Annotated in this window: 214 protein-coding genes, 2 tRNA genes and 1 riboswitch (2 of these 217 only partly in view); of the genes, 134 read left to right on the top strand and 82 right to left on the bottom strand. The window is 36.5% G+C overall.

Going from position 1 to position 230,686, the window contains the following annotated elements; translation table 11 throughout:
- From AC57AW_RS20115 to AC57AW_RS20080, 8 genes are all read left to right on the top strand, one after another.
- A protein-coding gene (locus AC57AW_RS20115; RefSeq protein WP_496353311.1) for a GNAT family N-acetyltransferase crosses the window boundary here: on the top strand, window positions 1–128 show its 3' portion. It extends 397 nt beyond the left edge of the window; the window shows 128 of its 525 coding nt (coding positions 398–525); its start codon lies beyond the left edge, outside the window; its stop codon occupies window positions 126–128.
- Between the two features lie 36 nt (window positions 129–164).
- Entirely contained in the window at window positions 165–689 is a 525-nt protein-coding gene (locus AC57AW_RS20110; RefSeq protein WP_496353310.1) for a GNAT family N-acetyltransferase, read from the top strand.
- A gap of 2 nt (window positions 690–691) precedes the next feature.
- Window positions 692–1,225 (top strand): GNAT family N-acetyltransferase, encoded by a 534-nt coding sequence (locus AC57AW_RS20105; protein ID WP_496353309.1) that lies wholly within the window; start codon window positions 692–694, stop codon window positions 1,223–1,225.
- A gap of 12 nt (window positions 1,226–1,237) precedes the next feature.
- Complete coding sequence (gene nadE, locus AC57AW_RS20100; RefSeq protein WP_318846916.1) at window positions 1,238–2,032, top strand: NAD(+) synthase; 795 nt, start codon at window positions 1,238–1,240, stop codon at window positions 2,030–2,032.
- 13 nt (window positions 2,033–2,045) lie between these two features.
- Window positions 2,046–2,558 (top strand): ribonuclease domain-containing protein, encoded by a 513-nt coding sequence (locus tag AC57AW_RS20095; protein ID WP_496353308.1) that lies wholly within the window; start codon window positions 2,046–2,048, stop codon window positions 2,556–2,558.
- A 64-nt stretch (window positions 2,559–2,622) separates the two neighbouring features.
- The gene (locus AC57AW_RS20090; protein WP_496353307.1) at window positions 2,623–2,931 is read left to right on the top strand and encodes a GIY-YIG nuclease family protein; all 309 of its coding nucleotides are present in this window, start codon (window positions 2,623–2,625) and stop codon (window positions 2,929–2,931) included.
- A gap of 72 nt (window positions 2,932–3,003) precedes the next feature.
- Window positions 3,004–3,627, top strand: a complete 624-nt coding sequence (locus tag AC57AW_RS20085; protein ID WP_496353306.1) for a Zn-dependent protease — start codon at window positions 3,004–3,006, stop codon at window positions 3,625–3,627.
- A complete protein-coding gene (locus AC57AW_RS20080) occupies window positions 3,624–3,935 on the top strand; it encodes a barstar family protein (RefSeq protein ID WP_496353305.1) in 312 nt (103 codons plus the stop codon). The genes AC57AW_RS20085 and AC57AW_RS20080 overlap by 4 nt, the downstream gene beginning before the upstream one ends.
- A gap of 115 nt (window positions 3,936–4,050) precedes the next feature.
- On the opposite strand, the gene AC57AW_RS20075 is transcribed toward AC57AW_RS20080, so the two are convergent.
- Window positions 4,051–4,533, bottom strand: coding sequence for a cytidine deaminase (locus AC57AW_RS20075; RefSeq protein WP_318846920.1), 483 nt, complete (start codon window positions 4,531–4,533; stop codon window positions 4,051–4,053).
- 99 nt (window positions 4,534–4,632) lie between these two features.
- On the opposite strand from AC57AW_RS20075, the gene namA reads away from it, so the two are divergent.
- The 18 genes from namA to AC57AW_RS19985 all read left to right on the top strand — a co-directional run bounded on the left by namA (window position 4,633) and on the right by AC57AW_RS19985 (window position 21,246).
- A complete protein-coding gene (namA, locus tag AC57AW_RS20070; protein WP_496353304.1) occupies window positions 4,633–5,685 on the top strand; it encodes an NADPH dehydrogenase NamA in 1,053 nt (350 codons plus the stop codon).
- Window positions 5,686–5,713: 28 nt separating this feature from the next.
- Window positions 5,714–5,992 (top strand): DUF2752 domain-containing protein, encoded by a 279-nt coding sequence (locus AC57AW_RS20065; RefSeq protein WP_318846922.1) that lies wholly within the window; start codon window positions 5,714–5,716, stop codon window positions 5,990–5,992.
- A 289-nt stretch (window positions 5,993–6,281) separates the two neighbouring features.
- The gene (tssD, locus tag AC57AW_RS20060; protein WP_142718533.1) at window positions 6,282–6,686 is read left to right on the top strand and encodes a type VI secretion system tube protein TssD; all 405 of its coding nucleotides are present in this window, start codon (window positions 6,282–6,284) and stop codon (window positions 6,684–6,686) included.
- 149 nt (window positions 6,687–6,835) lie between these two features.
- Window positions 6,836–8,767, top strand: a complete 1,932-nt coding sequence (locus tag AC57AW_RS20055; protein ID WP_318846923.1) for a type VI secretion system Vgr family protein — start codon at window positions 6,836–6,838, stop codon at window positions 8,765–8,767.
- Window position 8,768: 1 nt separating this feature from the next.
- Window positions 8,769–8,939, top strand: a complete 171-nt coding sequence (locus AC57AW_RS20050) for a hypothetical protein (RefSeq protein ID WP_156106421.1) — start codon at window positions 8,769–8,771, stop codon at window positions 8,937–8,939.
- A gap of 64 nt (window positions 8,940–9,003) precedes the next feature.
- Window positions 9,004–9,981, top strand: a complete 978-nt coding sequence (locus AC57AW_RS20045) for a DUF2931 family protein (protein WP_496353303.1) — start codon at window positions 9,004–9,006, stop codon at window positions 9,979–9,981.
- Window positions 9,982–10,012: 31 nt separating this feature from the next.
- A complete protein-coding gene (locus tag AC57AW_RS20040) occupies window positions 10,013–11,428 on the top strand; it encodes a T6SS phospholipase effector Tle1-like catalytic domain-containing protein (protein ID WP_496353302.1) in 1,416 nt (471 codons plus the stop codon).
- A 45-nt stretch (window positions 11,429–11,473) separates the two neighbouring features.
- Complete coding sequence (locus AC57AW_RS20035) at window positions 11,474–12,517, top strand: hypothetical protein (protein WP_496353301.1); 1,044 nt, start codon at window positions 11,474–11,476, stop codon at window positions 12,515–12,517.
- Window positions 12,518–12,546: 29 nt separating this feature from the next.
- Window positions 12,547–13,035, top strand: a complete 489-nt coding sequence (locus AC57AW_RS20030; RefSeq protein ID WP_047387258.1) for a DUF4280 domain-containing protein — start codon at window positions 12,547–12,549, stop codon at window positions 13,033–13,035.
- Window positions 13,036–13,046: 11 nt separating this feature from the next.
- On the top strand, window positions 13,047–15,707 hold the full coding sequence (locus tag AC57AW_RS20025; RefSeq protein ID WP_496353300.1) for an OmpA family protein: 2,661 nt from the start codon (window positions 13,047–13,049) through the stop codon (window positions 15,705–15,707).
- Between the two features lie 8 nt (window positions 15,708–15,715).
- On the top strand, window positions 15,716–16,531 hold the full coding sequence (locus AC57AW_RS20020) for a hypothetical protein (RefSeq protein ID WP_496353299.1): 816 nt from the start codon (window positions 15,716–15,718) through the stop codon (window positions 16,529–16,531).
- 9 nt (window positions 16,532–16,540) lie between these two features.
- On the top strand, window positions 16,541–17,194 hold the full coding sequence (locus AC57AW_RS20015; protein WP_496353298.1) for a hypothetical protein: 654 nt from the start codon (window positions 16,541–16,543) through the stop codon (window positions 17,192–17,194).
- A gap of 62 nt (window positions 17,195–17,256) precedes the next feature.
- Window positions 17,257–17,907 carry a hypothetical protein gene (locus AC57AW_RS20010; RefSeq protein ID WP_496353297.1) on the top strand — a complete coding sequence of 217 codons (651 nt, stop codon included), beginning with the start codon at window positions 17,257–17,259 and terminating at the stop codon, window positions 17,905–17,907.
- Between the two features lie 116 nt (window positions 17,908–18,023).
- Window positions 18,024–18,806: a hypothetical protein gene (locus tag AC57AW_RS20005; RefSeq protein ID WP_496353296.1), complete on the top strand. Its 783-nt coding sequence runs from the start codon at window positions 18,024–18,026 to the stop codon at window positions 18,804–18,806.
- On the top strand, window positions 18,806–19,366 hold the full coding sequence (locus AC57AW_RS20000; RefSeq protein ID WP_496353295.1) for a LemA family protein: 561 nt from the start codon (window positions 18,806–18,808) through the stop codon (window positions 19,364–19,366). The genes AC57AW_RS20005 and AC57AW_RS20000 overlap by 1 nt, the downstream gene beginning before the upstream one ends.
- Window positions 19,350–19,727, top strand: coding sequence for a hypothetical protein (locus tag AC57AW_RS19995; protein WP_496353294.1), 378 nt, complete (start codon window positions 19,350–19,352; stop codon window positions 19,725–19,727). Before AC57AW_RS20000 ends, AC57AW_RS19995 begins: the two co-directional genes overlap by 17 nt.
- Window positions 19,728–19,749: 22 nt before the next feature.
- A complete protein-coding gene (locus AC57AW_RS19990) occupies window positions 19,750–20,403 on the top strand; it encodes a hypothetical protein (protein ID WP_496353293.1) in 654 nt (217 codons plus the stop codon).
- A gap of 126 nt (window positions 20,404–20,529) precedes the next feature.
- Complete coding sequence (locus AC57AW_RS19985; protein WP_496353292.1) at window positions 20,530–21,246, top strand: hypothetical protein; 717 nt, start codon at window positions 20,530–20,532, stop codon at window positions 21,244–21,246.
- Window positions 21,247–21,419: 173 nt separating this feature from the next.
- Here the strand turns inward: AC57AW_RS19985 and AC57AW_RS19980 are convergent, their stop codons facing one another.
- The 3 genes from AC57AW_RS19980 to AC57AW_RS19970 all read right to left on the bottom strand — a co-directional run bounded on the left by AC57AW_RS19980 (window position 21,420) and on the right by AC57AW_RS19970 (window position 24,265).
- The gene (locus AC57AW_RS19980; RefSeq protein WP_496353291.1) at window positions 21,420–23,210 is read right to left on the bottom strand and encodes an endonuclease; all 1,791 of its coding nucleotides are present in this window, start codon (window positions 23,208–23,210) and stop codon (window positions 21,420–21,422) included.
- Window positions 23,211–23,553: 343 nt separating this feature from the next.
- On the bottom strand, window positions 23,554–24,081 hold the full coding sequence (locus AC57AW_RS19975; protein ID WP_318846933.1) for a DUF4136 domain-containing protein: 528 nt from the start codon (window positions 24,079–24,081) through the stop codon (window positions 23,554–23,556).
- Between the two features lies 1 nt (window position 24,082).
- Entirely contained in the window at window positions 24,083–24,265 is a 183-nt protein-coding gene (locus tag AC57AW_RS19970) for a C1orf53 family protein (protein WP_034745671.1), read from the bottom strand.
- Between the two features lie 40 nt (window positions 24,266–24,305).
- Here AC57AW_RS19970 and AC57AW_RS19965 point away from each other — a divergent pair, with 40 nt between their 5' ends.
- The 7 genes from AC57AW_RS19965 (at window position 24,306) to AC57AW_RS19935 (ending at window position 32,394) form a co-directional block, all read left to right on the top strand.
- Window positions 24,306–24,632 (top strand): hypothetical protein, encoded by a 327-nt coding sequence (locus AC57AW_RS19965; RefSeq protein WP_496353290.1) that lies wholly within the window; start codon window positions 24,306–24,308, stop codon window positions 24,630–24,632.
- A gap of 276 nt (window positions 24,633–24,908) precedes the next feature.
- Window positions 24,909–25,817, top strand: a complete 909-nt coding sequence (locus AC57AW_RS19960) for a 1-aminocyclopropane-1-carboxylate deaminase/D-cysteine desulfhydrase (protein WP_496353289.1) — start codon at window positions 24,909–24,911, stop codon at window positions 25,815–25,817.
- 66 nt (window positions 25,818–25,883) lie between these two features.
- A complete protein-coding gene (locus tag AC57AW_RS19955) occupies window positions 25,884–26,942 on the top strand; it encodes a glucosaminidase domain-containing protein (RefSeq protein ID WP_318846936.1) in 1,059 nt (352 codons plus the stop codon).
- 75 nt (window positions 26,943–27,017) lie between these two features.
- The gene (gene hemL / locus AC57AW_RS19950) at window positions 27,018–28,307 is read left to right on the top strand and encodes a glutamate-1-semialdehyde 2,1-aminomutase (protein ID WP_047387305.1); all 1,290 of its coding nucleotides are present in this window, start codon (window positions 27,018–27,020) and stop codon (window positions 28,305–28,307) included.
- 322 nt (window positions 28,308–28,629) lie between these two features.
- The gene (locus tag AC57AW_RS19945) at window positions 28,630–29,964 is read left to right on the top strand and encodes an amidohydrolase (protein WP_496353288.1); all 1,335 of its coding nucleotides are present in this window, start codon (window positions 28,630–28,632) and stop codon (window positions 29,962–29,964) included.
- A 265-nt stretch (window positions 29,965–30,229) separates the two neighbouring features.
- Window positions 30,230–31,075, top strand: coding sequence for an AraC family transcriptional regulator (locus AC57AW_RS19940; protein WP_496353287.1), 846 nt, complete (start codon window positions 30,230–30,232; stop codon window positions 31,073–31,075).
- Between the two features lie 80 nt (window positions 31,076–31,155).
- The gene (locus AC57AW_RS19935; protein ID WP_496353286.1) at window positions 31,156–32,394 is read left to right on the top strand and encodes an amidohydrolase; all 1,239 of its coding nucleotides are present in this window, start codon (window positions 31,156–31,158) and stop codon (window positions 32,392–32,394) included.
- 365 nt (window positions 32,395–32,759) lie between these two features.
- Here AC57AW_RS19935 and AC57AW_RS19930 read toward each other — a convergent pair whose 3' ends face one another.
- Together AC57AW_RS19930 and AC57AW_RS19925 are read right to left on the bottom strand one after the other, a co-directional pair.
- On the bottom strand, window positions 32,760–34,169 hold the full coding sequence (locus AC57AW_RS19930) for a beta-helix domain-containing protein (protein ID WP_496353285.1): 1,410 nt from the start codon (window positions 34,167–34,169) through the stop codon (window positions 32,760–32,762).
- Between the two features lie 44 nt (window positions 34,170–34,213).
- Window positions 34,214–37,003 (bottom strand): TonB-dependent receptor domain-containing protein, encoded by a 2,790-nt coding sequence (locus AC57AW_RS19925; protein WP_496353284.1) that lies wholly within the window; start codon window positions 37,001–37,003, stop codon window positions 34,214–34,216.
- Between the two features lie 324 nt (window positions 37,004–37,327).
- Here AC57AW_RS19925 and AC57AW_RS19920 point away from each other — a divergent pair, with 324 nt between their 5' ends.
- From AC57AW_RS19920 to AC57AW_RS19870, 11 genes are all read left to right on the top strand, one after another.
- Window positions 37,328–38,002, top strand: a complete 675-nt coding sequence (locus AC57AW_RS19920; RefSeq protein WP_002977493.1) for a response regulator — start codon at window positions 37,328–37,330, stop codon at window positions 38,000–38,002.
- A gap of 48 nt (window positions 38,003–38,050) precedes the next feature.
- On the top strand, window positions 38,051–39,082 hold the full coding sequence (locus AC57AW_RS19915; protein ID WP_496353283.1) for a sensor histidine kinase: 1,032 nt from the start codon (window positions 38,051–38,053) through the stop codon (window positions 39,080–39,082).
- 134 nt (window positions 39,083–39,216) lie between these two features.
- Complete coding sequence (locus tag AC57AW_RS19910; protein WP_496353282.1) at window positions 39,217–39,813, top strand: IS1096 element passenger TnpR family protein; 597 nt, start codon at window positions 39,217–39,219, stop codon at window positions 39,811–39,813.
- A 205-nt stretch (window positions 39,814–40,018) separates the two neighbouring features.
- Window positions 40,019–41,368, top strand: a complete 1,350-nt coding sequence (locus AC57AW_RS19905; RefSeq protein ID WP_496353281.1) for an alpha-amylase family glycosyl hydrolase — start codon at window positions 40,019–40,021, stop codon at window positions 41,366–41,368.
- Window positions 41,369–41,510: 142 nt separating this feature from the next.
- Window positions 41,511–41,951 (top strand): hypothetical protein, encoded by a 441-nt coding sequence (locus AC57AW_RS19900; RefSeq protein ID WP_496353280.1) that lies wholly within the window; start codon window positions 41,511–41,513, stop codon window positions 41,949–41,951.
- A gap of 135 nt (window positions 41,952–42,086) precedes the next feature.
- On the top strand, window positions 42,087–42,881 hold the full coding sequence (locus AC57AW_RS19895; RefSeq protein WP_496353279.1) for a thymidylate synthase: 795 nt from the start codon (window positions 42,087–42,089) through the stop codon (window positions 42,879–42,881).
- Window positions 42,882–43,379: 498 nt separating this feature from the next.
- Window positions 43,380–43,598 carry a hypothetical protein gene (locus AC57AW_RS19890; protein ID WP_318846948.1) on the top strand — a complete coding sequence of 73 codons (219 nt, stop codon included), beginning with the start codon at window positions 43,380–43,382 and terminating at the stop codon, window positions 43,596–43,598.
- A 25-nt stretch (window positions 43,599–43,623) separates the two neighbouring features.
- On the top strand, window positions 43,624–46,134 hold the full coding sequence (locus tag AC57AW_RS19885; protein ID WP_496353278.1) for a M1 family metallopeptidase: 2,511 nt from the start codon (window positions 43,624–43,626) through the stop codon (window positions 46,132–46,134).
- Window positions 46,135–46,300: 166 nt separating this feature from the next.
- Window positions 46,301–47,629: a hydroxymethylglutaryl-CoA synthase family protein gene (locus AC57AW_RS19880; protein WP_496353277.1), complete on the top strand. Its 1,329-nt coding sequence runs from the start codon at window positions 46,301–46,303 to the stop codon at window positions 47,627–47,629.
- 621 nt (window positions 47,630–48,250) lie between these two features.
- Window positions 48,251–51,046 (top strand): SusC/RagA family TonB-linked outer membrane protein, encoded by a 2,796-nt coding sequence (locus tag AC57AW_RS19875; protein WP_496353276.1) that lies wholly within the window; start codon window positions 48,251–48,253, stop codon window positions 51,044–51,046.
- A 14-nt stretch (window positions 51,047–51,060) separates the two neighbouring features.
- Complete coding sequence (locus tag AC57AW_RS19870; protein WP_496353275.1) at window positions 51,061–52,521, top strand: RagB/SusD family nutrient uptake outer membrane protein; 1,461 nt, start codon at window positions 51,061–51,063, stop codon at window positions 52,519–52,521.
- 74 nt (window positions 52,522–52,595) lie between these two features.
- On the opposite strand, the gene AC57AW_RS19865 is transcribed toward AC57AW_RS19870, so the two are convergent.
- A complete protein-coding gene (locus AC57AW_RS19865; protein WP_496353274.1) occupies window positions 52,596–53,519 on the bottom strand; it encodes an AraC family transcriptional regulator in 924 nt (307 codons plus the stop codon).
- A 183-nt stretch (window positions 53,520–53,702) separates the two neighbouring features.
- Between AC57AW_RS19865 and AC57AW_RS19860 the strand changes: the two genes are divergently transcribed.
- The 3 genes from AC57AW_RS19860 to AC57AW_RS19850 all read left to right on the top strand — a co-directional run bounded on the left by AC57AW_RS19860 (window position 53,703) and on the right by AC57AW_RS19850 (window position 56,990).
- On the top strand, window positions 53,703–55,232 hold the full coding sequence (locus tag AC57AW_RS19860) for an aldehyde dehydrogenase family protein (RefSeq protein ID WP_496353273.1): 1,530 nt from the start codon (window positions 53,703–53,705) through the stop codon (window positions 55,230–55,232).
- Window positions 55,233–55,483: 251 nt separating this feature from the next.
- Window positions 55,484–56,518 (top strand): alcohol dehydrogenase AdhP, encoded by a 1,035-nt coding sequence (gene adhP, locus AC57AW_RS19855; RefSeq protein WP_496353272.1) that lies wholly within the window; start codon window positions 55,484–55,486, stop codon window positions 56,516–56,518.
- 88 nt (window positions 56,519–56,606) lie between these two features.
- Window positions 56,607–56,990, top strand: a complete 384-nt coding sequence (locus tag AC57AW_RS19850) for a DUF779 domain-containing protein (protein WP_318846956.1) — start codon at window positions 56,607–56,609, stop codon at window positions 56,988–56,990.
- A gap of 20 nt (window positions 56,991–57,010) precedes the next feature.
- Here AC57AW_RS19850 and AC57AW_RS19845 read toward each other — a convergent pair whose 3' ends face one another.
- Both AC57AW_RS19845 and AC57AW_RS19840 read right to left on the bottom strand, forming a co-directional pair.
- Complete coding sequence (locus tag AC57AW_RS19845; RefSeq protein ID WP_496353271.1) at window positions 57,011–57,523, bottom strand: hypothetical protein; 513 nt, start codon at window positions 57,521–57,523, stop codon at window positions 57,011–57,013.
- A gap of 30 nt (window positions 57,524–57,553) precedes the next feature.
- Entirely contained in the window at window positions 57,554–58,753 is a 1,200-nt protein-coding gene (locus AC57AW_RS19840; RefSeq protein ID WP_318846958.1) for a dicarboxylate/amino acid:cation symporter, read from the bottom strand.
- Between the two features lie 93 nt (window positions 58,754–58,846).
- On the opposite strand from AC57AW_RS19840, the gene AC57AW_RS19835 reads away from it, so the two are divergent.
- From AC57AW_RS19835 to AC57AW_RS19825, 3 genes are read left to right on the top strand one after another with little or no spacing between them, the layout of a single operon-like run.
- Entirely contained in the window at window positions 58,847–59,758 is a 912-nt protein-coding gene (locus AC57AW_RS19835) for a DnaJ C-terminal domain-containing protein (protein ID WP_496353270.1), read from the top strand.
- A gap of 3 nt (window positions 59,759–59,761) precedes the next feature.
- A complete protein-coding gene (locus AC57AW_RS19830; RefSeq protein WP_496353269.1) occupies window positions 59,762–60,064 on the top strand; it encodes a chaperone modulator CbpM in 303 nt (100 codons plus the stop codon).
- Window positions 60,065–60,101: 37 nt separating this feature from the next.
- Window positions 60,102–60,629, top strand: a complete 528-nt coding sequence (locus AC57AW_RS19825) for a hypothetical protein (protein ID WP_496353268.1) — start codon at window positions 60,102–60,104, stop codon at window positions 60,627–60,629.
- Between the two features lie 55 nt (window positions 60,630–60,684).
- On the opposite strand, the gene AC57AW_RS19820 is transcribed toward AC57AW_RS19825, so the two are convergent.
- Entirely contained in the window at window positions 60,685–61,683 is a 999-nt protein-coding gene (locus AC57AW_RS19820; RefSeq protein ID WP_496353267.1) for a PLP-dependent cysteine synthase family protein, read from the bottom strand.
- Window positions 61,684–61,808: 125 nt separating this feature from the next.
- The gene (locus tag AC57AW_RS19815) at window positions 61,809–63,038 is read right to left on the bottom strand and encodes an ABC transporter permease (RefSeq protein ID WP_496353266.1); all 1,230 of its coding nucleotides are present in this window, start codon (window positions 63,036–63,038) and stop codon (window positions 61,809–61,811) included.
- 4 nt (window positions 63,039–63,042) lie between these two features.
- Here AC57AW_RS19815 and AC57AW_RS19810 point away from each other — a divergent pair, with 4 nt between their 5' ends.
- Entirely contained in the window at window positions 63,043–64,239 is a 1,197-nt protein-coding gene (locus AC57AW_RS19810) for an exo-beta-N-acetylmuramidase NamZ family protein (RefSeq protein ID WP_496353265.1), read from the top strand.
- On the opposite strand, the gene AC57AW_RS19805 is transcribed toward AC57AW_RS19810, so the two are convergent.
- From AC57AW_RS19805 to AC57AW_RS19790, 4 genes are all read right to left on the bottom strand, one after another.
- Window positions 64,240–64,446, bottom strand: coding sequence for a hypothetical protein (locus AC57AW_RS19805; protein WP_318846965.1), 207 nt, complete (start codon window positions 64,444–64,446; stop codon window positions 64,240–64,242).
- Window positions 64,447–64,450: 4 nt separating this feature from the next.
- Window positions 64,451–65,083, bottom strand: a complete 633-nt coding sequence (locus AC57AW_RS19800) for a DUF3575 domain-containing protein (RefSeq protein WP_496353264.1) — start codon at window positions 65,081–65,083, stop codon at window positions 64,451–64,453.
- A gap of 14 nt (window positions 65,084–65,097) precedes the next feature.
- On the bottom strand, window positions 65,098–66,273 hold the full coding sequence (locus AC57AW_RS19795) for a thioredoxin family protein (RefSeq protein ID WP_496353263.1): 1,176 nt from the start codon (window positions 66,271–66,273) through the stop codon (window positions 65,098–65,100).
- A 182-nt stretch (window positions 66,274–66,455) separates the two neighbouring features.
- Complete coding sequence (locus AC57AW_RS19790; protein WP_496353262.1) at window positions 66,456–66,815, bottom strand: winged helix-turn-helix transcriptional regulator; 360 nt, start codon at window positions 66,813–66,815, stop codon at window positions 66,456–66,458.
- 143 nt (window positions 66,816–66,958) lie between these two features.
- Here AC57AW_RS19790 and AC57AW_RS19785 point away from each other — a divergent pair, with 143 nt between their 5' ends.
- From AC57AW_RS19785 to AC57AW_RS19755, 7 genes are all read left to right on the top strand, one after another.
- The gene (locus AC57AW_RS19785; RefSeq protein WP_496353261.1) at window positions 66,959–67,903 is read left to right on the top strand and encodes an alpha/beta hydrolase; all 945 of its coding nucleotides are present in this window, start codon (window positions 66,959–66,961) and stop codon (window positions 67,901–67,903) included.
- Window positions 67,904–67,923: 20 nt separating this feature from the next.
- Entirely contained in the window at window positions 67,924–68,490 is a 567-nt protein-coding gene (locus AC57AW_RS19780; RefSeq protein WP_496353260.1) for a cysteine hydrolase family protein, read from the top strand.
- 207 nt (window positions 68,491–68,697) lie between these two features.
- Window positions 68,698–70,281 carry a sensor histidine kinase gene (locus AC57AW_RS19775; RefSeq protein ID WP_496353259.1) on the top strand — a complete coding sequence of 528 codons (1,584 nt, stop codon included), beginning with the start codon at window positions 68,698–68,700 and terminating at the stop codon, window positions 70,279–70,281.
- A gap of 113 nt (window positions 70,282–70,394) precedes the next feature.
- Window positions 70,395–72,980 (top strand): zinc-dependent metalloprotease, encoded by a 2,586-nt coding sequence (locus AC57AW_RS19770; RefSeq protein ID WP_496353258.1) that lies wholly within the window; start codon window positions 70,395–70,397, stop codon window positions 72,978–72,980.
- A 6-nt stretch (window positions 72,981–72,986) separates the two neighbouring features.
- Window positions 72,987–76,319: a SusC/RagA family TonB-linked outer membrane protein gene (locus AC57AW_RS19765; RefSeq protein ID WP_496353257.1), complete on the top strand. Its 3,333-nt coding sequence runs from the start codon at window positions 72,987–72,989 to the stop codon at window positions 76,317–76,319.
- Window positions 76,320–76,331: 12 nt separating this feature from the next.
- On the top strand, window positions 76,332–77,651 hold the full coding sequence (locus AC57AW_RS19760) for a RagB/SusD family nutrient uptake outer membrane protein (RefSeq protein ID WP_496353256.1): 1,320 nt from the start codon (window positions 76,332–76,334) through the stop codon (window positions 77,649–77,651).
- 79 nt (window positions 77,652–77,730) lie between these two features.
- On the top strand, window positions 77,731–78,492 hold the full coding sequence (locus AC57AW_RS19755) for a LytR/AlgR family response regulator transcription factor (RefSeq protein WP_496353255.1): 762 nt from the start codon (window positions 77,731–77,733) through the stop codon (window positions 78,490–78,492).
- 161 nt (window positions 78,493–78,653) lie between these two features.
- On the opposite strand, the gene AC57AW_RS19750 is transcribed toward AC57AW_RS19755, so the two are convergent.
- Window positions 78,654–78,726: transfer RNA gene (locus AC57AW_RS19750), tRNA-Phe, on the bottom strand.
- A gap of 540 nt (window positions 78,727–79,266) precedes the next feature.
- On the opposite strand from AC57AW_RS19750, the gene tssD (AC57AW_RS19745) reads away from it, so the two are divergent.
- The 7 genes from tssD (AC57AW_RS19745) (at window position 79,267) to AC57AW_RS19715 (ending at window position 89,885) form a co-directional block, all read left to right on the top strand.
- Window positions 79,267–79,671, top strand: a complete 405-nt coding sequence (gene tssD, locus AC57AW_RS19745; RefSeq protein ID WP_318846975.1) for a type VI secretion system tube protein TssD — start codon at window positions 79,267–79,269, stop codon at window positions 79,669–79,671.
- Window positions 79,672–79,800: 129 nt separating this feature from the next.
- Complete coding sequence (locus AC57AW_RS19740; protein WP_496353254.1) at window positions 79,801–81,681, top strand: type VI secretion system Vgr family protein; 1,881 nt, start codon at window positions 79,801–79,803, stop codon at window positions 81,679–81,681.
- A 1-nt stretch (window position 81,682) separates the two neighbouring features.
- Window positions 81,683–83,041 (top strand): DUF3289 family protein, encoded by a 1,359-nt coding sequence (locus tag AC57AW_RS19735; RefSeq protein ID WP_496353253.1) that lies wholly within the window; start codon window positions 81,683–81,685, stop codon window positions 83,039–83,041.
- A 47-nt stretch (window positions 83,042–83,088) separates the two neighbouring features.
- On the top strand, window positions 83,089–83,571 hold the full coding sequence (locus tag AC57AW_RS19730; RefSeq protein ID WP_496353252.1) for a hypothetical protein: 483 nt from the start codon (window positions 83,089–83,091) through the stop codon (window positions 83,569–83,571).
- Window positions 83,572–83,608: 37 nt separating this feature from the next.
- On the top strand, window positions 83,609–84,403 hold the full coding sequence (locus AC57AW_RS19725) for a hypothetical protein (protein ID WP_496353251.1): 795 nt from the start codon (window positions 83,609–83,611) through the stop codon (window positions 84,401–84,403).
- Between the two features lie 18 nt (window positions 84,404–84,421).
- Complete coding sequence (locus AC57AW_RS19720) at window positions 84,422–88,702, top strand: hypothetical protein (protein WP_496353250.1); 4,281 nt, start codon at window positions 84,422–84,424, stop codon at window positions 88,700–88,702.
- Window positions 88,683–89,885, top strand: a complete 1,203-nt coding sequence (locus tag AC57AW_RS19715; protein ID WP_496353249.1) for a hypothetical protein — start codon at window positions 88,683–88,685, stop codon at window positions 89,883–89,885. Before AC57AW_RS19720 ends, AC57AW_RS19715 begins: the two co-directional genes overlap by 20 nt.
- Before the next feature lie 50 nt (window positions 89,886–89,935).
- On the opposite strand, the gene AC57AW_RS19710 is transcribed toward AC57AW_RS19715, so the two are convergent.
- The 4 genes from AC57AW_RS19710 to AC57AW_RS19695 form a co-directional block, all read right to left on the bottom strand.
- Complete coding sequence (locus AC57AW_RS19710; RefSeq protein ID WP_496353248.1) at window positions 89,936–91,282, bottom strand: DUF3472 domain-containing protein; 1,347 nt, start codon at window positions 91,280–91,282, stop codon at window positions 89,936–89,938.
- A gap of 231 nt (window positions 91,283–91,513) precedes the next feature.
- A tRNA-Phe gene (locus AC57AW_RS19705) sits at window positions 91,514–91,586 on the bottom strand.
- Window positions 91,587–91,694: 108 nt separating this feature from the next.
- The gene (locus tag AC57AW_RS19700) at window positions 91,695–93,536 is read right to left on the bottom strand and encodes a bifunctional lysophospholipid acyltransferase family protein/GNAT family N-acetyltransferase (RefSeq protein ID WP_496353247.1); all 1,842 of its coding nucleotides are present in this window, start codon (window positions 93,534–93,536) and stop codon (window positions 91,695–91,697) included.
- Window positions 93,537–93,558: 22 nt separating this feature from the next.
- A complete protein-coding gene (locus AC57AW_RS19695) occupies window positions 93,559–94,797 on the bottom strand; it encodes an aspartate kinase (protein ID WP_496353246.1) in 1,239 nt (412 codons plus the stop codon).
- 324 nt (window positions 94,798–95,121) lie between these two features.
- On the opposite strand from AC57AW_RS19695, the gene fbp reads away from it, so the two are divergent.
- On the top strand, window positions 95,122–96,138 hold the full coding sequence (fbp, locus tag AC57AW_RS19690) for a class 1 fructose-bisphosphatase (RefSeq protein ID WP_047421077.1): 1,017 nt from the start codon (window positions 95,122–95,124) through the stop codon (window positions 96,136–96,138).
- On the top strand, window positions 96,139–97,158 hold the full coding sequence (locus AC57AW_RS19685; RefSeq protein ID WP_496353245.1) for an o-succinylbenzoate synthase: 1,020 nt from the start codon (window positions 96,139–96,141) through the stop codon (window positions 97,156–97,158).
- On the opposite strand, the gene AC57AW_RS19680 is transcribed toward AC57AW_RS19685, so the two are convergent.
- Together AC57AW_RS19680 and AC57AW_RS19675 are read right to left on the bottom strand one after the other, a co-directional pair.
- Window positions 97,159–97,326 (bottom strand): bacteriocin-like protein, encoded by a 168-nt coding sequence (locus tag AC57AW_RS19680; protein ID WP_413228585.1) that lies wholly within the window; start codon window positions 97,324–97,326, stop codon window positions 97,159–97,161.
- 425 nt (window positions 97,327–97,751) lie between these two features.
- Window positions 97,752–98,882, bottom strand: coding sequence for an alpha/beta hydrolase (locus tag AC57AW_RS19675; RefSeq protein ID WP_496353244.1), 1,131 nt, complete (start codon window positions 98,880–98,882; stop codon window positions 97,752–97,754).
- 152 nt (window positions 98,883–99,034) lie between these two features.
- Between AC57AW_RS19675 and AC57AW_RS19670 the strand changes: the two genes are divergently transcribed.
- Entirely contained in the window at window positions 99,035–100,705 is a 1,671-nt protein-coding gene (locus AC57AW_RS19670; RefSeq protein WP_496353243.1) for a glutamine--tRNA ligase/YqeY domain fusion protein, read from the top strand.
- A gap of 136 nt (window positions 100,706–100,841) precedes the next feature.
- Here the strand turns inward: AC57AW_RS19670 and AC57AW_RS19665 are convergent, their stop codons facing one another.
- Together AC57AW_RS19665 and AC57AW_RS19660 are read right to left on the bottom strand one after the other, a co-directional pair.
- A complete protein-coding gene (locus tag AC57AW_RS19665; protein ID WP_496353242.1) occupies window positions 100,842–102,782 on the bottom strand; it encodes an oleate hydratase in 1,941 nt (646 codons plus the stop codon).
- Between the two features lie 89 nt (window positions 102,783–102,871).
- A complete protein-coding gene (locus tag AC57AW_RS19660) occupies window positions 102,872–103,750 on the bottom strand; it encodes a helix-turn-helix domain-containing protein (protein ID WP_496353241.1) in 879 nt (292 codons plus the stop codon).
- 301 nt (window positions 103,751–104,051) lie between these two features.
- Here AC57AW_RS19660 and AC57AW_RS19655 point away from each other — a divergent pair, with 301 nt between their 5' ends.
- A complete protein-coding gene (locus tag AC57AW_RS19655) occupies window positions 104,052–105,233 on the top strand; it encodes an MFS transporter (protein WP_496353894.1) in 1,182 nt (393 codons plus the stop codon).
- 95 nt (window positions 105,234–105,328) lie between these two features.
- On the opposite strand, the gene AC57AW_RS19650 is transcribed toward AC57AW_RS19655, so the two are convergent.
- Window positions 105,329–106,294, bottom strand: coding sequence for a YpdA family putative bacillithiol disulfide reductase (locus AC57AW_RS19650; protein ID WP_496353240.1), 966 nt, complete (start codon window positions 106,292–106,294; stop codon window positions 105,329–105,331).
- 131 nt (window positions 106,295–106,425) lie between these two features.
- On the opposite strand from AC57AW_RS19650, the gene AC57AW_RS19645 reads away from it, so the two are divergent.
- A complete protein-coding gene (locus AC57AW_RS19645) occupies window positions 106,426–107,067 on the top strand; it encodes a hypothetical protein (RefSeq protein WP_496353239.1) in 642 nt (213 codons plus the stop codon).
- A gap of 63 nt (window positions 107,068–107,130) precedes the next feature.
- Here the strand turns inward: AC57AW_RS19645 and AC57AW_RS19640 are convergent, their stop codons facing one another.
- The 8 genes from AC57AW_RS19640 to AC57AW_RS19605 form a co-directional block, all read right to left on the bottom strand.
- On the bottom strand, window positions 107,131–108,417 hold the full coding sequence (locus AC57AW_RS19640; RefSeq protein WP_496353238.1) for a glycosyltransferase family protein: 1,287 nt from the start codon (window positions 108,415–108,417) through the stop codon (window positions 107,131–107,133).
- Between the two features lie 46 nt (window positions 108,418–108,463).
- Complete coding sequence (locus AC57AW_RS19635) at window positions 108,464–111,004, bottom strand: YfhO family protein (RefSeq protein ID WP_496353237.1); 2,541 nt, start codon at window positions 111,002–111,004, stop codon at window positions 108,464–108,466.
- Between the two features lie 31 nt (window positions 111,005–111,035).
- Window positions 111,036–111,266 (bottom strand): hypothetical protein, encoded by a 231-nt coding sequence (locus AC57AW_RS19630; protein ID WP_496353236.1) that lies wholly within the window; start codon window positions 111,264–111,266, stop codon window positions 111,036–111,038.
- A gap of 65 nt (window positions 111,267–111,331) precedes the next feature.
- Window positions 111,332–112,381, bottom strand: coding sequence for a DUF6263 family protein (locus AC57AW_RS19625; RefSeq protein WP_496353235.1), 1,050 nt, complete (start codon window positions 112,379–112,381; stop codon window positions 111,332–111,334).
- Between the two features lie 13 nt (window positions 112,382–112,394).
- Window positions 112,395–113,516, bottom strand: coding sequence for a serine hydrolase domain-containing protein (locus AC57AW_RS19620; RefSeq protein ID WP_496353234.1), 1,122 nt, complete (start codon window positions 113,514–113,516; stop codon window positions 112,395–112,397).
- Between the two features lie 3 nt (window positions 113,517–113,519).
- Window positions 113,520–114,269, bottom strand: coding sequence for a 23S rRNA (guanosine(2251)-2'-O)-methyltransferase RlmB (rlmB, locus tag AC57AW_RS19615; protein WP_496353233.1), 750 nt, complete (start codon window positions 114,267–114,269; stop codon window positions 113,520–113,522).
- Window positions 114,270–114,383: 114 nt separating this feature from the next.
- Window positions 114,384–114,857 carry a DinB family protein gene (locus tag AC57AW_RS19610; protein ID WP_047434092.1) on the bottom strand — a complete coding sequence of 158 codons (474 nt, stop codon included), beginning with the start codon at window positions 114,855–114,857 and terminating at the stop codon, window positions 114,384–114,386.
- 261 nt (window positions 114,858–115,118) lie between these two features.
- Complete coding sequence (locus AC57AW_RS19605; protein ID WP_496353231.1) at window positions 115,119–116,453, bottom strand: peptide-N-glycosidase F-related protein; 1,335 nt, start codon at window positions 116,451–116,453, stop codon at window positions 115,119–115,121.
- A 235-nt stretch (window positions 116,454–116,688) separates the two neighbouring features.
- Here AC57AW_RS19605 and AC57AW_RS19600 point away from each other — a divergent pair, with 235 nt between their 5' ends.
- From AC57AW_RS19600 to AC57AW_RS19550, 11 genes are all read left to right on the top strand, one after another.
- Window positions 116,689–117,996, top strand: a complete 1,308-nt coding sequence (locus AC57AW_RS19600; protein WP_496353230.1) for a hypothetical protein — start codon at window positions 116,689–116,691, stop codon at window positions 117,994–117,996.
- A 287-nt stretch (window positions 117,997–118,283) separates the two neighbouring features.
- Window positions 118,284–119,288: an AAA family ATPase gene (locus AC57AW_RS19595; protein ID WP_496353229.1), complete on the top strand. Its 1,005-nt coding sequence runs from the start codon at window positions 118,284–118,286 to the stop codon at window positions 119,286–119,288.
- Window positions 119,288–119,746, top strand: a complete 459-nt coding sequence (locus tag AC57AW_RS19590; protein ID WP_496353228.1) for a GNAT family N-acetyltransferase — start codon at window positions 119,288–119,290, stop codon at window positions 119,744–119,746. The genes AC57AW_RS19595 and AC57AW_RS19590 overlap by 1 nt, the downstream gene beginning before the upstream one ends.
- 53 nt (window positions 119,747–119,799) lie before the next feature.
- Entirely contained in the window at window positions 119,800–120,663 is an 864-nt protein-coding gene (locus tag AC57AW_RS19585) for a DUF58 domain-containing protein (protein WP_318847003.1), read from the top strand.
- A 55-nt stretch (window positions 120,664–120,718) separates the two neighbouring features.
- Window positions 120,719–121,615, top strand: coding sequence for a BatD family protein (locus AC57AW_RS19580; RefSeq protein WP_496353227.1), 897 nt, complete (start codon window positions 120,719–120,721; stop codon window positions 121,613–121,615).
- Window positions 121,608–122,600 (top strand): VWA domain-containing protein, encoded by a 993-nt coding sequence (locus tag AC57AW_RS19575; RefSeq protein WP_496353226.1) that lies wholly within the window; start codon window positions 121,608–121,610, stop codon window positions 122,598–122,600. The genes AC57AW_RS19580 and AC57AW_RS19575 overlap by 8 nt, the downstream gene beginning before the upstream one ends.
- Window positions 122,600–123,607, top strand: coding sequence for a vWA domain-containing protein (locus AC57AW_RS19570; protein WP_496353225.1), 1,008 nt, complete (start codon window positions 122,600–122,602; stop codon window positions 123,605–123,607). Before AC57AW_RS19575 ends, AC57AW_RS19570 begins: the two co-directional genes overlap by 1 nt.
- Window positions 123,608–123,706: 99 nt before the next feature.
- Window positions 123,707–124,444 carry a tetratricopeptide repeat protein gene (locus AC57AW_RS19565; RefSeq protein ID WP_496353224.1) on the top strand — a complete coding sequence of 246 codons (738 nt, stop codon included), beginning with the start codon at window positions 123,707–123,709 and terminating at the stop codon, window positions 124,442–124,444.
- A complete protein-coding gene (locus tag AC57AW_RS19560; protein WP_496353223.1) occupies window positions 124,444–126,183 on the top strand; it encodes a BatD family protein in 1,740 nt (579 codons plus the stop codon). Before AC57AW_RS19565 ends, AC57AW_RS19560 begins: the two co-directional genes overlap by 1 nt.
- 44 nt (window positions 126,184–126,227) lie before the next feature.
- On the top strand, window positions 126,228–126,830 hold the full coding sequence (locus AC57AW_RS19555) for a MarC family protein (protein ID WP_496353222.1): 603 nt from the start codon (window positions 126,228–126,230) through the stop codon (window positions 126,828–126,830).
- 5 nt (window positions 126,831–126,835) lie between these two features.
- A complete protein-coding gene (locus AC57AW_RS19550; RefSeq protein ID WP_318847010.1) occupies window positions 126,836–127,036 on the top strand; it encodes a hypothetical protein in 201 nt (66 codons plus the stop codon).
- A 379-nt stretch (window positions 127,037–127,415) separates the two neighbouring features.
- Here AC57AW_RS19550 and AC57AW_RS19545 read toward each other — a convergent pair whose 3' ends face one another.
- The 5 genes from AC57AW_RS19545 to AC57AW_RS19525 form a co-directional block, all read right to left on the bottom strand.
- On the bottom strand, window positions 127,416–128,384 hold the full coding sequence (locus AC57AW_RS19545; RefSeq protein WP_496353221.1) for a chorismate-binding protein: 969 nt from the start codon (window positions 128,382–128,384) through the stop codon (window positions 127,416–127,418).
- Window positions 128,385–128,541: 157 nt separating this feature from the next.
- Window positions 128,542–128,970: a PaaI family thioesterase gene (locus AC57AW_RS19540; RefSeq protein ID WP_318847012.1), complete on the bottom strand. Its 429-nt coding sequence runs from the start codon at window positions 128,968–128,970 to the stop codon at window positions 128,542–128,544.
- A gap of 40 nt (window positions 128,971–129,010) precedes the next feature.
- Window positions 129,011–129,589, bottom strand: coding sequence for a 1-acyl-sn-glycerol-3-phosphate acyltransferase (locus tag AC57AW_RS19535; protein WP_318847013.1), 579 nt, complete (start codon window positions 129,587–129,589; stop codon window positions 129,011–129,013).
- Window positions 129,590–129,904: 315 nt separating this feature from the next.
- Window positions 129,905–131,626, bottom strand: a complete 1,722-nt coding sequence (locus tag AC57AW_RS19530; RefSeq protein WP_318847014.1) for a PspC domain-containing protein — start codon at window positions 131,624–131,626, stop codon at window positions 129,905–129,907.
- An 11-nt stretch (window positions 131,627–131,637) separates the two neighbouring features.
- On the bottom strand, window positions 131,638–131,967 hold the full coding sequence (locus tag AC57AW_RS19525; protein WP_047378510.1) for a PadR family transcriptional regulator: 330 nt from the start codon (window positions 131,965–131,967) through the stop codon (window positions 131,638–131,640).
- A 557-nt stretch (window positions 131,968–132,524) separates the two neighbouring features.
- On the opposite strand from AC57AW_RS19525, the gene AC57AW_RS19520 reads away from it, so the two are divergent.
- Together AC57AW_RS19520 and AC57AW_RS19515 are read left to right on the top strand one after the other, a co-directional pair.
- Window positions 132,525–133,220 (top strand): XAC2610-related protein, encoded by a 696-nt coding sequence (locus AC57AW_RS19520; RefSeq protein ID WP_496353220.1) that lies wholly within the window; start codon window positions 132,525–132,527, stop codon window positions 133,218–133,220.
- Between the two features lie 8 nt (window positions 133,221–133,228).
- Entirely contained in the window at window positions 133,229–133,819 is a 591-nt protein-coding gene (locus AC57AW_RS19515; RefSeq protein WP_496353219.1) for an HD domain-containing protein, read from the top strand.
- Window positions 133,820–133,875: 56 nt separating this feature from the next.
- Here the strand turns inward: AC57AW_RS19515 and AC57AW_RS19510 are convergent, their stop codons facing one another.
- A complete protein-coding gene (locus AC57AW_RS19510; protein WP_002977578.1) occupies window positions 133,876–134,259 on the bottom strand; it encodes an acyl-CoA thioesterase in 384 nt (127 codons plus the stop codon).
- A 117-nt stretch (window positions 134,260–134,376) separates the two neighbouring features.
- Window positions 134,377–134,556, bottom strand: a riboswitch (cobalamin riboswitch).
- A gap of 34 nt (window positions 134,557–134,590) precedes the next feature.
- Window positions 134,591–135,391 carry a hypothetical protein gene (locus tag AC57AW_RS19505; RefSeq protein ID WP_496353218.1) on the bottom strand — a complete coding sequence of 267 codons (801 nt, stop codon included), beginning with the start codon at window positions 135,389–135,391 and terminating at the stop codon, window positions 134,591–134,593.
- 258 nt (window positions 135,392–135,649) lie between these two features.
- Here AC57AW_RS19505 and AC57AW_RS19500 point away from each other — a divergent pair, with 258 nt between their 5' ends.
- Window positions 135,650–136,753: a T9SS type A sorting domain-containing protein gene (locus tag AC57AW_RS19500; protein ID WP_496353217.1), complete on the top strand. Its 1,104-nt coding sequence runs from the start codon at window positions 135,650–135,652 to the stop codon at window positions 136,751–136,753.
- Window positions 136,754–136,843: 90 nt separating this feature from the next.
- Here the strand turns inward: AC57AW_RS19500 and AC57AW_RS19495 are convergent, their stop codons facing one another.
- Window positions 136,844–138,991, bottom strand: coding sequence for an endonuclease MutS2 (locus AC57AW_RS19495; RefSeq protein WP_496353216.1), 2,148 nt, complete (start codon window positions 138,989–138,991; stop codon window positions 136,844–136,846).
- Window positions 138,992–139,226: 235 nt separating this feature from the next.
- Between AC57AW_RS19495 and AC57AW_RS19490 the strand changes: the two genes are divergently transcribed.
- The 4 genes from AC57AW_RS19490 to AC57AW_RS19475 are packed head-to-tail and all read left to right on the top strand — an operon-like array spanning window position 139,227 to window position 141,862.
- Window positions 139,227–139,565, top strand: coding sequence for a hypothetical protein (locus AC57AW_RS19490; RefSeq protein ID WP_496353215.1), 339 nt, complete (start codon window positions 139,227–139,229; stop codon window positions 139,563–139,565).
- Between the two features lie 44 nt (window positions 139,566–139,609).
- Window positions 139,610–140,131: a GNAT family N-acetyltransferase gene (locus tag AC57AW_RS19485; RefSeq protein WP_496353214.1), complete on the top strand. Its 522-nt coding sequence runs from the start codon at window positions 139,610–139,612 to the stop codon at window positions 140,129–140,131.
- A gap of 48 nt (window positions 140,132–140,179) precedes the next feature.
- Window positions 140,180–141,184, top strand: coding sequence for an acyltransferase family protein (locus tag AC57AW_RS19480; protein WP_496353213.1), 1,005 nt, complete (start codon window positions 140,180–140,182; stop codon window positions 141,182–141,184).
- Between the two features lie 36 nt (window positions 141,185–141,220).
- Window positions 141,221–141,862: a uracil-DNA glycosylase gene (locus tag AC57AW_RS19475; RefSeq protein WP_318847023.1), complete on the top strand. Its 642-nt coding sequence runs from the start codon at window positions 141,221–141,223 to the stop codon at window positions 141,860–141,862.
- On the opposite strand, the gene AC57AW_RS19470 is transcribed toward AC57AW_RS19475, so the two are convergent.
- The 3 genes from AC57AW_RS19470 to AC57AW_RS19460 all read right to left on the bottom strand — a co-directional run bounded on the left by AC57AW_RS19470 (window position 141,849) and on the right by AC57AW_RS19460 (window position 144,129).
- Window positions 141,849–142,361 carry a hypothetical protein gene (locus tag AC57AW_RS19470; RefSeq protein ID WP_496353212.1) on the bottom strand — a complete coding sequence of 171 codons (513 nt, stop codon included), beginning with the start codon at window positions 142,359–142,361 and terminating at the stop codon, window positions 141,849–141,851. The two genes, AC57AW_RS19475 and AC57AW_RS19470, sit on opposite strands and share 14 nt — an antisense overlap.
- 16 nt (window positions 142,362–142,377) lie before the next feature.
- On the bottom strand, window positions 142,378–142,869 hold the full coding sequence (locus tag AC57AW_RS19465; protein ID WP_496353211.1) for a DUF456 domain-containing protein: 492 nt from the start codon (window positions 142,867–142,869) through the stop codon (window positions 142,378–142,380).
- A 78-nt stretch (window positions 142,870–142,947) separates the two neighbouring features.
- Window positions 142,948–144,129: a carboxypeptidase-like regulatory domain-containing protein gene (locus tag AC57AW_RS19460; protein ID WP_496353210.1), complete on the bottom strand. Its 1,182-nt coding sequence runs from the start codon at window positions 144,127–144,129 to the stop codon at window positions 142,948–142,950.
- Window positions 144,130–144,401: 272 nt separating this feature from the next.
- On the opposite strand from AC57AW_RS19460, the gene AC57AW_RS19455 reads away from it, so the two are divergent.
- The 11 genes from AC57AW_RS19455 to AC57AW_RS19405 all read left to right on the top strand — a co-directional run bounded on the left by AC57AW_RS19455 (window position 144,402) and on the right by AC57AW_RS19405 (window position 154,360).
- Entirely contained in the window at window positions 144,402–145,670 is a 1,269-nt protein-coding gene (locus AC57AW_RS19455) for a mechanosensitive ion channel family protein (RefSeq protein WP_496353209.1), read from the top strand.
- A 160-nt stretch (window positions 145,671–145,830) separates the two neighbouring features.
- Window positions 145,831–146,550 (top strand): pyridoxine 5'-phosphate synthase, encoded by a 720-nt coding sequence (locus tag AC57AW_RS19450; RefSeq protein ID WP_496353208.1) that lies wholly within the window; start codon window positions 145,831–145,833, stop codon window positions 146,548–146,550.
- Between the two features lie 5 nt (window positions 146,551–146,555).
- A complete protein-coding gene (locus AC57AW_RS19445; RefSeq protein ID WP_318847029.1) occupies window positions 146,556–147,335 on the top strand; it encodes an alpha/beta fold hydrolase in 780 nt (259 codons plus the stop codon).
- A gap of 114 nt (window positions 147,336–147,449) precedes the next feature.
- Window positions 147,450–147,686, top strand: a complete 237-nt coding sequence (locus AC57AW_RS19440; RefSeq protein ID WP_496353207.1) for a microviridin/marinostatin family tricyclic proteinase inhibitor — start codon at window positions 147,450–147,452, stop codon at window positions 147,684–147,686.
- Between the two features lie 52 nt (window positions 147,687–147,738).
- Window positions 147,739–147,963 carry a microviridin/marinostatin family tricyclic proteinase inhibitor gene (locus AC57AW_RS19435; protein ID WP_223599316.1) on the top strand — a complete coding sequence of 75 codons (225 nt, stop codon included), beginning with the start codon at window positions 147,739–147,741 and terminating at the stop codon, window positions 147,961–147,963.
- A gap of 72 nt (window positions 147,964–148,035) precedes the next feature.
- The gene (locus AC57AW_RS19430; RefSeq protein WP_496353206.1) at window positions 148,036–148,992 is read left to right on the top strand and encodes an MvdC family ATP-grasp ribosomal peptide maturase; all 957 of its coding nucleotides are present in this window, start codon (window positions 148,036–148,038) and stop codon (window positions 148,990–148,992) included.
- Window positions 148,985–149,989, top strand: a complete 1,005-nt coding sequence (locus AC57AW_RS19425; protein WP_496353205.1) for an MvdD family ATP-grasp ribosomal peptide maturase — start codon at window positions 148,985–148,987, stop codon at window positions 149,987–149,989. The genes AC57AW_RS19430 and AC57AW_RS19425 overlap by 8 nt, the downstream gene beginning before the upstream one ends.
- Before the next feature lie 259 nt (window positions 149,990–150,248).
- Window positions 150,249–151,262, top strand: a complete 1,014-nt coding sequence (locus tag AC57AW_RS19420; protein ID WP_496353204.1) for an NAD-dependent epimerase/dehydratase family protein — start codon at window positions 150,249–150,251, stop codon at window positions 151,260–151,262.
- Window positions 151,259–153,028: an AMP-dependent synthetase/ligase gene (locus AC57AW_RS19415; protein ID WP_496353203.1), complete on the top strand. Its 1,770-nt coding sequence runs from the start codon at window positions 151,259–151,261 to the stop codon at window positions 153,026–153,028. Before AC57AW_RS19420 ends, AC57AW_RS19415 begins: the two co-directional genes overlap by 4 nt.
- Window positions 153,029–153,156: 128 nt before the next feature.
- Window positions 153,157–154,215, top strand: a complete 1,059-nt coding sequence (locus AC57AW_RS19410; protein WP_496353202.1) for a diphosphomevalonate decarboxylase — start codon at window positions 153,157–153,159, stop codon at window positions 154,213–154,215.
- Window position 154,216: 1 nt separating this feature from the next.
- Window positions 154,217–154,360, top strand: a complete 144-nt coding sequence (locus AC57AW_RS19405; RefSeq protein WP_496353201.1) for a hypothetical protein — start codon at window positions 154,217–154,219, stop codon at window positions 154,358–154,360.
- Between the two features lie 46 nt (window positions 154,361–154,406).
- Here the strand turns inward: AC57AW_RS19405 and AC57AW_RS19400 are convergent, their stop codons facing one another.
- Window positions 154,407–155,489 carry an endonuclease/exonuclease/phosphatase family protein gene (locus AC57AW_RS19400; protein ID WP_496353200.1) on the bottom strand — a complete coding sequence of 361 codons (1,083 nt, stop codon included), beginning with the start codon at window positions 155,487–155,489 and terminating at the stop codon, window positions 154,407–154,409.
- Between the two features lie 110 nt (window positions 155,490–155,599).
- Here AC57AW_RS19400 and AC57AW_RS19395 point away from each other — a divergent pair, with 110 nt between their 5' ends.
- Both AC57AW_RS19395 and gloA2 read left to right on the top strand, forming a co-directional pair.
- Entirely contained in the window at window positions 155,600–156,040 is a 441-nt protein-coding gene (locus AC57AW_RS19395; protein WP_496353199.1) for a nuclear transport factor 2 family protein, read from the top strand.
- A 35-nt stretch (window positions 156,041–156,075) separates the two neighbouring features.
- Entirely contained in the window at window positions 156,076–156,453 is a 378-nt protein-coding gene (gene gloA2, locus AC57AW_RS19390) for an SMU1112c/YaeR family gloxylase I-like metalloprotein (protein WP_496353198.1), read from the top strand.
- Between the two features lie 3 nt (window positions 156,454–156,456).
- On the opposite strand, the gene AC57AW_RS19385 is transcribed toward gloA2, so the two are convergent.
- Both AC57AW_RS19385 and AC57AW_RS19380 read right to left on the bottom strand, forming a co-directional pair.
- Window positions 156,457–156,840 (bottom strand): DUF1634 domain-containing protein, encoded by a 384-nt coding sequence (locus AC57AW_RS19385; protein WP_149833103.1) that lies wholly within the window; start codon window positions 156,838–156,840, stop codon window positions 156,457–156,459.
- Window positions 156,840–157,670, bottom strand: coding sequence for a sulfite exporter TauE/SafE family protein (locus AC57AW_RS19380; RefSeq protein ID WP_496353197.1), 831 nt, complete (start codon window positions 157,668–157,670; stop codon window positions 156,840–156,842). Before AC57AW_RS19380 ends, AC57AW_RS19385 begins: the two co-directional genes overlap by 1 nt.
- Before the next feature lie 97 nt (window positions 157,671–157,767).
- Between AC57AW_RS19380 and AC57AW_RS19375 the strand changes: the two genes are divergently transcribed.
- Window positions 157,768–158,319, top strand: a complete 552-nt coding sequence (locus tag AC57AW_RS19375) for a DUF1543 domain-containing protein (RefSeq protein WP_496353196.1) — start codon at window positions 157,768–157,770, stop codon at window positions 158,317–158,319.
- Between the two features lie 25 nt (window positions 158,320–158,344).
- Window positions 158,345–159,457, top strand: a complete 1,113-nt coding sequence (locus AC57AW_RS19370; RefSeq protein WP_496353195.1) for a 5-(carboxyamino)imidazole ribonucleotide synthase — start codon at window positions 158,345–158,347, stop codon at window positions 159,455–159,457.
- Between the two features lie 204 nt (window positions 159,458–159,661).
- Here AC57AW_RS19370 and AC57AW_RS19365 read toward each other — a convergent pair whose 3' ends face one another.
- The 5 genes from AC57AW_RS19365 to AC57AW_RS19345 all read right to left on the bottom strand — a co-directional run bounded on the left by AC57AW_RS19365 (window position 159,662) and on the right by AC57AW_RS19345 (window position 165,292).
- Window positions 159,662–161,785 (bottom strand): cation:proton antiporter, encoded by a 2,124-nt coding sequence (locus AC57AW_RS19365; protein WP_496353194.1) that lies wholly within the window; start codon window positions 161,783–161,785, stop codon window positions 159,662–159,664.
- 6 nt (window positions 161,786–161,791) lie between these two features.
- Window positions 161,792–162,358 carry a hypothetical protein gene (locus tag AC57AW_RS19360; protein ID WP_496353193.1) on the bottom strand — a complete coding sequence of 189 codons (567 nt, stop codon included), beginning with the start codon at window positions 162,356–162,358 and terminating at the stop codon, window positions 161,792–161,794.
- Between the two features lie 70 nt (window positions 162,359–162,428).
- Window positions 162,429–163,127, bottom strand: coding sequence for a hypothetical protein (locus AC57AW_RS19355; protein ID WP_496353192.1), 699 nt, complete (start codon window positions 163,125–163,127; stop codon window positions 162,429–162,431).
- 123 nt (window positions 163,128–163,250) lie between these two features.
- Entirely contained in the window at window positions 163,251–164,156 is a 906-nt protein-coding gene (locus tag AC57AW_RS19350) for a DMT family transporter (RefSeq protein WP_496353893.1), read from the bottom strand.
- 125 nt (window positions 164,157–164,281) lie between these two features.
- Window positions 164,282–165,292, bottom strand: coding sequence for a zinc-dependent alcohol dehydrogenase family protein (locus AC57AW_RS19345; protein ID WP_496353191.1), 1,011 nt, complete (start codon window positions 165,290–165,292; stop codon window positions 164,282–164,284).
- Between the two features lie 86 nt (window positions 165,293–165,378).
- Between AC57AW_RS19345 and AC57AW_RS19340 the strand changes: the two genes are divergently transcribed.
- Both AC57AW_RS19340 and purE read left to right on the top strand, forming a co-directional pair.
- Entirely contained in the window at window positions 165,379–166,209 is an 831-nt protein-coding gene (locus AC57AW_RS19340; protein WP_496353190.1) for an AraC family transcriptional regulator, read from the top strand.
- 52 nt (window positions 166,210–166,261) lie between these two features.
- On the top strand, window positions 166,262–166,765 hold the full coding sequence (gene purE, locus AC57AW_RS19335; RefSeq protein WP_034699885.1) for a 5-(carboxyamino)imidazole ribonucleotide mutase: 504 nt from the start codon (window positions 166,262–166,264) through the stop codon (window positions 166,763–166,765).
- A gap of 53 nt (window positions 166,766–166,818) precedes the next feature.
- On the opposite strand, the gene AC57AW_RS19330 is transcribed toward purE, so the two are convergent.
- The 8 genes from AC57AW_RS19330 to ahcY form a co-directional block, all read right to left on the bottom strand.
- Entirely contained in the window at window positions 166,819–168,378 is a 1,560-nt protein-coding gene (locus AC57AW_RS19330; protein ID WP_496353189.1) for a BspA family leucine-rich repeat surface protein, read from the bottom strand.
- 15 nt (window positions 168,379–168,393) lie between these two features.
- Entirely contained in the window at window positions 168,394–170,067 is a 1,674-nt protein-coding gene (locus AC57AW_RS19325; RefSeq protein WP_496353188.1) for a BspA family leucine-rich repeat surface protein, read from the bottom strand.
- 9 nt (window positions 170,068–170,076) lie between these two features.
- Window positions 170,077–171,399, bottom strand: coding sequence for a BspA family leucine-rich repeat surface protein (locus tag AC57AW_RS19320; RefSeq protein WP_496353187.1), 1,323 nt, complete (start codon window positions 171,397–171,399; stop codon window positions 170,077–170,079).
- Between the two features lie 34 nt (window positions 171,400–171,433).
- Entirely contained in the window at window positions 171,434–173,248 is a 1,815-nt protein-coding gene (locus AC57AW_RS19315; RefSeq protein ID WP_496353186.1) for a BspA family leucine-rich repeat surface protein, read from the bottom strand.
- A 140-nt stretch (window positions 173,249–173,388) separates the two neighbouring features.
- Entirely contained in the window at window positions 173,389–173,781 is a 393-nt protein-coding gene (gene yiaA / locus AC57AW_RS19310) for an inner membrane protein YiaA (RefSeq protein WP_318847051.1), read from the bottom strand.
- A 177-nt stretch (window positions 173,782–173,958) separates the two neighbouring features.
- Window positions 173,959–174,756 carry a hypothetical protein gene (locus tag AC57AW_RS19305; RefSeq protein WP_318847052.1) on the bottom strand — a complete coding sequence of 266 codons (798 nt, stop codon included), beginning with the start codon at window positions 174,754–174,756 and terminating at the stop codon, window positions 173,959–173,961.
- 120 nt (window positions 174,757–174,876) lie between these two features.
- On the bottom strand, window positions 174,877–175,680 hold the full coding sequence (locus AC57AW_RS19300) for a hypothetical protein (RefSeq protein WP_496353185.1): 804 nt from the start codon (window positions 175,678–175,680) through the stop codon (window positions 174,877–174,879).
- 103 nt (window positions 175,681–175,783) lie between these two features.
- Entirely contained in the window at window positions 175,784–177,097 is a 1,314-nt protein-coding gene (gene ahcY, locus AC57AW_RS19295; RefSeq protein ID WP_124533807.1) for an adenosylhomocysteinase, read from the bottom strand.
- A 167-nt stretch (window positions 177,098–177,264) separates the two neighbouring features.
- On the opposite strand from ahcY, the gene AC57AW_RS19290 reads away from it, so the two are divergent.
- On the top strand, window positions 177,265–177,783 hold the full coding sequence (locus AC57AW_RS19290; protein WP_496353184.1) for a pyridoxamine 5'-phosphate oxidase family protein: 519 nt from the start codon (window positions 177,265–177,267) through the stop codon (window positions 177,781–177,783).
- A gap of 101 nt (window positions 177,784–177,884) precedes the next feature.
- Window positions 177,885–178,595 carry a 4'-phosphopantetheinyl transferase superfamily protein gene (locus AC57AW_RS19285; RefSeq protein ID WP_496353183.1) on the top strand — a complete coding sequence of 237 codons (711 nt, stop codon included), beginning with the start codon at window positions 177,885–177,887 and terminating at the stop codon, window positions 178,593–178,595.
- On the opposite strand, the gene AC57AW_RS19280 is transcribed toward AC57AW_RS19285, so the two are convergent.
- A complete protein-coding gene (locus tag AC57AW_RS19280) occupies window positions 178,576–180,840 on the bottom strand; it encodes an FUSC family protein (protein ID WP_496353182.1) in 2,265 nt (754 codons plus the stop codon). The genes AC57AW_RS19285 and AC57AW_RS19280 overlap by 20 nt on opposite strands.
- A gap of 334 nt (window positions 180,841–181,174) precedes the next feature.
- Here AC57AW_RS19280 and blaCHM point away from each other — a divergent pair, with 334 nt between their 5' ends.
- Window positions 181,175–181,933 (top strand): CHM family subclass B1 metallo-beta-lactamase, encoded by a 759-nt coding sequence (gene blaCHM, locus AC57AW_RS19275; RefSeq protein WP_496353181.1) that lies wholly within the window; start codon window positions 181,175–181,177, stop codon window positions 181,931–181,933.
- Window positions 181,934–182,189: 256 nt separating this feature from the next.
- Here blaCHM and porV read toward each other — a convergent pair whose 3' ends face one another.
- Together porV and porU are read right to left on the bottom strand one after the other, a co-directional pair.
- Window positions 182,190–183,353 (bottom strand): type IX secretion system outer membrane channel protein PorV, encoded by a 1,164-nt coding sequence (porV, locus tag AC57AW_RS19270; protein ID WP_047378455.1) that lies wholly within the window; start codon window positions 183,351–183,353, stop codon window positions 182,190–182,192.
- A gap of 59 nt (window positions 183,354–183,412) precedes the next feature.
- Complete coding sequence (gene porU / locus AC57AW_RS19265; RefSeq protein WP_496353180.1) at window positions 183,413–187,315, bottom strand: type IX secretion system sortase PorU; 3,903 nt, start codon at window positions 187,313–187,315, stop codon at window positions 183,413–183,415.
- Between the two features lie 164 nt (window positions 187,316–187,479).
- Between porU and gldJ the strand changes: the two genes are divergently transcribed.
- Window positions 187,480–189,081, top strand: a complete 1,602-nt coding sequence (gene gldJ, locus AC57AW_RS19260) for a gliding motility lipoprotein GldJ (RefSeq protein WP_318847059.1) — start codon at window positions 187,480–187,482, stop codon at window positions 189,079–189,081.
- 153 nt (window positions 189,082–189,234) lie between these two features.
- On the top strand, window positions 189,235–190,506 hold the full coding sequence (locus AC57AW_RS19255; RefSeq protein ID WP_496353179.1) for a UDP-N-acetylmuramoyl-tripeptide--D-alanyl-D-alanine ligase: 1,272 nt from the start codon (window positions 189,235–189,237) through the stop codon (window positions 190,504–190,506).
- 84 nt (window positions 190,507–190,590) lie between these two features.
- Here AC57AW_RS19255 and AC57AW_RS19250 read toward each other — a convergent pair whose 3' ends face one another.
- Entirely contained in the window at window positions 190,591–191,202 is a 612-nt protein-coding gene (locus AC57AW_RS19250; protein WP_318847061.1) for an NUDIX hydrolase, read from the bottom strand.
- A 36-nt stretch (window positions 191,203–191,238) separates the two neighbouring features.
- On the opposite strand from AC57AW_RS19250, the gene AC57AW_RS19245 reads away from it, so the two are divergent.
- The gene (locus AC57AW_RS19245) at window positions 191,239–191,628 is read left to right on the top strand and encodes an SRPBCC family protein (RefSeq protein WP_318847062.1); all 390 of its coding nucleotides are present in this window, start codon (window positions 191,239–191,241) and stop codon (window positions 191,626–191,628) included.
- A 51-nt stretch (window positions 191,629–191,679) separates the two neighbouring features.
- Here the strand turns inward: AC57AW_RS19245 and AC57AW_RS19240 are convergent, their stop codons facing one another.
- From AC57AW_RS19240 to mdlD, 4 genes are all read right to left on the bottom strand, one after another.
- On the bottom strand, window positions 191,680–192,723 hold the full coding sequence (locus AC57AW_RS19240) for an anhydro-N-acetylmuramic acid kinase (protein WP_496353178.1): 1,044 nt from the start codon (window positions 192,721–192,723) through the stop codon (window positions 191,680–191,682).
- Window positions 192,724–192,734: 11 nt separating this feature from the next.
- Window positions 192,735–193,325, bottom strand: coding sequence for an LPS export ABC transporter periplasmic protein LptC (gene lptC / locus AC57AW_RS19235; RefSeq protein ID WP_318847064.1), 591 nt, complete (start codon window positions 193,323–193,325; stop codon window positions 192,735–192,737).
- Between the two features lies 1 nt (window position 193,326).
- Window positions 193,327–194,634, bottom strand: coding sequence for a BamG family beta-barrel-assembly machinery protein (bamG, locus tag AC57AW_RS19230; RefSeq protein WP_318847065.1), 1,308 nt, complete (start codon window positions 194,632–194,634; stop codon window positions 193,327–193,329).
- A 197-nt stretch (window positions 194,635–194,831) separates the two neighbouring features.
- Entirely contained in the window at window positions 194,832–196,151 is a 1,320-nt protein-coding gene (gene mdlD, locus AC57AW_RS19225; RefSeq protein ID WP_496353177.1) for an NAD(P)-dependent benzaldehyde dehydrogenase MdlD, read from the bottom strand.
- Window positions 196,152–196,402: 251 nt separating this feature from the next.
- On the opposite strand from mdlD, the gene AC57AW_RS19220 reads away from it, so the two are divergent.
- The 6 genes from AC57AW_RS19220 (at window position 196,403) to AC57AW_RS19195 (ending at window position 203,574) form a co-directional block, all read left to right on the top strand.
- A complete protein-coding gene (locus tag AC57AW_RS19220) occupies window positions 196,403–197,521 on the top strand; it encodes a DNA polymerase III subunit (RefSeq protein ID WP_496353176.1) in 1,119 nt (372 codons plus the stop codon).
- 287 nt (window positions 197,522–197,808) lie between these two features.
- A complete protein-coding gene (locus AC57AW_RS19215) occupies window positions 197,809–198,435 on the top strand; it encodes a TetR/AcrR family transcriptional regulator (RefSeq protein WP_318847068.1) in 627 nt (208 codons plus the stop codon).
- Window positions 198,419–199,735: a TolC family protein gene (locus AC57AW_RS19210; protein ID WP_496353175.1), complete on the top strand. Its 1,317-nt coding sequence runs from the start codon at window positions 198,419–198,421 to the stop codon at window positions 199,733–199,735. The genes AC57AW_RS19215 and AC57AW_RS19210 overlap by 17 nt, the downstream gene beginning before the upstream one ends.
- 16 nt (window positions 199,736–199,751) lie before the next feature.
- Complete coding sequence (locus AC57AW_RS19205) at window positions 199,752–200,855, top strand: HlyD family secretion protein (RefSeq protein WP_318847070.1); 1,104 nt, start codon at window positions 199,752–199,754, stop codon at window positions 200,853–200,855.
- A gap of 141 nt (window positions 200,856–200,996) precedes the next feature.
- A complete protein-coding gene (locus tag AC57AW_RS19200) occupies window positions 200,997–202,574 on the top strand; it encodes a DHA2 family efflux MFS transporter permease subunit (protein WP_318847071.1) in 1,578 nt (525 codons plus the stop codon).
- A 403-nt stretch (window positions 202,575–202,977) separates the two neighbouring features.
- Window positions 202,978–203,574 (top strand): hypothetical protein, encoded by a 597-nt coding sequence (locus AC57AW_RS19195; protein WP_496353174.1) that lies wholly within the window; start codon window positions 202,978–202,980, stop codon window positions 203,572–203,574.
- A gap of 168 nt (window positions 203,575–203,742) precedes the next feature.
- Here AC57AW_RS19195 and AC57AW_RS19190 read toward each other — a convergent pair whose 3' ends face one another.
- The 3 genes from AC57AW_RS19190 to AC57AW_RS19180 are packed head-to-tail and all read right to left on the bottom strand — an operon-like array spanning window position 203,743 to window position 206,120.
- Window positions 203,743–204,756 carry a TQO small subunit DoxD gene (locus tag AC57AW_RS19190; protein WP_496353173.1) on the bottom strand — a complete coding sequence of 338 codons (1,014 nt, stop codon included), beginning with the start codon at window positions 204,754–204,756 and terminating at the stop codon, window positions 203,743–203,745.
- Between the two features lie 54 nt (window positions 204,757–204,810).
- Window positions 204,811–205,167, bottom strand: coding sequence for a hypothetical protein (locus tag AC57AW_RS19185; RefSeq protein ID WP_496353172.1), 357 nt, complete (start codon window positions 205,165–205,167; stop codon window positions 204,811–204,813).
- A 38-nt stretch (window positions 205,168–205,205) separates the two neighbouring features.
- Window positions 205,206–206,120 carry an alpha/beta hydrolase gene (locus AC57AW_RS19180; RefSeq protein ID WP_496353171.1) on the bottom strand — a complete coding sequence of 305 codons (915 nt, stop codon included), beginning with the start codon at window positions 206,118–206,120 and terminating at the stop codon, window positions 205,206–205,208.
- Window positions 206,121–206,283: 163 nt separating this feature from the next.
- Here AC57AW_RS19180 and AC57AW_RS19175 point away from each other — a divergent pair, with 163 nt between their 5' ends.
- The gene (locus AC57AW_RS19175; protein WP_496353170.1) at window positions 206,284–206,601 is read left to right on the top strand and encodes a MazG-like protein; all 318 of its coding nucleotides are present in this window, start codon (window positions 206,284–206,286) and stop codon (window positions 206,599–206,601) included.
- Window positions 206,601–207,161 carry a DNA-3-methyladenine glycosylase I gene (locus AC57AW_RS19170; protein ID WP_496353169.1) on the top strand — a complete coding sequence of 187 codons (561 nt, stop codon included), beginning with the start codon at window positions 206,601–206,603 and terminating at the stop codon, window positions 207,159–207,161. Before AC57AW_RS19175 ends, AC57AW_RS19170 begins: the two co-directional genes overlap by 1 nt.
- A gap of 35 nt (window positions 207,162–207,196) precedes the next feature.
- Here the strand turns inward: AC57AW_RS19170 and AC57AW_RS19165 are convergent, their stop codons facing one another.
- A complete protein-coding gene (locus tag AC57AW_RS19165; RefSeq protein WP_496353168.1) occupies window positions 207,197–207,706 on the bottom strand; it encodes a hypothetical protein in 510 nt (169 codons plus the stop codon).
- Between the two features lie 81 nt (window positions 207,707–207,787).
- On the bottom strand, window positions 207,788–208,153 hold the full coding sequence (locus AC57AW_RS19160) for a winged helix-turn-helix transcriptional regulator (protein ID WP_496353167.1): 366 nt from the start codon (window positions 208,151–208,153) through the stop codon (window positions 207,788–207,790).
- Between the two features lie 91 nt (window positions 208,154–208,244).
- Between AC57AW_RS19160 and AC57AW_RS19155 the strand changes: the two genes are divergently transcribed.
- On the top strand, window positions 208,245–208,775 hold the full coding sequence (locus AC57AW_RS19155; RefSeq protein WP_496353166.1) for an NAD(P)H-dependent oxidoreductase: 531 nt from the start codon (window positions 208,245–208,247) through the stop codon (window positions 208,773–208,775).
- 45 nt (window positions 208,776–208,820) lie between these two features.
- On the opposite strand, the gene AC57AW_RS19150 is transcribed toward AC57AW_RS19155, so the two are convergent.
- From AC57AW_RS19150 to AC57AW_RS19125, 6 genes are all read right to left on the bottom strand, one after another.
- On the bottom strand, window positions 208,821–209,273 hold the full coding sequence (locus tag AC57AW_RS19150) for a hypothetical protein (protein WP_496353165.1): 453 nt from the start codon (window positions 209,271–209,273) through the stop codon (window positions 208,821–208,823).
- A 17-nt stretch (window positions 209,274–209,290) separates the two neighbouring features.
- Window positions 209,291–209,515 (bottom strand): hypothetical protein, encoded by a 225-nt coding sequence (locus AC57AW_RS19145; protein WP_496353164.1) that lies wholly within the window; start codon window positions 209,513–209,515, stop codon window positions 209,291–209,293.
- A complete protein-coding gene (locus AC57AW_RS19140) occupies window positions 209,516–209,983 on the bottom strand; it encodes a DUF2199 domain-containing protein (protein WP_496353163.1) in 468 nt (155 codons plus the stop codon).
- A 31-nt stretch (window positions 209,984–210,014) separates the two neighbouring features.
- Entirely contained in the window at window positions 210,015–211,484 is a 1,470-nt protein-coding gene (locus AC57AW_RS19135) for an FAD-binding oxidoreductase (protein WP_496353162.1), read from the bottom strand.
- 33 nt (window positions 211,485–211,517) lie between these two features.
- On the bottom strand, window positions 211,518–213,104 hold the full coding sequence (locus tag AC57AW_RS19130) for a patatin-like phospholipase family protein (RefSeq protein WP_496353161.1): 1,587 nt from the start codon (window positions 213,102–213,104) through the stop codon (window positions 211,518–211,520).
- A gap of 140 nt (window positions 213,105–213,244) precedes the next feature.
- Complete coding sequence (locus AC57AW_RS19125) at window positions 213,245–214,144, bottom strand: magnesium transporter CorA family protein (RefSeq protein ID WP_318847085.1); 900 nt, start codon at window positions 214,142–214,144, stop codon at window positions 213,245–213,247.
- A 73-nt stretch (window positions 214,145–214,217) separates the two neighbouring features.
- On the opposite strand from AC57AW_RS19125, the gene AC57AW_RS19120 reads away from it, so the two are divergent.
- Window positions 214,218–215,240 (top strand): 3-oxoacyl-ACP synthase III family protein, encoded by a 1,023-nt coding sequence (locus AC57AW_RS19120; protein ID WP_496353160.1) that lies wholly within the window; start codon window positions 214,218–214,220, stop codon window positions 215,238–215,240.
- A 217-nt stretch (window positions 215,241–215,457) separates the two neighbouring features.
- Here AC57AW_RS19120 and AC57AW_RS19115 read toward each other — a convergent pair whose 3' ends face one another.
- On the bottom strand, window positions 215,458–216,618 hold the full coding sequence (locus tag AC57AW_RS19115) for a thioredoxin family protein (protein WP_496353159.1): 1,161 nt from the start codon (window positions 216,616–216,618) through the stop codon (window positions 215,458–215,460).
- Between the two features lie 302 nt (window positions 216,619–216,920).
- Here AC57AW_RS19115 and AC57AW_RS19110 point away from each other — a divergent pair, with 302 nt between their 5' ends.
- On the top strand, window positions 216,921–218,549 hold the full coding sequence (locus AC57AW_RS19110; protein ID WP_496353158.1) for a tetratricopeptide repeat protein: 1,629 nt from the start codon (window positions 216,921–216,923) through the stop codon (window positions 218,547–218,549).
- Between the two features lie 678 nt (window positions 218,550–219,227).
- Here AC57AW_RS19110 and AC57AW_RS19105 read toward each other — a convergent pair.
- On the bottom strand, window positions 219,228–219,449 hold the full coding sequence (locus tag AC57AW_RS19105; protein WP_496353157.1) for a cytochrome C551: 222 nt from the start codon (window positions 219,447–219,449) through the stop codon (window positions 219,228–219,230).
- A 380-nt stretch (window positions 219,450–219,829) separates the two neighbouring features.
- On the bottom strand, window positions 219,830–221,455 hold the full coding sequence (gene pruA / locus AC57AW_RS19100; protein WP_496353156.1) for an L-glutamate gamma-semialdehyde dehydrogenase: 1,626 nt from the start codon (window positions 221,453–221,455) through the stop codon (window positions 219,830–219,832).
- Between the two features lie 408 nt (window positions 221,456–221,863).
- On the opposite strand from pruA, the gene AC57AW_RS19095 reads away from it, so the two are divergent.
- The 12 genes from AC57AW_RS19095 to AC57AW_RS19040 all read left to right on the top strand — a co-directional run.
- Complete coding sequence (locus tag AC57AW_RS19095; protein ID WP_496353155.1) at window positions 221,864–222,229, top strand: hypothetical protein; 366 nt, start codon at window positions 221,864–221,866, stop codon at window positions 222,227–222,229.
- 156 nt (window positions 222,230–222,385) lie between these two features.
- A complete protein-coding gene (ureA, locus tag AC57AW_RS19090) occupies window positions 222,386–222,688 on the top strand; it encodes an urease subunit gamma (RefSeq protein WP_034697260.1) in 303 nt (100 codons plus the stop codon).
- A gap of 11 nt (window positions 222,689–222,699) precedes the next feature.
- Window positions 222,700–223,068: an urease subunit beta gene (gene ureB, locus AC57AW_RS19085; protein WP_496353154.1), complete on the top strand. Its 369-nt coding sequence runs from the start codon at window positions 222,700–222,702 to the stop codon at window positions 223,066–223,068.
- A 1-nt stretch (window position 223,069) separates the two neighbouring features.
- Entirely contained in the window at window positions 223,070–224,791 is a 1,722-nt protein-coding gene (gene ureC, locus AC57AW_RS19080; RefSeq protein ID WP_318847094.1) for an urease subunit alpha, read from the top strand.
- Between the two features lie 204 nt (window positions 224,792–224,995).
- Window positions 224,996–225,643, top strand: coding sequence for a hypothetical protein (locus AC57AW_RS19075; RefSeq protein WP_496353153.1), 648 nt, complete (start codon window positions 224,996–224,998; stop codon window positions 225,641–225,643).
- Window positions 225,633–226,142 (top strand): urease accessory protein UreE, encoded by a 510-nt coding sequence (gene ureE / locus AC57AW_RS19070; RefSeq protein ID WP_496353152.1) that lies wholly within the window; start codon window positions 225,633–225,635, stop codon window positions 226,140–226,142. Before AC57AW_RS19075 ends, ureE begins: the two co-directional genes overlap by 11 nt.
- Window positions 226,135–226,833, top strand: a complete 699-nt coding sequence (locus AC57AW_RS19065; RefSeq protein WP_496353151.1) for an urease accessory protein UreF — start codon at window positions 226,135–226,137, stop codon at window positions 226,831–226,833. The genes ureE and AC57AW_RS19065 overlap by 8 nt, the downstream gene beginning before the upstream one ends.
- Before the next feature lie 124 nt (window positions 226,834–226,957).
- Entirely contained in the window at window positions 226,958–227,596 is a 639-nt protein-coding gene (ureG, locus tag AC57AW_RS19060) for an urease accessory protein UreG (RefSeq protein WP_105680942.1), read from the top strand.
- Window positions 227,597–228,385, top strand: coding sequence for an urease accessory protein UreD (locus AC57AW_RS19055; protein WP_496353150.1), 789 nt, complete (start codon window positions 227,597–227,599; stop codon window positions 228,383–228,385). It abuts the gene before it with no gap.
- 178 nt (window positions 228,386–228,563) lie between these two features.
- Window positions 228,564–229,265, top strand: coding sequence for a hypothetical protein (locus AC57AW_RS19050; protein WP_105703727.1), 702 nt, complete (start codon window positions 228,564–228,566; stop codon window positions 229,263–229,265).
- A gap of 197 nt (window positions 229,266–229,462) precedes the next feature.
- Window positions 229,463–230,350: an urea transporter gene (locus tag AC57AW_RS19045; protein WP_496353149.1), complete on the top strand. Its 888-nt coding sequence runs from the start codon at window positions 229,463–229,465 to the stop codon at window positions 230,348–230,350.
- Between the two features lie 127 nt (window positions 230,351–230,477).
- Window positions 230,478–230,686, top strand: partial view of a TonB-dependent receptor gene (locus AC57AW_RS19040; protein WP_496353148.1) — the beginning only. 2,038 nt of this gene lie beyond the right edge of the window; only the first 209 of its 2,247 coding nucleotides appear in the window; its start codon is at window positions 230,478–230,480; its stop codon lies off the right edge, out of view.

The following is a 230,686-nucleotide window of genomic DNA, read 5'->3' as shown; positions in this document are numbered from 1 at the left end:
ATGCTCATTCTGAGCATGAGGTTTCCAATCATATTTTAAGAAAATTAGGATTTGAAAAAACCAGTGAGTTTGAAGAACCTGACGGTATTTGCTTTTGGTATGAGCTGAAACGTGAAAAATTTATTTAATAGCCGTAAATTAACTTAGAACAGAAAATAAAACCAATGATACTGGAAACTGAAAGACTTATTTTAAGAAAACTTGAAGATACGGATTTTGAAAGATTGTTCCTGATGGATTCTGATCCCGAAGTGATGGAATATTTGGAAACTCCTGCAGTAACGGTTGAAGATTCAAAAAAGATGATCAGGGTAATTCAGAAGCAATACGAGGAAAATGGAGTGGGAAGGCTGGCCGTTATTGAGAAAGAAAGCGGTTTGATGATAGGATGGAGTGGTTTAAAGCTTCTGAGACAACCTGTCAATGGATTTGTCAATACATTAGATTTGGGCTATCGTTTCATTCCTGAATTTTGGGGGAAAGGATATGCCTGGGAAGCGGCAAAAGCTTCTTTGAATTATGGTTTCAGAACATTAAATGCTGAGACTATTTATGCTTATGCTAATACCGGAAATACCGGTTCCAATCATATTTTAAAAAGACTGGGCTTTGATAATAAAGGCGAGTTTGAAGACTCTGATACAAAATGTTTCTGGTACGAACTGAAACGTGAACAATATATTGAATAGAAATGATAACAATAAGAAAAGAAGAAGAAAAAGATCATCAACAGGTCTTTCAACTTACGGAAGAGGCGTTCAGAGAGATTGAACATAGTGATCATCAGGAACAGTTTCTGGTTGAAAAACTAAGACAATCTGAAGCTTTTATTCCGGAATTATCCCTGGTTGCTGAAAATGAAGATGGAAGAATTGCAGGCCATATCCTGTTTACAAAATTAAAAATTGTCAATGGTACAGAATCCTTTGAATCCCTTGCGTTAGCTCCGGTTTCCGTAAAACCTGAATTTCAGAATCAGGGACTTGGAGGAAAACTGATTGCCGAAGGACACCGTATTGCCGAAGAACTTGGATACCAATCGGTGATTCTTATCGGACATGAAAATTATTATCCACGCTTTGGTTACAAAAAAACGAGTAATTTTGGAATCTCTTTTCCATTCGATATTCCGGAAGAAAACGGAATGGCTGTAGAATTGGTAAAAGACGGATTGAAAGATAAAAAAGGGATGGTGAAATATCCTAAAGAATTTGGAATAGACTAAAAAAAATAAACGATGCAGACACAAAAAGTGATAGATCATATTGTAAGTTGGTTAAAAGATTATGCTACAAAAGCAAAAGTGAACGGATATGTAATTGGAGTTTCAGGAGGAGTAGATTCCGGAGTTGTTTCTACATTAGCAGCAATGACAGGCCTGAAAACATTACTGATCGAAATGCCGATTCGTCAGAAAGCAGATCAGGTAGACCGTGCACAGGATCATATGAATGACCTTAAATCGAGATTCCCAAATGTAGAAACAATGTCTGTAGATCTTACTCCTGCGTTTGAGGAACTGTACAAAACTTTTGATGTAAAAGATGATCTGTATCCTAACGAAAAACTTGCTTTTGCCAATACAAGATCCCGTTTGAGAATGCTTACTCTATATTATTATGGGCAGCTGAATGGACTTCTGGTATGTGGAACAGGAAATAAAGTGGAAGATTTCGGAATCGGGTTTTATACAAAATATGGAGATGGCGGAGTAGATGTTTCTCCCATTGCGGATCTTTATAAAACCGAAGTATATAAACTTGCTAAAGGGTTAAACCTGATCAAAAGTATTCAGGAAGCTATTCCTACGGATGGTCTTTGGGATGTAGATAGAACAGATGAACAACAAATCGGTGCAACATATCCTGAACTGGAAAAAATTCAAAAAGAATACGGTACTAAAACGGCTGATGACTATGAAGGAAGAGATAAGGAAGTTTTCCAGATCTTCGACAGAATGCATAAAGCAGCCAAACATAAAATAGACCCTATTCCGGTTTGTGATATTCCTGAAGAATGGAGAAGTGAATAAATAAAAAGTTATTATGAACAGTAAAATAAGATCCGTATTTTTTATATGCCTGGGGCTTCTTTTCGGAATGTCTGTAATGTATATTTACAACAATTTTATTGCAGATAAAAAAAGTCAGCCAGATCCGGTAAAAAAGGAAACTGTAAATTATGGCAGTACTTCTTCGGAAAATCAGTACAATGCTTCATCTACTCAGGTTTCCATTGACCAGCTGACTGAAGAAAAGACGGTGATCAGCTATGTGAAACAGAATCATAAGCTGCCGGATTATTATATCACTAAAAATGAAGCAAGAAAGCAGGGATGGAATCCTTCCAAAGCAAACCTCTGTGATGTACTTCCCGGAAAAGCTATTGGCGGTGATAAATTCGGAAACAGAGAAGGACGTTTGCCGGATGGAGATAAATACTTTGAAGCAGATGTAAACTATCATTGTGGCGGAAGAAATGCTGACCGCATCATTTACACTCAGAATGGAGAAGTATACCTTACCAAAAACCATTATAAAAGTTTTGAAAAACAATAATGAGTAGATAAGACATAGTCATTGCGAGGAACGCAGTGACGAAGCAATCTTTAAAAAATCACAGGTGAAAGCAGGTTTTGTTTATATCATGACGAATAAGAATCATACAACTCTTTATACAGGAGTTACTTCAAATCTGCCTAAACGTGTTCAGCAGCATAAAGAATCATATTATTCTCAAAGTTTTACCTCAAGATATAATTTGTACTTACTTGTGTATTGGGAATCCTTTCAGGAAATAGGTGATGCTATATTTAGGGAAAAACAAATAAAAGCAGGCTCAAGACAAAAGAAACTGGATTTAATTAATAATATAAATCCTGATTGGAAAGACCTTACAGATGACATTGAAAATATTATGGATGTTTTCTGAGATTGCTTTGTCGCAGAGCTCCTCGCAATGACTAATGTATAATTTGCATTTAGATAGTTATAAATATTAATTTTGAAAAATATTAGATTTCTTTACCTTTTAATTGTGTTGCTTCTGGCATACTCATGCTCGGAAAAGAAAGATATAGTAAAAGAAAAAGTAGAAAAGCCAGCCGTCACCATACTCATACAGCCGTTTACAGATATTAAACCGGAAACTGTAGCAAAAGTAGCTGAAGGGATAAAAAATGTATATCCGAATGTAAAAGTTCTGGATCCTATAGACTTTCCGGAAAATACATATTATAAAGAGAGAAACCGGTATAGAGCAGATTCAATCATTAAATTCTTACATAAGGAAACAAAAGAGGGTTTTGTTACAATTGGTTTGACCTCAAAGGATATCAGTGCCACCAGAGGAAAGATAAAAGACTTCGGAATCATGGGATTGGGTTATAGACCAGGAAAGGCTTGTGTAGCGTCAAAGTTCAGGCTGAGTAAAGAAAATTCAGATGAACAGTTTTATAAAATAGCCATTCATGAGCTTGGGCATACACAAGGGCTGCCACATTGCCCTGAAAAAATGTGTTTTATGAGAGATGCAGAAGGCAAAAATCCTACTAATGAAGAAACAGATTTCTGCAATAAATGCAAAACTTTTTTAATCAATAAAAATTGGAAATTTAGTTCAATATGAAGACAGTATATATAGATTTTACAGACATAGGTGACTATGAAGATTTTTACGCTCAGTTAAAGGAAAAAATTCAGCTTCCTGAACATTTTGGCGATAATCTTGATGCACTTTTTGATACCATCACCGGAGACATGGAAATGCCACTCCACCTGGAATTCGTAAACCTGACCGTAGATCAGCTGGAGATTTTCGAAGATCTGCTGACCACTCTTGAAGATGCCGAAGAAGAAGAAGAGGACTTTAGCTTTAGCTACTATCTTGAGCAGTATGAAGACGATGAGGATGTAGAATCGGAAGACGAAGAATAAAAAAACAAGGCTGTTTCATATGTTGAAACAGCTTTTTTTATGCTGAAATATGCAGAATGTTGTTATCACACCATGTCAAGGTTTTAAACCTTGACATGGTGTAGAAAATTCTTTATTACAAGAATGAAGAATCAAAATAAAAAGGCAGCAGGTCTTTCACTGCACGCACTTTTACAACCTCTTCGTTCATGCTTGAGAAATAAAGGTCTATATCCTCATGCTGTTTGGTTTCATACTCTATCAGACTCTGACGGCATGCTCCACAAGGTGGAATTGGTGGATTCTTTTCATGAAATTCTTTAGGACCCCCTACAACGAAGATCTTTTTTATTTTCACATTCGGAAAGTTGGCGGCTACCCAAAAAAGAGTAGTTCTTTCTGCACAGAGTCCTGATGGGTAGGCAGCATTTTCCTGGTTATTCCCAGAGTAGATTTCTCCATTTTCCAATAATACGGAGCATCCTACCAGAAACTGGGAATAAGGTGCATAAGCATTCTCACGAGCCTCTTTGGCTCTTTCAAATAATTTATTTTCGATATCACTCAGTTCACTGCTATTTTTAAAATATTCGTAACTGATCTGTATGTCTTTTTTCATATATTGTAGACTAAAAAAGGGGGGTAAAATTAGTTCTTTTTAATGAGGTAGGCAATATTTTATTCTTCCGTAAGAAGTTCAATTTTTTAAAAGAATAAAATGTTATATACACCGATAAAATTCAGGAATGTAGAGTTAAAAAACAGATGGGTAATGTCTCCCATGTGTATGTATTCATGTGAAAACGGAGAAGCTAATGACTTTCATTTTGTACACTACGGAAGCAGATCACAAGGCGGTACAGGTCTGCTGATTGTGGAAGCTACCGGAGTAGTACCAGAAGGAAGAATCACCAATCACTGCATGGGAATCTGGAATGATGAACAGGCAGGGAAATTACAAAGAATTGTAGAATTTGTTCATAAAAATTCCGATAGTAAAATAGGAATCCAGCTGGCTCATGCCGGAAGAAAAGGATCAACATGGAATAACCTGCAGATTTCTATTGAAGAAGGCTGGGAAACCGTTGCCCCAAGTCCTATTCCATATCACCCAACAGAAAGAATTCCGCACGTATTGAGTACCGATGAGGTAAAAGAACTGGTTCAGGACTTTAGAAAAGCGGCCAGACGAGCAGTGAAAGCTGGTTTTGATAGTATTGAAATTCACGGAGCACACGGATATCTGATTCATCAGTTTCTGTCACCACTTTCCAATATCAGAACAGACGAATACGGAGGAAGTTTTGAAAACAGAATCAGATTTCTGATCGAGATAGTAGATGCTGTTAATGAAGAGTTAAATGAAAATATAGCTCTTTTCGTAAGAATTTCCGGGACCGAATATGCAGAGAACGGCTGGGATATTCAAAGCAGTGTAGAATTGGCGAAAATTTTAAAAGAACACGCTGTGGATCTTGTTGATGTATCCAGCGGAGGAAATATTCATGGCGCAAAAATTTCGGTTTTCGATGGCTATCAGGTTCCTTTTTCATCACAGGTGAGAAATGAAGCTGGTGTAAAGACAGGAGCTGTGGGCTTGATAACCAAAGTGGAGCAAGCTGAGGAAATTCTTCAGAAAGGCGATGCAGACCTTATCTTTGTAGCAAGAGAGATTCTTAGAAATCCATATATTGCCATTCAGGGATCTTTTGAAATGAATGAAGACTGCTTTTTCCCCCATCAGTATACCAGAGCTAAAATTTCCTCTTAGGTAATGGAAAACTCAGAAAAACTCAGAAATGGATATTGAAGATTTCATGCTTACCTGCCCCAGTAAAAAATTCCTTGGGGTAGAATGTCTGGGATGTGGTGCCCAGAGAGCAATTGTACTTGTATTTGAAGGGAAGTTTTCTGAAGCTTTTCAAATGTATCCTGCCGTATATACTTTATTATTGTTTTTTTTTACCCTTGGCCTGAGCTTTATTGATAAAAAAAGAAAATACAGCAATATTTTAATGGGAATGGTCATTATTAACCTTATTATTATGGTAATTGGTTATGGGTATAAGCATTATTAATTTCACAAAAAAGAATGCTGAGGACTTGATATTGAGTAAAATGTATATGTTGGTTTTCTGTCGTAAGTGGGTTTAGAAGGGTTTTGTAGGAAATTTTCAATGCAAAATAAAATATTTTAGTTTAAAATTCTAAAATTGATTTTTAATTCGAAATTTTGATAAATGTCGTAGAACTACTACAATTTATGAAACTGTTATCCAAAAACTTTTTAAATTAGAACATGAAGTCTATCTTTGTTATATAAATCCTATATCAGGGAAGAGTTGTTAATGATTAAAATTTAAGAATATGGCAGGAAATTCAAGAGGAATCTTAAAATTCAATGGAGGAGAAGGTCAGAAGTTATTAAAGCTTAACTACAGCGTATCAAGATCTACAGACATTTCAGGACGTGTAGCATCTGATCCGTCAAACGCATTAATTAAAGTAACCATTGAAGCAACAGAAAAATCTGATGTTTTAGAAAGTTTACTGAACAGCAAATATAAGCCTACAAGCGGAGAAATAAACTTTAATAAATCTCACGAAGAAGGAACATTGATCTCTTTGAAATGGGAAAACGGATATGTTATCCAGCATGAAGTAGACTTTGATGCAGTGGACAGCAACAATATGCTGATCAGCTTTGTAGTAAGTGCTGAAAGCATTACATATGGAAACTCATCTTATGACGGACTTTGGCCAATGAGCTAGGTCTTTCATGAGTAAAAAATAAAAGACTGTCCTTAATAAGACGGTCTTTTTTTACCTTAGACTATATTCAGTAGGAACTTCTGTTTTTGTTTTTAAATTCCCGTCCCATTGAATAATCGTTTAGAAAACTAATCAAATCACTAAAAAATATGTCAAATACACCTGGAAAATCACAAGCGACGTCTTTTCGTCCCACGCAGAATGCAGATGGTATTTCCGAAAACCATCATACAGGTATCAACCGTTTGGTAAAGCTATCTCTTGTTATAGAAGGGAAAATTATCAAGTATTATAAGCATTTTAAGCTTAAACAAAGTACCAGACGACATCACGAATTTACGCTTACACTGGCACATGATACCCTGGGAGACAGGCAGACCCATTCATTGGAAGAAGCCAATAAGTTTCTTGGAAAAAGACTTACAGCTGTTATTTCCTATAAAGATATAGACAACAGCCCGGAAAGAACTTTTGTAGGAGTGATTACCGGAGTAGGATTCAGCCAGGAACAAATGAGCTTAGGAAATATTGTCCTTACCGGATACAGCCCAACCATTCTTCTTGATGGAGCGCCCCATATCCAGAGTTTTGGAGGCGCGCAGTCTGTGAATGTAGGAATCATTGCAGAAGAAGTGATCAAACAGGGAATTGACAAAAGCCGTTTTGATATCAGGGTAGATGCCAATAATTTTTCTCAGATTATCTACAGCAGCCAGTATGATGAAACCCATTATAACTACCTGGCAAGAATGGCTGAAGCTTATGGTGAACAGTTCTACTATGACGGTGAAGTCTTACACTTCGGAAAACTTCCTGCTCAGAACAAGCCCATAACTCTTACGTACGGAAGCAGTGCTAATGATATAAAAGTGGAATTGAAAGCTGTACATACCAAGCCGCAATTCTATGGCTACAACAGTAATAAAAACGAAAGACTGACTTCCGGTTCAACACCCATCAAACATGTGGGCGATCTGGCAAAAACAGCATACAACCACAACGAGTCTATTTATAAAACTCCGGCTTTACAGATGGCTCCCATCAAAGCTACCACACACCTTGATGTTGAGTATTCTCAGAAAAGTGCTTCTGGAAGTGAGGCTGTCAATGTTTTTTCCATTTCAGGAAATACAACAGTTCCTTTCCTGCATCCGGGATGTGTAGCTGATGTGCAGATGCGTAAACAGGATTCCAATGAAACCTCCTATTTTACAAGGATAATGATTACAGAAGCAGAACATGAAATTGACACCATAGGTCATTACAATGGAAGCTTCATAGGAATAGCAGCAGACACAGGATTTCTTCCAAAACCTGAATATACCCTTCCAAAAGCTGAACCGCAGACTGCCACCGTAATTTCCAATACAGATCCCGAAGGACAGGGAAGAATACAGGTAAGATTTGACTGGCAGACCAATGATACCACTCATTTTATCCGTATGATGAGCCCTGATGCAGGAGGAACAGATCAGATTACCCAAAACCGTGGGTATGTAGCCATTCCGGAAGTAGGAGATCAGGTGATGGTTAATTTTGTTCACAGTCATCCGGACAGACCTTTCGTAATGGGAGGAATGTTCCATGGAGGAATTGCTTTAGGAGGAGGAGTAAACAATCACCTTAAGTCAATTCAAACCAGAAGCGGGATCAGGATTTTGATGAATGATGAAGAAGGAAGTGTAACCATCCTTGATCCAAGTGGAAATACGTATTTCATGGACGGACAGGGAAATATCAGCATGAAAGCACCTAAAAACTTTACTTTAAATGCAGGTGATAATATCAATATCACAGCTGGAAAAGAAATTTCGATAGGAGCGGGAGCAAGTATTACGAGCACAGCGAACGATAATATTATTTCTATCGCAGGAAAAGATATGAAACTTACGGCTTCGGGAGATATCACAGAAACTTCCGATACCAGAACAGAAATGATTGAAAAAGAATTCAAGAGACAATCTGAAACATCCAACGAAATAGCAGGCGAAATTTCTATGTTCAGCGAACTGGAAAATATGACCATGCAGAGTGGAAAGATCGTAGAATTCAATAGTGCTGAAAAATCTAAACTTTTCTGATATGGCCATCATAAAGACAGCAACCAATCTGCGCATTACAGTTAAAGATTCATATCATCTGAGCGTAGGAAAAAAGGTGGAGAAAATAGCGAAGAAAATCAATGTGGAAGCACACAGAGATAATCTGGTTTTAGCGAGTAACAAGAAGATTATGTCCCATGGTCATAAGTAAATATAACATACTGATTCTTTTTATAGTATGCTGTTTCTCATTAACGAATTGTCAGAATAAAAAAATGGAAGAAAAATACAATTGGCTGGGAACCGTTTCTGCCCCACAGGAATATCCGATGGAAGTGTATGAAGGAGCTATTGTGGCTGATGATTTCACTTACGGTTTTGATGCAATCTGGGGAACACAGAATACCGGATGGGGAAAAGAAGGAGGAACGATGAACGTCACCACCGAAAGGATGGATGCGCCCCATCAGCTGGAATTCACATGGTATTCTTTGGTCGAGAAAAAATTCTATACCGGAAAATGGAATCTGGATAAAGAAAAGATAAAAAAACTTTTTGATGAAGGATTTGTAGATCAGGATACGAAAAAGAAATCTACTTACACCTCCTTTGTTGTAGGATTAGCTCCACAGGGAAAAGTTGTCCTTTGGATGAAAGGAGCGGGAAATCAGAAAGAAATAGGTGCTTTTCAGGCTCATGATACTGTTATTACCAAAGAAAAGGCATACGATAATGCTCAATATATGCTGAAAGAAGGCTTTGCAGACAGAATGCTGAAAGATCCGTCTTATAAGACATTCAAGCCGGAAGTTCGTGAAAAGATTGAAAAAGAAGGATATCCTGCAGCTGACATCTATACCATATACAGAGAGAAATACAACTGGAAACCTTCAGTAGTTCTTCCGGAAGGAGCAACATGGATAGATTTTGGTTTTACCAATTATAACGGAGAACAGGAAAATCTTTTTGATCAGAGTTTAAAAGAGAATACTTATAAAAGCAGAGCTATTCCTGGATTCTGCGGTTTTTACTGGAAAGATAAAAACAACAACAGATATGCAGTATGGATAGACTCTTTTGATGATAAAGAAATATTTGATTTATTTCAAAAATTAGGCAAAGACAAAAACATTGACCTTACCATTAAAGTAAATGAAGACAATACTAAAGTTTTAGTCTCCTTAGAATCTGAAAAAGAAAAACTGGCTGTTACCAAAGCAAAAATCAGAGTATCCCGAAAGATAGAATCATAGCATTCAATCAGTCAATTTAAAAACAAGAACTATGCACAACAATCAATTTGGAAGTTATACACCATCTGTATCCAAAGAGGAAGTACTGGATATTACCATTGGGATTTTTTTTGACGGAACCCTGAATAATAAGACCAATACAGACGAAAGAAAAAAAGGTACAGAAGCCCATAAAAAACATGGTGGAAAATCTTCAGACAATACCAGCTACAACAATGACTGGAGTAATGTAGCCCGTATGTGGGATAATTATGATAAAAACTTCGGCATTTATATAGAAGGTATTGGTACAGAAGACAAAGAAGGAGATGCTACGCTGGGATATGCATTCGGAACCGGAGAAACCGGTATCAGATCGAAAGTAAGAAAAGGCTGTGAAGAAATTGTAAAAAAGGTAAAAACCATCAAAGGAGAAAAGAAAGCCGATAGAATAGCGGTTCTTACTTTTGATGTATTCGGATTTAGCCGTGGAGCCGCCGCCGCCCGTAATTTTGTATACGAAATTGGAAGAGCAAAATATAAAGCCACCTCACGTACAATTTCAAACGAAGCAGTCTCAGTGACAACCTATTCAGATGATGATGGTAAAAGTGTTGCTGGAGAAGAGCTTCCAAAATGGGGACATTTAGGCCTTAAACTCGAAGAAGCCGGAATAAAGATCGACGTTTTGAAAGTGAGATTTCTGGGAATTTACGATACCGTTTCTTCCTATTCAAAATACCTGTCGCCAGTACCCAATTTCAGCAATGACGTAGAAGAACTGAGCCTGAATGAAATAGGGGCTGCCCAAACTATAATTCACTTTACCGCAGAAGATGAACACAGGGAAAACTTTGACCTGACAAGTATACATATCGGAACTGAAAAAACATTCCCCGGAGTACACTGCGACGTAGGAGGAGCTTATGAAAACGGACAGGAAACATGGGAAGAAGTGGAAACTTCATGGACAACCAGTACCAAATTAAAAGCATTAAAAACAGAACTTGAAACCGAAGGATGGTATCACAAAGGTCAGCTTACTATTACGCCCGGATTCTATCTATCACTAAGAGGAACACGCTATCTGCTAAAGACATACAGTTACATTCCTTTACATTTTATGGCGGAATATGCTATAGATAAAAACCTTCCTATAACGGCAAAAAAGCTGACAGACGATAAATATTCTATTTTGGATGATCAGTTTTTAATAGGAATAAAAGACCGTCTCAGGTCTTATGTAATGGGGGATGGTAAACCTTACTCCTTCAAACATTTTAAAGCGCTGCGTGATGCTTATGGAGGAAACGAAATCCCTGAAGGCCGTCAGGCAGCTTACCAGAAAGAAGTAAAGGAACAGGACGATTTAAGAAAACTTCGTCATGAATACCTTCACTGGTCAGCAAGAAGAGAAGGAATTGGTATGGATCCGAGACCGAACAGAGAAAGGGTTATTCATTCATAATAAAATATCATATAAAGAAAGAAAAATTGAAGCAGGGACATTTTTATGCAGAAATACAACATACATACCGTTCAGAAAGATGAAACTTTAAAAAGTATAGCCTCGCTGTACGGGTTGGATAAAGATGCATTGAAACTCTTTCACAATAATCATTGCGCTGTTAAGGATATGATCCTGATCAACCTTAACGGGCAGAAAGAAATTTTTGTTCCCAGAACGGCAGTTGCAGATAAAAACAGTCTGGTAAAATTCGGAAGAGGAAACAGTCTTGTTTTCCAGCCGGAAACTTCGGTGCGGAAATACAGTGTTGTCATTACCATTGAAAAAGGAGAAAATAAAAGCGAATTAAAATATGAAACATCAATTCGCTGGCTGAAAACAGAGAAAGGACGCCATTTTTTTGAGATAGACAGAACATCAAACCTTTACCTCAATGAAGAAGAAGTCAATGAAATTGCAGATCTTCTGGCATACAGAACCTCTAAGATTTTATACCCTCTACAGATCAGTACAGATGAACAGGGGAAGTTTGAAGCAGTGGAAAATGCTGAGGTGTTTATCAAAAGATGGCCGGCCGTTAAAGAAGAATTGTATAAAGAATTTGATGGCGAAACCGTAGATGAATACTGTGGAAAGATTGAAAAAGTGATCAGCCAGCCTGAAGCAATAGATCTTTACCTTAAAAATGATTATTTCATCCGGGCTCTGTTCTTTGGGATATACCAACGTTTCGGACCGGATTATACAACCGAAATAATGACCAATTTTCCGGTAGTAGATAATGCGATTGAACCCAAATACAAGATAGCATTACAAACAGATCCGCTAAAAGCAGAAACAGGTCTGATCACTGTAGAAGGATCAGGAAAATTATATGAAGAAAGAGATATTGATGACTTTATAAGAAGATCACCTTTTTCATTGATTATAGAAGACGAACCTGTGATGAATGAAGAAGGAACTTTCAGAATAATAAGCTATATGAAAGGAGAAACGTCATTGCCGGAATCTCTTTATCTGGAATGCAGTATTATGCTGCAGGAAGAGAAAAAGATTTCAGTGTCAGTTTCAGGAATTGATGAAAATTAAATTACCATTTCACTAAAGATAAAATTAATATGGCAGAAAAACATATTGTAGTACAGGGCGCCATGTGCAAATGCCAGTTCGGACAGGTTCCGGATAAGCTTAAAGTACTTACACACCAAAAAGAATATGCCAATGATAAAAGCGCTTCCAAAAAACTGATCGTTACTACGAAAGAAATAGGAGCAGCCACATTTGAAAAAAATACATTCGGAAACTGTACCAAAATGGGAGTTCCGCCGCCACCCTGCAAGATCATGGTTACAGAATGGCAGAAGTTCTATGATAAAGTACAGCTCAGCAATGGCGGATATATCATTGTAGAAGACAGCAAAGCCGTATGTGCTATTGCCGGAACTCCTTGTATTGAGATTATAGACCACGGACAGAGAGCAGAAGCCAGCCAGCAGAACTTTAAAAATGCAGATAAAGACGTCCAACAGCAGATCAATCCGTTGGTGGATTCCGAAGAAATGTATAACGAGCAGCCTTCAGGAGGAGGTCAGGATGGTGCAATCTAAATGATAAAAAAATGGCAAAAGGCGTAAAGAAAATAAAAGTTGTAAGTGGGCTTTATTACCCTAAAATGTCGGTATTAGGGCAAAGGGTTACCATAAAGCCGGATCAGTGGGTGCAATTTGGGGTTGATGATTGGCTGCCGGGCACTACAGATGCAGACAAAAAGAAACCTCTTATCTGGATGAGGCAGAACAACAGCAGAAAAATTATTATCAATCAGGTATCCTCCGCAGGCGGGTACAAATTTTTAATGGATAAACAATACTGCGGAAGCTATCATTTTTATATTGAAGCAAGTCTTTCAGGAGTAAGAGATACTAAAAATAATACAGGATTGTATGTGAAAGGCTGGTGTGACCCCTTAATTGTAAGCAGCAAGTGGTCTACGCAAAAAAACAGCAAAAGCATCAAAAACAATAAAAAGACCGAGTTTATCTCCTACGGACATATTGTACACCTGAACCTCATGACAGAAGGTCTGAATGGAAATACAGTCAGTATTGAACTATGGAACCAGCAATCAGCAAAAAAAGATAAACTGGTACATACCTACAACAGTGTAGAGGTAATTGACGGTGAAGTCAATCTGAAAATAGAAAATACATTTGCCTGGATGGCCTATGTAGACAACATTCAGAATGTAGAAGAATTTTATGTTAAAGTAAAAGATACAGCATCAAAACAATACATCAAAGATAAAATTGGTGACAATCTTCATGCTATCTATCTGAATGTAAAAAATAAAATAGTTACCACCAATACCAACGGAGCTCAAAACCAGACGCCCACCAAAGTATATAAACCGGATGTAAGCTCTGTAAGGCTTGAGCCATGTAAGTTTGAGGTCATCAAAATCACTGAAAATGAAACAAAGGACGGCCAGGCCAGCAATACAACCGTTAAAGTATTTGACAACGGAAACGGTGTCAAACTGATAAAATCTGCTGCTTTACAGGAACAGATTCAGCGAACAATTTTTTATAAATTTGATTCTACGGTCATTGATAAAGACGGGGTTGCTATACTGAATAATGTTCTCAAATTCCTTCTCGAGCATAAAGATGCCACCATGAATCTCAGTGGCTATGCCTGCGTTATAGGAAAACAGAATTACAATAAAGGACTTTCCCAAAGAAGAGCCGATGTCGTAAAAAAGTTCTTTGCAGATGGAGGGCTGGATCCAAGAAGGATTATCTCGGTAGGAAAAGGAGAAGTAGATCCTACAGATGATAAAAAAGGTAGAGATAATGTGAAATACAAAAATGAGAAAGACTATGAAAACAACCGTAGAGTAGATATCTCATTTGTATTCAACGCTCATGATGCCCAAACGATAAGCTATGAAGTGGTGGCACCAAGCGTATCTACAAAGAAAAATCTGGTCATTGATATTACAGGTTTTCAAACCAATGAATGCTTCAGAGACAGTAAAGGAAAACATAAAAAGCAAACCTTGCTTGTAGACGTAGGTCAGGCAATAGATAAAGGAGATACCGTAAAAACATTTACCACACCTTCATTTAGTTATGGTGTATATTCAAACCTGTCCAGAGTCAGTGCTTTTCCAATAGAATATATCTGGCCTTCAGCCACCAACCCGAATCAGTTTCATTTACATGTTCACAGCTGCAGATATTTCAGCAATGAAAAAAGAACAACAGTACTGATTAAAGCTTATCCCGATATTAAATGGGAACTTGCTCTAGAGTTTTTGGTGAATGTTTCTAATTACAAAGCGGCCAATATGCCGCCCGGATCTGTTTATGCAAAACACCAGGAAAAATCCAGACAGGCAGGATACAACAGAATGAGAATGAACGAAACCGGAAAAGTTCCGATTTCAATAGGAGTAGGATTATCCGCTGAATGGGATGCCGGGAGAGAAAAGAGAAGCTTTACCAATGAATTTGCAGATAAAATTAAACTGGTAGCAAGAATGATTGCCACCGCTGTAAATATTGTACAAAATGCAATCAATTATGCGCAAAGTGCAGCAAAAGAAACAGCAATACCGGTAGGTTTCAATGTCAGATATCCAAAATTTACAGTCGTAGGAAAATGGTATCTGGAAAGAGTGAATGAAAGAAATACACTCAGCGTAATCGGTGAAGTAGGCTTTGGATTTAAACCCCTGATCGGAGCTGAGGTGGTCATAGATATCCTGGGAGCTGCTATTGCGGCAGCCTCTTATGGAGCTACAGGAAACCCGGCCGCTGCCAGAATTATAAATAAATTCCGTGGAGGATTAGAAAAATTAGGTGCTTCGGTAACCTTTACAGCAACTTTCTATGGCGAACTGGAAATAATGGTAGATGCCCTGAAAATTGACAGTATCAACGGGATCAATATGCAGGGGAAAACCACCATTGGAGGAAAAATGGGGGCCACCATTGAACTCAGTGTAAGTGTCGAGATTGGGACCGTAAAAGGAACCAAATCAAAACCGATTATGACGTTTAAAGCCGCTGCAAAAGCCGATTCTTACTTTGGAGGAGATATTGTACTGGATTCAGATTCCAAAGGATTATTCATACAGCCGATCCTGAAATTTTCAGGAGTAGTTCTTTCAGTAGAAATAGAAGGAGAAATTGGCTGGTGGAAAAGTAATTTTAAAGTAGAAGAAAAAGCAATAAAAGAAGAAACTTTCTACCTGGAAAAAAAATATTTAACTTAAATTGACGTATGCATAATTTAAAAAAACCATTATATTCTGTATATCCGAGACTGTACTGCTCAGGAACCATTTACGTAAATGATGTTCCTGTTATAGACTGGTACGGAGACGAAACAAAAGAAGGAGGATTCGGAGGTGATACAATGATTAATCAGGCATTGCTTCAGAGCGGGAAATATAAAGTGACCGGGAAAATGTATCCTCGTTTAGGAAAAAATATTCTGGATGAAGATGATATGATGTCCATCGATTTCTTCTGCGCAGAGCTTGAGAACTGGAAGGCTTCAAGATCTGCTTTTCATCCCAAAATAGAATCTCCGTGGGATGGACTGAGTGACAATATCAAATATCCTCATTTTGAAATCGCAGGCGAAATAGAAGTCGAGCTCCCCTTTGTGCTGGAAGGATGGCAGAACTCAGTAGACTTGAAAGACATCAAAAAAGAAGACCTTTTCAGCGATGTTTTTAAATATTATAAGCAGATCAGAACAGTACTGCAAAGTCATAATGCCGGAAAATACCTGGAAATGTCACAGGACAAAATGAAACTGCAGGAACAGGCTTTATACTATACAGAAGAAAGAAAAAAAAGATTTTTAGAAAGTGCAGACCAATTATTTTCTCAAAACCTGGAAGTGGAAGAACTTCATGAATCAGATCTGCAGCTTGAGGTAATGGGATATGGAAAATTGGTAAGGCTCATGAGAAAAGACGGCTCACAGCCATTGCAGTTCAAAAGCTCAGATATTGAAAAACAAAGCAATATAGAAATGGAAGTGAAACTTCATATGAAAACAAAAGAAAAAGGCTTTAGTATTATTTAATCATTGAAAATGACTTTTTTAGGATATTTTACAGCAGTTATTATTATATTTTCTCTGTATATAGGGTATAAAATCTTCACGAAATTTGCTGCAAACAGAGATCAGTCAGGAAAAAAAGGAGGCCTTCTGGAGAAAGCCTTCCTTCTTTTTATCATTTCAATCATAATGATTTCTGTAAATGCAATGGCATTTGTACTGTCATACAATTTTTTCTGGGAAAAAGCTTACAGAACCTTTGATGAGCCTCAATTTGAAGCAACTGTAGTGGGATACAAAAAAGAAATTACAAAGTTTAAAAACTTTTCAACCTCTACCTACAGAGATAAAGTAATTTTCTTTCCGAAAGTAGAATATACAGATAACAATGGGGGAAAGGTGACAAAAACACTGGACATTACAAGTGATTCTCCACCCGCTTTGGGACAGAAACTAAAGATAACAGATAAAGCAGGGAAGGATACTACAAATGCTCTTCAGCTGGATTGGGTAATGTTTGCTGCTGGCTGTATTTTTACAGGATTTGCCGCATTTTTTGCTTCCTTAATTTCTACCTACACCACATCATATCCTATGAAAAAAAGAATAGCTTTTTCATCCAAACTTGCATTATTGCTTATTTTCATCAATATTTCCTGTATAGTATTCATATATTTGAAATCATAAAGAATAGTTTAAAAAGAAAGGTGTAATAAAGAATTATAGTAATCATCAAAATATAAAGTAGTATGAAAAAAGCAAGAATTCTGATATTGATTTTTGTAGTATTGATCAATATCTGTTGTGGAAATAAATCATTTGACCTTTCATCAGTTGCATTAGGTGATGATGCAAAGAAGTATGACTTTGAAAACAAAGATTTATTTATGAAAGATGCCGCAAAAGCAGATATCATTCAATACTATGCTGATGAAAACAAAGGAGTAACCTACGGAAATATACCCTTAGACAATACCATGGGTACAAGAATTACAGTATACAAAGGGAAAGTGGGAGCTGTAGATACCAATGCTGCAGAAAAATACTCTCTGGAATTTGTAGAAAAAATAGTAAAAAAACATGGTAATCCTACAGCTTCTATCACCGATAAAGCAACCGTAGATGCCAAACTTGTAAAGCCAATTTTTGAAAAGCTTAAAAAACTTTCTCCCGAAAAAGTGTCATGGGATCAAAATCAAAAAAATGCCTTTACTTATCCAACTTCTTTCTTCTGGGATGATGGTAAAAATTATTCCATACTCAGTATCTCCATTGAAGATGACGGAAAAATAAGAAACAAATACATTTCCGTTACGAAAGATGCGTATCGTAATAATGCCGTATTTGGATTAAAATATCCGACACCTCCTGCTTCTCCGTGGTATAAATACATGAACTAAATAATTCTGAAGTCAGTTAGAAAAATAAAAATAGTACCGAAGTAAGACATTAAATACAATAACTTTACAAAAGTATTCATCGGATTTTTGAAAAGTAAAGTGTTCAGACAAAGTAGATGGGAAATAAGAAAGGAAGATCATATACAGGATATATTATTCTGGGAATAATAGCATCATTTTTTATTTATTTTATATTATGGGTTATCTTCAAAGAAAAAATGCCATTCCATGAATATGCTTTTGAAATTGCCAATAACTATGACAGCTATGCGGAAAAGGCAATCATTCTGATTCCCTTGGTGGTTTTCATCCTCATTTTTATTGCTTTAATGAAACCTAATGCTGCAAAACGTTTTTTACGCCTGCAGTCATCACTTCCCACCTCAAAAATCCATTCAGTAGCAAAAGGTCTGGCAGAGATTGAAGGAACATTGGTGATGAAGAATCCTTTATTCTCACCCGTGAAGAACGAAGTTTGTATTGGATATTACTATACTATTGAAAATATTGACAGAGATTCGGATGGTAAAGAGACATACAGAACCGTTCATAGAGAAACGCAGTGCAATATCTTCCAGGTTACAGATAATACAGGAACAATTGATGTAGAGCCGGAAGGAATAGAGCTGGTTTTATTAGAAGAAACCAATATAAGCAGCCACAGCGGTAAAAGATACAAAGAAACCCTTTTAAAAGATGGTCAGAAGATGCTGTTGGTAGGATATGCCGATGCTGAAAACGGAGTACCTTTCATAAGAAAAGATGATCATTATAAAATTCTGGGGATTACTTCATCATCAGGAATCAGTGTCTGGAACAAATATCAGCCGCTGTTGAGATCATTTATGTTTACCTGCTCCGTTATCTTGTTAATAATTATTTATATACTCATACAATAATGAATCAGATTGTCGCAATCATATTACTTATCCTGCTGGGGGTAGTTATTATCAGTTTTTTGATCAATCTGTACAACAAATTGGTCATGCTCAAATTTAACGTTGACAAAGCCTACGGCAATATTGATGTGGTGCTGAAACAGCGTGCAGATGAAATTCCCAATCTGGTAACGGTAGCCAAGCACTTTATGAACTATGAAGAAAAGCTGTTGACGCGTCTTACAGAACTCAGAACTTTTTATAACAACACTACAGATGCAGACCAAAGAACAGCCTTAGCCAATGAAACTTCAAAGGCTTTGTCTTCATTCTTTGCCGTTTCTGAGAACTATCCCGAACTGAAATCCAATAATAATTTTCTGGAGCTTCAGAAGAGAGTTTCCGAGTTGGAGAACAAAATAGCAGACAGAAGAGAGTTTTTTAATGACAGCGTTAATCTTTACAACATAGGAATTCATGAATTTCCAAATGTTATATTAGCAAAAATGCTTGCGTATAAAGACAAAACATTACTGGAAATAACAGATTCTGAAAAACAATATAATGGAGTTCAGTTTTAATACTTTTTTCGGATTAGAAAGCAAAATAGCAGACTTCCCGGAAGTCACCATATTCGGAGCCATGTTTCTGCCTCTGCTATTATTTATTCCGGTTACATTGATAGGCTGGATATTCAGAAAGCTTAAGTTCAATATGTATATCATTCATGTATTGATGTATACATTGCTTTTTACATTTATATTGGGAGCTCTTACCATATTTGTACTTTTCTTTATTACAGACAAAAATGGAGTGAAATTAGCGTATTGCTGGCTTACGGTCTTTACCGGAATGTTCATTTTCAGTTTAATCAACGCCAATACCATTACTAAGATGTTTACCGATTGGTCTAAAATAATTAAAGACAGACAGAATCAGTAATTGTTAAAACAAAACACTTAATATGATGAAAATAGCAAAAGTTCTGATATTGATTTTTGTAGTATTGATCAATATCTGTTGTGGAAATAAATCCTTTGACCTTTCATCAGTTTCATTAGGTGATGATGCAAAGAAGTATGACTTTGAAAACAAAGATTTATTTATGAAAGATGCTGCAAAAGCAGATATCATTCAATACTATGCTGATGAAAATAAAGGAGTAATCTACGGAAATATACCCTTAGACAATACGATGGGTACAAGAATTACAGTATACAAAGGGAAAGTAGGAGCTATCGATACCAATGCCGCTGAAAAATATTCTCTGGAGTTTGTAGAAAAAATAGTGAAAAAACATGGAAACCCTACCGCTGCCATTACAGATAAAGCAGCTGTAGATACAAAATTTGTAAAACCGATTTTTGAAAAACTTAAAAAAGTTTCCCCGGAGAAAGTTTCCTGGAGTCAAAATGAGAAAAACACCTTTACTTATCCAACCTCTTTCTTCTGGGATGATGGGAAGAATTATTCCATATTAAGTATCTCTGTTGAAAATGACGGAAGAATAAGAAATAAGTACATTTCCGTGACCAAAGAAGCCTATCACAATAATGCCGTTTTTGGATTAAAATACCCAACGCCACAGGAATCTCCATGGTATAAGTATATGAAGTAGAAGTTGCACTCAGAGAAGAAAAAGAAAATAAAAAAACAAGAATACGATAAATAAAAACCAGGTTTCAAATACTTGAATCGCTTTTTTTCTGTTGTATTCTTATAACCAGGTACTAACACTAACATTATGAAAAATTTGAAATATGTATTAATACCAGTAATCTGCCTGGGGCTTATATCATGTAACCAGCAGAAAAATAAAGATACTGAATTGGTGCTTGAAACGAAGGGAAGTACTCAGACGGAGCCTTTTAATCTCGCTCAAATTAAAACCGGACAAAACATTAATGAGATTTTAAAATCTGCAGGAGCAACAGCCAAAGAAGCAGTACGTACCAGTGAAGTAACCCTTATCGGAAATGAAAAACTTGCTTTTTCATCAAAAGAACTATTGCATTTCAATGGAATAGATCTGGAAGGAAAAAATAATAAAAATACCAATAAAGTAATTTTACACTTCGGAAAAGTAGATCAGGAAATTGGACCTCTTGCCAATGAAAAAGAAGACGAATTGGGAATGTATCAGCTTGATATCTATACTGAACAGGAAAAAACAGCCCTTCTGGATAACTTAAACAAAACACTTCAGAAACCCAGTTTTGATACCATACATGAAGGTTTTGAATCAGAAGTTAAAGATAATGAGATCATCCAGACTCAGAATAAACTCAGACAGGAAGTGGCTATCTGGAGAAACAAAGATATGCTCTATTACTATTGCGAAACCAAAATAGACAACAGACCGGACGAATACCGCTGTAACCTTTTTGTGTTCAAAAATAAAGAATGGAAAGACCTTTTGAAAGGATCAGGATATCCGGATCTGGATAAAATCTCTCTATAAGATTCGCTTCGTCAAATCAACTTGCTGATTCTTTTTTACTCTCTGAAAATGTAAATCAGTCAGATAAAGTCTTTGAGTTGAAAAATCTACTCAATTCAAAATTTGTGGAGTATTAAAAATAAGAAATGCCGATCTGTTTGAGACCGGCATTTTATATAAAGTTGATAGTTGAATTATTTTACCAAAAACTGCATCGTAGTCTGATCCAGTTTCAAAATATAAATTCCCTGACCAAGATTTCTTGTTTTAATAGAATTTCCATTTCTGAAAGGCTGATCAATCGTCTGAAGAACTTTCCCCTGAAGATTATAAATTTCAGCTTTTTTTACATTTTGAAGATCTCCTTTTACAAAAATTTCCTGATTAGTGATTGGATTTGGAGAGATTTTAAAACTCTTAGCTGAGGTTTCCAAGGCTGTACTTTGAGCCATCCTTGCAGCAGCTCCAGAATAGCATGTCCAGGAAAGGTCATCAATGGCAACTCTGTTGCTCGTTGAGTTATTCACAAGGCTTACCACTACATTTCCGGAAACGTTGATATTATTGATGGTAGTGGTTGCTGTTGTTGCTCCGTAAGGAATAGTTCCTACACTGGTTCCGTTTACTTTTACATCAAACGTACCATTAGATCCTGTAAATTTCAGCTGTGTTGTCACCGTTAAAGAACCAATACCATTCGCAGAACTTCCTGATGTTAAAGAACCGTTTCTTACCGTTATCGCTTTATTGTTAATAGTCTGGTCTGTTCTTGCATCCGTTGCCGTCCATGAAATACCGCCGTTGCTCCATGTTTTACTTGAATAAGTAGAGCTGGCTGCAGGAATTGTTTCAAAAGTTTCATTGGCACAATTGGTTCCTGGAGTAGTACCTCCTGAATTGGTAGTACCGGAAACCGTTGAACTGTTGGAGGACGAATTTCCAGCCGCATCTTTTGCTACAACATAAAAGCTGTACGTAGTAGAAGGAGTAAGTCCTGAAATAGTGGTTGAAGTTGAGCTTACCGTAGTTTTCAGACTTCCGTCCATATAAACATTGTAAGCCGTTACCCCTACATTATCCGTAGAAGCATTCCAGGCAAGGGAAATACTGCTGGAAGTTTTTCCTGAAACATTCAGACCTGTTGCTGTAGTAGGTGCCTGAGTATCACCTGAAGGCTGCTGAGAACCCCAGATAAGACTTACGTAATTCGGGTTATCAATAAATGGATTTCTGTTACCCTGGAAAGTATAAGATGCATTATTTCTTTTGATCTCAGCCTGGGAAACAGGATCCTGATTATGCCATGCCAGAAGAACATTCAGCTCCCATGTCTGTAATCCCGGGAATGTAGAACTTCCTAGCATGTTTCCTGAGGAGAAAGTAGACAATTTACTCTGATAACGGGTTACAAAATAGAAAATCATACGCGCCACATCTCCTTTAAACTCATCAATCGGCTCGAAAACCGTCCCCGCATACCCTGAAGAAGCTGACGTTCCAAGCTTTGATCCGTTCTGTGAAGTAAATGAAGCACTTCCTACCTTTCCGAAAGGGTAATTACTTCTCATTCCGTTTACTTTCCCGTCTGTAGCTCTGATAAAGTGAATATCAGCAACCATTGGAGAAGCCTGGCTAAAAAGACTTTGAGGAACAATATGTTCTCTGTTATAGCAATTTCCTTCTGTAGAATAAGTTCCACACTGGTTGGTTCCAGGAGTATACTTATAAGGATCTGCACCTACAGGTTTTTCAGAATAAATATCAAGGATAGAACCGTCATTTTCATAATCCTTATCAATATCAGTGGTTTTATAAGCAGTCCACAGACCTCCGTAACCTTTGTCCATATGTCCGCTGGTAATAATGCTGCTTAATTCTGTTTTCAGTGCTGCGCCACTCAATCCGTTAGCAGAATTGTAATATCCTGCAGGAGCCTGAGCGTGGGCAAGTCCCGCAAATAGAGAAAATAAAATAACTTTTTTCATATAATATTAAGTTTAAACAAGAATAACACATTTTCGTGAATAAAAAATTAAGTAAGCGTTAATTTTAAATGTACTGCATGTTATAATGATGAATTATGGATTATGAGTCTCGGGTTTGGGGATTTCGGGAATCGTGTTAGGAACTTCGATATTCAATAGGGTCGGGTTTTAGCCCGGATTAAAATAAAAAAGATTCCATTGGCTTTAGCCAAAACTTAAAGAATGGAAGGCCATATTCAAGAATCATCTGTGAAAATTTGTGTTAACTATGGGAAAAACGGAATGATTACCCATAAAAAAAGCCAGTACAAGAGTACCGGCTATATAATGGATGACTTAAATTTTATTTTCTTTGTGGCGGATAATTTTTCATAATCTCAGCCATAATTTCTGGAATCTGTCTCTGTTTCGCTTTTGGAGAATCTACAGAAATTCCGCTTCCGATACCCTGCCAAACCAATTTATTGGTTTTTGCATCAATAAGGTCTACGATCAGTGCTCCTTCATTATAATTAGAAGTCCATGTTCTGCTCATTCCAACGCCCCATCCGAATGGTCCGCCCCATCCCCACATTCCGTAAGGTGAAGAAGAATTGATATCGGTAACCTTTTTATGATTAGCTTTTACATTGATAATCAAATCAGGATTTTCTCCGGATTGAAGCCCTTTGCTCTGAAGCTGTCTCGACAGTTCATTCAGGACTCTGTCTTTATCAATATCATTCAGTTTTAGATCATCAATTCTTATTTTATACGTTTTAAAAGAATTGAAATTGGCGCTTTCAGCATAATCTGAACGTACCTGAAAAGGGCTACAAGAAGTTAAACCTAAAGTAGCAGATGCCAACAAAATAAAAATATATTTTTTCATTTTATTTATTTTTTTTATCATTTTTAATGAATGTATCAGTCTTTTTATCGTACCCGTAAGGACAGTGTCTGCAGCCGCTTTTACAGCAATGACCTCTTTTCAGATGAAATTTTTCTGTAAAAACCTTGTACCCCTGTTCATTATAGTAGAAGTCTTCACCTTCTTTGATGTCATAATGGGCCATAAGTTAAATGCTAGTCAAAAAACTTTTTATATTTGTTACTATGATAATTGTATGCCAAAAGCCTTTAAAAAAATTAAAAATTAATGGCATTGCTCTCTTTCCCTTTATCTTCATTAGGAAACCCGAAGATAAGGAAAATAATGTATTGATCAATCACGAAAAAATCCATTTACGCCAACAGATGGAAATGCTTATCATTTTTTTTTATATTTTCTATGTTATTGAATATTATTACTGGTTTTTCAAACTGAAAGACGGTTATCTGGCTTATAGAAGAATCTCCTTTGAAAGAGAAGCCTATATCAATGAGAATAACCTGAATTATCTGCAAAAGAGAAAATTCTGGAATTTCAGGAAATATCTGTAGAATTATGAATTATGAATTATGAATTATGAATTATTTTGAGATTAAATATTCACATTTCTACTTATTCAATAGGATTGGGCTTTAGCCCAGTTATCAAATAAATCAACATTCATCCGGCTTTAGCCAAAACCTAAAAAAACAAAACATCATCTGTGAAAATCTGTGGGATCTGTGGGAAAAATCTAAACATAATTACCCATAAAACCGGAAATCCACGGAAGACTAAATCTTTTCCTATTTTTGTAAAGAATAAACCTTGAGCCGCCAAAAACTGAAATGCTACTACAACTTCCCATAGAACCTGTTTCCATTCAGGAAATTCCCATTCATAAAAATGTAAAACTTTTCATTAAAAGGGAAGATCAGATTCATCCGCTGATTTCAGGCAATAAGTACTGGAAACTGTTTTATAATGTGAATCATTATCTGGCAAAAAATCCCGATAAACCTTATATTATTACTTTTGGCGGAGCCTTTTCCAACCATATCGCTGCGGTCTCAGCAGTAGGAAATCTGGCAGGTATTCCAACATTGGGAATCATCAGAGGAGAAGAACTGCAGCATAAGTGGCGGGATAACCCTACTTTACTTTTTGCCAAAAGAAATGGTATGAACCTGAAATTTGTCACCCGTGAAGAATACCGTCATAAAGAAAAGCTTACAGAATTCCTTCATCAGGAGTTTCCTGAGGCATTGATTGTTCCTGAAGGAGGTACCAATGAAGAGGCTGTGGAAGGGGTGAAAATGATGCTCAACGAACAAACAAAAGATTTTGACTATCTTTGCACCGCAGTTGGAACCGGAGGAACCATTGCAGGAATTTCAAAATTTTGTGAAGACAATCAGAACGTTATAGGATTTAAGGTTGTAGATGATGCTTCACTGGAAAATAAAATTTTTGAATTAACTTTGAGACAGAATTTTAATCTAATAGATTCATGTTTTGGAGGTTATGGTAAAATAAATGATGGAAACATCCGTTTTATCAATGATTTCAAAGAGAAGTATGGTGTTCCTTTAGAACCGATATATACAGGAAAAATGATGGAGAAAGTTTTTGAACTGATTGAAGATGATTATTTTCCTGAAAATAGCAGGATTTTGTGCTTTCACACTGGTGGATTACAGGGGATTGAAGGTGCTAATCTGCTTTTGGAAAAACAGAATAGAAATTTAATTATATAAGTAAAATTGAAAAACATGAAACACTTAGTGTTCCATCTTTCATTTTAAAACAATAAAAATTATAAGATGAAAAGACTTTTCCTATCCATAAGCCTTTTAGTTTTATCAAAATTTTCTGCCCAGTCTTGGGCAACCGAAGATCAGTATATTCAGAAGTTTGCTAAATATGCCGTAGAAGAAATGGAAAAATATAAAATTCCTGCTTCTATTACGCTTGCACAAGGGTTGTTAGAAACCGGAGGAGGGCAGAGCAGATTGGCACAGGAGGGTAAAAACCACTTCGGCATAAAATGTAAAGAAGACTGGACCGGTAGAACGATGAAACATACCGATGATGCACCTAACGAATGCTTCCGTGTATACGACGATCCGAGACAGTCTTACGAAGATCATTCTATATTCTTATCTACAAGAAAGTATTACGCAAAACTTTTCAACCTGGATATGAGAGATTACAGAGCGTGGGCAACCGGTCTGAAAAAAGCTGGTTATGCTACCAATCCGCGTTATGCTTCAATTCTTATCACCAAAATTGAAAAGTACAAGCTATATGAATTCGACAATACCAGTTCGAATGAGGTATTGTACGCCGTACTTAAAATGTATCCGGATCTGAAAGACGACAGAACTTTCATGGCACAGCTGGAACCTTCAAAAGCAATAAAAAAAGCTAAAGACCCGGTTACAGTAGAAGTTCCTTACAAGCAGACGTCTTATGCGCAACAGCAAAAAAGAGTAGAAAGAATCAAAACGAAAGCTGAAATTCTTAATTCCATTCTTATCAAAAGCCATCCGAATGACGGCCTGAAATATATCGTAATTCCTGAAGATACTGATGTGAAATTCATTGCCAATAAATTCAAAGTCAGCGAGAGCAGACTAATAAAGTGGAATGAACTGGAAGGTGAAACCTTAAAGAAAAATGATATTGTTTTCCTTGAATCAAAAAATTCTACAGGAAATACAGCAACCTATAAAGTAGAATCCGGAGAAGATATGCACGATATCGCCCAGAAATTCGGAATCAAGTTAAATAAATTATATGCTAAAAACAGAATGGATGAAGGACAACAGCCATCTGCAGGACAGCTGATTTATTTGATAGACAAAAAACCACGAAACTAATTTAATTTTTTTGTTGAGAGTTTACCGTTGACAGCTACATGCCAACCAGCAACTGCCAGCAACAACTAAGCATATATGAAGTATCAGAGAAGTTCGGCTTTATTTGATGAAGCCTACAAATACATTCCGGGAGGAGTAAACTCTCCGGTAAGAGCATTCAAATCCGTAGGAGGAGTGCCTGTTTTTATGAAATCGGCAAAAGGAGCTTATCTTACCGATGCAGATGACAATACTTATATCGATTATATCAACTCATGGGGGCCTGCCATTTTAGGACATACGCATCCTGAAGTATTGGAAGAACTGAAAATACAGGCAGAGAAAGGTTTCTCTTTCGGAGCACCGACTGAACTTGAAACAGAAATCGCAAAATTCATTATTGAAAATGTCCCGAATATTGACCAGATCAGAATGGTTTCTTCAGGAACAGAAGCATGTATGAGTGCGGTAAGACTGGCAAGAGGATACACTGGAAGAGATAAGATCGTGAAATTTGAAGGCTGTTATCACGGGCACTCAGACTCATTCCTGATTAAAGCAGGAAGTGGTGCAGCGACTTTCGGAAACCCAAATTCTCCGGGAGTAACAGCAGGTACTGCTAAAGATACATTATTAGCCCGTTATAACGATTTTGAACAGGTTGAGGATTTATTCCGTCACAATCAGGGAGAGATTGCAGCTGTAATTATAGAACCTGTTGCAGGAAATATGGGTTGTGTACTGCCTGAAAACAACTTCTTACAAAATCTGAGAAAGATCTGTGACGAAAACGGAGCTTTATTAATCTTTGATGAGGTAATGACTGGTTTCAGATTGGCTTTCGGAGGCGCTCAGGAGCTTTTCAATGTAAAAGCAGACTTAGTAACTTACGGAAAAGTAATCGGTGGAGGACTTCCGGTAGGAGCTTTCGCAGGAAGAAACGAAATTATGGATCACCTGGCTCCAAAAGGAGGAGTATATCAGGCAGGAACATTAAGTGGAAATCCTTTAGCGATGAGAGCTGGATTAAAAACACTTCAACTGATTAAAAATGATCCGGAATTTTTCAACAGATTGCATAAAACAACAGAAACGTTGGATTTTGAAATCGGAAAAATTTTAAACGAAAAAGGAATCGCCCATAAAATCAACAGAAAAGGTTCTATGATGTCTGTTTTCTTCCATATCAACAGAGTTTCAAACTTTGATGAGGCTCAGGAAGCTAACCATTCATTGTTCAATAACTTCTTCCACCAGATGCTTCAGAATGGAGTATATCTGCCGCCAAGTGGATATGAAACATACTTCATTAGTGATGCTATCAAGGATAAAGAAATTGATATGACACTGGAAGCTGTAAGAAAATTTGAATATTCCAATAAATAATAATGAAACCGGACTTTAGATCCGGTTTTTTTATGCAGAATGATTTGAGTTAGGAAGTTTGCAGATCAATAAAAAACTTTACGCAATTAAAGTTATGCACAATCTTTGTCACTCCATAAGAGTCCCAGTAATCAAAGTGAATCAGCCGTTTAGATTCCTGAATGACAATTGTTGTGGGTATCTTCTTTATTTTAGTGTAGAAAAGATAAACCGGAGATTTTAATAAGGAATCAAAACAAAGCATAAATCATACAAGTTTTGTAATAAACCATACACTTTGGTCAGCAGACTTCTTTTTAATTTTGTCATAAATAGATTGGAAATGAAGACTTCTGGCAATACCATCTCCCGCAAAGATTTTATTCGAAATTCAGCATTGGCTGTAGCGGGATTAACTTTAATACCTAATATCATGACTGCATCACCTTTCCTGGATGGAAATAAGAGTTTAGTAAAAGGAAAGATGAGTCTTAAAAATGTTCGTCTGGAAACAGGGTTTGAATATCAGGATGGGGAAGTGGCTTCTACCAAAACCGATCTGTTTTATGTAGAAGTTGAAAACGGAAAAATCACAAAGATTGGCCCAAACCAACCTAATGCTAAAGCGGTAGATGCAAAAGGGCTATTGATGCTTCCTGCATTCAAGGATATGCATATTCACCTGGATAAAACCTTTTATGGAGATCAATGGCAGGCTGTTAGGAAAAGAACCGGTGGAATAAAAGGAATGATAGAACTGGAGCAGAAAATGCTTCCGGATATGCTGAAGAATTCAACTTTCAAGGCAGAAAAACTGATTGAACTGTTACAGTCAAAAGGGACTTCTTATGCGAGAAGCCATGTGAATATTGAGCCTACTTCAAAACTTCAGTCGTTAAAAAATCTGCAGAAAGCTTTAGAAAATAAAAAGAAAGGGTTTGGAGCAGAATTGGTTGCTTTTCCGCAGCATGGAGTGTTTTATACTGATTCGGTGCCCTATTTGAAAGAAGCGGCGAAGATGGATATTGATTTTATCGGAGGAGTAGATCCGTTCAACATAGATGGTGATATTGAAAAAGTAGTGGATTTCACTGTTCAGCTTGCTTTGGACAATAAAAAAGGAATAGATATTCATCTGCATGAAACCGGAGATTCCGGACTGAAGACAGTAGAATACCTTATCAAAAAAGTAAATGAAAATCCTTCTCTTAAAGGAAAAACTTATTTAAGCCACTGTTTTATCTTGGCTAAATTAGAAGCCGCAAAACAGGAAGAGATCGCTGAAAAATTAGCAGAATTCCAAATCGGAATTGTTTCTACAATCCCTTTTGGAAGGATGATCATGCCTATACCAACGCTTTACAAACATAATGTAACCGTCTTGACAGGTAATGATAGTATTGTAGATCACTGGAATACTTTCGGAACAGGAAGTGTACTTCAGAAAGCTAATTTAATGGCTCAACTGTATGGGTATTCAACAGAATTTTTATTGTCAAGAAGTTTAAAACTGGCCACAGGAAATATTCTTCCGCTGGATGATAAAGGAATTCAACAATGGCCGAAAGCAGGAGATAAAGCCGATTTTGTATTGATGAACGTAAGCTGTTCTGCAGAAGCGGTATCAAGAATTTCAGAGGTTGAATCATTGGTACATGATGGAAATGTTGTCTTTTAAACTTTGGTAAAAAGCTTTATTGGATAAGATTTCACCAATAATTGCTTACGAATTTATATATATAATTTAGTTGTGTTTTTTTAACCACAAAGGGTATAAACGTTTTACATAAAAGCCTGAAAATTTATTAAAAATTCTCAGTTACAATCATTTAATGAAGATAGAAACTGAAGTAGGAATGGTGTAGGTAAAGCTTTTGTCCCTTTTGTGGTTATTTTAGTTTTTTCTCACAAATTTTAGTAATTTTAGGAGAAAATCAGGTAGAGTGGGTTACCATACAGATCATTTTCCTATTTTAGGAATTCAGGAATTTAGTGAAAATCAGCTGAAAGGCTGTAATTTGCTGTTTAATGAACTTTATGGGGCACGTTCCATTGATGATCCCCATAAACATGATTTTTTTATCATCAATCTTTTTGAGAATGGCGTTGGCTCACATACCATAGACTTTACAGAATATCAGGTGAAAAACCATCAGATTCATCTTGTTTTTCCAGATCAGGTGCATCAATGGATAATAGAGAAAGAAACCATCGGATATCAGCTGATGATCAGCAGGGATTGGTTTGAAAGTTTTCTGCCGTCATTAAGATTTTCAGCCTCTTATTATCAGAATCACCCGGTTATCAATCTTTCCCTGGAAGTTTTTGAAACTTTTCTCTATGAATTTCAGGCAATCCAGAAAGAACTGAGCGGAGAAAAAGTATTTTGGGAGCTTATTCAGAAAAGAAGTGAGCTTATCGGTTTGTTGGTAAGTAAATCTGTAGAAGGGGCTTTTAAAGATTTTGAAGTCTATAACTCGAATCCAATTATCTCAAAATTTCTCCCTCTTATTGACGAACATTTTAAAACAGAAAGATCCGTTTCTTTTTATGCGGATAAACTGAATATTTCTGCCAACTATCTGAATATTGTCTGCAAGAAAAATCTCAATGCTTCGGCTTCATCTCTTATTCAGGACCGTATTTTACTGGAGGCCAAAAGGCTTTTGAAAGTTTCCGAAATGTCAGTGAAAGATATTGTTTACGATCTCGGTTTTTATGATCATGCCAGCTTTTCTAAATTCTTTAAAGCACAGACGGGAATGACTCCCTCGCAATTCAAAGAATAATTTATACAAAACAAGACATAATTGATACACTGGTTTTATCCTGAAGCCGGGCTAATTTTGTATTGTTAAAATTTTAAATCATGCAATTTCCCTATCAATTAACTGCAAAAGGAAAATATTCCCTTAAAAATGTCCGCTTGGAAACAGGTTTTGAATACGAAAATGAAGAGATAACCGGAACAAAAACTGACCTTTTCAGTATTGAAATTGAGGACGGGAAGATAAAAGCAATAAAAGCAAATGATCCTGCTTCAAAAGCAATAGATGCTAAAGGATTTCTGATGCTTCCGGCTTTCAGAGATATGCACATTCATCTGGATAAAACATTATACGGTCTTCCATGGCAGGCTCTTTCTCCGAAAAGAAGAACGGTGAAGGATATGATAGCCTATGAACAGGAAATCATTCCTGAACTGTTGAAAACGTCTGTAAGCAGAGCAGAACAGCTGATCAGTCTGCAGCAGCATTACGGAACTCATTTTGCGAGAACTCATTTCAATATTGATCCTACATCTGGATTGAAATCCCTGGAACATCTTGAGCAGGCCCTTGAAAATAAAAAAGAGTCTTTTAAAGCAGAATTGGTTGCCTTCCCGCAGCATGGAGTTTATTATACAGAGACAGCTTCTTTAATGAAAGAAGCAGCACAGCTTAAAAGTGTAGGATTTATTGGCGGATTGGATCCTTTAAGTATTGACGGAAGCATTGAAAAAGTAATGGATTTTACCGTTCAGCTGGCTTTAGATCACAATAAGGGAATAGATATTCACCTGCATGAAACAGGAGAGTCCGGAATGAAAACAATCAATTATCTGATTGATAAAGCAATCGAAAATCCAGCACTTCAAGGAAAAACATTTGTAAGCCATGCATTTGCCTTAGCGTATCTCTCTCCAAAAGAAACAGAGCAGATTGCAGAAAGACTGGCTGCAGGAAAAGTAGGAATCGCTTCTTCTGTACCTTTTAAAGGAACAGTAATGCCCATTCCAACCCTGAAAAAATATGGAGTCAATGTATTGATCGGAAATGATAATGTACAGGATTACTGGAGTACTTTCGGATCTGGAAGTATGCTTCAGAAAGCCAATCTGATTGCTGAGTTGTATGGTTACGCTACAGAATATGCATTGTCAAGAGCCTTGCAGTTTGCCACGCAAAGTATTCTCCCATTGGATGAAAAAGGAAAACAGCAATGGCCTAAAGCTGGTGATGAAGCTGCCATTGTTCTTACAGACGCTTCCTGTTCTGCAGAAGCAGTTTCCAGAATGTCTGAAATAAAAGCTCTGATGAATGACGGGAATTTATTCTGGAGAAATTAATTGAAGTATATATATTTTTTATACACTTGTTTTTTGTGAATGCCATCGGGAGTTTTCCTGGTGGCTTTTTTAGTGCGGGATGAGAGATTCGAGGTTACGTGTTTTCGGGTTCTTCTTTATCAATAGGAACGGGCTTTAGCTCGTTTACTTAATATGAATATTAGCCAAAACCTATCAATAAACCCAGTTGTTCAATTTAAAAAATAACTGTTCATATTCCCTTTTTCTGTTTTTACAATATGAACACCTCTTAATATTGATTTCGGCAGGCAGTCATACTATCTGCTCATAACAATAAAAAAAGCCCTCGGAAAATTGTTCCGAAGGCTTTCTATTTGAAATTAAATCTAAGTACCTATATGGTGTTATAAGTTGAAGTTTGTCCATCCTGCATACCAAGTATCTGTAGCATCTTTTACAGCACCTTTGTAAGTTACCTGTGTAAACCAAGTAGCTAATTTAGGGTTAGTAAATGCACCTCCAGTTAATAATGGAGAACCTGCAGTAGGAGTAAAGTTTGGTGTAGTTCCTGCAGGAGCCCATGCACCAGCAAGTTTTACATCAGCAGTAGAAGCAAGGATGGTATTTCCTTTAGCATTAAACCAAGTTGTAAGATCGTTTAATGTATACGTTGTAGGAGTAGAAGTAGATGGTCCGAACTTCAAAGGAGTTGGGCTTCCTGCTAAAACGTTGTTTTCAAAGAACAGCTTATTACCTACAATATTGTTATCCGTTGGAGCACCTTTTGTTGCATCAATGAATAAACCAACTGGGAATCCTGTAAATACAGAGTTGAATACTGAGATAGAAGAGTTTCTTCTGATCTGTAATGCATTCTGGAATAACGCGTTGATTGATCCTGGAGCTAAAGAGTTGATTGGCCCGATAATCGTCATGTTAGAGAATGTAGCGGATGTCTGAGGTGTCAAAGTAGAACCGTTAGCATCATTATCAGATTCAAATGCGTTAGAACCGGAAACGTCTGCTATCTGAGAATCTCTTACTCCAATACCAAATTGGATATTTCCTGAGAAACCGTTATCCGTATCGAAATCATCATCAAGACCTTTGTAAGAAATAAGGTGAGAACAGTTTACTGTTCCTCCGAACCATTCAAAACTGTCATCATTAGCATAAGCAACTTCTACGTAATCTACTGTAGTTCCGTTACCTACACCTCCGAATGTCAATCCGTTGATCTCTTTATCCGGTAAGAATGCATATCCTGCATATTCTATTCTTACATATTTTAATACACCACTGTTATCAGCAGCATTGTTTCCACCGTAAAGTCCAAGACCATCAGAGTTGTTGATTCCTCCTTCAATTTCTCCAACTCCGTTTACTCCACCGAAAGAAGCATTAGTAGGAGCATTTCCTAAAATTACTACCCCTGCCCAGTCTCCTCTTTTAGGACTTGGTTTTTCAGAAGTGAAGATAATAGGGTTGGCAGCAGTACCTTCTGCCATGATTTTACTTCCTTTTGTAATGATCAAAGCTCCGTTTTTATCAGCTTCACCTACAATCTTTGTACCTGGCTCGATAGTTAAAGTAGCTCCGTTAGTTACATATACTAGTCCTCTTAGCTTATAAATTTTGTTAGCTTTAAGCGTCATGCTGGAAGTGATCTTTCCTGAAAGAATAAGGTTTTCAGTTTCTCCGTTTCCGTTACCTCCATTTTGAATAATGGTAGGTCCATCTTCTTCTATATTTCTACAAGCGGTAGTTGATACTATAGCGCCAAGCATTAAAGAATATAAAACGAACTTTTTCATGTTATAAAGAATTAAATTATTTATTAGATTATTTGTTGAGTGAATTAAAAATTGTATCCCAGTGTTAAACTGATATTGGTTCCTGAAAGTCTTTCGATAGCAAGAGCATCTTTGCTGTCATACTTACCGTTGTCGTTCAGGTCATGGTAGAATTTAGCACGACGGTTCAGAATATCTGAAACATTCAGCTTGATCTCTCCTTTGTTGCTCCATATTTTTTTAGCAAGCTGGAAATCCAGAAGAGGTCTTGGTGCTTCCCAGATTGGTGGTACCTGATCGTTTCCTACATAAAGGATTCTTCTTCCGATCATGTTGAATAGTACGGTAGAAGACCATCCTGATTTTTCAGTATCATACTGAAGACTTACGTTAACTGTATATGGAGACTGGCCTTGCATTGGTCTGTCTATCTTAGTTGCTTCGTCTGTAACTTTGTTTTTAATTAAAGCTACGTTACCACCCAGCGTAAAGTTTTTAAGAGCACTTACAAAATCCAGCTTTTTTCTTACTTCCACTTCCACCCCATAGGCATCAGCTTTATCTACGTTAAGGTAGTTGAAGGTATTACTCGTTCCTACCCCTGATTGGTTGAAGTATAATTCGATCGGCTTTTTGAAGTTTTTATAGAAACCTGCCACAGAGATGATCTCTCCGTTTCTTGGGTAATATTCCCAACGAACGTCCGCACTTGTGATTTTAGTTCTTTCAATAGATTTGTTACCAATTACAGTAGCTCCTAAGTCAAAATCATAATATGCTAAAGGTGAAACCTCTCTAAATTCCGGTCTTACAACAGTTTGTGAACCCGCAAGACGGATATTCATTTTAGGATTTACCTTGAATGTTAAGTTTACAGCAGGTAAGAAATCTGTAACACGTGTGTTGACAAAACGGTCATCACTTTTTTTCGTGCTTCCTACCAATTGATCAAAGTTCTCAACTCTTAATCCCCAAACCGCTCTTAACCATGGTGTAAAGTTGTTGTCAAACTGTAAATACCCCGCGTTAAGGATTGTATTGGCAATATATCTGTACTGGTTTCCAGCAATTTCATCAAATGTAAATCCACCGTTACCTCCGAAATTTTCAGGATTGAAGATCGTTTCAAAAGGCTGAGAAAGTAATCCCTGGTTGAATTTCTCAAGTCTTACAGAGAACGGTCTTGAATTGTAGATTCTGTCTTTCACCTGGAACAAATATCCTCCTTTGATGGTTTGCTTTTGTCCGAATAGTGTAAATGTCTTGGAAATATCACCTCCTGCATTATATAGATAATCACTTAAAGTAGAGTAGAATACACTTCCTGATTTTTGAGAAAGACCATTGGAAATCAATGCTAAATATGGGCTTCCTTCTATATTGGTGTATTGGTTATACTGCAAACGCTGTAGCAAAGGAATATACTGATCCAGGATCCCGAAACTTCCGTACCAGTTTATGGTAAATCCACCCAGAGCATCTATTTTATGAGTACCGGTAAGAGTAGAGTTGTAGAAAGTAGTTTCTTTAAATCCTATTTCCCTTGCCATAATGTTTGTCCCATTGATTGGATCAAACTCAAAATCCTTTCCTGTTCTGAAGGACATGTGGTTCACCGTATTGTTGGTGATGATATTCTTTAGGGAGATTTTATTGTTGCTGTTGAGCTTTAAAGAAAGGTTCAACATTCCTCCTAAGATAATATCATTGCTGTATTTTTCTGTAAAATAATCGAAGTTGGTATCAGCAAGTTGGTCGTTGATGGTAAAGAAACGGTTGGTAGACTCAGTTCTTCTTTTGTTGTTGCTATAGTTTAAAACAGCAATTACCCCTAAATCTTTTCCGAATAATTTGGTATTAAAACCACCGTCAAGCTGTAAACTTAGGTTTTCAGGATATCCAATACTGTTATATCCTAAATTCTTTGTAAACCCTTTACCAATATTGGTTTTCTGACCTTCATCCAAAATACTGAATGCATTTTTTGCAGGCATATTGGTTGGCAGCTTTCTGTATCCGTCATCAATTCCTAAAAAGTCCCATTTTCCACCTTTCTGCATATGGAATTCCTGTCCCATAGTAGCTGTATTTCCTCCTACACCTACCTGTACGTTGAAGAAATTTTTATTAGGAATATCTTTAGTGTTTACCTGAATCAATGCACCTCCCCATTCACCTGTATATTCTGGAATGAAAGTTTTGTTGATAACTAGGGTTTCGATAACGTTAGCCGGGAAAAGGTCAAAAGAGAAAGTCTTTCTGTCAGGCTCCGTACTGGATAACTGAATACCATTCAGCATCGCCTGGTTATAACGGTCTGATAAACCTCTTACTACAATATATTTTCCTTCAGATAAACTCACCCCGGAAACTCTCTTCAGAACTTCACCTGTGTTTCTGTCTGGACTTCTTTTAATAGCTTCAACCCCAATAACCTGAGAAACTACACCGGCATTTTTCTGTAATCCGATAGTAGAGGCTATGGTTTCTTTTCTTGCGTTTGATTTTATGACAACTCCTTCAATTTCTTTTTCCTTGGTAGAGGGCTTGTCCATTACGATATCAAGATGAGTATTACCTTCATTTTTAATAATAACCTCACTGATCTCTTTTCTGTTATACCCATTGGAGCTTACCGTTACAATGTAATTGGTGCCGGGGGACAGGTTGATAGAATAGTATCCGGAAATGTCAGTCATTACTTCCTGTCCATTTACTTTTACCTTTACCCCTTCTATAGGAGTGTTATCTTTCTCGTCCAATACCCTACCTTCCAAAATCTGACTTTGTGCAAAAGCATAGCCAGCAGAAAACAAGGCAAGTAGCATGATGCTCTTGTGGAGTTGTTTTTTCATTTTACTTCTTTTACTTCTTTTTCAAGGGCAAAATAAGGGCTAAGTTTTTAAGAAAACTTTAGGAGAATCTTAATTAATTGTGAAATTTGTATTAACAGATGAACGAAATTTATAGTTATTGATGTTTAATTTATATAATTGTATTTTTTGTTTTAATTTTAATTTTTGTTTCGTATATTTGATTTATGTGTATTTATTATTTAATTTTTTTATTGATTTTGTAATTGAATGTTAAAATGTTGTTTTTTAATAATTAGTTAACATTCGGCAGATAGATGAAATCAATGGAAATAATTAATTTTGTGGGAATTCTTAAACTAGAAGATGAGCAAAAAAATTCTTTTAATAGACGATGAACTGGACATTTTAGAGATTCTGTCTTACAATTTGGAAAAGGAAGGGTATGATATCTATACGGCTACTAATGGTAACGAAGGTATAGAAAAAGCAAAGGAAATTGTTCCGGACCTTATCTTATTAGATGTCATGATGCCTGAAAAAGATGGTATAGAAACCTGTCAGGAACTTCGTAAAGTGAAAGAACTTCAAAAAACACTTATCGTGTTTCTTTCTGCGAGAAGCGAAGAATTTTCTCAGTTAGCAGGTTTTCAGGCTGGTGCCAATGACTACATCGTAAAACTGATCAAACCGAAAATCCTTATCTCTAAAGTGAACGCATTACTACAGCTGACCTCTCAGGTTTCTGATAATGCTAAACTAATAGAAATCGGAGACCTTGTTATCGACAAAGATAATTTCAGAGTTTCCAAAAGCGGACAGCAATTTCTTCTTCCTAAAAAAGAATTTGACTTGCTTTACCTTTTGGCTTCCAATACTGAAAAGGTTTTCAAAAGAGAAGAAATTCTTGAGAAAGTTTGGGGTAATGATGTGATTGTTGGTGAAAGAACGATCGATGTACATATCAGAAGGTTGAGAGAAAAATTAGGAATCAATACGATTCAGACATTAAAAGGGATCGGGTATAAACTGATCGTTTAATTACTTTAGAATCTTAACTTTACGTTCAATCATTAAAACGTTGTAAAATTGAAATTTTACAGACTTACACTCGTTGCCTCTTGTCTGCTGACATTGGTAATGCTGCTTTTAGTAGTCGTCTTCGATTCACTGAAAGATATCTATTATAAGACCCCTTTGTTCAAAACGGGTCTTTTCATCTGTATTATCCTGATCTTTATGATCAACTGTGTGGTATTGGAACTTCTTTTCAATTATTACAGCAGAAAACAGGTAAAAGGTCTTTCTGGATTTCTGCCGCAGGAAATCGTTCAGAATCAGGATGAAAATATTACCATCAAAGAATTAGGAGAAAGGTTTTCAGATCTCAATCAACAGCAGGTATCAGAAATTGATATGATGAAAGAGATGGAAAGCTACCGTAAAGAATATATCGGTAACGTATCTCATGAACTGAAAACACCCCTGTTTTCTATCCAGGGATATGTAGAAACCTTAAGAGACGGTGGGGTAGACAATCTTACCATAAGAGATAAATATCTGGAAAGGATAGACATATCCGTAGAAAGATTGATTGCCATTGTAAAAGATCTGGATATGATCAACAGGCTGGAAGCTGGCGAAATTAATCTTACCGTTTCGAAATTTGATGTCAATCTTCTGGTCAAAGAGATTTTCGATCTGCTTGACCTTGAAGCTGAAAAACGAAATACAACATTACAGATCCAGACCCTTCATCCACAAATTTTTGTGGAAGCCGATAAACAGAAAATTTCCCAGGTTTTTATCAATCTTATCTCCAACGCGATCCATTATGCCAACAGACAGGAAGCAAAAGTGATCGTAAAAACCAGTGTCCTGAAAAATAAGGTGCTAATAGAAGTGATAGATAACGGAATGGGAATCAAGTCTGAACTTCTTCCAAGGATCTTCGAAAGATTTTACCGTGTAGAAACCAGCAGAAGCAGAAGAGAAGGAGGTTCCGGGCTGGGATTAGCCATCGTAAAACACATCCTTGAAGCACATAACGAAAATATAACCGTAGAAAGCGTATACCTTGAAGGTACGAAATTCAGTTTTATGCTTGAAAAAAGTAAATAATTCCTGCAAAATGTAAGGAAAAAAAATAATTTAAAAAATCCTGAAATATTTTTTTGTCACATCTCATTTATTATATATTTGCACCAGAGATTTATCATAATTATAAAGGCAAAAAAGTAATTTAAGAAACTGATATGGTTTACAAAATCCGCGTAATATTAGATGCGAAAGAAGATATTTTCCGTGATGTCGAAGTTAAGGGAAAACAAACGTTATGGAACTTACACTTAGGAATTAAAAGTGCATTCAGTCTGCAGGGAGATGAGCTTTCTACTTTTAATCTGTTAGAAGATGACGGAACAATCGTAAAAAGTGTCCCATTGGAAGATATGAGTGATAATGGTGATGGTGAGATTATGTCAGATGTTTACATTGATGAAGCTTTTGAAGGGGTAGGTGATAAGGCACAGTTCCAATATGGGCTTCTTGACCTTTGGGAATTCTTCTGTGAACTTGTAGAAGTCATTGAAGAAACAAAAGGAGTGAATTACCCTATCACAGTTTACAGATTCGGAAACGTTCCGTTGAAGGCACCTAGCAAAAACGGAAGTGCTGGAGGATCTAAAAAGAAATCAGCAATGCCTTTGGCGGATGATGAGTTTGGTTTCGATGAAGACTTTGGATCAGGAGGAAACTTTTCAGATGAAGATGACAGCTTTGATGATGAGGAAGAAGAAGACTACAATGATGATGTCTTTGATGATGAAGAAGACAATGACGACGAAAGATAGTCAACACAATATATTAGCCCTGGATTCTGATCCGGGGCTTTTTTTTGCAAAAGCACTAAGGTATTTATATAAAAAGATGTTCATCTGCTTTTAATTTTCAATAAAAAAATAGATATGCCTGTTAGTTGCCGGAAAGTCTATCTATTCACGCGTAAAATTTGTCTTTTCCCCAAAAACAATCCTTACTTTTGTTAAAAATAGTTTAATGAAAAAATTAATTTTGTTAGCTGTAATTGGTCTGGGAATTGTTTCCTGTACCACTCAAAAAAATACCAGGAAGATGACAGAACTGCCAAAAGATTGGAAACATAATACGAATATCTACGAAGTAAACATAAGACAATATACTCAGGAAGGAACTTTCAAAGCATTTGCAAAAGAAATGCCCCGTCTGAAATCTATGGGAATAAAAACCCTTTGGTTTATGCCCATCACCCCCATTGCACAGCAGAATAAAAAAGGAAGTATGGGAAGCCCTTATGCTGCGGCAGATTATACTTCCATCAATCCCGAATTCGGAACGCTGCAGGATTTTAAAGATATAGTGAATGAAGCACACAGATTAGGATTCAAAGTAATTATAGACTGGGTAGCCAATCATACAGGATGGGATCATGTATGGACAAAAACACATCCCGAATTTTATCAGAAAGATCCCGACGGAAAATTCCATATTGCTTCCGGAATGGATGATATTATTGAGCTGGATTATAAAAACCAGGAAATGCGTCATGCCATGATAGATGCCATGAAATTCTGGGTACAGGAAACCGATATCGATGGTTTCAGATGTGATCTCGCTTCATGGGTAGAAGTAGATTTCTGGGAACAGGCCCGTCCTGAAGTGGAAAAAGTAAAACCCCTTTTCTGGCTGGGAGAATTCGATGAACTGGAAAGTCCTGAGTATGGGAAGGTCTTTGATGCCAGCTATTCCTGGAAATGGATGCACAAATCTGCCGACTATTACAAAAAGAATGAGCCTCTTCAGGAATTAAAAGATCTTCTGAGACAATATTCAAATATCGGAGACGCTTCAATGAGAGCGTGGTTTACAACAAATCACGACGAAAATTCATGGAACGGAACAGAATATGAAAAATATGGAGTCATCACAAAGCCTATGGCAGTATTCTCTGCAACATGGAATGGTGTCCCGTTACTTTACTCAGGACAGGAGCTTCCGAATATGAAAAGACTAGAGTTTTTCGAAAAGGATGTTATCAAATGGACGAATACCTACCAGGCCGCTGATTTCTATAAAACATTATTGGATTTAAAAGCTTTCAATCCTGCTTTAAGAGGAGGAGATTCTAACGTTACGACTTATCTTCTTAACACTACAGCCAATGATAAAATTCTGGCGTATGTAAGGAAAAATGGCAATAATGAAGTATTGGTCGTTTTGAATATGTCAAAAGAGCCTGTTAACTTTTCAATTGAAGACGAACATGTATCCGGAACGTTCAAAAATGTTTTTGACAAGACAAAAAGAGATTTCAACAATGGAAAAGACTTCAGTTTCAAGGTTTCTGATTATGCCGTATTTGAAAAATAATATTTAAATCTTCGGCTTATATTTTAATACCTTAATGAATAGTCACTAAGCTGTACCCAATTCCCTCCGCTGGAGGGGTGTCAAAATCTATGATTTTGACGGGGTGGTTTTATCTGCCCTAGAATAAAAATCCATCATTACAATGAACAAACAGGAAATAATCAATATAGTTAAAGCAAAAGCGGCCGATAAAATCCAGTATTTTGAAAATCTTATCGCTGAAACACGCGCTTCCAATAACGATACAAAAAGCTCGATGGGAGATAAATATGAAACAGGAAGAGAGATGATTCAGCAGGAAATTAATAATCTGCAGAGACAGCTTAACGAAGTTTTGAGTCAGCAGGCCGTGTTGCAGAAGATAACTTCTGAGCCTTCGGAAAAAGTTCAGAACGGTGCATTGGTGAAAACCAATAAAGGATTGTTCTATATTTCTGCTTCAATGGGCGAAATTGTCTTTGAAAATCAGAAAATAATGACCGTTTCTGCAGAATCTCCCTTAGTGAAAGTGATATATGGTAAAAAAAAAGGAGAGTCGTTCACTGTCAATACCATTCATCAGACCATTGAAAATATATGGTAAAATTAATATAGGTTAGATAACAGATATACAACTGTTTAATAGAAAATAGTCATCAGGCCAATAAAAAGCATTCATCAAAAGGAGTGCTTTTTTTAATGGTTTTTACTAAATTTGGAACTTAAAATCTCATTCAAAATGCAAAACTACCTGGACCTTTTACAGCATATTTTAGACAACGGAACTGATAAAACCGACAGAACCGGAACTGGAACAAGAAGTGTATTCGGATATCAGCTGAGATATGATCTGTCTAAAGGATTTCCTATGGTAACTACAAAAAAAGTGCATTTGAAATCTATTATTTATGAGCTGCTTTGGTTCCTGAAAGGAGATACCAACATCAAGTACCTTAAAGATAACGGAGTAAGCATCTGGGATGAATGGGCAGATGAAAATGGTGATTTGGGACCTGTTTACGGAGCACAGTGGAGAAGTTGGAGCGGTGCAGATGGAAAAGTTGTGGATCAGATCACAGAAGTAATTGACCAGATTAAAAAGAACCCGGATTCCCGAAGATTGATTGTCTCCGCCTGGAATGTCGCAGAAATACCAAATATGGCTTTGGCTCCCTGTCATGCCTTGTTCCAGTTTTATGTAGCAGATGGTAAACTTTCCCTGCAGCTGTACCAGAGAAGTGCTGACGTTTTCCTTGGAGTACCGTTCAATATTGCAAGCTATGCATTACTGTTGATGATGGTAGCACAGGTTTGTGATCTGGAAGTGGGAGATTATGTTCACAGTTTCGGAGATGTTCATATCTACAATAATCATTTCGAGCAGGTAAACAGACAGCTTGGAAGAGAGCCAAGAGCGCTTCCAACAATGAAACTTAATCCGGAAGTTAAAAATATCTTTGATTTCAATTTTGAAGACTTCATTCTGGAGAATTATGATCCGCATCCGGGGATTAAAGCTCCTGTAGCGATTTAATATCCTGCTATAACTATCTGAATCTTTTTTTTATTAACATAATTCTATTATTTTCAATTTAATAGAAGGCATTCCTTTTTTCATAAGTTCTGAAATATAAGGACAGTTTGACCTGTAGGATCAAGCATACACTTAATAGCTGTGCTATCTTTCATAACAAAATGTCAAAAACATTTATATTGAATTATTCCCCCAGTATTTGAGACTGGTCCGGTTTGTACCTTATTCTCTGTCCGGAACGTGATTGTATTATCAAAAACCCATGTTTACATTTCAGATAGAAAGTAAATGGTGAGGCCGTATTCTATTCTAAAAACAGAAAAATAATCCGCAAAGTAGTCGATACCACAAATTATCTTGAGATAAACACGTAAGCACACTTTCTTTTAGCAATTGTTTCTTACATTTGAAAGAACAACTCAGGCTCATTCAATCCTTTGAAAAGAGGGTAGTTTAATGAGTTGAAGTTTATAAATTTCAAATGCTTAAAAGTAAATCATGAAGTATTTAAAAATTAATATTGAAGAAAACGCAGACATTGAAGCGCTGAAAAATGCTATACTTCAATTGAAAGGAGTCGCTTCAGCAGAAACAGTGGATGACGAAAATCCCGAAAGTGAGCTCAAAAAAGCTTTTGCAAAAACCAAAGAACAACTTCAAAAAGGAGACTATGAAACCTTAGTCAATGATATTTTTGATATAATCATTAAAAAATAATTCTAAAAAATAATAAAGTAGACAGATGAGAAAGGCCATTTTATCAATTGCTATACTGGGGATTTTATTTTCCGCAAATGTATCAGCACAAACCGAGACTTCAGGAAGGGAAAAAGTATACAGAGCGACTCCCACCAAAGTAACGGAACTTAAACATACAAAGCTGAAAGTAAATTTCGATTATCAGAAAGAACAGATGAATGGGGAAGAATGGCTTACTGCCTCGCCTTATTTTTATGCTGCAAACGAACTTATACTTGATGCAAAAGGAATGCTGATTCATGAAGTTGCTCTTGATAATAACGGTAAGAAATCTCCTTTGAAATATGAATACAAAGATGATGTCCTGAAAATAAGTCTTGATAAAACATACCAGAAAAATCAGGATTATACAGTCTACATCAAATATACATCCCGTCCGAATGAGGTAAAACAGGAGGGAAGTATGGCTATCAATGATGCAAAAGGACTTTATTTTATCAATCCTCAGGGAACAGATCCTGATATGCCTACACAAATCTGGACACAGGGAGAGACAGAATCCTCCTCCGCATGGTTTCCAACTATTGATAAACCCAATCAAAAGACAACACAGGAAATCTATATGACGGTTCCTGATAAATATGTAACCCTTTCCAATGGTCTTCTGAAGGAATCTAAAAAAGAATCCAACGGACTTAGAACAGATCACTGGGTGATGGATAAAAGACATTCTACCTATCTTTTCTTTATGGGAGTGGGGGAATATGCCATTGTAAAAGACAAATGGAAAAATATTCCGGTTGATTATTATATCGAAAAAGAATACGAACCTTATGCTAAGCAGATCTACGGAAATACTCCGGAAATGATTGAATTTTTCTCCAAAAAACTGAACTATGATTATCCATGGGCGAAATATGCTCAGATTTCTGGCAGAGATTATGTAAGTGGAGCGATGGAAAATACCACAGCAACACTTCACGGAAGTGACATTCTTCAGAAACCGGGTAAACTTATTGATGAAAATACATGGGAGGATACCATTGCCCATGAATTGTTCCATCACTGGTTTGGAGATCTCGTTACAGCAGAAAGCTGGAGCAACCTTACAGTCAACGAATCTTTTGCCAACTATTCCGAATACCTTTGGAATGAATATAAATACGGAAAAGATCAGGCAGACTATCACCTGATGACTGATGTGAATAACTATCTTCACAATCCATCCGACTTTAATAAAAATCTCGTTAGATTCAATTATGAATCCCGTGAAGATGTTTTTGACCTGGTAACCTATCAGAAAGGAGGAGGAATTTTGAATATGCTGAGAAACTATCTTGGAGATGATGCTTTCTTTGCAGGAATGAATGATTATCTGAAAACGAACGAATATCAGAATGCAGAAGCACACCAGTTGAGACTGTCTTTTGAAAAAGTATCAGGGAAAGATTTGAACTGGTTCTTCAATCAATGGTATTTTGGAAGCGGAAACCCGAAACTTAACTACTCATTTACATTTGAGCCTGTGAAAAAACAGGTAGCAGTAACTATTGATCAAACTCAGGAAAAACCATTTGAATTTCCTTTGGCTATAGATGTATACGACAACGGAAAACCTAAAAGATATAATGTATGGGTAAATGCGGAGGCAAAAAACACATTCACTTTTGATGTCTCCAAGACTCCGGATCTGATCAATATTAATGCTGATGGAGTGTTGCTGGCAGATATTACGGAGACCAAAACTCCGGAACAGAACCTGATGCAGTTTACAAACTCTAAGGAATTCAAAAGCAGATATAAAGCTTTAACGGGAATCAAAGATCAGGTTGGAAAAAGCCCAGCGGCAATAAAATTATTAGCTGCAGCATTGAAAGATCCTTTCTTTAGAGTAAGAATAAAAGCTTTAGGCTTAATGGATCTTACCAATCCTGAACAGATGAAAGCACTTGGTGCTGAAGTTGAAAAACTGGCATCCAATGATCCTAAAACATTAACTCAGGCTGCGGCTATTGCTGCCTTAGGAAAAACAAAAGACAAAAAATACCTTCCTTTATTTGAAAAAGGGATCAACGCCGTTTCAAATGCTGTGAAAGGAAATTCAATGAGTGCACTTCTTTCTATTGATCCGTCAAGAGCAAACGGGCTGGCGGATAAAATTGATATGAAAGGAGCATCTGATGAATTGCAGGCGCAATTGCTTCCGATAATTGTAAAGAATAGGATTACTTCTCAAATTGAGAATATTGCCCCTCTTGCCACATTTTATCCATTTATTAAATTTCAAAACCCGGAAGTGGGAAAAGCTGCAGAAGATGGCTTCAACTGGATAATGACTTCCGATAATCTGAAAGCAACGGAAAGCATAACGAAAATAGCAGGATATGCCAAGAATCAGATGGCAAACAATCCACAGGCTAAAATGATGATGGTTCAGATGCTGAAAGATGGCTTAAGCAAAAAAATGGAACTGCTGAAGCAGAATCCACAAAATGCAGCGAGCATCAATAAGCAGATTGATGTCATCAACAAAGCAATTGAAAACTATAAATAATAGATAAGCCGGCAGCATTTGCCGGCTTTCTTTTTATCAGAAGTGAATGTCAATTGTCAAACATAAGGTCAGGCAGATTGTTTTTTAATAATATTACAAAAATCAGCATTTTTTACCGCTGTTTTTTGCATTATCTTTCATAAATTCGTTTAAAATTTAGACAATTATGAGTTTTGGAATTGAAGCAGCGGGCTATTATGTGCCTGGTTTATATTTGGAGATTAAGGATTTAGCAGAAAAAAGGGGAATAGAACCGGCGAAATTGGAGAAGGGATTAGGACTACATAAAATGGGACTTTCTGATGTCCATGAAGATGCAGCAACCTTTGCGGCAGAAGCATTATTAAAATTAATTAAAGATTACAGCATCAATCCTAAAGAAATAGCAAGAGTGTATCTGGGGACGGAAAGTGCAGTGGATGCTGCAAAACCTACTGCTTCTTATGCTGTACAGATGGTAGAAAAAGTACTGGAAGAAGAATTTGGAACCAGATGTTTCAAAAACTGTGATGTTTTGGATATGACCTTTGCTTGTGTAGGAGGTATAGATGCACTGCATAATGCACTGGATTTTGTAAGAGTGAATCCGGATAAAAAAGCAGTAGTGATTGCCAGTGATTATGCTAAATATGAATTGGCTTCTTCAGGTGAATATACACAGGGAGGAGGAGCGGTTGCTCTTTTGATTTCTTCAAAACCAGATCTCCTTGAAATTGAAAATAACTGGGGAGTCGCTTCAGAAAGTGTCTTTGATTTTTTTAAACCAAGAAGAATCTATAATAAAAAAGACCTGAACAATGCTCCGGAAACATATCCTGAAAAAATTGAAATTTTTACGGATGAACCTGTTTTTGACGGACAATATTCTAACCAATGCTATCAGGATAGAATAAAAGAAGCTTACCATCACTATAAAGAAATAACAGGACAGGAAAAACCTTATGAAAACTGGAAATACATTATTTTCCACCTTCCATATGCTTTTCATGGGAAAAGAGTTTTTACTGAAATTTACAGTCTTGAGAATGGTTTGTCCTATGAAACAGCTGAGGAGCAGAAAGCTGTTGCAAAGTCTGAAGACTATTTAAAATTAATAAGTGATAAAATAGAAAAGACACAGAGGGCTTCTTCCGAAATAGGAAATATGTACACCGCTTCTGTCTTTATGGCATTTCTTTCTGCATTACAAACCTCTTTTAACGAAAATGAAGAACTTTCAGGGGAAGAAATTGGCTTTGTAGGCTATGGAAGCGGTTCAAAATCAAAAGTATTTGCCGGGAAGGTTTCCAAAAACTGGAGAACAGTAGTAGAAAAATGGAATGTATTCGAAAACCTGAACCAGAGAATGGCTGTGGATTTTGAAACCTATGAAAAACTTCACAGAAAACAATTGATAGAATCTGTAAACAGAGAGTACAAAGGGTTCGGGCTTGTTTCTATTGAGACTGAAAACCCATTGTTAGTTGGAGCTAGATATTATAGCTATCAGAAGTAGGATTATTATAAATTTAATATATAAAAGCATCTCATATTCTGGGGTGCTTTAGTTTTTTATCGCTTTAAAAATACGTTGAGTTTTCCTCGTTTTTATAGTTGAGTTATTTTTAAATGTAACGCTAAAACAGTTAGGAAAAGACAGTGAATATCTATGAAAATTTTACAGGCTTCAACTGAAGTCTGAATATAGTATATTAACAGTTTTTTAATCTTAATCTTAATGAGACTATCTTAAAACAGGGGTTATCTGATTGTAAAGGTGTATTTTTTTATAAAATTTAAGAAAATAAGGCGTTTTTTTCTCCATTTTCCTTAAAATAAAGAATTGGTTTGTTATATTTTTTTCGTTAATAAAATCATTTAAGGTTTATTTTTTTAATCATTTGTTTTAAATGAGTGTAAATTGATTTTAATTTTAAAATTTATTAAAATTCCGTTAATGTTTGAATTGACTTATTTTTTGTTAATTTTTTAAATACAATTAAAATGATTTTACATCATTTTTTGAGTATAGATGTGAATATACCCTTTCTGGAAGCCTGTTTTCAGAGTTTAATGAATTGATGTTACAAATATTTATTGACATATTTGTCGCTTGAATATATTAAAATCTGTTAATATGAATGTGAAGTTACATGTATTAAGTGCAGGAGCTTTGTTTTTTTTAGGACAAGCTGCTTTTGCGCAAAAATCTAAGAATGATTCTGTTCTGAAGGAGAATAAGATCGATGAGGTAATCGTTACTGGATACCAGAAGAAAAAAGCAGATGAAATTACCCAGGCTCAGGCTGTTGTTGGTGGTGATGAAATCAGAAGAAACTCTCCTACCACATCTATTGGTAACTCTTTACAGGGTAGAGCTTCAGGGGTATTTGTACAAAGTACTACCGGGCAGCCAGGTGCTGCTGCTACAATTCAGGTAAGAGGGATTGCTGGTGTTGGTGGTTCTTCAGAGCCTACCTATGTAGTAAACGGAATGTATATGACTGCAAGACAGTTTAGTGCAATCAACCCTGCAGATGTAGAATCAATTTCAATTCTTAAAGATGCGGCTGCTACAGCGCAATATGGTGCGAGAGGAGCAAACGGGGTAGTGGTAGTAACTACTAAAGCCGGAAAAGCCGGAAAAACTCATTACTCATTTGAAACTAAATTCGGTTTTAGTGAGAGATTGAAGGACAATAACTATACCATGATGAATTCTAGGGAGTTAATGAACTTCCAGAATCAGTTGGGATACCTTGGATTTAAGCCAAGATCTCAGCAGGAAATGGACAGACTTGCTGCCTATGATCACAATTGGCAAAAAGATCTGTTAAAGCCTTCAAGCATCCAGTCTTACTTATTCAGTGCTCAGGGTGGATCTAGAGAAAGTACTTTCTATTATTCATTAGGATATGATTCTGACAATGGGATTATCAGAGATATAGACGGACTTAAGAGATATACAGGTAACTTCGGATTTACCAATAAATTGAGTGAAAAACTGAACGTAGGAATTAATCTTGGATTCCAATATCAGGTTACACAGAATTTTAGAGACCGAAATAATACGCAGAACCCATTTGGAGCAATGTATAAATATGCTCCATATGAGCCGATTTATAATGCTGACGGAAGTTATAACCAAACAATGAGAGCTGGTTCTAACGTTGTTGAGCAGATCAATACTTATAGATTAGATGATCAGAGACTGAGAATTCCGGTAACTTTATTCGCTGAATATAAAATTATTGATGGACTGAAATTTAAAACTAATTTCAATGGTCTTTATGATTGGTACATGGGAACTCAATGGTTGAAAAAAGGTTCAAACCTTGATATTACAGTTAACAAAGTTCCAACAGGTTCATTGAATAAAAATTCATTTTATACATTTAACTATACTTGGAATAACTCCATTAATTATAAAAAGTCATTCGGAAGCCACAACTTCGATTTCTTAGGATTTATCGAATATAACGATAACTACAACGAAACAATGAACGGTGGAGCTTACGGATTGAAGTCTCCGGTAATAAATGTTCCATCTATTACGACACCATCTGACAGAAATACGTTTACTGGGGTTAAAGTAAGAAATACTTTGTTCAGTTTAGCAGGTTTACTAAACTATGACTATGAAGGTAGATATTTGGTTACAGGATCATTGAGAAGAGATGCTTCGTCAAGATTTGGTGTGAATAACCAAAGTGGTGTTTTCTGGTCTGCAAGTGCAGCTTGGAATATCGCGAAGGAAGACTTTATGAAAGGTGGCTTTATTAATGATTTAAAGCTTAGAGGATCTTACGGTACAACAGGTAATGATGGTACTTTACCAGATTATTATAATGTTAATAATATCAGCTATGGATTATATGGTCCTAATGGTACTTCGTACCCTGGAACATCTTCACTAGGTAATTATATTATTGGTAACAGTAATCTGAAATGGGAATCTAACGCAATTACCAACTTAGGGGTAGATTTCACAATGTGGAACAGAAGAGTTCGTGGATCCGTAGAAGTATATAAGAATAAGAGAAAAGATTTCGTACAGCTTGTGCCTTTGGATAAACAAGAAGGAGGATACTATCAGTATATCAATGCAGGAGATATGTCTCAGAAAGGTCTTGAGGTTGAACTTAGTGTAGATGTAATCAAACAGAAAGATTTCCAGTGGAATTTACATGCTAATATCTCTTTCCAGAAGTCAGTTCTTGATAAGTTAGCAGATGGTCAGACTGAAAGAAACTTAGGCGATACTTATTTAAAAGTAGGAGAATCTCCTTATGTATTCTATAATGTTAGATTTGCTGGAGTAGATCCAAGTAACGGAAAAGCATTATATTATGATAAAGCTGGAAATGTTACTGATGTTTACAGTGCTTCAAATGCTGTTCCTTTAACAGATAAATCTCCTTTCCCGAAGAGCTTTGGTGGATTCGGAACTACAGTTCAATACAAAGGGCTTGATTTCAGTGCTGATTTCGCATTCAAATTAGGTGGATATACTTATAATAATATGTATGCTGCTGCTGTTGATCCAACATTGGCTGTTGCAGGTAGAAATATGGCTCAGTCTGCTGCGCAGGTTTGGCAAAATCCAGGAGACACAGGAGTATTCCAAAAAGTTGATTCCAATGGGATGCGTGATTCAGATCAGTGGATTGAAAAATCAGATTATTTAAGATTAAGATCACTTACATTAGGATATACATTTGATAAAGCATTCCTTGGAGAAGGTTCGCCAATCAATAAACTTAGAGCATACGTACAGGGGCAGAATTTATTTACAGTAACTAAATTCCACGGAGAACCTGAAGTTTCTGTAGGATCTGCTGATTCAACATCACTATTTGTTCCTGGATCATACAATCTTTATACTTACCCTGCTGTAAGAACAATCCTGGTAGGATTGCAATTAGAATTTTAATATTGAATAGCTTTATGAAAAAGAATATAATAAAAATAAGTTTAGCTGCGTTAACTGCCTTTGTATCGTTAACTTCTTGCGACAGAAATTTAGATCAAATCTCATCAATCAATGAAGATCAGGAGCAGGCGATGACGAGACCTGAGACCTTCAGACAGGCTATGGATGGTGCCTATACAGCTCTTAAAGGAGGAGGTTACTATACAAGTGATACAGGAAACCAACTTATCATGGGAGATCTTACGACTGATAACTTAGTTCGTACAACTACAGGAAGAAATACCAATTTTGCAGCATCAAACTTCGAATTTTCTTCAGATAATTCACAGACAACAGGACTTTACAGTGCTGCTTATCTTGTAATCAGCAGAACTAACTTTGTTTTGAAATATATCAATAACGGTGTATTATCTGGAACAGAGAAAGCGAATTTGGAAGCTGAGGCAAGAGCGCTTAGAGCAATCGCTCATTTTGATATTGTAAGAGCATATTCACAAATCCCAACTCAATCTGCAGAAGCTAAAAACTCTATCGGGATTTATTATTCAGAAACATATGCTCCTTTAAATAATACATCATCCCGAAACCTGACAGTTGATCAGGTATATGATAAAATTATAGCAGATCTATCATTTGCTGTTGATAATATCACTCAGAACGATGTTGATAAAGGAAGATTAAGCAAAGCTGCTATATATGGATTATTATCAAGAGTAAACCTTTATAAAGGTGACTATGCTAATACTATCAAATATGGTGAATTGGCATTGGGAATTTCGCCAAGTATTACTCAAAAATCTAATTTCTATAAAATCTGGAAAGAAAAAGAAGGAGATATTAATGATGGAGTTTTATTCCAGGTATCGAATTCTGCAGCTGAGCAAAATACTGTAGGAGTTGCTTACAATCAATCTGTTCCAGCGTTAAGATCAGAATTTGTTGTAGATTACGATTTATATACAGCCTATACATCAGATGACGTTAGAAAAGGGGCTTACTTCACTACGGGTACGTATAGCGGACAAAAATATAACCACGTTACAAAATATGCAGGTATTACTGGTTTGCCATCTAATATAGTTCCTGTAAGATATTTAAGAGGAGCTGAAGTATTGCTAAACGTTGCAGAAGCATATTACAGATCAGGTAATGGTGCACAAGCTCTTGTTTTATTAAATAAATTAAGAACAGAAAGATATTCTTCATTTACTCCTGGTACAGAAACAGGACAGGCTCTTTTAGATGCTATTTTAAAAGAAAGAAGACTGGAGCTTGCATTTGAAAATGACAGATGGTATACTTTGAAGAGATTAAACCTTCCTGTTCAGAGATCAGGTAAAGGAGACCTTTTCGACGGTACAGGTACGCCTTCAGTTGCACAGACTCTTGCAGCTGGAAGCTTCAAATGGCAATGGCCAATTCCTATTACTGCTATTCAGGCCAACCCGAATATTAAGCAGAATGACAAGTATTAAGATTTAATTTTAATATATTTTTTAAGAAGGGTCCCATTTATGGGGCTCTTTTTTTGTAGGCACTTATCAATAGATTATCTCAGAATCATTCTGTCTTGATAATTTTTCGGAGTTACTCCCTCCAATTGCTTAAATACTCTGGAGAAATAGTTTGTATCTGAAAATCCTGTTTGATAGGCCGTCTCTTTGATGCTGGTCTGGCTGGCTAATAATTCTTTTGCCCTGTTGATTCTCTCTTGAAGAATAAAATCATTCGGGGAAGTTCCCAGTTCATCTTTAAACATTTTAAAGAAATTAGATTTACTTACATAAGCCAGCTTGGCAATACTGTCAATAGATAATTTCTGGTGAAGATTCCTTTTAATATAATCTACTACAAAGCCTATCCTGGATTTATTCTTAACAATATTTTTTTCTACCATGCCTCTTGCCTGGGTCTGCATCAGCCTGATCAGAAGTTCCTTCAATGCGAAATCGGCCATGATATCCTTTTGAGAATTATCATCCATGGCAATTCTCATAATATTGTTTGTAGCAGAAGCTAGTGATTTATTGTTAAACAGAAAATACTCATCCAGCTGAATATTCCACTGCGAAGTTTCGTCCACTTTGGGAAGGTGATAATTGAGATAATTAAGAGAATCCTCTATAAAATCAGGATTAAGGCTCAAAGAAATACATTGGGTAGGGGTTTCATCAGCCTCAGGAAAATCAATAACCATGGTTTCTCCCGGAGCGACCAGAATACTTTCCCCCGGATAATAATCAAAATAATTGGTCTTATTATCCAGCTTCATATGTTTCTTACCTCTCAGCATGGCGGTGAATGCAATGTTTTCAAAATGAAGTTTTACATCAAAAGCAGTCTTATGGGTCTCATAAATACTGAATTCACAATTGTTTAGATTGAATTTCGTCTGGTGTTCAACAAGACTCAATAGTTGGCTTTCCTTACGTAATTCAGGAGTATTTAATAAAATCTTACTATTGTTATTCATTTCTAAAATTTTTTGAAAAGGAGGTAACTCAAATATAGAAAATTTGAGAGTACGTTGCTGTTAATAAAATACTAAAATTGAAGTGCTTGCACTATTTTACACTTTTTTTATAGGATTGTGCTATACTCTTTTGGGCATCTCACTGTAATTTGGCTTTATCGAAAAAATAAAAACAATACTAATATGAGCACTATTACAGAACCAAGATCAACGACACTTTTACAGCGCCCGGAGTTCAAAAGCAGATATGATAATTATATTGATGGAAAATTCACTCCACCCGTTAAAGGGCAGTATTTTGATGTAGTCTCTCCCGTGGATGGGAAGAACTTTACTCAGGTTGCCCATTCTTCCAAAGAAGATTTGGAACTGGCTGTAGATGCTGCAGAAAAAGCATTTCGTACCTGGAAAAATACATCCTCTACAGAAAGAAGTATTATTCTGAACAAAATTGCAGACAGAATAGAACAGAATCTGGAATATCTTGCTATCGTAGAAACGATAGATAACGGAAAAGCTGTGAGAGAAACACTGGCTGCAGATTTACCTTTGGCAATTGATCATTTCAGGTATTTTGCCTCCGTTATCCGTGCTGATGAAGGATCTCATAACGAACTGGATAAAGATACCGTATCTCTGATCGTTCACGAACCTCTGGGAGTAATCGCTCAGATCATCCCATGGAATTTCCCGATACTTATGGCTGTCTGGAAACTGGCTCCGGCATTGGCAGCAGGAAACTGTGTGGTTTTGAAACCAGCAGAAAGTACTCCAGTTTCTATTATGGTGTTAATGGAACTTATCGGTGACCTTTTACCCGCGGGTGTTATCAATATCGTGAATGGATTTGGTGCAGAGCTTGGAAGAGCTTTAGTGACCAATCCGAAAGTAGCAAAAGCAGCATTTACAGGATCTACGGCTACAGGACGTATGGTGATGCAGTACGCAACAGAAAACATCATTCCGGTAACCTTGGAATTGGGAGGGAAATCACCAAACGTTTTCTTCAACTCTGTAATGGATGCCGATGATGCATTTTTAGATAAAGCGATAGAAGGAGCCGTTCTTTTTGCCCTTAATCAGGGAGAAATTTGTACATGCCCTTCAAGATTACTCGTTCAGGAAGATATTGCAGATGCCTTTATTGAAAAGGTGATCGAAAGAGTAAAAGCCATCAAAGTAGGAAATCCACTGGACAAAACCGTGATGATGGGAGCGCAGGCTTCAAAAATTCAGAAAGATAAAATCCTTTCCTATATTCAATTAGGAGTAGAAGAAGGAGCTGAGGTTCTGGTAGGAGGAGAAGTCAACCATCTTGGAGAAGATCTGGAAGACGGATACTATATTCAGCCAACGATTTTCAAAGGAAATAACAGAATGAGAATCTTCCAGGAAGAAATTTTCGGTCCGGTGCTGGCATTTACGACCTTTAAAGATGAAGAAGATGCAGTAAAAATTGCCAATGATACTATCTACGGGCTTGGTGCAGGAGTTTGGACAAGAGATGCGCACCAGTTGTACAATATTCCTCGTGAGATAGAAGCCGGAAGAGTATGGGTTAACCAATACCACTCTTACCCTGCGGGAGCGCCTTTCGGAGGGTACAAACAATCAGGAATAGGAAGAGAAAATCATAAAATGATGCTCGATCATTACCGTCAAACCAAAAACATGCTGATTTCTTATAACAAGAATAAGTTAGGTTTCTTTTAATATTATTTAGGACGTGCCCGATTGCCTTGGCTTTATCCAGGGCTGCACTTCGTTTCGGTGCTCCATTTCATTTCGCACCGGTTCGTTCCTCGCCGCCCTTACTATCCCTCACGCAGGGAAATATCAGTCATTTGATATAATACTCTATTAATGATTGACTTTATAAAGACAGCGTCAAGATTTACAGCTGTCAGTTTACCTCAGGTGATAAAAACTAATAATCCAAAATAACTCAATCCAAAAAATAAGATATGATCCCAAAAACAATGAAAGCGGCAGTAGTTCAGGGCTACGGTCAGCCCCTGAAAATTGAAGAAGTACCCGTAAGAGCACCTGGAAGATATGAAGTCCTTGTCAAAGTAATAGCCTGCGGGGTTTGTCACACAGATTTACATGCTGTAGATGGTGATTGGCCCGCAAAACCCAAGATGCCGCTTATTCCAGGACATGAAGGGGTAGGTATTGTTGTAGCCTGCGGACCTGAGGCTTTTGTAAAAGAAGGAGATGCTGTGGGAGTTCCGTGGTTGTACAGTGCGTGTGGATGTTGTGATTATTGTATCACAGGATGGGAAACCCTTTGTGAGGCTCAAAAAAATGGAGGTTATAGTGTGGATGGAGGTTTTGCAGAATATGTTATTGCAGACTCTAGATATGTAGGACATTTGAAGTCTGATGTTAACTTTTTGGAGATTGCACCTATTTTATGCGCCGGAGTAACGGTTTATAAAGGATTGAAGGAAACAGAAACAAAACCTGGAGAATGGGTAGCCATTTCAGGAATTGGTGGGTTGGGACACGTAGCAGTTCAGTATGCCAAAGCAATGGGAATGCATGTTGCTGCCATAGATGTTGCAGATGATAAATTAGAACTGGCAAAAAAACTCGGAGCTGACCTGGTAGTCAATGCAAAAAATACAGATCCTGGAGAATATTTGCATAAAGAAGTTGGCGGGATGCATGGTGCATTGATTACAGCGGTTTCACCTATCGCGTTCAAGCAGGGGATAGATGTTTTGAGAAGAAAAGGAACGATTGCTCTGAACGGGCTTCCTCCCGGCTCTTTTGAACTTCCGATTTTTGAAACGGTTTTAAAAAGAATCACCGTGAGAGGTTCTATCGTAGGAACAAGAAAAGACATGCAGGAAGCACTTGATTTTGCCAATGAAGGTTTGGTAAAAGCTACTGTTACTGCCGCAAAACTGGAAGACATCAATGATGTATTCGATAAAATGAAAAAAGGACAGATTGACGGCAGAATCGTTTTGGATATTGCCAGCTCAAATTAATTGATGATGTGTTGCTGATCCCGGCTGGATTTATTTTGCCGGGATCTTTTTATAATACTAAGGTTTATAGTAAGCTAAAATAAAAATAATGGAAGCAAAAATATCCAGACTTTCTGCAACAGAGCATGCACTTGAAGTGATCCGGAAACTTGAAGACCAATATGGCCCGCTCATGTTTTATCAGGCAGGAGGATGCTGTGAAGGTACGCAGCCACAATGTTTTGAAAAAGGAGGATTTTTCCCCCGGATGAATGATGCAATGATAGGAACCATTAATGGATATGAGTTCTGGATAGACCGGGATCTTTTTGAATACTGGAAATATTCACATTTTACATTAGATGTTACAGACGGCTTTGGGCCTGGTGGTTTCTCTCTGGAAACTCCTTTGGGAAAAACCTTTAAAGTTCATTACCGACTTTTCACTCCTGATGAATATGAAAACCTGGAACCTGTAAAACGCAGTGAATAGAATCTTGGGCTTAAAAGAAATTAAGGCTTTTGAGCAATGTAAATAAGCTCTCTTTCAAATTCATATTTACCTCTTGAAATAGCTCTTTTTAGAATGAAATATTGAGAAACAGCTATTATTGAAGCCACAGCGAGGAACAAGAAGTTTTGCTGATCTCCTCCTATATTGACAAAAATCGCGAGTAGGCAAAAACAAAAAACAAGAATCAGATTAATAATCTGAAAACCTGAAGGGGAAAATTCTAAAAAGACTGATGATTTTCCATTTTCATCCGAAATAGTTCCATGAAATACTGGACTGTTGTTATTGATATCAAATAAACGTCTTCTCCTTTTGATCGTAAAACTGTTTTCCTCAATCATTCCTCTGTATTCAAATCTTGTAGGAATTGTGGAATCTTTTTCCAATGATATAAAGGAGGTATTGGTTTTATAAGTGATTTTCCACAACCTTTGAATCAATTCCGGTTTACTGATATTGACCTCTACTCTGGAGCTGTCATATAATCCGATATTTTTAAAAAATAAGTTCATTTTATAGAAAAAAATAGCTAAAAATTAGTGTCAGACCTTTACAAACCGATTGACAAACATGGCTGCCACTATATCTCCCACAGCATTCAATACCGTGGCTAAAGGATCTACCAGAGTCCCGATAATCATCACAGCAGGAATTGCTTCCTGAGGCAGTTTATACACGGAGATCATCAGCATCTCACCAATATATCCGCCATTAGGAATACCACCAGCCACAATGCTTACAAATACCGTAATTCCCAAAGCCAGAAGCAGGTTGGCCGGATCAAAGAAATCTTTTCCAATAATCAGGAATGCCACATAGATCTTGATGATTGAAGACATTGAAGATCCGTTTTTATGCAGGGTAGTCCCGATAGGAATCACCAGATTGGCAATAGAGTTCGGAATTCCGATCTTTGATGCTGCCTGTAAATTGGCAGGCATTGTTGCAAAACTGCTGCAGGTACTTATGGCTGTAAGAGTAGGGTAGATTGCATTGGTCCAGAAACTTTTGACTCCTTTCTGCCCATTCGCCATAAAAGCATAAATAGAAAAGAAGACCAGAAAGTAAATGATTCCTGCAACATAATACAACCCTAAAGGTTTAGCATAAAACCCAAAAAGCTGTGGTCCTAAAGTTGATACCTGATAGGCAAAATAAGCACCCAAACCTATGGGAGCCAATTTCATGACCAATAAAAGAAGTTCTTTCATCACTTCATATCCTGAAGCAATAAAAACCCTGAATGGCTGCCCTTTTTCGCCTGTCTTTCTGGCAGCAAATCCTGTCAGAAATGCAAATACCAGAAGAGCCAGCATATTTCTTCTCGAGAAAAGCTCTGTGAATTCTCCTACCGTAAAGAAACTTACGATTCTATTGCCCCATGTATCATCATTCGCCGCTTCAGAAATGATATCAGAACTCCCTGAAACTCCTGAAACCGGGAAAAGATATACAGCACAGATGGTAAAAACAGCTGCCGTAAGAATAAAGAATAAAAAGGTAAGAGACATCACAAGGATGATTTTTCCAAATTTAGACTGCTGTTCCAGAGAAGCTATAGAATTGGATACAGCAAAAAATACCAAAGGAACTACACTCACAAAAAGAAGATTAAGAAAAATATCTCCCAAAGGTTTTATGTATTCCACAAAACCGGGCGCAACAATTCCAATGATGCTTCCAATAGTGATTCCCAAAAGTAAAAATATGATTCCGGAGTAGTTTTTCAGTACCTCTTTCATGTGGTGCTTTTTATCAAAGATAGGTTTATTTTTAACATTTTGTTATACAATTTTCAGACCTAAATTTCATAAATTTGGGTAAACCTCATTTCTATGGCTTATATAGATTACTATAAAATTTTAGGCGTAGATAAAAGCGCAACACAGGATGATATCAAAAAGGCTTACCGGAAACAGGCCCGGAAACTTCATCCCGATCTTAATCCTGATGATAAGGAAGCAGAAAGACAGTTCAAAGAATTGAATGAAGCCAATGAAGTGCTCAGCAATCCGGAAAGCAGATCTAAATACGACAAGTACGGAGAACACTGGAAACACGGCGAAGAATACGAAAAAAGCCAACAGCAGCAAAGACAATATCAGCAACAAAATTATGGCGGTGGATTTTCCGGTGCTAATTTTGGTGAAGGAGAAGACTTTTCAGATTTTTTCCAAGATATGTTTGGTGGTTCAGGCGGTGGATTTGGTAAAAGCTCACGAGGAAGAGCTTCCGGAAAATTCAAAGGAAATGATATCAAAGCAGAATTGAATTTGAATCTGAGAGATGCAGCAAAAACCCATCCGCAAACTTTTGATATTAATGGAAAGAAAGTGAGAATCACAATTCCGGCAGGAGTATATGATGGTCAGCAGATCAAACTGAAAGGACACGGAAACCCGGGCGTCAATGGCGGTCCTCACGGAGATTTGTATATCACTTTCAATATCCAGGCTGATCCAAATTTTGAAAGAATAGGGGATGATCTGAAAACTAAGGTGACAATTGATTTGTACACCGCTGTTTTAGGAGGAGAAGTCAATGTAAATATCCTGGAAGGAACGGTAAACCTTAAGGTAAAAGCGGAAACCCAAACAGGAACCACCGTAAGACTGAAGGGAAAAGGTTTTCCTATCTATAAAAAAGAAGGAGAACATGGAGATCTTTTTGTAACCTATGAAGTGAAACTGCCAACCAACCTTACCGAGAAGCAGAAAGAACTTTTTGAACAACTAAAAAATTCCTAAGCTATGAGTGAAAGAATATCACGGGAAGAACTCGTAAGAGTCTACAATATAGAAATCACTTTTTTTGATGAGCTTGTAGATTATGGGCTTTTGAATATACAGATTGAAGACAATATTCATTATCTGATGTATGAAGATCTGCCCGATCTTGAAAAATTTGCCAACTGGTATTATGATCTTGAAGTCAATCTCCCTGGTCTGGAAGTGATTCATAATATGCTGAAAAAACTGGACGCGTTGAACCGCAGAAACAGAGAATTGATGAACAAACTTTCTGCAATAAGTGATCAATATGAAGATATTTAGTTTAGTTTTGTAGGTTTTTAAAGCAAACTCTATAATTATGAATGAAGAAAAGGTGATTACACTAAAACCGGACAGAAAGATTTTTGAAGAGATTTATTTTAGCGGTAATCAGGGAAGTCTGCTTTTTTCGCCTACAACAAAAAGTAAAACTATTGCTACCATTGCTGCTGCAGTGATTGTTTTTATTGTTTTTCTTTTGAAAGATAATCTGAGCAAAGAAAGTAAGGGAATTTTATACTTTTTAAGTTTTATATTTTTGCTTTGTGCTGTTTTTCTTTCAGTAAGTGTCAACAAAGTTTCAAGATGGAAGAAACAGGTGAATCATTATTTAAATGTATTGGAAAAGTGTAAAGTATACGAAATCAGATTTGACCAGAATTTTTTCACTGTGAATATTGATGGCGAAAAAGAAACCAGCGAGTGGAAAGATTTTGAATATTTTGACAGCAATAATGAATTTATTTCCCTTGAAGGAAAATACAGCTATATGTTTCCCAGGAAAGCAATGAGTGAGAAAGAATACAGCATCCTTAAAGGTAAATTAAAAGAAAAGATCAAGTCATAAAAATAAAAAACGGAACAAAATATTGCTCCGTTTTTTTATTTGTAAAATAATTTTATTAACCTTCTTTGTTTTCTTCCAGCCAACCCATTTCTTTCATCCATTCGTCATTGTAGATTTTTCCTACATATCTTGAACCATGGTCATGAAGTAAAACGACGATCACATCATCTTTGGTGAACTGATCTTTCATCTGAATTAAAGAAGCAATCGCACTTCCAGCAGAGTATCCACAGAAAATTCCTTCTTCTTTAGCCAGTTTTCTTGCGTAGATGGCACCATCTTTATCCGTAACTTTTTCAAAATGATCAATCACAGACATGTCATAATTCTCAGGAATAATATCTTCTCCAATACCTTCCGTAATGTAAGTATAAGCATGGTCATAGTGCAATTCTCCGGTTTCGTGGAATTCTTTCAAAATAGAACCATATGTATCCACCCCAATTACTTTAATGTCTGGATTTTTTTCTTTAAAGAAAGTTCCGCATCCTGTGACTGTACCTCCCGTTCCGGCTCCTGCCACAAAGTGAGTCAGTTTTCCTTCAGTCTGTTCCCAGATCTCAGGAGCAGTAGATTCATAGTGAGCAGTTCTGTTAGATAAGTTGTCATATTGGTTCACATACCATCCGTTTTCCGTTTCTTTTGCCAGTCTTTTGGATACTGAATAATAAGAACGTGGGTCAGTAGGCTTTACGTCTGTAGGGCAAACAATTACTTCAGCACCTACAGCACGAAGAATATCACACTTTTCTTTTGATTGCTTAGAATTCGTTACAAAGATACACTTGTAACCTTTGATGATGGCTGCCAATGCCAATCCCATTCCTGTATTTCCGGAAGTACCTTCAATAATGGTTCCTCCTGGTTTTAGTCTGCCGTCTTTTTCGGCATCTTCTATCATTTTAAGAGCCATTCTGTCCTTTACTGAGTTTCCAGGATTGAAGGTCTCTACTTTTGCTAATACTAATGCCGGGAAATCTTCACCTAATACTTTGTTAAGCTTTACCAGCGGTGTGTTACCTATAGTTTCAAGGATATTTTTTGCGTATTTCATAAATGTTTTATATGCGGCGCAAAGATAAGGTTTTTAAAATTATCTGCGCTGTGGATAACGTGTGGATAAGTTGTGGGTAAAACTGAAATCATCTGAAAGACAGTGAATAACTATCAATTATCAATTTAGTTGTACTTAATAACTTTCACAGGAGAAATCTTACTGATCAGGTAGCTCGGAATAATTAAAGCCAATCCTGAAATAAGAAGAATTCCCAATGAGATCGAAATAATTGCGATAGGATTAAGATCTACCGGAACCGTACTTACATAATAGTTTTCCGGGTTAAGCTTTATTACTCCAAAGAATTTCTGGATCAGAATAAGTCCCAATCCGATAGCATTTCCATACAAAAGTCCCGGAATCATAATAATCAGGGTGTAATTGATGAAGGTTGCTCTTATCTGTGAATTACTTGCACCTAATGTTTTAAGAAGCCCGATAGAATTGGTTCTTTCAATAATAAGAATCAGAAGAACCATAATGATATTAATCACTACTACAATCAGCATGATGATAATGATCAATGCGATATTGGTATCAAAAATACTAATCCAGTCCGTGATTTGTGGAAATTTTTCAGTTGCTTTTTCAGCATAGTTTTTATAACCGATCAATTTTTCAATTTCAGGAAAATCCTTGTCGATATCGTTTACATTTTTCAGAAAGATATCTATTCCGCCAATTTCATCAGGTTTCATATCCTGAATTTTTCTTGCATGGTTGATTCCTCCGATAACAAACTGTTCGTCAATTAGTTTAATATCAGTTCTGTAGATTCCTATAATCTTGAATTTACGATAAAGAGGCTTTTGATCAGCCTTTAAAAATACCGTAACAATGCTGTCATTTATCTTAAGGTGCAGATCATTGGCTACTTTTTGTGAAATGGCAACGTCATTGTTGAAGCCTTTCTCAGTAACTTTCGGAGTAGTACCGGCGATAAGGAATTTTTTAAATCTTAAACTGTCAAAATCTTTTCCTATACCTTTAAATATGATTCCCGCAAAATTGTGTTCATTACGCATGATTCCTGTAACTGTCACATATTTTTGAATGCTTTCCACATCGGGAAGTTCTTTTATTTTTGCAATATTGAGTCCCTGATTATCAAGTACGGAAGTATTATAAGAGGAATTTGAACGCGTGGATCTTACAGTAATATGTCCGCTGAAATCTGCCAGCCTCTCTTTGATAGCTTTTTTGGAACCAAAACCGGTGGCTACAGTAATTAAGGAAACAATAATCCCCAATGCTACGGAAAGCCTGCCAATGAAGATGATAACCCTTGAAAGGTTATTTTTGTTATCTTTGGAAAATGCTATTTTTCTAGAGAAATATAAAGGAAACTTCAAGCTTATGAATTTAGATTTCAAAATTAAAAATTTACTTCTGATTTGCCTAATTTTTTTAGGAGTATTCAATCAATATTATTCTCAGACTCAAGTTCAATCGGATTTTAAAACTGGGGCAGACCAGCCTGAAATGTATTTGCCACTCTTAAAAGATAAAACAATAGGGGTAGTAACCAATCAGACGGGCTTGATGAGTGATAAAACTCATTTGGTAGATTTTCTGGTAAAAAACGGAATCAAGATCAAGTCGATTTTTGCTCCTGAACATGGTTTCAGAGGAGATGCTGACGCAGGTGCAAAAGTGAAAAATGGAGTAGATATAAAGACAGGAATCCCGATTGTTTCTCTATATGGAAGTAATAAAAAACCAAAACCGGAACAGCTGGCAGGAATTGATATTGTTATTTTTGATATCCAGGATGTTGGGGTGAGATTCTATACCTATATTTCCACGCTGTCTTATCTGATGGAAGCAGGTGCTGAAAATAATGTTGAGATCATGGTATTGGATCGTCCCAATCCGCATGATGGGTATACTGACGGACCTGTATTGAGAAAAAAATGGGCCAGTTTTGTAGGAATGCATGAAGTTCCTGTAGTTTACGGGCTTACGATAGGAGAGTATGGAAAGATGGTGAATGGAGAAAAATGGCTGAAAAATGGTGTTCAGGCTAAATACACACTTGTTCAGATGAAGAATTATCATAAAAAGCAACGCTATCCGATGCTTGATAAACCTTCTCCGAATTTACCTAATGATAAAGCAATCAATCTATATCCAAGTCTGTGTTTTTTTGAAGGAACTCAGGTTTCTGTAGGAAGAGGAACAGATCTTCCTTTCCAGATTTATGGTTCACCATGGACGGAAAATCTTCCTTACCAGTTTACGCCAAAGCCAAGCTATGGTGCTAAAGATCCATTCCTGAATGGGAAACTGTGTTATGGTGAAAACCTTTCAGAATATCCTACAGACTTAAGAGAGCTCAACCTTGAATGGGTAATCAAAGCTTACCAGAATTATAAAAATCCCCAGCAGGATTTCTTCCTGAAAAATCTTTGGTTTGATACCCTGTCCGGAACTGATGATTTCAGAAAACAGATCATTGATGGAAAATCAATTCAGGAAATTAAAAATTCCTGGAAAAAAGATCTGGAAAGTTTCGAAAAGATCAGAACCCGGTATGTGGTATATGAAGATTAATTAATCAAAATTTTGAGGCGGATTTTTATCATTTTTGCCCTTATTTAATATAAAGAGACCGATCGTTAATCCAACAACTCCTGCAAAAGCCGTTAATAAAGCTCTTTGCAATTTATCAGGCAGATCGTTTCCGATATAATTCATTAAAAAAAGGATCACAAAAGTGATCACTAAAATGATAATATGGTTTTTTCCGAATAGCTTCATTGTATTATTTTAATTTATAAGAAATCATTACCCCTCCTCTGTATGGGATGATCTCACCGCTCTTATTGAATTTTTCAGCAGAATCATAACGCAGCCCTGTTGAACGGTCATATCCTTTGTAAAATCCTTGTGATGTTCCGACTGTTCCATATATGTCAAGATTCCATCGTTCGGATAGCTGAAATTGATATCCTGCCGTAACACCCAGCATAATAGTAAGTCCCTTTTGATAAAGATTAGTGTTTAAAAGAACATCTCCATTATCTTTATAAAAATATCCGTCATGCCAATAACTCCATTTTTGGAGATTATAAGCTGCAACACCAATATTTGCTCCTAAATACCAATTTTTAAATGCTTCTTTAAAATAATATCTTCCTTCCACAGAAAGAGAGTAGATTTGTAATTCGTGTCCTGCGAAAGACTTCCAAGGTGAAATGAAAACATCACCCTGAAGGGTATATTTTGGACTGATTTGTTTTTCTATTCCAAGGTTTAAAATACCTATTGGAGCAAATAAAGCATTTCCTTTTATGTATAAACTTTTCTCCTGTCCTCCTTGTTCCTGCTCCTGAGCACTCAACGTAGTTGCTGACAGGAAAGCTAAAATGCCTGCTGCTAATAATTTATATTTCATCCGGTATGTAATGTTTATTTTATTTGCTTTAATAATTCATCTGCTAACTGAGAATCCTTATTGCCCTGAACTGTTATGTTTTTAGACATTTCAGCGTAGCTTTTTGCCATCTCTTTATTTCCTGTAAGATTGTAGAGTTTGGCAAGAATATAAGTGTTTTCTGAAGTTTCGCTTCTCATGACAGATTTTTCTGCCCATTCAGTAGCTTTCTTTAATGAGGATGGGTTTTTCACATGATCTGCAAATATCCATGCAGCTCTCAGAAGTTCATTAGGGTCAAATGAATCAGAATTTTTATAATAGTCTAAAGCTGCTTTTTCGTATTCAGGAAAATTACTGTTCTGCTCATAATAGCTGAGTTTAGTCTGATTCAGTTTTTTAAGAGCAGCTTCTTTTCCTACCAACGGTTCAGCTGTTTTTAAAAAATAGTCATCGTTGATCTTTTTATTTTTATCATCAATAGACTGTTCTACTATTTTTCCTAATTTAAGCTGAGCATCAAATTCTGTGTAGGTTTCTTCAGGAAGAAATTTAATGATCTCCGCTTTTCTGGATGCGAAAATAGTATAATTGGTGTCTTCTGATGACTTTACGAAGTAGAGAAGAAAGCCGATTTCATCTCTTGTAAGTTCTTCGGTTTTCTTTTTATTCTGAAAATATCTTTCGGAAGCCTTTTTGGCAAAGTCATAATCTGTGTTGGCATTCAGCTTCATAATATTGATCAGGAATTCCGGATCCTTATCACCACTGGCAAAACGATCTTTAAGAGATCCTTTTTTGTTTCCCGGTGAATTGATATCCTGAGCCATAGCTACAAACATACTTTCTTCCATATAACCGGTATTTCTGGATACCAGTTCGCCTTCACCGTTCAGGAAAAGATAAGTAGGATAGGAACGTACTCCAAATTGAGAAGCGATGTCTCTGCCTTCTCCTTTTTCCATATCAAATCTTGCATTGATGAAGTTGGTATTGTAATAATCACTCACGGATTTCTGGGTGAAAACATTTCTTTCCATCATTTTACATGGACCACACCAGGAAGCATATGCATCAATAAAAACTAATTTTTTTTCCTTTTTAGCTTTGGCAATAATATCCTTGAATGGAAGCTCCTGAAACTGGATAGCTTCCTGAGCAGAAATAGCGATGACACAAAAAATAGATATCCCGGAGATGATCTTCTTCATTTTCAAATAAGATTTGTAGGCGAAGATAATTAATTTTAAAAATATAAAACGCTGAATCTGCTGATCAAGCGTTGATATTAACTAATTTTAAGACTTATAGCTGTTTTCTGATCTTTCAGTTTACGTATAAAATAAGAGTTATCTTTTGGGTCTTTTCTTTAAAAAAGGAATGGGAATTCAGATTATTTTTTCTTAATCTTTTTATGCTCGTTACCCCATACTTCCAGTTGATCTAAAACCGGAATCAGTTTTTTGCCAATTTCTGTAAGTTCATATTCTACTTTTATGGGAACTTCTGCATATACTTTTTTGACAATGAGCTCTTCCTGCTCCATTTTTTTCAGCTGAAGGGTAAGCATCCTTTCAGAAATATTGTGGATTTTATCCTTCAGTTCAAAAAATCTCAGTTTCCCATGTTTAAGGTGATAACAGATGGAAAGAATCCAGCGGCCGCTGATCAGATTCACAGCATATATTTCAGAACAGCTGTACTCTAGTGTTTTCTTATTTTCATTATTGGAGGATGATTCTTTAATACTCATACTTACATTTTTGTTCGTTCCAGACAATCATTTGTACACTTGGAAAAGAGAATGTTGATAGGTTAAATTTACAAATAAAAACAGGAAATAGCCTTTCGGGAAGTGGTTTTATCACTTATGTAGAATAAAATATTTAGGATAATATGAATTTTAATAGAATTAACAGTGATTTAAAAAATAGTATTGAAAATGTTCCTTATTCGTTAGAAATTGATGAAAATTTGTTTTTGAATGCTCCGGAAATTATTCAACAGGAAAGAAACGAATTTACGAAAGCTCATCCTTTCAAAAAACCGGATCATATTGCTGTACAGGATGTTTTTATACCAAGTTCAGAAGATGGATACAAGATAAGACTTCATGTTTATCAGCCTGAAGGTTTCAACCGGGAAAGAGTTCTCCTTTACTTTCATGGAGGAGGGTATGTTTTCGGATTACCGGAGCAGGTGGATGACCAGATGTTTGAAATTGCAATTAGACTGAAGGCAACCATTATTTCCGTTGATTACAGGCTTGCTCCTCAATATCAGTTTCCTATTCCTGTTTTAGATGGTTTTGATGCTTTACAATGGATTATAAGACACGGTGAGTCAGAGCTGGAGATCAATTCTGATCGTATTACCATTTTCGGGGCAAGTGCAGGTGGACATCTGGCAGCAGCTGTAACCCAAATGGCCGCAGATCATGATATTAAAAATATAGAACATCAGTTTTTACTATATCCTGTGATTCACAACAGACTGGATACTCCTTCAATGGAAGAGTTTACCGATATTCCACTATGGAATAAAAACTATGCAGAGACAGCGTGGCTGCATTTTCTGGGCGAAGAAAATAAGGATAAAAGTATTCAATATTCGGATCTTACTTTTTACAATAATTTTTCCAGGTTACCAAAAACAACGATTGTTGCCTGTGAGTTGGATCCTTTAAGAGATGAGGGTTTAGAATATGCCCAGCTTTTGTATAAAGCAGGAGTGAAAACGGAATTATGGGTGATTCCCGGCGCTTTGCATGTATTTGACCTTTTTGAATCTTCAATAAAGGATGAATATAATGAGTTTCTTATGAACAGACTTTTCAAATAATAATATAAAATAGTAAACAGGTGAAACTAAGAGAAAAAAAACCGGCATTGATTCTTATTGATATTCAAAAAGGATTTCTTGATGAGGACTATTGGGGAGGAAACAGAAACAATAAAGAAGCAGAAAAATTAAGCGGAAAAATACTGCAAGCATGGAGAAGCTTGAATTTGCCGATATTTCACATCCGACACAGCTCAACAAATCTTCAATCTAAACTGCATGAATTTGATCCTGGATTTGAATTCAATGACCACGTCTTGCCTCAAAATAATGAACCTATTATTACAAAAAATGTCAACAGTGCTTTTATTGGAACTGATTTGAAAGAAAAATTAGATCTTCAGAAATTAAATACTCTGGTGATTCTGGGAATTACAACCAATCACTGTGTTTCCACAACGGTAAGAATGGCAGGTAACTTTGGGTATGAAACGTATGTGATTTCTGATGCTACAGCGGCTTTTGACAGAGTAGGAATACACGGAGAAAAATATGACGCAGAATTGGTTCATCTCATGGCATTAGCTAATTTGAGTGAAGAATTTGCCGCGATTATGAATACTGAAGAATTATTAAAGAAGCTGTAGAAAAATTAATCAGAGTGCAATTCTAAGATAGCCATTTGTCTGCTTTCAAAAAAAATAAATAGTTGAAAATACATGTTTTTGTTTCAAAATAGGCTGGCCCATTGCCAGTTTTAAAGATATAAATAATTCACTTTACGGTACTGAAATCTTTGTTATACCTTTGCAAACGAATAATTTATATGTAGGAGAACAACAATTTATATTAACTTGGCTATTAATTTTAAACACGCTTTATCCCAAAAATCCATTTACATCGCCGTTCTGTCTGCCTGCCTGATTGCAGTGGCAGCATTTGCTGTTTTGAGTCTTCTGATCACTGAAGACAGTCGTAGAAATACCGATGATTTTGCAAAGAAAACCTTCTTCCGTAAATATGAATCTATAGAACATGAATTCAGGAATATTGAAGACTATCAATATCTGCTTAGTGCATTGATTCAGAAAGACGGTCTTAAGAATTATAAAGAGTATTCTTTAGTCTTAAATGATTTAAACAAAAAAAGAAATCTGCTGCCTTACAGCTGGTATTATTACGAAAATACAGCTTCTGGAAAATCTGAGAGTAATAATCCATTATCCGATATTTTCAAAAAGACAGATTATAAAGAGAAAGCTATTGTTTTAAAAAACAACGGGTCCGGGCATTTCAGAGATCTTCTGATAACTAAAAAAGACAGTATGTATTGGGTGAGTTATGATTCATTGATGCTGCCTGATAAAAACAAACTGTACTATGGTTCTACCGTAAGCCTGGATGATCTTCATCAGTACTTTATCAATGTAGACAAAAGTTCTAATACGTACGCGTATGTCTTTACCAAAGAAGGAATTTGCATTACCCATCCGGAGAAAAAATACATAGGCAAGAATATTTTTGATTTTACAGATATTAAGGCTAAAGATACATTGTCTGGCATAACTGAAGCGGGATATACCAAAGGAACGGCGGTTTCAGAATACCTTGGAGTTGAAGTAACTCGGTTCATAAAACCACTAAAAACAGATAATTTTGACGGATATACGGTTGTTAACCATGTTAATTTCATTATTGATGAAAATATAAGCAAGATAAAAACCTACACAGTCTATATTTTTCTCGCAGCGTTATTCCTTATTGTAACTGTTTTTATTTTATTCCAGCGATCCGCAAATCTGGCCTATCAGGAAAAAGAAAAAATACAGTCTGAGAAAAATTTCCTTTTGATAGAGAATGAAAAGATGCATAAAGCAGAGGTGATTAACCAGCTTCAGCAGCTTAAAAATAACATCAATCCGCACTTTCTTTTTAATTCACTGAATTCTCTTTACATGCTGATTGGCATTAATAAAGATAATGCACAGAAATTTACCATGAATCTCTCCAAGATTTACAGGTATCTTATAGTGCCTCCAAAGGAAAATATCGTTCCGGTTTCGAAGGAAATCAAATTTATACAGCAGTATATGGAGCTCCAGAAAAGCAGGTTTGATGAAGAGATGAGCTTTGAACTGATCATTAATGATCCTGAAAGTTTGGAAAAACGAATTCCATATTTATCACTGCAAATCGTTACTGAGAACGCGATCAAGCACAATATTGCTACTATAGATCGGCCTTTGGAAATTATCATTATTGTTGACGAAGATGGGATCACGGTGAAGAACACCTGGCAGCCAAAAACGGAATCGGTGCAGGGAGAAAAATTCGGAATTGATTATTTGAATCAAGTTTATGAGTATTTTAAGAATAATCTTCTTCATATTTCTGTAGATGGTGAATATTTCATATGTTTTTTACCCTTAATGAAGTGAAAATAAAAAATCCATTCACTCCCGAAAAAGCACCTTTCACTCCCTAATATTATTTATATAATTCACTATACCTATAGCTTTGCTAGCTGAAACTAAGATATTTACTATTTGGAATGAATCGGACTATTTTAATGAAGAATTACAGGCTGGCACTGTATTTAGGTCTTGCTATGGCCTCACCAATGGCAATAGCACAGAAAAAAGATACAGTGAAGGTCAACAAAGACAAAACTGATAAGACAGAAGCTTCCACATCAAAGAAAACAAAGAAAATTGAAGACCTGATCAAAAAAGGAACTTATAAAAAAGGACTTTTTAATACGATACAGGTAAAAACGGATATTTATTTTGAAATTCCTGACAGTTTGATGGGACGTCAGTTTTTGGTGGTGAACAAACTTTCTCAGGTACCAATGCAGGTGAATGAGGCAGGTTTGAACAAGGGAATGAATTATGAAAATAAGGTCATCTCTTTTCACCGTGATCCCGTAGCTAAAAAAATATGGGTAAAAACGGTGGTTCCTAAAGTGTCATCCCCAAAAAATGATGCCATTACAAAATCTGTTAAAGACAATTTTTCAGAATCTGTAATCGAAGTCTTTGATATTGAAGCGCAAAACAGTGATTCTACAGCAGTAGCAATCAAAGTCAATAAAGTTTTTGATGGAAATCAAAAGAGCTTCAATGATGTCTTGGCTAATGTAGGATTAGGAGGATCTGTGAAATCAAGCCTTTCTTATATAGAAGGAGTGAAGACATTTCCTAAGAATCTTGTAGTGAAGTCTCAATTATCAACGTCTGTAAATGAAGGTGGAGTAGATTTGCCGGTAACCCTGGGTGTTACCACGAATCTTGTACTGCTTTCTAAAATACCGATGAAACCAAGAGTTGCAGATTCAAGAGTAGGATTTTTCTCCGAAAAACACTGGTCGTTTAATGACAATCAGCAGAAAATGGATGAAAAATTCTTTATTACCAAATGGAACCTTGAACCAAAGGACGAGGATAAAGAAAAATATTTAAGAGGTGAGCTGGTAGAACCTAAGAAACCGATCGTTTATTATATCGATCCGGCTACCCCAAAACAATGGCGTGAAAAAATCATTGCCGGAGTACATGACTGGCAGGCGGCGTTTGAGCAGGCAGGATTCAAAAATGCAGTGATTGCGAAAATGCCGGATGAAAAAGATGAAGATTTTGATATTGATGATGTAAGATATTCTGTAATTACTTACGCCGCTTCGCCAAAGTCAAATGCAATGGGACCATCAGTAGTAGACCCAAGAAGTGGTGAAATTATTGAAGCAGATATCATCTGGTGGCATAATGTAATGACTTCTCTTCACGACTGGATGAGAATTCAGACAGGGCCTATCGACCCGAAAGCCAGAGGGAATAAATTCAGTGATGAACATATGGGTGAGGCGATCCGTTTTGTTTCATCTCATGAAGTAGGACACACTTTTGGATTGAAGCACAATATGGGAGCTTCATTTGCCTTCCCGGTAGAGTCGCTTCGTTCTAAAGAATTTACAGACAAAATGGGTGGTACGGCACCTTCCATTATGGATTATGCACGTTACAATTATGTAGCTCAGCCGGAAGATGGCGTTACAGCTATCACTCCAAAAATTGGTCTTTACGACAAATATGCTATAGACTGGGGTTACCGTTGGTATCCTGATGAATTTGTTGAGAAAAAAGCGCTTAAAAACTTAATTGAAAAACATGAGGACGACCCGATGTATTTCTATGGGGAGCAGCAGAGCTACCTGGAAACTATCGATCCTCGTTCGCAGTCTGAAGATTTAGGAGATGATGCCATGAAAGCCAGTGAGTACGGAATGAAAAACCTGAAAGTGGTTGTCAATAATCTTTTAAAATGGACGTATGAGGACGGTAAAGAGTATACAGATGCAGGGAAACTGTATCTGGGAGCTATCGGACAATGGGATCTGTATACAGGTCATGTGATGGCGAATGTTGGAGGAATTTATCTGAATAATACGGTTTTTGGCAACAAGAAGAAAGCTTACGAAGCAGTTCCTGTTGAAATACAGACAAGAGCTGTTGATTATCTTGTTAAAAATGCAATCAACCTTCCGGAATGGTTATTCTTTAATCCTATTACAGAAAAAACGTACCCGGTTAAAGATTCACCAATGGGACCATTCGAGCAGACGCCATATACTATGGCAAGAGGAATGCAGTATGCGAATATCTATTCCCTGTTGATGGATGACAGATTGTTGAGATTGCTTGAAAATGAGTTGAAGCATCAGGTTTCCGGTTCGAAAGAAGAGATCTATACCGTTGAGAAATTATTTGATCAGGTAAGAACTGCTATTTTCAGTAAAAAAGGAAGTCTGACGATGCTTGAGAAAATGACTCAGAAAAACTATGTGGATGCTTTGATTGTTTCAGTGAATAAATTATTTGAAAAAACAGCAGTGAAAGGATTGAAATCAGACGATACTCTGAATATCCCGACTATCTGTAGTTTCCATGAAGATGATCACGGTCTTAGGAATATCAATTATTCATCCATGAAAAGAGTATCTGAAGTTACTACCTACAAGAGAGCGGAACTTCAGAAGGTTCTGGACTTACTGAACGGAACAAGATACAGAGGTGATGATGCTTCCAGAGCACATTACACAGATTTAATCATTCGTATACAAGAGGCTTTAAACAAATAAACGGCAATGAAAAAAACTCTAATACTTTTACCTCTTTTGGCTGCTAATATAGCAATGGCCCAGCAAAAGAAAACCATCACCGGGAAAATAGAAGACGGAAATACTTCTCATGTGATTACCGGTGCATCTATAAAAATAGAAACTCAGTCTGTCTCTACAAAAACAGAATTGGAAGGAATTATTGAAAGTGTATCAGTAGGTACAGTGACTGATAAGGACGGAAAATTTATATTAGAAATTCCTGAAGATACCAAATCCGTATCAGTAAGCTATCCTGGATATGAGTCCAGAGTAATTCAACTGAATGAAGGGCAGACTAACTATACCATAAGACTTACTTCTGAGGTTACAGATAAAAATAAAATCCAGGAAGTAATCATCACTGGATATCAGAAAATTGAAAAACGCAAGCAGACCTCAGCGGTTTCTACAGTGAAAATGGACAACATCAGCCAGGCTGGTGTTGCCAGTGTAGACCAAATGCTGGCAGGACAGATTGCCGGTGTGGCGGTAACTCCTGAAACCGGAGCTCCAGGAAGTCCGGCGAAGATCAGAATCAGAGGTACAGCTTCTCTTTCCGGTCCTCAGGATCCGCTATGGGTAATTGACGGTCTTCCATTAGAAGGAAACGATGTCCCGAACTTTACAGATAAAGACAATATTGACCAGCTTCAGAACTTCTCCATCGCAGGACTGAATCCTAATGATATTGAAGATATTACGATCCTTAAAGATGCCGCAGCAACAGCAATTTATGGAGCAAGAGCAGCAAATGGAGTAATTTCCATTACTACGAAAAAAGGAAAGAAAGGAAGTATGAAACTGAACTTCTCAGCCGATACTTTCGTTACCTCTCGTCCTGATTTTGGGAAACTGAATCTTTTGAATGCTTCTGAAAAAGTAGACCTGGAACTGATGCTTGCCAAGCGTGCAGACCTTACTTACCGTGCTGATAAAGGGGAAGTGATGAGAATCCTGACTCAGAACAGCCAGCTTGATGCTTTCAGAAACGGAGGTTTTGATGCATTGAACTCATTCACACGCCAGCAAATTGACGGTTTAAGAAACAGCAATACAGACTGGGGTAAACTGTTGTACAGAAATGCCATCAACAAACAATATGGATTAAGTGTTTCAGGAGGAAGTGACCGTGCCGATTACTATTTCTCCCTGGGATACTATGATGAAGAAGGAACAACTATCGGTACAGGTTTTAAGCGTTATAACCTGACTTTAAAAAACAATTATAAATTAAGCGATAAGTTAAATGCAGGAATCTCTATTTTCGGAACGCAAAGTGAACGTACATCTTTTGTAACGGACGCTGATGCTTCAATAAACCCTGTTAATTATTCAAGAAATGCCAATCCATATATGAAGCCTTTCAATGCAGACGGAAGCTACAATTATGATAAAGATATGGATGGTTTTGAGGACCGTTATATTCCTTTCAATTTCCTTGAAGAAAGAGAAAATACAAACTATTCACTGAAAAATAACTCTTTGAAAGCAATTCTAGATTTAGAATATAAAGCTTCAAAAAGTTTAAGATTTACCTCTCAGTTAGGTCTTCAGTATGATACCAACAAAACAGAGAAATTTGCAGCAGAGAATACGTACTTCACCAGAAAAATGAAAGAAAATACCCGTTATTACAAAGACGGTAAATACAATTACTTTCTACCAGCTGGTGCTGTAAAACAAAACTGGGATAACGATTTCTTCCAGTACAACTGGAAGTTACAGGCGGCATACAGCACGAAAATCAATTCAAAGCACGAAATTGATTTAATGGCAGGAACAGAAATCCGTAAAACAGAAGATAATACTACTATTACCAGAGCTTTCGGATATGATCCAACAACAAGAAGAGCTACGGCAATTGTTTTCCCGAATTCAGGTTTTGCGGCAGATAAAAGATATGAAACATACCGTGAAGCAGCTCCTATAGAGAATGCTTATGCTTCCATGTTTGCTACAGCGTCTTATACCTACGATCAGAAATATACATTCTTCGGAAGTGTGAGATATGACGGCACCAACCTTTTCGGGGTCAATAAAAAATATAAATACCTTCCGATATGGGCTGTTTCAGGATCATGGCTGGTGACGAAGGAAGACTTCATGAAAAATATTGCTGCAGTATCTAACCTTAGACTGAGAGCATCTTACGGTCTTCAGGGAAATATTGACAGAAACACATCGCCATTCTTTATTGGTGAATACAATGATACAACGATTCTTCCAGGTGTAAAAGAAGGAGTTATCAATGTTATCAGCCCTCCGAACGATAAACTGAGATGGGAAAAAACAACCAATACAAACGTTGGTCTTGATTTAGGATTGTTCAATAACCGTGTGAGTCTTACCGCTGATGTCTACAGCAGAAAAGGAACAGATATGATCAGTATGAAAGAAACTCCTCTTGAAACAGGATTCGAATATACAATGATGAACTGGGGAAGTTTGAGCAACAAAGGTTTTGAATTGGCAATATCTACCAGAAACATCAATCATGATAATTTCAAATGGACTACTACGATCAACTTTGCACACAACAAAAGTAGAGTATTGAGCGAGCAGCCCCGTGACAATGCTTTCCTTCCTTCCAGAGAAGGTCTTCCGGTGAATGCCGTTTTTGCTTTGAAAACTGCAGGAATGGATGAGCATGGAAATCCATTATTCTGGAAAGGAGACCAAAAGATTTCAGCAGTAGAGTTCTTTAAATTATATGATGTGTATGCAGATTTCCTTCCGGGGCAGCTTGTAGATACGAAACTCTCCAACGCTGAGCTAAGAAGTCTGTTTACCTATGTAGGAGACAGAGATCCGAAATTTACCGGAGGTATTATCAACACATTTAAGGTAAGTAACTTTGATCTTACCATCTCTGCAACATTCAACCTGAAGCAGACGGTAATGAGAACGCCTTCTTACCGAGGTATGGATCTGGATAGAGGAAGAAATTACACAAGAGACATCTATGAAGCGGGAGGTTCACTTCCTGGAATTACAAGTCCTGATATGGACGCTAATCCGGACGGATGGATGGCTAACAAGTGGTTTGCAGGAAACCGTTCAAGTGCATACAATTTACTTGATATATGGGCAAAAGAGATCAGCTATATAAGAATAAGCAGTATTCGTTTAGGGTATACACTTCCTAAAGAATTTACCAATCCTATGGGGATTTCCAGTCTGAGGCTAAGTGTTGAAGGGCGTAACCTGTTTGTATTCAGTAACGGATATAAAGGGTATTTTGATCCGGAAACGTATGGTAATATTTATGCACAGCCTATCACCAAGTCGGTGACCGTAGGATTTAATGTTTCTTTTTAAAACTTGAGAAAAATGAGAAAAATTACAACAATCATAGCGCTTACAGCAATCAGCTTTATCAATATCGGATGCGACAGGTTTTTAGATATTCAGCCGGAAGGGAAAATTATTCCTGTTACCGCTGAAGATTACAGAAAAGTACTTACATCAGCCTATTCAAAATATCCCGTTCACAAATCGCTGGTAGCCCTTCGTACTGATGAGACAAATCTTGATGACAATGGAGTAGATTTTATTTCTTATCGTGAAATTGCGATGTGGAAAGATTCGAACTATGATGCTACATCTGCGGAGCTTCCTTGGTTAAGCTTTTATACCGTAAACTTTTACCTGAACCAGATCATCAATGAAGGAAGCAAAACGATGAAGGATTCTCCTGAGAAGAATCAGATTTTGGCAGAAGCATATGCTCTTCGTGCTTATTTGTATTTTGATTTGGTGAATTTATATGGGAAACCATACAACAGTGCTACAGCTTCTACAGACAGAGGAGTTCCTATTAATCTTGAAATTGATCTTGAGCAGGTATTGAAGCCATCTTCCGTGCAGGAAGTATACAGCCAGGTTCATGCAGACCTTAAAAAAGCAGAAGATCTGATGGTAGAGCAGAAGCAGGCATTAGGAGTCAACTACAGATTCTCAAAAATAGCATTGCTGGCTTTTGAAGCAAGAACAGCGCTGTATGAAGGAGACTGGAACAAAGCTTTAAATTATGCAGATCAGGTGCTGGATATAAAAGGAGATTTGAGCAATTTGAATACCGTAAATACCCCGCCTAATCATTATGCTTCCCCGGAATCTATCATGGCGCTGGACAATACCTGGGATAACTCTATAAAGGTCTTATCTTTTGCATCTCCCGAATTGATTTCTTCATACAATACTCCTGCCGATAAAAGGTTTGGCATGTATTTTGAAAAAAATGGTAGTAAGTATAAAGTTATTAAAGGAGGAAGCTTAGAATTCAAAGTGTCTTTCAGAACAGCAGAACAGTACTTTATAAAATCTGAAGCGTTATTAAAGTTGAATAAGCTGACTGAAGCTAAAGAAACACTTCTGAAAGTTTTAAAAAACAGATATACTCCGGACGGATATAATTCAGTTCAAAATGCAGTAAACTCAATGGATTCTACAGTATTTATGAACTTTATCCTGGATGAAAGATTCAGAGAATTTGCTTTGGAAGGACAAAGATGGTTCGACCTAAGAAGAGCAAATCAGAAAAAAATAAGCCACACTATCAGTGGCAAGGAATATATTCTTCAGCAGAATGATCCGCGATATACCATTGAATATCCAATGAGCGCGAAGAAGAATAATCCTAATCTATAGAACTTCATATCAAATTCAATACAGAGGAAGCCGCTTGAACTTAATTGTTTCAGCGGTTTTTTTGTACTTTTGCATCGTTATGAAAATTGCCATTATAGAAGATGAACTGCTGGCTGTGAATTATCTGAAAAATCTTTTAGATACACAGAGTATAGTCCCTGTTACAGAGACTATTGTTCTTCGTTCTAAAAAACAGGCAATTGATTTTTTTGAGAAAGATTCTGCAGACCTTATCTTTATGGATATCCATCTTGGTGACGGGATGAGCCTGGAAATTTTTGAACATGTAGAGCTTTTCACCCCAATTATTTTCATTACTGCATTTGATGAATATGCCATGAGAGTATTCAGGCATTTTACTATTGATTATCTTCTGAAACCTTTTGAAGAAGAAGATTTGCATAAAGCTCTACAGAAGTTTATCTCCATACGTAACAATTTTGACCCGGAACCGGTGCTTAAATCAATTTCCTCACTGCGCCAGGCAGAAGATGAGGTCATGAAACGTTTTATGGTAAGAGAAGGGAATAAGCTTAAATCAATTGATGAGCATAACACCGCGTATTTTTTTGCTTCCGGGAAATACCTTTTCCTTACTACAAAAGATCATCAGACCTATATCTATGATGATACCATTAAAGATATTATTCAAAAGCTTAACCCGGATATTTTCTTTAAAATAAACCGAAAGTTTATCATTAATAAAGAAGCTGTTTCTGAAATCATTAAACATTCCAGTCAGAAAGTAGAACTTAGACTGTCTCCGGAACCGGAAGTAAATGCTGAGGTTTTTATCAGTAAAATGCAGATTGCAGAATGTCTCAGCTGGCTGAACAGGTAAAACTGTATGGAAACATATACTTAGGATAATCAATGAAATTGATTCCCTTCTTTGCTCCCTTTAAAATTTAGCTTTAAAAAATAAGTCCTTCGTTAATTTTACTTTTAACTGGTAAAGTATAACAACAAAAAAACCTCTAAAATAAATTAGAGGTTTTGAAGTGGTTTCTCCAGGAATCGAACCAGGGACACATGGATTTTCAATCCATTGCTCTACCAACTGAGCTAAGAAACCATTTATGTTTTTGTTTATTACTTCGTTGTTTTAAAGTGATGCAAAAGTATAACATTTTATAATACCGCGCAAGTTTTTTGATTTATTTTTTTGAGGAAATCTTTTAGTATGGCTCGTTTTAAATTCCAATGCTTTGTTCATCAGTGGTTTTCTTCACCTGATTTTTTTTCATTTTTTTATAATTTTTATTTTTTTATGTCCTTCTGTCCCTATATTTTCAATTCTGAAATTGATTTTCTGCTCTAAAACTGCTGTTCTTCTTTACTATTTATCTGAAGATACTCTTTTGTGAATGAATTTTGAAATTTTTATCTCTGTTTTAAATATCTTAAACAATCAAAAAAATATTACGATTTTAAAGAGCTGTAAATGTCAAACACCTGATTTGTAGGAGGTAATTTACCTAACAAGTGTTAGTCGTATTATTACGACACTTTTTTAAATTTAATAATAAAACTTATTTACGTTTTGTAATTACATCTATATTTGGTGATATAGAAAAACAAATCATAAAATATTAACCATTAAAATTTACAAATCATGGCAGAAAGAAATTCAAGAGGAATTTTAAAATTCAACAACGGTGAAGGACAAAAGTTATTAAAACTTAACTACAGCGTATCAAGATCTACAGACGTATCAGGACGTGTAGCATCAGATCCTTCCAATGCTCTTATCAAACTTACAGTAGAAGCTACTGAAAAATCAGACATCCTTGAAAGTTTATTGAACGGAAAGTATAAGCCTACAGTAGGAGAGGTTACCTTCAATAAATCTCATGAGGAAGGAACTTTAACAACCTTGAAATGGACAAACGGTTATGTTATCCAGCATGAAGTAGATTTCGATGCTGTAGATGAGAACAGTATGTACATCAGTTTTGTGATCAGTGCAGAACAGATAGATCTGGGGACTTCTTCTTATTTTGGAGCATGGCCTTCTTAATAGTATTCGGAATTTAAACGATCAGGCAGAATGGCACACCGGTTTAAGGGATGCTGTTCTGCCTTTTTTAACCTTATAGAGCAGCTGTTTATAAAAAAATAAAAGTTCTGAAAAAAACACCTAATCACTATGAATAAAAATGCCTCGAATTCTGATAAGATTTCTGAGAATCATATTCCCGGAATCAACCGTGTGGTAAAGCTGGATATTGTGATTGAAGGCAAAATTATCAAACACTTCAAGCATTTCCGTTTACAGCAAAGTGCCAGAAGACATCATGATTTTGAACTTATTTTAGCCCACGATTCTCTTGGAGAAGCCCAAAACCACACTCTGGAACAAGCACGCCAGTTTTTGGGAAAGAGAATTACTATCGTTTTCAAATACAAAGATTACGAAAGTGAAAGCCCTGAAAGAACTTTTGTAGGAGTCATCACCAAAGCCGCATTCAGCCAGGAAAAAATGAGCCTGGGAAACATTGTACTGAGAGGTTACAGCCCTACCATTCTTATGGACGCAGCTCCCCATACCCAGAGTTTTGGAGGAGATCAGGCCGTTAATACCGGAATCATTGCCAACAAAATATGTAAAGAAGCACTGGGATCAGAAAAATTTGATTTCAGAGTAGATACCCAGAATAAAAGCTATATCAATTATAGCGCACAATATAACGAAACCCATTACAACTATCTTGCAAGAACAGCAGAAGCCTACGGAGAACAGTTTTATTATGATGGTGAAGTTCTTCACTTCGGAAAACTTCCACCCTCAGAAAAACCGATCCGCCTCGTATACGGAAGCAATGCTAGCGATGTACAGGTAGAGCTGAACGCTGTGCATACCAATCCTCAGTTTTTTGGATATAACAGTAGCAGTCATACAAAAATGGAAGGTTCTGAGAATAATATCAGACATTTGGGAGAAATCCCTTCCAAAGCTTACGAACTGAATAACAGTATCTTCAAAACCCAATCACTTTCACCCGCTCCCATCAATGCGAATATGTTCATGGATGTGAGCGATTCACAGAAAAGTGCTGCCGGAAGTGCTGCTGTAGAAGTATTTACTGTTTCAGGAAATACAACTGTTCCTTTTTTATATCCAGGTTGTCTTGCAGATATTGAAATGCGGAAGCCGGATACCAGCCAGACTTCTTATTTTACAAAACTTACGATTACCGAAGTTTCACATGAAGTGAATGCCCGGGGGTATTATACAGGAAGCTTTGAAGCAATCGCTGAAGGAACAGGCTTTATGCCAAAACCTGAATTTATAGAACCTAAGGCTGAACCGCAGGTTGCCACCGTTATTTCCAACACAGATCCTCTTAATCAGGGAAGAATACAGGTGAGATTTGACTGGCAGAAAAATCCTGATACTACCCATTTTATCAGAATGATGAGCCCAGATGCAGGAGGTACAGATGTTATTACCCAAAACAGAGGTTTTGTAGCAGTGCCAGAAGTGGGAGATCAGGTAATGGTAGGCTTTGAATACCACCATCCGGATTTTCCGTTTGCGATGGGAGGAATGTTCCATGGGCAGGTTGCATTGGGAGGAAGCATCAACAATCATCTTAAATCTATTCAGACCAGAAGTGGTAATAAAATAATTTTTAACGATCAGGAAGGAAGTATTTTCATAGAAGATCCAAGTGGAAACACGTATTTAATGGACGGAAAAGGGAATATTGTAGTGAATGCTCCTAAAAATATAACCTTCACAGCAGGAGAAAATGTACAGATCAATGCTGGTAAAAATATCATTGCTTCTGCGCAGAGAAATGTCAATATTATGGCCGGAGAAGATATCACGGAAACCGCCAATGATGATTATAACCTGACAGCAAGTAATATTATTGAAACCGCAGAAGTTGGAAGAAGCTCCAGAGCAAAAAATATTACGGAAAATATGGAAGCAGGCTCTTACATCAGTACAAAAGATGCCATCAATGTAGAAAGTGCCAAAGAAGTGCTTATCAACAGTGGTAAACAGGTAAAAATGCAATAATATGGCGGGCGAAGGCGGAAATATCGTAAGAAATGTCTTTGGAAAGTCCTATAAGGAAGCAGAACAAATCATGAAAGATGCTTCCAAAGGAACCCTTGATTTTAAATCTCCTCAGGAAAATACCTTTTATGGGAAAAAAGGAGGGAAGAAATTTGACGAATATCAGGCAAAAAAAGACAATACATTACTAGTAGTAAAGGTAGAAGGTCCTTTAGATGATAATGGAGGGAAAATTGCCAAACCTAAAGAAGGAGTAAAATATTGGTTCAAAGCGACCTTTAACAGATCTGCAACGAAAAGTGAGTATAAAAAGCTTCAATGGCAGGAAAAAATAAATGGAATTTCTATTCCTTTCTTTTTTGATTATTCTTCAATCACCGGAAATACGGAGACGATACAGGTGAAACTTCCCTGTTATGATATGCGTGTATATGCCTATTTTAAAACTCCAATTGACAAGGTCAGTGTAGAAGTCAAAATAACAAATCCATTACCCCTTTATATTGACAGATTTAAAATTAAAGGAAAAGACAGGAAAGGAGTGAATATGGCGGATGATATGTGTTATGGTCTCGGTGTTTCCAATCAATATCCTTCAAGATATACTCTGCAGGATGTAGAAAGTAAAGGGATTTGGATCAAGTCGGAGATAAGAGATAAGACAGATGAAGAATTATGGACTGGATTCAAACGCATGGTAGGAACGCTTTTTTCAGTTGGAGAACTGGAAACTGTTGCCTTTGATATGATTGAAAAATTTAAGCGAAGCGAAGGAGGGGAATACATGAATCCTATATTAACAAAACATGTATTACAGCATCCTTCAAACCAAAGATTCTGTTTAAGCATAGAAGATGAAATTGCTGACAGGATTAAGAAAAACCATGGAAGTGTAGCATCTATTGAAGATGATGAAATCCATTTTACAGATGATGAGATCGGAAAGTTTGGAAAAAGAGGTTGGGGACATCCACAGTTTTCAACAATGAAGGACACCTTCATGGGAGGTCTTACTATTTGTATGAATGATACATGGGCCTATGAGGTGAAGCTGACGAAATTCAATAAATCTGGTAATGGTACTTACGATGCAACGTATAAAGTTGCTCTGTATGATCACTTTGGACTGGATATGCCGGATATAGAAAAGAAATATTACTATCTGCTTGGTTTCAGATATTGGTTTATTTTGCAGCATATCAGAGGATACAAGCCTTTTGTCACTAAAGTTGAATTTGAGAAAACTTTTAAAGAAAGTATTACGATTGGTAAAACAGAACGCCAAAGTAAAAGGAGAGCTGAAAAAGAAAGAGAAGACCATCTTCGCAATATGGGAAGAAGAAGGCCGGGAGAATATTAAAAATGAATAACCATTACAACTTAGCAGGTATTATTACACACATAAAAATGAAGTATTTACAATCTATAAGAATTATTGCCACTGTATATTTTCTTTTGACGGCTATGAGCTGTGATCAGAAAAAGAATGATTTTATTCCACTTGAGCATATGACCTTTACCAATGCTTATTATAAGAATGCGGTCAAAATTTCATATTATATTCTCATAGATAATCCGGAACCTAACGAAAGTATGCTGAAAAAAGATATTATAAGGTACATAGAAAACAGGTTGAAAAGCAATAAGTCTCTTACACAATCCGAAATATCTTCACTCAACTTTGTTTTTTATAGAAAAACGGATAATACCTCATATTTTATAACGAACAAAGAAAGCGCAGGTGAACTGCTGGGTGAAGAAATATCTCATTACCAGCAAGATTATATAGCCAATTATCTGGTAAGTAAATGTGGACGTGGTACAGTAGAAAAAATATACCTCTACAACCAGCCGGAAGAGATTGTTAATGATAAAAACTGTACTCAATAATGCTGCTTTGTTCCATTAAATAACACTTAAACCCCATATGGTAGAAACAAGAGTAAAACCTTTTCAGAAATACGCTTTAGGAACCCACGATTATCACGTGGAGAATGCTCTTGAAATACAATTTGGAGAAGCAAAAGGGTTTTATTCATCTTTTAGAATTACACTGCAGGAGAAAGAAAATGAAGACCATACAAAAAACTGGCTGATAGAAAAGGTAGATGATTCCTCTTTTCCATCTGAAAATAAATTTATGGAAATCCTGTATATCCTGGAACAGAGCTCTTATCCGCTGGAAATAAAAGTAGATGAAAAAGGAAGCTTTCTGGGAGCTGCAGATCATCAGAGAAATATAGAAAACTGGAAACTTAAAACGGCAGTGCTTCAGGAAAAATATCAGAATGTGGATGTCTTCAGAAACCAATATCTGGCTGCACTTGAAGATGAAACCGTTTTTTATAAAAACAAACTGAAAGAACCCTTCTGGAATCTGCTGTTATTCGCCCCTTATTATGTAGATAACGGAGGAGAAAACCGAGAATCCATCCTATGGAATATCAAAGGAATTGGCGATGTAGAATGTTCCGGAGTCATTAATGCAGAGCAAAGAGACTATGGTTTTAATGCATTTTTTATTTCCGAAATCAAGGTTCCAAACACCATACAAGAAGAATTAGATAAGAAATACCTGTATCAGGAGGGACAATATCAGGTAAAATTAACTATAGAAATGGAATACAACTCCCGTAAAAAACAGTATTCCAAAAAGAAAGCTGACTTTATATTGTCAGATGGAGTTAAAACAGTATACCGGGAAACGATCACAATGACTTAATCTTTATGAACAAATGACATGGCGGATAAAGGATATATCATTATAGAAGGAGCCACTGCGTACTGCAGCAGCTCTGTAACCAACAATTCCAACGGAACCGCCGTTCCGATGGAAGTGAAAAGCCAGAAAAAAAAACTAGGCAAAAACAAATATTTTGCACAGAATAAACCTGTAGCAACTTACCTTGATGATAAAGCTGAAAGTTTCGGTGGCGGCAACGGATTTGGAAACTGCAAAGGCTCAGACGGGAAAACTTACCCTTGTAAAGGCAAATGCAGTATTAAATATAAAGACTATTATGAAAACGTAGAATTCAACAAGAGTATGAAAATACTGTTGGATGCATCTACCGGAAATTGTCCTGGATATGGCGTTCCGGGAACTATTGCTTTTGCAACTACAGGTCAGGCCAATAATGTTTCCCAGATCGAAGTAAAAGAAGCGGATGAATTTTCCGTAGCCAATACTTCACCACAATGGCCTTCATCGTCTGCTTCTGAAGCAAGTATAGCCGTTTCATCAATCTCAATGACAAGACCAATTCTGGCAGATAAACCTACCGGAAATTATTACTATATAAAAGGAATGAATGGCCCGTTGTTTCCCATTGCAAACCCTTTTGGTGGTGACAATCTGGAGTTGAAAGCCCAGTTCAAAGGAGATGAAAAAAAAATCATCTGGGCCCTTTTCAAAGGAGAAGGAACTAAAGATAAAATAAAAACATTTATCGGATTGGGAAGCAATTTCAGCCAATCTATGAGTAAAATATTTGACAGCCTTGCAGAAGGGAAGTACAGACTCGAAGCATATGGTAAAAAAGCTGGTGATGCTAAATGCTCGATCAATGTAGAAGTAGTTCAGGATTTTGTTAAAAAAATTGTCAGCCCGGGAACTTCGACCTTAATTAAAATCCCTCTACCTGTATCTATTGAACGTAAACTCAGCAGTGGAGCCGACCAGGCGAAAATACTGAACAAAGGTTTCTTTATGCCTGTGAATAGTGTTCAATGGACCGTGAAACAAGGAACAACAGTACTCTATAGCAGTTATTCAGAAGTCTCTTCTTCGCATCTTGTGGATGTAACGGGGATTGGTGATCGTATATTTCTAACTTTTAAAAATGAAGGAAAATATACCGTAGAAGCATTTACAGATCCCACAGATCCCAAACCGCAGTCTATTGAAGTTAAAATAGAAAACAGCCTGGGGGTAATGGGAGTGAAAGGAGAGCCAGGTTTAGTAAGATTCAGTGATATCATCAAAGTGCAGGCTTCCAAATTCAATGTCAATTATATGCCTTCCGGGACTTCTGTATATTGGTATCTTAAAAAAGAAGGAATTGGAAGAGTGGCTTTATTTGAAAATTCACCTTCCTTCAAAACAGGTACTATCAGCAAAAAAGTAGCAGAATTGCTTTATAACGATGCAAAACTGGGCAGTGATCAATATTTCGGGAAATATATACTGGAAGCTTATGCCAGTCCGGTTGGAGCAGGAAAGCAGCCCGGGTTTTCAGGATCAGACTGTTTTAATTTTGAGGTGATTCAAAATGTAATAGATAAATTCACGCTTCCCGCCACCAATATTCCAAAAGGAACCAAAATAAAATATACAGCAACGGCAAGAATTGCAACACTAGCAGGCAATGAAGCCATAAAAATAGAAGTTCCCAATAAAGTGACCAATAACGGGGACGGAACCATCACATTTAATGATCTCGGAGAATATACTATTTCTGCGTATTTAACCGGAGATTATACTGATGGAAAGAAAATTGAAGTGAAAGTAAAAGTTTCAGAACCTACCATAAAAAGAGCGCTTTGGGCCTATGGAACAGGAGTGAAACGTACGGAAACCGGTTTTGGGGAAGAAACGTATGGCTTTCTTGAAATTGATGGTCTTCAGAACCAGTCTTTAAAAGTAAAAGTATGGGTAAAAGGTGAGGGAGATGATTTCTACAAAGAGAAAGATAAATATATGCTGGAGGAAAAAACCGTTACACTTAACAATGAAGGTAAGGCTTCCTTTCTTATTACCACGAATGATGATTATAAGAAAAAACTGGCGGCAGCTATTCCAAAAACAACGGAAAATCCTAATCCGTCTTACCACCTGGTATTTACCATAGAGCTTCAGGCAAGTTCATCAGCCGATATTGTTCTTCCCGGAAATATTACGATTCAGGGAACACGTCCTGTAGTTATAGACAGTACTACTACCTATTTGGAAGTGCTGGATTCTAATGAAGAATTGGTGATGACTTCCGAACAGAAAATTGTCTCCATCATGTTCTCTACGGAAAACGGTAAAGATATTCAGCGGGAGCAGACTTTCTATGGTAAAACCCATAAACTTTGGGTGCATACCGTCAATATGACTGAAGAAGTTCTGAAAATTGACGTTTTGAAAGAAATTCCTAAAGAAGGATTAAACGAAAAAGACCACATAACCTATACCCACGAAAGCAAACAAAGCTACAACGAAGAAAAAACAGGAAAAGACGGTTTGCTCGAAGTTTCTTTCACAGCAAAAGAAGAATGGAAAAATCCTCCAAAGAACTTTGATTACTACATAGCACAGGTTTCCCGCCAGGTTCAAGACCCTGCCGACCCTAAAAAAAAGGTCTGGAAAATAGAAAAAAGCCAGTTTACTGTCAACAATACACTTCCTGCAGATCTGGTAAGAACGGAGGATATGGAAAAACTGGGAATCAAAGCTTATAAAAAAGACGGAACTCCTTTTACAAAAGAAGAAATGCTTGAGTTGAGGAAACAGTATATTTTTTATGAAAGTGGCTGTCTGAAAGTTTCTCAAAAAGAAACACCAGAGGCTATTGATAATGATGTGATGCCTGTGGTAGTAGAAATGGCGGAGGTGAAGAGAGAAGGTGGAGGATGTCCCAGATGTAATGCTCCTGTAACGGCAGACCAATTAAAGGAAATTTTTCCGGATGCTGATCCTGGTATTCTGACCCAGGTCGCAGCTGCATATACAAAATATATGAAGGAAATAGGGATGAATACTTGCTGGAATAAAGCACATTTATTTGCACAAGCCAGAGTGGAAACCGGAAAGACACTTCATTTAAAAGAAGGAGAAAATTTTAATTGGTTTTGGGAAAAAATACCGGGAACATTTGCGGCATTCAGAACTCAGGAAGGAAGGGATAATGCAAAACTTTGGGGGCGGGCAGTAGATAAGCCCAATCAACCAGGTGTAACTCTAGAGAATCAGAAAAATATTGCCAATTGGGCCTATTCTCCTACAAGTGATAAAGGAAAAGAATTAGGAAATACCCAAGCAGAAGACGGTTGGAACTTTAGGGGGAAAGGACTTATACAGCTTACAGGAAGAAAAGCTTATGAGTATGCAAATACCTATACTAAAAAGGAAGGAGCTGATATCATAGCAGACCCAGATTTAGTCTTAACAAATATTTCTGCTGCAGTAATATCTTCTATGGCCTTTTTCAAATGGAAAGGAATTAATACAATCGTCAACGGCTCTAAAGACACTTTGCCTGCAAGTAAAAAAGTGGGTAAAATGGTAGCTACAAAAGACGAAAATGGAAAAGATTCTGACAATTATGCAGAAAAACAAAAAGCATTTGATGATCATACCTCAAAAACTTTCAAAACATCTGAATGTGAATGGGGGAAAGCAACAGATTTGAATCTAGCTGGTAGAAGTCCATGGATGGAAATTGCTGTAGCAGAAGCGAAAGTATATGGTGGTAAAGATGAGGGTACTATTGATAGCAGAATAAAAACCTATCATAAAGACGGAGGGGGAACAGATGCAGGAAGTGGTACTGCATGGTGTGCCTCATTTGTTTGTTGGTGTATAGAACAAAAAGATCTGCCGAGTCCGCATTCTGCAGGGTCAAGAATGTTCCTGAGTAGTGCAAAAGCAGAAAAATGTGATGTTTTTTTTGGTGCTGTAGCTATATTTTCTGACTGTGATTCTACTGGAACAAACATAGAAACTTCGGGTCACGCTACATTTGTTTTTGGAAAACTGCCAGGAACTGAAATTTATGCTTGTCTTGGAGGAAATCAATCCGATAAGCTTAAAATGTCAAGTTATAATTGCAGTGGTAATGTTTTCGTATCTTGGAAAGAGAAAAACGGTACAGAACACTATAAAATATTCAGAGGATTTTATAAACCCAAAGGTTATGTCGTTAAAGATATAGACAAGTTAGGTAATAGTGATAATTATTCATCAGCAGACGAAGCAAGTAAGAAAGCATTAAATTTAGATATTAAATCCGATGAAAATGGAGAAAGCTCAAGGTAAACTAATAATTACGAAGTCTTTAATTGCTTCTTGTTTTTTCTGTCTCATACAGTGCCAGGAAAAAAAACAAGAAGTTACATATCAAAATGTAAAAAATAATACTATGCAAAAAACGGAAATAAGTAGTATTCTTGAAAAACAGCTAAATAAAGGTGCAGCTGAAGAATATGGAAGTTTTAGCGATTATTCAGAGAAAGATCTTAATGCATTAATTGAATTAGAAGATTCTATTCTTCAATCTAATGGTTATAAGAATATTACAAATGAGCAATTTGCAGCTAAAATAGAAGAGATTTTTGGAAGAAAAATTGATTTTACTAGCTCCAGCAATTTTCTGAAAATAGATACTTATAATAAATGTGATAAGGAATTGTCTTTTGTTCCTTTATCTGCAGAGTATCAAAATATTTATGTTTCAAAAAATGATAAATTAATATCATATTTTTATCCTCTTCCGTTACTTATTGATTATCAGAAAACCTATCCATACTTAAAAAAAATAGAAGATAATCCTATTGAAATAGAAACAAATGAAGGTCAGCAGCAAGTATCCCGATGGAAAGATATACCTAATTTAAAAGAACAACAAAAGAAGAATAATCAGATTGTGGTAGCGCGAAATATGTATTTATTTAACGATAATAAAGCATATGTAACTTGGCTTGTTACACAGGATCCGGCTTTTGTTAAAACTCTTGTAAAGCAATTTGGATACACTAAAGAACCAAAATTCAATGATCTTGCAATGAATGGTTATCTGAACAATGACCAAAGCTCGTCCGACATCGGCGATATTATTTTTATAAAAAACTGTAAGGGAGAATTAGAAATAAGGACGGAATTATTAAAATATATAAAGGAACATACAAAATCAGATGAAAACAGGCTTTTGAGTGCTTTGGAGAATTTTGGATATGCATTGAAAGATAATACTAATTTTACATCAGATGAAAAATATAAAATACTTGCTTATATAGGGAATACGGTTGATCCTTTTTACTTGAATTTTGCAGGTGTCAATTCCGGGAATGCTGTATGGAATGCTGAAAGTTTACTTTATAATAGTGTAGTGAAAGATAGAAATATCATTTCAGTATTTCAGAAAAATAATTATTATGGACTACCTGATTTAAAAGATAGTTTGATTAGAGTTCAGGGAATTCTAGATCATGAATCAGAATAATAAAAAAGCCAGCTACTTTAAATAATAGCTGGCTTTTTTAGGTTATAATTTTAAGGAAGTGTTGAAAAATTGATGTTTGGAGTCTGTGTAGGTGCAGTAACAGACAACTGTGTGCCGGGCGAAACAGTTGTATTAAAAAATCCTCCATTTTGCAAAAAGAAAGCATTGCCGCTTGTTCCTCCCATGGCATCTATTCTTTGTTTTGCATTATAGGTATTATCTACACTAAATTTTGCTCCGGAAACAGCGTTCCAGCTGCCGTTTGAAGTTCTTACCCATTGATTTTTGAATTCTGCTTTTCTGCCCTGATATCCATTTTCAGGATTGAAATTTTCAACGAAACTATAAAAGCTTTTAAGATAAGTGCTGGTTTGAGGTCGCTTCCAGCTGGCGATCAGTTTCCATGTTGTGGTATCCGGTGATAAGAACCAGGCGGTAAAATCTGTTTTTCCGGTTCCATCCGGTTCACCTTTTAATAAGAATTTATAAGTTTGTCCTGCACTCCAGTTATACTTATAATAACTTTGCCCGCCGGAACCCTCATTCCCGAATTCTCCGATTGTTACTCCGGTACCTGCTCTGTTCAGAACAATTTTATGATCAGGAGGGATATTATTTGGATCATCTGTTTCAAATGGGCTCCATACAGAAAATAGAATTCTTCTTTCCGTAGCGGAATTAACCTGCATTCCAAAATACCCCGCATTAAAGCCATTAGCCATAAAATAAGAGCCTATCTTATCTTCTCCTGCGGGAACTGTCACCTCGTTGTAATAATAGCTGACATTATCAGTAGTTGGAATGACGTAGTTCAGATGACAGGAAGGCCCTCTGCGTGCCCAATAATAGTAAGAAGGATCATTGCTGTAAATATTGGTTCCTGTAGCAGCTGTTCCACCAAAACTAACGTCTGTGACATCTGCAAAGTACCCGCCGGTTTTAGAAACACCCTGAAGATCAACTTTTACATAACCCGGAGTAGAAACTGTAAAATCTCCAACGGTATAATTGGTATAAGTCGATCCTGTTAAAGTAACATTTTTAGATGTATTGCCTACCGTTACTTTTACAACACTTGTACCCGAAGGAACAGAAGCTTTTAGTCCTATGTTTAACGTTCCCGTACTGCTCACTCTGAAATAAGTACTGATAACAGTTGAGGAGTTGGTCCAGTTACCTAAATTGGAGGAAGTAATAACTTCGCTAGCGCCCGAAGGTTTTACTGTTAAAAAAGAATTTCCTGCAACGGGTACATTGAAGGATGATACTTTGTTTAAAGCTGAGGCATTTTTTTGTGCAGCGATGGTGTCTTCTTTTGCCATAGGGGTTTCTGCACAGGATTGAAAAATAAGCAGAGCAACACCTAGAAAAGTGCCTGCAAATAATTTTACTCTCATAATAATATTTGTGATTTGGTTTACAGTACTAAATTAAGTTTTACCGATCAAATAAAAAATTAATTCCCATATTTTTGATTAATTTTTATTTATTGTTTAAACAAATCCGTTATGTAAAGGTGTATTAAACTTTAGTATTCGTTTTTTAATATTTCCGGAAGGAACTGAATGAGGGAATGGGGTAGCATACAACAACAAAAAAACCTCTAAACTGAATTAGAGGTTTTCAAGTGGTTTCTCCAGGAATCGAACCAGGGACACATGGATTTTCAATCCATTGCTCTACCAACTGAGCTAAGAAACCATTTATGTTTTTGTTTATTACTTCGTTGTTTTAAAGTGATGCAAAAGTAGTAAGTTTTAGTATACAAAGCAAGTATTCATCGTACTTTTTTTGAATAAAGTTAAAAACTTACTGATTATCAGCCGGATTATTTTCCTGCTCCTTTCTGATCTGTTCACTCATCTCTTCCAATACAGGTTTAATCGTGTTTTCCGGAAGATCACTGATTCGGATATACATCAATCCGTCTATCGCATCATTGAAGTTAGGATCCACGTTGAAAGCGATTACTTTAGCATTTTGCTTGATATATTTTTTGATCAGAACAGGAAGTCTCAATTCAGGTTCAAGATCGTCAATGATTTTGTCCAGCTTATTAAGGTCAGATTCCATTTCCTCAAAGAAAATATTTTTATCCCTGTCACGAAGCTTTACCTTATACTCATTCCTTGGAGTGATATATTGAGCTACTGCAGAATCAAAATAATTGGAACGCATAAACTCAATCATCAGAGATTTTGAAAATTCCGAGAACTTATTTGAAATACTCACACCACCCATAAGGAATTTATGGTCAGGATTTCTCAGGCATACATGTACAATTCCTCTCCATAATAGAAAAAGAGGCAGTGGTTTCTGCTGATATTCCTGGCAGATGTAGGCACGGCCCATTTCGATCACCTTTTTAAAGAAAGGGTGAATGTCCTGTTCAAACTCAAATAAAGAGCTTGTATAGAAGCCTTTGATGCCATATTTCTTCATGACCTCTCTACCTAGTGCCATTCTGTAAGCTCCAGCCAGTTTTTTCTCACCATTGTCCCAAAGGAAAAGGTGATGATAATGCTTATCATACTCATCAAGGTCAAATGGAAGATTACTTCCTTCACCTACCGCACGGAAAGTAAGCTCTCTCTGACGTCCGATTTCCCTCATAATAGAAGGGATTTCCTCGTAAGTGGTAAAGTAGATTTCGTAATTTCCGTTACTGAAAAGCATTTTATCCGTTCCTCTCAATTTATCAACATCTTTAACGATGTCTTCAAGAGGCGTTTCATCAATGATATTCTGAACAATATTTTCTTCCTTCAACAAAGGAAACTTTACAGATAAATTCTGAAGATTGATGCTTTGAGCAAGAGATTTTCTCTTTTCATAGTAAGATTTCATCATATAAACCTTACGTTTCAGAAACTCCCCCAATTCCTCAATCGTTTCCATGTCATCCATTGCCTTTACCGTAATTGGACGCCCGATTCTGATTCTGATAGGTTTTTCTCTGTCATTCATCATTTCTGCAGGAAGCATCAGGGTCTGCAAATTCGGGTGAAGCTTAGCCACCTGATAAAAAAGACGGCTGTTCTTAGCATGGAAATACATAGGAACTACAGGCACTTTAGCCATTCTGATAAGCTTAAGTGCCGTTTTTTCCCATTCTTTATCTAAAATCTCTCCGTAAGGATTGTTTTTGTTGGAAACTTCTCCTGCTGGGAAAATACCTACACAGCCTCCGTTTTGCAAATGCTTGAGTGTATCACGCATTCCTGAAGAGCTGCTGTAAGCTTCTTTTCTGTTTTCAAAAGGATTTACAGCGATTACAAACGGTTCCATAGGTTTGATCTTTTCCAAAAGGAAATTCCCCATTACCTTGAAATCCGGACGAACCTCTGATAAGACCTTGCACATCAGAATTCCGTCAATTGCACCCAGCGGATGATTGGAAACCAGAATAAACGGTCCCGTTTTCGGAATCTTTGCCAGATCTTCTTCAAAAGCTACATAGCTTAGGTTTCTTTCTCTTACAAATGAGTCGAAAAAGTCTTTGCCTTCCTTGTCTTTTAGTTTATCGTATAATTTATTTACTTCGTTTATTTTAGCAATGCTCATCACAGCAGATGCTACCGGGTTCTTGAGGAACCCAAGTTTACTTAAGCCGGAAGCTTTGATCAGATCGTTTTTCGAAATTAAACTCATGTGTGTTTAGTCGCAATTAATATTATTGTGTTACCATTTGAAGAGTATTCTTGGAAATTTGCTCCAATAATACATTTTTTTCATGGTAAAATTTATCAATGTGATCCATCTTCGCATTTCTTACTGTGAATAAAGATACATTTTTAATTGCTTCGGTTTTAAAAATTTTTTGAAGCTCTTGGTTGAGCTCATCTATATGATTAAATTTGTCTTCAAGGCACAATGCCAGGGAGATAGCAGAATTCTGCATTAGGGAAACCTTGATCTTATATTTAGATAAATATCCAAAAATTAAGCTCATATGGTCTTCTGCAATAAAAGAGAAATCTCTTGTAGATATCTTCAGAAGATCCTGGTTTTCTTTTAAAATATAAGATTCTTCCTGTTGGTTTTTGTCAGAAGCACCTACTTTTGTTCCTTCTTTGGTAGGATCTACGAAAGATTTTACATAAAAAGGAATGTTTTTTTGCTGTAGCGGCTGCAATGTTTTCGGGTGGATAACACTTGCTCCATAATAAGCCATTTCAATCGCTTCTTCATAAGAGATATTGGAAAGAAGAGAAACATCACTGAACTTTCTCGGATCTCCGGTCATTACTCCCGGTACATCTTTCCAGATCGTCATCGCTTCAGCATCCAGACAATAAGCAAAAATAGCAGCAGAATAGTCCGAACCTTCTCTTCCTAGTGTTACTGTAAAATTGTTTTCGTCAGAACCAATGAATCCTTGGGTTACATAGCAGATCTCAGGATTCAGATTAGAAATAAACTCTTCAGTTCTCGTCCAGTCTACTGCACCCTCTCTGTATGAATTATCCGTTTTGATATAATCTCTGGCATCTAACCATTGATTGGTAAACTGGATCTCATTCAGATATTCACTCAGGATTTTAGTAGAAATCATTTCTCCACAGCTTACTACCTGATCATAAACAAAGTTATAATTTGGAGACTTATTTCTTCTTAAAAAAGAATCAATATCATCAAAAAAGAGATTGATTTCTGCAAAAACCGCATGATTTTCAGGAAAAAGTCCTTCCGCAATTTCAATGTGTTTTCGTTTTATCTTTTCAATCTCAGTTTGATAGTTATCCTTTTTGAAATAAAGTTCTACAACTTTTTCCAACTCGTTTGTCGTTTTGCCCATTGCTGAAATTACCAGCAAACATTTGGCAAATCCTTGGCTTTGTAGAACCATGGACACGTTTTTTACACTTTCAGCATCTTTTACTGATGCTCCACCAAACTTGAAAATTTTCATTAAATTGTTAAAAATAAAATTGTTAGATAAAAAATTACATGAGTTTTTTACGGACGTCAAAATTATAAATTTACAACGAGATATGAAATAGGCGAGTGGAATGATAGAATTAAGATTTCCTTAAAATCAACAATTATTGAAATAATTTAAATTTTTCGTGTACCTGATATAACAAATTCGGAGGTGTAATTTTTAATAACCGCTTAGTGTTATCTTAGGTTTTGTTTGTATCGTATTGAAAAACAATAGTTAAGCTCTTTTGTAATTAAATTTTCTTAATGCGATAAATTTTCCGAAATTTGGGGAAAACGTAAAAAGAAAAATATGTCAAATCAACCATTACAGACTTTAGGAGAATTTCTTATAGATAAGCAGGACGATTTTCAATATTCTACAGGTGAATTTTCTCGTCTTCTGAGCGCAATAAGATTGGCTTCGAAAGTGGTAAACAGAGAAGTAAATAAAGCCGGAATTGTAGATATAACGGGAGCTGCCGGCAACCAGAATATTCAGGGTGAGGAACAGCAGAAATTGGATGTAATCGCTAATGAAATTTTTATTACGGCTTTGTCTCAAAGAGAGGTTGTTTGTGGTATTGCGTCTGAGGAAAATGATGATTTTATTGATATTAAATGTGGTGAAAACGGGCACTTAAGTAAATATGTAGTATTGATTGACCCTCTAGACGGATCTTCCAATATTGATGTAAATGTTTCTGTAGGAACTATTTTCTCTATCTACAGAAGAGTTACTGAACCTGGAACTCCCGTACAGCTGGAAGACTTTTTACAGAAAGGGATCAATCAGATTGCAGCAGGATATGTTATTTACGGTTCTTCTACAATGATCGTTTATACTACCGGAAACGGAGTAAACGGATTTACTTTAGATCCTTCTTTGGGAACTTATTATCTTTCCCATCCCAATATGACTTTCCCGAAAACAGGTAAAATTTATTCTATCAACGAAGGAAACTATATCAAATTTCCTCAGGGAGTAAAAAATTATCTTAAATACTGTCAGATGGAAGAAGGAGACCGTCCTTATACATCAAGATATATCGGCTCTTTGGTAGCAGATTTCCACAGAAACATGCTGAAAGGAGGAATTTATATCTATCCTTCTTACTCACAGGCTCCAAATGGTAAATTAAGACTTTTATATGAGTGTAATCCAATGGCATTCCTTGCAGAACAGGCAGGCGGAAAAGCAACAGACGGATTCAGAAGAATTCTTGAAATAGAACCTACAGAACTTCACCAGAGAATTCCGTTCTTCTGTGGAAGCATACAAATGGTAGAAAAAGCAGAAGAATTTATGCGTATTGACAGCGTAAAATAAATGAAAGCAACTTATTTAAAATATTTATTACAATTTAAACGCCCGAGTGGAACATCTCGCGGCGTTTTGCTTGATAAGGAAACCTTTATCCTTACTATTTCAGAAGACGGAAGAAAAGGGGTAGGTGAATGTGCAATTTTCAGAGGCTTGAGCTTTGATGATCGCCCTGATTATGAAGAAAAACTACAGTGGCTCTGTGAGCATATTAACGAGGATATTGCTTTTTTGAGAGAAGAGCTGAAAGAATTTCCATCAATCTGGTTTGGATATGAACAGGCTGTCCTGAATCTGAAATATGGTGACAGTATTTATTTTCCGAGTGAGTTTACCGAAGAGAAGTCAGCTATTACCATCAACGGTCTGATATGGATGGGAGAGGTAGGATATATGGAAGAACAGATCCAGGATAAGCTGGAAAAAGGATTTCACTGTATTAAATTAAAAATCGGGGTCGATTGGAAATCTGAACATATTATTCTCCAGAAACTAAGAGAAAAATTTTCCAAAGACCAGCTTGAGCTTCGTGTTGACGCAAACGGAGGATTCAGTAAAGATGAAGCGGTTACTGTTTTGCAGCAGCTTGCAGATCTTCATATTCATTCTATTGAACAGCCAATCAAAGCTGGAAATTGGGAAGATATGGCAGAATTATGCGCTAAAACACCTATACCGATTGCATTGGATGAAGAGTTAATCGGAATTATTGATCCTGAAGAAAAGAAAAAACTTCTGGAAAAAATAAATCCCCAATATATCATTCTGAAACCTGCGTTGGTAGGAGGTTTTTCTGGTTCGGATGAATGGATTTCCCTTGCTGAAAACCAGAATGTCGGTTGGTGGATTACTTCAGCCCTGGAAAGCAATATAGGATTGAACGCTATTGCTCAGTATACTTTTACAAAAAAAAATCCAATGCCTCAAGGTTTGGGCACTGGAGCTTTATTTGTCAATAATTTTGAATCCGATCTGGAACTCAGAAATGAATTGTTATGGTTCAAAAATATAACTATTAAAAGTTAATTAGCATAATGGTGGAGGTGAATCTGGACATGTTGTTTGGCCACAGTAGTCTGGACCCCATGATCTACAGCACATAGCAACCGGATTCCAGCTATTACATCCAAGAGGTGGTCTTCCTCCTTTGATCGCTTTTAATTCTCCTCTTTTGATTTTCTTTAGATTTTTCATGATATTAATTTTATTTGATTGATAAGTAAATGTCGAAAACTTTTTTCAATTATACAACAAGTGGGGAATTATTTAGCAATATTTAACAATTTTGAGGAAATGTTTAAATATGTTTAAACGCGAAAATATGTTCCTGCATTAGATTTGTAGGAACTTTTATTGTTTTTCCGGGCTGTTTATAAGGATGAGTAATTGTTGGATCGAATACTTTGTTGATTTAGAGGTTGTTATTCAGTTAAATGACATCTTTTACGAAGATGGCCTTCTTTATATAATTTAATATATAAGAAAACTGTTTTCTAATATGTTCCATAATAAAAAATTATAATTCCCTATTGTTTGAATTAGCAATATTTATGCCATACTATAAGCTTGAACTAATTTTAACGTAATGTTCATTTTTTATGAATTATTTTAATTACTTGTTAAGAAATAATTGTGAAAATATTTTCGTTATTCTTGGATCGGTTAATGATAAGATTCCGGTCTATTCCGTTTAAAGTCTGAAAAATATCTGCCTGTACCTGCGAACTGGAAAGGTATCCCCAATGATTTCCCACTTCATATTTAAAGCTGTTCAGAAGATCATCTTTTACAAATGTACAATCGATAATAGAAACAATATCTTTGAAATGTTCAATATCACTTGGTCCGTTTTTACCAAGTCGTGGTGTCAAAATGTTTTTGGTAAACTGAGAAATTCCCAAAACGGCGTCCTGTCTGTTCAGATAAATGGAAATCCGGTTAGCCAATAATGGCAGTTTATTATAGGAATCTTCAGAATCTTCAAATACTTTGTAGCTGACATCGGCATTCAACAGTAAAACCTGGTCGATAACACGGAGTATATTCTCTCTTTTAAGGCTGTACAGCATGCTTTGAAGCACTCTGTTTCCCAGAGAATGGGCCATAAGGTGAATTCTTTGATTGCAGGGTGCAAGATCCCGGTTTGAGAAAATATCTTTTAAAAATTGGGTGTAGAAATAAAACAATCTCATCAGAGATGTCCCGGAATTGATACTGGAGGCTTTATCATCAAAATAGCTCAACGGAATAATACTTCCTGAGGCCGGCCAGCTTACAAATAAAATATGTTCTACAGGGGATGCGGGATTATCGATGAATATTTTCTTAAGATCAAGAATAGCCTTTAATTCATCATCAAAATCATACAGGTAACCATGGATGAATATCAGTACATCACTTCGGTCTTTAGTGGAAGACATGTTTTTGTACAGTTCATAGAACATTCTTTGAGTTCCGCCAAGATTATTAGCGGTAAGAGGAGATTTTTTAATTCCTTTTTCGCTCAGAAGAACCTCTAAAACATCCTCATAACCCTGTTTTTCGGGTTCAGAGAAAAACTTATAGTTTAAGATATTCCTGTTGGTGTAGTCTTTTTTCTTTTTGGCTTGAGCACTAGGTTCTTTATAATTGTCAAAATCACATTTGGCAATCCTGAAATTGGGAATTGAGTATTCATCATTGGAAAAAGAATCTACTCTTTCACCTTTGTTACGGATTATCTTCCGGTTACTTAAGATATAAACGGCCATGATGATAATTGGTTAAAATGGTTTTAGCTTTACCGAAATTAATGAAAATTATTGAAATACAAACGATAAGGCTTTTAAATTATCACTTTTACAAACGCTTATTTTTCCGTAACTTTGTGGAACTTTTTTTGCTAAAAATTAAAAGCTACTTAATGGAAGAAGAAAAAAAATCACTCAATTTTATTGAGCAAATTATAGAAGATGATATGGCAAACGGTCTGAAAAAAGATCAGATTCGTTTCCGTTTTCCACCTGAACCGAATGGTTACCTGCATGTAGGGCACACAAAAGCTATCTGCATCAACTTCGGCTTGGGTGAAAAATACAACGCTCCCGTAAACCTTCGTTTCGACGATACGAATCCTGAGAAAGAAGAGCAGGAATTCGTAGATTCTATCATGAAAGATGTAGAATGGCTAGGTTTCAAATGGGATAAAGTTTTGTACGCATCTGATTACTTCCAGCAGCTTTACGATTGGGCCGTTCAGTTAATTAAAGAAGGAAAAGCTTACGTAGATGAGCAAGCATCTGAAATAATTACAGAACAAAGAAAAAATCCTGCAGAACCGGGAATTGAATCTCCATATAGAAACCGTCCTGTTGAAGAGTCGTTAGATTTATTCGAAAGGATGAAAAACGGAGAATTTGAAAGTGGTTCAATGTCTCTTCGTGCAAAAATTGACATGGTTTCGCCAAACATGAATATGCGTGACCCTGTTATGTACAGAATTTTGAACAAACCTCACCATAGAACAGGTACTGCATGGAAAATCTATCCAATGTACGACTGGGCTCATGGTGAATCCGACTATATCGAACAAATTTCACACTCGCTTTGTTCTTTGGAGTTTGAAAACCACAGACCTTTATACAATTGGTATTTGGATCAGGTTTATGAAGAAGGAAGGGTTAAAAACAAGCAGAGAGAATTTGCAAGGATGAATGTTTCCTATATGATTACTTCCAAAAGAAAGCTGCAGAGATTGGTAGCAGAAGGGGCAGTAACCGGATGGGATGATCCTAGAATGCCTACTATTTCAGGAATGAGAAGAAAAGGATTTACTCCAACTTCCATCAAAAACTTTATTGATAAAGTAGGAGTTGCGAAAAGAGAAAACCTTATCGAAATTCAATTGCTGGACTTCTGTGTACGTGAAGACCTTAATAAGGTTGCGAAGCGTGTGATGGCCGTTGTAGATCCTGTAAAATTAGTGATCGAAAACTATCCTGAAGACAAAGAAGAATGGTTGGAGACTGAAAATAATCCTGAGCAGGAAAATGCAGGAACAAGAGAAGTTCCTTTTTCTAGAGAATTATATATTGAGCGTGAAGACTTCAAAGAAGAAGCTAACAATAAATTCTTCAGATTGAAATTAGGCGGAGAAGTTCGTTTGAAATCTGCTTACATCATTAAGGCTGAAAGAGTAGAGAAGGATGAAAATGGTGAGATCACTACAATTTACGCTACTTATGATGAGAAGAGTAAATCTGGAAGCGGAACAGAAGAAAGTTTAAGAAAAGTAAAAGGAACGCTACACTGGGTATCTGCAAAACATGCGATTCCTGTAGAAGTAAGAGTTTACAACCAATTGTTTACCGTAGAGCAGCCAGATGCTGAAAAAGATGTTGATTTCCTAAACTTCATCAATCCTGAATCTATGGCTATCGTAAAAGGTTTTGCTGAGCCAAGCCTGAAAGATGTCGCTGTTGGTGAGCCTCTTCAGTTCCAGAGAATAGGATACTTTACAAAAGATCAGGATTCTACAGATGAGAATATGGTATTTAACCGTACAGTAACTCTGAAAGATTCTTTTAAACCTTAATAATTGTAAGGAATAGATAAAAAAAGAGCAGGACTTAATCAGTCCTGCTTTTTTATTGGTACATAATCTCATCGCAACCAAAGGTGCAGCAGTCTTATGTTGGATTTTGGCTAGTTTATATTTTCTAACAAATTCATTATCCCTTCACCCCTTTGACCCATTCCTGGAATCTGCCTACCTGTTCCATGATGAAAGATTCGTGTTCTTCTTTCTCTTCAGGGCGGTTGACCAGAATATGTTCAAAATAAGTTCCTTTCAATACTTTTCTTATAATACCTTCTCCTAAGAATGGTTTGTAATCATTCAAAGCCTGGGTAGCTTTCAGTAAATGTCGGATATCATACTGTAACGGATTGATGTCCGGAACCTGTTTGTTGAGATTCAGAAGTTTGTACACGGCTATTCTTGCTGTTCTCACAGAACTTTCCATAGTGAATACAACATCATTATTGGTCTCTACAAACTGCCCTACAAGACCTAAGTTGGTACATCCTTCAGGAACCACTCTCGGACGGTCTCCCTGCGCTCTTGGCATAAACATAGAAGTGATATAAGGCATAAATGCAGTACGTACAATTGTGTTTTCAATCACGTTATCCAGTTGGTCTGTCATTCCTAAGTGATAACATAATTCGGCAAGAATCTCATTTCCGGTACATTGAGGCATTGTTTTTTTGATATAATTACCTTCTTTATCCATCAGTAAGGCATATACCCATACTACCAATATATCATCCGGCTGGGTAGGGAAGTGGGGTTGTCTGTTGCAGGTAAAACTCATTACCCAGTTAGAGTCTGTAATCGTAATGATTCCTCCTGTAGCGGTTCTTCCGGAATAAGGATCATTCACACACATTTCTTTCAGCTTCTCTGTAAAGGCAGAAGGGCGGCATGTTAAAGTTGCAGATTCCCATGAAGATTTTTCAATATGGCTGCAGAATTTTTCAGGTTTTCCGAAAACTTCAGATTTCGCAGCAAGATTTTTCCACAGTTTCCATCCTGCGCTTTGTCCTGCGCTGCTGTTGTCTATAGTAACCTCAGGAACGGTATTGTTGTCTCCGTAAAAAGTGCTTTCTGTCATAGATCCGGTTGTTACAATAACGTAATCCTCTTTTCCAATTGGTATTCTTACTTCCTCTCCGTTTTGTTCAGTAATAATTCCTTCTACTGTTTTTCCTTCCGTATTGATGTGGATATCAAGATCTTTTACCAGAGTATTAAACTGGATTTGTACTTCTTTTTCAACCAGGAAGTTTTTCAATGGAGTTACATAGGTATCATACTGGTTGTATTTAGGGAATACCAAACATGAAAAGTCTTTCATTCCGTCAATTGCATGAAGGAATCTGTGCATATACAGTTTCAGCTCCAATAAGCTGTGCCAGTTTTCAAAGGCAAACATAGAACGCCACAAGAACCAGAAGTTGCTGTTCAGGAAGGATTCTGCAAAATAATCTTCAATCGTAAGATCATCAAGTTCTTCTTTTTTCTTCAACAGTAGTTTTACAATGGCCAGCTGATCTTTTTTCTCAAGTCCGAATTTGCTGAAATCCTTGATCTCTCCCTGATTATGAATTAATCTCGCTTTAGAATAATTCGGGTCATTGTCATTGATAAGACGATATTCATCCAGTACACTGTAAGGTGCAGGCAATTCCAGAGCTGGAATATCCTGGAACATATCCCAAAGATTCTCATAGGTCATATCCATTTCCCTTCCTCCACGGATAATATAGCCGTCTTTTGCATTACCGGCGCCATCCAGAGATCCGCCTTCAACATTTAGCTGGTCGAGGAAAATAATGTTTTTGCCGGGAACACGTCCGTCACGGATGAAATAGTAAGCTGCCGACATTCCGGCAATTCCGCTTCCTACAATATAGATTTTACTGTTTTCGTAAGACTGTAAAGGAATTCCTTTATTACGTTGATAATTTCCGATCTGGTCGGAGAAAGGCATAGTTTTTTCAGGAGTGTTAATCTGAACTTCTTTACTTGAATCTGGTTCGTGGTTTACTTTTCCAAACTGGTCTGAGGTATTTAAAACGTTGTCGAATTTTGAATTGATCGTACTCATCTTGTATTGTTTTTAATTAACAGTATAAAGGTACCTCTATTCAAAAAGCGATATATATCCCCAATTTCAGAATTATTATCCCCAAATTCTCATGACTGAATATTTTCTTTATTTCTGTACTCTGAAGGGGAAAAGGTAGTATGTTTTTTGAAAAAACGTCCGAATGCAGAAGCCGAATTAAACTGAAGTTCAAACGCGATCTCTGAAATTGTAATCTCAGAATTCCCAAGCATGACGTAAGCTTCTTTCAGCAAAGTTTCATCAATAACCTCATGGGGTGTTTTTCCACTTGATTTTTTAATAATTTCTATAAGATATTTATTAGAAACGTGAAGTTGATCCGCATAAAACTGAACCGTTCGCTGCTGCCTGATATTTTCCCTGATCAGTTTGCTGAATTTTAGATAAAGGTCTTTTTTTCCATCCTCTTTTCCCGGAGTTGAAGAATTCTCCTGTTCCATAATCTCAGCAGTTTCCAACAGCAGATTGAAAATAATAGTTCTGATAATCTCATCTGTAAATTTACTCTGCTTCTTCGATTTTTTTTCAAGATAATCAAGAAGGTTCTGGAGTAACAAAGAATTTTTTGAAGAGGTTTTTACAATATTGTAAAAACCTTTGGAGAAAAGATTCATTTTCTCAATGATAAAGGGATTGGAAATATTTTTAATCAGAAAATTCTTGTCAAAGAACAACAGTTTCATAGTGAAGTCGTCACTGGTCTTTCCAAACTTTACAATCGTGGAAGGGGCAGCCATAAGAAAACTGTGTGCATCTACTTTATACTTCTGACGGTCTATCTCAATATTGATTTCTCCGGCAGTACAGATGCAAAACGCATAATAATCCATTCTGAAAGGAGCTTTAGGAAACTCAAAAATGGGTTTTCCGGAAGAAATATAGTAAGATTGCCGGCAGTCAATACTGTAAAAGGATAGCGTATCATGTAAATTCTCGTAGGTTACCATTCTTACGTATTGGTTAAATTTTTATTGTGTTTTTAAGCAGTCTTAGTAAAAAACACCCGTTGTTACTGCAATTTACGATTTTTATAAAAGTTTCTGGTTTTTTATAGATTAAATAAAACCGTTTTTTCAGGATACAGTTTTTTGTTTGTTTTATGGAGGTTATTTACAAAAATAAGGTTTAAACAAGGACTTTTGGGTTATTTTTATCTAATTTTGCACTTTCAAATTTCCCCAAAATATTATTGTGAGACTAATTAACGTATATACGAGTTCTTTTAAAGGACTCTCGCAGGAGAGTTGGATGCTGGCGTTGGTAATGCTCATCAACAGGGCTGGTTCTATGGTACTTCCGTTTCTGGGAGTTTACATGACCAATCATTTACATTTCAGTATTGAAAATTCAGGAATTGTACTGAGCTTTTTTGGAATAGGTTCGGTGATCGGATCATGGCTGGGAGGGATGATTACGGATAAAATAGGTGAATATAGGGTACAAAGCTTGAGCTTACTTCTTAGTGTTCCTTTATTTTGTTTAATTCCGCTTTTTACAACAGAAGCAGGATTGGCTGGAATTATTCTGGCTCAAAGTATTGTAAGTGAAACATTTCGTCCTGCCAATTCAGTGGCCATTACCAAATATGCAAGACCTGAAAATATAACCCGGGCTTTTTCACTGAACAGAATGGCCGTCAATCTTGGATTTTCTATCGGGCCTGCATTGGGAGGTATTTTATCTGCTATTTCCTATGAATTTCTGTTTTTCAGTAATGCACTGGCTGCTTTGCTTGCTGGGTTGATGTATATCTGGTTTTTTAAAGGCCGTGCAAAATTAGCCAAACAACAGGCAAAAAAAGTAAAAGAAGCCATTGTCATTAAAAAAGAAAGCTCTCCATACCGTGACGGTAAATTTTTGATTTACTGTGTATTCTGTATGTTGTTTTCAATATGTTTCTTCCAGTTGTTCAGTACGCTGACCATCTTTTATAAAGATACTGCACATATGAGCCAGCAAAATATCGGATATATCCTCGGATACAGCGGTTTTCTGATTGTATTGCTTGAAATGGGGCTGGTACAGATTGCTGAGAAATATTTCACTTTAGCTTTTACGATGCTTATCGGGACTTTCCTGTGCGGAGTTTCCTATGCAATGCTGGCTTTCGATTACAGTATGGTTGCTCTTGTACTGTCTATGACATTGCTTTGTGTGGGAGAAATATGGACACTTCCTTTTATGTCAACCATTACCGCATTACGCTCTGGAGATAACAATAAAGGAGCTTATATGGGATTGAACGGGATGTCATTTTCCATAGCATTTATCATTACACCTTATATAGGAACTTTGATTGCTGAGAAATTAGGATTCAATATATTATGGATTGGAACCGGAGTATTGGCTGTGGCTATTGCCATCGGTTTTTACTTTATCATTCCATGGCTGCTTATGGATAAGAATAAAGCAGAAGAGGATTTGGCTTAAATATAAATTTTCCTATAGATCAACCTAAAATTGAAAAAGCGGGTAATTCTCAACGTTAGAATTATCCGCTTTTTTATATCAATGTATTGATTCAATTAAGATTTGGAAAGAATGGTATTGATAATCATATTGGCATGAATTCTTGAGTTTTCAATGAACCAGAGATGAGTGTCTTTTCCACCACATACGACTCCAGCAAGATAAAGGTTCGCAATATTGGTTTCCATAGTGTCAAGATTATAAAACGGGTTCAGGCAGTCTCCGTTAAGATCAATACCTGAATTTCTCAGAAAATCAAAATCAGGAAGATAACCCGTCATGGCCAATACAAAATCATTGTCAATTTCATGAATTTCTCCTTTCTCATCTTTAAAGACAACCGTATTTTCTTTAATTTCAATCATTTCAGCATTAAAATGAGCTTTAATACTGTCTTCAGCAATTCTATTTTCTATGTCTGGTTTTACCCAATATTTTACACTTTTGGAAATCTCAGAATGACGAACAATCATGGTTACTTCAGCACCTTTTCTATAGGTTTCCAAAGCTGCATCTACTGCGGAATTACTTGATCCTACAACTACGATTTTCTGTTTCGCATAAGGGTAAGGTTCGGTATAATAATGCTTGACCTTCGGAAGGTTTTCGCCGGGAATATTCATAAGATTGGGAATGTCATAGAATCCGGTAGCAATCACTACATTTTTGGCAAAATAGGTTGCTTTGGTCGTTTTGATCTCAAAAAGTTCATCATTTTTCGAAACATTCAGCACTTTTTCATACAGATTAATGTTAAGCTTTTTTTGTCTGGCAATTCCCTGATAATATTCTAATGCTTCCTGTCTTCCAGGTTTTGGAGCTGTAGAAATAAATGGAATTTCATCAATTTCCAGTTTTTCCGCAGTAGAGAAAAAACGCATATATAAAGGATAATTGTACAAAGAGTTGACAATGGTTCCTTTTTCTATGATTAAATGACTGAGGTTGTTTTTTTGAGCTTCAAGGGCACAGTTCAAACCGATGGGTCCGGCCCCGATAATGAGAATATCCAACATTTCCATCTAACAAATGTACGATGTAATTTTTAAAATGAGAAGCTATGACCCATCAACTCTCATAGTCTTTATCTCTTTAAATCATTTACCACTTGGCATCAGTTTTGGTGTTTTTTATCAATTGCAAAATTAAAAATATGAGAAAATTACTTATTCCATTGGTTGTTTTAGGTCTGGTTGTAGCCTGTAAGAAAGAGGCTGGAAAACCTGTTCCGAATGTGATTGATTCTATCGCACAAAATAAAACAGACAGTGCAGGTACCGTTCAGAATATTGCTAATAAGGAAGCTGTTTTGAAGCAGACCAATGATGAGGTTTTGAAGGCTCTGAAAAATAAAGATTATACAAGCTTTGCCGCATTGATTCATCCTGAAAAAGGAATTCGTTTTTCAATGTATGCTTTTGTGGATATAAAAGAAGATAAACATTTTTCTAAAGCAGATTTTGAAAAATATCAGCCCACCAAAACATTGTTTACCTGGGGCGCCCATGATGGCTCAGGAGATCCTTATAAAGCAACGGTTAATGATTATCTTGGCAAATGGGTCTTTTCTAAAGATTTTACAACATCACAATATTCACTGAATAAATTCATCGGAGGAGGTAACTCTTTGAATAATTTAAAGGAAATTTATCCTAAAGATAATTTCACCGAAAACTATATCAAAGGAACTGAAAAGTATGGTGATATGGATTGGAAAACACTTCGTTTCGTGTTTGAAGAATTTCAGGGTAAATATTATGTGGTTGCAGTGGTGAATGACCAGTGGACGATCTAAAAGAAGTTAGATGGTAAAAATAATCGGGGCTGGAAACAAAGTTTCCAGCCCCGATTATTTATCTTATAAAATTTCAGTCAGTTGACGGGTTAAGTTTTTTCTTGAGAACTGCTCAATATGCTGAGTGTTTTCAAGAAGACTGCCGTTTTTCCAAAGCTCAAATTTTTCAAGAATGAATTTCTTGACTGTTTCTGCATCCTGATAACTGAAATGTTTTCCTGCCCGGGTTTCTTCCAGAATTTTTGCAACATCAGCCTTATCCGGACCGAATGACAGAATCTGTTTTCCTGAAGCCAGGTATTCGAATATTTTTCCAGGGATGATTCCTTTTGAAGATTCATTCGGGAAATTGGTGATAAGAAGCAAATCTGAATTCTGCATTTCTTCTACCGCTTTTCCATGAGAAAGATAACCAAGGTTCAGTATATGATTTTTCAGACTTGAATCTTCGATGAAATTTAAGATTTTATCATCTATTCTTCCTACAAATTTCAACTTGAAATCAGCTGCAAACTCCGCATTTTCCTTCACCAGTTCATCAAGTGCTTTCCAAAGATTTTCAGGATTTCTGAGTTGTTCCAAAACACCAATATAACTAAGAGTAAATGCTTGACCTGTTTGTCCTTTTACGTTTTCATGAGAATCACTTTCATCAAAGCCATTCGTAATGCAAACGGCATTGGCTCCTGCTTTTCTGAAGTTTTCCGCATCGGTATAGCTTGTCGCCAAAGTGACGTCTGCGTTTTTAAATACGGCACTTTCAAGCTGACGGTGCTTTTTATCTGAACTTTTGGTTAGTTTCAGATGTTTGTAATAGGAAATTTCTGTCCATGGGTCGCGGAAATCAGCAATCCATTTCAGATCCGGCATTTTACTTTTAAGTCCTAGACCAATCAGATGAAGAGAGTGGGGAGGACCTGAAGTCACAATCGTATCTATTTTATTTTCTTTCAGGTAGTTTTCCAAAAATGTAATGGAAGGTTTTACCCAAAAAATTCTGGCATCAGGAATAAAAAAATTACCCCTTACCCAGATCGAAAGTTTAGATTTCCAGCTTTGATTTTTTCCTACATCAAATTGTCCGGCTTTAAACTTTTTATTGCTTTTATTCAGTTTTTCAGCCAGCTGATAGGGTTCCCAGATTTTGGTTCTTACCATTTCAATATTTTCAGGAACATCTTTCATCAGAGTTTCATCCAGCAAAGGATAGCTCGGGTTTTCCGGAGTATAGATGATAGGTTTCCAGCCGAAATCCGGCAGATATTTTGCAAACTTCAGCCATCTTTGAACACCAGGACCTCCCGCAGGAGGCCAGTAATAGGTGATAATCAATATTTTCTTCTGTTCCATTTTTTAATTTCTGTGTCATTCAGAATGATACGTTGATTATGTAGGATTAAGCTTTTTGTTCAGCTAAAATTTCTTTTTTCTTGTTTTTGTTCATCCAGAAAATTCCAAATGCAGACAACAGGATAAATAATCCGAATGACAACAGAGAAAGCCATTTTCCTTTTTCAATTACTTCAGGTTCAAAAACCATTCTGATGTGGTGGTTTCCTGCCGGGACATGCACTGCACGAAGTAAGTAATCTGCTTTCACATAAGGAACTTCTTTCTCATCCAGCATCACTTTCCATCCGTGAGGATAATAAACTTCAGAGAATACCGCTAATTGAGGGGTCTTCGACTGAGATTTAAATTCAAGTTCGTTAGGCTGGTATTTTGTAAGATTAATAAATGCTGTAGAATCTGCCTGAACTGGTTTGTCTGCAAAGTATGATTTATCAGATGATGCAATAACGGCTGTTTTTTTGTTGTTAATAGTCCCGATGGATTTAATTTCCTGATTAGGAGTATCTACAAATTTTAAATCACTTACAAACCATGCATTACCGTTGGCTTTTGGATTAGGAACAACCTGTGGCTGCTCGGGTCCTCCGAAAACCATGTATTTGGCATTTAATAAGTTTAATATATTAGGTGTTTTTACACTGTCTACATTATTGATGTATTCATTCAGAACATCATCGTATCTTCTTAGCTTTACGGCGTGATATCCACCAATTGAAGCTTTAAAATAAGAGGTATTGGTTTCACTTGTTACCCCCAGCGTCTGGTTGTAAATTCTATAGTGAGTTTTGTCTTTTTCAGCAATTGTTTCCAATGTTTTGTTGATATTGACATTGGATAAAATGGATTCCAGATTAGGATTTCCCTGAACTTTTTCAGCCAGTAGATCTGAACTTTCTGTTTGGAAAGGATTTTCAGCAAATATTTTATCTACATAGTTTTCATCGTTCAAATAACGCTTGTTTACCGTCCAAAGATCAAATAAACTTACAACTCCAATTACTACCAGAGCAATATTCTGATTAAGCTTTTTCTTTAAAGTTAAGAATAGGGCAGCAGCTGTGATCGCTACATAAATAAATGCTTTTATTGCATCTATTCTGAATAGCTTATATCTTTCGTCTACAAGATAATCAAGCAGGAAAGGAGGGAAATAAGTCTTTTCGCTTTCTGTTGAAAACCCTAATAATGATTTTCCGAAGATCAAAAGAATTAACAAAAATCCTAATGTTCCACCTCCAACATACATAAGAATTTTCTGTTTGTATTCTTCAGTAAGTTCTTCGTCTGTGAAGAATCTGTATAATCCCAGAATAGCAATTAATGGGAATAATAATTCCACTACTACAAGGATTGAAGAAGGTGCTCTGAATTTATTATAAAACGGAACATAATCAATAAAGAAGTCGGATAACGGCATGAAATTGCTTCCCCAAGCCAATAAAATAGTCAGGATAGAAGCGCCCAAAATCCAATAACGGTATTTTTTTCTGGCAAAGAAAAATCCTAATAAAGCAAGGAAGCATACAATAGCTCCCTGATAAGCAGGTCCTGAAGTTCCGGGCTGATCTCCCCAGTAGGTCATTCCGCTGAAACCTTTTGAAATTCTGTCCATTTCAGCCTGTGAACCCACATTTTCCTGAACCAGTTCCTGAACTTTGTTCATCATTTCTTTTCCTTCCGGTTCCTGACTTCCGCCACCCATTAATCTAGGAATGAAAAGGTTTAAGGTTTCAAGCTGTCCATAGCTCCACATCAGCATACTTTCTTTATCCATTCCGGATTTTCCTGAAGTATGGCTGTCGTTATTTAAAATCTGTTTTCCACGAACCGTTTCTTTTACATATTCAGAATTGGCCATGATTCTTTGTGAATTCATTCCAACCCCGATCATGCATGATGCCGCAATAATTCCTGATGAAATAAGGAAATGCTTCATCGGTGTTTTTTTCAGTATTGCTCTGATCAGTTCAGACAAGAATAAGAATCCTAGTGCAATGAACAGATAATACGTCATCTGCGGGTGATTGGCAGCAATCTGAAGCCCCATAAAAAGAGTGGTAACAATGAATCCCCAGATGTATTGTTTTCTGATATAGACGAGTAAAATTCCGGCTAACAGCGGTGCAAAATATTCAATAGTATTTACTTTACCATTATGTCCGGCCGCAATAATAATATAAAAATAGGTTGAAAGTCCAAAGAATGTGGCCCCTAAGAGGGCATACTTCCAGTTTCTGACTACTACCATTCCCAAAAGGAAAAAACCTGCAAACAGCAGGAAGAGATAATTGACCGGCCTTGGCAGGAAGTTTAAATTACTGTCGATTTTCTTGATGATGTCCCCTTTGAACTGGCTTCCCATCTGATAAGTCGGCATTCCCCCAAACATGGAATCACTCCAATAGGTTTCATTTCCGGTATTCGCTCTATAGTCGAGAAGTTCTTTTGCTCCTCCTCTGTATTGCACAATATCGTGCTGGAAAAGTTGTTTTCCTGTAAATACAGGAGTAGAATATAAAAATGCTAAAACTATAAATACTACTAATGAAGCTGCAATATAAATGAAGTTTTTATTTTTTGCCATGCTGGTTATTATCTTTTATTTCTTGGAATGTTTACCTTTTGTCCTTACTCTCTTTCACCTCTTCAAAGTCTACAGTTTCTGCATCCCAGGTAAGGTTTTGTTTATTATCCTTATGCGAGTTGTGTAGATCCTGCTGTCCGTTGTTTTGATTATTGTTATTAAAACGGTAACTATAGAATGTCTTAAAGAAAATCCTTTTCAGAATATTCCAGACAAAGAAAATAATGATAGCAGTAAGTACTAACTCAAGAATGTACTTCATAATGTTAAAATTTAAAGTTCAGGGTTTACTCTTTAAAGGATAAACCCTAAATGCGTTTAATTCAGTTATTTAGCAGATGGGTTTACCATTACCGAAGAATTGGAAACGCTTTTCATAGACTGAGATTGTTTTCCATCAGAAATGCTTTCTATCTGTGTCGTTTTTACGTTGATATTCTGGTTGGTAATCCATCCTGTGCTTTCGTCAAACTTAATGGTTCCGTTCTGAACCAGTTCACTGCTCAGGCTGTGTGTAATAGGCCCTTGAGCTTTCTTTTCTGTCTTCTTAGGAATACCTCCGGTAACTGCAATTTCTGCTGCCCCGTTTCCTAAGCTTTTCAATACATAATTGGAGGTTACTTTTACAGCTCCGCTTGCATCCGCATTTTCAGAAGTAGACCATTTTTCACCAATTTTTACTCCTTTTTTAGGAATAATCATCAGGTTTTTATGGAATTGGTCTTTTAATACCTTTTCATTGAATGATTCTTTAAGACTTGCTACAACGCTCGCTTTTTGATTGGCATCTTTAATAAGAGTACCTACTGCATTGGAAACTTTTGTATAAACAGCATCAAATCCTGTAATAGAGATTACATTACCTTTAGTATCCATTTTCATGGCAAGTTTGTTCCCGGTAAGTGCTTTGTTTACATTCCAGATCATTTTAAGATCATCTTCTTTAGGAAGAGCAAGTTTGGTATCTACCACTACTGTTTTTCCCTGTGCAGACTGAGAATTTCTTTTCGCTACAAGATTAAGGGTCATTTCATATACATTCCCTTTAATATCATTAACAACAAAGTTCATTTCATCTGTAGATTCGCTGGTTGCAGTGATGGATTTTCCCTGAGGATCCGTCATTGTTTTTACATCTCTCTGATAAGTGGTAAGAGGATAAGTTTTTCCTTTTTCAAGCTTAAAAGTCTGTGTAATAACTCCTGCAGAATCTTTGATAGCCGGGTTTTCTACAACTTTTGCTACAGAATCGGCAGGAACTTCTACAGTTACTGTTTTTCCGGTTTTAGGATCTACTTTCGTTATTTTTGCTGTTTCTTTTTTACAAGATACAAGAGCTATTGATGATATAAGCGCAAGCGCTGCAATGTTCTTCATTTGATTTTTAACTTTATTTTTTACTACTATTTCTTATTATATTGTCTGCAATATCATACAGTTTTCCCTGAGATTCTGCATCGGACTCGTTGGATAGTATAACTATGCCCATATTTTTTGACGGATAGACCTGAAGTACACTTGAAAAACCAAATGTACCCCCTGTATGAAAAACCATTTGAGTTCCGTCTTCGTTGGTATGCAATCTCCAATACAGCCCGATTGCATCTCCTTCATTTTTTACAAGAGGAGTATGGGATCTTTTTACATAGGTATTATTTTCATCCAAATGGTACTGTATGTATTTCACCAGATCTCCTGTTGTGGAAAGAATCCCACCTGCAGGAGCCATAATTGTTGTAAAGTTTCTGGGCATTACCCTTCCTTTTTCATTATAACAAGTCAATAGCTGTGCAGAATTCGTACCAATAATGGTATGGCTCATTTTCAGAGGCTTTGTGATATACTCTGAAAGTAAGTCACCATAGCTTTTATGATACACTTTTTCCAGGATATCTCCTGCAATCTGTGTTCCTACATTGGAATATTTATATTCTGTTCCCGGTACAAAATCTACTTTAGCCTGGTGAAGATCCTCATAAAACTTCTTTTTTGAGTAGTTTTTATAAAAATCAGCTAATGCCAGTGCAACAGAGTCCATCGGTTTTTTGAATGTTTCAGATTGATCCGGTAAAAACTGAGGCAATCCTGATGAATGATTGGTAAGATTACCGATCGTTATCGGATGCTTTTCAAATTCAAGGTTAGGATAATTTCCGTCTATATAGTTTCGGATATCATCATCCATTTTAATTTTACCATCCGCTAAGGCATGAGCCAGAAGTGTTCCGGTAAATGTCTTACTGATAGATGCAATCTCGTAAACACTTTTGGAAGTTGGAAGTTCTGATTTTCCAATTTCCGTTGTTCCATAATTGTAAAAATAACTTTTACCATCTTTAAAGACACCTATTGAAAGTCCTACACGTGCAGGGTTCTGCATATAAGTGAGGGCTTCCTTTTGAACCATTTTATCAAGTTCAGTTGTAAGATGATTATCTGTTGCTGTATTTTTTGTCTGTGCCTTCAGAGCAAATGGTACAAAAAATAATGGTAAAAGTGATTTTATATTCATGGTTTAAGGATTGGGTATTACGGTCATTTTCTGTCTTACCGCTTCATACAAAATCGCTCCACATGCTACAGAAACATTCAGAGATTGAGTTTTTCCTTCAATAGGAAGTTTTATTTTTTCGTCAGCATGATGCAAAACTTCTTTAGAAATTCCGGTTTCTTCATTCCCCATAACAATAGCACATGGTTCTGTGAAGCTTACATCATAAATTAATTTCTGAGCTTTTTCACTGGCAGCATATACAGAAATTCCACTTTGCTGAAGGAAATCCACAACATGAGCCAGATTGTTTTCTTTACATATTTTAATATTGTAAATAGCACCTGCAGAGGTTTTTATAGCATCAGAATTAATAGGCGATGCACCCTTTTCAGGAATGATAATGGCATCAACCCCTACACATTCTGCTGTTCTGCAGATCGCTCCAAAGTTTCTTACATCAGTAAGTCTGTCCAGAATCAAAAGAAAAGGAGTTTTTCCCTGTTCGAATAATTGAGGAACAATATCCTCCATTTTATGAAACGGTACATCCGAAATAAAAGCAACCACACCCTGGTGGTTTTTTCTTGTAAAACGGTTCAGTTTTTCAACCGGAACATAATTGGGACGGATTTTATTTTTCGCTAAAATTGCTTTTAGTTCAGCATAAATAGGACCCTGAAGTGCATTCTGCACAAAGACCTTGTCAATCGTTTTTCCCGCTTCAATTGCTTCAATCACGGGACGCAGCCCGAAAATAAAATCGTCTTTCATTGAAAATTTATTATATAGTTATAGAGTGAATTGTCAATCGTGAATTTTACGTTGTAAGTCAATTTTTATGTGTACATATTCACATTTGACCATTGACTTGCGCAGCAAGATTCACTATCTCCCTTTCTCTCCTAAAATTGCTCTTTTCTGCGCCATCACATATCCATAGTGAAGGCTTTCATGCATATTGTTGAAGATAATGGCATCCTGAATGCTTTTCAGATCCATCCCGAAACTTGTTGTGTAAGGAGTGTAGTCTGAGAAGAAATCACTGTCATAATCCTTCATTAAAATCTTCGAAGTTTCCGTGAGTAAAAATTCTAAATCTTCTACTTCCGACTTCTGAACATTTAAATTTGGTAAAGTTCCTTTTTTGTAAGTTTCAATCCAATATTTGTCAATACGGAAAGGATTTCCGCTTAGGTAATAATGCAAAAGCTGCTGTGTAGCAACAGTATGGGCAATATTCCAGTATATATTATTGTTGAAACCATCCGGAATCAAAATCAGATCTTCATGAGATGTGTTCTGAAGGATGTCTAAAAGGTTCTTTCTTACCTGTCTGTGCGCTTGAAAATGATAATTCATTTTGCAAAATTTTTAATCACCAAAAATAGTTTAATAAACTGGAAATGACAATTTTTTTAGGTAAAGGATTGAAGTTAAAATTTTTTAACTATTCAGAAAAAGGATAGATTAAGGTTGTTTTCCAACAGATTTTATTGTTATTATGATGTTTTTACGTTTAATTTTATAAAACGTATAAGGGTATATTTATACAAAGCCTTCCTGTGAAAAGATTCAGGAAGGCTTTATTGTTCTGTTTGCTATATGGTTTTACAGTCAGTTTTATTTTTTGATGATTTTATGTTTAAATGTGGTTCCATCTTTTAGAACGATATTTAAAAAATAAATTCCTGTGCTGTATGATGAAAGATCTATCCTGTTTTCTTTATAAGTTTCTGTAAGTTTCCTTCCTTCTGCGTTGAAGACACTTATTGAGGTTACGTCTGTTTTTGATTTTATGTGCACAAAGTCAGAAGTAGGATTAGGGTATATGTTTACGTCTACTGTTTTGATATCTTTTACATTTAAAACCGTATTGCTTTTACCCTGCATATAAACTGATAACATAACATCTCCCTGCTGCTGGTTGAAAACAGCTGTCGGTACCGTATGTTTCAAAGTATGATTGCCTGCAGTTAAGTTTGGGAGTGTAAATTCTCTGATAGGAACAGAATTTCCGGGACACCAGTTATTCCATGAGGTCCAGTCTGCGAAAGTTTTAGGAGTGGCTCCATAGATTCCATTTCCCTGAGTGTTGTATATTCGGTAAGGTTCACATGAAGTTCCTCCCGGAGTGTAAGTGAGTACCTGTACGTCGTCTATATAGGTATAGTTTTGTCTTCTGATATATTCTTCACCACCACTGTTGGCACCATGAGGGGTAGATATTACAAAAAAACGGGCGTTAGTCACAGGGTTTGGGAGATTAAAAGTAACAATTCTCACGGTTTCTCCTGTAACATCTGTGCTGTTGTAATTATTGAGCTTATTATAGCTTAGTATCGGTATAAGGTTGTTAGAATCTCCGGGAGTTGCTCCGGTATCTGTTGAGAAAAAAGTAAGGGTTCCTGAAAAAACATCAATTCTGCCTGAGCAGCCGGAAACCTGAGTTTGAGCCGCATAAGGAACACCAAAAACATCAAGTTCCATATAAAGATCGTAGTTACCACGTAATGCTGTATCATGAAAAACACTGTATAGATTACTGATATCATAAGTGTAAGGAACTTCTGACGGAGTTTTGTTTTTATTCATGAAGGGAGTAATATACCTTCCTATTTCAATTCTTTTGACGTTCGGATCATCAATTGTATAAGTAGATTGGTTTTTAGGAACCATCGCCAGAAAGACTTCTCCGAGGCGGTCATAATTATCACACAATGCTGCTATTGTTACCCGCATAGCGATCTTGGCTTTAAAAGAGTCTAGTTCGGCATCAGTAAGCTTTCTCGTATATCTTGCATTGTTTAGTCTTGTCAAGCCGTTAGGAACTGGGTTGGATACCGTAGCGGCATAACCGTCATAATAGATGGCATCTGAAATTACATTGGTCATCGTAGTTTGTGATAAAACGAGATTTGCTATAAAAATACTTAAAAAAGATAGCCTTTTATACATAGATTGATGTTTGGTGTAAATATATTAATTAAGTATCAAAATTACTTTTATTTTCTTTTATTTTTATTATTCGTGCTTTTTTATTGGTAAATGCTTATTTTTTTAATTTTAAAACCTAATTTTATTTAATTAATTTCATTATGTTCAATCATATAATGAAAAATATTTTTTTATTGTTGTGTTCAAGGTATTTATTGTTAAATTAGCAAGGTATTTCGGATTAATATTATTAATAATGAAAAGAATTTTACTTTTAATTTTGTTTTTTGTAGTAACAGGAGTGAACGCTCAGATCAATATCAATATTGGAGCTGCGAATGTGGGCACAGCACCTGTAAGTAGTTTTTTCTCTTACTCCTATGTGCAGCAGATCTATCCTAAACAGGAAATAAATGCTAATGCGGCAGGCAATATTACAGGCCTTACATTTTATCTGGAACCTTCGTCAACCATTGCAGAATCCTCAAACTGGACTGTTTACCTTGGTCATACCTCAAAAACAGCATTTTCTTCCGGTACAGACTGGATTCCTGCAGCACAGCTGACACAGGTGTTTACAGGAACTGTAACCAAGAATAATAATAAAGTTCAGGTTGTTTTTACAACTCCTTTTGCTTATAATAATGTTGATAATCTGATTGTTGCTGCAAAAGAAAATTCTCCGAATATTGACATTAATAATTTTGATGAAGCCTTTCATGTCTATCCTCATATTCCCAACTCGACCCTTTATTATAAAGGAGATCGTAATGTGGTAGATATTTCTACTCCGCCAGGTGGGATAAGAACGGATTATAAATCAGCAGTTACAATCTCAGGACTTACATCCAGTGCGGGCCCAGCCTGTCCTTTCATTATGTATCCTGCCAATAATACCCAAAATGTTTCCTTGTCTCCTAGTATTACCTGGTTTCCTGTTTCCGGAGCAGATTCTTATAAGGTTTCAATAGGGACAAGTCCGGGAAGTGCTAATATTGTTAATCAGCAGGTAGTATCTGGAACAGCCTTTTCACCTTCGACTGCTCTTGCTACAGGAACAACTTATTATTTGAAGATAACGGCTGTTTCTGCTAATGTTGAATCCTCAGGATGTTCAGAATTTATGTTTAAAACAGTTCCTGCGATACCTGCTAATGATGCATGTTCGGGAGCTTTCCTTGCCTCTGTGTTTCCTTACAGCTATACCCAGGATGATGCTGTGTCTACTACTAATAATTCAGGAAATATAAGTGTCTGCACCAGTAACGGAGATACGGGAATGAATGATGGAACTTGGTTCAAACTGGCTGGAGATGGAAGTCAATATACTGTTAAAGTGACAATGCCTTCGGGAAGTAGTTTTGACCCTCAAATAGGCATATATAGTGGAAGTTGCAGTAACCTGTCATGTACAGATACAGTAGATAACGGTGGAGGCGGTGCCGCAGAGACCCTTACAATTACGACTGTATCAGGGAATGATTATTTCATCAATGTAGGAGCTTATGATGATACAACAGATGCGCCTGAGAATACATTTACAATTACAGTAACCAAGCTTTAAAGTATTCGGAAATTAGATTTTGATCAAAAATTAAAATGATAAATGAAAAGTGTTGTGAAAGTAATTTTGCGACACTTTTTATATGAATAATGATTAAAGCAGGTGGATAAATCGATTGGAATAACCCGGATATATGGATTTATTTATAGGCAGGAAATTCAGGATTATAGCTTTAAATATCACGTTAATGCCGGAATTTTTAACAAACTTTAACTCAAAAATGGCATTTATTGTGTTGATTAATGCAAGTATTTATCAGAAATTTACCACTTATTTTAAATCAAGCTATGTCAGAGATATATCAAGCTGAAGATATCCGCCAATTGACGGAAAAAGTAAAAGAAAAAAACTACTTATTTTCTCTTCTGAGACAGGAAATCAACAAAGTTATTATTGGGCAGGATTACATGGTAGACCGTCTTTTGGTAGGGCTTTTGGGGAATGGTCACGTTCTTTTGGAAGGGGTGCCTGGATTGGCCAAAACCCTTGCTATAAAAACGTTGGCAGATGCTGTTCATGGTGAGTTTTCAAGAATTCAGTTTACGCCGGATTTGCTTCCTGCAGATGTAGTGGGAACGATGATTTACAATATCAAAGACAATGATTTTTCTATAAAAAAAGGACCTGTATTCGCGAATTTTGTATTGGCGGATGAGATCAACCGTGCGCCGGCAAAAGTACAGTCGGCTCTTTTGGAGGTAATGCAGGAAAAACAGGTGACAATTGGCGATGAAACCATGAAGCTTCCGAAGCCGTTCCTGGTATTGGCAACCCAAAACCCAATTGATCAGGAAGGTACTTATTTGCTGCCTGAAGCACAGAGTGACCGTTTTATGCTGAAATGTACCATAGATTATCCTTCTTTCGAAGATGAAAGACAGGTGATGAGAATGGTCTCAACTTCACATCAACCGACTGTGAAACCTGTAATTTCCCTTCAGGATATTGTAGATGCAAAAGAATTGATCAACCAGATTTATCTGGATGAGAAAATTGAAAAATATATTCTGGATATGGTGTTCGCTACACGTTATCCGGAAAATTATGGTCTTTCTGAACTTAAAAATTATATCAGCTTTGGAGCCTCTCCAAGGGCATCCATTAACCTTGCTATTGCTTCAAGAGCATATGCATTCTTAAAAGGAAGAGCATTCGTTATTCCTGAAGATGTAAAAGCATTGGCAAAAGATGTATTGAGACACAGAATAGGCTTGACTTTCGAGGCTGAAGCAGAGGAAGTTTCATCAGAAGAAATCGTTAATAGGATTTTAGCAAAAATCCAGGCACCATAATGAGCAATGTAATAATCAGAAAAGCAGTTCTGGAGGACTGTGCTTCCATGCTGGATTTAATCAAAGAACTGGCGGAATACGAAAAAGCACTGCATGAAGTAACCGTGACACTGGATGAATTTATTCAGGATGGTTTTGGAACATCTCCGGTCTGGGGAGCTTTTGTAGCAGAATTTGAAGGTGAAATCGTTGGGATATCGCTATATTATGACAGATATTCAACATGGAAAGGAAGAAGATTGTATCTTGAAGATCTTGTTGTGACAGAAAGATTGAGAGGAAAGCAGATCGGAAAACTGTTATTTGATGCAACATTGGAATATGGCAAATCAAACAACTATAGTGGAATGGTGTTCCAGGTATTGAACTGGAATGAGCCTGCTATCAATTTTTATAAAAAATACAGTCCGAAGTTTGATAATGAATGGTTGAATGTTTCTATTGAGCTAAAAGATTAGCCCGAAACCCGAATCATACAACTTACATTAAACATTAAATTTTAAACTTGTCAATGCAGATAAAAGATATTGTAAAAAAAGTAAAGCAGATTGAAATCCGTACCAGAAAAAAGACGGAGGCTGCTTTGATGGGGCAATATCACAGCGCTTTTAAAGGACAGGGAATGACTTTTTCTGAAGTTCGTCCTTACCAGTTTGGAGATGAGATCAGAAGAATCGACTGGAATAAAACCGCAAGGTTCCGTGAGCCATTCGTAAAAGTAATGGAAGAAGAAAGAGAATTGACGATGATGATTCTTGTTGATATTTCCGCTTCTATGGATTATGGTACGAAAGTCCAGCTGAAAAGAGAATATGTAGCAGAAATAGCAGCAAGCTTAGGATTTTCAGCAGCCGGAAACAACGATAAAGTAGGATTGATTCTGTTTGCTGATAAAGTATACAAAGTAATTCCTCCCCAAAAAGGAAGAAAACATATTCTTTCCATTATCAGCAATATTCTGACCGCAGATTATGTTCCGGCAGAATCTAAAATAGATAAAGCAATGGAATATATGATGGGGATTTTCAAAAGGAAATCGCTGGTTTTTCTGTTTTCAGACTTTGAAGATGACTATGATTCCAAAATGCTGAGAGTGGCTTCAAAGAAACATCAGCTGTTGGGAATGAGGATTTTTGATGAAAAAGATAACGAAATTCCTGACGTAGGATATGCCCGTTTGTATGATGTAGAGACAGGAAAGGAGATCTGGGCCAATACTTCCAGTGCAAGATGGCGGTATACCTTTGCAGAAGCTCAGAAACAAAAACTGAGAACTCTGGAAGAAGATTTTGCCAATAGTTCGGCAAGTTTTATGAACATCAATACCGGTTCAGATTATTCAAAATTATTGTATAATTATTTTCAGAAAAAATAACACAGGGCTCGGCCCGTAATAAAAACATCAGGCACTTGCCTTTATTATTTTAACATTGAGAAAAATACTTTTAATATTATCTTTTCTGATCTGTGCGAATGCTTTTTCACAGATATTATCCTCTAACGTAGAAAAGAAAACCCTTGCGCTTGGAGAAACCAATCATATTACCATAAAGATTGATAACCTTAATGAGCAGCAGGTAACTTCCGCGCCGAAAAATGAACTGCTCCCTTTTCATTTTGAAGAAACCAAAGACAGTATCGGACAGACTGCCAATTCCTATGAAAGGAAGATCGAGTTTGCTGTTTTTGATGAAGGGAAATTCACGATTCCGGAACTGGAATTCAAAGTAGGTGACAAAGTACTTAAGACCATTCCTTATGAAATAGATGTCATTAATACTGCTCAAAAAGCAGATCAGATCAATGATATCATGAATAATAAGCAGGTGAAGCTTGAAGCCAAAGATTATTGGGAACTGTATAAGTTTTATGTTCTGGCAGCGCTTGCGGGTATTGCTTTGATCATTGCAATTATTATGATTGTAAAATGGGGCAGGAAATCCAAAAGCTCTCCGGTAGTAGCTACCAATCAGACTTTGAAAGAACTTGATTCCCTTAAAAAGAAAAAATATATTGAAGGAGGAAACTTCCGTTCGTTCTATGTTGAACTGATCGATATTTCCAGAACGTTCATTACGAAACAATATCACCTTCCTGCAGATGTTCTTCTTACAGATGACCTTATTGATGTCATGAAAAAGAACAATACAATTTCGCAGGACAATGAAAAAATAATAGAAGATGTATTCCTGAGAGGAGACCTGGTGAAATTTGCCAAAACATTTCCAGATCAAAATACAATGGAGACCGATTTTACCAATATCAGAGACTTTGTGAAAAGATCATCCAAAGATTTAGAATTCGAAAACTTAAGGAAGGATGTTTAATTTTGAGTTTTACAGCCCGTGGTTCTTATTGCTTTTTCTTCTGTTTATCCCACTTTTAATTAAAGATGCCAGAAGACGGAAAAGAAAAGGTATAAAAGTCCCTACCATAAAAAATATGGCCCACAGTGATGGGATCCAGGGTGTCCTTTTTTTACTGAAAATTTCAAAGTATATCATTCTTTCTGCTTTGATCATCGCCATGGCCAGACCGAGAACGTTTACGATTTCTCAGGACAGGGATGATACAAAAGGAGTAGATATTATGCTGTCAATTGACGTTTCTTTAAGTATGCTCGCGAAAGATCTGAATCCCGACAGAATTACAGCGTTGAAAGATATTGCTGTGAAATTTGTTCAGAAACGTCCGAATGACAGGGTAGGAGTAGTAGCATATGCTGCGGATGCCTTTACCAGAGTACCGGTTACTTCAGATCATCAGGTGGTTGTGGATGAAATTAAAAACCTGACTTCTGCAGGTCTTGAACCGGGTACGGCTATCGGAGAAGGGCTTTCCGTTGCAGTGAATCATTTGGTTAAAAGCAAAGCAAAAAGTAAAGTGGTCATCCTGATGACGGATGGGGTAAGCAATATTCAGAATGCTATTCCTCCACAGGTTGCTGCTGAACTGGCAAAAAATAATAATATAAAGGTATATGCAATCGGAATCGGGACCAATGGGTATGCGCTGATGCCGACATCACAGGATATCTTTGGAGATCTTATCTTTACAGAAACCGAGGTGACCATTGATGAAAGTACTTTGAAAGAAATTGCTCAGACTACAGGAGGGAAATACTTCAGAGCAACCTCAAACAGTAGTCTTGAAGAAGTGTATGATGAGATCAACCAATTGGAAAAATCTGATGTGAAAGTTTCTAAACTGTACAATTATGAAGAATATTTCAAAATATTCCTTTGGATTGCTTTAGGAATGCTGGTGTTTGATGCGCTGTTGAGGTGGGTGTTTTATAAAATTTTAAGCTGATGAGTTGGTCTTTAGGAAATTATTGGTATTTATTTTTACTGTTGCTTCTGCCGCTGTTAGCTATCTTTTTGATCCGTTTTTTAAAATGGAGAAACAAAAAAAGAAAAATTTTTGCAGTCAGTCAGTTTCACGATAGTTTATTTGAAAAAAGCTCAGGATTTACAAAGTTTTTTCCTGCGTTATATTTATTGGGAACATTATTTCTGATATTTTCTATCATTGACCTTTTGAATGGTTCAGAAGAGGTGAAAAGTACTCAGAAACTGAACAATGTGATCTTTATGCTGGATGTATCCAATTCTATGAATGCTGAGGATATAGACCCAAGCCGTCTTACAGAAGCTAAAAATCTGATGACAGCTACCATGAAGAAAATGAATAATGACAAGATAGGTATTGTCATCTTCGCCGGGCATGCAATGTCTATTATGCCTCTGACAACCGATTATAATTCTGCAGAGACTTATATCAGCGGGATTGAAACCAATTCTATGCAGATTCAGGGGACGGACTTTCTGAAAGGAATGCAGGCTGCTGTTGATAAATTTAAAAATGTAAGCAAAGGATCCAGAAAAGTGATCCTGCTGAGTGATGGTGAAGATAACGAAGGAAATGATAATGCAGCGATAAGACTGGCTAATAAAGAAGGAATAAGCATTACTTCTGTAGGAATTGGTACAGATGAAGGAGCTCCGGTTCCGGAATATGTATTTGGACAGCTGATGGGGTACAAAACAGATGTGAACGGAGGAACGGTTATTTCAAAAAGACAGACTGAAGCCTTAAAAAAAATGGCAGAATCTACAGATGGAGCTTATATTGACGGAAATAATATCAATGAAGCCCCAGACAGAATTGTTGATGCAGTCAATAAAAAGTCGGCAGGTGCTGAAACTATGGTGAAATCACAGAATGCCAACCATTATTATCAATATTTCCTTGGAGTATCTATTCTGTTTTTCTTTTTAATTTATATTTTTAATCCTAAAAAGGACTTTAATGTGTAAATTTCCTCATTATATAGAAGAAATTCTACAAGTACTTTAACCGAATTTTAACAAATAAAACTCTGTTTCTTAACATATAAAGGAATAATTTTGCAAGTGATGAATACTAAAATCATATTTTTATCGTTTATTGTTGCTATCTCGTTCTCAGGCTTATTGTTTGGGCAGGAAAACTACAGAAATTTAGTTCACGAAGGCAACCAGAGATTTGACGGTAAAGATTATGACGGAGCCTCCTCAAAATATATGGAAGCTATAAAATCTAATGATAAGGATTTTACAGCGCATTATAATATGGGGAATGCATTATATAAAAGTAAAAAATACGAAGAGGCAAAGGCAGAGTTTGAAAAAGCAGAAAAACTTTCACAAACACTTCCTGATAAGACTGCCGCTCTTCATAATTTAGGGAATGCTTATATGCAGATGAATCAGCCGGAAAAAGCTGCTGATTTTTATAAGAAAGCTTTGAAGCAGGATCCCTACAGTGAGGTAACCAGAAAAAATTATGAGATTGCCAAACTGAAAGAGAAAGAAAAAGAACAGCAAAAGAACCAGGAGAATAACTCAGGAAAAGGCGGCGGCGGAAATGATCAGAATAAAGATGATGATCAGAAAGGTGACAAAAAACAGGATCAAGGGAATGGCCCGCAAAACGAAGGCAAAAGCGATCAGGGTGATAATTCTAAGCAGAATCAGAATAACGAAGGCAGAATGCCTAAGAATCTTGAAAATGCGATCTTAGATAAAATAAACGAAAAAGAAAAAGAAACCGCCAGAAGAATTTTAAACAAAAATTCTTATTCGATGCCTGAAAGCAACGAGAAAGATTGGTGATGCAGCACAAATTGATTTACATATTGCTTACCCTTGCATCCGTAATTACTTACGGACAGGTAAATCTTACTCTGGATGCTGATAAATCCGAGTATGCAGGGAAAGATATTGTAAACCTTACCATTGTTCTTGAACTTAACGGAACTGACCTTGTACAGCAGACAGGTTTCCAGCTTCCGGATCTTTCAAAATTTAATATTATAGGAAGTGGATCTGTTACCAATACGGTGATTGATCCGGCTACCAATACTTTAATTACTCAAAAAGTATCCAGAATTGCCCTTGAGCCTAAGAAAAAAGGAAAAATAAAAATCGGTTCAGTTCTGGTTACAGTCAACAATAAAATCTACAAAACAGAACCTTTCGATGTCAATATCCGTGATATTGTTGATAGAAGAGCTTTAGCTGCCAATACATCCAATGATGTCTATCTGAATATGGAAATTGATGACCGGGAAGTATATCAGGATCAACCTACCATTGCTGTTCTTAGAGTATATTCAAGAAATATGGATAACCTGAGAAAGGTGAAAAATATCCATCTTCCACAGCAGGATAATATCAATGTACATCCTATCAATTTTGATAAATCTGAGATAGATCCGTCCGGATATGGAAATATGCCTTCACAGGTGCTGGCCATGTTTATGGTATTTCCTAATGAAGCCGGATATGTGGAGGTTCCTGGGGTATCAGCTTCTGTAAGTACCTATTCTAATAAAGCCAAAATTGTTTCCAATAAAGTAAAAATTAATGTAAGAAAACTTCCGGAAGGAGCGCCTGAGTGTTTTAAAAATGCAGTTGGAAACTTTAATGTCAACGTATATAGTGCTTCCAAAGAAAAGCCGGAAGCCAAAAAACCATTGAATGTTGTAGTGAAGGTTTCAGGAGAAGGAAACTTGCCGGATATGGAGCTTCCTAAAATTGCAGCATCTCCGGATTATGAAGTTTTTCCTCCGAAAATAACCTCTAAAGTTTCTCCTGGAACTACAGGAATGAAAGGAGAGATTCTGGCTAATTATGTCATTATTCCAAAAAAATCCGGTGCAATTTCTATTAAAACTGAACAGTTTGCTTTCTTTGATCCTGAAAACAAAGAATATGTAGATCTTGGGCAAAAAACACTGGATCTAAATGCTTTTTCTCATGATCAGATCTTAGAAGCCCGCTCTACAGTGGAGAAGGTAAATGAGTATACCAATAACCTTTTGGAAACAGTAAATACTCCGGTTTTAAAAACCACTTCGTTTAAAGTAAAAGAAAAAAGTAAGTTCCACTGGAATATCCTTTTAACGAATATTGCCATTCTGATCAGCTTATTTGTTGCGTATCTGTTATTTAAAAATTGGCAAAAAAAACGTACATTAGTTAGGGAAACTGTACCATCAAAACCTTTAGGTTCAGTGGCTGAAACAGAAAAAGAGATCAGAGAATTGCTGAAAACAGATATCAATGATTATTTCGGATATCTGGAAAATCTTAAAGATAATGGTGAGTATGAAAAGTTCTTTACGACCCTGGAGGAATTGGATCAGGAAGTAAGAAGCCAGTATTTCCAAGGCTCTGCAGCGGAGTTTAAGACTTTCCTTGAAAAACATAAAGGATCTTCAGTTGCAGAAGAGTACAGTAAATTGCAGCAGAGAGTTCAGATGGAGAAGTATAATCCTGTGAAATCTGCTGATGCGCTTGAAGAACTTTTGAAAACAATTGTTAATTTATATTCGCAAATTAGCAAATAATCAGTTTATTTTCATATTTTTGCGAAATTTTTAATTACAAAGAGATGGAAATTTTTGAGGCTTTCTCTATTAAAGAGGTCGTTACCAGCTTTATGGTTCTTTTTGCCGTGATCGATATTATCGGCTCAGTTCCTATTATAGTAAGTCTTCAGCAGAAGTTTGGACAGATTGAAGCCGGAAAGGCGGCAATCACTGCTGGTGCTATTATGATTGTTTTCCTTTTCGTAGGAAATAAAATCCTTAAGCTTATTGGAGTGGATGTAAATTCATTTGCTATTGCCGGAGCTTTTGTGATTTTTGTCATAGCCCTGGAAATGATTCTAGGAATTGAAATTAATAAAACAACCGAAGCAAAGGCCGCATCTATTGTACCCATCGCATTTCCGCTGGTTGCAGGAGCCGGAACTTTAACAACAGCACTGTCTCTTAGAGCTGAATTTCATGATATTAATATTATCTTCGGAATTATTCTTAATACAATTTTCGTATATTTGGTGCTGAAATCAGCGAAATGGTTGGAACGAAAAATTGGGGATGCTACTTTGATGATCCTTCAGAAAGTTTTCGGAATTATCCTTTTGGCTATTTCAATTAAATTATTCACCGCAAATTTTGCCCAGTTGGTGCAGAATTATATTAATTTTTAAGAGTCATGAAGAAGTTTTATAAAGTATTTTTAGTACTGTTTATTGTATTCATCGCGATCAATCTTTATGCTATCAACTGGCAGATAACAGATATCTTAGGAGATGAAGATAACATTAGGTTTGTATTTTCAGCATCAGCTGCTGCTATAGGCCTTATCCTGCTTTTTGTAATGGATACCTGGAGCAGAATCGGTGTAAAGAAATAAATTGAATATTTCATTATAGATATAAAGCCTCTTTCGTTGGAAGGAGGTTTTTTTTGTTTTATTAGGTAGCAGGGATTAGGTAATAGGTAATAGGTAGCGGGTAGCAGGGCTGGTTGCCATTAGATTTCAGTACTGTTTTTTTGTATCAATAGAGGCGGGCTTTAGCCCGTTTAAGTAAAGTATAAAATTCAAATTGGCTTTAGCCAAAACTTATATTAAATTAAAACGCAAGGTTCGCAAGGTTTTATAAATGGCGTTGAAATCGTTCGCAAAGGCGTTATACTCAGCGAAGAAAAATATATGTAAATACCTTTTTTTGTGAAAAGGTGTGAGATCTGTGGTTAAATACAAACTGACGGATGAGAAACTGTCCAAACTACTAAGAAATAACCAGATTTTTCAGTATCGCTTCAGACTTCAGTTCAGTTTCCGTCCATTCTTTTTCCGGATTGCTTTGAGCTGTTATTCCACCTCCTACAAAAACATGTACAGCATCTTTATAAAGCCTTGCGCAACGCAGATTCACAAAGTACAGAATACTTTCATCGGTTTCGATCTTAATATAACCGGCATAGAATTCACGTGGGAATTTCTCGTATTTACGAATGTTTTCGTTGCAAAAATCTTTAGGAATTCCACAAACAGCGGGAGTAGGGTGCAGATCCTGAATAAGCTTATCAAGATCCTCCGGTTTGATATTGGTTTTAAAATCCGTTCGTAAATGTTTTATATTTCCGGAAATATGGTCATAGGTTTCAGACTGTTGTATATGGTCAGAATAATTCTTAAGAATGTTCTGAATATAAGTAGTTACAGGTTTTTGTTCTTCAATTTCTTTTTCAGACCAGCCTTCTGAGACAGGAAGAGTACCTGCTAAAGCCATGGTTTCAAACTCATGGGTCGATTTATTGAACTTTCCCAATACTTCAGAAAAAGCACCCATCCAGGCATTCTCTCCGTCATTAAACAGATATCTGAACGCATTAGGATAAGACTGACAAAGATTTTTAAAACTTTCTTTATAATCAATGGTATTAAAGTCTGTAAAGATCTTTCTCCTGGAGTAAACCAATTTTGGCAGATGATTCTCTTCAATAACGCCGATCACTTGCTGCAAGGTATTACAGTATTCCTCTTTAGTTTCAGAGATAAGATTGGGTGTACTGTTGATCAGTTGTTCATTTGTAATGGACATTTTATTAAATTCAACAGGGTCGATTTCAAAAATATCTCCATTAAATCTGATTTGGGTAAGACCGTTGTAAGAATGAAAATGAATTGCATTTTTATTGTTTTTTTCATCTACAGACTGCAATCTATCGTCGAAAGGAAGTTTGAAATAAATCATGGGTTGTGAATACATTTTGAAAATTAACTGCCGGAAATAATAGAGAAAATTCCGAAGTTTATTTTCCTTTCTGCAAAGGTATTACTAGTCTTAAAAATGTCAAAATAAAAAGAGCTTAAATTTATTTTAAGCTCTTTATTTTTTATGTTGCGGCAAATTATCTGTGAATGATGTTATTTGTCATTGTAGTGTGGTTGATGAGAACTCCTTTTTCGTCACGGATTTCAATTTCTGAAACGTGCATGGTTTTCCCTTTTCTGATAAAGCGCGCTGTAGCAGTTACAATTCCGTCTTTTTTGCTTTTTAAGTGATTAGAATTGATATTGGTTCCCACTCCGTAATACTTTTCACCATCGATAAAGATATTAGACAGGCTTGAACCTAATGTTTCAGCTAAAACACAGCTTGCTCCTCCGTGCATGATCCCAAATGGCTGATGCGTTCTTGGAAGAACGGGCATAGTCGCGGTAAGGATTTCATTTTCGAGATCAATATCGATGAATTTTATTTCAAGAGTTTTTGCAAGAGTTACATCGCCCCAGTTATTGATGAATGCTAATATTTCTTCTTTTGTCTGACCTTTCATTTCTTATAATTGATAAATGATGATTGATTTTGTTTTCTATTTATTCCCCCATAATATTGGGATTCCAGTTGGCTGGAACCTTAGGAACAATATCATTTTTGATATAATAGTCCTGAATTTCCTGCATGATTTCTGAAAAAGGAACTGATGCTATTCTTTCGTAGGGAATGGTATAGCCCAGATAAACAACATTTCTTTTGAAATCACCAGCGGCCAGTACGATAGGTACTTTTGCTGCCAACGCCATATGATAGAAGCCTTTTCTCCATTTCGGAACCCAGCTTCTTGTTCCTTCCGGAGTAATCACAAGACTGAAATCTTCTTTAGAAAATTTGCTGGCTACAAAATTCACCAGGTCATTTTTCTGGGTTCTGTCGATCCCGATACCTCCGAGCCCTTTTACAATACTTCCGTACCAGGCTTTGGTATGAGCATCTTTAATGATGATTTTTAGAGGCTTCTCCAGAGACCAATAGGCGAAATTTCCTAAAATATATTCCATATTATGGGTGTGCGGTGCTACCACAAGGATACACCTGTTCAGGTTGTTCACATCGCCCTGTAGAACGACTTTCCAGCCTAATATTTTTAACATTGCTTTACCTATCAGCTTTTTCATAGATTTCTTGAATTAAAAACAAAAAAGTATAACCAAATTTTGGTTATACTTTACAAATATATTGAAATATTATCGCTCTTAAAACAAACCGCTAATTAAATCTACGATTTTCATTACGAATTCCATTGCAAATTGTATCATGATAAGGCTGTGTTTTTGGTTGATTGGTTATTAAATTTTAGCTCTACGAAATTAAAACTTTTTTTTTACATAAGAAACTAAATAGAGTTTTATTTTCACTTATCTGAGAGAAGAAGGGTGTGAATTTCAAACGGTTGCCATCCACCCACACCTTCTACCACTCTCTGAAGTTAATTATTTAGTTTGTATGGAAATTTCGTTTTTTCCGTCTTTGATCTTGATGTCCATATCTTTATTTGATTTTTTGATATTGGACACTGCAGAATCAATTACTTTCTTTGCCTGGTTGTTCGGAACTTTTTTACCGTTTACGATGATACTGTCCTGATCATCAGAGTTGTACTCAATACTAGAACCGTTTACTGTGATTTTGTTTTTTTCAATTCTAACACCGTTGTGATCCTCATCCCCATCCTGATCTTCATCATTGATGCCGTCTCCGTCTAAATCTCCATCTATATGGATACCTTCTTTTTTCATAGAGATAACAACTGTTTTTTGCGGAACTACAAGTTCATAATTCAGGCTATAATCTCTGAACCTGTGTTCATATGGATATTTGATATAGTTTGGAAGCAGTACTTTGTTGTTTACAACTTCTACAGGAACTGTCATCTGGATTGGGAAGTTATATCCTTTTCCTTCTTTTTTAATGATCAGATAAGGTGTTTTAATATCTGGCTTTCTTGTTACATCTACTGAGATATAATCTTCTTCGAAAACTGTTCTTTTGTCAGAATAAATATCATTATTGTAAGCTTTGAAGTTCTGAGGAATGTTGATCTGCTTTACATCTACATATACTGTATCTGAAGGAGTGTTGATAGCAACATTCTCTACATCTTCTTTACTTCCTCTGTAGATCATGTCTTTTTTAGCCATGCTTATTCCGAAGTAAGTTCCTAATCCGATCAGAAGAAGAAATAAACCTCCTACTACCCATCCGATATTTCTCAGTTTCGTTTTTGGAGAGAATATTTTAATACTTAATAAGCTGAAAAGAATTGCTGGAATTAAGCTTCCGATTACCATCATGGCTGCCAGTACTTTGTCAAGTCCCTGATCATCCATATAGAATCTGATTTCATTGGCACCAGGAAAGTCTGTATCCATTCCGAAAAGGCCGAATAATACGAATACTCCAATAATGCTTCCTACAGCCATCAATACGAAGAATCCTCCTACAATATACTTGAATATATTCCAAACTCCGCTGCTTGCGTTGTTGATGTAAGGCTTGTTTTCGTTGTAGATTTCTCCGACCCTCTGAGTAGATTCATTGGCAAATTGTACCAATTTATTAGACTCATTCTTAAGATTGTCGAAGTTCATAGGCTTTCCCTGCATTTTCAGGAAATCTGCCGCTGTTTCAGCTTTTGGAAGTACGATCCAAAGGATTACATATAAAAGACCGATCAATGAAGATGAAATAGCTGCTGTAAAAATTCCTAATACGAATATTCCCAGCCAGATTGCTCTCATGGTAGTAATGTCCATTCCTACATATTGAGCTAAACCTGCGCAAACACCTGCGATTTTTTGTTTTTCCGGATCACGGAACAGTTGTTTTTTATCGGTATAATTGTTTCCTGAATAGTTATTTCTTGTTGATGTTTTTTCAGAAAAATAAGCTTCCTCCTGTTCTTCAATTTTTTCTGGGCTTCCGATCTGCGCGATTACCTTTTCTACGTCGGTATCGTTGATTACTTCACGTTTTCCCAGAGAATCTTTGAATATCTCCACCATTCTTATTTCTATGTCATGCATTACCTCATCGGCCTCAGAAGCATCCAGTGAGCTTCTCAGTGCGTTCAGGTAATCGCTGAGCTTTATATATGCGTGTTCTTCTATTGTAAAAGAAAAACCTGCGAGTCCTATTGAGAGTGTCTTGTTCATAGCGTTGTTTTTTAATTTTGTTGGGTGATGTTGTTTACTGAGGCTGTCAGCTCATTCCATGTGTTTTGAAGTTCATCCAGGAAAAGTTTTCCTTTTTCTGTGATCTGATAATATTTTCTGGGTGGCCCTCCTGTAGATTCTTCCCATCTGTAAGAGAGAAACTCTCCGTTTTTAAGTCTTGTAAGAAGAGGGTAGAGGGTTCCTTCTACTACATCCAGTTTTCCTTTTTTCAGTTCGTCAATAAGATCAGAAACATACATTTCGCGATTATTGATGAGACTTAGAATACAGAATTCCAGAATTCCTTTTCGCATTTGCGCTTTGGTATTTTCGGTATTCATCTTTGATAAGTTTTGTTAATTAGTTATATAATTTTCGAAGTTCGGAACCTAGCTAGTTGTACCTATTTCGATTTTACATTACAAAGATATGTAAAATAAATGGTATTATGCAATACAAAGTAGTGAAATTTTTAAAACAAATAATTTAAAATACTGATAATCAATATAATAAATTGCACACTGAATTTTAAGGAAAATGAATTTGGATGGAAATAATTGTAAAATTGTTGAAATTTTTGATGTGATTGAGAAAAATAATCAGAAATAATTGAGATGGTCCATTACTATTTACTCATTATTTATTAATTATTTCGTTGCCCACTGCCATCATCTAGCCCCGATAGCAGCGGTTACCCCACAGCAGATAGGTTTCAGGTGCTGTGCGAGGAGTATGAGCGTATAGCGGGAAACAGCTTCTTATTAATGAATACTCTTTTATCTAAAGGCTGTTAAATTGTTTCAGATTTTTACATATAATAAGGCTGTAATTTTGAGATCGGTATTATGATTCGTATTTTTGTTAGGTACAAAAACACCTAAATCTATTTACTATTACCATGAATTTATTAAATACATACAAGCATTTATCGGCTTTTGTTTTACTTGGTCCTGCCTGTTTTGGACAATATCAGTTTGAGGTTAAAAATGCGTCAAAGAATTACGATGCAATCATCCAGGTAGAGAATTGCCATGATGGGCGGTGCAGCGGCAAAGGAAGTGTAGAATTGTTTGATCATAAAAACACAAAGGTGCAGACTTTTGTATCGGACGACCTGGTATTGGAAGTAGATCAGGCTGAAAAACCTAAGCAGGGAAAAATGATTCAGCTGACAAATAAGCAGAATTCTGTTATCATTAATGATTTTAATTTTGACGGAACCGAAGATGTTGCGATAAGGAACGGAAATATGGGAAACTACAGTGCCGCTTCCTATGATGTATATGTATTCAACAGTACTAGAATGGGGTTTGTAAAGAGTAAAGAACTTACGGATCTTGCTTCCAATGCCCTTGATATTTTTGATGTTGATGTGAAACGTAAACGCCTGATCTCCTATGGTAAATCCGGGTGCTGCGATATTTTCACTACTGAATACGCCGTTATTCCGAATAAAGGTCTGGATAAAGTCTTTGAAAAGGAAGAGGATATGAACACTGAAGGTCAGGTGAAAGTAATAACTAAAGAAAAGATCAATAATAAATGGATTACCAAAACAAAGGTATACCCGGCAGATCAATATAATAGAAAATAAAAAGTTAGATGAAAATTCAGAAAGAGATTGACTTTATTCTGGCAGTGGATGCCTTGAAAAATGTACAGCGAAGAAATTATAATGCTGATGATTCCCGAAGAGAGAATACCGCGGAACATTCCTGGCAGATTATCATTCTGGCACAGATCCTTTATCCGTATGCTAAAAACCGTGCAGATATTGATCTTTTAAGAGTGATAAGAATGCTTTCCATCCATGATTTGGTAGAGATAGAAGCTGGAGACACTTTTATTTTTGATGAAAAGGCAATGGTAGGTAAGTTTGACAGAGAAAAGGCATCTGCCCAAAAGATTTTCGGAATTCTTGATGAACCTTTGCGCACGGAGTTCTTTAATCTATGGCTTGAGTTCGAAGATGAGAAAACCTCTGATGCTATTTTTGCCTGCGGGATTGATAGAATTATGCCGTTTATTTTAAATTCTCATACTTCAGGAAAAAGCTGGACGGAAGCGGGAGTAACAGAAAAACAAATCCGAAATATGCTTGAAAATGCAATCAACAGAGCTTCTGATGAAATGGGTGAAGCTTTTGAACTGCTGCTGAACAGAAGTCTGGAAATGGAAAAAGTTGTGAAATAAATTAAAAAACATAGAAAAAGCTTCGGGCGGCCAAAGGCCGCCCGAAGCTTTTTTATTTATAGTATCTGGATTGGTTTCTTGAATTCGTCAATCGCTACAAACGTAAAGTCACCTACGATGGCTTTTTCTCTTTCATAAGAATACATCTGCTCGGTATAGATCTCAACATTTACTTTCATACTGGTTTTTCCTACGTAGGAAACTTTCCCAATCAGTTCCACAATAGTTCCGGCAGGAATAGGTTTTTTGAAATCGATCTTGTCACTGCTCACTGTTACCACTCTTTTTCTGGCAAATCGGGTGGCTGTAATAAAAGCTACTTCGTCCATCAGCTGCATGGCCGTACCACCAAAAAGGGTATCGTAATGATTGGTTGTGTTAGGGAAAACCGCTTTAAAGATTCTGGTTTCGGATGCTTCAATTCTTTCTTCTGTAGTCATATATCATTATTATTAAAGCGAAATGAAAATGATATTAAAATAACAGAACAATGACAGGAACTTATAGAATTCCTGAAACAATCCATCAGATCAATACAACTTCAAATCGCGAAAGTTATTTGTTTAAAGAAATAGGCAGGTCTCCTGACTTGTAACATCTTTTATCTCCTTCCCATGCCTCGCACAGTGGATCTTTGATAAAGATTTCAGTTACTTACAGTTGCGCGACAGTCCGTGATTTTCACACGGTTCCCTTTTAATCTGCAATAATGCAGAACCAATTTCTGTGATGAATAAGCGTTAAAACTTTTCGGGTGCAAAAATAATGAATTTATTCCGGATTATGGTAAATAATCTGGCTGATTACTCTTCCTTTCTTGATCGTCCACAGCGTGGTGTATCTGTTTTCTCCAGAACCGTTTATCATGTATAGGAAAATATTGTCGGTGTCTAGGGAGGTTACGCCAATGTTCTCAAAATCCATGGTAGGCTGGAACATATTTTTGATGGCTTCTCTTACAAAGACAGAACCTCTTCCGGGCTGTTGTACCCTGATCGATTTGATTTCGGTCATTCCTTCTGGAAGGTCATTTCCAATTCCCCAGGGTTTTACTTTATCGATGGTCAGAAGTTTTCCTTCTGCATCTTTTTCTTTTTTACGGTAGCCTGCATTGGATGGATAAATATCAATCACAACTTTGCTTCTTTGGGCAGTAGGGACTTTCGGATCAGAATTATCTGTGAAAATAAGTGATTTTCCGTTTTTAGATTTGGACGGTGTATAAGCCGGAAGCTGATCAATATAAGCAATACGCTCTTTATTTACCATTCCTTCTTTATCAAGCGTTTCATAGCGTACAAACGGCTTGTCGTCATCCTGTTTTTCAGGATATTTGATCCAGATCCATTCTGTTTCTCCGGGAGCAGGTTTTACATAAACAAATACATCTCCTTTACGCATACGGATTTTGTCTACAATTTTTCTGTAATTGTCTTTATGAACCCGTACATTGGCATATCCTTCTTCAGCTTTTACCACTCCGAAAGGAACTTTATTCTGCCCTTTTACAAAGGCTAAAGAAAAAATACTGAAAGCGGATAGATAGAATGCTTTGTTTATGAAAGTCATCATGAAAATTTTTTGATCCCCCAAATATATAAATTAAATGCTTTTCGGAGGGTAATTATACTCTTACAGTTCTCTTAAATCTTGTATTTGTTCAAATAATGATAAGAAAGCAGGTATTTTACCAGTAATATTCTACAGGATAGCTGTGTTTTTTACGTATATAATTTAAATCTATTGAAAAAATACAATAATATATGGACGACCTATAAAGTATATTCAATAAAATTCCTATTTTTCAAGAGAATTTAAAAACTAATAAACATGACAAAAAGACTACTTTGTGTATTCTCTTTTATTTTGGGGATTTCCAGCTTTCAGGCAGAAAACAAAATAGAAGCAGGATCGGAATCTTTATTTTACTGTGATACGAACGTTCCCACCGGCGTTCAGATGTCCACTATAACCCTTACCTCCGGAACTGTTACATGGACTGCTGATCCAGATACCCCGAATAATACCATCAGATATAGATTACCCGGAACTACTTCCTGGATGGTAGCTACTCCTACACCAGGGCAAAATTCATTTACTATTACGAATCTGCAGCCTTGTACAGTTTATGAAGTGCAGGTAGCAAAAATATGTACTACTCAGGGAATGTGGTCGAATCCAATATTTTTTGCGACGTCACTCAATTATTGCACTACTGCCTCTACAGATGCAACAATGGTGTATATTTCAAATGTAACAGTAAATTCAACGGGAATGACAGCTCCAATGGTGAGCAACTCCGGAGCTTCTAACTATATCGATTACAGAACTGATATAGACCGGAGAATTAAATTTTTAGCAGGAAGTGTTGGAAATACGCTTTCAGTAAGTAGTACATGGACAGGTACTCCAAGTCCTATCACTATAACAGCATGGATAGATATCAATGGTAATGGTATTTTTGATTCTAATGAAAGAGTACTGGTTGCGAATAATGTGTCGTCAACAGCTCCGGTTGTAACCACATTTTCTATCCCCAGTTATCCTACATTGCCTAGTGCTGTAATTAATGGTTGCGGGCTTGTAATGAGGGTAATGTGCAGACAAGAGGTGCCTACAGATGCTTGTGGTTCATTTACCTATGGAGAAGTTGAGGATTACGGGATAAACTTCCTGAACCCTTTATTGGGAGTAAACGAAGCTGTTAAATCGGCAAAACCGGAAATTTATCCTAATCCAGCATCTGATATTTTAAATATCTCCGGAATTTCAGAAGCAACAGATTATGAGATTTATAATGTATTGGGGCAAAAAGCAGGTGAAGGAAAAGTTTCTGATCATAAAGTAAACCTTAGCAATTTATCCGAAGGAATTTATTTTATTCAGCTGAAAGATAAAAATCATACAATTCGGTTAAAATTCATTAAGAAATAAAATATTGAATAAAAAAGAGAGAGTGTCGGAAGGCACTCTCTCTTAGTATTTGCGTAAAATAAGTTTAAAAATAAACTCATTTTAGATTAATTAAATTCTCTCAAGTTCATCCGCATTAATCGTTGTCTTGAAGGTTCCATAATTGACAATTACCTTGTTTCTGGAAATCTTTTCGATAGTTCCTACACTGGTACTTCCGGTAATACGAACACGCTGTCCAATTTTCATCCAAACAGCACGGTCACTTTTACGCTGTTCTTCCAGTTTTTCATTGGTTTCTGCAATTTTTTCAATCACTTCCTCCTTTTTCAGCTGTTGAGTAATTTTTCTCTTAACAACCTGCAGGCGTTTTGTTTCATCCTTATCATGGCCTAATTTCCTGAATTTCTCCTGCTCCAGAAGCTTTACAAAGTCTTTTACAACATCTTTTCTGGATTTGCCCTTTGTATAACTGTCGATGAACGTCTCAATCTTATTCCCGAACTGAAGCTTACGGTGTTCCTCTTCATATAATTTCTGGAAATTGAACAGTTTCTGCTGCAGCTGATCATTCAGTTTCTGAAGATTGTCACGCTTATCCTCTACAGATTCTTTTCTTTCTGCAAGATCGGATTTCAGTTTTTCAACTTCAAATTTTTCTTGCTGCAGTTTTACAATAGTCTTATCAAGGTTAACAATATCATGTTCTACCTTTTTCTTGGCAGAATGGATAATAAATCTTGGGATTTTATTCTTTTCTGCAACTTCAAAAGTAAATGAACTTCCTGCCTGGCCCACTTCCAGTTTATACATTGGCTCCAGTGTTTCTTCATTGAAGAGCATTGCTGCGTTCTGGGCATTGGGAAGCTGTTCTATCACCAGTTTAATATTGGTGTAGTGAGTCGTGATAATGGCAAAACTCTTTTTATCATAGAAAAACTCCATGAAACTTTCCGCCAGAGCACCTCCCAATTCCGGATCAGAACCGGTACCAAATTCATCAATTAGTAGAAGGGTATTGGCATCAGCCTCGCGGATGATTCCGGACATTTTCTTCAATCTTGATGAATAGGTCGATAAATGATTTTCAATGGATTGATTATCACCAATATCGGTCATTACTTTTTCAAAGAAAAACATTTCAGATTTGGGATGAACCGGAACCAGAATACCACTTTGAATCATCAGCTGCAATAATCCTACTGTTTTCAGCGTAATTGATTTCCCACCAGCGTTAGGCCCGGAAATACAGATAATCCTGTTATGCTCCGTTAAAGCCAAAGTCTGAGGGTGAATCGTTTTATTCTCTACTTTATTTCTCAACCATAACAAGGGATGGTAGGCATCTTTAAGTTTCAATGTCTTATGACGATTGATCTTGGGAAGAATTCCGTTTACTAAATCAGAAAACTTAGCTTTCGCTCTTGTAAGGTCCAGATCAAAAATATAAGCCTGATATCTCCATAGCTGAGGTTGAAATTCTGCCAGTTCAGCGGTAAGCTGTCGGAGAACTTTATCGATTTCTTTTTTCTCTTCTTCTTCACTTTCACGAAGCTTGAAGTAGTGCTTTACAACACTGTCCGGCTGAATGTAGGTAATGGAACCTGTTTTGGAAATTCCCAGCGTTCTTCCGGCCACTCTTTTTTTGAATCCTGATTTTACAGCTAGTACTCTTTGGTCATCAATAATGGTTTCCCGTATGTCATCCAAAAAGTCACTCTGTCCATACGTGGTAAGTGCGCGGTTGAAATTTTCCTGAATTGCTTTTTTAGCAAGCTGGATTTCAGTTCTCAAGCCTTTCAGAGCCGGAGAAGCTTCACTTTTTACCTCACCAAAACGGTTGAAAACCTTATCTACTTTATCAATGATCTCTTTTCTGAATTCCAGTACAGAAACCTCTTCTAGCAAGTTAGGAAACGTTTCCGGCATGGTAGGGAAGAACTTCTGCAGTTTTCCGATCTGTTCCGTGATGGTTTTTATTTTGATGAAAGCAGCGTTTTCCAGTCGGTAATTCTCAATCAGCATCAATTTCAGCTCACTTTCAATATCTTCATATTCATCAAACGGAATCGCATTTGAACTTTCAAAACTCGACAGATATTCTGACGTTTTTTTTAATGAAAGTTCCGCCTCATCTATTTCCATTGGGCGAAGTTGAAGAATTTTTTCTCTTGTTTTCGGAGAATACGCAAATGGGGAGATTTCCGCGAGCAATTGCGGAAACTCTAATTCGTCTAAATCTTCTTTATCTATATACACAATGCAAATTTAGTGAGAATTTTGATTATTACATATATCTGAGAGATTTACAGGATAAATTAACTTTGAATTGATGAGTATTTTGAGCCATTATAATAAAATAAAGAAGGGAAATGAAAAGAAGCTTTTATTTTCATATCCAGTTTCAAAAGCGTAATAGTTATTGTTAAAATGAAAAAAGTTTGAACGGATAGTGCTTATAGCGTATATTTATTGCACTAATTAAATTATAACCATGAAAAATGCACTGCTTGCTCTTCTTTTTCTTTCGGTAGGAGCTCAGGCCCAGGCCCAAATTCAAAATAAAGAGATTGAAAAAGTTGAGAATAAACCTAATAGCAGGAAAACCAAAAAAGCTGGTAATAAAAAGATTTCAGAAAAAAAAAATAAAAATAAAGTAGGCTATCATCATAAAAAAGCTGATCCTTATAAAATAGAACAGAAAAAAAGCAGTGATAAAAATGAGTCTATTGTCATTTATGAAAGAAGTTATTCTGTAAAATACGGGGTGTATTTATTTATGAATACAGACAAGAATGAGTTTTCAGAAACTTTGGCGTTAAGAGGCTTATGAAATAATTAAAGTAACAGTATACAAGTACTTATTCTATCTGATCAATGAAACTGGAAACCACAAGGTTGATTTTAAAAGGAATCAATGAAAACCATACCGAAGACATTTTAAAAATCCGAAGCAATCCGGAAGTCAATAAATTTGTGAAAAGAGTTTCACCCAAGACAAACTATGATGCCCTTCAGTTTATTTTAACGATTAAGGAAAGGGTTCAAAACAATCAAACCGTGTATTGGGGGATTGCTCTAAAAGATCAGCTGAATCTTATTGGAACAATCTGTCTTTGGAATTTTTCTGAAGACCGGAAAACAGCAGAAGTTGGTTATGAATTGCTGCCGGAATATCATAGACAGGGAATAATGTCTGAAGCATTGAAAGCGGTTTTAGATGTTGGATTCAACGAATTGCATTTACAGGAAATTGTAGCGATTACCAATACATTCAATGAAAATTCAAAGGGACTTCTCATAAAACATCATTTTGTTTTGTTAGAAGGGAAGAAGGATGAGGGGTTTCCGGATAACATTATTTTTAGCTTAAAAAGACCGTTCGGTAATGACCAATAAGAAATCTAGCAGGTTTTTTTCTATCTTTATCACCTATTGAAATTATATATGAAAAATGAAATAAAATCTTTAACGGGGCTTAGAGGAATTGTTGCGTTATGGGTCGCTTTTTTTCATTTTAGTTTTTTTAGAAATGAATTCATTCAGGATATAGTAGGGAAGGGATATGTGGCAGTAGATATTTTTTTTGTATTAAGTGCTTTTTTATTGACTGTTTCTTATTCTGAAAAATTTAAAGAACTGAATTATAAAACAATCGGGGTTTTTTATAAAAAAAGAATCAATAGAATCTATCCTGTATATATTATATCAGTCATCTTTATTGTATTATTTTTAAAGAAAAGCTCTATAAGCGGACTCTTGATAAATGCTACATTATTACAATGCTTTTTTAATCCTGATTATCTGCTGAATGTTGTCTATTGGTCACTCAGTACAGAATGGGTTTGCTATCTGATTTTCCCCTTTATGCTGTGGCTTGTCCTGCATTACAAAATTCGAAGCGAGATTTTAATTATTTCAAGTTTGGTTTTGAGATTTGTACTTCCTTACTTTCCTGACAACTTGTATCTGGGTTCCGAAGTTCGTGTTGAGATGGGAAAATCATTATGGTATCTTGACGATTATTATGGTCTTGTTTCTTTGTTAAGAACAATTTCTTCCTATTTTCTTGGAATCGGGGTAGCTCTTTTGCCGCAATTTAAAATAAAAAAAGAAAACCTAATCCTTTATATCATCATCACATTGTTTGTATCTATGTTGTTTGTTGAAAAAGGAGTGTTGTTTATTCCTTTATTATCGGCATTTATGATAAAGTATCTGTATGAAGGAAAGCAAAATTATCTAAAAGCATTTTTAGAAACCAAAGCCGTGTATTTCCTGGGAAATATCTCTTATTCATTATATATTATCCATTATATGGTGAAGAAGCAGAATTTCGTTATTATAAATAATTATCATCTTAATAATCTGTTGTTAATATCTCTTTCATTATTGCTGTCCTACTTTTCTTATATGCTGATCGAAAGAAAACTGAAGATATTTAAAGTATAATATAGACTCTTATTTTAATATTATTATTTTTGCAGTATGACGTGGACAGAAATTTTAGCCCCTATAAAGAGTACAGAATACTTTACAACCCTTTGGGAAAAAGTAAAGAATGAATATGCAACAACTAAAGTTTTTCCACCGAAAAATCAGATTTTCAGAGCGCTGGAGCTGACAGCTTTTGACGATGTTGAGGTTGTTATTATTGGTCAGGATCCTTACCATAATGATTTTCAGGCAAATGGTTTGTGTTTTTCTGTTTCAGAACAGGTTACTGCACCGCCATCACTTAAGAATATTTTTATTGAGTTAAAAGATGATTTAGGAGTGGTAAGAACTTCCAAAGAGTTGGATGACTGGGGGAAACAGGGCGTTTTGATGTTAAATGCAACATTAACGGTCCGTGCACATTCACCCAATTCCCATAAAGATCTGGGTTGGGAAAAATTCACCAATTTTATCATTAAAGAAATTTCAGACAAAAAAGAGAATGTAGTGTTTGTCTTGTGGGGAGCTTTTGCACAAAAAAAAGCCGAACTCATAGATCCGGCTAAACATTTTATTCTGAAATCGGCACACCCTTCACCATTTTCTGTGTACAGAGGTTTTTTTGGAAGCAAACCTTTCTCAAAAATTAATGAGTATCTTGTTTCCAAAGGAAAAAAGCCTATTTCCTGGTAGAAGAATCTGTTGATTGATCTGCCTTTTTTATCGTAATTCCGATTTTATATTTTCCAGCTAATGCTTTTGTTCCGTCCTGTTGTTTTGGATAGGGAGCAACATCTTGCAAGGTAATAATATACCCGTTGAATTCTGCTGACTGGTGGTAATTTCTTCCCGGATAATCTATGCTGGCAAGGTTCAGAATCATAGGTCGCGTAGCAGTTCCCATTACTTCCACCTGAGCTAGAGCGGCTCCGGCCCAGATACAATTGACGCCTTCAGGACAGCGGCTGTCTTCAGAAACCCCTTTGAATGTCACATTCATCTGGTATTCTCTTAAAAACTTATTCTCACCTTCACTAAGGTACAGAATACCGTCTTTCTGATCATTAGAATTCATAGCTTTTGGATTGGTTTGTATTTCAGAAGCTTTTGTATTCATCTTAGATTTCTTTTGGGCGTCGCATCCGGTTAATGCAAAAATTCCCAGACTGAGTATGATAACTTTATGGAACATAGTTTCTTATATTTTATTAAATAACGTCAAACATATTAAGAAGTACTACCAAAAACATTGCCACTCCTACTACAAAACTGAATCCGGTTCCGTAAATGAATCCAATCAGTGCTCCTTTGGTAGATTGTAAGGCTTTATTCATATCCTTGCTGTCATGAAGTAATTCACCAATAAATACCCCCGCAAACATTCCTATCAGGAAACCCAAAGGAATCGGAATGAATATACCAACAATAGTTCCTATCACAGAACCGATACTTCCCCAGCGCGTACCACCGTATTTTCTGTTGGTTTTTGCCGGAATCACGTAGCTTAATACTACAGAAGCTAGTGTAAGAATTCCAAATGCCCAGATATAAATCATTGGAAGATCTGCATCAGTCCCGAATTTATAGATCAGAAGTCCGCATATACTTAGTAAAAGTCCCGGCAAAACAGGAAGAAAAGTTCCCAATATCCCTACAAACAGGAGAACAAGGCAGAAAATATTGATAATCGTTGTATCCATTCTTTTAAAAATATAGATGCAATATAAAAAAAGTGGCCTTATAAAAGACCACTTTGAGAACTGAGTTATAAAATTTTATTACAAATTTAAGATTACGTATTCCAGGATTGGCCCTGCTTTACCGATATTCCCACTTGCATGGTTATGGAATGTGGTATAATAAATATTTCCGCTGCTGGTAGTTGCTGAGCATGATCCTACATAATCACCATGCGCCTGGTGAGCGTTCCATGCATTCTGATTAATGGTAATGGTAATATTGTTGCCATTTGCCGTATGATGGCAGATGGTCATTTGATTATTGTTTAACGATGTCCCCACAGGTGTTTTAGGAGCTGTTGTATTGACGTACTTATTGGTTCTTATCATCAATGGTTCATTATCTTTTTGTACCAGTACTTCCCAGAACGAAGGATCATAATGCTGGATTTTTTGCCACAAAGGCTGATCATACTGAATATCTAATGTGCTAAATCCTATTGCTGAAGCCATAGCAGCATTGGAAACGCTGCAGTTGTTATACATTGCACTATTACCATTGGTATTAAAGCATATCTTTGTAAGATCCAGAAAACCTCCATAAATACCACAGTACGGAGCATTTTTATCTCCACCTACCAGATAGGCAGCAGCCCAGTCTGAAGTATAAATACTTCCGCCATTCGTGATAAAAGTAGAGAGATTACTGAAAATAGAAAGGTCGTTACTCGGTGTGTTGGTTCCTGAGTAAGCAAAGTTACGTGAACCGCAGTTCAGAAAAATAATATCGTACTGAGAAATGGTATTGAAATTTTTTAAATCCTGATAGCTGATTTCTGTCGCCGTATAACCAAGACTTGTAATTATAGATTCTATTTCGTCATAGCTGCCTTCTACATACGCTATTTTTGCAATCTGATTCAATTTTGAATCTTTGCTGGCAACATTGGTTGTTTCGTCCTTTTTAACGGTAACGGGAATTTCAGTTCTAAAATTAAGACCATTGCCGGTCTGAATATGAAGTGTGGTATTGCCTTCAGGAGCAGTCAGACTGAATGTACCATCGGCATCAGAATAGGTATGGTAAACCTGATTCTTACTGTCAATGGTGAATACTATGGCGCCGCCAATTGGCTTTGTTCCGTTTTTAGCAAATACTTTGCCTTCTACTATTCCGGTTACAGGTTTGGGATTTTCTGGATTCACTGAGTCATCACCTCCTTTACAGTTTACTAAGAGCACAAGGCTGCATAGTACGATGAACAAGTAATTTTGTTTCATATTTAATTGATTTTGATGGGTTTAGTTTTAACCAAATTTAATAAATATTTAATATTTAAACATAAAAAATGCAATTATTTTTAATATTATTTATTTTATATTGATATTTATAGTTAATTTTTCATTTATAATCCGGGGTTGTAGAAGATTTGATATTTTATAATTTCATTCAAAAAAGATTTTTATTAAATATTTTCCGAGGAATACTCTTTGGGATGAAAATTGATTGGGAATAGTAAAATCATGATTCTTAATTTCATAAATTTGCTGTAATGAATGACCAGTTACAAGAAACTAAAAACTTTATCCAGGAGCTGAGCGAGCAGCTTTACATTTACATTACCCAGATATCACCTTCCGGGCTGGACTGGGTTTTCCATATTATTGTAAAGTTGAGTTTACTTCTCGTTCTGTTTTTTATTACTGATTTTGCTTTTAAGTTTATCATTAACTCTGTTTTCAGACTATTCCATAATGAACAGAAATTTCCCATCTTAAAATCTATTTATCAGGCCAAAATCACGAACTCTGTAGCTCATTTTGCCGCTTTGATTGCTGTTGCTGGCATCCAGGGATCCATATTTCCGGAAAATGCATTGCCAAAAACAACCATTTTTATAATACGATGTATCAATCTGGGACTAGTATTGATGTTGGCGGGAATGTTATACAGATCACTGACTGCTTTTAGAAATTATTTCAGTATCAAACAGGATTTCTACAAAATTATGGCGCTTAATGCCATTTCAGAAACTGTAAAGATTTTAGGACTTTTTATATTTACCGTAGTAGGACTTTGTGTGATTTTTGGGATCAAAGGAACCACTATCGTAGGAAGTCTTGGGGCAATTACGGCTGTTCTGGTACTGGTTTTCAGAGATACAATTTTAGGATTTGTAACAGGGCTTCACGTAGCGACTTCTAAAATCCTGAAAGTAGGCGATTGGGTAAGCATTCCCAAATACAGCATCGAGGGAAATATTACAGATATTAGCCTTTTGACCACCAAAATCACCAATTTTGATAAGACGGTTTCCACTATTCCTACCTATGACTTGATGACCACAGAAATCAAGAATATGCAGGTCATGTCTGAATCCAATACCAGAAGAATAAAAAAATCAATCTACTTTAATATCAATTCTTTTAAATTTCTGACAGACGAAGATGTAGAGCGTTTAAAGGAGATCAACCTTATTTCAGATTATCTTGAAGAAAGAGCCTCTGAGATTAAAAAAGAAAAAGAGAGCCTTGAACATAATGATAAGGTCGTCAATGGAAGGCAGCTTACCAATATCGGTGTTTTCAGATATTATGCTCAAAAATATATTGAAAACGATCCGGACGTAGATAAAAACGGAACCAGAATGGTTAGACAGCTGGATATCACACCTCAAGGACTTCCGCTTGAAATCTACTGTTTTGCCAGTGATTCCCAATGGGAGCGTTTTGAGCAGATTCAGGCAGATATTTTTGACCATTTACTGGTAGCATCCAAAGAATTTGAGCTTCAGGTGATGCAGGTAAGCGTGAAAGTATAAAGTAGGAAGATTGAAGCTTTACCCACTTTAAAAACAAATTTTAAATTAAACTTTTAAATGATAATGAATTTAGAAAGACCAATAGAAGTACAAAGTCTGGATTTACTTCCAGCTGCGAGCTTCTGACTTCTAACATTCATATCTAACATCTAAAATAAAAATGACAAAACTAAGCGTAAACATTAATAAAATTGCGACGTTAAGAAATGCAAGAGGAGGTGAAACCCCAAGTGTTACAGAAGCAGCTGTAAAAATTCAGGAATTCGGAGGACAGGGAATTACCATCCATCCAAGACCTGATGAAAGGCATATCACAAGAAAAGATGTCTATGATCTGAAGCCGTTGGTTACGACTGAGTTTAATATTGAAGGAAATCCACATCAGAGTTTTATCGATATGGTATTGGAGGTGAAGCCGGAGCAGGTAACTCTGGTTCCCGATGCTGATGATGCTATTACATCCAATGCAGGCTGGGATACCAAAAAACATCTTGATTTCCTTACAGAGATTATTGCAGAATTTAAAAAGGCAGGTATCCGTACTTCTGTTTTCCTTGATCCTTTACCGGAACTGGTAGAATATGCTGCTAAATCAGGTGCAGACAGAATAGAACTGTATACCGAAGCCTACGCAAAAAATTATCTGACTAATAAAGAACAGGCTATAAAACCATATTACGACACAGCGGTTGAAGCTACCAATTTCGGATTGGGAATCAATGCAGGTCATGATTTAAGCTTAGAAAACCTGAAATATTTTGCAGACACCATTCCCAACCTGTTGGAAGTATCTATCGGGCATGCTTTGGTTTCTGAAGCACTTTATATGGGATTGGAAAACACAGTTCAGGCTTATCTGAAGAGACTGGCAAAATGGTAATAAATATGGAAATCTTAAACTCAAAAATATTCGGCGAAAATTTAACCAATACGCCGCTTCTTGTATTTCACGGATTATTTGGAATGCTTGACAATTGGGGAAGTTTCGGAAAAGATCTGGGAGAATATCTTCCCGTACATCTGATCGACCTTAGAAACCACGGAAGAAGCTTTCATTCAGAAAGTATGTCTCATGATGATCTGGCAGATGACATTGCCCGCTATATGGATCATTATGGAATTCAGAAAGCTCATGTTTTGGGGCATTCTTTAGGAGGAAAAGCTGTCATGCAGTTTGCTTTAAAATATCCTGAACGTGTTGAAAAACTGATTGTTGTAGATATTTCACCTAAAGCATATCCGCCGCATCACCAGGGAATTATCAAAGCACTGGAAACTGTAGATTTCAATACGGTAGCCTCCAGAAATGATGTGGAAGCAGTTCTGAACCAGTATATTCCCGAAAAATCAACCATACAGTTTTTAACGAAAAATCTGTATTGGGATGAAAATAAAAAACTGGGTTGGAGATTTAATCTTAAAACATTATCTGAAAAATATAATGAATTTGTTTCCAATGCGGTCAAATTCGGTGTTTTTGAAGGCGATTCACTCTTTATTGCAGGAGAAAAGTCCAATTATATTCTGCCTCAGGATGAATTTGGAATCAAGCAGCAGTTTCCTAAAGCTAAAGTAGTTACGGTAAAAAATGCAGGACACTGGGTGCAGGCTGAAAATCCGGTCGATTTTGCAAACGTTGTCAAGGAATTCTTGGGATTAAATTAATTTTATACTTTGATTTTTAGTATTATGTTAAAATTTTATTAAAACGTCATATTATTTCTCCATGAGTTGAATTTTTTGTACTTTGGATTTCCAAAACAATAAAAATATTAACTTATGGAAAACAAAAATTCAAAAAAGAAGCCATTTTTCGCAACATTTTTAGAAAAACAGGTTAAAGACCCGGAAACAGTAAAAGGAGGAGGTATCACTTCCGTACTTACAGACCAGATTACATCGGTAATCAAGGATCAAATCACTACTGCTCTTCAGGATGGTGTTACCAAGCCTGATAATGATAATGTAACGATGAAATATCCTTCTGACGGAGATGAGGATGTTTTAGATGTGTAAGAATATACATACAGCTTAAGCTTAATTATATATCAAACCAAAACTAAACATTATGAAAAACCAAAACTCAAAGAAGAAGCCATTTTTCGCATCATTCTTGGAAAAACAGGTGAAAGATCCTGAAACAGTAAAAGGAGGAACTGATATGTCAATTCCTGAAAGAGATGTAATTACAAAACCGGCAATTGACGTTGTAACTTCTCCGAAAGATGATATGATGCACACGCTGAAATATCCATCTGACGGTGATGATGATACAATCACTATTCCACTATAATAAGTAGAATTCAATAAAATAGAGTAGGGGAAACTTAAACATTAAGTTTCCCTTTTTAATAAAAACCGGCAAATGATTCTCTGCATCACCCATTCACAGGATTTTTATAATATCGATCTCTTTTTCGAATACCTGGCCTCCAAAAATATTTCTTATTTCAGACTGAATTCTGACCGGCTGAATCACCTTCAGAAAATCAGTATCCATGAAAATTCATTTGAATTGACTGATGAGTCCGGAAATACCATCCACTCTGATGAAATTAAAGGAGTATGGCACAGAAAAGCATGGAGAATAAGTGCTCCCGAAGAATTGGATCAGGATTATGAAAAAATATTCCTGAACGAATATGGAAGCCTGCGCTACAATCTGATGACTGCCTTAGAGCATGTTCCCTGGATCAATCCTTATGAAAATGAAAAAAAGGTGGATGGCAACAAGATATTTCAGCTGAAAATTGCACAAAGAAATAACTTAACGATCCCTAAAACTATTTTTTCCAATGATGAAGAGAAAATAACAACATTTTTCTATCAATACTGCTACGGAAAAGCAATCGCTAAGCTTCATGGGGTAACTGCGAAAACAATGTCTGGTGAAAATATGATTTCCACTACAATCATTGAAGAAGAATCTCTTGAAAACCTTTCAGACATTGCATACTGTCCCATGATTTTTCAGCCTTATATTGAAAAAGAATATGAATTGAGAATCGTCTATGTAGACGGTGATTTCTTCACAGGAAAGATCAATAACAGCGAAAATGCAGATTGGAGAGTAGCCCGTGAAGGCTATTTCTGGTCAGCATACGAGCTGCCAGATTCCGTTAAAGTAAATCTCACTTCCATGATGCATGAAATGGGCCTTTATATAGGGGCTATCGATATGATCAGGGGAAGAGACGGGAATTATTATTTCCTTGAAGTCAATCCGCAGGGAGAGTGGGGAATGCTGCAAAAAGAGCTGGAATTTCCCATAGCAGAAAGAATTGCCGATAATCTTATCAAAAGAATTAATTTCCATGAATAAAATTTTAATTATAACCCATACCGCAGATAATTTTTCTATTGAAAAAGTAACAGAATACATTGAAAAAAATAACTGCGAGGTCATTCGCTTTGATGTTGACGTTTATCCTTTACAAAACAAACTTTCCACCATTTTTCAGGATGGAGAATGGGTAAGTTTTCTTGAAACTCAGGATGCAAAACACCGTTTAGATGATATTTCAGCTATCTGGTACAGAAGAGCTTACAATATCGGAAAGGGGCTGAAGGAAGAAATGGACTCTAAGTTCTACGGTGCAGCAATGGGAGAAATCAGAAATACACTTTTCGGTTTCTTTGAATCTGTAGATGCGTATTCTTTAGGAAAACCAAGTGTATACAGAAGACTGGACAGCAAAGAAGAACAATTGAAAATTGCAGATAAATTAGGTCTGACCATTCCGGCAACCTGCCTTACCAACAGCCCTGATGAAGCCAGAAAATTTATTCTGAAACATCAGAATGTAGTGGCGAAGATGCAAACTGGTTTTGCCATCTATGAAGACGGTGTGGAAAGTGTAGTGTTTACCAACGTGGTCAGTGAAAATAAACTGGAAGAACTTGACTCATTGTTATATTGCCCAATGCAGTTTCAACAGATGATTCAAAAGAAAAAAGAACTTCGTATTACCATTGTGGGAAGAGATGTTTATGCATTTGAAATAGACTCACAACAATCTGAAGATGCCAAAATAGACTGGAGAAAAGACGGAATCAATCTGATTGATAAATGGAGCAGAACAGAACTTCCGGCAGACGTAGAAGCAAAACTGCTTGAACTTCTCGATATTTATAATGTAGATTACGGCGCAATAGACATGATTGTTTCTCCTGAAGACGAATACTATTTCATTGAGATCAATGCCGCCGGAGAATTCTTCTGGCTGGATAATCTTACAGAAGGAAACCTTATATCAAAGAGTATTGCAGACGTTCTTTGCGATAAAGCCCCAAGAAGAAATAATGAGGTAATGGCTTAAGAACAAAGCATTTTTAATCATAAAAGTCCTGAAAGTTGTACATTCTTTCAGGACTTTTAAATATAATGATCTATTGTGATTAAAATTTTTCTGGTTTGTTGATTTCTGAGTGATAATATTGGTTAAATAAAGTTGAATTATGCTTTAAAAATCGCAAATTTGCATAAGCAGTTTTTCTAAGGAATTTTTGCCGGATCCGGAAGAATTGCCGGATAGAAAATATTGTTATATTTTAGTCAGCAATCAAGTAAAATAATTAATGATTTTTGTAACGGGTGCTACCGGAATTCTGGGAAGAATAATTGTACTGGAACTTCTTAAAAGAGGTAAAAATGTACGTGCTTCCAAAAGACCGGGCAGCAATATAAACGAAGTAAAGCATTCATACAGCTTTTATACGAAGAATCCCGATGATTTTTTCAATAAGATCGAATGGGTAAACGTAGATTTTGATGACCTCAATTCTTTGACAACAGCACTGCAAGGTGTGGATGAGGTCTATCACTGTGCTGCAAAAGTAAGCTTTCATCCCAAAGATGAAAAAGAAATGTACCGTACAAATATCAAGGGTACAGAAAACCTGTTGTTTGCCTGTGAAGGGTCAGACGTTAAAAAATTTCTCCATGTAAGTTCTGTTGCCGTTCTTGATAATTTCAATGAAAAAGGAGAGCTGGACGAAGATTCTGATTTTAATCCAAAACTGGAACACTCTGCGTATGCTATTTCAAAGCATTTATCCGAAATGGAAGCATGGAGAGCCTCAGCAGAAGGCCTTAATGTTATCATCATCAACCCGGGAATGATCGTAGGAAGCGGAAACTGGACCCAAAGCAGCGGAGAGCTTTTCTCTACTTTTGAAGACAATAGTTTTACCTTTTCAGGTGGTTCTGCTTATGTTGACGTGAGAGATGTTGCTAATACCGCCATAGGATTAATGGAAAATAATCTTTTCGGAGAACGTTTTATCATTGTTGCTGAAAATAACAGATATGCAGACCTTGCAAAACAGGTGAGAACCCGTCTGGGACTTAAAGATGCCAGAATTCTTTCACAATCTGTATTAAATATCGGAAGAATAGCCAACACCCTTTTCGGATGGCTGATTCCCAAACTGAAAATGGTTACCAAATCAAATATTGAAGCCATTTCTTCATTCAACACCATTTCCAATCACAAAGTCAAAGAAAAACTGAATTATCAGTTTATTCCCGTAAAAGAAAGTATAGACTTTCACCTGAATAATTATATTAACGACAAAAAGCTGAAGAAATGAATCTTGCAGAGGCAATTATCCTTAAAAATGTAGAAAAACATCCTATAAAAGCGGCCATCGGATTTAAAAAGAAAGAGGGAGGCTGGAAAGAGCTAAGCTGGAAAAAATTCAGTGAAGTTATTTTTAAAACAGCCAATGCCTTAAAGGAAGCTGGAGTTCAGGAGAATGACAGAGTCGCTATTTATTCAGATAACTCGTCCGAATGGATGATCTTTGACCTGGCTTCAATGGCCATTGGTGCTGTTACAGTGCCTATTTATTCAACCAATAATGCTGAGCAGGCAGAACATATCGTTAACGATTCCGGAGCAAAAGTTGTTTTAGTAGGAAATCAGATGCAGTATAATGCCTGTCTTGAGTTTTTACATAAAGAAGAAAACAATCTTGAAACCATTATTGTTTCTAAAAAAGCAGTGTGGATCAAGAAAGAATTCAACAGTTTTTATCTTGAAGATTTTATTTCAAAAGCTTCCCCAAAGCTGGAGATCTGCAAGAAAGAAAATGATGATACTGCCACATTGATCTATACTTCCGGAACTACCGGAGTCCCGAAAGGCGTAATGCTTACCCATGGAAATTTTATTAAAGCATTCGATTCTCACTTTGAATTTTTTATGTTTAAAAACTTTGAAGAAGAACTTTCACTGGCATTTTTACCCTTGAGCCACGTTTTTGAAAGAAGCTGGAGTTTACTTTGCCTGTATGGTGGTGCCCGTGTTTATTTTCTGGAAGACCCTAAAAATGTAGCTAAGGCACTGGAAGAAGTAAAACCTACTACAATGTGTGCGGTACCAAGATTTTTCCAGAAAGTATATGCCGGAGTTTTGGAAAAAGCAGAAGAAGGTTCTTCATTAAAGAAAAAAATCTTTGACTGGGCCCTTAAAACCGGATGGGAAACTGCTGAATTGAAGAGAAATGAAAAACCGATTCCTTTTGGATTAAAATTCAAAGAAGCTGTTGCAGATCGGTTGGTTTTCAGTAAAATCAAAGAGAAAATGGGTGGAAGACTTTGGTTTTTACCTTGTGGAGGTGCCTCATTGTCACCAGAAGTTACCCGTTTCTTTGATTCAGTGGGAATTCACGTAACTGTAGGGTACGGATTAACGGAAACCACCGCAACATTGACTCTTTTCCCATTGACTCATTTTGAACATGGTACCAGTGGAAAGCCTTTACCGGGAGTTGAAATGCGTATCGGTGAAAATGATGAAATTCAGGCAAGAGGAAACGGAATCATGAAAGGCTATTACAATAAGCCTGAAGAAACCCAGAAAGTGTTCACAGAGGACGGGTGGTTCAAAACCGGTGATGCAGGAAAGTTTGATGATAAAGGAAACCTGATCATTACAGACAGAATCAAAGATCTAATGAAAACATCCAACGGAAAATACATTGCTCCACAACAGATCGAAAACCTTTTGACCAATAATAATTTTATCCAGCAGATTATGCTGATTGCAGAAGGAAGACAGTTTGTTTCAGCGTTGATTGTTCCTAATTTTGAATTTTTACAGGACTATATCAAGAAAAATAATATTCCTTTTACCAATTGGGAAGATGTTGTAAAAAATGAAAAGATAATCAACCTTTACAAAGAGAAGATTAAAGAATTACAGAGCCATCTGGCAGACTATGAAAAAGTGAAGAAATTTACTTTAATGCCAGCAGAATTTGACATCAATACAGGCGAAATTACGCCTACATTGAAAGTCAAAAGAAATGTGGTGATCAAAAAATATGCAGATATTATAGAGAAGATGTATTAAAAATTTTAACCTCCTGTTTTTCACGTCAAGTACAAATAAAGGTGTGAAAATTCCCCTCTTTTGGAGGGGTGGCGAAAATTCAAAGAATTTTTGACGGGGTGGTTTAAAATAATGACTTAAATTAAACTATGACGACACAAGATTTTATAGGAAAAGAAAATTTCACCATTCATACCCAAACGGTTTCAGAAAGCTGCCCGTCTAATATTGCCCTGATCAAATATTGGGGGAAATATGCTGATCAGATTCCTGCCAACCCAAGTATCAGTTACACTTTAAACCATTGTAAAACCAATACCTCAATGGAATTTATCGCGGATGAATCTTTTTCAGTACAGACCTTTCTGGCTGGTAATGAAGAAGTGAAATTTGCAGAAAAAATTGAGAAATATTTCAAAAATATAGAACAGCATCTTCCCTGGATTTTAAAAGGGAGATATGTTATCAGGACAGAAAATACATTTCCGCACAGCTCGGGGATTGCAAGTTCAGCTTCAGGATTTGGAGCCATTGCAAAATGTCTGATGGCATTAGATGCTTCATTTACAGGAACAATTTCTGAAGAAGAATCTTTGAGAAAGGCTTCATTTTTAGCAAGATTAGGAAGTGGAAGTGCATGCCGAAGCTTATATAACGGACTTGTGGTGTGGGGAAAAACGGATGACGTAGAAGGAAGTTCAGATTTATTTGGAGTACAGTATCTGGATGCTGAAATTCATGAAGTATTCAGAAATTTTAACGACTGGGTTTTATTGATCCATGAAGGACAGAAAAGTGTTTCTTCAACGGTAGGGCATGGTTTGATGAATACCAATCCTTATGCAGAAAGAAGATTTCAGGAAGCCAGAGAGAACTTTGTTCCAATGAAAGAAATCCTGAAAAACGGTGATATGGAAAGCTTTATCAAGCTGGTAGAGCATGAAGCACTTACACTGCATGCAATGATGATGATGAGTGATCCGGCTTTTATCCTGATGAAAACAGGTACTTTGGAAGTCATCAACAAAATCTGGGATTTCAGAAGAGAAACCAGATTGCCTTTATTCTTTACACTGGATGCAGGAGCTAATGTTCACCTTTTATTCCCGAACAATGGTTCTGAAGAAGAGATTAAAACCTTCATCGAAGCTGAATTATTACAGCACACCCAGAAGAATGGAGTAGTGAAGGATGTAATGAAATTCTAGTATGAAAAAGAAGAAGATTTATATTCTCATTGCCATTGTTATTGTTTTATTACTTATGTTTTTTACCGAATATAAGGAAGGGACAGAAACAGGCAGCTGGGGTAGGAACAGAACCATTAATTGGTTCTGGGGGTTCAGTCTCTGATATAAAATATTCAAAAAAAGTGGGCCGAAAGCCCACTTTTTTATGCTTAATCCTCAGTAACCACAGTTTCCCGCTCGCCATCTTCTTTCTTTCCTTCCTCGATCATGATTTCAGCTTCTGCTTTCTCTTCAGAAGTCGCTGTTTCAATCAATTCTTCCTGTTCGTCGTTGTGATGATCTATGAAAAACTCGCAGTATACCGGAAGGTGGTCTGAACCAAAATTTTCCAATGTTTTCAGCTGTTTAATAAAAATATCTTCACTGTGAAACATCAGATCGATAGGAAATCTTAAAAGACGGTATTTCGCATGGAAGGTAGAAACAAAAGAATGCCCGATTCTAGGGTCTATGAGATGACTTGTTTTTCTAAAAAGTACAGATGACCTTGACCATGCAACATTATTGAAATCTCCCACTACAATAACAGGTTTTTTGATGTCTTTTACACATTTGGCTGTACTTAGAAGATCACCATCTCTTTCTTTTGATGTTTCCTCTTCCGTAGGACTTGGCGGCGGCGGATGAACCCCGAAGAAAACAAAAGAAAAGCCATCAGCTGTTTTCATGTGGATTTCAATACTCGGAATATCATCAGCTACAAAATAATGAGTCTTTGCCTCTTTGATTTCAATCCTGGAATAGAAATGCATGCCGTAGGTGTTTTCAAGAGTTACTTTATGCTGGAAGCCGTATTCATTTTCTAAAGGTCTCATTGCTTTTTCCCAGTCGCCATTGCTTTCCATAGTCATGAAAAAATCAGGATTATACTTTTTAACAAGCCCAATGAATTTCCCATAATCTTTATTGAACTGATACACATTAGCCGAAATAAAATGCAGTTTATCAGAAGACTTGTGGCGTTGTCTGTGTTTTTTTACAGGATAAAAACGGGTGTATTTGATAAGGGTATGGCTGTGATGAACAAACAAAACCAGCAGAAGTCCCTGGTAATACCATAAATATTCTTTAGGATCAGTAAAAAGGCCTAATAGAAAAGTGAAAAATATAAGGTAGGTGACCTGTATTTTAGCAAATTCCGGAACCCGGAATATCCAGTGAGAATGCTGTATTTTTGGCAGTATGGTCATGACCAGAAGAAGGATGGCCAAAGTCAGATAAATAATCCACATATAAAAAGCTCTGAAATAATTTTGACTACAATTTAAGGAAAATGAATTTTAAAATTTGTTAATCAATTTAAATTTTATTTTATCTATTTTTAATTATCTAAATCTATACTATGAATAAAATAGTCATGCTTCTTGTTCTGATCAGTATTTCTGGCTTCGGGCAGCAGAATAAAGATATTGAAAAACCTATCCGTAACCTGTTCCTTGGCATGAAAAATGCAGACTCAGAACTCGTAAAATCTGCCTTTTCGGAGAATGCAGTGTTGCAAACAATCACGAAAGACGGTACTGTAAAAAGTGACAGCATACCGAATTTCGTTGCTTCGGTTTCAAAATTTACAAAAGGGGATCTAGATGAAAGAATCATAGTAGAAGCTGTTCATACAGACGGAAACCTGGCCAGTGTATTTACTCCTTATTCTTTTTATTTAAAGGGAAAATTATCACACTGCGGTGCCAATAGTTTTCAGCTGGTAAAGCAGAATAATGAATGGAAAATCCAGTATATTATTGATACAAGAAGAAAGGATAACTGTAAAGAAATACAGTAATAAAATTCAATTGAAAATTAGTTTAAAATAAAAAAATGAAGATTCACCATATTGCAATTATATGTTCGGATTATGCCGTTTCAAAGAAATTTTATACAGAAATTTTAGATCTGAATATTATTCGGGAAGTATACCGTGAAGAAAGACAGTCTTATAAACTTGATCTGGCTATAGGAGAGCATTATGTCATAGAACTATTCTCTTTTCCTCATCCAGGCCAGCGCCCATCACGTCCGGAGGCATGTGGCTTAAGACATCTTGCCTTTTCTGTTGAAAATGTGGCAGAAAAAAGGAATGAGCTGATTGAAAAAGGCTTAAACTGTGAAGAAATCCGCATAGATGAATTCACCGGGAAAGAATTTTTCTTTACCCAGGATCCCGATCAGTTGCCGTTAGAGTTTTATGAAATGTAAAAATTAGTGAGCGTATCCAGCAAAGAAACTTACCGCCATAATTGCTAACACGATTGAAGAAATGACTACATATACGTAGTCTTTTTCTTTTAAATACCCTATTAAAGCAAAAACAATTCTCATCAAAGGTGTGAAAATCAGCAGAAGAATTCCCAACTGAATAATGGCCATTCCTTCTCCTTTGCACAGAGAATTCCAGAAATGTCCCCATACTTTATCTGAAGAAGTACCTACCACAAGGCTTGTATATTTTTCAGGCATTTTAAAACCCTCAAAAAATAACTTGATAAAACCAATCAGAGAGGTTGCCACAGATAGAATAACACCCAGCCTCAGAAGATTTCCTACGGAGCGGTTCAGATCTACATCTGTAAAATTCTTTCTCATTATCTGAAGCTTTTGTTGATACCGTTATACATCATGTAAATAGACAGAATGGTAATTACAATGGCAAAAAATACTTTTAATTTTTTGGTCTTGGATACCATCAGCGTTTTTGAGCCGATAAAACTTCCGATGACAACCCCTATCAATACAGGAGCTACAATTACCGGAATAATTTCTCCTCTCTGGAAATAGATCAGCGCACTGGCTACAGCTGTTACCCCAATCATGAAGTTACTGGTTGTTGTAGATACCTTGAAAGGCAGTTTCATCATATTGTCCATTGCCAATACCTTCAACGCTCCGGAACCTATTCCTAAAAGTCCGGACATAGCACCTGCAAACATCATCATCAAAAATCCAGGAACTGTATTTCTTGCAGAATAGCTTTTCAATACTCCTTTATCAGGGAATGTTCCGTACAATTTCAGCTTCTCTTCCAGACTTCCTTTGACCAAAGGCTCCTGGTGATCAGGCTTACCTTTAAGATTTAAAATAACCGTTAAAAGAAGGATACTAGCGAAAATAATTCCGATCGTATTAGGGTTAAGCATCCCTGAAACCAGGGCACCTGCAATAGCACCTGCGGTGGTGGCAATTTCGAGAAACATCCCGATTCTCATATTGGTAAACCCTTCTTTGACGAAAGCTACAGCCGCGCCGGAAGAGGTACCAATCACTGAGATAAGTGAAGCACCGATAGCATAATGCATTGGAACGCCAAAACCTAGCGTTAATAAAGGAATGATAATAACTCCTCCTCCTAAACCCGTAAGTGAACCTAAAAGACCAGCGGAAATTGCGCCAAGGAAGAGTATGATGATTTCTGACATACTACAAATAATGTTACAAATATAAAATTATTGTAGTAGTCTGCCAAACATTTGAAAAAGATAAATTTAACGTATTTTTGTATGCATGAAAAATGTAATGAAATTATTTTATGTTATCCTTGGGGCAACTCCTAAAGGAAGAAATATTGAGCAGCACGATGTTTTCTTCGGAATAGCAGAGAATCTTAAAGATTTAATTCCGGATATGAAAGAGTTTTGGAAGGAAGCAGAAGGTAAAATTCATCTGGATTGTTATCAGGAAGTGAGATTTGCTGACGGCTATGAAGTGGAAATTGTAGAGAAAGGAGAGAAGTCATCAGAAGACCAATTGTTTTTCCTTAATCTGGGAGGTTACAAACCTGGTTTCTTTGAAGAATTTCATGAGCAGCACTTAATGGTAGGGCAGTCTATGGGAGAGATTATAAAAAGGGCAAAAGCTACTGAGTTTTATCAGACAATGGGCTTTGAAGGTGCTGTAAGTCATATTGATGATAAGCATGGAGTAGATATTGATGATATTTTCAATGTGAGTGATATTCTTCCTGCCTATATGAAAGAAAAATATGCTATCGTTCTTAAAAAATCTGATACAGAAGATCAGAAGAACCCGATGGGACTTGGGTATTTAAAAATTGATAAAATTCAATAAGAAGTAAATCTAATAAAAATAAAAAATGAAAATAGGAATTCTGGGAGGCGGACAGCTGGGAAGAATGTTGATACAAAGCGCACTGAAGTATGATGATGAGTTTTATACTCTGGATCCGGCTTCTGATGCACCATGTCATAATATCTCATATTTTACACAGGGGAATTTTAATGACTATGATACGGTTCTGAACTTCGGAAAAGATAAAGATGTTGTTACGATTGAAATAGAACACGTAAACGCTGATGCATTGGCAGAACTTGAAAAGCAGGGAATAAGAGTGGTTCCTAATGCCAATATCATCAAAACGATCCAGCAAAAGATCCTTCAGAAAGAATTTTATAAAACTCATGATATTCCAAGCCCGGAATTTCAGGTGGTATGGAACAGTGATGAGAAAATTATCATGCCATTGCCATTTGTACAGAAAATGAATACAGGCGGATATGATGGAAAAGGAGTACAGGTGATCAAAACAGAAGAAGATTATCAGCACTTATGGACAGAAGCATCTGTTATTGAAAGCCTGGTGGATATTGAAAAAGAACTTTCCGTCATTGTAGCCAGAAATGAAAAAGGAGAAACCAATGTTTTTCCGATAACAGAAATGGTAGCTGATTCAAAACTAAATCTTTTGGATTTCAATGTTTGTCCAGTTCTTCTGACAGAAGATGTTCAGAATCAGATTGATTCTATTACAGAGAAATTCTTAGCTGCAGTGAACTCTCCGGGATTGTTTGCTATTGAATTATTCCTTGACAAAGAAGGTAAAATATGGGTAAATGAAACTGCTCCAAGACTTCACAATTCAGGACATCAGAGTCAGGAAGGAAATACCAATTCTCAGTTTGAACAGATGTACCGTGTAGTAAAAAACCTGCCTTTAGCCGATACTGATGCCATCACGTACAGCGGAATGCTGAATCTGGTAGGAGCAGAAGGATATGCCGGAAAAGTAGTATACGAGGGAATGGAAGATATTCTTAAGTTACCTGAAACCTACATCCATTTATACGGGAAAACCGAAACCAAACCAGGAAGAAAAATGGGACACATCAATGTCCTTGCTGATTCCAGGGAAGAGCTAATGGAAAAGCTTGTACAGGTGAAAGGAATGGTAAGAGTAATTGCTGAGTAAACCATTTAAAAAATATAAAAGGGAGCTGTTATTTTAAAAAACAGCTCCCTTTTTTGTTATGTAATTGTTCAATTGGCTTTAGCCAAAATCTAAATTAAGTTTCGCCTAAAGCCCGATCCTATTGATGGTTCAAATTGTTTGATGATTTAATAAAAAATGATTATTCATATATAGATAACTTCCAGCATCCTTCTTTCAGCTTCTTTATTTAAAAATCTTCTGAATCACATTTCCAATCTCCACAAAATCTCCGTGATTTCCTACAGAACGTATTTCCGGACTGTTTTTATCATATTCTGAGAAAGGGAAGATCAATAGATAATTGTTATCATTCAGATTCCTGTTCAGGAGTTCCGGGATCAGTCTCATTCGTGGAATATAGGATTTCATACCTCGTTTTGCCATTAGAATAATCAATGCTTCATCGTCTTTCAGCTGGGCAGCGGTTCTTTCACCATCCTGCCATGTGCTCATAATGATAAATTCTGCCTCTATACTGGCTTTCTTCATGATTTTCTGCAGAATATCAATGATGTTTTCAGGAGCATAAAAAACAACTGTAGCCCCGGAATTTCTGGCAATATTCCAGACTCTTAGCAAGGCATGGAAGAATCCGGCATCTTTATCTGCATTCTCAGGAATCATGACCGCATATTTTTTTATGGTGGAAAGCGGTTGTGCTGCATGATATACGAGTACATTCACATCATCATTCTGCAGATAGCCATTGTAAAGATTATAGATAAAAGAGGGTGAGAATCCTTTTTCATCCTCCAATCCAATGATGAGGTCTGTAATTTTCTGTTCTTTAATAACATTATTGACTCCATTTACGACGTCATTGTCATATCTTTTTAGGGCCTGTAGCTTCACATCCGCCGCCGCCGCCGCATCTGCTGCCTGGTGAAGAAGTTTCTCCGCATTCTTTACTGAAGATTCATTTTTATCTTCATTGATGACATTCAGGGCAAACAGATCTTCTGTATTGGAATGTGCTTTGATGAGAATTCCCAAGTTCACCATTCGCTCAACAGTTGCCTCATGGTTGATGGCCAAAAGAATACTTTCTTCTTCATGAGTATTCCCCGAAACAGTATCTTCGTTGTCACTTTCAGCGATTTTCTGAGCACTTGCCATGGAAATGAAAGAGGAAATGGTACACGAAATAAGGATCAGTAAAATACTTCCGTTCAGGACGTGTTCATTTAATAATCTTACAGGTTCCCCGGTTTCGGTTTCAGAAAGGATGATGTTGTATCCTACCATTACTGAAGCCAATGTAGCTGCTGCTGATGCAGAACTCAACCCGAAAATCAGTTTTCCTTCCTCTTTGGTCAGTCTGAATGTTTTTTGAGTGGCCACTGCAGAAAGATATTTCCCTCCGATAGAAGCTACCAGCATGATTCCAGCTACTTCCAGCGTTTCCCAGCTTTTAAAGAAAACTTTAAAATCAATCAACATTCCCACACTGATCAGGAAGAATGGAATAAAGATGGCATTTCCCACAAATTCAACTCTGTTCATCAAAGAAGAAGTATGAGGAATTAATCTGTTTAAAGCCAATCCTGCAAAGAATGCTCCGATAATGGCTTCCACACCGGCCAGTTCAGCCAGCATTGCCGCCAGATAAATCATGACCAATACAAAAATATATTGTGAGATTTTATCATCCACCCTTTTGAAAAACCAACGGCCTATAATAGGGAATACAATTAATACAATCAATGCAAAAACGATGAAAGAAACGGATAATTTAACCCAAAATTCTGTTCCCACATCTCCCTGAGACATTCCCACAATCACAGCAAGCACTAATAATGCGAGGATATCTGTGATCATAGTACCTCCAACGGTAATATTAACAGCCTTGTTTTTGGCGATTCCTAACTTGCTCACCAATGGATAAGCAATAAGGGTATGGGAAGAAAAAAGACTGGCAAACAAAATAGACGTCAGCATAGAAAAATGCAGAAGATAATAACCTCCCAGATAACCTAAAACAAAAGGGACAATAAAGGTATAGAGCCCAAAGGTGAGGCTTTTCCACTTGTTCTTTTTAAAATCTCCCATATCAATCTCAAGACCTGCCAGGAACATGATATAGAGAAGTCCGGTAGTTCCCGTTACCACAATGCTGCTGTCTCTGGACAATACATTGAATCCGTTCGGACCGATGATGGCTCCGGCGATGATAAGCCCCAAAAGATGGGGAACTTTAATTTTATTTAGCAGTAATGGTGCTGCCAGAATGATGACCAGTACCAACAGGAATTTCAGTACCGGATCTTCTATAGGAAGACTCAGGTTGTGTATACTCAGTAAAATCATAAGTGTTTATTTTGTGGAACGTACTAATTCAACAGAGAACTTGGCAGTACAGCCATCGGAGGTGATGGTTCTTGTACCTTTGATCTTGTTGTCCGAAATATCATTAAGAAGAACGCTCATTTCTACATTCTTTTTGGCCGTAGAATCGGTTTTGAAGTACAGTCTGATCTCATTGTTTTCAAACTTGCCTGTGTACAGCCTTACCAGATTATTGTTGTTGATGATTTTGGTAATAGGCTGGGTAGAATCATTATCGAATTCCCAGATATCAGTACGCTGGTCGCCCACCGCATACTCACTGCAGTTGGATTCTGTACAGATGACCTTTCCATTCCATGGACCGGAAATTTCCGCGGGCCATGAAGAAGTAATGACTACAGAATCTTTTTTGGCAAAAATACTGTCCCTCATTTTAAGGAGCGACTGATATTCGGATTCTTTCTTCGCGAATACTTTTTCTTTTTCTAATAATTGTTTTTCCCTGTCTGTCAGATTTTTTTCCTTCTCTTTGTAATCACAGCTTACAAGAAGAAAAGAGGCGGCCAGAAATAAAAAAAATGTGTTTTTCAGCATATTGTATGGGTTGAGTATACAATATAAGAAAAATGAAGGGAATATAAAAATAGCCTCTTGACGATACTCCCTAGTATTCTAAAGGAATAAAGACAATTCCCGACACGTCAAACCCTTGTATATTGGTTTTCCAGACAGGAGATGTTTTTACGATATCGGTGAGTTGTTTTTTGATGGTATCAGAAATATTCAAATTTTTTATTTCTACAAAAGATGGAACTCCGTTTGGGTTTATATCTAAAATAAGAACAGAATTCCCTTTCTCTCTTTTCTTATATTTCTTTTCCAGGACCGGATAGATGTTTTTTTCAATCCATTGCTCCAATGCTGCTTCACCACCTTCGAATTCGGGATGCGGAGGTTTATTGTCTTTAAATTTTGGCGGAAGATCCTTTGGATAAGAGGTCAGATTTGAATTTTCTTTGACTAATGTCAGCACTCCCTTTTTATTGGGACTATAGATTTTATGGTTGATTTTTTCTGTGATAAGGTCAATATCCACAAAATGAATTTCTGTGTTGTTGATTCTATAAATACCTCTGTGAGTTTCTTCCCCGGATATTTTTTTAACAAGAGCATTTTCTCTGATAGTATCTCCTTTATTAGGAATCAGATATAATTCCTGATCCGTTTCTTTGTCTTTTTTGTTTTGAATATAGATTTTGTAATCAAAACTTTTCAGTTTGATCTCTTCCCTTGGCTCTGCTTTTTGAGAAAAATAAAATGCAGGAAGAAGTAAAACAGTAATGATGGATAGCTTTTGCTTCATGGTTATAAGAGTTGTGTTTGGGCAAATGTAAAGAAATTCTGATACTTACCTGTAAATTTTAACCCTTTTCAATGAATAGAAATACAATAAAGCAAATAAAAAAATCAGGAAATTTTTCACATATTATAATGCTTTCTGCCTCCTGAACATTTCGGGTTTGTAGTTAATAATAAAAACACCACAAATGATGAGTATCGCAGCAAGAATAAACTTAAACGTCACTTTTTCATCCATAATCAGCCAACCTAGAAATATAGCGATGATGGTGTTGATATAAGCCAGAATAGAAACCTGTACCGGCGAAATTTTGGTCAATGCATAGTGGAAAGCAAAAAAAGCAGCTACAGAACCAAAAACAGAAAGGTATAACATAGCTGAAATACTTTTTACAGACCAGTTTCCAAAGTTATAATTTTCAGAAAATAGGAAAGCCAAAATAATCTGAACAACACCTGCAAATAGGAATTGATAGAAAAGGTTCAACGTTATATTGCCGCTTTGGATATTTAATTTTTTAGTGAAAATAGTTCCTGAAGCCCATCCTGCAATAGCACAGAACAGGAAGATCATTCCCATTCTGTAATCCGGATTGGCAAGATCTTTCAGTCCGTCCCAGAAAATAAAGAGAATACCGCTGAAACACAACATAATCCCACTAAGTGCCCGCAGGCTGAACTTTTGTAATCCAACAGCCACACTTCCCAGAAACACCAGAATAGGTGAGCATGCACTGATGAGTGAGGCAAGACTGCTTGAAACAGTTTCCTCAGCCACAGTCGTCATACCATTGGCAACCACCAGCATCAGTGAAGAAAAAATAATCTGATATCCCAAGCTTTTCCAGCCAATCCATTTGAATTCTCTTCTCGAAAGAAGAACGACAAGCATAATGATAGAAGCTAAAAACTGACGGATTCCGGCTACAAACCAGGCGGGAATGGTTTCTACAGCCACACGGATGGCCAAAAAGGTTGTTCCCCAAACCATAGCAACGGTAAGAACAGCAAAAATAAGTTTATAATCTTTCAACGTAAATAAGTAGTGTAACAAACAAATTTAATTGTTTTAAAATGATTATGATGGGTACAGTTGCTTTCATTTTTGCTGGTACAGATGACGGTTTGCAGAATAGAATCCATTGCTGTTTTTTATCATTAAGAAATTTGAATCACTATTTTCCCTCTTGCTTTTCTGTTTTCAAGCAATTCATAGGCAGATTCTATTTGTTCCAAAGTATAGGATTGATGATGAAGACGAACCTTTACTTTTCCGGTTTGAAGAAGTTGAAACGCTGCTTTTAAAATATCACCGTGATGTTTTTTTCTTTCGCCACTCAATAAAGGGTATAATGTAAATACTCCGGAATAGGTAGCATTACGAAAAGATAGAGGGGCAAGATTGTGGTTTCCCCAACCAAGGATGCTCACAACGTGTCCTGTATATTTTTTTACAGCTAAAAAAGAATCGTCCAGTACACTGTTTCCTATGGTGTCTATTACAGCATCAAATCCTTTACCATCAGTATATTCACTTACATATTGATCAACAGAAAGGTTGGTGTAATCTATAGGTGTAGCACCGTATTCTTTTATCCTTGCAAAATGTTCCGTGCTCACTGTAGCAAATACCTCTGCTCCTTTTGCAACAGCAATCTGTACAGCAATATGGCCAACACCTCCAGCTCCTCCATGAATTAATACTGTTTGATCAGGCTGTATATTAATCTTATCAACCAAAGCTTCCCAGGCAGTAATCAATATCAGAGGAAGAGCTGCTGCTTCCTGAAATGAAATGTTTTCAGGTTTTAAACTGATATGGTCTGCATCAGCAGTAATATATTCTGCTAATGTACCCTGATGGATACCAACTCCACCCACCATTCCGAAAACCTCATCTCCTTTTTTAAAACCCTTTACATTTTTTCCTGTTTCTATTACTATTCCGGACATATCAATTCCTGGGACAGCCGGAAGGTTAACTCTTGCATGCGCTGCCTGTCCGTTTTTGATTTTCAGATCTAAAGGATTCAATCCTGCTGATTTGATTTGAATAAGGACTTCATGGTCCTGAGGCGAAGGTTTATCTGTTTTTTTTAGTACAAAAGGTTTTTCAAATTGTTCTAATACAAGAGCCTGCATTTTTGTGTTATTGTTTTGTGAATTCATAACTTTTCTTTTTTCTTCTGCAAATTTCTGTGATTTGCTAATCCTAGATGTTGTATTTTTACATGATAAAAGGGTATAATATTGTCATGAAAAAAGATTTTCTTCAGGAACCGTTTGAACTTGTTTTAAAAGAATTGGCAGAAGTATGTCCGAGAGGCGATCACAGTGTCAGTTTCTTTGAACTTGTTTATATAGTTTCAGGAACCGGGGAGCAGGAGATTAATGGTAATACATTTTCTTATACGCAAGGCGATCTTTTTTTGCTTGTGCCGGAAGATTTCCATCGTTTTATATTCAAAACACAAACTCAGCTTTTTTTTATACGATTCAATAAACTTTTTTTTCAGCTTCATACAATGACAAGTGTATTTATGAAACAGCTTGAAAAAATTTTTTCCAATCATACTTTACAGGGATCCGTAATTAAAGGAGAGGAGAATATCCTTATGGTTAAAAAGATTATGGAAAGTCTGATAATCGCCATGCAAAATAAAAATTTCTATAATAATGAATTGGTTAAGCTTCTTGTACAGGCAGTTCTGACAGCAGTGGCTCAGAATCTGGTAAAGGAAGATATATTGGAGATGAATGAAAGTACAGATCATAAAGCTGCAGATATTCTTCAGTATGTTCAGGGGAATATTTACGATCCTAAAAAACTGACAGGTGAAAATATCAGTAAGATGTTTGGCATTTCAAAAACTTATGTAGGGCGTTATTTTAAGAATAATACAGGAATGACGTTAAATGAATATACGGTTCAGTACAAAATGAAACTCATCGAAAACCGCCTGCATTACAGTGATATGCGGATCAGTGAGATAGCAGATGAGTTTGGATTTACGGACAAAAGCCATCTGAACAGGTTTTTTAAAAAAGTAAAAGGAATATCACCATCTGTATTTAGAAACGAATAAAGTTGTTATTTTAAAAGAAGACTTTTATCTTTGAAGATCTAATAAATTGAAGATGGTAGGAATTATTATGGGCAGTCAGAGTGATCTGCCGATCATGGAACAGGCTGCAAATTTTCTTAAAAGCCTTGATATCCCTTATGAACTCACTGTAGTTTCAGCACACAGAACACCGGAAAGAATGTTCGATTATGCCAAAACAGCTCAGGAAAGAGGTCTGAAAGTAATTGTTGCAGGAGCTGGAGGAGCAGCACATCTTCCGGGAATGGTGGCAAGCTGTACTACACTTCCGGTAATCGGAGTTCCGATTTTGTCCAGTAATTCTATTGACGGATGGGATTCTGTTCTATCTATTCTTCAGATGCCTGGTGGAATACCTGTAGCAACTGTAGCTTTGAACGGAGCTTTGAATGCAGGGATTTTAGCAGCAAAAATTTTAGGAAGCGGTAATGAAGAAGTAGCGGCGAAACTTCAGAAATACCAGGATTCTTTAAAAGATAAAGTATTGGGAACTGTAGATGATATTAAAGCCCAGCATCCTAATCATTTTGACAAATAGTTTACTTTAAACTCAAAATAAAAGCCTCACTTTTCAGCGAGGCTTTTTTGTTTTTATTTTTTAATGAATTTTGAAGAAATAGTTTTTTCTTTCATGATAAGCTGTATCATATAATTCCCTTTTGGCAAAGAACTTACATTGATCAAATCATTATTAGGATTTCCTTCTTTTACAAATCTTCCGCTTGCATCATAAATTTTATATCCCTTAATATCAGCGATTCCTTCAATGTGAATATCATCCACTGCAGGATTAGGATAGAGCAGAGGTTTTTTATTCAGTTTTATATCCGATGAAGATAACAAACAGCTTCCTACTGTATCACCTATTAATGACCAGCCTTTATTGATGAGAATATCCCTTTTGTCTGACACATTTGATGCATATTTAAATCCTGTTAAAGAACCTAATGAGACATTGTTTGCTGTATTGGGATTGTCTGCCCATCCCATAAGTGTTTTGCTGTAATTTTCACAATTAATGCCTGACATTGTTAAAGCACCATTACCATTGGTAACGGAAACTAAGTTCCAGCTTCCTAATGACTGATTAAAACTTGATGCAACATTTAGGATCTGGTCTATTTTGGTTACTTTAGTCATATCCCAAGTTTCTAAAGACTGATTAAATGATGTACAGCCATGAAAAGCATGAGCCATATTGGTAACCTTAGACGTATTCCAGTTGAGCTGCTGATTGAAAACAGGAATCATATGAAACATAAAATGGATATCTTCTAGGCTTGAAGTATCCCAGTTATCCAGACGTTGATTGAAGCTTAAACACTGTCCAAACATCCAGCTCATATCTGTGACCTTTGAAACGTTCCAGTTATTAAGAGTCTGGTTAAAAACAGTTCTGTTTCCAAGCATATAGCTGAGGTTTGTAGCAGAAGACATATTCCAGCTGTCCAGATAAGGTGAGTTGAACTGTTCTATTACTGCAGAAGATGGATTCACATCAAATAAAAGAGACAGCATAAAACTGAAATTCTTAATTTTCGAAGTATTCCAGTTTTGCATAGAGCTGGCCCCCTTAAAACTAGTTGTACCATAAAACATAAAAGAAGCATCTTCAACATTATTAAGATTAGGAGTATCTGTTGCCGTAAGCTGCATAAGCCTGCACAGACTGAAGGCACTCTCCATAGTAGTCCACGAAATATTACCCCATTGTTCTATTTCCAGTATTTTATCTGAACTTCCATTGATCTGCCAGATAGGGATGACTTGCTCAGGAGTAGGAAATAGTTGAGGAGTTCCAAATTTTATTTGCCTGAAAATTCCGTTACCATTCGTAACTTTTACCCTGTATTTGGCATCATTTTTTTCTGCGATTGACGTCCCGAAGTCTATAAGAACCTGTTTTGTGGAAGTTACATCGAGTAGGGAACCATTGTGTTGTGGATAGCCCACTTCCTCCCAGTAAATGTCATAATTATCACCAATCCCGGGAAACCATATCTGTTGTGTGGTTGCCTGATAGGGTGCATCTACATTCACTGTTGGTAATACAGTGGATGCAGGCTTCCAGATGGTAATAAATTCATCCTGAGCTTTCGCCATGAAAATCAGTATCAGAAAAAAGAGTGTTGAAATTTTTTTTAATAGCATGTTGAGAGTTTATGGTTATTTTTTGATGAATTTTAAATTCTGAATATTATCTTTTGAATAAAGCTGTAAAATATAATTCCCCGGAATTAGAGTCTGAATATTAATCTGTTCACTCACCAGATCTCCGCTTACAACAATTCTTCCGCTCATATCAATAATTTTAAAGTCTTTCGCATTGGAATTTTTTACATAGATAATATTTGCAGCAGGGTTTGGATAGATATTGATTTCACCTTTTACCTTTACATCGGATGTTCCAAGGAAAGATTGGCACTCTCCGTTATAAGTATCGCCGCTGATGGTCCAACCTTTACTGTTGATTAAATAATTTCTGGCAGCTACCGCTGCATTATGAGAATAGGTAAGCGGTGACACCGAAGACAGATTGATATTGGCCGCGGTTGAAGGATTCAGGCTCCACCCATAAAGAGTACCATCATAATTCTGGCAGTTCAGTGCAGAGTTTTTAAACATATTGGAAGCGTACAGTAAAGAACTCAGGTTCCAGCTTCCTAAATTTTGGTTAAAAAGAATGGCATTGCTGAACATGCTGTTCATATTTTTTACTAAAGCGACATTCCATTTTGCTATATTCTGATTAAAACTTTTGGCACCATTGAACATATCTTGCATCCATTCTACTTTTCTTGTATCCCAGTTGGAAATATCGCTGTTAAAATTTTCAGCATTATAAAACATTCCATTCATAATGGTGACACTGCTTGTATTCCAAATAGATAAATCCTGGTTGAAAGCCTTTGCTCCATTAAACATATGATTCATTTCTATGATTTTTGAAGTATTCCAGTCTTTAAGAGGATAATTGAATTTCGTAGCCCCAGAAAACATAAATTCTGCATCAAGATTGTTAGACATATCCCAATTTCCAATAGGTCGGTTGAACTCCGCGGCTCCATTAAACATGGCTGTAGTAGAAGTTACTTTAGAAGTATCCCAGTTGTCTAATGGCTGATTGAAAAGTTTAGCTACATTGAACGTGATGCCCATCATCGTCACATTAGAAGTATTCCAGTTTCCAACCGGCTGATTAAAAACAAAGCACCCTGTAAACGTTCCAAGCAAAGTAGTTACCTTGGACGTATTCCAGTTATTGATCGTAGGATTTCCCACTAAACCATAACATCCTGAAAACATGTAAGACATATCAGTTACCAGTTTCAGATCCGGAATGTCAGTTGCCGTAAAATTTAAAATTTTACACGCCTGGAAAGCCTGTTCCATAGAAGTCCATTTAATCTTTCCCCATTGTTCTATATCCATGATTTTATGAACATCTCCTACAATTCCATTATCATTGAGCATGTCCCAGTCTGCAAATCTGATCTGGTGAAAATTTCCGTTTCCATTACTTACTTTCAACCGATACGTAGCATCTGATGGATTGGGATTGTGCGGAGTTCCGAAATCTATCAGGGTTTGATAGGCAGAAGTTACATTTGCTAAAGTGGCATTGTGAGACGGGTAGCCTATTTCTTCCCAATAAATCTGGTAATTAGTTCCTATTCCGGGAAACCAGATCTGATTATTATTTGAGTTTACAGGAATTCCTGCATAAGGATAAGAAGGTGGGGGAAGGCTGGGTTTCCATACCGTGATGAATTCTTCCTGAGCTTTTGCTAAGAATATCAGCAAAAGGAAAATGAACATTGGAATTTTTTTTAGAATCATGGCTATAGTTTATTGTTTGATAAATTGGAGTGAATGGATTTTATTCTTTGTCAAAATTTGTAGGATATAATTTCCCGGAGTCAACAGTCTGACGTTAACCTTTTCATAGTCAAGGTGGTCTTTGACAACAGTTCTTCCACTCATATCAGTGATGATATAACTTACCGGATTCTGGATGTTTTTCAAATAAATATAATCTTGTACCGGATTCGGATAAATAGCTGCTTTGCTGTTTATTTCCTTTTCAGAAGTTGAAAGGGTCTGGTTGCACAATCCGTTGTAAGCATCACCGGTTATAGTCCATCCTTTAGAATTGATTAAATAATTTCTTGCGGCTACTGCATCAGCATGAGAGTAGACTAGTGGAGAAGCACTTGATAGGTTGATATTAGCTGGCGTTGATGAACTCTGGCTCCATCCATACAGGGTCTTGTCGTAATTCAGGCAGCTCATCGCAGAATTGAGAAACATGCCGGTAGCTGTTGTTAACGAACTTAAATTCCATCTTCCGATATTTTGGTTAAAAGCTGTATCGTGGAACATTTCGTTCATATTGGTGACATTGGCTGTATTCCAGTTTTGAAGATCCTGGTTGAAATTTTCTGAATCATGAAACATATGCTCCATGGTGGTGACCTTAGCTGTGTTCCATTTACCCAAAGATTGGTTGAATCCTGTAAAATCAAACATATATGACATATCTGTAACATTCGAGGTATCCCAGTTCCCCAGTGGCTGGTTGAACAGGTTATCATCACCAAACATATAATACATATCTGTAATGGTAGAGGTATTCCAAGTATTGAAAGAAGAATTGCCAACTAATGAAGTACATAAATAAAACATCTGGCGCATGCTGGTTACCATGCTGAGGTCTGGTACATCAGTAGCTGTCACATCCATGTAGTCGCAGTATACGAAAGCATTGTCAAAGCTTTTCCATTTTATATTTCCCCATTGGGTAATTTGGGTGATTTTTGAACGGTCTGAAGCATTATAAGTAGGAATTAATGTATTGTCGAAGAATCTTACCTGATCGAAGCTTCCGTTTCCATCACTGATTTTGATTCTGTAGCTGGCCTGAGATGGAGAAGGGTTCAAAGGTGTTCCTAGGTTGACAATAAATTCAGTAGTTGAGGTTACATTATTTATTGTTCCGTTATGCTGCGGATATCCTACCTCTTCCCAATATACCTTGAAATTGGTTCCCCGGCCGGGAAATTTAATGAGTTGTGCATTCTGGGTTTTCCAGATGGTGATGAACTCGTTTTGTGCCTTTGCTATGAATACCAGCAAAAGGAAAATGAGTATTGGGATTTTTTTTAAAATCATGATTATAGTTTATGGTTATTAGTTTTTTCAGGAGTTATTTTTTGATGAATGAAAAGGAGTGAACCCTGTTTTTAGTAAAGATTTGCAGAATATAATTTCCCGGAGACAAAAGGCTGACAAGAATTTTATCCCTTTTCAAGCTTTCTTTAATAATCATTCTTCCACTCATATCAATAATAATGTAACTTTCCGGATTTAGAATATTTTTCAGATAAATCATATCCGTTGCCGGATTGGGATAAATTTGAGGTTCATTACTAAGGTTATGATCTGATACCCCCAGTTGAAGTTCACAGCTGCCTAAGCTATCACCCATAAAAACCCATCCTTTTGTGTTAAGTAGTTGATTTCTTGAGGGAGTTGCAATACTGGAATAGATTAGGGCTGAAACATCACCAAGATCAATATTATCAGGAGTGTTACTGTTATTAGACCATCCCATAAGTGTATTACTGTAATTCAAGCAGTCTAATCCTGAAGAAGTAAGCATCGAGAAAGCAGTTGTTAAGGAGTTCAGATTCCATTTTTCTAAACTATGATTGTATGAAGTAGTTTCCTTTAGCATTACATCCATATTTGAAACCGTGCTGACGTTCCAGTTTTCCAGGCTATGAGAGAATTCATAACAGCGGTGCAGCATGTGCTCCATGTTGACCACTTTGGCAGTGTTCCAATTGCTTATATTCTGATTGAAATAGGGGTTGAAATGGAACATAAATGACATATCTGTAACACTTCCCGTATTCCAGGAAGTCATAGGTTCGTTGTAGCTCACAGCTTCTGCAAACATATATGACATATTGCCTACTTTGGATGTATCCCAGCTGTTAATATTTTGATTAAAGTTTGTGGCCCCAAGAAATGTTCTGGACATATCGGTTATTTTTGACGTATTCCAATTATTGAGTGGCTGATTGAATTGGGTAGCAAAAGAAAATGCACCACTAAGAGAGGTTACATTTGAAATGTTCCAGGTATTAAGTGATTGATTGAACTCTGTTGCACTATTGAACATATCAGCCATAGTAGTGAGAGACTCTGTATTCCATTCCTGTAATGGCTGGTTAAACTTTTCTGCATTTATAAACATAAACTGCATATTGGTCACTTTAGAGACATCCCAGGTTTTCAGAGGCTGATTGAAAAGTTTTGCATAATGAAACATACGAAACATATTGGTAACATTGGATGTGTTCCAATTATCAATCGGGGAATTGAATTTTGTCTGAGAAAACAGTTCAGACATATCCTGTACAGATGAGGTATCCCAGTTGTTTATTGAATGATTGGAAGTGAAATTCTTTGCAGACCTGAACATTCCAGACAGATCAGTAACGTTAGACAGATCCGGTGCATCTGAAGCCGTGAGTGTTATATTAGGGCAAAATGCAAAGGCATTATTCATTGTACTCCATTGAATATTCCCCCATTGGGCAATTTCAAGTAATTTGTCTATACTTCCATAGTATTTTACTCCTGTAGAAGGAGCATATTCATTAGAAAGTATTCTGAAAGGACCATTTCCATTGCTTATTTTCACCAGGTAACTAGCCTGCATTGGATTAGGATGTAAGGATATTCCGAAGTCTATTAAAACCTGTTTGGTAGAGGTAACATTATTCATTGTTCCATGATGTGAGGGATAACCTACTTCTTCCCAGTTTATTGTAAAATTATTGCCAATAGCCGGAAACCAGATTTGATTGTTTACTGCAGGATAAGGGGCAGAAACAGAGATAGGGGCCGAACTTATAAAGCCAGGCTGCCAAACGGTGATGAATTCATTTTGTGCTTTTGAAAACTGGAATAATAGAATATATAAAGTAGAAAATAAGAGTTTTTTGTACATGTCATTAGTTTGTGAAATAAGCGTAGCTAAAATAACAAAAAACTTAATATATTTTTAATGTAAATGTGAAATTTATAGTATTTTATGTATTTTAATGAAGTTTTTTAAATAAAAAACTCTCCGTTTTGGAGAGTTTTACTTTATTCCTGAAGCATATTGTCACGTGTATTTTTCTGGACTGCGATGGCTCCGAAGAGAGCGAGTAAAAATGCAAAAGCATAAAAACCTTTTTCACTTGGAAGAATGGTTGCATTCCAAAGTCCTATGGCTAGTAGTATAATGGATGATAATGTCGCAAACCAGCAAATGCCATAATAAATATCGGTTACCTGAATATTTTCTAATCGGTCCCTTACTGCTTTCTGCAGAGAAACAACGGCAAATAAGCCATAAAGAAGGATGGTGAAATAATATCCTTTCTCATTCAGTAGCATTTCAGCTCTTACGAGACCCACGATGAAACCGATCATTCCGGCTCCCAGTGCTACCCATGATGCCGCGACGAATGCATTCGATACTCTTTGTTTTTTCATAGTTTAATGTTTTATTTAAGAGGGCTAAGATATTCATTTTTTATAAATAGAGCCTTAATGGAGGGAAAATATGGGGGAAATACTGAACAGTGTCTTCAATGTTTTTTTTAATTTATCAATTATCGTTTTATGGGAATAAGCTCATAAAAAAACTCCCCAAAATGAAGAGCTTACCTATTATTGAGTTATATATTCGTATGTATATCTTACAAACTCGTTACCATCGTCATCTTTTCCTATGACCTGAATGGGTAATTGAAAATTATTGTATTCTATTTGGTAGGTGATATTTAGAATTTGATTCCAGTTTCCTGTATTGTCTTTCTTGCTTATTTTTTCGGTTGTATAGTTATTTTGACTTAAAAACTGTGGCCCTCCCATAAAAATCCTAAAATATCTATTGATTAAAGAATAAGGATTTACTTTGTTATCATATGAAAATTCTTTTTTAAAATGATGAGGCCCACCAATACCGTCACTCAATGAATTTTCTTCCGAAACATTATTCTCACTATATGAATATGAAGTCGTAGACGGGTTTGTACAATTGGAAGATTCGCAAAGGGATGTGGCAGTAACTTTACCATTATTGTAGGTTATTGCTGCATTATATGTACTAGTGGGATATATTGTTTTAACCATAGTCAGTTGATCACCATTGTAGGTGCAGGTCTTATAATATGCTCCTGTACCATCTGTTTTCTGGTAATTTATTTTTGAAGGTCTTCCAGTAGCATCATATTCTAAAATGGAGATTGTGTTTTCTGATGAGATTTTGATAAGCTGCTTTTGGTTATTATAATCAAATTTGACAACATCTGTTGAAGGATTAGTCGAATTTCCATGATAAACTGTAGTGGCTTTACTTAATAATATTTGAGGTTCAGAAGGATTGGTTTCATTTTCTTCATTATTACTGCTACAGTTGAAGAATAAAAATGAACTCATCAACCCTATAAAAAATTGTATTTTCATGCATTAAAAGTTTTTATTTAAATGAGGACTAAATATATTCTTTATTTGTAAAATAGCCATGAGAATGGTGACGAAAATATTTAGTTCATAAAAAACTCTCCAATTTGGAGAGCTTACCTATTATTGAGTGATATATTCGTAGTTGTATTGAGCGGAAAGGCTTCCATTAGCTTCTTTTGATATAGCCTGCACTGGGAATCCGGCGCTGTTGTATTGAATCGTGGAAGTTCGGGTTTGGTTTTGTGTCCAGACTCCATTGCTTTTGAAGCTTATCTTTTCTGTAAGATAATTGTTTTTACTTGCAGTATAGGCTCCTCCCATCATAATTTTTAAGTATTTGTTGATATTTACGTATGGGTTCAGTTTATTATCATAAGAGTAAACAATTTTAGTGCTGTAGCTGGATCCTCCACCTTCTGAAGTTTCTGATGAAATATTGTTTCCATCATAAGTAAAAGTATCCACTATGGGATTGGAACAAGCTGGCGACTGGCAAAGAGATGAAGAAATCATCTGTCCGTTGGTATTATAATTATAAGTAATCGTTCTGTTGTAATCCGGATTATTAGTGTAGATTGCCTTAACAGTGGTTAATAGATCTCCATTGTAAGTATAAGATGAATAATAGTCTACGGTGCCATCTGGCCGATAATAAGTGGTCTTTGCAGGTTTTCCGTTACTGTATTCAAACTTGGATGATCCTGATGAGGACAATGTTTTGATAAGTTCACCCTGATTATTGTATTCAAGCGTTTGTATGCTGGTCTGTGGCTGAGCCGGGTTGTCGTAGTAAACGATAGTGACTTTACTTAATAGTGTCTTTGGTTCGGAAGGCGTATTGCTTCCGTCATTATCATCATTACTGCTGCAGCTGTTAAAGAAGAGAGCAGAGCTCATCAATCCCAGAAATAAGAAATTTTTCATGTTATTTTTTTAGCTGACAAAAATAAGAAATGACTGATTGTACTTTATAAAAAAATCCCACTATCTTAGAAATAGTGGGATCATATCATGTTTTATTGAGATCTTAGTATCTGTAGTATTCAGGCTTGAATGGCCCTTTTACGTCAACTCCGATGTATTCAGCCTGCTCAGGAGAAAGAGTTTCAAGTTCTACACTTAATTTCTTAAGGTGTAAAGCTGCTACTTTTTCGTCTAAGTGCTTAGGAAGCATATATACTTCATTACCATAAGCTGCAGAGTTGTTCCATAATTCGATCTGAGCCAAAGTCTGGTTAGAGAAAGAGTTAGACATTACGAAACTTGGGTGACCTGTAGCACATCCTAAGTTTACCAATCTACCTTCTGCAAGGATAATTACTTCCTTACCTTCAATAGTATAGATATCAACCTGAGGCTTCACTTCAGATTTAGTCTGACCGTAGTTTTTGTTCAACCAAGCCATATCGATTTCGTTATCGAAGTGACCAATGTTACAAACGATCGCTTTATCTTTCATTTTAAGGAAATGCTCTCCTCTTACGATGTTGAAGTTACCTGTTGTAGTGATGACGATATCAGCGTTGTCTACCACAGTATCTAATCTTTTTACTTCATAACCGTCCATAGCAGCCTGAAGCGCACAGATTGGGTCAATTTCCGTAACAGTAACGATAGAACCTGCTCCTCTGAAAGAAGCAGCAGTACCTTTACCTACGTCTCCATATCCGCAAACTACCACTCTTTTTCCAGCTAACATTACGTCTGTAGCTCTTCTTACTGCATCTACAGCAGATTCTTTACATCCGTATTTGTTGTCGAATTTAGATTTAGTAACTGAATCGTTTACGTTGATAGCAGGCATTACTAAAGTTCCGTTCTTCATTCTTTCGTACAGTCTGTGTACTCCGGTAGTGGTTTCTTCAGAAAGCCCTTTGATATCTTTTGTGAATTCAGGGTATTTATCAAAAACCATGTTTGTTAAATCTCCACCATCATCCAAAATCATGTTTAATGGCTTTCTGTCTTCACCAAAGAATAAAGTCTGCTCAATACACCAGTCAAAATCTTCTTCATTTAAACCTTTCCAAGCATACACCGGAATTCCTGCAGCAGCAATAGCAGCAGCAGCATGATCCTGTGTAGAGAAAATATTACAAGATGACCAGGTAACTTCAGCTCCTAAAGCTACCAATGTCTCGATAAGCACAGCCGTTTGGATTGTCATGTGAAGACATCCTGCGATTCTTGCTCCTTTAAGGGGTTGAGATGGTCCGTATTCTTCACGGATAGACATCAAACCTGGCATTTCTGCTTCTGCAAGGGTAATTTCTTTTCTACCCCATTCTGCAAGGGAGATATCCTTAACTTTATAAGGAACGTATTGTGTAGTAGTACTCATATGTAATGAATAGTTTTTAAATTCAATTGATAACGAAAGGCAAAATTACGATTAATAATTAAGATATAAAAACGGCAGATTAAGTTCAGTTTTATGAGATTAAACATAAGTTAATATTATTTAGTCTTAATTTAAATAACTAATTTTAGCTGATAAATAAATGTATTATGAGTCAAACCCATACAGAAAAGAAAATTAAACCTGTTGCTCCAAAAGTACAAGAACTGATCAATGCTTCCAAAAGTATAATTCTGGCTACTGTAGATGCAGAAGGAAATCCCAATTCCAGCTACGCACCTTTTGTACAGGTAGAGCAGACATTCTATATTCTGGTATCTTTCATGGCAAAACATACCAAAAACCTTGCTGACGGAAGAAAAACATCCATCATGTTTATTGAAGATGAATCAGCGACCAAACAAATCTATGCCCGCGAACGTTTAACTTTTGAGGCAGCAACTTCTCAAATTGAAAGAGATTCCGAAGTATGGAATCAGGTAGTAGCTAAACTAAAAGAAACTCACGGAAGAGTAGTAGACGTAATTTCTGGAATGGGAGATTTTATTTTAATTGCCTTACAGCCTGTGAAAGGATCTTATGTAAACGGATTCGGGAGCGCTTACTTTGTAGATGCAAACCTTGAAATTGTAGAGCATAGAAATGATGTGAATCATCAGTCTAAATAAGAAAGGAAGAGGGAGCGGGAAGATGGAAGGTTATGAAAATTAAGCTAAGAAAGCTCTGTTTTTTCATAAATAGATTCTCTTTTCAGTTAAAACTAAAGTTATTGCACTGGCTGCAAGTAACTTCCATCTTTCTGCATCCATCTCCCATTCCTTTCAACTTCCACATCTTTTCACTATTTTTACCCAATAAAAAAAGAATGCCCCTTTACCGAGATTTTTCAGATGATAATGCCACCATCCTTGTTTGGAAGTATGATGAAAGTGAAGAACTGGATATCCATCAACTTCTGGAACCGGAAAATGCTGAGAAGGTAAAAGATTATCATCCCAAAAAATTATTGGAAGTCCTGATGGTACGCAAGCTCCTGAAAGGATTAAAGCCCAATTCTAAGATTCTATATAAAGAAAGAGAACCTTTTCTTTCTCCCAATGATGCGGAAATTTCTATTACGCACTCTTTTCCTTTTGCCGCTATTGCTATTTCTAAAAATAAAATAGGAATTGATGTCGAAAAGTTCAATCCTAAAATTTTAAGGGTGATTGATAAATTTACCTATGAAAATGAGCGTGGATTTATTCCTGAAGATAAAGCAGATACTTTTTATACGATTATATGGAGTGTAAAAGAAAGTATGTACAAAATTCACCACTCCAAATACTGGTCTTTAAAGAAAAATTATGAAGTAAAGCCTTTTGAGCTGAAACATCTTCATAAAATAAGCTGCAGGGTCTATGACGATCAGTTTTCAGATGAATTCAAGGCCAGAGTAGAGTTTTTCGACGACTACTGCTTTACGATTGTGGAGGAGTAGGATCTGTCTCGTTCTTGTATTTTTCGATCACTTTTCTCTGTTCTTTTGCTACATCATAGATTAGTTCCAGGATATCATGGATGTTTTTAAGCTCCGTTAAATGGGAGATTTTATCAGGATCTCTTCTGTCGACAATATCGTTTTCCTCAATCTCCGTTTTTCTTTTTAGAAGCATATCTTCAATGGATGAATCTTCCGGCTCAAGACGGCTTTCCATTTTCAGCGTTTCGTTGATATCATTCCCGTTGAGAAGGGTAGAGGTTTGCTGCATTTCTGCTTCAATCTTTCGGCTCCAGCTTTCAGCATCTATTTCCGGATATTGTTCATTACTCTTGGAATATTGAGAAAGAGAAGCGGTATACGCCGTGATCAGGTGCGATGTCGCCACAAACTGGTGAACAACTTCCAATTTTTTCTGCTGATTTTTAGGATCCGAAATCATCCTCTGGAAATTGTCGGAAAGGTTGGCCAAAGAAATAATTGCATTTTTTCGTTTTACCTTATAATCTTCAAGATCAAAATTTCCCTGTAAAAATTTTGAAATCACACTTTGGAAATAGATAAGGTTGTCTGCTGCAGACTTTTTCATCAGATCCAAGTTTTGTGTATGCTCCCAAACAGGCAGTACAATATAAGACACTGCAAAAGCAATGATTCCGGCAATTGCTGTATCAAAAATTCTGTCTTTAAAAATGATATTGATTTTCCCGGGATTTAAAAAATTAAAACTCAGGAAAACATAAATCGTCATGAATAGTACCGCCCAGAAATACCGCCCTTTCAGGAAACTGAAACACATAATCATACTGATAAGCAGAATAGCGAATAAAACACCATTAATATGTACAAAATGCAGAATGGCATAAGCAATGCTGGCTCCTGCAATTGTTCCATAGAGACGGAGAAGGTTTCTCTGCTTTGTAATAGAATAGGCCGGTTTTAAAATGGCAGTAATGGTAATTAATATCCAATACGTATGTCCCAGTCCCAGAAGATCAAACATCGAGAAAATATATCCCAGCAGTAAAGCTGTTGTAATTCTTATTGCATGGCGGAAATGGGAAGATGACAAGGAAATATTATTCCTTAAAACCTTAGCATTGAGTTTGGGTTCATTAGGCATGAATTTTTTAAGGTCCAATCCCGTAGATAAACTCTTTGCCAGTTTTATATTCTGAGAAAATACTTTATAGATCTCGTTGATTTCTTTGGTAATTTCATAGATACGCATCAGGATCTGACGCAGGATCATGAAATTTTCCAGGTTATCGGGAGAAAGTTGTTTATTTCTGAGTTCGAAATAATTATAATTTAAATTCTTTAATTCCAGTTCCAGATTCACCATCGGCTTTGCTCTGGTACCACTTTGAAGTGCGATTCCGATGTTGGTAATCTCTTCTGCCAAAAGATTGAGATAATCATGAATATTAACAAGGATCATACTGTCCTCAAAACTCTGCTGAAGCTTCTGATAATCACTTTCAGAAGTCATCAGCTTCTCATGAAGGTCCATGGAATTCAAAAACATCAGCATCAATAAACGACTTGTAGTAGTAGATTCATTGACGATGGTTCTTGTTTTAAAAACAGTTTCTCGGGTGTCTTCCTGCAGGTTTTTTATTTCAATCTGCTTGGCAATAACCTGAGTCGTCAGTTTGTTAAAATCCGGATTTTTCTGATAATAATTGGCTTTAATCTTTAAAAACTCAGCCAGCTGGAGATAATTTTCTCCAATCATCTGGCTTGCCAGTTTATAGGGACGAATTGTCGTTACAATAAGGAATATGAGCAAAAACCATATACAGCCTGAAGCAAAAATCAGCAGACTTTTGAAGATATTACTTCCCGTAAGATGGCCATCAATGAAAATGGCGAGTACAACGAGGGATAGTGAACCTACTGCTGCCAATCTCTGACCATACACTCCTATCAGCGAGAAAAACATCCCAAATATGATGATCTCCAGAAGGACCAGTACTTTGATACTCATCACAAGACTTGCAATGAGTGCTACAAAAACAAAACAAAAGATCGCAAAAGTAAGGGCATTTCTTCTTCTGATAAAAGGACCGGGCTGATCTGTAAGAGCTACAAAGCTGGTTCCGAGAGGAAAAAGAAAATATTCTTTTAAAATTCCGAAGTGGGCGAGGACTAAACAAGGCAGAACTGTAGCTAATGTAATTCTGATAGCAGAATATACATACTGACTGGTTACAAATTTTTTTAATTCCGCCGAATAGTTCATACTACAAAAATAGATATTGAATTTAAGAAAATCGCCATAAAAAAGAGACTTTTATAAACTTAAATATTATATTTTTTTAAATGAGGCTTTATGCTATTTAAAATAAACTGACAACCAACCCCATTGATAATTGCGGGTTGACGAAATATATTTCGACAGTGAATTTTTGCTTCGTAAAGTGAATGGTTGTAGTATATAAAAGAAATTGACAAGCGAAGCAAATTGACCATTGACTATTCACAATTAACTACTGGTCATTTTTAACACAACAGCTAACAAATCTTGTTCTACGAATTCTTACCTTAGCTTATCTCAACTCTTAAAAAACAGCTTCATGAAAGACACTATTAAAAATATTTTCGTCATATTCTTTTCTTTTTTCATTCTAAGTTGTGGTTCACAGAGCAAGAAAAGTTTTAAAGCAAAAGAAATTTATAAATCCAATAGTCTGATTATTACCCAGATTTCAGAAAACGCCTTTATCCATACTTCATTTAAAAAGACGGATGATTTCGGAAATGTGCCGTGTAATGGACTCATTGTAAAAGATAATAATGAAGCGATTGTTTTTGATACACCCACTAATGATAAAAGTTCTGAAGAACTCATACAATGGATCAATAAAAAACTTCATGCTAAAATCAATGCAGTAGTTCCGACTCATTTTCATGATGACAGTCTTGGAGGATTGCTGGCATTCCATAAAAATAAAATTCCTTCTTATTCATATGCTAAAACAATTGAATTAGCCAAAGAAAATAATTTCGTTGTTCCTGAAAACAGTTTTAATGATTCTGTTATTTTGAAAGTGGGAAATAAAGCTATTATTGCAAAGTATTTTGGGGAAGGCCATACAAAAGATAATACTGTTGGATATTTCCCGAGTGAAAATATTCTGTTTGGAGGCTGTTTGCTGAAAGAGCTTGAGGCTGGTAAAGGATATTTAGGAGATGCCAATGTTTCCGCCTGGTCGGGGACTGTTGAAAAAGTAAAAAAAGAATATCCTAATGTAAAAATCGTAGTTCCCGGACATGGAGATTATGGAGACGGAAGACTTCTTGATTATACCATTACATTATTTAAAGGTCAATAGTGAATTTTTGCTTCGCAAAGTGAATGGTGAATTTTTTGTAGTATGTAAAAGAAATTGACAATCGAAGCGGATTGACGCATTGACAATTGACTTTTCATATTTTCAATAGTGAATTTTTGCTTTGCAAAGTGAATGGTGAATTTTTTGTAGTATGTAAAAGAAATTGACAATCGAAGCGGATTGCCGTATTGATAATTACCCATAAAAAAAGCCTCATTACAATGTATGAGGCTTTTTTATATAGCTGTAGTTTTTTTTAACGATCGTTGTTGGATGTTTCCTCTCCAATGTTCCAGGTAAGACCGAAACGAAGTGTGTTATCCAATGCACTGTTAATTTTAGACATATTGATCAGGTAAGAAAGATCCAATCCGAAAGAACGGTATCTTAAACCAACACCTGCCGTAGCAAACTGTCTGGCTCCCTGCTCTTCACTTTCATGGAAGTAACCTCCTCTTACAGAAAATGCATTGTCATAAGAATATTCTAAAGCACCACTGTACATGATACTGTTTTTGTTTTTGAAAGATTTTCCGATACCAGCCATTGGTCCTACATTCGGAATTTGATAAATAGGCTGTCTTGTATTTGGATCAATTCCTGCATACTCAGATCCAGGAACCAAAAGTTTTGAACCTTCCACAGAAATTCCAACTCTGTTCATATCATCCAGGTACATGTCATACCCAACCCCTAATCTTGCCATTGTAGGAAGATAAGATCTTGACTCTTCATTTCCTGTATAATCCAGTTTTGGACCTACGTTTTGAATCGCTAAACCTGCATTCACTTTACCATCATACCCTCCGATACTGGAGAATCTTGGAGAGGTATAGTATGCTGAAACGTCTACCGCGAAACTGTTTGCCGCTTTAAGTGTAGTGTCTGTGTTGAACCCTCCGGCTAAGTCTGAACGGATAAATCTACCGGTAACAGCACCAGAGAATGAATCAGAAAGCTTCAAAGCATAAGCAACGTCAATTGAGAATTCGTTTGGTTTTGATGTACCCATTGATGCAATTTCTGTACCTACCAACTGAGTCAGGTCTACCTGTCCCATATTGAAATAATAGATACTTGCAGAGATTGTAGATCTCTCTTCCTGCCCCAGAAACTTATGAAACGAAGCATATAATAAGAATACATCATTGGTAAGTTTTCCCATGTAAGGCGTATAGTTAAGACCTACGGAAGAACTTGTTCTGCTGAAAGGATATTTAGCCGCATTCCAGAATTGTGAAAATGCATCGGGAGAGGTTACCACCCCTTGATCTCCCATACCTCCTGATCTCGCATCAGGCGCAATTCTTAGGAAAGGAGCTCCGGTAAGAACAGGGTTTACTTTACCTAAATCTTGCGAATAGCCTAAAAAACCAGCACTCAAACCAAATCCTAAAAGCAGTTTAGTAGTTAAATTCATATGTTGTCTTTTATATATTATCAGTTTTTTATTAATATTATTGTCTATGTATTATTTAATTATTTCAAAAGTACCATTTTTTCTACAGCTGTAGCACTTCCTTTGCATTTTTCTTGATTTTGACTTTTTGCAAATATCTTAAAAATATACGTACCTTTTGCTACTGTTGACCCAAAATCATCTCTTCCGTCCCATTCTATTGCCTGACGAGGGGTTCTAAAGCCCTGTAGGAACGGTTCTGCGACTACCGGTTGTGATAAAGTTCTTACCAATCTTCCGGTTATTGTATAAATTTGGACGTTCACATCCAGAATATCATCACAATTGTGTTCAAACTGAATATAAGTTTTATTAGTAAATGGATTTGGCCAGTTCAGCGGACGGTTGATAATCAGGTGCTGGTCAGCTTCATCTTTAACTTCAAAATTTAACGTAGCAGATGTAGAATTATTGTTTATATCCCAAACTTTAAATGTCAATTGGTGTTGTCCAATGGCTAAATTTCTGAAAGGATAGGTTACATTTCCTTTTTGGTAGTCAGCAAGACTTGGATTTAAACATCCGTTTCCTTCTCCGGCAGCGTAAAAATCATTTAAAACAACGGTATTGATAATCTGCCCGTCCAGATATGTTGTAATATCGTGACCTACCCCTGATCCTGTGGAATTGATTCCTGTGTCATCCGTAAGACAAGCAAGAAGCATTGGGTTCTGGTTGGTAATTCCACCATCTGCAAAGTTGGTGTTATTCATATACAACTTTACTTTTGGAGGCTGGCTGTCATTAACCCCATTAGGATTGATGTCACCTACCTGTACTGCCTGATTGTTGAAAACATCTGTTGCCTTGTTATCTGCGTAAGCTAAGATTCTTCCCTGGCCTACTGCATAGTTGATATCTTTAGGCACATAGAATTCTGCAGTGAATATACCGTTTACAGCAGTTCCGGCAGCTTTTACAATAGCACTTCCTTCCTCTGTATAATCTAATATAGGAGTAAGAACTCCGTTGTTATTTAATGTTTTCTTATTTAATCTCTTATCAAAAATATTGATGCTGACTTTTCCGTTGAAGGTAGTGTTCAGGGTTCCGTTCGTATTATTGATACGTCCTTTTATCTTCACAAAATCCAAACCTCTGATCAGTCCCGGAACAGGAGTTTCAATATTATCAATGGTAAGAAGTCTTTGTGGTCTGCTTAATTTCATAGCAGGGTCACCCAGGAAGTTTACTTTTAAATGGTTATTGTTTGGACCCTTTTGTTTTTTAGCTAATAAATGGGCGTTTCCTAATGTATTGAAATCGTCATTGGTTAGTTTAAAAATATTCTGGGTAAATGTATTCGTGAAATCACGTCCGTAATCTACACCAATAGCACGGCTGGAAGTAATCATTGTGGATGCACCTCCCTGTTTCATTTTGATAAACTGTTCTCCTACAGAATTTGTTGCCGGCTCGTCCCAAAGTGTAAATTCACATGTGATGGTAGAGACAAACGGAAACCTGCTGTATACATTAGAGAAGTTATTGGCATTCTGAACCTCAGTACTTGTTAATACTCTTTCCTGTGCCCAGCCGTTGATTCCCCCGTGTCCGAAATAGAACAGATATAAACTGTTTCCGATAGCATTGGAAATAGCCTGATTTACCTGCGGATATCTTCGTCCTCCAGATGTACTCTGAGCGGTAAAGGCATCCATATATAATTTTTTAACGTTGTATTCTTTCAGCTCAAGCTGGTTAGGTTGTTCAAATATACTAGCCAGACTGTTGTCCATTACATTGTGGAAAGGACTTCCTCCTTCGTTATTATCATCCACAACGAAATCAAGTCTCATACGCCAGTCCCCGAAAGGAGTGGACTGTCCCTGAAGAGAGTTGTAGTAAGCCAGAGTTTTATTGATCATATTTCCGGCTTCACTGGCATTTGCAGCTGGAATTCTACCCACAGGCAGATCCGGTAAATTGTTTTCAATTAATAAGGTATTCTGAGGCTTGGTCATTACAATATAATCATCCGTTACAAATGAGGATACATAATCTGAAGACTGCTCACTCTGGTAGCTGGCAACAACATTTGTATTATTGGGAACTCTGTTTTTATAATCAAATGAAGCATCGCCCAGAATAAATACATATTGAAGTCTGCCAAGAGGAGTATTAAGCTTGCTGACAAAATCTCTTACAGCCGTCAGGTCTTTACTTCCGCTGCCGTATTCTTCATAGATTTTGTTGACGTCTACAATTTCCACTTTATAATTATGTGCGGTCTGATGATAGCTGGCAAGTCTCTGTGCCTGGCCCATCATTTCAGGAACCGTAAGAATCAGGTAATCGATATTTTGCAGTGCAGAAAGATTTTGATTGGAAATTCTTCCTACAAACTGTGGACTGAAAGCTGCATCAGCACGGAACGCCACAAATTCATTATTGAAATTCTGGTCAGCAGCTGTGTAAGCAAAGTTGAAAGAGCCGGCTCCGGCTTTATTCACTCTTCGGCTCGCATTAGTAATATCCGTTACATCCCATACCTGTTCTATATTGGCAGCATTGGTAATGCTGAAACCGTAATCTGTATTACTTCCACTTACAATTGAATAATCCCTGAAGTTCATCTGAGAACCATTGAAAGCCAGATTTTCTTTATACTGTACTTCTACATAGTCAAAATAGAAAGTTCCGTTAGGATTTTTAGAAATATCAGGATTATAAACCATTGTAATCTGATTTCCGGTAAGATTGGTAAGCGTTCCGGAATAGGTTACAGGATAGAAGGTATACTGATAAGATGAAGTATCCGTAGGGATAACTTGCAGTGGATGCGGATTTAAATTGTTGATCTTAAAATCAATTGTATTCTGTTGAGAATTATACGCTACCACCTGAGTTCTGTATCGTATAACATCACCAGCCTGTATTGGTGAGTTGGTAGTAAGTGTCACTGTTTTTTCATTGCTGAAAGGAGTGTCCTCCACCCATGTTCTCCCCACTTTCAACAGGTTTTTCTGATCCTTGTTGATCACCTGGTAATTGTCATACCTTGTAATCATCTGGGCAGGAAGGGTTCCGTCAACAGTAGGAACTCTTTTCCCCGAACCTTTGTCAAAGTTGATATAATAATAAGAGAAATCTTCATATATATTTTTGACATTATTACTTCTTTCGCTGAATCGGGTATCCTTTCTTTTGAAACCATTTCCGTTGGAAGTGTCATAAAGGTTATATCCATCAGGACCCTGAGCGTAGAAAAGAGCATAATCATTATCATTCCATACCCCGTCATCTTCACCTACTACCTGAATGGCATTCTCCTGTAAAGCTCCATATCTTGCATCCTGATTATATTCAGGAAGCAATACTCCTCCGTTTCCATAAATTCTGAAATTTTTAGGATTTACGGAACTAGGATTGATTCCGTTATCTTTTAAAAACTGTGAAGTGATTTTGAATACTCCGGACTTGTCTACCTTTATTTTGTAGAAATTACCACTTGATAATGGGTTGGCTGTTGTTCCTATTTTATTGACAGTCCCTGTTGTATTTACAAATGAAGAGGCTTCTGAAACATTAAACGAAGATAATCTCTGTACACGGCCTTTTACATTTTTAAATAAAGCAATACTGATACTGGCATAGCTGTCTCCTTCTAAAGTATAATATGAAACATCTGCCACATCATAATCGGGAAGTCTTCCTTTATCCAATTCAAACAAATCCTGAGTGGGAACACTTTCCCAGACAAGGTCTGAAATTTTCAGCTGCTTTTCTCCGATTTTTTGTTTGGTTACTATAAAAACATTATTTTGGCTGAAAGAAAAACCCTCATTTTTAAAATTAGGAAGATTTAATTTTGTATCGCCAAAATCCTGAATTTTCGAACCATTCCATTCTATGGTGTTTCTTTGGGCGTAAAGTGTTGATGCAAAAGCGATTAAAGATAAAAGCGTAATTTTTCGTCTCATGTTTACTATTGAAATTGCTAAATTACAAAATAAATGAAAATTTTAGAATTAAATTGCGATACAATAAAATTAAATTGTTAACGTTTTTCAAAAAAATCAAATGTTTACTTGATTTATTGAATAATTTATTTTTTCTTTGTACTTTGAAAATATTTATATCGACTATGAAAAAACTAAAGTTGTTTTCATTAATAGCATTAAGTTCTACACTTGCATTAACCAGTTGTGGCGGATCAGGAACCAGCAAAGGTGGCGGTACCAAAAAATTTGTCAGTAAAACGGGTTGGAAACCAAACGAAAAACAAGGTTGGTTTTTTGCAGGAAAGCAACAAAAGCAGAAGGGGTGGCCTGGAATGGTATATGTAGAAGGTGGAACTTTTACGATGGGATTAGTGAAAGATGATGTTATGCACGATTGGAATAACACACCTCGCAGAATGCAGGTAAGTTCATTCTTCATCGGAGAAACAGAAATTACTAACTACGAATACCGCGAATACCTTACATGGTTGAAGTATGTATTCCCACCAAGTGATCCTAGTTTTAAGGAAATCTATAACGGTGCATTGCCGGATACCTTATTATGGGACAACAAATTAGCAAGAAACGATTATAATGAAACTTATCTGCGTTCTCCGGAGTTTGATTACTATCCGGTGGTAGGAGTTTCCTGGACTCAGGCAAACAGATACTGTGAGTGGCTGACAGACAGAGCGAATGAAAAAGCTTTGATGCAGTCTGGTGTTATTGCCAAAGATTTGTATATCAACGAATCCAACAACCAGGGAGGGACTGCATTTAACATGGATAAATTCAAATCGAATGATCCTGAAATGCAAGGATATATTAATGAAAAAAGAATGCAGCAAAAAACTGGTATGAAAACCACAAACCAGAGATTGCTTGCCGCTAACAGAGCTCCAAATTCTGCAATGGTACAGAAGTTCAGACTTCCTACCGAAGTAGAATGGGAATATGCAGCTCTTGGTATGGCGAAAACCAGAGAATACAACCAATACCTAGGTAAAAAACCTGAAATCGAAAGATTAAGAGGTACCAAAGGAAGAGACAGAGGAATGTTCCTTGAAAACTTCAAAATGGGTAAAGGTGACTATTCAGGTATCTCAGGATGGAAGAACGATGGTTCTGCACAGACCTCTGATGTAAGAAAATATCCATCTAACGATCTTGGTGTATACGGAATGTTCGGAAACGTTTCAGAATGGACTGCCGATGTTTACAGACCAATCATTGACGAAGATTACAGCGATTTCAACTACTATAGAGGAAATATGCCTCAGGCTATCGTAAGAAACGGTGACGGAACTTATAAAATGATTGACGAAGGTACTATCAAATATGATACTTTGGCTGACGGAAGATTAGTTTATAAAGGACTTCCTGGACAATTTGAAAGACAAACTATCGCTGATTACAGAAACTACAGAGATGGTGACAGACAATCTTCTTTAGAATATTACAGAGCTTCTGATTCTGCTGCCGGATTCGATATGTACAACGCTCCTAAAACAAGTTTTGTTGTAGATGGAACTGGTAGAGTGAAATTACAGAAAGATACTAAAGATAGAACTTCAGGAATTTCTAACGAGGTTAGAGTTGTAAAAGGAGGTTCTTGGCAGGATACAGCATATTGGTTGGATCCGGGACAAAGAAGATATAAAAATCAAAACAGAGCTTATGGTTGGGTAGGATTCCGTGTTGCACAGGATTCTAGAACTAATGATAAGGGTAGAACAAGAAGATAATATTTATCAAAAAATACTTATAAAAAACCTTCCGAACTTTCGGAAGGTTTTTTTATTTTTGAATCATGAAATCGCTTTGGCTAAAAAGTCTAAAAACAATTGTATAGATTTGGCGGTTGCATGTGACTTCTTAAAAAAAATAGATATTTCCAAATGAATATAGAACAGTTTTATCCTTTATTTCTGCAGGCTGCAAAAGTGACTATTGATAGTAGGAAAATAGCAGAGAATGATATTTTCTTTGCCTTTTCCGGTGAGAATTTCAATGCAGCTACCTTAGCGGAAAAAGCCATCGATGATGGTGCTTTGGCAGTAATTGTTGAACTTCCGGAATTCGAAAACAGAGATAAAAATATTTTCTATGTTCCGTCTACCCTTGAGTTTTTACAACAGCTGTCTCTCTACCACAGAAGCAAACTTACTATTCCTTTTATCGGGCTTACAGGAAGCAATGGAAAAACTACTACTAAAGAATTGATTCATGCTGTTCTTTCAGAAAAATATAATGTGCAGTATACATTTGGAAATCTGAATAACCACATCGGAGTTCCTCTGACAATCCTTTCCATTAAGCCAGAACATGAAATGGCTGTGATTGAAATGGGCGCTAACCATCAAAAAGAAATTGAATTGTTATGTACCATCGCTCAGCCTGATTTCGGATATATTACCAATTTTGGGAAGGCTCATTTAGAAGGATTCGGCGGCTTTGAAGGGGTGATTAAAGGGAAGTCTGAGCTTTATGATTATCTTAAAAATAATAACAGAACCATTCTTGTTAACGAAAATGATCCTATCCAGACCGAAAAAACTGAAAACTATTCACCTAAGATTACTTTTGGAAAAGAGACATCAGATTATAATTTTGAATCTTTTTCAGCAGAACATTTTGTAGGATTTACTTATCAGGGAATAAAAGCTGTTTCAAAACTGACAGGAGAATATAATTTCACCAATCTTTGTGCAGCTGCAAGTTTAGGACTTCACTTCGGAATCAGTTTTGAAAAGATAAAACACGCCCTGGAATTGTATACACCTACCAATATGAGATCGCAGGTTGTGAAAAAAGAGGGCAGGACTTTGGTGCTGGATACTTATAATGCTAACCCAAGTTCTATGACCGCTTCATTGAATAACTTTATCAGTTTTGAAGGTCGTAAAACCATTATTATCGGGGATATGCTGGAATTGGGTGATGAAAGTGAGAAAGAGCATCAAAACATCTTAAAACTGGCTCAGGATCTTAATTTTAATGAAATTATCACTGTAGGGAAACATTTTAAAGAAGTTAATCCTTCAGATCTTGCTTTTGAAAATACAACAGTGCTGATAGAGTATTTAAAGAAGAATAAAATTCAGTCTGAAAATATATTGTTGAAAGGTTCCAGAGGAATTGCCCTTGAGAAGCTGATCGATTTTGTATAGATTTCAGAACATTCAAAAATATAGAAAGAGAGAACAGGTTAGAAAATAAACCTGTTCTCTCTTTTTAATTTCCGGGTTTTGGTATTATTTAATCTTTAAATCCCAGAATTCCTGTACGATCAGTATAATATTTTTGAAGGTACTTGGGAAAACTTCTTGCTCAATTTCTGATGTCGTTTTCCAGGCAACCTCGGTAATGCCTTCTTCTATTTGTGGCTTGGAAGTATCCTCTCCGTCAAAGTTCATTTCAAACCAGTGGGTGCATTTTAGGATTTTTTCTCCATTTCTTTCAATATAGATATGGTAGGTGGTATTGATGAAGCTTACAAGTTCAACATCACTCAGTCCGGTTTCCTCTTCTATTTCCCTTACGGCAGACTCTTCTCTGGATTCACCTTTTTCCATCTTTCCCTTTGGAAGATCCCATTTACCAAGTCGTTTAATAAAAAGAATTTTACCTTCAGGATTATTCACAAGACCTCCTGCAGCTTCTATAATTCTGAAAAGCTTTTGGAATTCCTGCCAGATTTCATCCAAATTCTCTCCATATACATTAAGTTCCTGCACAGAAGTATTCTCCAGAAGATCCAAAGCGATCTCTAAAGTTGTATAATTTTCATACCCAAGCTTTTTTTCAAGCTCTTCCGGATGCTTAGATATCAATAATTTTTTTTCGTTGACAAAAACTTTATACATTTGTAATAGTTAAGAATTTAAATACAAAAATAAAAAATGAATTTAGAAGGACGAAAGATTATTGTCAATAAATCATCTAAAGAACTTACCGAGTTGCTGAAATCGCCAGAAAATTACAAAGATTTTATGCCGGATGGTCTTCAAAAATTTGAAACAAGAGATAACGGATTTAAATTTGGATTACAGGGAATGCCAGAAATCGCGTTAAAAATAGATGAAGTAGATGACCAAAAAGCTGTTTTAAGATCTGCAAGTTCAAGTTTGGACTTCACTTTAACGGCAACTTTAAACCCAATCAGTGATAACCAGACTGAAGTTCAGATGTTATTTGAAGGGAAATTCAACCCATTCATCAAAATGATGGTAGAAAAACCATTACAGAACTTTATCAATACGCTTACCGATAAAATCGAAGCCTATAAATAATAAAAAAACCTTCATTTTGAAGGTTTTTTTATTTTGATGTGATGTTTCTTCTTATGCTATGACTCCTGAACAGTGGTCATAGGAGCTTCCTGTAGCAGAAGAAAGGACATTTATTTCATTATTTATTTTTAAAACTCCCATAAAAGCGAAGATCAGAGCTTCCTTATAATCGATGATTTCTTTTTTAGGAATGATCACTTCAGCATGTGTTTTTGATCTTATTTTTTCAATTAAAAATGAATTGTAAGCGCCTCCTCCAGTGATGAGGATGTCCTTTATATTGTTTTTATTGATAATATTGGCAATCTGCTGAGCGGTGTGTTCTGTAAAAGTCGCCAGTGCATCTAAGACTTCAATATTTTTTAGAGCCGGAAATATATGCTCATGACACCATTCTATTCCCAAAGATTTTGGGTGTGAATGCTGATAAAAATCTAAAGCATTAAGATCGTTCAGTAAAGTTTCATTTATTTTTCCCTTTTGAGCAAGCTCTCCGTTTTCATCAAAACTTTTATTGATGTGCTGTGCCAGATGATTCAATACAATATTAACCGGAGCTATATCGAAAGCGATTCTTTTTCCGTCTGACTGTAAAGAAATATTGGAAAATCCACCAAGATTTAAACAGGCGCTGTACTTTGAAAAGAGCAATTCATCACCTATGGGAACCAGCGGAGCTCCATTTCCTTTCATCAGGACATCCTGGCTTCTGAAATCATAGATAACGGGTAATCCGGTTTCAAGTTTGATCGCTCTGCCATCCCCTATCTGAAGGGTAAATTTTCGCTTAGGCTGATGGAAAACTGTATGGCCGTGAGATGCTATCAGGCTTATGTTTTCAAGCTGATGTTTATGAATAAATTCTTTCACCTGCTGACCGAGATAAAAACCATAATCTGAGTGCAGTTCCAGTAAGTCTTCAGCAGAAAGGTGGATAGAGTTTCTAAGTTTGTTTTCCCAATCCTCAGAATAGGGAATTGTCTCAGCTTTCAGGATCTGAAAGGTCCATTGGTCTTGTTTTTCAAATTCAGCAAGACAGATATCCAAACCGTCCAGACTTGTCCCAGACATGAGTCCAATAGCCAGAGCTTTCATTGTTTTTGGATTTATTTTTTATTCTCAGAAATTCTTTTTGAACTGAAATCTCCTGAGTTGTTATAGAAAGTATATTCTGAAAAGTCATCTTTTGCAGTCATCCCATTGGCACCTACCAGAGTAGAGCCGTCTTCCATGGTAACATATACCGTATCTTTAGTATAGATTCTGTTCTTTTTTTGATCCCAATAAATACTCTGCATTGCAAATCTCTGCCCTTCATTGGTCTTTATCCTTACATCACCCTTGGCTTCGTAAAACTTTTTATAGTCATAGAACTTAGCATATTTTGCTTTAATGGTGCCAGGAGTTTTGGGCTTCTTCTTGTCAAAAAACTCAATATCAATTCCTTTTCTAGCTACAGTATAAGGACTGTCAATAAGCTCATATTTTTCTATAATAGGAGCCTTAGCCTTCATCATGATGAACCCGGAATCACGCTGTATAATATTTGCGTTGTTGATGATTTGCGAAGGGAAATTTTTGCTTTTGCTGCCGTTTCTTTTGGTAAGATCCTCTTCACAGGATGTCAATATAAAAAATATAGCACAACTAAAAAGGCATGCTATATTTTTATATGATATTTTTTTTGAAAAATTCATTCTAGTTATAAAGAGTCTTTCTGAACCATTTATCAGCAAAGTTAAAGCCGATTTTCAGGTTGACGAAGTTCTGGTTGATCAGGTTATTTTTAAGAGTTCCTCTTTTACCTACTTCCAGTCCTATTTCAAGACCACTCATTCTTGTGATGCTACTTGTTTTGAATGGAAGCATTACCCCGGCAGAAATACCGAATTTGTTGATGCTTGTCCCTTCCAGTTTCAGATTTCCTCTTTCATAGAAAGCTCCATATCTGTAGATTACTCTTGAGAAATAGTTTCTGAAGTTATTGTAGTTAGGAAGATACCATCCACCGGCAGAAACTCTGTAAGTATCCTGGAAATCGAAAGTTTTACCAAAATAAGCGATGTCTTCTCCTTTTTTATAATCCACCTGTCCTGATAGGAACCAATGGTTTTCACTTCCATATCCAACCCCTACGGATGCCTGGAATGGAAGAAGGTTTTTAGATTTTGTTTCCTGCTGGTCTATGATTGTTTCATATACTTTATTGGTTTCCTGAACATCAGAATATCTGTAAGTACTGTTCACGTACTCAGTCGTCATATTGCTGGTATTACCAAAAGTGGCAGTAGCTCCTAAGGTGAATTTCTTATCAGTACGGGTATTTAAAGTCTGGTAACTTGTACCCAGCGTAAAGTTAAAGTTTCTGACTCTGTTTTTAGTTTGATAACCATTAACATATTCACCTGCATAACTGCCTGTAGCAGTATTATAAGCACGGAATTCATTAAGATCATTAAGGTCTCCAAAATAAAGGTTTGCTCTTGCCCCTACAGAAAGTTCCTGATTAATTTTATAAGAAACAGCAACCTGTGCAGCGTTCAACGTTCCACTTCCTTTAAAGTTATTTTTGTACATAGGAGTTCCGTCTGCAGCCAATTGTTCATTTACGATATCGTAACTTTTAGAACTGTATGGCTGATAAGAGATCCCCATTTTTACTTTTGGAGATAGTGGAAATGCCAACGAAATATTAGAAAGATACGTAGAATGCTTTGTAGATTTCATATCGTTATAGTTCGATTTGAAATAATTGTTTTCATTGGTAGCTTCCAATCTGATACTCGTAAGTTCGAAATTGGCGTTGTTTGCCGGGTTGGCAAAATTGAAACTACTGGTGAAATCACTTATAAAAGCAGTTGATATACCTCCCATAGAAGTAGTCTCGATCGTATTATCATATTTCACATCTCCAATTCCATACGTTGCATAAGGTGAGTTGCTTAGACTCTGTGCATTCAGAAAATATCCAACTGATATGAATGATACTACAAAGATTTTTTTCATTCTTTATTTTTAAAACAATGCGCAAATATCTTAAATATTAATGAATTGTAAAAATTATATGTGGTTAAAGTTTGTTAAGGGGCTTTCTTTAAAAGAAAAATGCAAATTTTCATCAGTTAAAATATCAATTCTGTTATATAAAAAAGGCTGTCCTATATTGAACAGCCTTCGTTTATACTAAGATATTATTTCTAATATTATTTTACCTGTAATACCGAACGGCTGTGGCTAAAGCTTTCAAAGCTGAATTTACCATGATATTTACCCATTCCTGAAGTTCCCACACCTCCAAAAGGCAAATAATGTGAACCTACATGGATAATTGTACTGTTGATTTCAGCATCTCCGCTTGTAGTATGATGTAAAACATAATCTGCAAATTCCTGATTTTCTGTGAAAACATACAATGCCAGTGGTTTCGGACGGTTGTTGATCTCTTCCAAAGCCTCATTAATGTCAGTATAGGTCATAATAGGAAGGATAGGACCGAAGATTTCCTGTTGCATCACCTGATCATCCCAGGTGATATTATCCATTAAAGTAGCTTCAAAATGGCGGGTTTCCAGATCATAGCCGCCTCCATAAATTACTTTTTCAGGAGCTGCGTCCAAATAACCTGCCAGATGTTTGATCTGATTTTGACTTACAATTTTCCCAATTTTCCCTAGTGACTGACCTTCATAAGTAGTATTTAAATGAGCTTTAAACTTCTCAATAAAGGCATCTTTTATAGATTCGTGGATATAAATATAGTCTGGAGCAACACATGTTTGCCCGCAGTTAATCCACTTTCCGTAAGATATCCTTGCTACTGCTTTATCCAAATCTGCATCTTTATGAACAATAGTGGGTGATTTACCTCCAAGCTCCAAAGCCAGAGGAATTAATTGCTCTGCAGCCGCTTTCATCACAATTTTTCCAACATTCGGACTTCCTGTAAAGAAAATATAATCAAAAGGAAGACTTAATAATAAAGTATTCTCTTCAATGGCTCCCTGAATGACTGCTACATAAGATTCATCAAAAGACTCTTTTACAATATCTTCAAGAACTTTAGCAACATGAGGTGTGTTTTCAGATGGCTTTAGAATTGCTGTATTTCCGGCAACCAAAGCACCAATAAGCGGACTGAATGTAAGCTGAACAGGGTAGTTGAAGGGACCAATAATATAAGTGACACCATAAGGTTCATACATTACTTTGCTCACTACTTCTGCTCCGGATGGATGCGGTTTTGATGGGACAGGAGTAGGTTTTGCCCACTCATCAATATTCTCCAGAAAATAATCCAGTTCACTGATGACAATTTGAATTTCCACGTATTCTGCTTCCTTTCTACTTTTCCCCAGATCAATAGATAGGGCTTCACAAAGATCATCCGTATGTTGTAAAAAAACTTCACGGAATTTTCTTAATTGTGTTTTTCTGAATTCAATATCTTTAGTCTGATTGGTTCTGAAAAAGGTTTTCTGCTGTTGAAATATTCCTTTAATTTTTTGTTCCAGGTTTATATCCATTGGTATATGATTTTTTACTATTTGAAAATGATGTGAAATGGTAATGAATTTACAAAAAATTTCACTCAACAAATTTATTGCTTAAAATTAAATTGTGTAAAATTTAATTTTAAGTTTTATTCTAATCTTATTATTGATATTTCCTATAATAGAACAGCATGATACGCATTTGAAATTTGTAATATGTAGTTTTATGCATTTTAAGCAGACTTAATTTTATAAATTGAAATAAGATTTTTTATCTTTGAAACATGAATTGGGAGAACATCGCCGGACAGACGAATCTGAAAAAACTTCTTAGAGAAAGCATTGCCGAAAACAGAGTGAGCCATGCCCAACTTTTTGTAGGAAAAGAGGGATACGGAACACTACCTATGGTTTTGGCTTATGCAAAAGAGATTCTAAATCGTGAAAATGAACATGCTGCAGCGAAAGTAGAACACCTCAATCATCTGGATTTGCATTTCAGCTTTCCTGTTTTTACTGACAATAAAAATTCTTTAAGCAAGAATAAATTTGATGAATTCAGAGAAATGATCATGGCTTCTCCTTATGCAAGTTATGATGACTGGACTGCTTTTTTAGAATCAGAAAACAAACAACTGTTTATTTCAGCAGATGAAGTTGATGACCAGAATCAAAAGTTTTCTTTGAAAAGTTTTGAAGGAGGAACCAAAATTCTCATTGTCTGGAGAGCTGATAAAATGAATATCGCGGCTTCAAACAAATTTTTGAAATTTTTAGAAGAACCCCCTGCAAAAACGGTCATTCTTCTTACCGCAGAAAGCTCCAATGATATTCTTCCTACCATTCTTTCCAGAACGCAGATTGTAGAAATCCCGAGAATACATGATGAAGATATTGAAAACCATCTGAAAAAGAACTTTCCTGTTTCAGAAGAAAAAGTGAGAGAAATTGTTCATGAAGCGCAGGGAAATCTTAATGATGCTATAAAACTGCTGAATTCCGGAGATAAAACCAATGAATTTGAAAAGCTCTTTGTACAGTGGGTGAGAGACGCTTTTATGGTAAAAAAGAAACCAGAATACCTGAGAAGTATTATTGTTTGGGCAAGGGAAATTGCAGGGTGGAACAGAGAAAAACAGAAAAACTTCCTGAACTATTGTTCTGAAATCTTCAGATTAGCATTGCTTCAGAATTATCAATCCGAAAATCTGGTATATAAAAAGATCAATGTGAATGGATTCAACTGGACAGGGTTTTCAAAATTTATCAGTGGGGCCAATATTGAAAATATTTTAGAAGAAATCAATACAGCCGATCTGCATCTGACCCGAAACGGAAATCCTAAAATTGTATGGACCGATCTGGGAATAAAACTATCAAGATATATTCACAAAAGCACATAAAATAAACTCCGGTATCTACCGGAGTTTATTGTTTATATTTTTTCATGATTCACCATTTTTGAAATAACAAATGATTCAATTTTTTTGATTCATTTTCGGATTGTTAAATAAATATCAAAATAATTACGGTTTATTTCCTTATACAAACGATTTCCTATCGTTCTTACAACATATTATAGAAATCGTCTTTTGTTTCTAATACATTAAATCTATATTAAAAAATCAATCAATCGTTTGATTTGAATGAAAACTTGTGTAAATTTGCGCCTTGAAAAATGAACACTAGCATGATTTCAAAAGAAGAAAATATATTATTCGCTGCCGAGAAGCTTTTTGCAGAAAAGGGATTCGAAGGGACTTCCACCCGGGAAATAGCAAAGGAGGCTAATGTAAATATCTCTATGATCTCATATTATTTTGGCTCTAAGGAAAAACTTTATGAGAAATTAGTGGAATACAGGATGACTGAAGGTCAGTTTTTTTCAAAAGATATTTTAGAAAGAACTGATATGAATGAATGGCAGAAGATTGAAAAAGTAATTGATCAGTTTTCTAACAAGATAAGAACTCAAAAATGCTTTTACAGGATTATGCAGAGAGAGCAGGTATATACCAAGAATCCTCAGATTGTAGAATTTTTGAAACAAACCAAAATGGGATTCCTTTCTATGTACTCACAAATATTGGAAAGCGGTCTTAAAAATGGAATTTTCACCAAAAATCCACCTATTTATCTCCTTCATTCCACCGTAAGCGGAACCTTATTTTATGCATTCAATGCTAAAGAAATGTATAAAGAGTTCCTGAATGAAACAGAAGATGAGGAAACTTTTGATGAAAAATACTATACAGAACTTAATAAACATATAAAATATTTACTAAAAGACCTTTTAGGTTATGAAGAGAATAAATAACTCAGTGATTGCATTATCACTATTCGTAGGAATAGCAAATGCAAATGCTCAGGAGAAAAAAACACTTTCTCTTGACGAAGCCGTACAGCTGGGAATCCAGAACAGCAAGAATCTCAAGATCGATGCAGCCAAGATCGAAGAGGCTACAGCTGATCTTTTGGAAGCTAAAAACAGGCAGTTACCAGAATTGAAAGTATCAGGTAGCTATATGTATCTTCCGATAAAACCAAATGTTGATATCAAAATTCCAGGTCTTTCAGGCGGAGCAGGCGGTCCGGAAGTACATCAGGTGCTTTACGGATCCGCTAATCTTAGCGTACCCATCTACAGCGGGGGAAGAATCAAATATGGTATTCAGTCGGCTAAATATTTAGTGGAAGCATCTAAATTAAGCACTGAGAACGATAAAATTGCAATTGCTTATAATGTTGCGCAGGCTTATAACAACTTATTTAAAGCCAATCAGTCTATCAAAGTTTTTGAAGAAAATCTTGCTGCTTCTCAAAAAAGAGATGAAACATTCCTTAAAATGGAAAATAATGGTTTGATCGCAAGAAACGATAGATTAAAAGCAAATCTTCAGACTTCGAATATCGAACTTCAACTGTTGGAAGCGAAGAACAACTACAATATCGCCAATATCAATATGGATCTGTTATTAGGTATTCCTGAAACTACAGAACTAGAAATTGATCAGAACTATATTGAAGAAGGTTCAGACGTGAAGCCGGTTGATTTTTATGTGACTGAAGCCAGAGAAAACCGTAAAGATTTACAGGCTTTAGTACAACAGAGAAAAGCTGCAGAATTAGGTTCAAAAGCTGCAAAAGCAGAAAATCTTCCTTCTATCGCATTTACGGGAGGTTATGTAGCCGCAGATATTCCTAAGTTTCTTACCGTTTACAATGCAATCAATGTAGGAATTGGAGTTTCTTATAACTTATCCAACTTATGGAAAGAAAATTCTTCATTAAGACAGTCGCAGGCGAGAGAAAAACAGCTTGCAGCTACGGATGAATTATTGAATGACAACATTAAACTTGATGTCAACAGAGAATATCAGAATACAGACTATTCAAAAAAGAGAATTGTTGTTTTCGAAAAATCTGCTGAGCAGGCTAATGAAAATTACAGAATTACAAAAAACAAATACGATAACGGTCTTGCAACAATGACAGAATTACTGGATGCAGACGCGGCTCAGATTGCTGCCAACGTTGGGGTGATCAATGCTAAGGCAGATGCTGCACTGGCATACAGAAAACTATTACAGACAACAGGAACTTTAACAATTAAATAATCAGATCGAAACCAAAATGGAAAATAATAATACAGAGGTACTTGAACCTAAAAAGAAAAAAAGTTTAGTTTTTCCTATCATTTTAGCAGCAGTAGTAATCGGAGGAGGAATCTATGGTTACAAAGCCTTCACTTACGGACAGTATCATGAAGAAACTGACGATGCTCAGATCACTTCTAATATGTCACCGGTGATTTCTAAAATCTCAGGATATGTTGCACAGGTAAAAGTAAAAGACAACCAGTTTGTAAAGAAAGGAGATACGTTGGTGATTTTGGATAACAGAGATCAGAAAATGGCCCTTGAACAGGCTCAGGCAGCATTATCTACAGCTAGAAGTAATATTTCAAATGCAGAAGCTACCACAACGGCTACTTCAAAAAATATAGGTTCTTCAGAGGCAGCAGTAGTAACTGCTAATGCTCAGATAGAAGCAGCAAAAGTAAATGTTTGGAAAACTTCTCAGGATTTGAAGAGATATGCCAATCTTGTAAAAGACCATTCTATTACAGAACAGCAATATGAACAGGCTTTAGCAGCAAAACAATCTGCAGACAGACAGTTACAGGTTTTAGTTGATCAGAGAAATCAAATTGCTCAGCAAACCCATATTGCTTCTTCTCAGACGGCTGCAAGTTCACAACAAATAAGTGTTGCCGGATCTGTTGCTAAACAAAGAGAAGTAGATGTAGAAAATGCAAAATTAAACTTATCATATACTGTAATCCTTGCCCCTGAAGACGGCCATGTAGGGAAAGTGTCTACACAGGCAGGTCAGTATCTGCAGGCAGGATCACAGTTGTTTGCTTTGGTAAAAAACGACCAGAAATGGGTGGTGGCCAACTTTAAGGAAACGCAGGTAGATAAAATGGTAGAAGGACAGAAAGTGAAAATCGAGATTGATGCTTTCCCTGATCAGGAGTTTGAAGGAGTGGTAAGCTCATTCTCTCCGGCTACAGGAGCTACATTCTCTATTCTTCCTCCGGATAATGCGAGTGGTAACTTCGTAAAAGTAGTTCAGAGACTTCCTATAAAAATCGATTTTGTAAATCTTGACAAAAATATTTCAAAAAGATTAAGAACAGGAATGAACGTGAAAGCAGAAGTTGCTTTGAAATAACATTTAAAATTGTTGAAAGTCAATGAACTTCGTTGTCAATAGTGAATTAGCCTGGTAGTCAGTTTAAAATAGACTGCTTTACAATTCACGATTCACTTGCGAAGCAAAATTTACCATTGATTTTTTACATCATAAAAACTTATGCAAGATTCATTAGTAGAATATGGAGCGCGGAGAGTAATCATTACGATTACGGCTATACTTTGTGCCCTTCTTGAAATTGTAGACTCCACGATTGTCAATGTTGCCTTGAATGAAATGAAGGGGAATCTTGGATCTACACTTTCAGAAGTGGGATGGGTAATTACGGCTTATGCCATTGGTAACGTAATTATAGTACCAATGACGAGCTGGCTTTCCCAGCAGTTTGGACGTAGAAATTACTTTGCGGCATCCATCATTATATTTACCATATTTTCATTTTTATGTGGAAATGCGACCAATATCTGGGAACTCGTGTTCTTCAGATTGATGCAGGGAATCGGTGGGGGAGCCTTATTGGTAACTTCACAAACGATCATTACGGAATCTTATCCGATTGAAAAAAGAAGTATGGCTCAGGCTATTTATGGTCTGGGAGTAATTATCGGCCCTACATTAGGTCCGCCTCTTGGGGGGTATATCGTTGATAACTTCAGCTGGCCATATATTTTCTATATTAATATTCCGATTGGAATTGCTGCAACTTTAATGACGCTGCAGTTTGTAAAAAGTCCGAAATATGCAGAAAAACGTAAAGTTTCGGATGTTGACTGGCTGGGTATTGCTTTATTAGCAGTGACGGTAGGCTCATTACAGTTCATTCTTGAGAGAGGTCATGAAGAAGACTGGTTTGCCAGTGGAATGATTGTAGCATTTACAGTAGCGGGTGTCTTAGGATTTATATTATTCCTCTGGCGGGAACTTACCTTTAAATACCCGATCGTTGAGCTCAGGGTACTTAAAAATAGTAATCTAAGAATCGGGACTATGATGTCATTCGTGCTTGGATTTGGGCTTTACGGTTCCACGTTTATTGTTCCTCTGTATACCCAGAGTATTTTAGGATGGACAGCTCTTCAGTCGGGGGCTTTGATGATTCCGGCAGCTTTAACAACGGCCTTTATGATGCCTATTATTGGTAGATTACTGGCAAAAGGAGCAAAACAGCAGATCCTGGTTTCTTTAGGATTGTTTATCTTCTTTGTCTATAGTTTCTGGGGATATAAAATTCTGACCCCGGATACCAGTAAAGATGCATTCTTCTGGATGCTGATTGTAAGGGGAGCAGGTTTAGGACTATTGTTTATTCCAATTACCTCTTTATCATTAAGTACATTGAAAGGACAGGAAATTGGTCAGGGAGCAGCCTTTACCGGAATGATGAGACAGCTTGGTGGATCTTTCGGGATTGCAGCGATTACAACCTTTATTGCTAATGCCGGTCAGAAATACAGAAATAATCTGATTTCTCACCTGGACGAAAATAGCTTTGAAGTTCAGCAGAGACTAGCTGCTCTTAAAGCAAATTTTGTAGCAAAAGGAATGACTCCGGATGCCGCAATGAATGCCGCTTATAAAATGCTTGATTTATCAGTAACCAAACAGGCCACTGTACTCTCTTATATGGACGTATTTCTTTATCTCGGAATCGTATTCCTTATATGTATTCCGTTTATCTTACTCGTAAAAGAAAGAAAGAGCAAAGAAAAAATAGATTTGAGTGAAGCCATGCACTAAATTTTAATTAAAAACCTTCGATATTTTCGAAGGTTTTTTTTTTGTTATTTCTGCCGTAGAATAATAAAATACAATCACTTCCAGTTTTAATTTTGTTAAACAAAAAACAATATCACTTGTTGGAGAGTTTAATTATTTTTTCTAGCTTTACGCGAACAAATGAAAAAATATGAATAAATTCCCTCATCCCTTAAAACCCTTTTCAAAAAGGGAATTCCCTACTAGAGTACCGAACTTTATCTGAATATCAGTTTTTACTATTACTCACTGAGCGCTGTCTCTTACTTTGTTTTTATATCTAGTAAAGACAATGTTCTTATTTCTGAAAGTTTTTTTTAATACTGCCTTTCGTCTCATTAATTTAACTAAACCATGATCTCAACATACTTACAAAATATTAAATATGAATCAAATACACTTGCCGGAAACCTATCTGGCATTATCAGATTTCAGAAAACAGGATCTCTATCTTCCTGAAATGAATCAGGCTCAGATTATTTCAGATTTCTTTCCCGGAACCTTTACAGAACTTACCCAGCGCTTGTCAGATATTACAGGAGCTTTTTATGGAGGCATGCTCAAACAGATTGGCAGACTTTACGGACCAGACGCTATTGAACAGCTTTCAAGTACTTTTATGTATGATCTCGGATCAAGAATGACACTGAAAAACCTTGAAACAAAACCTAATCTACAGCCTGGTATTCCGGCTGTAGCCAAAATACTGATAGGAGCAATTTTTACATCCAGCCCCGAATATAATTTTGAATTTAAAGAATTAAATGACCACCAATGTGAACTGCTGATCAAAGGAGTAGACCGTTACCATAAAATCACGCAGAGCCTGCAGATCGCCGGTCTGTTGAAATGGCCAGTTATAAAACCTTTTTTACAGGGAGTTTGCGATACTATGGGGCTGGATGTTTTACTGGAAATGAAAGTACTCAAACTTGATCCGGACAGTTCATGCAGCTATCATATCATGGTCTCAGAAAAATAGGATTTTTATAAGCCATTTTACAGATTCTAATGATCTTATTGTAATGAATTTTTATTTCAAAATATTAATAAAAGCGGACTTTAGTCCGCTTTTATCATTATAAATTAAGGATTGGCTTTAGCCAAAACATAAAACCCGCATCCCGAATCCGGGACCTTGAATTTTAATCTATTTAATACTCTCAATCCATTCAATTCCACTGATATCTATGAGTTTCAGTGCATGAATTTCACTTTTCTGAAGAATATCGTCAATATCCAAAGTTATATCAGCCTTTGCTCCCAAGGGAATCACCAAGCTGTGCTTTCCTGGTTTTACTTTGGTAACATAATGATTCTGGATATTTTCTTTAGACAATCCGGAAAGTTGTTGATGATCCAGTGCTTTTAAAATATTTCCGTTTTTGTCCAGAATATGGATGCCTATAAGGAATGAACCATAAACATCAGCCCCTTCCGTTCTGTACACTTCAAACTTTAAATCCGAATTGTTATGAGAAATATTTGAAATTTCCAGTTTCGGTTTTACCGATTTATTATGCAGAGTTCCCCATACCCCTCCATGAAAATACTGATTGGTAAACAGAGTCAAACCAAATATGATAAGCGAGCCTGCCAATACGAAAACTTTTGGTTGTGAGACAGGGAAACTTCCTGAACCCAACCATTGGAACCATTTTTTTTGTGTGAAGCTTTTGTTATTCTTCATGAAATAGTAATCCAGTGAATAAGGACCGCTTCCCGTAAGAAACAAGACAAATCCGCCAGCGACTCCCAAGACTCCTATCTGCCATTCATCAAGACAGGTTGTTCCCAGCCAGCCGGACCCCAATAGGATCCCTAGGGCAAGACTAAAGATGCCGATACTCATGAGTCGGGTGAATAACCCAAGAATAATGAACAATCCCACAATGGCTTCAATAATAGTAAAAATCATCATGGATCGCTGTAAAGCATCAGGATGAGTAACCAGGTATTCTATGATAGGTTTTATTCCGAGTGCATTCGGTAAAAAATGATTGAATTTTTCTCCAATATATCCCTGTTCATCGGGAATAAGTTTATTTTCGAGGATAAGTCTGCGCCAGAAAGCTGAAAAATAAGTCCATCCGATCACCATGCGGAGGGATAAAGTATATAATCCGGCCAGGTCCGAAGACTGGCTGTTTAAGGTATGTTTCATTGAAATTAATATTGTATTGTAAAAAACTGATTTTTTAATTAGGCTTAAAAAATTTTAAACCAGATTAAGCTTCAGTCTTTTAAACAGAATATATTTCGGTGGGCTGTTTCCTGTAGAATGCCCTGAGTATTTATTGAAAAAAATCTTCTTTTCAGCAGTGTTTCCTGCAGTGGAATAAAAGCCGGAAAAAGAATCTTTGTATTGCCCTTGAATTTTAGCTTTTGATATCGAAACTCCTGTAGAAGCGGATGCCGTTTCACAGCTGGAAGAAAGAGAAGAAGTGATCTTTACCTTATTCAGCCCGCTGATGTACTGAATATCAAAAATATCAAGAACATTTCTTTTTACAGAACACGGCGATAATGAAAACACCAATACAAGCATCGTAATGACAGCTTTATAGGTTTTCATATGGAGTCCTGAATGAGGCATGGTTACAAAACTACACTTTATTTTAATGTAAGCTTACTAAATTGTAGAAAATCGTCTTGCTGGTCTACAAATAAGTAATGAGAACAATTGTCAATAAGTTTGAAATTTTTCTTTCCGATGATATTTTTAAGATCATTCAGCTGTTTTTCTGAAAATATTCCGTCGTTCTTACCATACACGGCAAAAATGGGAATTCCTTTTTTTCTGATGTCTTTTAAAACAGAAGTAGTATCCAGGTTGTTCAGCGGTTCATTTTTATAGAATTTAAGAGGTGAATCAGGATTTCTTATATTGTTTTTATAAAATTCACCCGCTTTGTATTCGTTTCTCAGCGTTTCACTTTCGGGAGTAGGATTGGGCATATCGAAGAAGCTTAGTTTACTGGCCATTTCATAACATCTTTTTCTATAGGCTGCAGAATTTTTATTCAAATTTTCTATTTCTGAAATCTCTTTGAGTTGGTCAGGATCGGTTTTAAAATGTTCTTTTGCCTGTTGTAAAATATGATTATAGGTTTCCTGCTGGGTAAATAAAGCTCCGGCAAGAGTAAGAGTATTTACTTTCTCAGGAAACTGGGAAATGAATAAAGTTCCAATAATTCCACCGAAACTATGGGCAATAATATTTGCTTTTTTGATATGATAAGTGGTGTAAATTCCTTTTAAATCCTCAAAGCTTTCTTTAAAAGTCATACTGGCATTTTCATCTTTTGAACGCCCTTCACCGCGTCTGTCGTAAACAATTACATAAAATCCTTTATCAGCCAGTTTTTGAGCCGTTGTACCCTCAAATAAAGTTGCATTTCCACTTGGACCTCCATGAATGAAAATAACAGGAATGTTTTTCGGATTTCCATAGGCTTTAGAATATAAATTCTGTGATTTAAAAAGCATTGAACATATGATGAAAAGAATAGAAAACAGTGATTTCATGACGGTTGTTTTGAGCCCTCTAAACTACTGAATATTCTCTGAGCAGAAGATAGAATGAATGGAATTATGATTAAATGTAAAAATTAAAATCACTACTGACGGACAGTTGTCACGGTCCCGGTTTATCTTTACATTCTAAAAGTTTAATAAAAAACAACAAAATATGGACATTAATAATTTTGATACTATCATAAAACGCTCCTTAGACATCAGAGAAAAATATCATCAGTTGGAAATAAAAGGCAACAGAAAAGAATGGGCTCTGGAAGAAGATGCTCTTGCTTATCTTACCGATGCGGGATTGGTAGGAAGAAATGTAATGTCCCATCAGAAAACATGGCTGAAAAAAGATTCAGCGGAAGAATTAGAACATAAATTAGCAGAAAATATCTGGTGGCTGATTGTTTTGGCAGATCGAACAGGAATTGATATCAAAGAAGCGATGGAAAAATTTTTAACTAAAACAGAAAATATATTTTAATGAGTTATTGTTTAGCAATAGAAGGCATGCAGCCCGAAAGCAGGAAAGAACTGCACAAAAATTACCATGACAACTATTATGGGTTTCCTATTCATGATGATAATGAGCTGTTTGGAAGATTGATTCTGGAGATCAACCAGGCAGGATTAAGCTGGGAAACCGTTCTGAAAAAGGAAGACAGCTTCAGAAAAGCTTATGATCATTTTGATATCCAAAAAATAGCGGCTTATACAGAAGAAGACCGTGAAAGATTACTTGGTGACCCTGGAATTATCAGGAATAAACTCAAAGTGAATGCTGCGATAGAAAATGCTAAAACCATCATTGAGCTGCAGAAGGAATTTGGCTCATTTGAAAAGTGGCTGGAACATCATCATCCTAAAACATTGCAGGAATGGATGAAGTTATTCAAAAAAACATTTAAATTCACAGGCGGAGAAATTGTGAACGAATTTCTCATGAGTACCGGATATCTGAAAGGAGCGCATCATGAAACCTGCCCGATTCACTCAAAAGTATTGGCTCAAAAGCCTTTATGGAAAGAAAATTTGAATAAATAACAAACTGAGATTCTTTAAGCTCATAAGAGGATTATTTACTTCATACTTCTCACGGAAACATCCGGTTTTTCACCCTGCGGAACAATGAAAATAGCATTATCGCTGATGGTATCTCCCGGATCAAAGTAATAGCTGCCGGTTACAGGGATTGTACTGCTAACAAATTTTCCGGATTTATCATAGGCAGAATAAGTAACATTGATCATTTGAGCCTTCATTTTTAACTCTATTTTTTTAGAGGTCAGTCTGGCTCCTGTTGCATTGATGCAGTCTAATTCTACAAGGCCAATATTGCTTACAATTTGAGGAAAAGCAGATAATCTGATATTGTAGGTTTTGTCTGAGGTATTCTTTATTGAGGCAGAAACTTTATAACGGTCGTAGGATTTTCCGCCAGATTCTACGCTTTCTTTATTGAGTATATTAAAAGTAACAGCCATACCGTTAATATCGATGGTCTGTCCGTCAGAAATTTTCTGTGCACTCAGGAGATTTCCTAAAAAAGTGAATGCTGTAAGAGAGAGTAAACAAATAAGACTTTTCATAGGTATTATTTAAAGATTTGGTATGAAATAAATTTACGTAAAAAATAATACTTCGGAAAATTTTTAATCAAAAATGCGCTTCTATTCTTTTTCCATCAATTCTTTATGCTCATTTCCCCATTTTTCAAACTCCAGGATAATGGGTTTCAGTTTATACCCGATTTCCGTAAGTTCATATTCTACCCGTGGAGGAACTTCGGCAAATACTGTTCGGGTGATGATCTTGTCTTCTTCCAGTCTGCGAAGTTGAAGTGTAAGCATTCTTTCAGTAATATTCTGGAGACGTTTTCTTAACTCCCCAAACCTCATTTTTCCATTGATCAGATAACAGCAGATAGCCAGTGCCCATTGTCCTCCGATAATGTTGGAGGCATAGATTTCCGGACACTCATCAGCAAGTGCTTTTTTGTTGGCAAAATTGGTTGAAGTTTCCTTTATTTTAGTCATTACTTACATTTTTTATAGTACCATACAATAGGTAGCTAATGTACGAAATGTAAGTTACGTATTGTAATTTTGTAACAGAAATTTAAACATAATGAAGACCTTAGTAATTGTAACACACCCGGATATTGAAAAATCAGTCATTAATAAAAAATGGATTGACGAATTGAAAAAATATCCTGAAAAATATACAGTTCATCAATTGTATGAAGCTTATCCCGATGGAAAAATTAATGTGACCCAGGAGCAAAAATTGATGGAATCTTATGACAAGATCGTATTTCAGTTTCCTTTTTATTGGTTCAGCAGTCCGCCGCTTTTGAAACAATGGCTGGATGAGGTTGTTTTGTATGGTTGGGCATATGGAAGCAATAGCGGTTTCAAACTGGCTGGAAAGAAAATGTCATTGGCTGTTACGGCAGGAATAGATGAAGAAGGCTACAGTACTTCCGGAGAATATAAATACACCATGAAAGAGCTCTTCAGACCTTATGAACTGACCTTTGATTATATAAAAGCAGACTACAAAGAACCTTTCGTTTATTACGGAATTGAAAGAGATTCTTCCGATGAATGGATCAGCAGAAGTGTTCCCATGTATCTGGAGTTTCTGGATAATTTATAACCATATAAAAATGAAGTTGGACTCTTGAATTACATGAGTTCAACTTTATTTCTGAATATATTCGAAGGGTTCTGGATTCCAGTCCTGCACATATTTCTTTATGGTATTACTATCAATATTAAAGGGAACATCCTGATATTTCCAGCCTTTTGAAGGAACTTTTAAATCTATAAGGTAGTTCTCAATAGAGTAGATGTCAAGTATAGCTGAATTATCAGGCTTTATAGAATCAAAAATAATTAGGAATTTATGTCCTTTCTGATAAGAAACATTAGCTGTTTTAGAATAGGTAATACCATTAACATCATATTTGTAATCTATTCCTACGCCATTATTATTTTTGTGATGCCAATCTGATATAGCTTCTCCAATGGTGTATTTTGGGCTTTTGAGCAGGTGATTAATTCCCAAATTAGCACTAATTAACCAGAATATAATAAATCCTAAAGTGAGTACCAAAAGAATAATATGAAATTTTTCTGACACAAATTTTTTCATATTCAGTGTATATATTTTTATTGATTTTTTTTCAATCTACCAACTATTCCTACTATGGTTAAAAATATTCCCATGATTAAAAAAGGAAGCCATAGGACAAAAGAAATCTCACTTAGTTTGATAATGATTTCAGGATAATCTCCTCTTGCTGTAAATAATCCAACAGATGTAAAAAACATTATAATGGATAGGACAACCATTGATAATCCAGAGAAAATGATGTATTTATAAACTGATTTCATCTATTCTCCATTTAAGACCCTGTTGATTCTATTCTCTGCTTCTTCTTTTGTAATTCCATTATAAAAATCATCTACAAACGGATGATCATAGCTTTCATGAGGAAAAACAAACGGCCGGCCGATAGAATTATTTACCATCACTGTTGTAGGAACGCTTTCCTCAAACTCATAATCCGGAAGATACGTAGAAAGCCATCCGAAATATTCAGCTTCGAATTCTTTATTGTCGTAATTTTCAACATACTCATTAAAGCTTTTTTCACTCAATGAAACCCAGATTCCATAATCCAGATCTCTGCAATCATCTGTGACTTCCTGTACAAGAACAGTACGGATAAATCTGTGTATACCTTCAGAATCTTCAATGACACATAAATCTGAACTGAGTTCAGTATTTTTTAATTCTTCTTCGGATAAGCACGAATAGAAATAGGGTTCGTGCAGGCCAGTCTTCCTTTTCTTCCCCACAGCATTGGCAAATGTATTTCATACGGGTGTTTTATTTGTAATGTTGGTAAAATTTATTATCAAAGACCTCAGAAGGATCATATTTTCTTTTCAGCTCAAAAAAAGATTCTGCCTGCGGATATACCTTTCTCATTTTCTCTCTGTCAATATGAAGACGGTAAGGAAGGTAAAAAGTACCCTCGTTTTTCAGGGTAATATCTACCAGTTTGTTGGTGAGAACTTTCATGGCATCTTCCTGTTTATCTGTTTTCTTCTGGTTAAAAAGTAATACAAATCCGAAAACATTTTCTCTGGCGTAATTCATATAGCTGTCTTCATCCTTATTCACTGCACGGATGGTGATATTCAGTAGATCCAACCCAGAATTTCTCAAAACAGGTTTTATATCTTTAATAAACTGATTAAAATTTCTATCCGGAATAAAATACTCCTGCAGCAAATCTGTAGAATTAGGGTCTTTATTTTCAATGAGTGAAACATGATCGTTAAGGAGCTCATTTCTGGAATAAACAGCATCTTTAGTCATTTTATTCATTCCCGTTTCCAGATCCCATCGCAGCCTTTTTCCGTACTCACTGTTTACGGTACTACGGAAAACAAGACGCTTTGTCTCAGCATTTTTAGCATTTTGAAGGGGGAGCGGTAAAGGCTTTTCATCTGCCTTTTCAAAATAATTGATGGTAGCTTCCTCAAGGAAATGTTTATCAGAAATTCTCAGTCTTCCGAAAACAAGATTAACATTCGGATTTTCAGAAATAAATTTTTTGTAATAATCGGTATAATGATCAGAACTTAAGCGGACATATTGATACTGAAGAGCAATATTATCAACCACTTTTAATTTCACATCAAGAATAATCCCGAAAAGCCCATAACCCCCGATTACCAGCTTGAAAAGCTCCGGGTTTTCTTCCCTGCTGCAATTAAGAATTTTTCCATTCTGATCCATCAGTGTGAAGGAAACAACACTGGAAGAAACAGGAGGGAGGTTTTTCTGCCATCCATGTCCGTTCACACTCATAGATCCACCTACTGAAAAAGAACTAAAAGCCTGCATCACGGCGATAGACTTCCCATGTTTGTCCAGGTATTTGATAGCGTCTTCCCAAAGAGCACCGGAACCGATGGTAAGAATGTTGGTTTTTTCATCCAGTTCCATATGTTTATAAGGGAGCATATTCAGCAGGATGCCGTCAGGGTAGATGGTATGTCCGCCCATACTGTGCTGAGCTCCGGCAATAGAGATTTTTAACTGTTTTTCTTTAGCATATTTCAGGATCTGACGAAGCTGGTTTTCAATTTCATTTTTAGACGTTGGAACTTTGATCAGCGTATCAATTTTTGTTAAATTCAACTGGCTGGCATCATTGGTATATCCTGTGGGGATTTCATTTTTAATATCAGATTCGTTCCATTTTGTTTTAAGAACATGAATAACCGGAATAGAAAGGAAAATGAGAATCATGGCGATCCCAAGTATAAAAAAATGTATCTTTTTCATGGAAATTTAAAAAGCTAAAATACTTAAAAATCCTTATCCCACCGTAGGCGTATCCTCTTCTTTCAGTATTTTCTTCTCTTTCATGGTGAGCATCATTCTTTCATATTTGTACTTTTCCCATTCGAATCCATTAAGAAAATCGAGGGCAGCCTGGAAACCTCTGTTGAAAAGCTCTTCCTTTTCGTCTCTTTTCATAAAGAAATTCAGCCAGCTGCTGGTACCGCAGTTGACACTCTGTATGCTATATAAACGGTAAAAAGTATGTTTGGTAAGGAAGGTTTTGTCATTAAAACCTTTTAATGTACTGATGATATTTCCGGCATAGCTGAAAGGTGTTTTAAGGATTTCTGCACTGGTTTTTCCTCTTTCCGAAAGAATAGCAGAATCACTCGTCAGCTGAACTCCGAAAAGGGGCATTCTCGGATAAAAAACTTCATCAGCATGAAACAGATCGATTGGGAAGTTAGAAATACTGCCTCCATCAATGAAAACTCCGGCAGGGTTGATATCTTCAGGTTGGGTATTCATCCAATATCTCCAGGCATACTTTACGGAACTGTCGTTCTTATTGATTTGTTTCTGAAAAGGTTCAAAGAAAAAAGGAACAGCCATGGATGCTCTTACAAACTCAGCCGGGCTAACGTGTTTCAGTTCCTCTTCGGACCAGTAAAGATTGGCCATCGTAGGAAGTTCCACCTTAATTTTTGCATTGATGTCGGTAGTAATGACAACATATTCAGATTTGAGAAGGTAAAATGGGTTATTCTTATAATAATCATTATTGAGGGCACTTTCATAGAAAATTCTATATCGGGTCTGATCAATATGTTCCTTATTTTTTATTTTAATCTTTTCGATACTTTGAAGAGTCATTGTATAATACTCCTGGCCGTTTCCATATCGGTAGTTGAGATTTAGATCCCGTTCTTTCTGAATAAATTTTTCGTTGAGATGGGCCACTGTTTTTATTCCAAATTGATCCAGGGCATTTTGCATGGTATTCTGAAAAACATTTCCGGGATTGAGACCACTGTTTTCTTTTCTGAAATTATTGTACAGCTTTTGAATGCAGAAAAAAAGGATGACAGCCGGAATCAGAGGAATCAAAAACATCAGTTTGGCATTCAGTATTGTGGTTGAAGAAGCCAAAAAAGGAATACTGATCAGGATTATGAAAAGGATCGCAGCAATAATGGCATTGATCTTAAAAAAATCCTTATTGTTAAGCATTGCATGGAGCGTTGTTTTCACATAGGTTTTCCCATCCATAAAATCAGAAAAATCCCAGCTGAAAAGGATATCTTTGATAAGCTCACTTTTGGGTTCTTCTTTGGTTTTACAGGCCGCAATAAGCATGGTATTAATGGCTCCGGCACTCGTTCCGGCCACTTTCAGAAAACGGATTCCGAAGATTTCCAGGCCGTAAAGATAACCAACCAATGCACTTCCCCAGACACCACCGCCTTCCTGTACAAACTCTATATACTGATTCCCAGATGAATCCAGAAGATCAGAGAATTCTTTGGCGGATAGAGTCTCATGCAGGGCAGCCAGTTTTTCTTTGGAGGCCTGCGAAAGAGAAGAATCTTCCAGAATTTTGTTGAGGTTTTCAGTGGTCATGATATTCTGTTTTGGTGGTGTTTTGGTTAAAGACAAAAAGTAATCAACCAATTTATATTTTATCGAAGATAAAATCTTTGCGCCTTAAAATATTATACTATTGCATATTCTTTGAGTCTTTACGTTGATATAAAAATTAATTACCACTGTTTTCGTCTCACATAAATAAACGTGCTGATCATAATGGTAGCCATGACTCCCAGCGTTATAAAATATCCATATTTATGATGAAGTTCAGGCATGTTATCGAAATTCATCCCATAAACCCCCGCAATAAAGGTAATAGGTAAGAAGTAAATAGAATAGATCGCCAAAACTTTCATCACCTGGTTGGCCTTTTGATCCGAAAGTGCCAGGAACATAGAAATAAGGTTGGTAATCTGAATATTCAAATGATCAAAATCCGCCACTACATCTGTATGTTTATCCTTCAAATCGACAATTTCGGAGTCCTGTAAATTCAATAATTTAAATTTATTAATAGCATCTGTAGAAATCACCAATACCCGTGAATTTAGTCCTGATTTTCGTTTCAGTTTATAAAGACGGCGGATCTGGCTTGTATGATTGGTGTTTTTAAGGAAAATCTCATTCTCTATATTGTCCATAGTCTCGAACAGACTTAAAGATTCATCATCAAAACTTTTCATGATCAATATAGCAATCATCAGTGTGATCTGCTGAGGATTGAGGTCTTCCTGAATCAGGGAAACCTTCTTCTTGGTTTCAGTGATACTTCTGGTTTTCATCCTGTGGATAGTGATAATGGTATTCTCTACCAGGAAAATCCCGATCTTGGTACTGATATCACTGATGGTATTCAGATTTTTCCTTTCCAGTTCTGTACTTTCACGAAGGAGAAAGAATTTTACATTTCCGTCTTCTTCATATTTGGGAAGGTGATTGGCATCCATGGTATCTTCCAGAAGCAGATTGTTGATTTCATATCTTTCATGAAGGAATTTCAGGTCTTCTGCAGTAGGAGCCTCTACGTCTACCCATTCGCACTGGGAGGTTCTGTATATCGTATCAATTGGCATAAAGTAAAAATACTAATATTTTGAAAAACTATGTGTTAAATAAGTTTTATCTTTGCCAAAATTAAAAAACTATATGATTAAAAGTACAATAAAAGGTGTGGGATTTTATGTTCCAGATAACGTTGTTACAAATGATGATTTAGCCAAACTAATGACTACCAATGATGAATGGATTACGGAAAGAACGGGTATCAAGGAACGAAGACATAGAAAAAACAGAAATGATGCTCAGGAAACTACTGCTTATTTAGGGTTTAAAGCCTCAGAAAAAGCCATTCAAAATGCAGGTCTTACCTCAAAAGATATTGATTTTATCGTTTTTGCCACCCTTTCACCGGATTACTATTTTCCTGGAAGTGGGGTATTGCTTCAGGATATGCTGGGATGTGATACTATTGGAGCATTGGACGTAAGAAATCAGTGTTCGGGATTTGTATATTCTATGAGTGTTGCAAATGCATTTATCAAATCCGGTACTTATAAAAATATTCTTGTTGTAGGAGCAGAAGTTCATTCTTTCGGATTAGATTTTTCTGATGAGGGAAGAGGGGTTTCTGTTATTTTCGGAGATGGAGCAGGGGCAGTTGTACTTTCAGCTTCGGAAGATGAAAATTCAGGAGATATTTTAGCAGTAAATATGCATTCTGAAGGGAAATATGCAGACGAACTTTGTACTCAGTTTCCGGGTTCAAAATTCGGATGGAGTGACAGAATGAGAAAAGAGCCTGAAAATGTAACCAACAAAGAAGTATATCCTATCATGAACGGTAACTTCGTGTTCAAGCATGCAGTAACAAGATTTCCTGAAACGATGATGGAAGCATTGAACAAAGCAGGAAAAACAGTTGAAGATCTTGATATGTTCATTCCGCACCAGGCAAACCTTAGAATTGCTCAGTTTGTACAGGGGAAATTCGGATTGCCGAACGAAAAAGTCTTCAATAATATTCAGAAATACGGAAATACAACCGCAGCTTCTATTCCTATTGCTTTAAGTGAAGCAATTGAACAGGGGAAAATCAAAAGAGGAGATCTGGTACTTCTTTCGGCTTTTGGAAGCGGATTTACTTGGGGAAGCGTTTTGTTTGAATACTAAGAGAAGACAATAATTGCTTATTGCATCTTATTACAACAGAAGGGAAGCATTATTTTCACTTATATCACAACTGAAGACGTGAAAATTCCCCTCTTTCGGAGGGGTGGCGAAAGTTCAAAGAATTTTTGACGGGGTGGTTTGCAAGACCCACTCACCAAACAACATAAAAAAAACCGCAGAACTTCAGTTCTGCGGTTTTTATTTTATGTATTCCTAATTAAAGGCTTTTCAATAATTTTTCGGTGTCAGTAGAATCCTGTCCTGTGCTTTTTGCCAGTTCAATAGACTTTTCAGCCCAGGTTTTTGCATTTTTCTTATCACCAATCTTATTGTAAAGATTAGCTAAAGTATCAGTGTTTGCAAAATTCTGGTCTTTCTTTACAGATTCCTGTGCCCAGCCAATTGCTTTTTCCAGAGAAGTCTTGTTGCTTACATTTTCAAAGAAGTTCCATGCAAGAGAATTCAGCTCTTCAGAACCTGCTGCAGAATAGTCTTTGTAAAGGTCAAGAATAAGTTTTTCATACTCAGGAATATCCTTGTTCTTTAAAGCTCTGTTAGCTTTCATTCTTTTTAAGATCTTGTCTGCTTCCTCTTTGCTAAGAAATTTCTGAGTTTCAGACATGAAATAATTATCGTCCCATTTTTTCGTATCTGCATTATATGCTTTTTTGGAAACAGTATTCAGTTTGATATTTTTGTCAAACTTTTCATACTTATCTGCAGGGAAGAATTTAACGATATCTGCTTTTTTATCCTGGAAAATCTTGTACAACGGGCTGTCTGTAGTTTGAACCCCTGAAAGAAGCATTTGAACATCTTCCTGATCTAAATTAGGTTTCTGCTGGAAATAACGGTTAAGTACTTTACCGGCAAACTCAGCATCATTATACATCGTAAGCCCTGCAAGATTCTTCAAAAACTCAGGATCTTTTTCTCCTTTCTCAAACTGCTGCTTCAGAGAAGTCAGTCTTTTGTTCGGATCTTCAGCATCTTTGGCAAACTGGATAAAGTCTTTTTCTTCAACATATCCTAACGTTCTGTGTACCGCTTCACCATTTCCGTCAATAAACAGATAAGTAGGGAATGCCTTTACGTTATATTTTTTTGCCAGTTCAATTCCTTCACCCTTTTCCATATCAATTTTAGCATTGATAAAGTGAGAATTATAGTAGTCACCCACAGATTGAAGTGGGAAAATATTTTTTACCATTAGTTTACAAGGTCCGCACCATGAAGCGTAGGCATCTATAAAGACCAGTTTTTTTTCTTTTTTTGCTTTGGCAAGGATAGAGGCAAAATTGCTGTCTTCAAATTTGATTCCCTGTGCCCATGCAAGAACTCCTATAAATATTGAGGAAAGTACTGCTATTTTTTTCATAAAAACTTTTTATTTCCCTGCAAATGTAATAAATATGATGACACATGAGCCGTCCATATTGAAAATAATTATAAAGGAACCTTAGTTTTAAAACAGACATCGGTTCATATGAAGGATAATCATTTATTGTTTTGGTCTAATTATTAAAATTAATGTAAATCATTATTTTGAGTTAAATGATTAAATTTCAATATAATGTTTTAATAAAAAATAAAATATCACTAGTTTTGTAAAAAACAAAAAGACACCCAGTGAAAATAATGATGAATTATTATAAAATAAAAATAATAATTTGTTTCTGTATGTCTAAGAATCTCCTGAAATTTTTGTTTTTGCTGACAACAGCAGTCTCTATATTCGCTCAGAAAAAAAACAGCTTTGATCTTATCTGTGAAAGAACTTCTTCTGTCACTGCACATAAGGATTTGCCAAAAGCGATCAAAACTGCAGACTCTCTTTATATGCTGGCACAGAAGCCTTCTGAGAAAATACAATGTCTTATTCTCTCTTCAGAACTTTATCATCATGCCGGCGAGCTTAAAAAAGCAATTTGTTATAGTGAAAATGCCCACTCGGTGATCAATCAGATTAATGACCCGGAACGGATGGCTGTTGTTACCAGATTACTTGCCAGGCAATATAGACAGGTAGGGTTATACGAAAGGTCTAAAAAATACATTATAAAAGGACTGGAAGCTTCCGGCAGGATTACCGATTTTCAAAAAAGTAATGAGGCGGCAGGACTCTTAAACCAGGAAATGGCTTTCTGCGAAATGGAGCTTGGTAATTATTCAAATGCGATCCGATTTATAGAATCATCCCTGAAATATTTTGAAAGAATAGACAGTCGTAACGAAAACAGAACAGCAGCAGCCTCCTATCAGTTACTGGGTGATGTTTATTTCAAACTTAATGACTATCCTGTTTCAGAAAATTATTATAGAAAAGCTGAAGGTTTGCTCAAAGTGGGAAGCTGTACACTGGGATTGGTTTATAATGGTCTGGGCGGAATCCGTCTGAAGCAGAAAAACTGGAAAGATGCTGAACTGTATCTTAAAAAAGCTGAAAAAATTGCAGACACCTCCCGAAGTCTTAAGCTGAAAAAAGCTGTATACTCTAATATAAATGATTATTATGAAGGTACCGGAGATAATTTTAAAGCCTCTTTATATGCTGTAAAATATGTGCGTGCCTATGACAGCATTGAAGCCCGTAATCAAAGCTTCACAATGAAAGGAGCAGAGATTGTAAAAGGGAAGACCAGCAAAAAAAGCGGACAGATGAATCTGGTGAAAAATGCGACCATTATTGTCTTATTTACTTTGTTGATTGGTTTACTTGTTTTCTTCAGAACAAAGCAGAAGAAACAGCGTTCAAAGTTCAGAAATATCATAAGAACTCAGTTGAAAATGATCAGCAGCAGAAGTAATCATCCTTTAAAACAATCCGATGATTCTGAGTTTTGCAATATATCTGTGGAGGAAATTGATGAAAAAGATTCTGAAACAGACCGAAGACGAAATGATTCTCTCATGACTTCCGAAACAGAATCAAAGCTGCTTGAACTCCTTGAAGATTTTGAGAAAGGTAATCTCTATAACAATAAAGGAATGTCTCTGTCTTTCCTTGCGGGTGAATTGAATACCAATACAAAATATCTGTCTTATGTAATCAATCAGCATAAGAGTGCTGACTTTAAATCATATGTCAATCGTTTAAGAATCAAATACATCGTGGATAAACTGATCAACGATGAAAAGTACCGACAGTATAAAATAAGCATTCTTGCTGATGAATGCGGCTTCTCTTCACACAGTAAATTTGCTGCAGTTTTCAAAGCGGTCACAGACTATTCTCCATCAGCCTATATCAAATATCTTGATGCTGAAAATCAATCAGATAAAAATGTTCATTTTCCGGAAAATGATTAAAAAGAGATAGGTTTTTAAATTCTATCTTGCCATTTTCGCGAAAATGAACAACCTATTATTTTACAGAAACCCTTTGCTATCCTATCTTTGCGCCAGTTCGAGGGACATGAACACCATTATACTACAGCTTATCTCTTTCAATTTTTGGAGAAATATCTCTTTTTCTGAAATTAAGATACATCGTAAGATCATCATCCCCAGCTGAAAACTAAGCCATGAAAATTAATATATAGAACAAGTGTATATTTCATTATTGAGACATCCACGATTCCCATTTTTATCTTCAAAGGAAATATTCTGCTCAGAATATAAACCATAACTCATAATCGGGGTTGATTGCCCGGTTTTTTTTCAGTCAAGTTTTTTTAAGTGCAAATCCACAGAAGTCTGTGGATTTGTGATTTTATTTAACCTTTGTACTGTCGGGTTTTGTATAAAAGATAAAAGATAAAAGATAAAAGATAAAAGATAAAAGATGTTGTCATTAAAATTCAATAGGGTTTGGTTTTAACCAGCTAACCATAAATCTTATAGCCATTGGCTTTAGCCAAAACCTAAAATAACAGTCCTTTCAAGTCAAAACTTCATTATTATTCCAACATTTCCGGTTATTCAATAAAAAAATCTGCAGAACTTTCATCTGCAGATTTTCCATTTTAAATTGAACGTATATCAATACTATTTGACGGGAGACATTACCGCAGAATCCTTTTTAATCTTGATACTGTCAGGATTGGTCATTTTTGTAGTCATGGTATCAGTGGTTGCAGGTGATGCACTTTTTTGTGCATTATCTACTTTTGCTGAATCACGGTTGCTCGATGACATTGTCGATTCTTTGGTTCCACAGCTCACTGCAAATATTCCTATTCCAACGGCTGTTAGCAATAACTTTTTCATACTATCTTATTTTGGGGTGTATACGTATTAAAAATCAACAATTATTCCTAAGAGGGTAGGGAAACTCGTAAAATATAGGTAAAGTTTGTTAAAAGATGTTAGGTAGGTGGCAGGTAATAGGTTGTAGGGATTAGGAGTTGTAGGAGTTAGGAGTTAGGAGTTAGAGTGTGGGAGAGTATTAGGACATTGAGCATCGGAGGAGTAAAAGTGTATTTCCAGATACCAGTAACTTTAAACTTTGAACTCTCGCAACTCGCATCCCGAAAACTCGTATCCCAAGCCTGCCTCTCACCACAAAAAAGCCCCGAAATCGAAATTCCGAGGCTGTATTTAAAGAACAGACAATAATTACTCATTGCCTATTATTCATTATTTATTAATTACCCTAGGTATGGATATTTGTAGTTTTTTGGAGAAACGAAAGTTTCTTTTACGCTTCTTACAGACGTCCATCTTAGAAGATTCATTTTAGAACCTGCTTTATCATTCGTTCCTGAAGCTCTACCTCCACCGAAAGGCTGTTGGCCTACTACAGCACCCGTTGGCTTATCATTGATATAGAAGTTACCTGAAGCATTTTCCAACGCCTTGTAAGCTTCATTGATCGCGTAACGGTCTTGTGAGAATACAGAACCTGTTAATGAATAAGGAGAAGAAGAATCAACCAGTTTTAGGGTCTCTTTCCAGTCCTGATCTTCATAAACAAATACTGATAAGATTGGTCCGAAAATTTCTTCTACCATACTTTCGTATTGAGGATTTGTAGTTTCAATTACTGTTGGGTGTACAAACCATCCTTTAGAATCATCCACTTTTCCTCCGATTGCTACAGTAGCTTCACCTGAAGCATTGGCTCTGTCGATATATCCTTTACACTTCTCGAAAGAATTTTTGTCGATTACTGCGTTTACGAAGTTAGAAGTATCTTCCGGAGAACCTACTTTGATTGTGCTCATCTGAGCTTCCATTACTTTTTTCACATCAGCCCAAAGAGATTTAGGTACATAAGCTCTTGAAGCAGCAGAACATTTCTGTCCCTGGTATTCGAAAGCACCTCTTACCAATGCAGTTGCTACAGCTTCTACGTTAGCCGATGGGTGAGCAATTACAAAATCTTTACCCCCTGTTTCTCCAACAATTCTTGGATAAGTTCTGTAGTTATGGATATTGTCACCAATCATTTTCCACATTCCCTGGAATACTTTTGTAGACCCTGTGAAGTGAAGACCAGCAAAATCACGGTGTGCCAATACTTTTTCAGCCGTTTCTTTTCCATCCGTAAAGATCATGTTGATAACCCCTGCAGGAAGACCCGCTTCAATCAATACATCCATGATAACTTTTGCAGAATACACCTGCTTGTCAGATGGCTTCCAAACCACTACGTTTCCTAACATTGCCATACAAGTAGGAAGGTTTCCAGAAATTGCTGTAAAGTTGAACGGAGTCACTGCAAAACAGAATCCTTCTAATGGTCTGTACTCAACACGGTTCCAGATTCCATTGTCAGAAACTGGCTGTTCCGAATACATTTCTGTCATGAATTCTACGTTGAATCTTAAGAAGTCGATGAACTCACAAGCAGCATCAATTTCAGCCTGGTGTACATTCTTAGACTGCCCGATCATTGTAGCAGCATTGATTACGTCTCTGTAAGGACCAGCCAAAAGATCAGCTGCCTTTAAGAAAATTGCTGCACGCTGTTCCCAGCCTAGTTCATTCCAATCGTTTTTAGCTGCCAATGCCGCGTTGATAGCGTCATCCACATGCTGCATACCACCTTGGTAGTAGAAACCGAAGTCATGAGCATGATCCTGTGGAGACTGAAGCTGAACTTTTGTATCAGTTTTCACTTCTTTTCCATTGATGATCATTGGAACTTCTACCTTTTCTGCCCACATTTTTTTATAAGTGTCGATAAGGCTCTTAACTTCTGGAGATCCCGGTTCATAAGAATTTACCGGCTCATTTACCGCTAATGGTACTTGCGAAATTGCTTTTGACATATTACGTTTTATTATTTTATTAAATTAAATAAGATCTGTATACAAATTTACGATAATTATAAGGAAAGAAAAAAATACCGCCTGCTTTTATGAAATAAAGCTTGTTCTTAAATAATCAATAATGAATAAAGGTTTTTTAACATATCATATTGAGAATAGTAGATGCATTTTTTCAAACTTTTAAATAGAGAGAAAAGATGGAGTGGATCATCATAATGATAGGAATAAGGACAATAAAATATTTGTCATAGTTCATAAACAATGCTTAAGTCTTATGAATAAGGGATTTATACTGAAATGTTAAATTTATATAAAATTGTATTTGTTGCGATTTTGAACATTTTAAATAATTTTTTTGATAGCCGGGGTTTTAAGATTGTTATAATTTTACACCATTATTAATAGGGTATGAAAAAAAGAGTCATATTTTTCTCTTTTCTGATATTTTTCTCAGCGTTGTGTGCAGGTCTTTTTGCACAGAAAGGGAAAACTCAACCCTATTCTGATATTCTTTCAAAAATTCATCTCCTTCAGCAGAAATCTGATCAGCAGACCCAGCCTGAAATGTATAGTTTTTCAGATGTGCAGGATGTACAGGATTCTAATGACTGGGAGAAAGTAAAATTTGATTACTCAATACTTGCGCAGCAGTGGTTACACTATTTCTTTGCAGGGTATTCTCACAATACACGGGTTGCGGCCGTTCAAAACCGTACTTATATTACAGCACCAAGATACATTCTGTATCATTGCCTGCAGATTGCGGGCTGCTAATCCCTTTTCAAAATTTTTTATGATCCGTTGTGGTTTGTATTCATGTCAATACAGATCCGTAAGAATCATTTCCATTTTACACTTTTGAAAATTTCTATTTGCCTTTACAGAGAGGTGAACGGGATATTGTTTGTCCAATTTTAAAATAAAAATACTATGCACTTAACACCGAGAGAAACGGAGAAGCTTATGCTATTTCTGGCAGGCGAACTCGCTCTAAAAAGAAAGGCAAGAGGCCTAAAATTAAACTATCCGGAATCAATAGCACTGATCAGCCACTTTTTGCTTGAAGGAGCAAGAGATGGTAAAAAAGTAGCTGAACTGATGCAGGAAGGAGCAAACCTTCTTACCAAAGAAGATGTGATGCCTGGCGTTTCAGAAATGATCCACGATGTTCAGATTGAAGCCACTTTCCCGGATGGGACTAAGCTGGTAACCGTACACAACCCAATCCGCTAATACGACTGATTATGATACCAGGAGAAATTTTTGTAAAAGAAGGCACAATTGTCTGCAATGAAGGCAGAGAAACTGTGAAAATAAAAGTAACAAATACAGGAGACCGCCCTATTCAGGTAGGTTCACACTTCCATTTTTTTGAAGTCAATAAAGCCATGAGCTTTGACCGTGAAAAAGCTTTCGGAAAGAGATTGAATATTGTAGCAAGTACTGCAGTACGTTTCGAACCGGGAGAAGAAAAAGAAGTGGAACTCGTAGAAATAGGAGGATCCAAAAAAGCAATGGGCTTCAATAACCTTGTGGACGGACAGATAGATTCTGAAGAACAGAAAAAAACAAGCCTTGCAAAAGTTGAAGAGTTAAACTTTAAAAATCACTAAGATGAGCTTACACGTAGACAGAAAACAGTACGCTAATATATTAGGTCCTACAGCCGGAGACAAAATCAGACTGGGAGACACTGAAATTATTATTGAAATTGAAAAAGATTTTACCCATTACGGAGACGAAGCCGTTTTCGGAGGGGGAAAAACCGTTCGTGACGGGATGGGGCAGAATGTTACGGCTAAAAGAGACGAAGGTGTTCTCGATCTTTGTATCACAGGAGCTGTTATCATTGACCACTGGGGAATTGTAAAAGGAGATATCGGAATCAAAGACGGGAAAATCGTAGGAATCGGAAAAGCAGGAAATCCTGATACGATGGATGGTGTATCTCCTAATATGATCATCGGAGCATCAACTGAAGTTCACGGTGGAAAAGGATATATCGTAACAGCCGGAGGGATTGATACCCACATCCACTATATCTGTCCTCAACAGATCGAAACCTCTTTATACAGTGGAATTACTACTATGATTGGCGGGGGAACAGGTCCAAATGACGGAACCAACGCTACAACAGTAACTCCGGGAAAATTCAACATGCAGAAAATGCTTGAAGCAGCAGAAGAATATCCTATGAACCTTGGTTTCTTCGGAAAAGGAAACTGTTCAGCAGAAGAACCTATCGAAGAACAGGTAGAAGCCGGAGCTTTAGGAGTAAAAATCCATGAAGACTGGGGAGCAACTCCTGCGACGATTGATGCTGCATTGAAAGTGGCTGATAAATATGATGTTCAGGTTGCGATCCACACTGATACTCTGAATGAAGGAGGATTTTTAGAAGATACAATGAGAGCGATCAACGGAAGAGTAATCCACACCTTCCACACAGAAGGAGCTGGTGGAGGGCACGCACCGGACATCATCAAAGCGGCTATGTATCCAAATGTATTACCGGCTTCTACAAACCCTACACGTCCTTACACAGTAAATACAATCGATGAGCACTTAGATATGCTAATGGTTTGTCACCACTTAAGTAAAAATATTCCTGAAGATGTGGCGTTCGCAGATTCTCGTATCCGTCCTGAAACTATTGCGGCAGAAGATATCCTTCATGACATGGGAGTTTTCAGTATCATGAGTTCAGATTCTCAGGCGATGGGAAGACCGGGAGAAGTCATCACAAGAACATGGCAGACGGCAAGCAAAATGAAGGAGCAGAGAGGTGATTTAGCTGAAGATCAGGATAGTGGAAACGACAACTATCGTGCAAAAAGATACGTGGCTAAATATACCATCAATCCGGCAATTGCACACGGTATTTCAGAATATGTAGGATCTCTGGAAGAAGGAAAATTGGCAGATTTAGTGATCTGGAAACCTGCATTATTTGGAGTAAAACCGGAAATGATTGTAAAAGGAGGATTTGTAATTGCTGCTAAAATGGGAGATCCAAATGCATCTATTCCAACGCCTCAGCCAATTATTTACAGAAATATGTTCGGTGCTCACGGAAAAGCTAAGTTTGGTATTTGCGCCAACTTCGTTTCTCAGGTTTCTATCGACAACGGAACTATCGCTTCTTATAAATTGGAGAAAATGATTCTTCCGGTGAAAAACTGTAGAAATATTTCCAAAAAAGACCTTATTCATAACGATAAGACGCCTTTAATTGAAGTGAATCCTGAAAACTATAAAGTAACGGTAGACGGTGAATACATCACGTGCGAACCGGCGGAAAAACTGCCTTTAACACAGTTGTACTTCTTGTTCTAAGATAAACTTAAAGTAGAGTATTTGAAACCAAAATTATTTGGCTTTTGTCATTCTGAACACAGACTGAAGTTCTGCGAACGTAGTGAAGAATCTCGTGGTATTTAAGGAGATTCTTCCTTCGTCAGAATGACATTTTCAGAAACACACTCTCTTTATTCACAGTTGTCTTTAGAATTTTAAAACAATTATAGAACTAAGTTTAAAATGAAATATTTAAATAAAACAGTTTTTTCACTTGCCGTAGCCGGAATATCTATGCTTTCAGGGAATTTAAGTGCTCAGTTTCTGGGCGGACACAGGCTTAAAAGTGATGAAGAAGGACCTAAAGGGCAGTTTATGGTGTATGGTTCATTAGACTATTCTAAAATTACAACACCATCCACCAGCAGCAGTACCGTTTCCAGCGCACCTCTTGGAGTGGGATACTTCATCAATAATAATGATCTTATTGGAGTCAATTATGCGTACTCACAGAATACAGTTGATCACAATGTAGTCTATAAACAAAACGAGGCTGGTATTTGGTATAGCCCATCATTGATGCTTGGAAAATACTTTGTATTGATAGGTCAGGTAGATGCACATTATGTTTGGGGACAACAATTGTCAACGGCTGCTGATGCAATGCAGAACTTTAACGGATTCCGTCTTCGCGCCTATCCTTTGATTGGGATATTACTTGGAGGAGGCTGGGCTCTGAAATTCAAATTTGCAGAACTTTCAATGCTTCAGACTAAAACAAAAGAAGAAGGCTGGACGAAAAGTTATGTGGCAGGAATCAGTGGTTCAACATTCGGGGTAGGAATCTCCAAAAACTTAGACTTTAGAAAAAAATCCAAAAATGATAATTAATCAAATCATAGGCAATCTCTCAGAAAATCCTACAGGGAAAACCATAGATTATCTTGATCTGGAATGGTTTGAAACTACCAAAAGAATCCAGCGTAAAAAAACCAGACAGGGAATTGATGTGGCTATCAAATTTCTCAGAGAAGGGCAGCGTTTGCGTGAAGGAGATATTCTTTTTGAGGATGCAGAAAAAATAATTGCGGTAAATGTTCTGGAAACAGAAGCTATCGTGATGTCACCCACATCATTGTTGGAGATGGGTACCGTATGTTATGAGATCGGAAACAAACATATTCCGCTTTTCATTCAGGAAGATAAAGTCTTGCTTCCTTTTGAAATGCCGATGTTCAGATGGCTGGAAGCAAGCGGATTCAAACCGGAGAAACAATCCGTGAAGCTGCTCAATCTTCTTAAATCTAACGTAGAACCCCACGGACACGGAAGTCTGGGATCAACAATCTTTACAAAAATCTTAAAAATGGCCGCCCCGAAAGATGAATAACAGCAACATAAATTTCCTGTCAGGACTGCTTCATCTTGCAGATCCTACACTTCCCATCGGGGGTTATACCCATTCCAACGGACTTGAAACTTATGTGCAGGAAAGGATCGTACATAATTTAGCTACCGCAAAAGAATTTGTACAGAATATGCTTCAGTACAATCTTAAATTCAATGATGGGGCTTTTGTAAAACTGGCTTATGAAGCAGCTGAAAAAGGAGATCTGCAGGCATTGTTACTTCTTGACAATGAGTGTAACGCTATAAAATGTCCGAAAGAAATCCGTCAGGCCAGTCAGAAATTGGGGATCAGGCTGATCAAAATCTTCAAAAGAAGAGACCATTTCCCTTTTATGGAAGCTTTTGAAAAAGCTGTGCAGAATAAAGAAGCCAATTCCCATTACTGTATTGTGTTTGGAGTGTATGCCTACCTCATGAAAATCCCTTTATACGAAGCTCTTTTAGGATTTTATTACACCTCAGTTGCAGGAATGATTACCAATGCGGTAAAGCTTGTTCCTCTTGGGCAGCTGGACGGCCAGGATATCCTGTTTTCGCTTTATTCTGTAATGGAAAAAACAGTCTGGGAAACCATAGAACTGGACCGAGATATGGTAGGACTTTGTAATACCGCTTTTGACATCAGGTGTATGCAGCACGAAAGATTATACTCAAGACTTTATATGTCATAAGAGATGAAAAAGCAAATAGGTGAATTGCCTTCTGCTGAGTGAAACGCCTTTGCGATCGTAAAATATTCACGGTAAAAAAACTTAGCGCCCATAGCGTTAAACAACAATTAAAATTTTAGAAAAAATGGAAAACAGAAAATATATAAAAGTAGGAGTTGCAGGACCTGTAGGTTCAGGAAAAACTGCATTATTGGAACGTTTAAGCAGAAAATTATTCGGGAAATATGACCTTGGAGTAATCACGAATGATATTTATACCAAAGAAGATGCTGAGTTTATGGCTAAAAACAGCCTTCTTCCCCACGACAGAATTATCGGAGTAGAAACAGGAGGCTGTCCTCACACTGCCATCCGCGAAGATGCAAGTATGAACCTTGAAGCCGTAGATGAATTGGCAGCACGTTTCCCGGAGATCGAATTGGTTCTTATCGAAAGTGGAGGAGATAACCTTTCAGCGACATTCAGCCCGGACCTTGCAGACGTAACTATTTTCATCATCGATGTAGCAGAAGGAGAAAAAATTCCTAGAAAAGGAGGTCCCGGTATTACAAGATCAGACTTATTGATCATCAATAAAATTGACCTTGCCCCTTACGTAGGTGCCAGCCTTGAAGTAATGGAAAATGATGCCAGAAGAATGAGAAAAGGAAATCCTTTCGTATTCACAAACCTTAAAACAGATGAAGGACTGGACAAAGTAATAGGTTGGATTAAAAAATATGCTCTTTTAGAAGAAGTTGAAGAACCGAACTTAGTAAGATAAATGGACAGTCGCTTAAATATTATCGCAGGATTCAAGGGAGGAGAATCCTATGTGAAAGACCTTTATGTCTCACTTCCTTTCAGAGTAGTATCTGTAGGGCAGCGAAAAAGTGACAAAAAGCTCTATCAGATGGTGATGAGCTCCTCTCCGGGAATTCTGGACGGAGACCATTACCATTTGGAAGTTGCCCTTGAAAAAGGGGCTGCCCTTCAGCTGCAGTCACAATCCTATCAGAGGCTTTTCAACATGAAGGATAAGGCACTTCAGGAACTTAATGTTTCTATGGAAGATGAAACTTCTTTTGCCTACGTTCCTCATCCTATAGTTCCCCATGAAGATTCCAATTTTAAGAGTAAAGCGAATATTCATATCGGGAACAACAGTCAGATTATTGTTAGTGAGATCATCACCTGCGGAAGAAAACATTATGGAGAAGTTTTTAAACTGAAACGTTTTCAGAATGTGATGGAAATCTATCACAACAATAAATTGGTAGTGAAAGATAATGTTCTCATTCAGCCTGACATGATCCCGATCAGCAGTATCGGAAACCTGGAACAGTACACTCACCAGGGAACCCTGATCTTCTACAGTACGAAAGAAAATGTAGACAAAAACGGATTGATTGAAGAAATAGTTGAAGCAGCCGCGCAGCATCATGAACAAATGGAAGTAGGGGTTTCTGCAATGGATGACAACGGTTTTGTAGTAAGAGCTTTGGGACATGGAGGTGAACTGATGTACAACTTTTTCCTGCATATTCAGGAAATTCTCTGGTCGTTGGAGTAAAAGGAGAGCCTTGTCAAGGTTCAAAATCTTGACAAGAATTCTAATAATGATTCATCTACAAAATTTGCGAGAAGCATATTCAATAGGAGTGGGCTTTAGTCCGCTTAATAAAAAGAAATCTTCCATTGGCTTTAGCCAAAACTTAATAAAGAATCTGAAATAACAGAATTAATAAAAAATGGATAGTACAGTTTGGGCGCTTCTTTTGAGTGCCGTTTCAATAAGTTTCATACATACCGCTTCAGGGCCGGATCACTACCTGCCGTTCATTGTGATCTCAAAATCCAAGAAGTGGAGCGGTATGAAAACAGCAATATTAACGGTTGTCTGCGGTTTCGGACACGTATTTAGTTCTCTGATTTTAGGCTTTATCGGGGTTTTCCTTGGATGGCAGCTTAATAAAATCTCCTGGTTTCAGGATATCAGAGGGAATTTCTCAGGATGGGCGCTGCTGATCTTTGGGGGAGTTTATCTTGTCTACGGGCTCATTCAGGCAATCAGAAACAAACCACATAAGCATTTTGATGTGATGGGTGATGATGTTTATGTATATGAACATAATCACAGTGAAGTGGTAATGCCTCAAAAAAGAATAAAAGTGACTCCGCTTGTACTTTTCATGATTTTCGTAATGGGACCCAGCGAACCTTTGATTCCTTTATTATTCTATTCAGGAGTAAAACATTCAATGTCTGAAATTGCTGTTCTGGTAACCTCTTTCACTATAACTACCGTCCTGACAATGCTTGGAATGGTTCTTCTGGGACGTTATGGCTATTCAACACTGTTCAATACCGAAAAACTGGAAAGATATATGGGAGTGGTGAGCGGAGCGGTAGTAACCGTTTGCGGAGTCGGAATGGTCTTTCTTGGATGGTAATGAGTTTCGGGGTGCAAGTGGTAGAGTTTGAGGGTAAGAGAGTTTGAGAGTGGAATTGTTTAAAGTTGTTATCCTTTCACTGATAAATTTACCATTCACCATTCACTTGCGAAGCAAAATTGATTCTGCCTCCAATGTCTATCATCTATTCGTCTCTTATCTTAATATCCACAATTATTAATACAATTAAAAAAACTATGAACGAATTTTTCAAAAAACTACCTTTTATAGACCATGTTTTGAAAGGAATCGGACAGATTATGCTCCAGGAAAACAGGTGGACAGGACTTCTGTTTCTTATAGGAATCTTTATGGGAAGCTGGCAGTGCGGGGTGGCGGTATTACTTTCAACGGCAGCCGGAACTTTCACTGCAATGAAACTTAACTATGCCAAATCTGAAATCAATGCCGGACTTTACGGCTTCAGTGCGGCACTTGTAGGAGTAGCGTTGTCCTTTCTATTTGAGACTACATTGTTGATCTGGATTTTAATAGTGCTGGGCGGAGCATTGGCGGCTGTTATTCAGCATTTCTTTATTCAGAAGAAAATTCCGGTCTTTACTTTTCCTTTCATTATCATCACATGGATATTGGTATTTGCCCTCCATCATTTTACCCATATTCCACCATCTGCGATGTTGAGCAGTGAAGTGGTGCCTACAGACTATGATGACTTTCTTGCTTGTACCAATGGTTTTGGTGAAGTAATATTTCAAGGTGGAGTTGTTTCAGGAATGATCTTCTTTCTTGCCGTTTTTATCAGCTCTCCCATAGCCGCTTTATATGGATTGGCAGCCTCTATTTTGGGTGCAGGATTATCACAGTTGAACGGAGAACCTATTAAAGAAATTCACATGGGATTATTTGGTTTTAATGCCGTGCTTTCTGCTATTGCTTTTTCTGGGGTTAAAAAAACAGACGGTTTATGGGTACTTATTTCTGTTCTTTTAACTATTGCTATTGATGATCTTTTAATAGACAATCACTGTCTGGATATTGTAGGTGGAGTATTTACTTTCCCATTCGTAGCCGGAACGTGGATTACGCTTTTAATTCAGAAAGTATTCCTTAAAGCGAAAGCGTAGCTTCTGGGTTGGAGAGTTTGAAGGATTTGAAGGTTGTGGAGCTTTACGTGTGAATGTTCCCAGTCTCTCATCTCTTTGTCTATTCTCTCTCATCACTTATCTAATTTATAATTTAACTAAACAAAAAATGAAAATAACAAAAATAGCAGCCGTATTTCTGGCAATGGCATTCAGTGGAAAAATGATGGCGCAGGAAACAGAAAAACAGTTGCTGATTAAAGATGCAGATGACAAATTTCCCATTGCAGATGCTTTGGTAAAATATGACCACGGGAACAGCCATACTCATACAGCGGCAGATGGTATGTTTGCCATCCCTGTAAAGTCACTTCCTGA

The sequence above is a fragment of the Chryseobacterium sp. BGA-UO-ETr-SB22 genome, from assembly GCF_059567885.1.
Note: the sequence above shows the minus strand (reverse complement) of the source record. Positions and strands in the feature narration are given on the sequence as shown.

Excerpts from the sequence above, each read along its gene's own strand:
- AC57AW_RS20110 (WP_496353310.1), top strand. The coding sequence starts at position 165 with ATGATACTGGAAACTGAAAGACTTATTTTAAGAAAACTTGAAGATACG.
- AC57AW_RS20105 (WP_496353309.1), top strand. The coding sequence starts at position 692 with ATGATAACAATAAGAAAAGAAGAAGAAAAAGATCATCAACAGGTCTTT.
- nadE (WP_318846916.1), top strand. The coding sequence starts at position 1,238 with ATGCAGACACAAAAAGTGATAGATCATATTGTAAGTTGGTTAAAAGAT.
- AC57AW_RS20095 (WP_496353308.1), top strand. The coding sequence starts at position 2,046 with ATGAACAGTAAAATAAGATCCGTATTTTTTATATGCCTGGGGCTTCTT.
- AC57AW_RS20080 (WP_496353305.1), top strand. The coding sequence starts at position 3,624 with ATGAAGACAGTATATATAGATTTTACAGACATAGGTGACTATGAAGAT.
- AC57AW_RS20075 (WP_318846920.1), bottom strand. The coding sequence starts at position 4,533 with ATGAAAAAAGACATACAGATCAGTTACGAATATTTTAAAAATAGCAGT.
- namA (WP_496353304.1), top strand. The coding sequence starts at position 4,633 with ATGTTATATACACCGATAAAATTCAGGAATGTAGAGTTAAAAAACAGA.
- AC57AW_RS20065 (WP_318846922.1), top strand. The coding sequence starts at position 5,714 with ATGGATATTGAAGATTTCATGCTTACCTGCCCCAGTAAAAAATTCCTT.
- tssD (WP_142718533.1), top strand. The coding sequence starts at position 6,282 with ATGGCAGGAAATTCAAGAGGAATCTTAAAATTCAATGGAGGAGAAGGT.
- AC57AW_RS20055 (WP_318846923.1), top strand. The coding sequence starts at position 6,836 with ATGTCAAATACACCTGGAAAATCACAAGCGACGTCTTTTCGTCCCACG.
- AC57AW_RS20050 (WP_156106421.1), top strand. The coding sequence starts at position 8,769 with ATGGCCATCATAAAGACAGCAACCAATCTGCGCATTACAGTTAAAGAT.
- AC57AW_RS20045 (WP_496353303.1), top strand. The coding sequence starts at position 9,004 with ATGGAAGAAAAATACAATTGGCTGGGAACCGTTTCTGCCCCACAGGAA.
- AC57AW_RS20040 (WP_496353302.1), top strand. The coding sequence starts at position 10,013 with ATGCACAACAATCAATTTGGAAGTTATACACCATCTGTATCCAAAGAG.
- AC57AW_RS20035 (WP_496353301.1), top strand. The coding sequence starts at position 11,474 with ATGCAGAAATACAACATACATACCGTTCAGAAAGATGAAACTTTAAAA.
- AC57AW_RS20030 (WP_047387258.1), top strand. The coding sequence starts at position 12,547 with ATGGCAGAAAAACATATTGTAGTACAGGGCGCCATGTGCAAATGCCAG.
- AC57AW_RS20025 (WP_496353300.1), top strand. The coding sequence starts at position 13,047 with ATGGCAAAAGGCGTAAAGAAAATAAAAGTTGTAAGTGGGCTTTATTAC.
- AC57AW_RS20020 (WP_496353299.1), top strand. The coding sequence starts at position 15,716 with ATGCATAATTTAAAAAAACCATTATATTCTGTATATCCGAGACTGTAC.
- AC57AW_RS20015 (WP_496353298.1), top strand. The coding sequence starts at position 16,541 with ATGACTTTTTTAGGATATTTTACAGCAGTTATTATTATATTTTCTCTG.
- AC57AW_RS20010 (WP_496353297.1), top strand. The coding sequence starts at position 17,257 with ATGAAAAAAGCAAGAATTCTGATATTGATTTTTGTAGTATTGATCAAT.
- AC57AW_RS20005 (WP_496353296.1), top strand. The coding sequence starts at position 18,024 with ATGGGAAATAAGAAAGGAAGATCATATACAGGATATATTATTCTGGGA.
- AC57AW_RS20000 (WP_496353295.1), top strand. The coding sequence starts at position 18,806 with ATGAATCAGATTGTCGCAATCATATTACTTATCCTGCTGGGGGTAGTT.
- AC57AW_RS19995 (WP_496353294.1), top strand. The coding sequence starts at position 19,350 with ATGGAGTTCAGTTTTAATACTTTTTTCGGATTAGAAAGCAAAATAGCA.
- AC57AW_RS19990 (WP_496353293.1), top strand. The coding sequence starts at position 19,750 with ATGATGAAAATAGCAAAAGTTCTGATATTGATTTTTGTAGTATTGATC.
- AC57AW_RS19985 (WP_496353292.1), top strand. The coding sequence starts at position 20,530 with ATGAAAAATTTGAAATATGTATTAATACCAGTAATCTGCCTGGGGCTT.
- AC57AW_RS19980 (WP_496353291.1), bottom strand. The coding sequence starts at position 23,210 with ATGAAAAAAGTTATTTTATTTTCTCTATTTGCGGGACTTGCCCACGCT.
- AC57AW_RS19975 (WP_318846933.1), bottom strand. The coding sequence starts at position 24,081 with ATGAAAAAATATATTTTTATTTTGTTGGCATCTGCTACTTTAGGTTTA.
- AC57AW_RS19970 (WP_034745671.1), bottom strand. The coding sequence starts at position 24,265 with ATGGCCCATTATGACATCAAAGAAGGTGAAGACTTCTACTATAATGAA.
- AC57AW_RS19965 (WP_496353290.1), top strand. The coding sequence starts at position 24,306 with ATGATAATTGTATGCCAAAAGCCTTTAAAAAAATTAAAAATTAATGGC.
- AC57AW_RS19960 (WP_496353289.1), top strand. The coding sequence starts at position 24,909 with ATGCTACTACAACTTCCCATAGAACCTGTTTCCATTCAGGAAATTCCC.
- AC57AW_RS19955 (WP_318846936.1), top strand. The coding sequence starts at position 25,884 with ATGAAAAGACTTTTCCTATCCATAAGCCTTTTAGTTTTATCAAAATTT.
- hemL (WP_047387305.1), top strand. The coding sequence starts at position 27,018 with ATGAAGTATCAGAGAAGTTCGGCTTTATTTGATGAAGCCTACAAATAC.
- AC57AW_RS19945 (WP_496353288.1), top strand. The coding sequence starts at position 28,630 with ATGAAGACTTCTGGCAATACCATCTCCCGCAAAGATTTTATTCGAAAT.
- AC57AW_RS19935 (WP_496353286.1), top strand. The coding sequence starts at position 31,156 with ATGCAATTTCCCTATCAATTAACTGCAAAAGGAAAATATTCCCTTAAA.
- AC57AW_RS19930 (WP_496353285.1), bottom strand. The coding sequence starts at position 34,169 with ATGAAAAAGTTCGTTTTATATTCTTTAATGCTTGGCGCTATAGTATCA.
- AC57AW_RS19925 (WP_496353284.1), bottom strand. The coding sequence starts at position 37,003 with ATGAAAAAACAACTCCACAAGAGCATCATGCTACTTGCCTTGTTTTCT.
- AC57AW_RS19920 (WP_002977493.1), top strand. The coding sequence starts at position 37,328 with ATGAGCAAAAAAATTCTTTTAATAGACGATGAACTGGACATTTTAGAG.
- AC57AW_RS19910 (WP_496353282.1), top strand. The coding sequence starts at position 39,217 with ATGGTTTACAAAATCCGCGTAATATTAGATGCGAAAGAAGATATTTTC.
- AC57AW_RS19905 (WP_496353281.1), top strand. The coding sequence starts at position 40,019 with ATGAAAAAATTAATTTTGTTAGCTGTAATTGGTCTGGGAATTGTTTCC.
- AC57AW_RS19900 (WP_496353280.1), top strand. The coding sequence starts at position 41,511 with ATGAACAAACAGGAAATAATCAATATAGTTAAAGCAAAAGCGGCCGAT.
- AC57AW_RS19895 (WP_496353279.1), top strand. The coding sequence starts at position 42,087 with ATGCAAAACTACCTGGACCTTTTACAGCATATTTTAGACAACGGAACT.
- AC57AW_RS19890 (WP_318846948.1), top strand. The coding sequence starts at position 43,380 with ATGAAGTATTTAAAAATTAATATTGAAGAAAACGCAGACATTGAAGCG.
- AC57AW_RS19885 (WP_496353278.1), top strand. The coding sequence starts at position 43,624 with ATGAGAAAGGCCATTTTATCAATTGCTATACTGGGGATTTTATTTTCC.
- AC57AW_RS19880 (WP_496353277.1), top strand. The coding sequence starts at position 46,301 with ATGAGTTTTGGAATTGAAGCAGCGGGCTATTATGTGCCTGGTTTATAT.
- AC57AW_RS19875 (WP_496353276.1), top strand. The coding sequence starts at position 48,251 with ATGAATGTGAAGTTACATGTATTAAGTGCAGGAGCTTTGTTTTTTTTA.
- AC57AW_RS19870 (WP_496353275.1), top strand. The coding sequence starts at position 51,061 with ATGAAAAAGAATATAATAAAAATAAGTTTAGCTGCGTTAACTGCCTTT.
- AC57AW_RS19865 (WP_496353274.1), bottom strand. The coding sequence starts at position 53,519 with ATGAATAACAATAGTAAGATTTTATTAAATACTCCTGAATTACGTAAG.
- AC57AW_RS19860 (WP_496353273.1), top strand. The coding sequence starts at position 53,703 with ATGAGCACTATTACAGAACCAAGATCAACGACACTTTTACAGCGCCCG.
- adhP (WP_496353272.1), top strand. The coding sequence starts at position 55,484 with ATGATCCCAAAAACAATGAAAGCGGCAGTAGTTCAGGGCTACGGTCAG.
- AC57AW_RS19850 (WP_318846956.1), top strand. The coding sequence starts at position 56,607 with ATGGAAGCAAAAATATCCAGACTTTCTGCAACAGAGCATGCACTTGAA.
- AC57AW_RS19845 (WP_496353271.1), bottom strand. The coding sequence starts at position 57,523 with ATGAACTTATTTTTTAAAAATATCGGATTATATGACAGCTCCAGAGTA.
- AC57AW_RS19840 (WP_318846958.1), bottom strand. The coding sequence starts at position 58,753 with ATGAAAGAGGTACTGAAAAACTACTCCGGAATCATATTTTTACTTTTG.
- AC57AW_RS19835 (WP_496353270.1), top strand. The coding sequence starts at position 58,847 with ATGGCTTATATAGATTACTATAAAATTTTAGGCGTAGATAAAAGCGCA.
- AC57AW_RS19830 (WP_496353269.1), top strand. The coding sequence starts at position 59,762 with ATGAGTGAAAGAATATCACGGGAAGAACTCGTAAGAGTCTACAATATA.
- AC57AW_RS19825 (WP_496353268.1), top strand. The coding sequence starts at position 60,102 with ATGAATGAAGAAAAGGTGATTACACTAAAACCGGACAGAAAGATTTTT.
- AC57AW_RS19820 (WP_496353267.1), bottom strand. The coding sequence starts at position 61,683 with ATGAAATACGCAAAAAATATCCTTGAAACTATAGGTAACACACCGCTG.
- AC57AW_RS19810 (WP_496353265.1), top strand. The coding sequence starts at position 63,043 with ATGAATTTAGATTTCAAAATTAAAAATTTACTTCTGATTTGCCTAATT.
- AC57AW_RS19805 (WP_318846965.1), bottom strand. The coding sequence starts at position 64,446 with ATGAAGCTATTCGGAAAAAACCATATTATCATTTTAGTGATCACTTTT.
- AC57AW_RS19800 (WP_496353264.1), bottom strand. The coding sequence starts at position 65,083 with ATGAAATATAAATTATTAGCAGCAGGCATTTTAGCTTTCCTGTCAGCA.
- AC57AW_RS19795 (WP_496353263.1), bottom strand. The coding sequence starts at position 66,273 with ATGAAGAAGATCATCTCCGGGATATCTATTTTTTGTGTCATCGCTATT.
- AC57AW_RS19790 (WP_496353262.1), bottom strand. The coding sequence starts at position 66,815 with ATGAGTATTAAAGAATCATCCTCCAATAATGAAAATAAGAAAACACTA.
- AC57AW_RS19785 (WP_496353261.1), top strand. The coding sequence starts at position 66,959 with ATGAATTTTAATAGAATTAACAGTGATTTAAAAAATAGTATTGAAAAT.
- AC57AW_RS19770 (WP_496353258.1), top strand. The coding sequence starts at position 70,395 with ATGAATCGGACTATTTTAATGAAGAATTACAGGCTGGCACTGTATTTA.
- AC57AW_RS19765 (WP_496353257.1), top strand. The coding sequence starts at position 72,987 with ATGAAAAAAACTCTAATACTTTTACCTCTTTTGGCTGCTAATATAGCA.
- AC57AW_RS19760 (WP_496353256.1), top strand. The coding sequence starts at position 76,332 with ATGAGAAAAATTACAACAATCATAGCGCTTACAGCAATCAGCTTTATC.
- AC57AW_RS19755 (WP_496353255.1), top strand. The coding sequence starts at position 77,731 with ATGAAAATTGCCATTATAGAAGATGAACTGCTGGCTGTGAATTATCTG.
- tssD (WP_318846975.1), top strand. The coding sequence starts at position 79,267 with ATGGCAGAAAGAAATTCAAGAGGAATTTTAAAATTCAACAACGGTGAA.
- AC57AW_RS19740 (WP_496353254.1), top strand. The coding sequence starts at position 79,801 with ATGAATAAAAATGCCTCGAATTCTGATAAGATTTCTGAGAATCATATT.
- AC57AW_RS19735 (WP_496353253.1), top strand. The coding sequence starts at position 81,683 with ATGGCGGGCGAAGGCGGAAATATCGTAAGAAATGTCTTTGGAAAGTCC.
- AC57AW_RS19730 (WP_496353252.1), top strand. The coding sequence starts at position 83,089 with ATGAAGTATTTACAATCTATAAGAATTATTGCCACTGTATATTTTCTT.
- AC57AW_RS19725 (WP_496353251.1), top strand. The coding sequence starts at position 83,609 with ATGGTAGAAACAAGAGTAAAACCTTTTCAGAAATACGCTTTAGGAACC.
- AC57AW_RS19720 (WP_496353250.1), top strand. The coding sequence starts at position 84,422 with ATGGCGGATAAAGGATATATCATTATAGAAGGAGCCACTGCGTACTGC.
- AC57AW_RS19715 (WP_496353249.1), top strand. The coding sequence starts at position 88,683 with ATGGAGAAAGCTCAAGGTAAACTAATAATTACGAAGTCTTTAATTGCT.
- AC57AW_RS19710 (WP_496353248.1), bottom strand. The coding sequence starts at position 91,282 with ATGAGAGTAAAATTATTTGCAGGCACTTTTCTAGGTGTTGCTCTGCTT.
- AC57AW_RS19700 (WP_496353247.1), bottom strand. The coding sequence starts at position 93,536 with ATGAGTTTAATTTCGAAAAACGATCTGATCAAAGCTTCCGGCTTAAGT.
- AC57AW_RS19695 (WP_496353246.1), bottom strand. The coding sequence starts at position 94,797 with ATGAAAATTTTCAAGTTTGGTGGAGCATCAGTAAAAGATGCTGAAAGT.
- fbp (WP_047421077.1), top strand. The coding sequence starts at position 95,122 with ATGTCAAATCAACCATTACAGACTTTAGGAGAATTTCTTATAGATAAG.
- AC57AW_RS19685 (WP_496353245.1), top strand. The coding sequence starts at position 96,139 with ATGAAAGCAACTTATTTAAAATATTTATTACAATTTAAACGCCCGAGT.
- AC57AW_RS19680 (WP_413228585.1), bottom strand. The coding sequence starts at position 97,326 with ATGAAAAATCTAAAGAAAATCAAAAGAGGAGAATTAAAAGCGATCAAA.
- AC57AW_RS19675 (WP_496353244.1), bottom strand. The coding sequence starts at position 98,882 with ATGGCCGTTTATATCTTAAGTAACCGGAAGATAATCCGTAACAAAGGT.
- AC57AW_RS19670 (WP_496353243.1), top strand. The coding sequence starts at position 99,035 with ATGGAAGAAGAAAAAAAATCACTCAATTTTATTGAGCAAATTATAGAA.
- AC57AW_RS19665 (WP_496353242.1), bottom strand. The coding sequence starts at position 102,782 with ATGAGTACGATCAATTCAAAATTCGACAACGTTTTAAATACCTCAGAC.
- AC57AW_RS19660 (WP_496353241.1), bottom strand. The coding sequence starts at position 103,750 with ATGGTAACCTACGAGAATTTACATGATACGCTATCCTTTTACAGTATT.
- AC57AW_RS19655 (WP_496353894.1), top strand. The coding sequence starts at position 104,052 with ATGCTGGCGTTGGTAATGCTCATCAACAGGGCTGGTTCTATGGTACTT.
- AC57AW_RS19650 (WP_496353240.1), bottom strand. The coding sequence starts at position 106,294 with ATGGAAATGTTGGATATTCTCATTATCGGGGCCGGACCCATCGGTTTG.
- AC57AW_RS19645 (WP_496353239.1), top strand. The coding sequence starts at position 106,426 with ATGAGAAAATTACTTATTCCATTGGTTGTTTTAGGTCTGGTTGTAGCC.
- AC57AW_RS19640 (WP_496353238.1), bottom strand. The coding sequence starts at position 108,417 with ATGGAACAGAAGAAAATATTGATTATCACCTATTACTGGCCTCCTGCG.
- AC57AW_RS19635 (WP_496353237.1), bottom strand. The coding sequence starts at position 111,004 with ATGGCAAAAAATAAAAACTTCATTTATATTGCAGCTTCATTAGTAGTA.
- AC57AW_RS19630 (WP_496353236.1), bottom strand. The coding sequence starts at position 111,266 with ATGAAGTACATTCTTGAGTTAGTACTTACTGCTATCATTATTTTCTTT.
- AC57AW_RS19625 (WP_496353235.1), bottom strand. The coding sequence starts at position 112,381 with ATGAAGAACATTGCAGCGCTTGCGCTTATATCATCAATAGCTCTTGTA.
- AC57AW_RS19620 (WP_496353234.1), bottom strand. The coding sequence starts at position 113,516 with ATGAATATAAAATCACTTTTACCATTATTTTTTGTACCATTTGCTCTG.
- rlmB (WP_496353233.1), bottom strand. The coding sequence starts at position 114,269 with ATGAAAGACGATTTTATTTTCGGGCTGCGTCCCGTGATTGAAGCAATT.
- AC57AW_RS19610 (WP_047434092.1), bottom strand. The coding sequence starts at position 114,857 with ATGAATTATCATTTTCAAGCGCACAGACAGGTAAGAAAGAACCTTTTA.
- AC57AW_RS19605 (WP_496353231.1), bottom strand. The coding sequence starts at position 116,453 with ATGTATAAAAGGCTATCTTTTTTAAGTATTTTTATAGCAAATCTCGTT.
- AC57AW_RS19600 (WP_496353230.1), top strand. The coding sequence starts at position 116,689 with ATGAAAAGAATTTTACTTTTAATTTTGTTTTTTGTAGTAACAGGAGTG.
- AC57AW_RS19595 (WP_496353229.1), top strand. The coding sequence starts at position 118,284 with ATGTCAGAGATATATCAAGCTGAAGATATCCGCCAATTGACGGAAAAA.
- AC57AW_RS19590 (WP_496353228.1), top strand. The coding sequence starts at position 119,288 with ATGAGCAATGTAATAATCAGAAAAGCAGTTCTGGAGGACTGTGCTTCC.
- AC57AW_RS19585 (WP_318847003.1), top strand. The coding sequence starts at position 119,800 with ATGCAGATAAAAGATATTGTAAAAAAAGTAAAGCAGATTGAAATCCGT.
- AC57AW_RS19575 (WP_496353226.1), top strand. The coding sequence starts at position 121,608 with ATGTTTAATTTTGAGTTTTACAGCCCGTGGTTCTTATTGCTTTTTCTT.
- AC57AW_RS19570 (WP_496353225.1), top strand. The coding sequence starts at position 122,600 with ATGAGTTGGTCTTTAGGAAATTATTGGTATTTATTTTTACTGTTGCTT.
- AC57AW_RS19565 (WP_496353224.1), top strand. The coding sequence starts at position 123,707 with ATGAATACTAAAATCATATTTTTATCGTTTATTGTTGCTATCTCGTTC.
- AC57AW_RS19560 (WP_496353223.1), top strand. The coding sequence starts at position 124,444 with ATGCAGCACAAATTGATTTACATATTGCTTACCCTTGCATCCGTAATT.
- AC57AW_RS19555 (WP_496353222.1), top strand. The coding sequence starts at position 126,228 with ATGGAAATTTTTGAGGCTTTCTCTATTAAAGAGGTCGTTACCAGCTTT.
- AC57AW_RS19550 (WP_318847010.1), top strand. The coding sequence starts at position 126,836 with ATGAAGAAGTTTTATAAAGTATTTTTAGTACTGTTTATTGTATTCATC.
- AC57AW_RS19545 (WP_496353221.1), bottom strand. The coding sequence starts at position 128,384 with ATGATTTATTTCAAACTTCCTTTCGACGATAGATTGCAGTCTGTAGAT.
- AC57AW_RS19540 (WP_318847012.1), bottom strand. The coding sequence starts at position 128,970 with ATGAAAGGTCAGACAAAAGAAGAAATATTAGCATTCATCAATAACTGG.
- AC57AW_RS19535 (WP_318847013.1), bottom strand. The coding sequence starts at position 129,589 with ATGAAAAAGCTGATAGGTAAAGCAATGTTAAAAATATTAGGCTGGAAA.
- AC57AW_RS19530 (WP_318847014.1), bottom strand. The coding sequence starts at position 131,626 with ATGAACAAGACACTCTCAATAGGACTCGCAGGTTTTTCTTTTACAATA.
- AC57AW_RS19525 (WP_047378510.1), bottom strand. The coding sequence starts at position 131,967 with ATGAATACCGAAAATACCAAAGCGCAAATGCGAAAAGGAATTCTGGAA.
- AC57AW_RS19520 (WP_496353220.1), top strand. The coding sequence starts at position 132,525 with ATGAATTTATTAAATACATACAAGCATTTATCGGCTTTTGTTTTACTT.
- AC57AW_RS19515 (WP_496353219.1), top strand. The coding sequence starts at position 133,229 with ATGAAAATTCAGAAAGAGATTGACTTTATTCTGGCAGTGGATGCCTTG.
- AC57AW_RS19510 (WP_002977578.1), bottom strand. The coding sequence starts at position 134,259 with ATGACTACAGAAGAAAGAATTGAAGCATCCGAAACCAGAATCTTTAAA.
- AC57AW_RS19505 (WP_496353218.1), bottom strand. The coding sequence starts at position 135,391 with ATGATGACTTTCATAAACAAAGCATTCTATCTATCCGCTTTCAGTATT.
- AC57AW_RS19500 (WP_496353217.1), top strand. The coding sequence starts at position 135,650 with ATGACAAAAAGACTACTTTGTGTATTCTCTTTTATTTTGGGGATTTCC.
- AC57AW_RS19490 (WP_496353215.1), top strand. The coding sequence starts at position 139,227 with ATGAAAAATGCACTGCTTGCTCTTCTTTTTCTTTCGGTAGGAGCTCAG.
- AC57AW_RS19485 (WP_496353214.1), top strand. The coding sequence starts at position 139,610 with ATGAAACTGGAAACCACAAGGTTGATTTTAAAAGGAATCAATGAAAAC.
- AC57AW_RS19480 (WP_496353213.1), top strand. The coding sequence starts at position 140,180 with ATGAAAAATGAAATAAAATCTTTAACGGGGCTTAGAGGAATTGTTGCG.
- AC57AW_RS19475 (WP_318847023.1), top strand. The coding sequence starts at position 141,221 with ATGACGTGGACAGAAATTTTAGCCCCTATAAAGAGTACAGAATACTTT.
- AC57AW_RS19470 (WP_496353212.1), bottom strand. The coding sequence starts at position 142,361 with ATGTTCCATAAAGTTATCATACTCAGTCTGGGAATTTTTGCATTAACC.
- AC57AW_RS19465 (WP_496353211.1), bottom strand. The coding sequence starts at position 142,869 with ATGGATACAACGATTATCAATATTTTCTGCCTTGTTCTCCTGTTTGTA.
- AC57AW_RS19460 (WP_496353210.1), bottom strand. The coding sequence starts at position 144,129 with ATGAAACAAAATTACTTGTTCATCGTACTATGCAGCCTTGTGCTCTTA.
- AC57AW_RS19455 (WP_496353209.1), top strand. The coding sequence starts at position 144,402 with ATGAATGACCAGTTACAAGAAACTAAAAACTTTATCCAGGAGCTGAGC.
- AC57AW_RS19450 (WP_496353208.1), top strand. The coding sequence starts at position 145,831 with ATGACAAAACTAAGCGTAAACATTAATAAAATTGCGACGTTAAGAAAT.
- AC57AW_RS19445 (WP_318847029.1), top strand. The coding sequence starts at position 146,556 with ATGGAAATCTTAAACTCAAAAATATTCGGCGAAAATTTAACCAATACG.
- AC57AW_RS19440 (WP_496353207.1), top strand. The coding sequence starts at position 147,450 with ATGGAAAACAAAAATTCAAAAAAGAAGCCATTTTTCGCAACATTTTTA.
- AC57AW_RS19435 (WP_223599316.1), top strand. The coding sequence starts at position 147,739 with ATGAAAAACCAAAACTCAAAGAAGAAGCCATTTTTCGCATCATTCTTG.
- AC57AW_RS19430 (WP_496353206.1), top strand. The coding sequence starts at position 148,036 with ATGATTCTCTGCATCACCCATTCACAGGATTTTTATAATATCGATCTC.
- AC57AW_RS19425 (WP_496353205.1), top strand. The coding sequence starts at position 148,985 with ATGAATAAAATTTTAATTATAACCCATACCGCAGATAATTTTTCTATT.
- AC57AW_RS19420 (WP_496353204.1), top strand. The coding sequence starts at position 150,249 with ATGATTTTTGTAACGGGTGCTACCGGAATTCTGGGAAGAATAATTGTA.
- AC57AW_RS19415 (WP_496353203.1), top strand. The coding sequence starts at position 151,259 with ATGAATCTTGCAGAGGCAATTATCCTTAAAAATGTAGAAAAACATCCT.
- AC57AW_RS19410 (WP_496353202.1), top strand. The coding sequence starts at position 153,157 with ATGACGACACAAGATTTTATAGGAAAAGAAAATTTCACCATTCATACC.
- AC57AW_RS19405 (WP_496353201.1), top strand. The coding sequence starts at position 154,217 with ATGAAAAAGAAGAAGATTTATATTCTCATTGCCATTGTTATTGTTTTA.
- AC57AW_RS19400 (WP_496353200.1), bottom strand. The coding sequence starts at position 155,489 with ATGTGGATTATTTATCTGACTTTGGCCATCCTTCTTCTGGTCATGACC.
- AC57AW_RS19395 (WP_496353199.1), top strand. The coding sequence starts at position 155,600 with ATGAATAAAATAGTCATGCTTCTTGTTCTGATCAGTATTTCTGGCTTC.
- gloA2 (WP_496353198.1), top strand. The coding sequence starts at position 156,076 with ATGAAGATTCACCATATTGCAATTATATGTTCGGATTATGCCGTTTCA.
- AC57AW_RS19385 (WP_149833103.1), bottom strand. The coding sequence starts at position 156,840 with ATGAGAAAGAATTTTACAGATGTAGATCTGAACCGCTCCGTAGGAAAT.
- AC57AW_RS19380 (WP_496353197.1), bottom strand. The coding sequence starts at position 157,670 with ATGTCAGAAATCATCATACTCTTCCTTGGCGCAATTTCCGCTGGTCTT.
- AC57AW_RS19375 (WP_496353196.1), top strand. The coding sequence starts at position 157,768 with ATGAAATTATTTTATGTTATCCTTGGGGCAACTCCTAAAGGAAGAAAT.
- AC57AW_RS19370 (WP_496353195.1), top strand. The coding sequence starts at position 158,345 with ATGAAAATAGGAATTCTGGGAGGCGGACAGCTGGGAAGAATGTTGATA.
- AC57AW_RS19365 (WP_496353194.1), bottom strand. The coding sequence starts at position 161,785 with ATGATTTTACTGAGTATACACAACCTGAGTCTTCCTATAGAAGATCCG.
- AC57AW_RS19360 (WP_496353193.1), bottom strand. The coding sequence starts at position 162,358 with ATGCTGAAAAACACATTTTTTTTATTTCTGGCCGCCTCTTTTCTTCTT.
- AC57AW_RS19355 (WP_496353192.1), bottom strand. The coding sequence starts at position 163,127 with ATGAAGCAAAAGCTATCCATCATTACTGTTTTACTTCTTCCTGCATTT.
- AC57AW_RS19345 (WP_496353191.1), bottom strand. The coding sequence starts at position 165,292 with ATGAATTCACAAAACAATAACACAAAAATGCAGGCTCTTGTATTAGAA.
- AC57AW_RS19340 (WP_496353190.1), top strand. The coding sequence starts at position 165,379 with ATGAAAAAAGATTTTCTTCAGGAACCGTTTGAACTTGTTTTAAAAGAA.
- purE (WP_034699885.1), top strand. The coding sequence starts at position 166,262 with ATGGTAGGAATTATTATGGGCAGTCAGAGTGATCTGCCGATCATGGAA.
- AC57AW_RS19330 (WP_496353189.1), bottom strand. The coding sequence starts at position 168,378 with ATGCTATTAAAAAAAATTTCAACACTCTTTTTTCTGATACTGATTTTC.
- AC57AW_RS19325 (WP_496353188.1), bottom strand. The coding sequence starts at position 170,067 with ATGATTCTAAAAAAAATTCCAATGTTCATTTTCCTTTTGCTGATATTC.
- AC57AW_RS19320 (WP_496353187.1), bottom strand. The coding sequence starts at position 171,399 with ATGATTTTAAAAAAAATCCCAATACTCATTTTCCTTTTGCTGGTATTC.
- AC57AW_RS19315 (WP_496353186.1), bottom strand. The coding sequence starts at position 173,248 with ATGTACAAAAAACTCTTATTTTCTACTTTATATATTCTATTATTCCAG.
- yiaA (WP_318847051.1), bottom strand. The coding sequence starts at position 173,781 with ATGAAAAAACAAAGAGTATCGAATGCATTCGTCGCGGCATCATGGGTA.
- AC57AW_RS19305 (WP_318847052.1), bottom strand. The coding sequence starts at position 174,756 with ATGAAAATACAATTTTTTATAGGGTTGATGAGTTCATTTTTATTCTTC.
- AC57AW_RS19300 (WP_496353185.1), bottom strand. The coding sequence starts at position 175,680 with ATGAAAAATTTCTTATTTCTGGGATTGATGAGCTCTGCTCTCTTCTTT.
- ahcY (WP_124533807.1), bottom strand. The coding sequence starts at position 177,097 with ATGAGTACTACTACACAATACGTTCCTTATAAAGTTAAGGATATCTCC.
- AC57AW_RS19290 (WP_496353184.1), top strand. The coding sequence starts at position 177,265 with ATGAGTCAAACCCATACAGAAAAGAAAATTAAACCTGTTGCTCCAAAA.
- AC57AW_RS19280 (WP_496353182.1), bottom strand. The coding sequence starts at position 180,840 with ATGAACTATTCGGCGGAATTAAAAAAATTTGTAACCAGTCAGTATGTA.
- blaCHM (WP_496353181.1), top strand. The coding sequence starts at position 181,175 with ATGAAAGACACTATTAAAAATATTTTCGTCATATTCTTTTCTTTTTTC.
- porV (WP_047378455.1), bottom strand. The coding sequence starts at position 183,353 with ATGAATTTAACTACTAAACTGCTTTTAGGATTTGGTTTGAGTGCTGGT.
- porU (WP_496353180.1), bottom strand. The coding sequence starts at position 187,315 with ATGAGACGAAAAATTACGCTTTTATCTTTAATCGCTTTTGCATCAACA.
- gldJ (WP_318847059.1), top strand. The coding sequence starts at position 187,480 with ATGAAAAAACTAAAGTTGTTTTCATTAATAGCATTAAGTTCTACACTT.
- AC57AW_RS19255 (WP_496353179.1), top strand. The coding sequence starts at position 189,235 with ATGAATATAGAACAGTTTTATCCTTTATTTCTGCAGGCTGCAAAAGTG.
- AC57AW_RS19250 (WP_318847061.1), bottom strand. The coding sequence starts at position 191,202 with ATGTATAAAGTTTTTGTCAACGAAAAAAAATTATTGATATCTAAGCAT.
- AC57AW_RS19245 (WP_318847062.1), top strand. The coding sequence starts at position 191,239 with ATGAATTTAGAAGGACGAAAGATTATTGTCAATAAATCATCTAAAGAA.
- AC57AW_RS19240 (WP_496353178.1), bottom strand. The coding sequence starts at position 192,723 with ATGAAAGCTCTGGCTATTGGACTCATGTCTGGGACAAGTCTGGACGGT.
- lptC (WP_318847064.1), bottom strand. The coding sequence starts at position 193,325 with ATGAATTTTTCAAAAAAAATATCATATAAAAATATAGCATGCCTTTTT.
- bamG (WP_318847065.1), bottom strand. The coding sequence starts at position 194,634 with ATGAAAAAAATCTTTGTAGTATCATTCATATCAGTTGGATATTTTCTG.
- mdlD (WP_496353177.1), bottom strand. The coding sequence starts at position 196,151 with ATGGATATAAACCTGGAACAAAAAATTAAAGGAATATTTCAACAGCAG.
- AC57AW_RS19220 (WP_496353176.1), top strand. The coding sequence starts at position 196,403 with ATGAATTGGGAGAACATCGCCGGACAGACGAATCTGAAAAAACTTCTT.
- AC57AW_RS19215 (WP_318847068.1), top strand. The coding sequence starts at position 197,809 with ATGATTTCAAAAGAAGAAAATATATTATTCGCTGCCGAGAAGCTTTTT.
- AC57AW_RS19210 (WP_496353175.1), top strand. The coding sequence starts at position 198,419 with ATGAAGAGAATAAATAACTCAGTGATTGCATTATCACTATTCGTAGGA.
- AC57AW_RS19205 (WP_318847070.1), top strand. The coding sequence starts at position 199,752 with ATGGAAAATAATAATACAGAGGTACTTGAACCTAAAAAGAAAAAAAGT.
- AC57AW_RS19200 (WP_318847071.1), top strand. The coding sequence starts at position 200,997 with ATGCAAGATTCATTAGTAGAATATGGAGCGCGGAGAGTAATCATTACG.
- AC57AW_RS19195 (WP_496353174.1), top strand. The coding sequence starts at position 202,978 with ATGAATCAAATACACTTGCCGGAAACCTATCTGGCATTATCAGATTTC.
- AC57AW_RS19190 (WP_496353173.1), bottom strand. The coding sequence starts at position 204,756 with ATGAAACATACCTTAAACAGCCAGTCTTCGGACCTGGCCGGATTATAT.
- AC57AW_RS19185 (WP_496353172.1), bottom strand. The coding sequence starts at position 205,167 with ATGAAAACCTATAAAGCTGTCATTACGATGCTTGTATTGGTGTTTTCA.
- AC57AW_RS19180 (WP_496353171.1), bottom strand. The coding sequence starts at position 206,120 with ATGAAATCACTGTTTTCTATTCTTTTCATCATATGTTCAATGCTTTTT.
- AC57AW_RS19175 (WP_496353170.1), top strand. The coding sequence starts at position 206,284 with ATGGACATTAATAATTTTGATACTATCATAAAACGCTCCTTAGACATC.
- AC57AW_RS19170 (WP_496353169.1), top strand. The coding sequence starts at position 206,601 with ATGAGTTATTGTTTAGCAATAGAAGGCATGCAGCCCGAAAGCAGGAAA.
- AC57AW_RS19165 (WP_496353168.1), bottom strand. The coding sequence starts at position 207,706 with ATGAAAAGTCTTATTTGTTTACTCTCTCTTACAGCATTCACTTTTTTA.
- AC57AW_RS19160 (WP_496353167.1), bottom strand. The coding sequence starts at position 208,153 with ATGACTAAAATAAAGGAAACTTCAACCAATTTTGCCAACAAAAAAGCA.
- AC57AW_RS19155 (WP_496353166.1), top strand. The coding sequence starts at position 208,245 with ATGAAGACCTTAGTAATTGTAACACACCCGGATATTGAAAAATCAGTC.
- AC57AW_RS19150 (WP_496353165.1), bottom strand. The coding sequence starts at position 209,273 with ATGAAAAAATTTGTGTCAGAAAAATTTCATATTATTCTTTTGGTACTC.
- AC57AW_RS19145 (WP_496353164.1), bottom strand. The coding sequence starts at position 209,515 with ATGAAATCAGTTTATAAATACATCATTTTCTCTGGATTATCAATGGTT.
- AC57AW_RS19135 (WP_496353162.1), bottom strand. The coding sequence starts at position 211,484 with ATGAAAAAGATACATTTTTTTATACTTGGGATCGCCATGATTCTCATT.
- AC57AW_RS19130 (WP_496353161.1), bottom strand. The coding sequence starts at position 213,104 with ATGACCACTGAAAACCTCAACAAAATTCTGGAAGATTCTTCTCTTTCG.
- AC57AW_RS19125 (WP_318847085.1), bottom strand. The coding sequence starts at position 214,144 with ATGCCAATTGATACGATATACAGAACCTCCCAGTGCGAATGGGTAGAC.
- AC57AW_RS19120 (WP_496353160.1), top strand. The coding sequence starts at position 214,218 with ATGATTAAAAGTACAATAAAAGGTGTGGGATTTTATGTTCCAGATAAC.
- AC57AW_RS19115 (WP_496353159.1), bottom strand. The coding sequence starts at position 216,618 with ATGAAAAAAATAGCAGTACTTTCCTCAATATTTATAGGAGTTCTTGCA.
- AC57AW_RS19110 (WP_496353158.1), top strand. The coding sequence starts at position 216,921 with ATGTCTAAGAATCTCCTGAAATTTTTGTTTTTGCTGACAACAGCAGTC.
- AC57AW_RS19105 (WP_496353157.1), bottom strand. The coding sequence starts at position 219,449 with ATGAAAAAGTTATTGCTAACAGCCGTTGGAATAGGAATATTTGCAGTG.
- pruA (WP_496353156.1), bottom strand. The coding sequence starts at position 221,455 with ATGTCAAAAGCAATTTCGCAAGTACCATTAGCGGTAAATGAGCCGGTA.
- AC57AW_RS19095 (WP_496353155.1), top strand. The coding sequence starts at position 221,864 with ATGAAAAAAAGAGTCATATTTTTCTCTTTTCTGATATTTTTCTCAGCG.
- ureA (WP_034697260.1), top strand. The coding sequence starts at position 222,386 with ATGCACTTAACACCGAGAGAAACGGAGAAGCTTATGCTATTTCTGGCA.
- ureB (WP_496353154.1), top strand. The coding sequence starts at position 222,700 with ATGATACCAGGAGAAATTTTTGTAAAAGAAGGCACAATTGTCTGCAAT.
- ureC (WP_318847094.1), top strand. The coding sequence starts at position 223,070 with ATGAGCTTACACGTAGACAGAAAACAGTACGCTAATATATTAGGTCCT.
- AC57AW_RS19075 (WP_496353153.1), top strand. The coding sequence starts at position 224,996 with ATGAAATATTTAAATAAAACAGTTTTTTCACTTGCCGTAGCCGGAATA.
- ureE (WP_496353152.1), top strand. The coding sequence starts at position 225,633 with ATGATAATTAATCAAATCATAGGCAATCTCTCAGAAAATCCTACAGGG.
- AC57AW_RS19065 (WP_496353151.1), top strand. The coding sequence starts at position 226,135 with ATGAATAACAGCAACATAAATTTCCTGTCAGGACTGCTTCATCTTGCA.
- ureG (WP_105680942.1), top strand. The coding sequence starts at position 226,958 with ATGGAAAACAGAAAATATATAAAAGTAGGAGTTGCAGGACCTGTAGGT.
- AC57AW_RS19055 (WP_496353150.1), top strand. The coding sequence starts at position 227,597 with ATGGACAGTCGCTTAAATATTATCGCAGGATTCAAGGGAGGAGAATCC.
- AC57AW_RS19050 (WP_105703727.1), top strand. The coding sequence starts at position 228,564 with ATGGATAGTACAGTTTGGGCGCTTCTTTTGAGTGCCGTTTCAATAAGT.
- AC57AW_RS19045 (WP_496353149.1), top strand. The coding sequence starts at position 229,463 with ATGAACGAATTTTTCAAAAAACTACCTTTTATAGACCATGTTTTGAAA.